The organism is Gemmatimonas sp. (assembly GCF_027531815.1).
Classification (GTDB): domain Bacteria; phylum Gemmatimonadota; class Gemmatimonadetes; order Gemmatimonadales; family Gemmatimonadaceae; genus Gemmatimonas.
Genome location: NZ_JAPZSK010000006.1, coordinates 518384 through 744651, shown reverse-complemented (window position 1 = coordinate 744651; position 226268 = coordinate 518384). Strand labels below are relative to the sequence as shown.

189 protein-coding genes, 1 other RNA gene and 3 pseudogenes (1 of these 193 cut by a window edge) are annotated in these 226268 nt (G+C 68.2%); 107 read left to right on the top strand and 86 right to left on the bottom strand.

Annotated features, from left to right (window positions below; all coding sequences use genetic code 11):
• Positions 1-519 (bottom strand): transposase zinc-binding domain-containing protein (locus O9271_RS10710; protein ID WP_298269291.1); only part of this gene is annotated, 519 nt, incomplete at its 3' end.
• A gap of 230 nt (positions 520-749) precedes the next feature.
• Here O9271_RS10710 and O9271_RS10705 point away from each other — a divergent pair.
• The 3 genes from O9271_RS10705 (at position 750) to O9271_RS10695 (ending at position 3014) form a co-directional block, all read left to right on the top strand.
• Positions 750-1601 carry a DUF3883 domain-containing protein gene (locus tag O9271_RS10705; RefSeq protein ID WP_298269287.1) on the top strand — a complete coding sequence of 284 codons (852 nt, stop codon included), beginning with the start codon at positions 750-752 and terminating at the stop codon, positions 1599-1601.
• Positions 1602-1665: 64 nt separating this feature from the next.
• Complete coding sequence (locus tag O9271_RS10700) at positions 1666-2523, top strand: transporter substrate-binding domain-containing protein (RefSeq protein WP_298269285.1); 858 nt, start codon at positions 1666-1668, stop codon at positions 2521-2523.
• A gap of 89 nt (positions 2524-2612) precedes the next feature.
• On the top strand, positions 2613-3014 hold the full coding sequence (locus O9271_RS10695; RefSeq protein ID WP_298269283.1) for a nuclear transport factor 2 family protein: 402 nt from the start codon (positions 2613-2615) through the stop codon (positions 3012-3014).
• A gap of 88 nt (positions 3015-3102) precedes the next feature.
• Here O9271_RS10695 and O9271_RS10690 read toward each other — a convergent pair whose 3' ends face one another.
• Positions 3103-3336, bottom strand: a complete 234-nt coding sequence (locus tag O9271_RS10690) for an IS3 family transposase (RefSeq protein WP_298269281.1) — start codon at positions 3334-3336, stop codon at positions 3103-3105.
• 846 nt (positions 3337-4182) lie between these two features.
• On the opposite strand from O9271_RS10690, the gene O9271_RS10685 reads away from it, so the two are divergent.
• Together O9271_RS10685 and O9271_RS10680 are read left to right on the top strand one after the other, a co-directional pair.
• On the top strand, positions 4183-4479 hold the full coding sequence (locus O9271_RS10685; RefSeq protein ID WP_298269278.1) for a BrnT family toxin: 297 nt from the start codon (positions 4183-4185) through the stop codon (positions 4477-4479).
• Positions 4476-4706 carry a BrnA antitoxin family protein gene (locus tag O9271_RS10680; RefSeq protein WP_298269275.1) on the top strand — a complete coding sequence of 77 codons (231 nt, stop codon included), beginning with the start codon at positions 4476-4478 and terminating at the stop codon, positions 4704-4706. The genes O9271_RS10685 and O9271_RS10680 overlap by 4 nt, the downstream gene beginning before the upstream one ends.
• 228 nt (positions 4707-4934) lie before the next feature.
• Here O9271_RS10680 and O9271_RS10675 read toward each other — a convergent pair whose 3' ends face one another.
• The gene (locus O9271_RS10675) at positions 4935-5495 is read right to left on the bottom strand and encodes a transposase (protein ID WP_298269273.1); all 561 of its coding nucleotides are present in this window, start codon (positions 5493-5495) and stop codon (positions 4935-4937) included.
• Between the two features lie 14 nt (positions 5496-5509).
• Positions 5510-6187, bottom strand: coding sequence for a transposase (locus tag O9271_RS10670; protein ID WP_298269271.1), 678 nt, complete (start codon positions 6185-6187; stop codon positions 5510-5512).
• Positions 6188-7222: 1035 nt separating this feature from the next.
• Between O9271_RS10670 and O9271_RS10665 the strand changes: the two genes are divergently transcribed.
• Positions 7223-8392 (top strand): site-2 protease family protein, encoded by a 1170-nt coding sequence (locus O9271_RS10665; RefSeq protein ID WP_298269268.1) that lies wholly within the window; start codon positions 7223-7225, stop codon positions 8390-8392.
• Between the two features lie 102 nt (positions 8393-8494).
• On the opposite strand, the gene O9271_RS10660 is transcribed toward O9271_RS10665, so the two are convergent.
• The gene (locus tag O9271_RS10660) at positions 8495-8833 is read right to left on the bottom strand and encodes a hypothetical protein (RefSeq protein WP_298269266.1); all 339 of its coding nucleotides are present in this window, start codon (positions 8831-8833) and stop codon (positions 8495-8497) included.
• A gap of 751 nt (positions 8834-9584) precedes the next feature.
• Here O9271_RS10660 and O9271_RS10655 point away from each other — a divergent pair.
• Both O9271_RS10655 and O9271_RS18460 read left to right on the top strand, forming a co-directional pair.
• A pseudogene (locus tag O9271_RS10655) lies at positions 9585-10721 on the top strand (IS3 family transposase).
• Positions 10722-10982: 261 nt separating this feature from the next.
• Positions 10983-11196 (top strand): annotated as a pseudogene (locus O9271_RS18460) (hypothetical protein).
• Positions 11197-11629: 433 nt separating this feature from the next.
• On the opposite strand, the gene O9271_RS10650 reads toward O9271_RS18460, so the two are convergent.
• The gene (locus tag O9271_RS10650) at positions 11630-13177 is read right to left on the bottom strand and encodes a gamma-glutamyltransferase (protein ID WP_298269264.1); all 1548 of its coding nucleotides are present in this window, start codon (positions 13175-13177) and stop codon (positions 11630-11632) included.
• A 376-nt stretch (positions 13178-13553) separates the two neighbouring features.
• Between O9271_RS10650 and O9271_RS10645 the strand changes: the two genes are divergently transcribed.
• Positions 13554-14264 (top strand): PEP-CTERM sorting domain-containing protein, encoded by a 711-nt coding sequence (locus tag O9271_RS10645; protein WP_298269262.1) that lies wholly within the window; start codon positions 13554-13556, stop codon positions 14262-14264.
• 740 nt (positions 14265-15004) lie between these two features.
• On the opposite strand, the gene O9271_RS10640 is transcribed toward O9271_RS10645, so the two are convergent.
• From O9271_RS10640 to O9271_RS10630, 3 genes are all read right to left on the bottom strand, one after another.
• Positions 15005-16693 carry a gamma-glutamyltransferase gene (locus O9271_RS10640; protein WP_298269260.1) on the bottom strand — a complete coding sequence of 563 codons (1689 nt, stop codon included), beginning with the start codon at positions 16691-16693 and terminating at the stop codon, positions 15005-15007.
• A 147-nt stretch (positions 16694-16840) separates the two neighbouring features.
• Complete coding sequence (locus O9271_RS10635; protein ID WP_298269258.1) at positions 16841-17332, bottom strand: transposase zinc-binding domain-containing protein; 492 nt, start codon at positions 17330-17332, stop codon at positions 16841-16843.
• Between the two features lie 175 nt (positions 17333-17507).
• The gene (locus O9271_RS10630; RefSeq protein ID WP_298269256.1) at positions 17508-17747 is read right to left on the bottom strand and encodes a hypothetical protein; all 240 of its coding nucleotides are present in this window, start codon (positions 17745-17747) and stop codon (positions 17508-17510) included.
• Positions 17748-17919: 172 nt separating this feature from the next.
• On the opposite strand from O9271_RS10630, the gene O9271_RS10625 reads away from it, so the two are divergent.
• Entirely contained in the window at positions 17920-18957 is a 1038-nt protein-coding gene (locus tag O9271_RS10625; RefSeq protein ID WP_298269254.1) for a hypothetical protein, read from the top strand.
• Positions 18958-19073: 116 nt separating this feature from the next.
• Here O9271_RS10625 and O9271_RS10620 read toward each other — a convergent pair whose 3' ends face one another.
• Entirely contained in the window at positions 19074-20003 is a 930-nt protein-coding gene (locus O9271_RS10620; protein ID WP_298269251.1) for an MBL fold metallo-hydrolase, read from the bottom strand.
• 66 nt (positions 20004-20069) lie between these two features.
• Here O9271_RS10620 and O9271_RS10615 point away from each other — a divergent pair, with 66 nt between their 5' ends.
• The 3 genes from O9271_RS10615 to O9271_RS10605 all read left to right on the top strand — a co-directional run bounded on the left by O9271_RS10615 (position 20070) and on the right by O9271_RS10605 (position 22048).
• Positions 20070-20666 carry a TetR/AcrR family transcriptional regulator gene (locus O9271_RS10615; protein ID WP_298269248.1) on the top strand — a complete coding sequence of 199 codons (597 nt, stop codon included), beginning with the start codon at positions 20070-20072 and terminating at the stop codon, positions 20664-20666.
• Positions 20663-20821 (top strand): hypothetical protein, encoded by a 159-nt coding sequence (locus tag O9271_RS10610; protein ID WP_298269246.1) that lies wholly within the window; start codon positions 20663-20665, stop codon positions 20819-20821. The genes O9271_RS10615 and O9271_RS10610 overlap by 4 nt, the downstream gene beginning before the upstream one ends.
• A 138-nt stretch (positions 20822-20959) precedes the next feature.
• Positions 20960-22048 (top strand): serine hydrolase domain-containing protein, encoded by a 1089-nt coding sequence (locus tag O9271_RS10605; protein ID WP_298269245.1) that lies wholly within the window; start codon positions 20960-20962, stop codon positions 22046-22048.
• Here O9271_RS10605 and O9271_RS10600 read toward each other — a convergent pair.
• Positions 22045-22275: a hypothetical protein gene (locus O9271_RS10600; RefSeq protein ID WP_298269243.1), complete on the bottom strand. Its 231-nt coding sequence runs from the start codon at positions 22273-22275 to the stop codon at positions 22045-22047. The genes O9271_RS10605 and O9271_RS10600 overlap by 4 nt on opposite strands.
• A 142-nt stretch (positions 22276-22417) precedes the next feature.
• Positions 22418-22897: a serine hydrolase domain-containing protein gene (locus tag O9271_RS10595; RefSeq protein ID WP_298269242.1), complete on the bottom strand. Its 480-nt coding sequence runs from the start codon at positions 22895-22897 to the stop codon at positions 22418-22420.
• A 57-nt stretch (positions 22898-22954) separates the two neighbouring features.
• Between O9271_RS10595 and O9271_RS10590 the strand changes: the two genes are divergently transcribed.
• Entirely contained in the window at positions 22955-24211 is a 1257-nt protein-coding gene (locus tag O9271_RS10590; protein ID WP_298269239.1) for a hypothetical protein, read from the top strand.
• Positions 24212-24278: 67 nt separating this feature from the next.
• Entirely contained in the window at positions 24279-24722 is a 444-nt protein-coding gene (locus O9271_RS10585; protein WP_298269237.1) for a hypothetical protein, read from the top strand.
• Positions 24723-24993: 271 nt separating this feature from the next.
• Here the strand turns inward: O9271_RS10585 and O9271_RS10580 are convergent, their stop codons facing one another.
• Complete coding sequence (locus O9271_RS10580; RefSeq protein WP_298269235.1) at positions 24994-25653, bottom strand: DUF642 domain-containing protein; 660 nt, start codon at positions 25651-25653, stop codon at positions 24994-24996.
• A 462-nt stretch (positions 25654-26115) separates the two neighbouring features.
• On the opposite strand from O9271_RS10580, the gene O9271_RS10575 reads away from it, so the two are divergent.
• The 3 genes from O9271_RS10575 (at position 26116) to O9271_RS10565 (ending at position 28992) form a co-directional block, all read left to right on the top strand.
• Positions 26116-26427, top strand: coding sequence for a DUF6544 family protein (locus tag O9271_RS10575; protein ID WP_298269233.1), 312 nt, complete (start codon positions 26116-26118; stop codon positions 26425-26427).
• The gene (locus O9271_RS10570; protein WP_298269230.1) at positions 26424-27542 is read left to right on the top strand and encodes a nitroreductase family protein; all 1119 of its coding nucleotides are present in this window, start codon (positions 26424-26426) and stop codon (positions 27540-27542) included. The genes O9271_RS10575 and O9271_RS10570 overlap by 4 nt, the downstream gene beginning before the upstream one ends.
• A gap of 1225 nt (positions 27543-28767) precedes the next feature.
• The gene (locus tag O9271_RS10565; RefSeq protein WP_298269228.1) at positions 28768-28992 is read left to right on the top strand and encodes a HEAT repeat domain-containing protein; all 225 of its coding nucleotides are present in this window, start codon (positions 28768-28770) and stop codon (positions 28990-28992) included.
• Between the two features lie 45 nt (positions 28993-29037).
• Here the strand turns inward: O9271_RS10565 and O9271_RS10560 are convergent, their stop codons facing one another.
• The gene (locus O9271_RS10560) at positions 29038-29772 is read right to left on the bottom strand and encodes a hypothetical protein (RefSeq protein ID WP_298269226.1); all 735 of its coding nucleotides are present in this window, start codon (positions 29770-29772) and stop codon (positions 29038-29040) included.
• A gap of 214 nt (positions 29773-29986) precedes the next feature.
• Here O9271_RS10560 and O9271_RS10555 point away from each other — a divergent pair, with 214 nt between their 5' ends.
• Both O9271_RS10555 and O9271_RS10550 read left to right on the top strand, forming a co-directional pair.
• Positions 29987-30682, top strand: a complete 696-nt coding sequence (locus tag O9271_RS10555; RefSeq protein ID WP_298269223.1) for a phosphoribosyltransferase family protein — start codon at positions 29987-29989, stop codon at positions 30680-30682.
• On the top strand, positions 30682-32046 hold the full coding sequence (locus tag O9271_RS10550; RefSeq protein ID WP_298269221.1) for an erythromycin esterase family protein: 1365 nt from the start codon (positions 30682-30684) through the stop codon (positions 32044-32046). The genes O9271_RS10555 and O9271_RS10550 overlap by 1 nt, the downstream gene beginning before the upstream one ends.
• A gap of 43 nt (positions 32047-32089) precedes the next feature.
• Here O9271_RS10550 and O9271_RS10545 read toward each other — a convergent pair whose 3' ends face one another.
• The gene (locus O9271_RS10545; protein ID WP_298269218.1) at positions 32090-33226 is read right to left on the bottom strand and encodes a hypothetical protein; all 1137 of its coding nucleotides are present in this window, start codon (positions 33224-33226) and stop codon (positions 32090-32092) included.
• A gap of 298 nt (positions 33227-33524) precedes the next feature.
• On the opposite strand from O9271_RS10545, the gene O9271_RS10540 reads away from it, so the two are divergent.
• The 5 genes from O9271_RS10540 to O9271_RS10520 all read left to right on the top strand — a co-directional run bounded on the left by O9271_RS10540 (position 33525) and on the right by O9271_RS10520 (position 37119).
• Positions 33525-34406 carry an efflux RND transporter periplasmic adaptor subunit gene (locus tag O9271_RS10540; RefSeq protein WP_298269320.1) on the top strand — a complete coding sequence of 294 codons (882 nt, stop codon included), beginning with the start codon at positions 33525-33527 and terminating at the stop codon, positions 34404-34406.
• 283 nt (positions 34407-34689) lie between these two features.
• Positions 34690-34908: a hypothetical protein gene (locus tag O9271_RS10535; protein WP_298269216.1), complete on the top strand. Its 219-nt coding sequence runs from the start codon at positions 34690-34692 to the stop codon at positions 34906-34908.
• Positions 34909-35125: 217 nt separating this feature from the next.
• Positions 35126-35833 carry a DUF533 domain-containing protein gene (locus O9271_RS10530; RefSeq protein WP_298269213.1) on the top strand — a complete coding sequence of 236 codons (708 nt, stop codon included), beginning with the start codon at positions 35126-35128 and terminating at the stop codon, positions 35831-35833.
• Between the two features lie 24 nt (positions 35834-35857).
• A complete protein-coding gene (locus O9271_RS10525; RefSeq protein WP_298269209.1) occupies positions 35858-36400 on the top strand; it encodes a GNAT family N-acetyltransferase in 543 nt (180 codons plus the stop codon).
• A complete protein-coding gene (locus tag O9271_RS10520) occupies positions 36397-37119 on the top strand; it encodes an NAD(P)H-binding protein (RefSeq protein WP_298269206.1) in 723 nt (240 codons plus the stop codon). Before O9271_RS10525 ends, O9271_RS10520 begins: the two co-directional genes overlap by 4 nt.
• A gap of 67 nt (positions 37120-37186) precedes the next feature.
• On the opposite strand, the gene O9271_RS10515 is transcribed toward O9271_RS10520, so the two are convergent.
• Positions 37187-37624, bottom strand: coding sequence for a CBS domain-containing protein (locus O9271_RS10515; protein ID WP_298269204.1), 438 nt, complete (start codon positions 37622-37624; stop codon positions 37187-37189).
• Positions 37625-37795: 171 nt separating this feature from the next.
• Positions 37796-38311, bottom strand: coding sequence for an acyl-CoA thioesterase (locus O9271_RS10510; RefSeq protein WP_298269202.1), 516 nt, complete (start codon positions 38309-38311; stop codon positions 37796-37798).
• A gap of 173 nt (positions 38312-38484) precedes the next feature.
• Between O9271_RS10510 and O9271_RS10505 the strand changes: the two genes are divergently transcribed.
• A complete protein-coding gene (locus tag O9271_RS10505; protein WP_298269199.1) occupies positions 38485-39603 on the top strand; it encodes a serine hydrolase in 1119 nt (372 codons plus the stop codon).
• Here O9271_RS10505 and O9271_RS10500 read toward each other — a convergent pair.
• Positions 39600-40751: a BamA/TamA family outer membrane protein gene (locus O9271_RS10500; RefSeq protein ID WP_298269196.1), complete on the bottom strand. Its 1152-nt coding sequence runs from the start codon at positions 40749-40751 to the stop codon at positions 39600-39602. The two genes, O9271_RS10505 and O9271_RS10500, sit on opposite strands and share 4 nt — an antisense overlap.
• 160 nt (positions 40752-40911) lie before the next feature.
• On the opposite strand from O9271_RS10500, the gene O9271_RS10495 reads away from it, so the two are divergent.
• Entirely contained in the window at positions 40912-42522 is a 1611-nt protein-coding gene (locus tag O9271_RS10495) for an ABC-F family ATP-binding cassette domain-containing protein (protein ID WP_298269193.1), read from the top strand.
• A gap of 46 nt (positions 42523-42568) precedes the next feature.
• Here O9271_RS10495 and O9271_RS10490 read toward each other — a convergent pair whose 3' ends face one another.
• Positions 42569-43447: a sulfite exporter TauE/SafE family protein gene (locus tag O9271_RS10490; protein WP_298269192.1), complete on the bottom strand. Its 879-nt coding sequence runs from the start codon at positions 43445-43447 to the stop codon at positions 42569-42571.
• A gap of 1151 nt (positions 43448-44598) precedes the next feature.
• On the opposite strand from O9271_RS10490, the gene O9271_RS10485 reads away from it, so the two are divergent.
• Complete coding sequence (locus O9271_RS10485; RefSeq protein ID WP_298269190.1) at positions 44599-46989, top strand: DUF5916 domain-containing protein; 2391 nt, start codon at positions 44599-44601, stop codon at positions 46987-46989.
• Positions 46990-46997: 8 nt separating this feature from the next.
• On the opposite strand, the gene O9271_RS10480 is transcribed toward O9271_RS10485, so the two are convergent.
• The 22 genes from O9271_RS10480 to gspG all read right to left on the bottom strand — a co-directional run bounded on the left by O9271_RS10480 (position 46998) and on the right by gspG (position 71363).
• Positions 46998-47954, bottom strand: a complete 957-nt coding sequence (locus O9271_RS10480; RefSeq protein WP_298269188.1) for a glycosyltransferase family 2 protein — start codon at positions 47952-47954, stop codon at positions 46998-47000.
• Between the two features lie 122 nt (positions 47955-48076).
• Positions 48077-49684: a glycosyltransferase family 39 protein gene (locus O9271_RS10475; RefSeq protein ID WP_298269185.1), complete on the bottom strand. Its 1608-nt coding sequence runs from the start codon at positions 49682-49684 to the stop codon at positions 48077-48079.
• Positions 49685-49713: 29 nt separating this feature from the next.
• Positions 49714-50457: a glycosyltransferase gene (locus tag O9271_RS10470; RefSeq protein WP_298269182.1), complete on the bottom strand. Its 744-nt coding sequence runs from the start codon at positions 50455-50457 to the stop codon at positions 49714-49716.
• Between the two features lie 67 nt (positions 50458-50524).
• Positions 50525-51889, bottom strand: a complete 1365-nt coding sequence (locus tag O9271_RS10465) for a citrate synthase (protein WP_298269180.1) — start codon at positions 51887-51889, stop codon at positions 50525-50527.
• 338 nt (positions 51890-52227) lie between these two features.
• Positions 52228-53694 (bottom strand): CRTAC1 family protein, encoded by a 1467-nt coding sequence (locus tag O9271_RS10460; RefSeq protein ID WP_298269178.1) that lies wholly within the window; start codon positions 53692-53694, stop codon positions 52228-52230.
• 7 nt (positions 53695-53701) lie between these two features.
• Positions 53702-54301, bottom strand: coding sequence for a hypothetical protein (locus O9271_RS10455; protein WP_298269176.1), 600 nt, complete (start codon positions 54299-54301; stop codon positions 53702-53704).
• 62 nt (positions 54302-54363) lie between these two features.
• Positions 54364-55140 (bottom strand): LytTR family DNA-binding domain-containing protein, encoded by a 777-nt coding sequence (locus tag O9271_RS10450; RefSeq protein ID WP_298269174.1) that lies wholly within the window; start codon positions 55138-55140, stop codon positions 54364-54366.
• 28 nt (positions 55141-55168) lie between these two features.
• A complete protein-coding gene (locus O9271_RS10445) occupies positions 55169-56239 on the bottom strand; it encodes a histidine kinase (protein WP_298269172.1) in 1071 nt (356 codons plus the stop codon).
• A complete protein-coding gene (locus O9271_RS10440) occupies positions 56236-57090 on the bottom strand; it encodes a tetratricopeptide repeat protein (protein ID WP_298269170.1) in 855 nt (284 codons plus the stop codon). Before O9271_RS10440 ends, O9271_RS10445 begins: the two co-directional genes overlap by 4 nt.
• Positions 57062-59218 carry a TonB-dependent receptor gene (locus O9271_RS10435; RefSeq protein WP_298269168.1) on the bottom strand — a complete coding sequence of 719 codons (2157 nt, stop codon included), beginning with the start codon at positions 59216-59218 and terminating at the stop codon, positions 57062-57064. The genes O9271_RS10440 and O9271_RS10435 overlap by 29 nt, the downstream gene beginning before the upstream one ends.
• Before the next feature lie 247 nt (positions 59219-59465).
• Complete coding sequence (locus O9271_RS10430) at positions 59466-60728, bottom strand: hypothetical protein (RefSeq protein WP_298269165.1); 1263 nt, start codon at positions 60726-60728, stop codon at positions 59466-59468.
• A gap of 20 nt (positions 60729-60748) precedes the next feature.
• The gene (locus O9271_RS10425; protein WP_298269163.1) at positions 60749-61231 is read right to left on the bottom strand and encodes a hypothetical protein; all 483 of its coding nucleotides are present in this window, start codon (positions 61229-61231) and stop codon (positions 60749-60751) included.
• Between the two features lie 464 nt (positions 61232-61695).
• A complete protein-coding gene (locus tag O9271_RS10420; RefSeq protein WP_298269161.1) occupies positions 61696-63240 on the bottom strand; it encodes an ATPase, T2SS/T4P/T4SS family in 1545 nt (514 codons plus the stop codon).
• Positions 63237-64925 carry a secretin N-terminal domain-containing protein gene (locus O9271_RS10415; protein ID WP_298269159.1) on the bottom strand — a complete coding sequence of 563 codons (1689 nt, stop codon included), beginning with the start codon at positions 64923-64925 and terminating at the stop codon, positions 63237-63239. Before O9271_RS10415 ends, O9271_RS10420 begins: the two co-directional genes overlap by 4 nt.
• Positions 64922-65926: a type II secretion system protein GspM gene (gene gspM, locus O9271_RS10410; protein WP_298269157.1), complete on the bottom strand. Its 1005-nt coding sequence runs from the start codon at positions 65924-65926 to the stop codon at positions 64922-64924. Before gspM ends, O9271_RS10415 begins: the two co-directional genes overlap by 4 nt.
• Positions 65923-67164 carry a hypothetical protein gene (locus tag O9271_RS10405; protein ID WP_298269155.1) on the bottom strand — a complete coding sequence of 414 codons (1242 nt, stop codon included), beginning with the start codon at positions 67162-67164 and terminating at the stop codon, positions 65923-65925. The genes gspM and O9271_RS10405 overlap by 4 nt, the downstream gene beginning before the upstream one ends.
• The gene (locus O9271_RS10400) at positions 67161-68165 is read right to left on the bottom strand and encodes a type II secretion system protein GspK (RefSeq protein WP_298269153.1); all 1005 of its coding nucleotides are present in this window, start codon (positions 68163-68165) and stop codon (positions 67161-67163) included. The genes O9271_RS10405 and O9271_RS10400 overlap by 4 nt, the downstream gene beginning before the upstream one ends.
• 35 nt (positions 68166-68200) lie before the next feature.
• Positions 68201-68773, bottom strand: a complete 573-nt coding sequence (locus O9271_RS10395; protein ID WP_298269151.1) for a hypothetical protein — start codon at positions 68771-68773, stop codon at positions 68201-68203.
• A complete protein-coding gene (locus O9271_RS10390; protein ID WP_298269148.1) occupies positions 68770-69195 on the bottom strand; it encodes a hypothetical protein in 426 nt (141 codons plus the stop codon). Before O9271_RS10390 ends, O9271_RS10395 begins: the two co-directional genes overlap by 4 nt.
• Positions 69196-69208: 13 nt before the next feature.
• Positions 69209-69688 (bottom strand): type II secretion system protein, encoded by a 480-nt coding sequence (locus O9271_RS10385; RefSeq protein WP_298269146.1) that lies wholly within the window; start codon positions 69686-69688, stop codon positions 69209-69211.
• Positions 69685-70884, bottom strand: a complete 1200-nt coding sequence (locus O9271_RS10380) for a type II secretion system F family protein (RefSeq protein WP_298269144.1) — start codon at positions 70882-70884, stop codon at positions 69685-69687. The genes O9271_RS10385 and O9271_RS10380 overlap by 4 nt, the downstream gene beginning before the upstream one ends.
• A gap of 14 nt (positions 70885-70898) precedes the next feature.
• The gene (gspG, locus tag O9271_RS10375; RefSeq protein WP_298269142.1) at positions 70899-71363 is read right to left on the bottom strand and encodes a type II secretion system major pseudopilin GspG; all 465 of its coding nucleotides are present in this window, start codon (positions 71361-71363) and stop codon (positions 70899-70901) included.
• A 299-nt stretch (positions 71364-71662) separates the two neighbouring features.
• On the opposite strand from gspG, the gene O9271_RS10370 reads away from it, so the two are divergent.
• Both O9271_RS10370 and O9271_RS10365 read left to right on the top strand, forming a co-directional pair.
• A complete protein-coding gene (locus O9271_RS10370) occupies positions 71663-73192 on the top strand; it encodes a DUF1800 domain-containing protein (RefSeq protein WP_298269140.1) in 1530 nt (509 codons plus the stop codon).
• A 16-nt stretch (positions 73193-73208) separates the two neighbouring features.
• On the top strand, positions 73209-74507 hold the full coding sequence (locus O9271_RS10365; RefSeq protein ID WP_298269138.1) for a DUF1501 domain-containing protein: 1299 nt from the start codon (positions 73209-73211) through the stop codon (positions 74505-74507).
• Between the two features lie 9 nt (positions 74508-74516).
• Here the strand turns inward: O9271_RS10365 and O9271_RS10360 are convergent, their stop codons facing one another.
• Positions 74517-74912: a plastocyanin/azurin family copper-binding protein gene (locus tag O9271_RS10360; RefSeq protein WP_298269136.1), complete on the bottom strand. Its 396-nt coding sequence runs from the start codon at positions 74910-74912 to the stop codon at positions 74517-74519.
• Between the two features lie 13 nt (positions 74913-74925).
• On the opposite strand from O9271_RS10360, the gene O9271_RS10355 reads away from it, so the two are divergent.
• The 3 genes and pseudogenes from O9271_RS10355 to O9271_RS10345 all read left to right on the top strand — a co-directional run.
• Entirely contained in the window at positions 74926-75408 is a 483-nt protein-coding gene (locus O9271_RS10355; protein WP_298269133.1) for a hypothetical protein, read from the top strand.
• A 50-nt stretch (positions 75409-75458) separates the two neighbouring features.
• Positions 75459-75998, top strand: a complete 540-nt coding sequence (locus tag O9271_RS10350) for a DUF4256 domain-containing protein (protein WP_298269131.1) — start codon at positions 75459-75461, stop codon at positions 75996-75998.
• A 122-nt stretch (positions 75999-76120) separates the two neighbouring features.
• Positions 76121-76363: pseudogene (locus O9271_RS10345) on the top strand (pyrroline-5-carboxylate reductase dimerization domain-containing protein); the annotation flags it as partial.
• A 40-nt stretch (positions 76364-76403) separates the two neighbouring features.
• Here the strand turns inward: O9271_RS10345 and O9271_RS10340 are convergent.
• Both O9271_RS10340 and O9271_RS10335 read right to left on the bottom strand, forming a co-directional pair.
• Positions 76404-76934, bottom strand: coding sequence for a hypothetical protein (locus O9271_RS10340; protein WP_298269127.1), 531 nt, complete (start codon positions 76932-76934; stop codon positions 76404-76406).
• 44 nt (positions 76935-76978) lie between these two features.
• The gene (locus O9271_RS10335) at positions 76979-77233 is read right to left on the bottom strand and encodes a helix-turn-helix transcriptional regulator (protein ID WP_298269125.1); all 255 of its coding nucleotides are present in this window, start codon (positions 77231-77233) and stop codon (positions 76979-76981) included.
• A 141-nt stretch (positions 77234-77374) separates the two neighbouring features.
• Between O9271_RS10335 and ggt the strand changes: the two genes are divergently transcribed.
• Positions 77375-79039 carry a gamma-glutamyltransferase gene (ggt, locus tag O9271_RS10330; protein ID WP_298269122.1) on the top strand — a complete coding sequence of 555 codons (1665 nt, stop codon included), beginning with the start codon at positions 77375-77377 and terminating at the stop codon, positions 79037-79039.
• Between the two features lie 15 nt (positions 79040-79054).
• Here ggt and O9271_RS10325 read toward each other — a convergent pair whose 3' ends face one another.
• The 4 genes from O9271_RS10325 to O9271_RS10310 form a co-directional block, all read right to left on the bottom strand.
• Positions 79055-79441: a VOC family protein gene (locus O9271_RS10325; protein WP_343213897.1), complete on the bottom strand. Its 387-nt coding sequence runs from the start codon at positions 79439-79441 to the stop codon at positions 79055-79057.
• Between the two features lie 181 nt (positions 79442-79622).
• A complete protein-coding gene (locus tag O9271_RS10320) occupies positions 79623-81896 on the bottom strand; it encodes a TonB-dependent receptor (protein ID WP_298269116.1) in 2274 nt (757 codons plus the stop codon).
• Positions 81897-81989: 93 nt separating this feature from the next.
• Positions 81990-83558, bottom strand: coding sequence for an ATP-dependent DNA helicase RecQ (locus tag O9271_RS10315; RefSeq protein WP_298269113.1), 1569 nt, complete (start codon positions 83556-83558; stop codon positions 81990-81992).
• Between the two features lie 107 nt (positions 83559-83665).
• The gene (locus tag O9271_RS10310; RefSeq protein ID WP_298269110.1) at positions 83666-84955 is read right to left on the bottom strand and encodes an amidohydrolase family protein; all 1290 of its coding nucleotides are present in this window, start codon (positions 84953-84955) and stop codon (positions 83666-83668) included.
• A gap of 115 nt (positions 84956-85070) precedes the next feature.
• On the opposite strand from O9271_RS10310, the gene O9271_RS10305 reads away from it, so the two are divergent.
• Entirely contained in the window at positions 85071-86036 is a 966-nt protein-coding gene (locus O9271_RS10305; protein ID WP_298269108.1) for a hypothetical protein, read from the top strand.
• A 97-nt stretch (positions 86037-86133) separates the two neighbouring features.
• Here O9271_RS10305 and O9271_RS10300 read toward each other — a convergent pair whose 3' ends face one another.
• Both O9271_RS10300 and O9271_RS10295 read right to left on the bottom strand, forming a co-directional pair.
• Entirely contained in the window at positions 86134-87258 is a 1125-nt protein-coding gene (locus O9271_RS10300) for an MBL fold metallo-hydrolase (RefSeq protein ID WP_298269107.1), read from the bottom strand.
• Between the two features lie 125 nt (positions 87259-87383).
• On the bottom strand, positions 87384-88055 hold the full coding sequence (locus O9271_RS10295; RefSeq protein ID WP_298269105.1) for a hypothetical protein: 672 nt from the start codon (positions 88053-88055) through the stop codon (positions 87384-87386).
• 323 nt (positions 88056-88378) lie between these two features.
• Here O9271_RS10295 and O9271_RS10290 point away from each other — a divergent pair, with 323 nt between their 5' ends.
• The 6 genes from O9271_RS10290 to O9271_RS10265 are packed head-to-tail and all read left to right on the top strand — an operon-like array spanning position 88379 to position 94426.
• On the top strand, positions 88379-90361 hold the full coding sequence (locus tag O9271_RS10290; RefSeq protein ID WP_298269103.1) for a hypothetical protein: 1983 nt from the start codon (positions 88379-88381) through the stop codon (positions 90359-90361).
• Between the two features lie 22 nt (positions 90362-90383).
• Positions 90384-91070 (top strand): hypothetical protein, encoded by a 687-nt coding sequence (locus tag O9271_RS10285; protein WP_298269101.1) that lies wholly within the window; start codon positions 90384-90386, stop codon positions 91068-91070.
• Between the two features lie 54 nt (positions 91071-91124).
• The gene (locus O9271_RS10280; protein WP_298269098.1) at positions 91125-92165 is read left to right on the top strand and encodes a proline iminopeptidase-family hydrolase; all 1041 of its coding nucleotides are present in this window, start codon (positions 91125-91127) and stop codon (positions 92163-92165) included.
• Positions 92162-92518 (top strand): hypothetical protein, encoded by a 357-nt coding sequence (locus O9271_RS10275; protein WP_298269096.1) that lies wholly within the window; start codon positions 92162-92164, stop codon positions 92516-92518. The genes O9271_RS10280 and O9271_RS10275 overlap by 4 nt, the downstream gene beginning before the upstream one ends.
• 60 nt (positions 92519-92578) lie before the next feature.
• Positions 92579-93988: an NAD(P)/FAD-dependent oxidoreductase gene (locus O9271_RS10270; protein ID WP_298269093.1), complete on the top strand. Its 1410-nt coding sequence runs from the start codon at positions 92579-92581 to the stop codon at positions 93986-93988.
• Between the two features lie 54 nt (positions 93989-94042).
• On the top strand, positions 94043-94426 hold the full coding sequence (locus tag O9271_RS10265) for a YccF domain-containing protein (RefSeq protein WP_298269090.1): 384 nt from the start codon (positions 94043-94045) through the stop codon (positions 94424-94426).
• Positions 94427-94499: 73 nt separating this feature from the next.
• On the opposite strand, the gene O9271_RS10260 is transcribed toward O9271_RS10265, so the two are convergent.
• Positions 94500-97712: a hypothetical protein gene (locus O9271_RS10260; protein ID WP_298269088.1), complete on the bottom strand. Its 3213-nt coding sequence runs from the start codon at positions 97710-97712 to the stop codon at positions 94500-94502.
• A gap of 53 nt (positions 97713-97765) precedes the next feature.
• Entirely contained in the window at positions 97766-100021 is a 2256-nt protein-coding gene (locus O9271_RS10255) for a DUF5916 domain-containing protein (RefSeq protein WP_298269085.1), read from the bottom strand.
• Between the two features lie 75 nt (positions 100022-100096).
• Here O9271_RS10255 and O9271_RS10250 point away from each other — a divergent pair, with 75 nt between their 5' ends.
• On the top strand, positions 100097-100597 hold the full coding sequence (locus O9271_RS10250) for a paraquat-inducible protein A (RefSeq protein ID WP_298269082.1): 501 nt from the start codon (positions 100097-100099) through the stop codon (positions 100595-100597).
• 39 nt (positions 100598-100636) lie between these two features.
• Here O9271_RS10250 and O9271_RS10245 read toward each other — a convergent pair whose 3' ends face one another.
• Positions 100637-101182, bottom strand: coding sequence for a hypothetical protein (locus tag O9271_RS10245; RefSeq protein ID WP_298269080.1), 546 nt, complete (start codon positions 101180-101182; stop codon positions 100637-100639).
• A 57-nt stretch (positions 101183-101239) separates the two neighbouring features.
• Between O9271_RS10245 and O9271_RS10240 the strand changes: the two genes are divergently transcribed.
• The 6 genes from O9271_RS10240 (at position 101240) to O9271_RS10215 (ending at position 109884) form a co-directional block, all read left to right on the top strand.
• Positions 101240-102370, top strand: coding sequence for a DNA alkylation repair protein (locus O9271_RS10240; RefSeq protein WP_298269078.1), 1131 nt, complete (start codon positions 101240-101242; stop codon positions 102368-102370).
• 92 nt (positions 102371-102462) lie between these two features.
• Positions 102463-102951 (top strand): glutathione peroxidase, encoded by a 489-nt coding sequence (locus O9271_RS10235; protein WP_298269076.1) that lies wholly within the window; start codon positions 102463-102465, stop codon positions 102949-102951.
• Between the two features lie 93 nt (positions 102952-103044).
• On the top strand, positions 103045-103644 hold the full coding sequence (locus O9271_RS10230) for a sigma-70 family RNA polymerase sigma factor (RefSeq protein ID WP_298269074.1): 600 nt from the start codon (positions 103045-103047) through the stop codon (positions 103642-103644).
• Positions 103641-104699, top strand: a complete 1059-nt coding sequence (locus O9271_RS10225; protein WP_298269072.1) for a FecR domain-containing protein — start codon at positions 103641-103643, stop codon at positions 104697-104699. The genes O9271_RS10230 and O9271_RS10225 overlap by 4 nt, the downstream gene beginning before the upstream one ends.
• A gap of 77 nt (positions 104700-104776) precedes the next feature.
• Positions 104777-107491: a carboxypeptidase regulatory-like domain-containing protein gene (locus O9271_RS10220; RefSeq protein WP_298269070.1), complete on the top strand. Its 2715-nt coding sequence runs from the start codon at positions 104777-104779 to the stop codon at positions 107489-107491.
• Between the two features lie 80 nt (positions 107492-107571).
• Entirely contained in the window at positions 107572-109884 is a 2313-nt protein-coding gene (locus tag O9271_RS10215) for a TonB-dependent receptor (protein ID WP_298269068.1), read from the top strand.
• A gap of 71 nt (positions 109885-109955) precedes the next feature.
• Here the strand turns inward: O9271_RS10215 and O9271_RS10210 are convergent, their stop codons facing one another.
• Both O9271_RS10210 and O9271_RS10205 read right to left on the bottom strand, forming a co-directional pair.
• On the bottom strand, positions 109956-111203 hold the full coding sequence (locus tag O9271_RS10210; RefSeq protein WP_298269065.1) for a RagB/SusD family nutrient uptake outer membrane protein: 1248 nt from the start codon (positions 111201-111203) through the stop codon (positions 109956-109958).
• 11 nt (positions 111204-111214) lie between these two features.
• The gene (locus O9271_RS10205) at positions 111215-114079 is read right to left on the bottom strand and encodes a TonB-dependent receptor (RefSeq protein ID WP_298269063.1); all 2865 of its coding nucleotides are present in this window, start codon (positions 114077-114079) and stop codon (positions 111215-111217) included.
• A 327-nt stretch (positions 114080-114406) separates the two neighbouring features.
• On the opposite strand from O9271_RS10205, the gene O9271_RS10200 reads away from it, so the two are divergent.
• From O9271_RS10200 to O9271_RS10190, 3 genes are all read left to right on the top strand, one after another.
• Positions 114407-117808, top strand: coding sequence for an amidohydrolase family protein (locus O9271_RS10200; RefSeq protein ID WP_298269061.1), 3402 nt, complete (start codon positions 114407-114409; stop codon positions 117806-117808).
• A 79-nt stretch (positions 117809-117887) separates the two neighbouring features.
• Positions 117888-120266, top strand: a complete 2379-nt coding sequence (locus O9271_RS10195) for a YfhO family protein (protein ID WP_298269059.1) — start codon at positions 117888-117890, stop codon at positions 120264-120266.
• A gap of 38 nt (positions 120267-120304) precedes the next feature.
• Positions 120305-121606 carry an amino acid permease gene (locus O9271_RS10190; protein ID WP_298269057.1) on the top strand — a complete coding sequence of 434 codons (1302 nt, stop codon included), beginning with the start codon at positions 120305-120307 and terminating at the stop codon, positions 121604-121606.
• A 330-nt stretch (positions 121607-121936) separates the two neighbouring features.
• On the opposite strand, the gene O9271_RS10185 is transcribed toward O9271_RS10190, so the two are convergent.
• Complete coding sequence (locus O9271_RS10185) at positions 121937-123136, bottom strand: amidase (protein WP_298269054.1); 1200 nt, start codon at positions 123134-123136, stop codon at positions 121937-121939.
• Between the two features lie 68 nt (positions 123137-123204).
• Between O9271_RS10185 and O9271_RS10180 the strand changes: the two genes are divergently transcribed.
• Complete coding sequence (locus tag O9271_RS10180) at positions 123205-123645, top strand: hypothetical protein (RefSeq protein ID WP_298269052.1); 441 nt, start codon at positions 123205-123207, stop codon at positions 123643-123645.
• A gap of 204 nt (positions 123646-123849) precedes the next feature.
• Here O9271_RS10180 and O9271_RS10175 read toward each other — a convergent pair whose 3' ends face one another.
• On the bottom strand, positions 123850-125169 hold the full coding sequence (locus tag O9271_RS10175) for an amino acid permease (protein WP_298269050.1): 1320 nt from the start codon (positions 125167-125169) through the stop codon (positions 123850-123852).
• Positions 125170-125173: 4 nt separating this feature from the next.
• Entirely contained in the window at positions 125174-127213 is a 2040-nt protein-coding gene (locus tag O9271_RS10170; protein WP_298269047.1) for a sodium-translocating pyrophosphatase, read from the bottom strand.
• A 252-nt stretch (positions 127214-127465) separates the two neighbouring features.
• Between O9271_RS10170 and O9271_RS10165 the strand changes: the two genes are divergently transcribed.
• The 3 genes from O9271_RS10165 to O9271_RS10155 all read left to right on the top strand — a co-directional run bounded on the left by O9271_RS10165 (position 127466) and on the right by O9271_RS10155 (position 131820).
• On the top strand, positions 127466-129361 hold the full coding sequence (locus tag O9271_RS10165) for a Xaa-Pro dipeptidyl-peptidase (RefSeq protein WP_298269044.1): 1896 nt from the start codon (positions 127466-127468) through the stop codon (positions 129359-129361).
• A gap of 136 nt (positions 129362-129497) precedes the next feature.
• The gene (locus O9271_RS10160; protein WP_298269041.1) at positions 129498-131399 is read left to right on the top strand and encodes a glycoside hydrolase family 3 protein; all 1902 of its coding nucleotides are present in this window, start codon (positions 129498-129500) and stop codon (positions 131397-131399) included.
• 31 nt (positions 131400-131430) lie between these two features.
• Positions 131431-131820: a hypothetical protein gene (locus O9271_RS10155; RefSeq protein ID WP_298269039.1), complete on the top strand. Its 390-nt coding sequence runs from the start codon at positions 131431-131433 to the stop codon at positions 131818-131820.
• Here O9271_RS10155 and O9271_RS10150 read toward each other — a convergent pair.
• Genes O9271_RS10150 through O9271_RS10140 form a run of 3 tightly spaced genes read right to left on the bottom strand, consistent with a single transcriptional unit; the run spans position 131798 to position 134388 of the window.
• On the bottom strand, positions 131798-132865 hold the full coding sequence (locus tag O9271_RS10150) for a zinc ribbon domain-containing protein (protein WP_298269037.1): 1068 nt from the start codon (positions 132863-132865) through the stop codon (positions 131798-131800). The genes O9271_RS10155 and O9271_RS10150 overlap by 23 nt on opposite strands.
• Before the next feature lie 3 nt (positions 132866-132868).
• Positions 132869-133609, bottom strand: a complete 741-nt coding sequence (locus O9271_RS10145) for an alpha/beta hydrolase (protein ID WP_298269035.1) — start codon at positions 133607-133609, stop codon at positions 132869-132871.
• The gene (locus tag O9271_RS10140; RefSeq protein ID WP_298269031.1) at positions 133606-134388 is read right to left on the bottom strand and encodes an enoyl-CoA hydratase/isomerase family protein; all 783 of its coding nucleotides are present in this window, start codon (positions 134386-134388) and stop codon (positions 133606-133608) included. Before O9271_RS10140 ends, O9271_RS10145 begins: the two co-directional genes overlap by 4 nt.
• Before the next feature lie 62 nt (positions 134389-134450).
• On the opposite strand from O9271_RS10140, the gene paaA reads away from it, so the two are divergent.
• The 4 genes from paaA (at position 134451) to paaD (ending at position 137062) form a co-directional block, all read left to right on the top strand.
• A complete protein-coding gene (paaA, locus tag O9271_RS10135; protein WP_298269029.1) occupies positions 134451-135422 on the top strand; it encodes a 1,2-phenylacetyl-CoA epoxidase subunit PaaA in 972 nt (323 codons plus the stop codon).
• A complete protein-coding gene (gene paaB, locus O9271_RS10130) occupies positions 135419-135712 on the top strand; it encodes a 1,2-phenylacetyl-CoA epoxidase subunit PaaB (RefSeq protein ID WP_343213885.1) in 294 nt (97 codons plus the stop codon). The genes paaA and paaB overlap by 4 nt, the downstream gene beginning before the upstream one ends.
• 79 nt (positions 135713-135791) lie before the next feature.
• Positions 135792-136568, top strand: coding sequence for a 1,2-phenylacetyl-CoA epoxidase subunit PaaC (paaC, locus tag O9271_RS10125; protein WP_343213896.1), 777 nt, complete (start codon positions 135792-135794; stop codon positions 136566-136568).
• A 5-nt stretch (positions 136569-136573) separates the two neighbouring features.
• Complete coding sequence (gene paaD, locus O9271_RS10120; protein WP_298269025.1) at positions 136574-137062, top strand: 1,2-phenylacetyl-CoA epoxidase subunit PaaD; 489 nt, start codon at positions 136574-136576, stop codon at positions 137060-137062.
• A 642-nt stretch (positions 137063-137704) separates the two neighbouring features.
• On the opposite strand, the gene O9271_RS10115 is transcribed toward paaD, so the two are convergent.
• The 3 genes from O9271_RS10115 to O9271_RS10105 form a co-directional block, all read right to left on the bottom strand.
• Complete coding sequence (locus O9271_RS10115) at positions 137705-139294, bottom strand: Ig-like domain-containing protein (protein WP_298269023.1); 1590 nt, start codon at positions 139292-139294, stop codon at positions 137705-137707.
• Positions 139295-139500: 206 nt separating this feature from the next.
• Positions 139501-141642 carry a transketolase C-terminal domain-containing protein gene (locus tag O9271_RS10110; RefSeq protein WP_298269020.1) on the bottom strand — a complete coding sequence of 714 codons (2142 nt, stop codon included), beginning with the start codon at positions 141640-141642 and terminating at the stop codon, positions 139501-139503.
• A gap of 39 nt (positions 141643-141681) precedes the next feature.
• The gene (locus tag O9271_RS10105) at positions 141682-141957 is read right to left on the bottom strand and encodes a hypothetical protein (RefSeq protein ID WP_298269017.1); all 276 of its coding nucleotides are present in this window, start codon (positions 141955-141957) and stop codon (positions 141682-141684) included.
• Between the two features lie 111 nt (positions 141958-142068).
• On the opposite strand from O9271_RS10105, the gene paaG reads away from it, so the two are divergent.
• The 6 genes from paaG to O9271_RS10075 all read left to right on the top strand — a co-directional run bounded on the left by paaG (position 142069) and on the right by O9271_RS10075 (position 149502).
• A complete protein-coding gene (gene paaG, locus O9271_RS10100) occupies positions 142069-142866 on the top strand; it encodes a 2-(1,2-epoxy-1,2-dihydrophenyl)acetyl-CoA isomerase PaaG (protein WP_298269014.1) in 798 nt (265 codons plus the stop codon).
• Complete coding sequence (locus tag O9271_RS10095) at positions 142866-144062, top strand: 3-hydroxyacyl-CoA dehydrogenase NAD-binding domain-containing protein (RefSeq protein ID WP_298269011.1); 1197 nt, start codon at positions 142866-142868, stop codon at positions 144060-144062. The genes paaG and O9271_RS10095 overlap by 1 nt, the downstream gene beginning before the upstream one ends.
• Before the next feature lie 64 nt (positions 144063-144126).
• Positions 144127-145356, top strand: coding sequence for a 3-oxoadipyl-CoA thiolase (gene pcaF / locus O9271_RS10090; RefSeq protein ID WP_298269009.1), 1230 nt, complete (start codon positions 144127-144129; stop codon positions 145354-145356).
• A 10-nt stretch (positions 145357-145366) separates the two neighbouring features.
• Positions 145367-146002 carry a transferase hexapeptide repeat family protein gene (locus tag O9271_RS10085; RefSeq protein WP_298269007.1) on the top strand — a complete coding sequence of 212 codons (636 nt, stop codon included), beginning with the start codon at positions 145367-145369 and terminating at the stop codon, positions 146000-146002.
• The gene (paaZ, locus tag O9271_RS10080; protein ID WP_343213895.1) at positions 146002-148074 is read left to right on the top strand and encodes a phenylacetic acid degradation bifunctional protein PaaZ; all 2073 of its coding nucleotides are present in this window, start codon (positions 146002-146004) and stop codon (positions 148072-148074) included. Before O9271_RS10085 ends, paaZ begins: the two co-directional genes overlap by 1 nt.
• A 15-nt stretch (positions 148075-148089) precedes the next feature.
• The gene (locus tag O9271_RS10075; RefSeq protein WP_298269001.1) at positions 148090-149502 is read left to right on the top strand and encodes an MATE family efflux transporter; all 1413 of its coding nucleotides are present in this window, start codon (positions 148090-148092) and stop codon (positions 149500-149502) included.
• Between the two features lie 78 nt (positions 149503-149580).
• On the opposite strand, the gene O9271_RS10070 is transcribed toward O9271_RS10075, so the two are convergent.
• The gene (locus O9271_RS10070) at positions 149581-150444 is read right to left on the bottom strand and encodes a carboxypeptidase-like regulatory domain-containing protein (protein WP_298268998.1); all 864 of its coding nucleotides are present in this window, start codon (positions 150442-150444) and stop codon (positions 149581-149583) included.
• A 186-nt stretch (positions 150445-150630) separates the two neighbouring features.
• Between O9271_RS10070 and O9271_RS10065 the strand changes: the two genes are divergently transcribed.
• From O9271_RS10065 to O9271_RS10050, 4 genes are all read left to right on the top strand, one after another.
• Positions 150631-153711 carry a SusC/RagA family TonB-linked outer membrane protein gene (locus O9271_RS10065; RefSeq protein ID WP_298268996.1) on the top strand — a complete coding sequence of 1027 codons (3081 nt, stop codon included), beginning with the start codon at positions 150631-150633 and terminating at the stop codon, positions 153709-153711.
• Positions 153708-155306 (top strand): hypothetical protein, encoded by a 1599-nt coding sequence (locus tag O9271_RS10060; RefSeq protein WP_298268994.1) that lies wholly within the window; start codon positions 153708-153710, stop codon positions 155304-155306. The genes O9271_RS10065 and O9271_RS10060 overlap by 4 nt, the downstream gene beginning before the upstream one ends.
• 163 nt (positions 155307-155469) lie before the next feature.
• Positions 155470-156447 carry a hypothetical protein gene (locus tag O9271_RS10055; protein ID WP_298268992.1) on the top strand — a complete coding sequence of 326 codons (978 nt, stop codon included), beginning with the start codon at positions 155470-155472 and terminating at the stop codon, positions 156445-156447.
• A gap of 80 nt (positions 156448-156527) precedes the next feature.
• The gene (locus O9271_RS10050) at positions 156528-158807 is read left to right on the top strand and encodes a prolyl oligopeptidase family serine peptidase (protein WP_298268988.1); all 2280 of its coding nucleotides are present in this window, start codon (positions 156528-156530) and stop codon (positions 158805-158807) included.
• Positions 158808-158906: 99 nt separating this feature from the next.
• Here O9271_RS10050 and O9271_RS10045 read toward each other — a convergent pair whose 3' ends face one another.
• The gene (locus tag O9271_RS10045) at positions 158907-161801 is read right to left on the bottom strand and encodes a gamma-glutamyltransferase (protein ID WP_298268985.1); all 2895 of its coding nucleotides are present in this window, start codon (positions 161799-161801) and stop codon (positions 158907-158909) included.
• 26 nt (positions 161802-161827) lie between these two features.
• Positions 161828-163774, bottom strand: a complete 1947-nt coding sequence (locus O9271_RS10040; protein WP_298268982.1) for a peptidylprolyl isomerase — start codon at positions 163772-163774, stop codon at positions 161828-161830.
• A gap of 98 nt (positions 163775-163872) precedes the next feature.
• Here O9271_RS10040 and O9271_RS10035 point away from each other — a divergent pair, with 98 nt between their 5' ends.
• Positions 163873-165681: a M28 family peptidase gene (locus O9271_RS10035; RefSeq protein ID WP_298268979.1), complete on the top strand. Its 1809-nt coding sequence runs from the start codon at positions 163873-163875 to the stop codon at positions 165679-165681.
• A gap of 188 nt (positions 165682-165869) precedes the next feature.
• Here O9271_RS10035 and O9271_RS10030 read toward each other — a convergent pair whose 3' ends face one another.
• A complete protein-coding gene (locus O9271_RS10030) occupies positions 165870-168533 on the bottom strand; it encodes a prolyl oligopeptidase family serine peptidase (protein WP_298268977.1) in 2664 nt (887 codons plus the stop codon).
• Between the two features lie 103 nt (positions 168534-168636).
• Between O9271_RS10030 and O9271_RS10025 the strand changes: the two genes are divergently transcribed.
• The 13 genes from O9271_RS10025 to O9271_RS09965 all read left to right on the top strand — a co-directional run bounded on the left by O9271_RS10025 (position 168637) and on the right by O9271_RS09965 (position 183610).
• A complete protein-coding gene (locus O9271_RS10025) occupies positions 168637-169125 on the top strand; it encodes a hypothetical protein (RefSeq protein WP_298268974.1) in 489 nt (162 codons plus the stop codon).
• Between the two features lie 152 nt (positions 169126-169277).
• Positions 169278-170465, top strand: coding sequence for a S41 family peptidase (locus O9271_RS10020; RefSeq protein WP_298268970.1), 1188 nt, complete (start codon positions 169278-169280; stop codon positions 170463-170465).
• A gap of 25 nt (positions 170466-170490) precedes the next feature.
• The gene (locus tag O9271_RS10015) at positions 170491-171684 is read left to right on the top strand and encodes an FAD-binding oxidoreductase (protein WP_298268967.1); all 1194 of its coding nucleotides are present in this window, start codon (positions 170491-170493) and stop codon (positions 171682-171684) included.
• 163 nt (positions 171685-171847) lie between these two features.
• Complete coding sequence (locus O9271_RS10010; RefSeq protein WP_298268963.1) at positions 171848-172969, top strand: PLP-dependent aminotransferase family protein; 1122 nt, start codon at positions 171848-171850, stop codon at positions 172967-172969.
• A gap of 198 nt (positions 172970-173167) precedes the next feature.
• A complete protein-coding gene (locus O9271_RS10005; protein ID WP_298268959.1) occupies positions 173168-174694 on the top strand; it encodes an HDOD domain-containing protein in 1527 nt (508 codons plus the stop codon).
• A 21-nt stretch (positions 174695-174715) separates the two neighbouring features.
• Positions 174716-175018 (top strand): hypothetical protein, encoded by a 303-nt coding sequence (locus O9271_RS10000; protein ID WP_298268958.1) that lies wholly within the window; start codon positions 174716-174718, stop codon positions 175016-175018.
• Positions 175019-175023: 5 nt separating this feature from the next.
• A complete protein-coding gene (locus O9271_RS09995) occupies positions 175024-176625 on the top strand; it encodes an HDOD domain-containing protein (protein ID WP_298268956.1) in 1602 nt (533 codons plus the stop codon).
• A gap of 142 nt (positions 176626-176767) precedes the next feature.
• Complete coding sequence (locus O9271_RS09990) at positions 176768-177259, top strand: GNAT family N-acetyltransferase (RefSeq protein ID WP_298268954.1); 492 nt, start codon at positions 176768-176770, stop codon at positions 177257-177259.
• A gap of 1 nt (position 177260) precedes the next feature.
• On the top strand, positions 177261-178136 hold the full coding sequence (locus O9271_RS09985) for a sugar phosphate isomerase/epimerase (protein WP_298268951.1): 876 nt from the start codon (positions 177261-177263) through the stop codon (positions 178134-178136).
• 43 nt (positions 178137-178179) lie between these two features.
• Complete coding sequence (locus O9271_RS09980; RefSeq protein ID WP_298268949.1) at positions 178180-179970, top strand: GMC family oxidoreductase; 1791 nt, start codon at positions 178180-178182, stop codon at positions 179968-179970.
• Positions 179970-180656 carry a gluconate 2-dehydrogenase subunit 3 family protein gene (locus O9271_RS09975; protein ID WP_298268947.1) on the top strand — a complete coding sequence of 229 codons (687 nt, stop codon included), beginning with the start codon at positions 179970-179972 and terminating at the stop codon, positions 180654-180656. Before O9271_RS09980 ends, O9271_RS09975 begins: the two co-directional genes overlap by 1 nt.
• A 32-nt stretch (positions 180657-180688) precedes the next feature.
• Positions 180689-182272 carry a 4-coumarate--CoA ligase family protein gene (locus O9271_RS09970; RefSeq protein WP_298268945.1) on the top strand — a complete coding sequence of 528 codons (1584 nt, stop codon included), beginning with the start codon at positions 180689-180691 and terminating at the stop codon, positions 182270-182272.
• Positions 182273-182374: 102 nt separating this feature from the next.
• On the top strand, positions 182375-183610 hold the full coding sequence (locus O9271_RS09965) for a Gfo/Idh/MocA family oxidoreductase (RefSeq protein WP_298268943.1): 1236 nt from the start codon (positions 182375-182377) through the stop codon (positions 183608-183610).
• Between the two features lie 256 nt (positions 183611-183866).
• Here O9271_RS09965 and O9271_RS09960 read toward each other — a convergent pair whose 3' ends face one another.
• Both O9271_RS09960 and O9271_RS09955 read right to left on the bottom strand, forming a co-directional pair.
• A complete protein-coding gene (locus O9271_RS09960) occupies positions 183867-184565 on the bottom strand; it encodes a copper homeostasis protein CutC (protein WP_298268942.1) in 699 nt (232 codons plus the stop codon).
• A 9-nt stretch (positions 184566-184574) separates the two neighbouring features.
• Positions 184575-185777, bottom strand: a complete 1203-nt coding sequence (locus tag O9271_RS09955; protein ID WP_298268940.1) for a nucleoside permease — start codon at positions 185775-185777, stop codon at positions 184575-184577.
• Between O9271_RS09955 and O9271_RS09950 the strand changes: the two genes are divergently transcribed.
• A complete protein-coding gene (locus O9271_RS09950) occupies positions 185776-185898 on the top strand; it encodes a hypothetical protein (RefSeq protein WP_298268937.1) in 123 nt (40 codons plus the stop codon). The genes O9271_RS09955 and O9271_RS09950 overlap by 2 nt on opposite strands.
• Positions 185899-186037: 139 nt before the next feature.
• Entirely contained in the window at positions 186038-186586 is a 549-nt protein-coding gene (locus O9271_RS09945; RefSeq protein ID WP_298268935.1) for a YfiT family bacillithiol transferase, read from the top strand.
• Between the two features lie 6 nt (positions 186587-186592).
• On the opposite strand, the gene O9271_RS09940 is transcribed toward O9271_RS09945, so the two are convergent.
• A complete protein-coding gene (locus tag O9271_RS09940) occupies positions 186593-188602 on the bottom strand; it encodes an Ig-like domain-containing protein (RefSeq protein ID WP_298268933.1) in 2010 nt (669 codons plus the stop codon).
• A gap of 185 nt (positions 188603-188787) precedes the next feature.
• Between O9271_RS09940 and O9271_RS09935 the strand changes: the two genes are divergently transcribed.
• Positions 188788-189705: a hypothetical protein gene (locus tag O9271_RS09935; RefSeq protein ID WP_298268932.1), complete on the top strand. Its 918-nt coding sequence runs from the start codon at positions 188788-188790 to the stop codon at positions 189703-189705.
• A gap of 14 nt (positions 189706-189719) precedes the next feature.
• On the opposite strand, the gene O9271_RS09930 is transcribed toward O9271_RS09935, so the two are convergent.
• From O9271_RS09930 to O9271_RS09920, 3 genes are all read right to left on the bottom strand, one after another.
• A complete protein-coding gene (locus O9271_RS09930; protein WP_298268930.1) occupies positions 189720-190136 on the bottom strand; it encodes a prepilin-type N-terminal cleavage/methylation domain-containing protein in 417 nt (138 codons plus the stop codon).
• Positions 190137-190895: a hypothetical protein gene (locus O9271_RS09925; protein ID WP_298268926.1), complete on the bottom strand. Its 759-nt coding sequence runs from the start codon at positions 190893-190895 to the stop codon at positions 190137-190139.
• A gap of 89 nt (positions 190896-190984) precedes the next feature.
• Positions 190985-192367 (bottom strand): S41 family peptidase, encoded by a 1383-nt coding sequence (locus O9271_RS09920; protein WP_298268922.1) that lies wholly within the window; start codon positions 192365-192367, stop codon positions 190985-190987.
• Between the two features lie 152 nt (positions 192368-192519).
• On the opposite strand from O9271_RS09920, the gene tal reads away from it, so the two are divergent.
• From tal to O9271_RS09845, 15 genes are all read left to right on the top strand, one after another.
• On the top strand, positions 192520-193650 hold the full coding sequence (gene tal, locus O9271_RS09915; RefSeq protein ID WP_298268918.1) for a transaldolase: 1131 nt from the start codon (positions 192520-192522) through the stop codon (positions 193648-193650).
• Positions 193651-193693: 43 nt separating this feature from the next.
• A complete protein-coding gene (gene pyk, locus O9271_RS09910; protein WP_298268915.1) occupies positions 193694-195181 on the top strand; it encodes a pyruvate kinase in 1488 nt (495 codons plus the stop codon).
• 25 nt (positions 195182-195206) lie between these two features.
• A complete protein-coding gene (locus O9271_RS09905; RefSeq protein ID WP_298268913.1) occupies positions 195207-195992 on the top strand; it encodes an MBL fold metallo-hydrolase in 786 nt (261 codons plus the stop codon).
• A gap of 2 nt (positions 195993-195994) precedes the next feature.
• Positions 195995-197383 (top strand): glucose-6-phosphate isomerase, encoded by a 1389-nt coding sequence (locus tag O9271_RS09900; RefSeq protein ID WP_298268910.1) that lies wholly within the window; start codon positions 195995-195997, stop codon positions 197381-197383.
• 196 nt (positions 197384-197579) lie between these two features.
• Positions 197580-199001, top strand: a complete 1422-nt coding sequence (locus O9271_RS09895; RefSeq protein ID WP_298268908.1) for a class II fructose-bisphosphate aldolase — start codon at positions 197580-197582, stop codon at positions 198999-199001.
• A gap of 94 nt (positions 199002-199095) precedes the next feature.
• Complete coding sequence (locus tag O9271_RS09890) at positions 199096-199620, top strand: YtxH domain-containing protein (protein ID WP_298268906.1); 525 nt, start codon at positions 199096-199098, stop codon at positions 199618-199620.
• Positions 199592-200545, top strand: a complete 954-nt coding sequence (locus tag O9271_RS09885) for a YihY/virulence factor BrkB family protein (RefSeq protein ID WP_298268903.1) — start codon at positions 199592-199594, stop codon at positions 200543-200545. Before O9271_RS09890 ends, O9271_RS09885 begins: the two co-directional genes overlap by 29 nt.
• A 26-nt stretch (positions 200546-200571) precedes the next feature.
• Positions 200572-201624, top strand: a complete 1053-nt coding sequence (locus O9271_RS09880; protein ID WP_298268901.1) for a threonine aldolase family protein — start codon at positions 200572-200574, stop codon at positions 201622-201624.
• 37 nt (positions 201625-201661) lie between these two features.
• Positions 201662-201758: signal recognition particle sRNA small type (gene ffs, locus O9271_RS09875), an RNA gene on the top strand.
• Positions 201759-201857: 99 nt separating this feature from the next.
• On the top strand, positions 201858-203642 hold the full coding sequence (gene dnaX / locus O9271_RS09870) for a DNA polymerase III subunit gamma/tau (RefSeq protein WP_298268896.1): 1785 nt from the start codon (positions 201858-201860) through the stop codon (positions 203640-203642).
• Positions 203643-203763: 121 nt separating this feature from the next.
• On the top strand, positions 203764-204072 hold the full coding sequence (locus O9271_RS09865) for a YbaB/EbfC family nucleoid-associated protein (RefSeq protein WP_298268893.1): 309 nt from the start codon (positions 203764-203766) through the stop codon (positions 204070-204072).
• Positions 204073-204082: 10 nt separating this feature from the next.
• Positions 204083-204673: a recombination mediator RecR gene (gene recR / locus O9271_RS09860; RefSeq protein WP_298268890.1), complete on the top strand. Its 591-nt coding sequence runs from the start codon at positions 204083-204085 to the stop codon at positions 204671-204673.
• A 455-nt stretch (positions 204674-205128) separates the two neighbouring features.
• Entirely contained in the window at positions 205129-205617 is a 489-nt protein-coding gene (locus O9271_RS09855; RefSeq protein ID WP_298268887.1) for a roadblock/LC7 domain-containing protein, read from the top strand.
• 12 nt (positions 205618-205629) lie between these two features.
• Positions 205630-206307: an ADP-ribosylation factor-like protein gene (locus O9271_RS09850; RefSeq protein WP_298268884.1), complete on the top strand. Its 678-nt coding sequence runs from the start codon at positions 205630-205632 to the stop codon at positions 206305-206307.
• 66 nt (positions 206308-206373) lie between these two features.
• Positions 206374-207042, top strand: a complete 669-nt coding sequence (locus tag O9271_RS09845; RefSeq protein ID WP_298268881.1) for a CDP-alcohol phosphatidyltransferase family protein — start codon at positions 206374-206376, stop codon at positions 207040-207042.
• A 40-nt stretch (positions 207043-207082) separates the two neighbouring features.
• On the opposite strand, the gene O9271_RS09840 is transcribed toward O9271_RS09845, so the two are convergent.
• On the bottom strand, positions 207083-207478 hold the full coding sequence (locus O9271_RS09840; protein WP_298268878.1) for a GxxExxY protein: 396 nt from the start codon (positions 207476-207478) through the stop codon (positions 207083-207085).
• 94 nt (positions 207479-207572) lie between these two features.
• Here O9271_RS09840 and O9271_RS09835 point away from each other — a divergent pair, with 94 nt between their 5' ends.
• The 5 genes from O9271_RS09835 to O9271_RS09815 all read left to right on the top strand — a co-directional run bounded on the left by O9271_RS09835 (position 207573) and on the right by O9271_RS09815 (position 212586).
• Positions 207573-208853, top strand: a complete 1281-nt coding sequence (locus O9271_RS09835; RefSeq protein ID WP_298268876.1) for a competence/damage-inducible protein A — start codon at positions 207573-207575, stop codon at positions 208851-208853.
• 124 nt (positions 208854-208977) lie between these two features.
• Positions 208978-209517, top strand: coding sequence for a nucleotide exchange factor GrpE (locus O9271_RS09830; protein WP_298268874.1), 540 nt, complete (start codon positions 208978-208980; stop codon positions 209515-209517).
• 64 nt (positions 209518-209581) lie between these two features.
• Positions 209582-210721 (top strand): J domain-containing protein, encoded by a 1140-nt coding sequence (locus tag O9271_RS09825; RefSeq protein ID WP_298268870.1) that lies wholly within the window; start codon positions 209582-209584, stop codon positions 210719-210721.
• On the top strand, positions 210721-211242 hold the full coding sequence (locus O9271_RS09820) for a hypothetical protein (protein ID WP_298268867.1): 522 nt from the start codon (positions 210721-210723) through the stop codon (positions 211240-211242). The genes O9271_RS09825 and O9271_RS09820 overlap by 1 nt, the downstream gene beginning before the upstream one ends.
• A 63-nt stretch (positions 211243-211305) precedes the next feature.
• Positions 211306-212586, top strand: a complete 1281-nt coding sequence (locus tag O9271_RS09815; protein ID WP_298268864.1) for a dicarboxylate/amino acid:cation symporter — start codon at positions 211306-211308, stop codon at positions 212584-212586.
• A 147-nt stretch (positions 212587-212733) separates the two neighbouring features.
• Here the strand turns inward: O9271_RS09815 and mnmA are convergent, their stop codons facing one another.
• Positions 212734-213885 (bottom strand): tRNA 2-thiouridine(34) synthase MnmA, encoded by a 1152-nt coding sequence (mnmA, locus tag O9271_RS09810; RefSeq protein ID WP_298268862.1) that lies wholly within the window; start codon positions 213883-213885, stop codon positions 212734-212736.
• A 124-nt stretch (positions 213886-214009) separates the two neighbouring features.
• A complete protein-coding gene (locus tag O9271_RS09805; protein ID WP_298268859.1) occupies positions 214010-215191 on the bottom strand; it encodes a cysteine desulfurase family protein in 1182 nt (393 codons plus the stop codon).
• A 79-nt stretch (positions 215192-215270) separates the two neighbouring features.
• On the opposite strand from O9271_RS09805, the gene O9271_RS09800 reads away from it, so the two are divergent.
• Positions 215271-216365 carry a hypothetical protein gene (locus tag O9271_RS09800; protein ID WP_298268857.1) on the top strand — a complete coding sequence of 365 codons (1095 nt, stop codon included), beginning with the start codon at positions 215271-215273 and terminating at the stop codon, positions 216363-216365.
• Here O9271_RS09800 and O9271_RS09795 read toward each other — a convergent pair.
• The 9 genes from O9271_RS09795 to chlG all read right to left on the bottom strand — a co-directional run.
• On the bottom strand, positions 216342-216983 hold the full coding sequence (locus O9271_RS09795; RefSeq protein WP_298268855.1) for a cyclase family protein: 642 nt from the start codon (positions 216981-216983) through the stop codon (positions 216342-216344). The genes O9271_RS09800 and O9271_RS09795 overlap by 24 nt on opposite strands.
• A 16-nt stretch (positions 216984-216999) precedes the next feature.
• Positions 217000-217719: a bacillithiol biosynthesis deacetylase BshB1 gene (gene bshB1, locus O9271_RS09790; RefSeq protein WP_298268853.1), complete on the bottom strand. Its 720-nt coding sequence runs from the start codon at positions 217717-217719 to the stop codon at positions 217000-217002.
• A 61-nt stretch (positions 217720-217780) separates the two neighbouring features.
• Positions 217781-219256: a protoporphyrinogen oxidase gene (hemG, locus tag O9271_RS09785; protein ID WP_298268852.1), complete on the bottom strand. Its 1476-nt coding sequence runs from the start codon at positions 219254-219256 to the stop codon at positions 217781-217783.
• A gap of 3 nt (positions 219257-219259) precedes the next feature.
• Positions 219260-220258 carry an oxygen-dependent coproporphyrinogen oxidase gene (hemF, locus tag O9271_RS09780; protein ID WP_298268849.1) on the bottom strand — a complete coding sequence of 333 codons (999 nt, stop codon included), beginning with the start codon at positions 220256-220258 and terminating at the stop codon, positions 219260-219262.
• Entirely contained in the window at positions 220255-221346 is a 1092-nt protein-coding gene (gene hemE, locus O9271_RS09775) for a uroporphyrinogen decarboxylase (protein ID WP_298268846.1), read from the bottom strand. The genes hemF and hemE overlap by 4 nt, the downstream gene beginning before the upstream one ends.
• Before the next feature lie 121 nt (positions 221347-221467).
• Positions 221468-222922, bottom strand: coding sequence for a glutamyl-tRNA reductase (gene hemA / locus O9271_RS09770; protein ID WP_298268844.1), 1455 nt, complete (start codon positions 222920-222922; stop codon positions 221468-221470).
• A gap of 25 nt (positions 222923-222947) precedes the next feature.
• The gene (locus O9271_RS09765) at positions 222948-224204 is read right to left on the bottom strand and encodes a geranylgeranyl diphosphate reductase (RefSeq protein WP_298268842.1); all 1257 of its coding nucleotides are present in this window, start codon (positions 224202-224204) and stop codon (positions 222948-222950) included.
• A gap of 20 nt (positions 224205-224224) precedes the next feature.
• Entirely contained in the window at positions 224225-225592 is a 1368-nt protein-coding gene (locus O9271_RS09760) for a BCD family MFS transporter (RefSeq protein ID WP_298268840.1), read from the bottom strand.
• 11 nt (positions 225593-225603) lie between these two features.
• On the bottom strand, positions 225604-226268 hold the 3' portion of the coding sequence (gene chlG / locus O9271_RS09755) for a chlorophyll synthase ChlG (protein WP_298268838.1). The gene runs 274 nt beyond the window's last position; 665 of the gene's 939 nt are visible here — the last part of the coding sequence; the start codon falls outside the window, past its right edge; its stop codon occupies positions 225604-225606.

The following is a 226268-nucleotide window of genomic DNA, read 5'->3' as shown; positions in this document are numbered from 1 at the left end:
CTGCAAGCAGGCCACGATGCCGACGGCGAGATCGCGCTCGCCGGTCCGCGTCCGAATGGCGACCGTGACGGTGCGGGCGGCGACCCGGGCGATCTCGCCGAGCAGGCGGCGGCGGTAGAGACAGTAGGCGCGCAGCCGCTTGGGGATGGTCAGCACCACCTGCCGGTGCGGCACGGGCGCGAGCAGCGTGCTGTCCAGCCACTGCGTCCAGATCGCCAACCGCTTGGCGTGACAGCTGGGGCAGAAATAGCGGCCCTTGCACGAGAACGCGAGCAGGTACTCGTGCGCACAGTCGTCGCAGCGGATGCGGGCGAAGCCGTGCTCGAGTATCCCACACGCGAGGAACTTGTCCGCGACCTGCGTGACGACGGGCCGCCAGGGGCCGTACTCGCGGGCGAAGCGGTCATCGTAGACCGTCTGCAGGCGGTGCAGATGATCCGCCACCAACCGAAAGAGCGGCGACGCCTGGGGGCGCCGGGGCTTGTAGACGCCACCTGTCGCCGGCGCCGCGTCGGGCATGCGCGCTCCGGGACCGGGGAGCGCCGAGCATACGTCCGACTCGGGTGCGGACCGTCACCGTTCTGTTGCACGGCGGGCTGTTTCGACGCAACGTCTGCGTGGCGCGGGCCTAACGGTGCTTGCTGTTGCCGAGCGGACCGACCATCCGCGCCACGCGACCGATTGCGCGGTCCGCTCGCAACAGACGCCCACGTTAGAGCTCATCACCGCCATCTCAATCATTCACGATCGTGGCTGAAGATTGGTCTCCGGAGGAAGTTGCAGCCACCGTCGCGGACTATTTCGCGATGCTGGACCACGAGCTTCGGGGCGAGCCATACAACAAGAAGGATCACAACCGACGCCTTCAGCAGGTCCTCCGCGGGAGGTCATCGGGCGCGATCGAGTTCAAGCACGCCAACATCAGTGCGGTGCTCATTGAGCTTGGCTTTCCATACATCGACGGGTACAAACCGCGAGGCAACTACCAAGAACTGCTAAAGGACGAGGTGTCTGCTCGGCTGGATGGCGACCTACGCCTGGCCCGCGCAGCAGAGGCAATCGTACAGGCTGCCGCTGGAGTTGCGCCCGCCGTTCAGTCACTAGCGGATACGATCGTACCGGCCCCAATTAGGGAGCGTGATCGAAGCCGAACCTATGAGCGCCTGCGGAAAGATCCACTGCCGCGCCGAGGGATCAACTACCTCGAGCGAGAGGCCAATAATGCTTCCCTTGGCGCCGCCGGTGAGGTGTTCGCGCTCGACGTTGAGCATCGACGCCTGTGGGAGGCTGGGGAGCGTCGTCTGGCCGAACGTATCGAGCATGTGTCCAGGACTCGCGGAGATGGTCTTGGGTACGACATCCACTCCTTCGACCTTGATGGCCGAGACCGACTCATTGAAGTCAAGACCACCAGCTTTGGTGCGATGACTCCGTTTTTCGCGAGCAACCGAGAAGTCGCTGTCTCAGAAGAGCGAGCGGCGAATTTCAAACTTTATCGAGTATTCAAGTTTCGCGAAGCGCCGAAGGTGTTTGTGCTTTCAGGTGCGCTTCGGGAGTCTTGCGTCCTCGACGCGGTTCAGTTCAGGGTATCTCTAGCATGAGCTCCAACAAACGATTGCAGGGGACAGCGCAGCCATTGTCTGCTCGCTTCGCTCGCGCCATTTCATGCCGCTGCAGCTGAACCGTCGCGTCAGGAGAATGAACATGGCGAGACTCATGGCTCCCCGATGGCAGGTCTCGGTCGTCGCACTCGGTCTTCTCGCCGGCTGCGTATCGGTGCAGAGCGTGCCGCCCGCCGCGCGGTCTGATCTGACTGCCACCGGGAAGCTGCGTGTCGGCCTCATCCTCTCCAACCCGGTCTTGGTCACGAAGGACCCTCAGACTGGCGAGCTGCGCGGCGTCACCATAGCCCTCGGCAAGGCCCTCGCGAAGCGCCTTGGGGTTCCCTTTGAGCCCGTGGGATATCCCAATCCGGCCGCCTTGGTACAAAGCGTCGGCCGCAACGAATGGGATATTGCGTTCCTGGCATTCGACCCGGCCCGCGCCAGGGATGTTGAATTCTCGCCGCCGTACATGGTGGTTGATAACACCTATCTTGTGTTGTCGGGCTCGAAGGTGGAAAGCGTCGAAGCCGCCGACCAGCGCGGCGTCAGGATCGCGGTCCCGGAGCGTAGCGCACCAGACCTCTTCTTCTCGCGAAGCCTGAAGGCCGCAGAGATCGTTCGCGTGCCCGGAGGAGCCGACCCGGCCATCGAAGTCCTCCGTTCCGGGCGCGCCGATGCCTACGCGGAGAACGCTCACATGCTCAGCCTGTATTCCGGCAGGCTTCCTGGGTCGCGGGTACTTCCGGGACGGTATACGGTGGTGCAACACGCCGTTGCGACTCCCAAAGGCCGGCCTGCAGCAGCGGAGTTTGTGAAGCAATTCGTCGAACAATCCAAACGCGACGGAACGGTTCGAGATGCTATGGCGAAGGCTGGCCTGCGGCGGACGGATGTGGCACCTTCCGCACTCGTCAAGTGACCTCCTCACTTCAGGGTCGACCCGACGGGCGAAGCGCCCGCAGGTCAGCCTGAGCGTTAGCCAACACACGAACAAGCACCGAGGTCCTCGTGAACACAGCTGAAGACACCGTTCTCGAGTTCTGGCGCCTCATGGCGACCAACGACTTCGCCTCAGTCAAGCAGGTACTCGCCGACGGTTTCGTTGTCGAGTGGCCCCAATCCAACGAACTCATACGCGGTCCCGAGAACTTCGTCCGCATGAACTCGGAGTACCCTGCGCACGGCGAGTGGAGGTTCACCATCAAGCGGTTGGTCGCTTCATCCGCCGATGTCGTCACGCATGTCGTCGTCACAGACGGAACACAAGCCGCAGAAGCGATCTCATTCTTCCAGGTCGCCGGCGGCAGGGTCACCCGGCTTGTCGAGTACTGGCCTGAAAGCTACGCTCCACCGCCCAACCGGGCTCACCTGACCGAACCACTCCACACAGCCGCCGCGAGTGCTGCCTGACCCCTCGCTCAAGCTGACCCACTACGGCAAGCGCTGTAAGCCTGGGTTGAACTTCACCTGCTTCAGGAGAGCCAGTGGGGTGAGGGTTTCAAGCGGCGATGGATTGTACGGCGTGTGACCGCTCGAAGGCGAGCGGGGACTGCTGCCCCAGGGCGGAGTGCCGGCGATGCGGGTTGTACCAGCGTTCGATGTAGCGGAAGACGGTCAGGCGCGCTTCGGTGTGCGTCGCAACGCGGTGTTGTGCGAGGCCCTCGACTTCGAGCGTCGCGAAGCAGCGTTTGGAGAGCGCATGGCTTCCCGACCGGGCAATGCCTGCATCCATCCTGCGGGTCGCCCCATACACACCTCGTGGTTGAAGGTGTTGCGACGACCGATTGAATCGCGCCTTGCGAGCCTTGATCCGAGTGATGGACCACGTCGGTGGCACGGCGCTGCGTCGCGGCCCCGTACGATCCGTTCGAGTGCTCGTGCGCGGCACGAATGGCGATGACCAGCACCACATCGCGCTGCGCCCGCGCCGCCGGCCCACGCTTCCGTCACGCATAGTACCCGCTCTCCGACACCCCGAACACGAGACACATCGTCGCGACTGGAGCGATGGCCTGATTCGCGCTCACGAACACGAAGACTCGGGTGGGATTGTCCCTGACTCCCGCGCGAACCAGGCCGCCCGCTCGTCCGTAGTCAACGCCTCGGGGCGCTCGCCACGATCCGCCCGGTCCGGCAACCCGCAGTTGCGAAGGGTCTGCTCAGACGGCACGAACTCGTTCGCCGGTGCTTACGGACTGCGTCCAGCCCGAACGAGGGCGATGATCTGCTCACCATCAGCCGCCGGACAGGCAGCAGAACGACGAGGCCTCAGGGACTCCTCCTCTCACACAGAGATGGAGGCTCCACCGAAACGGGGCAAGTTCAAGTTCACGGCGCGACTGAACGTTAGACTGCAATATCTGCAGCCCAATTCGGAACACGTCGCGCGCTTCGGGTGCCGGTAACTCCCGAATGGGCGTGTACTTGCGATGCTCGTACGCACTTTGCGCGCGCCGGATTGGACTGCAGAAATGCGCAGTCTAATCCGTGCTCTGCAGTGATCGCCTGCAGTTCAATTCGCGTTATGCCGGCCAGTGCGACGGATTGCAGTGTACATATCTCCTATGTACATTGGCATGTGGATGAGCTACGCTTCGAGTGGAATCCGGCCAAGGCCAGACTGAATCAGCGGAAGCATGGCGTTGCCTTTGAGGAGGCACAGACCGTGTTCGCCGATGAGGATGCCCTCTTGCTGGCGGATCCCGCGCACTCGGCGGTGGAGGACCGGTTCTACTTGCTCGGTCTCAGCGCCAGGTTGCGCGTGCTGGTGGTCATTCACTGCTATCGTTCCGAGGATGGGGTCGTGCGCCTCATTTCGGCCCGCAAAGCCACGCCTTCTGAGCGCGCCCAGTATGACGCGCGGTGGACCCGATGAAGCGTTCGTTGGATTTTTCGAAAGGACAGCGCAACCCGTATGCCGCGCGTCTCAAGCGCCCTGTGACCATTCGTCTCGACGAGTTCACCGTCGACTACTTCAAGGCGATGGCCGCCGAGACGGAGATTCCCTATCAGACGCTGATCAACCTCTACCTGCGCGAGTGTGCGGGCACCGGGCGCCGCCTCGCCATGCAGTGGCGCAATGCGAAGCGGGGCGCGGCATAACGATGCTTGCTGCAGTCGGGCGCGTGTTCGGTAGCGCGCTGCGCGCGCATTTCATGTGAGCGCCCGCTGCAGAAGCCCGCGTTGAAGTTGTAGGAAAAGGCGTTTTCGAACGTTCGAGTGCGTTTCAACGCGAGAGATTAGCAGCGCGGGGCGGTAGGTAGCGGATTTCTTGCCAGATTCGCGTTTCCGGGTCGCCCAGGGCGCAGCAAATCCGTGCGGTGCGCCTCGTCAGGCGGCGTATCCGTTGTTCGCGAGCTTCTCAATGTTGTGCACGAGACAATACAGCTTCCACTGCGTGTCGATCCTCACGCGACCGCGCAGTGTGAAGCGATCAAGGCGCTTGTTCGCGCGCAGATTCGCGAAGACGGGCTCCACTGTGGCAAAGCGCCGCGCGTACTGCGCACGACCTGCCGGTGCATCGATGCGGTCGCGCATGAGCGCGGAGTAGTTCACGTCGCGGCCGACACGATCGCGGAAGAAGGCCACGTTCCGCACGGGCGTGGTGCCCGGCGTGCGCAAGCATTGGGCGCGCAGTGGACACGGACCACAATCCCGCGGCGCCCCTTGAAAGTGCTCTCCGACATGGCCGCTGGTCACGTTTGCCGCGCCTCGGCGATTCAGCGACTTGCCCGCGGGGCAGATACAGGTGCGCGCGACCGGATCGTAGCGGAAGTCCTCGGGGCCAAATACCACCACCGTCCTCTTCATCGGTCGCGACTTGTCGTGCAGCGGATTCGGGAGCGTCGTGTAGCGCTCCTGCGTCGCGAATCGCGTATCGCGCTTTCGCATAGTCCCGTCGGCAATCAGCGCGGGAACCTGTGCGTCCGCGAGCGCGCGCAGATTTGCTCCGCGCCCACCCCATGCGCCTGGGCATCGATAATGATTTGGTGGGCCGCGTCGACGGTCGCCACGCCGGTGTAGCCCTGAATGACGCCCTTGCTGGTCGCCATTTTCGCACTTTCATCATCCGTGCGATTACTCTTGCGGACGGCGCCTCTTGCGCCACGCCGATCGTCGGGATGTCGCGTGAGCCACGTCCGTAGTTCAGCCGCGTCTTGCACGAGTCGCCCGCGACGGGCCGCGTCCTTGGCGACGAGTGTTGGTTCTACCCCCTGCGCATCTTCGGCGCGATGCCGCGCGAGCATTGCCTCGGCCGCGCGCTCCATCTTCGTGGCGTGCCGCTCGAAGTCGGCACGCGTACCACTCCGATGCTTCGACGCATGGCTCGGCAGTTTCACGCCGTCAATGGCGAACATCTCGCGCCCGATCAACCCCTGCCGATCACAGGCCGCGAGCACGGCCGCAGAGATCGGCGCGATCTGGTCCCCGAGCGTGCTGACGAATTGCGCAATGGTGGTGAAGTGTGGGCGCGAGTCGCCGCTCAGGGCAATGAACGTCACCTGCTCCTCGCACGCGCGGGCGATCGCCCGACTGCTGATAATGCCGCGGGAGTAGGCGAACAGCACGACCCGCAACAGCATCGAGGGCGCGTAGGCCGGCGCCCCGTTATGTCGTTTCGATACCGGGCGTCGAACGGCGTCAGATCGATGGCCTGCTCGCGCAAGTGGTGCAGGGCATGCTCGAAGGTGCCCGGGAGCAGCTGGGCGGCGAGGTCGATCGCGACGAACCTGGGTTGCGTGTCGACCGCCTTGTAGCGGGCCATGACAGATCTCGACGAGGGACGAATGAGACCGCAGATTTCTCAAGAGGCCAACGGCTCGGTGCCCGGAGAGTTCCGTTTCCACACTCGGTCGCGCGGGACTTTTCCTGCAGCCTCGTTAGCGCTCATGCGACGCCCTCATCTCCGATTGCGCATCCTTGCCGTGGCTCTGCTGACGGCCACAGTGATGCTGGTGCCGACACGCACACAGGCACAGACGCTCACCGGCATAGTGACTGACTCCGCCGGAAGGCCACTTCGCGAGGCCGAGTTGCTGGTGGGCCAGGGACCTTCCCGCACCCGCGCGGATTCGATGGGGCGGTACTCGCTTCGACTGCCACACGGAGGCCGCGTCCAAGTGATGGTCCGCCTCGTGGGCTATCGGCTGTGTCTCGACACGGTGCGGGTACCAAGCTTCACGGCGGTGCGGCAGGGTGTGGAATGATCGAGCGTCAGACGCGATGTCGCGTGGCACTTGACGAGCCACGGTCGGCTCGGGTATCTGCCGACCGGTTCGCGTCGTCTCCCGCGCCCCGGTCGCCGTCCCGGCCCCAGGTCGACCGCCCCCGATGGAAACTCCGATCCCGCAGCACGGAATGGACGCCGCGCACACGGTGACGTGGGGTTCGCCTGACGGAGAACACACGTGCCGGACGTACGGGAGCCGGGCGTCCGGGACCGTCTGCATCGACCTCGGAAGCCTGCGAACGGGTGCGCCGAGCCGGCACGCGCCGCGCTTACCGTCCACCGATGTTCCCAGCGCCGGATGAACGGCGCGCCTTCTCCCGCGCAGCGAGGCGCGTGAAACACCGCTTCTGGCCCGATCGTAAGTCTCTTCCCCGTCCTGCGAGGCACGATGGTCACGTCTCTCCTCAAGCCAGCGCCCCTGACGCTGGTGCTCTTCCTGTCGCTGGCCGTCCCGGCGGCCCTGCTCGACCAGCCCGGCAACCGGCTGGCCGAGGTGCTCGGGGTCCTCGCCATGTTGCTGCCGGGCGTGCTCGTGGTGCTCGGCGTGCACGAACTCGGCCACGTGGTCGGCGGCCTCCTGAGCGGGCACCGGTTCATCGCGCTCGTGGTCGGTCCGTTCGCGGTGTCGCGCCTGGGGGTGCGGCTCAAGGTGGAGTGGAACCGGGTGTGGTTGTTCTACGGTGGGCTCGCGATGCTGGCGCCGCGTGGCGGGCAGCTCCCGCCCATCCGCGCGTCGGTGGCGGTCTACGCCGGCGGGCCGCTGGCGAGCCTCCTCCTCGGCGGGCTCTTCATGGCGCTCCACGTGGGTTTCGGCCTGGACGACGTGACGCGCCGCACGATCGCGGCGGGGACGCACACGACCGGCGACCTGCTGCTCGGTGCCTTCACCTTTACGATGGGGTGCACCTCACTGCTCATCGCGCTCGTCACGATGATCCCCAACGCCGTCGCCGGCTTCACCAGCGACGGCGCGGCCATCCGCATCCTCCTCAAGGGCGGGCCGGAGGCCGAGCGGCTGCAGGCGATACACGCGGTGATGGGCCAGCTCAGCGAGGGCGCCCGTCCCCGAGACTGGTCGCCCGAGTTCATCCGGCGCGCAGCCGGCGTCCAGGACGGCTCCGCCATGGAGAGCGGGGCGGCGAACTACGGGCTGATGCACGCGCTCGACCGTGGCGATCTCGCCGCCGCCAGGGCGCACCTGCAGCGCCTGCAGGTGGCGAGCGCGAAGGCGCCCGCCGTGGGAAAGGGGGACCTGCGGCTGGCCGAGGCGTGGCTGGCGGTGGCCGACGGGCGCACGTCGGAGGCCCGGACGGCGTTCGCGCAGACGGAGGGGACGCTGGTGGAGGCGTTCAGCCGTCGCCGCGTGCTGGCGGCCATCCTCGTGGCCGAGGGGAAGGCCGACGAGGGGATGGCGGCGGCGCGGGACGGGCTCGCGCTGTTCATGCAGGAGGCGGATCACCCCTTCCCCGGGGCGGCGGCGATGGAACGGGAGTGGCTTTTGGAACTCGCCGAGGGGAAGCTGCCGGTGGTGCTCACCCGGACGGGCGCACCGGAATGACGGGGCACGCGGAGGTGATCAAGTTACCCGGCCGGAACGGAGACGGCCGACCCGCGCGCGCGTCTGGCCCAAGGGCTGGTGAACCCTCCTGACCAGGGCGCGTCACCCCCTTGTAGAAGAACACCCAACTTCTCGCAGGCCTGAACAGGCAACGTCCCGCAGCGGCCATTGACGAAGATAGCGCGTCGCAACCATCTCGAGCCGATCGTCGCCTGAGGCGATCGCCCCCTCGAGCAGCGCACGCACCTCGGCGCTGAACGCCGGATCGCCCCAGCGCAGCCCGGTGGCCTTCTCGGCGTCGTCAATCTCCGAGACGCGCGCCGCTTCCAAGAGCAGCGGCCCGGCGGCCATCCGAAAGCCTGCGTCACCGGCCGGCGGGAGCTCGTAGCGGCCAGTCCGACGCGGCGGCTCGTGATCTTCCTTAACGAAAGCGCGGGACATAGGCGCATGATATCACGGCGGAACACCGGTGTTCCGGAACTGGTTGCGTTGCTGTCCATGCTGCGGCTCCTTCGTTCTCGCCCGCTCGCGCTGGTCGCCGGCCTGTGGTTCCTGGCCGCCGGCGGCGAACCGCCGTTCCCGCATCCGTAAGAGATGGGCGGCATGGGTGCGGTCGCGGCGGCGAGCAGTGCGAGCGCCCCGGCCGACGCGCGCAGCACCGAGGCGTCGCGGCGCCTGCTGCCCTTTGCGAATGGACCGCCCGCACTGAGCTGACCTCAGTGCCCTCTCCCAGAGCAGCGATGTGGCTGGCTGTTCTCTGGAACGCCTATTCAGCAATTGAAGCCTACTGGTACGAGCGGTCCTAGTGTGAGCGGCGCCCACAATCGTGGCAGAACGGGTCGCTGCTGCCGACAGGGCTGATCGAGGAGCGCGGCTGGCTCACTGCGTTCGCCTGCCGTATTGTTGTCAGGTCCCGGGGCAGAGCTTGGCGTTGAAGCTGTAGGATAAGGCAATTCCGACGGTCCGCGCGCGCTTCAACGCGAGCGATCACGTGTGCGTCGCAACGTTGAGCGAATAGATCGTGTTGTTTGCGTACACGGGGCGCTGTGGACGCATCAGCACCGCACAACGCTCCGTTTCAGGCCGCGTAGCCGTTCTTCGCGAGCTTCTCGATGTTGTGCACGAGACGTAGACTCCCCCTCAAGCGGGACAGTTGAAAGTTAGACGTCGGTGGCCCTCAGCGGAGCAGCTGATGCGCAAGTCAAAGTTCACCGAGGCCCAAATTGTCGGGATCCTGCGCGAGGCCGAGGCCGGCGCTGCCGTGGCCGACCTGCTGCGGAAGCACAAGATCAGCCAGCCGACGTTCTACTTGTGGAAGAAGAAGTACGGCGGCGTGGGCGTCGCGGAGCTGCAGCGACTGAAGGAACTCGAGCGGGAGAACGCCCGCTTGAAGCGCATGTACGCGGACCAGGCCTTGGAGCTCACCACCATCAGGGATGTGCTCACCCGAAAACTGTAACGCGGTCTGCGAGGCGAGCCGTTGTGACGATCTTGACGGAGGACCACGGGCTGCCGGTGCAGCGCGCCTGTCCGATCGCCCGATGCTCGCGGACCGCGTTCTATCGTGCCCGGCGAAGCGACGCCGAGGCTTCCCCAGCCGACGCGGACGCACCCGTGATCACGGCCCTGGAGGCGGTGCTGGAGCGGCATGGCCGCTGGGGCTTCTGGAAGTGTTTCGAGCGCCTCCGCGCGTTGGGGTATACGTGGAATCACCAGCGCGTCTACCGCGTCTGTTGTGCGCTGGGCTTGAACCAGGTACGTCGAACGAAGAAGCGCGTGCCGACGCGCGAGGTGGTACCGTTGCACGCGCCGCCGCAGCTCAACAAGACGTGGGCGATGGGACTTCATGGGCGACTCGCTCCACAGCGGGCGATCCTATCGTTTGCGCAATGTGCTCGACGAAGGCAATCGCGAAACACTCGCCAGTGAAGTCGACTTCTCCTTGCCACGCACGCACGTGGTCGCCGTGCTTGATGATCTCCTCGCGCAACATGGGGCGCCGCCACAACGGCGCTGTGACCACGGCCCCGAGTTCATCGCCGACGCCCTGCGTACGTGGTGCGACGCCCTCGGAATTACCCTCGCCTACATCGAACCCGGCAAACCCAATCAGAACGCTTACATCGAGCGCTTCCACCGCAGCTTCCGCGAGGAAGTCCTCGACGCGTGGGTCTTCACCACGCTGGCCGAGGTCCGCGTCGTCAGCGAGGAATGGCGACACGGCTACCACACAGAACGGTCGCACGAGAGCCTCGGGAACGTGCCACCGCTGACCTTTCTCCCGAGACCCACCAACGCCCCCTCGTCTAACTGCAAACTGTGCGCTTGACTGGGAGTCCACGCACTGCCGCTACTCCATAGCAGACTTGACCACACCGTGACGCTTCGACTAGGTCGACGCAGGAGCGGGCCGTCGACCATTCTCGCCCGATGAAGTACATGCAAGAAGCGTTTGATTCGTTCCCTTGGAGGACTCCGTGCTTCTCACCCTCGAAGTCGATCGTGAAACAGATGGCCGATTTTTCGCTGAGGTACCTGATCTGCCAGGCGTTCTCGCCTACGGCGTGACGGAACAAGGAGCGCGCTGCTGATGAGTGAATGGCCGTCGGCGAACGCTCGGCGCGTAATGGCTGCGCTGTTGCGCATCGGTCGGACCGTGAAGCGAACAGCGAGTTCCCACAAGAGTCTTGACCCGGGACGGTTGGCCAGATACGGTGTTTGCCCTTCATGATGGGGACGAAGTGGGCCCACGGATACTCGCCCGCTTGGCGAAGCGAACGGGATTGCGGCCTGACGACCTGTAAAACGGTCGATGTGCCGAGGCATAACGATGCTTGCTGCAGTCGGGCGCCTTGGCGGAAGCGCGCTCCGCGCGCATGTCGTTGAATCGCCCGCTGCAGAAGCCCGCGCTCGGCCCCAGCACGAGCATCTGATCCTTGCGAGCTTGGTCGCTCGCGACAATCGCCCTCGGGATCGCGGTGGGCTGCCGCCGTCCCTCGCGTTCCGGCGACAGGGCGTGGCCTCCGTGATCCCGTGCGGGCGAATCACGGGCCGCGCGCGTGGGGCCTGCGCTGCCGCCTGCGGGACCGGGACGACCTGTGCTGGCGTGGGGCACTCGCGCTGCATCGAGGCCTCCTCCGGCGCTCGCCGGGGCAATGCCCCCACCTACCACCTGACCCCGCCGTCGGGCCGCTGGTCACGTCTCACCCCACTCGGTACCGCGCTGGCATGGCACGTTCACTCGATGGGGGTGGGCTCGTCCTGCTCGTGGCCGATCAGGGGCAACAGTGCGGCATCCACCGATCCATCCTCGCCCACCATCGCGATCGCGCCGCTCCCGGTGTCGATGAAGGGGCTCCCTTGCTCGAACTCCAGACCGCGACGACGAAGCTCGTCCGTGACCTGCTTCGACACCGATGGATCGAGCCACATCCTCCCGCGGCCAGCGCCCAGGTCGTCGTCGGCAAAGGCATAGGTCCCGAAGCGTGGTGCCGACGCCGCGCGCTTCGCGCTGAAGGCAAAGTCGATCGCATTCACCACGAGCTGGAATCCCGCCTCGACCAGCGACGCGTTGAATGTCCCGGAGACGACCCGCACGCGTCCGTTCCGGAACACCAGATGCGACGACATCGGCGAGAGTCGGCGCTCCCCCGGACGCGTCGCATTGCCGGCATGCGACAGCGCCGTCGTCAGCGGAATGCCATCGACGAAGATCCCATCGCCCCACGGCAGCGCATTGATGGTGTTGGTCCCGGTGATCGCGTTGCCGTCCTGATCGACGACCACCACGTGATAGCTGTGGGTGCCTCGGCGCCGGGTCGGCAGGGCGGGTAGCTCCTGTCGCACCCGTTCCCACACCTGCGTGCCGTAGGCGGCGGTCAGGAACCGGGCGACCTTCTCGTCACTGTCGAGGTTCTCCGTCTCAAAGAGCCACGATTCGGCCCAGAGATGCTGCGCGATGCGAACCATGACCTCAAGTCGCTCGGCGGACTCCGAGACGTGGGGGCTGCCGCTCATGTCGAACCGCTCAAGCGTCTTGAGCGCCAGAAGCGACCACGCCCCCCCGTAGGATCGACCCGACGAGCCGTAGACCTCATGATCGCGGTAGGTGATGCGTCGAGGCGCTCGCCACCGCGATCGGTAGTCGCGCAGATCCGCGTCGCGCATCAACCCACCTCGCTGTCGCACGGCTACCACGCAACGCTGCCCCCAGTCCCCACGATACATGGCCGCTGATCCGTCGTCGGCAACCTGCCCGAGGAACTGCGCCAATTCCGGCTGCGTCAGTCGCGCACCCGCTTGGAGGGGGTTTCCTTGCCGAAAGAAGGTCCTCGCGCCATAGGGGGTAGCGCTCAAGACGCCTGCCCGCGCGGCGATCGTCCCGGCATAGCTCTCGTCGATCGGGAAGCCGTGCGCCGCCAGTGCGATCGCGGGCTGCACAAGCTGCGACCACCGAAGGCTTCCGAACCGTTGATGGATCGCCTCCAGGCCATGCAGGGCGCCGGGAACCATGACCCCTTTCCCATCGGGCTCCCCCTCGGCCCACATGCCATCGGGATCAGCCACGTGATCCAGCTCGGCATCAAGAAAGACCCGTTCGCCGCTTCCCCCGTGATGGACGAGCGCAGTCAGCGGGCCAGCCAAGCTGGTCACGCCGGGCGCGACGACGTACTCGACGAACGTTGCAGCCACGAACGCATCGAAGGCATTGCCCCCTGCTGCCAGGACCTGGGCCCCGGCGCTTCGTGCCTCAGCATTGTAGGACGCGACGACTGCTCGGGGCATGTGGTCCAGGGATGATGGCGCGACGGCATGTGCCCATGCGGGCATCGCATTCGCAGTATGCGGTTCGCCCGGGAGGGGAATGTACGGCGACCAGTAGGACCGTTGAGGCCCCCCTGCGTCGCCGGCTCACACGGAGCGTGTGGTATGTATCGATGAGACGACAGGTGTGGCGTTGGGGCACCACCTTGGCAATCCGCGCGCCCCCGGGGTATGCACCGAGAACGGACTGTTGGACGAGTGGCCGGCCCCGAGGGGAGTGGCGGGCTGTCCCCACGGCACAGTTCTTGATGGAAAAATTGGAGGCAATCAATTTCGTCTGCCTCCGGTGCGCCCCGGCGCCGGAGTGCCGCAAGCACACATGTTCTCCGGAGTGCCCATGAAGCGGGTCCTGGCCGTCTTGGCATCCACCCTGCTGCTCGCCGTCACCACGGCACCCACCGCTGGCGCCCAGAGCTGGAACCTGGCGAACGATTTTTCGCTCACCACCAACGGCGGAACCAACCCGTGGACCTACGGGCGTTACACGGTGACCACCGGACTGGATCCGGCGACCTTTTCGGCCTTCACCACGTACGGGCTCCGCGACGGTAGCGTCCTGGCGACCTGGTGGGACAACCCGACGCCCCCCACCGTCGACCCAAACATCCAGAAGAACATCACCGGTACCACCTACAATCAGTCCGGTACCGGGATCGCCTTCGCGCCCGGTGAGGTCACCTTCGGCCCCTTCCTCGGGCCTTCCGTGGCCCGCTGGACTGCGCCGTTCGCCGGCGTCTTCAGCGTGAGTGCGGTGTTCAAGACCGTCCAGAACGGGAACACGAACCCGAACGCCTACGTGTTCCTGGGCACGAACACGTCCCCGCTATACAACCAGACCGTGAACGCTACCGGCGTGAGCTACGCCAGCACCCTCACGTTCACCGCCGGCCAGACCATGGACTTCGTGGTCTGGGGCAACAACCAGAACAACAAGACCACCCAGGTCCAGGCCACGATCACCACCGTGCCCGAGCCGGGCTCGGTCGCGCTCGTCGCCACCGGCCTTCTCGGACTCGGCGTCGCGGCCCGCCGTCGCCGGCGCGCCTGACACCGGGCGCCAGCGGTTGCCCGCGCCCGCGCCCGATGCCATTGTCGCTTCATGCGCGGGCTCTTTTCGTTCCTCGGGTCGGTGATCGTCGGCTACGCCGGCTGAGCCCTCGGTGACCCGTTCGGCCTCTTGACCGCGTTCCTGCTGAGCATGGTGGGCACCGGCGTCGGCATCTACGTGGGGCGCCGCATCGGCACCCACCATGAAGGCGGGTGAGCGATGCACCTCGAGCAGATCCCGTGCACCGTCACCGACAGATCCCGTTCCCCGTCACCGACTGCGGGATAGGCAATTCAATCGCGGCGGGCTGAGGACCATCCCCAGTCCCCTGCCTCACAAGCACCGGTGCGCGGGTGACAGCCCGTCCGTCACGGTGCCGGTGTCCCTCGCGGGCCCTTCGGCCCAGGGTCCGGTCGATGACTCGGGGCTGGCAGGGCGCTCGGTGACGCCGCGGTGGGACGATCGCGCACGCCGAACGCCCCGCGTGATCGCCGGGCTTGAGGGGGGCCGGACTGACGGGGGCATTGGGGAGTCGGCGGGCGCCGCTTGACGTCGCATGCCCCGCGGACGGTTGGCGTACCAGCCGTAGTCCCGTGTCGGGGAGATGGACCAACGCCTGCGCCAGAAACTCCAGCGGGTCGGCGGTCGCCGAACCTGCCGTCGGGCCGTCCGACTTGCTGAAGACCCGACGCTAGAGCTGGACGCGTTGCAAGGGTCGAGGCCCCGGCGCCCGCATCGCTCTACACGGCCTCCGCCATGCCGCACCGCCTCGGGTCCGCGCAGGCGGCGGCCACGCCGGTGGCGGGATCGAGGTGAATCCCCTCGTACGTGCCGTTCATGAAGTGCCACGGCGTGGTCACGTGCCAGCGGGCGCCCAGCCGCTCGGCGGCGGCGCGCACCTTCGCGGGGAGGTCCACCTCGATGAAGTTGGTCCCCGGCCCGGCGGGGTTGGGCCCACCGAAGCGCGGCCGCAGCACGGACTCCTCGATGGGTATCCCGAAGTCGAGGATGTTCACGGTGTTCTGCACGATGTTCTGCAGGAGCCCCACGCTGGGGCTCCCTGCGGCGAGCACCGGCCGGCCGTTGCGCGCGATGATGGTGGGCGCGACGTACAGCGTGGCGCGCCCGCCCGGGCTGGGCATGACGCGGAAGAAGTGCGCCCCCGACGCGGCAATGCTGGCCCCCATGGCGAAGAGGCCGTTGGACCACGGGAGCGACATCACGGAGTGCAGGATGGTGGCCACGTTCCCCCGGCCGTCGACGACGGTGACGTGGTTGGACCCGGGCGGCGGGGCGGGGGCCACCGGCCTGGGTGTCGTCATGCGCATGAGGCGCAGGCGGCCGGCCGCGTACTCCTTGGAGGTGATGTAATCGACGGGGACCTCGTGGGTCGCGGGATCGGTGTGCCGGGCCCCGTCGGTAAACGCCTCGTTCACGATGCGGTTCATCCAGTACAGCGTCTCCCCCGACTCGATGGGCGGGCCCATCCTGGCGAGGTCGAGCAGCTCCAGCATGTTGAGCGACTCGATGATGTGCGTTCCCCCATTGTCCGGCGGGGGCGAGCCGATGACATCGTAGCCGCGATAGGTGCCGCGCGCCGGCTCCATCCAGCGCACCTCGAAGCGCGCGAAGTCCTCCGGGGTCATGACGCCCCCGGCGTCCCGCACCACCTCGCAGTACGCGCGCGCGAACTCCCCCTGGTAGAAGAACGCGCTCCCCTCCTGCTGCAGGCGCTCGAGGGTGTCGGCCAGCTCCCGCTGCCGGAGGATGGCCCCCGGGGGGAGGAGGGCGCCCTGCGGCATATAGATGCGCTGCCCGGCCTCCGTGCGCCCGATGGTGTCGTACTGGGCGAACATCTCGGCGTAGAGGAACGGATAGATCGGGAACCCCTCGCGCGCGTACCGGATCGCCGGGCGCATCAACTCGGCCACCGGCCGCGTCCCGTGCCGCGCGCACGATGCCTCGAACGCGGCCCAGAACGACGGGACACCCACGCCGCGGCCCCCCTGCAGGTCGCTCGGGTTGAAGCCGGGGAGCGGGGCCAGCGGCGCGTTCACCCCGCCGTTGCAGTAGCTGTAGCGCCCGGTGGCCGCGTCGTAGTACAGCATGCTCAGCATGCCGGTGATCGTCGTCATGTGCGGCTCGATCACGCACTGCGTGATGGACGCGCACAGCGCCGCGTCGCAGGCGTTGCCGCCGGCCCGCAGGAGCTCGACGGCGGCGCGCGTGGCGTGCGGACTGGAGGTCACGACCACGCCGTTCCGCCCACGCGCCAGCGGCTTCCGGCCGAAGTACGGGGTCACGATCCCGTCGGAGGCGGCTCCCGCCGGGTCGGGGGGGGCAGCCATCGCGGAGGCGCCACGGGGGACGGTCACGGCGGCGGCTGCCGCGGCCGCCTGCCTGAGGAAGTCGCGACGATCAGGGGCCATGGCCGCTCCGGGTCTTGGGTCGAGGCACGCGCCAGCCACACGCGGGGTCGGCGGGGAATCTATCGGCCGCGCTGGCGGGCGCGAGTCTGCTCGGTGCTCCCCGGTCCCGGAGCGCGCACGCCCCACGCGGCGCCGGCGGTGGGCGCATCAAGTGAGCGTCTCCGCTGCCGCAATGAGCTCCGCTGGCGTCCGTGCCTGATGGAGCCGTGTGATAGCGTCCCCGACGGGCATCTTCAGGAAATCGGTGATGGCGCCATCTCCCTGCAGGATCGAGAGGAGCCTCTCACGCACATCGGCGAGCGACAGGTCGGGGCCCAGCCGTAGCACGAGGCGAACCAGAGTGCGGGCGGCGACGCGGGCGATCTCGCCGAGCAGGCGGCGGCGGTACAGACCGTAAGCGCGGAGCCGCTTGGGGATGGTGAGCACCACCTGGCGGTGCGGCACGGGCGCGAAGAGCGTGGTCTCCAGCCACTGCGTCCAGATCGCCAACCGCTTGGCGTGACAGCTCGGACAGCAGTAGCGGCATCTACACGAGAACGCGAGCAGATACTCGTGCGTGCACGCGTCGCAGCGGATGCGCGCGAACCCGTGCTCGAGCACCCCGCATTCGAGGAACGTGTCCGCGACCTGCGCGACCACGGGCCGCCACGGGCATGCGCGCTCCGGGACCGGGGAGCGCCGAGCATACGTTCGATTGGGGTGCGGACCATCACCGTGGTGTTGCGCGACGGGCCGTTTCGACGCACCATCCGCGTGGCTGAGCAGCCGGGGACATGATTGACACTTTAGTCCGGCAACATCATTTGCACGGGAATCAACTCTGGATGATGTAGTCGCGTTCGTCGAAGGTCGCCAGTAAGACGCGGTGGAAGTGCACAGACCAGCATCCATCATCTGTTTCTTCCAGTCCAATCCGTTGGTTCGTCAACGCGTTCGCGATGTATACGAGGCGCTTGCCGAAAGGAAAGGTGCCGGCGGTCGTGACCGTTTTGACGAGGTAGTGTCCGGGGGCCTCTGGAACCGGCAGGCGCGACGGGTACGGGCGCGGCGACACGGCGTAGTGCGAGCTGGGGGGGCGTCTGCCCCAAGGCTTCATGCGGTCGCTCGTCGTTGTACTCGTGGCGGAAGGCGGCGAAACTTGGGCTCACGATGCCGGTGATGGTTGATGAGATGAGGCGATGAATTCTGAGGTCCTGAGTTTTCCTGCAATGCACGTGAGGGCTCTCATGCGGATCCTGAGCACCGCGTTGCTTTTGTTGCCAAGTGTGGCGGCACTTCCCGCACAAGTGGCGCCCAGACGTCCGGTCGTAGAGCGCGGCCCGCTGGTCATCACCGCGCAGATACACGGGCGACCCGTACCGGCAAATGCCTATCGGGTGTGTGTTGGCACTCCGCGTGACCTGCAAGCCTATGGCATCGCCGCCACTGATCCCTCAGGATCCGCACAGTTTCCCGATGCGCCGGAGCTTGGGGATCTGCTGATCTCCATCGAGGCAGTTTTATCTTCGAATGTCATGTACGGCGCATCGGTCACGCACGCCGCAGTGCCGACGCGACGCCAGATCACGGTCGACCTCGCGCCCAATTGGATGGTCCGTTGCCCAGGAGCCACCCGTCGCACGGTACCCGGGCTCCTCGACTCCTCAGGCATCGATGGGACGCTGCAACACACTGGTACTCCGGTCGCAGTGAGCCGCAATCTCACGTTCTTCACCACCACCACCAGCGGCGTGCGTACGCTCGGTGTTACCGGACTGGCAAGGGAGTTCCGCACCAGACAAGACGATCTCCCATTCGGTGAGTGGCGACGCGCTACGGTCACCCAGGGAAATCAACTTGCTGGTGTTGTGCACCCCATCACCGGGCCAAACGGACGGAAAACCGTTACTCTGCAGCTCCGGAATGGTCGGTTTGGCGTTTCGCCCATGTATACCGTCAATGTTGATTTCGTCGAAATCTACTTCTGTAACGTCCGCTACCAGCGGGCCGATCACGCCCTGGCTCCCTTCGGCGTCCCCGAGGGTTCACTTGGCGCTGAAGATCTGCGCCTGACCCTCGGAGAGAGGAAGACCTTTGACACGGCGTGGCCGTCGCCCAATGAAAAACGTCGTGGGTACGGTATGCATTTGCGGACCGCACTGAACACCGGCGAGCATGCGATTGAACTGACCGTTCGTCGCGTTGGAACTACCGAAGCCGTCACCATTGCGCCGGGCGTGAGACAATCGTTTCAGGCCGATTTGGTGTCGGCACGCTGCCCGTAGACAGGCTGGTAACTCCAGGTCCTTGGATGCCGGTTGCGTCGAAAGGGTTTCTCTCGCGCGCCGTGGGCCAACGCGTCGGACATTGACACACCCCGCACCCGATCGCCTGCTCCGTGCTACGGGTCGTGTCCGAAGACGAGCTTCACGCGCGGATAGGCGCGAGCGAACGCCGCGATCCGCTCGAGTGACGCGCGCGAGGCGGCGGCATCGGTGACCTTGCCCGGCGCGACGCCGTGCTCGAAGCCCCAGCGCGTGTGGCTCGCATCGCCGATGAGCAGTACGGGGCCCGACGTGGCGTTCACGAGGTACGACACGTGGCCGCGCGAATGCCCCGGCGTATGGATGGCCCAGAGCGAGCCGTCGCCCAGGAGATCCACGGCTTTGCCAAGCGGCGCGAGTTCGCGCGCGGCGCTGAAGTCGATCTCCTCGAGCTGCGACACGCCGCGCAGGTGATCGATGTGCGCCATCATGCCGCTCTCGTAGGCGTCGTCGAGCGACCCCCTCCCTGCCACGTACGGCACGTCGTGCGGCAGCCCCGGCACGCCGGCCGTGTGGTCCAGGTGCAGGTGGGTGAAGAAGACGCCGCGCAACACGTCATGCGCGGCACGCAGCCGCGACGCCGGATCGGCGCCGACCTCCTGGCGTGCGATCGTCATGAAGGGGGCCGCCAGCACCGCGAGCCCGCCGATGTTGCCGCGCCCGCGCTGCGCGAAGGTGGAGTCGAGGCCCGTGTCCACGAGGTAGACGCCGCGCGTCGCGTGCACGATGCGGTGGGCCAGCACCGGCACCCAGACCTTGTCGTCGGGGGTCGTCGCGGCGGCGGGCTGCGAGCGGTCGAGGAGCAGGCTGCGGTCGACCTTCACCTCGCCGGTCACCCAGGTGGTGACGGTGATCGGCTGCGGGTGGGCCAGGATCGAGTCCCACGAGTCGGCCGGCACCGAGGCGGGAGCGCGAAACGGCGTGACGGGCGGCCGGTAGGTGGAGCAGGCTGCGAGGGCGGTGGTGGCGAGGAGGAGGCTGCGGATGCGAGGGGTCGGGATGGACATGGGGGGCTCCGTGAGCTATCCTGGTTAGCGCAATAACTAAGACTATTAGTGTTGGAGCACAAGCCCATGGCCCGATCCGGCCTGTCCCCCGCCCGCGTCATCGAGGCGGCGGCCGTCCTCGCCGACCACGATGGCTACGCCACGCTGACCCTCGCCAGCGTGGCCGCCGAGCTCGGGGTGCGGCTGCCGTCGCTCTACAATCACGTCGACGGCCTGGATGCCCTGCGACGCGCGCTCAGCGTGCGCGCCTGCGCGGAGCTGCACGACACGCTGGCCGAGGCCATCGGTGGTCGCTCCGGGGACGACGCCCTACGCGCAGCGGCGCGGGCATACCGCGCGTGGGGCCGCGCCCATCCGGGCCTGTACGCGGCGTCGCAGGTCGCGCCGCGGCCCGACGACGCCGAGCACGTGGCTGCCGCGACCCGCGTCGTGGACACGCTGGTGGCCGCCCTTCGCGAGCATGCCCTGGGACGCGACCGCGCGATCCACGCCATTCGCGTCATCCGCGCCTCGCTGCACGGCTTCGTTCAGCTCGAACTCAGCGGCGGCTTCGGCCTGCCGCTCAAGGTCGACGAGAGCTACGATCACCTCATGGACGTCCTGCTCGCCGGCCTCGCCGCCACCGCCGCGGATCGCGCGCACGCACGATCGCGCAAGGCGTGAGCAAGCTCTTCGGCTTCATCGGCGCCTTCGTCGGCAGCACGATCGGCTGGTATATCGGCGACCAGGTGGGGCTCATGACGGCCGTGATCCTGAGCGGCGTCGGTACCGGCGTGGGCCTCTGGTACGGACGCAAGAAGGCGCGCGACTACGGGTAGTCGCGCGCCGCGTCGAATCACCATGCTCGGGGCGCGCTCCTCGCGCGGCCCATCGTCATTCAGACGCTGGCGCTTCACCGCGTCCACCCACGCCTTTAACGTCGCCCCGGCGGCACCCGTCGTACGGGCATGCATCCCATGTCCCGTCTCCTGCCCCTTGTGGCCCTGCTGGCCGCCTGCGCCGACGGCGCCTCGACCGCACCGCCAGCGACCTCCGCCCCGACGCCACCGCCCCCGACGGCCGACCCGTGGGCTGCCGTACGCGCCCGCGTGAGCAGCGTCCCGGTCGCCAACCTGGTCGTCATCGTCGGCGATCGCAGCGGCCGGCTGCTGACGATCGAGCGCGGCACGCTCTCCACGCAGTCGCCGCTCCGGATCGCCTCGGTCAGCAAGTGGCTGAGTGGATACGGCATCTACGCGTTGACGGAGCAGGGGCGGATGTCGCTGGCGGATCGGCCGCAGCGGTACCTCCCCTTCTGGACGCAGGACGCGAGCGACCTGCGCGCCCGCGTCACGCTCGAGTCGCTGCTCGCCTTCACGTCGGGGTTCAACTACCCGCCAGACGATGCGGGCTGCCTGCAGGACCCGATGACCACCGTCCAGCAGTGCGCACAGTCTTTCTACCAGCGTGGCGCCAGCACCGAGCCGGGCAGCGCCTACTTCTACGGTGATGCCCACCTGCAGATCGCCGGCGCGATGGTCGAGCGGGCGACGGGCCAGGACTGGCGCACCTTCTTCGCCACCGAGGTCGCCCCACGCATCGGGCTGACCACCACACAGTTCTCACTGCCCAGCCAACGGAACCCGCGCGTCGCCGCGGGGGCGGTCTCGACGGTGAACGACATGGAGACCTTCCTGCGGCGCCTGCTGCGCGGCGAACTGGTGCGGGATCTCGAGGCGTATCGTCGGGAGCGCACGGCGGCGGCCACGTTCCTGTCGACCGTCACCCCGCTCCAGGTCCTGCGACTCGACTGGCGGTACGGCCTCGGCTTCTGGCGGGAGTGCGACGACGCCACATGGAGCTCGCGCTGCGCCTCCAGCATGGTGCTGAGTAGCCCGGGCGGCTTCGGCTCCACGCCGTGGATCAGCTTTGACGAAGGGTACTACGCGATGATCGCCATGGACGAGCAGATCGTGGCCGGGGAGCCGGCGTCGGTTGCCAGCGTGCGGCTCGAGCAGGCGCTGCAGCCGCTCATCTCAGCGGCCCTGGCGACGTTGCGGCGCTAGCGGTCGATCAGTCCGGCCCGCATCGCAGCGAGGCGGGTCTCGATGGTCGGTCGGCGGAGCCGCGCATCGGTGATCTCGGCCTCCTCGTGCGCCCGGGGCCCGGCCGCCTCCAGCGTCGAGAGCTCGCCGGCGAGCAGGGCGCGTTCGCGCGACTCGTGCACGCTGATCTCGAGCGTCAGTCGCACATCGCGCGGCAGGAAGCGCAACTCGCCGCTGTCCCCCTGCACCTGGCGCGAGGTAAAGCGGTTGTCGTGAAATGCCCCTGGTCCGGAAGGTGCACGAGCACCCGGGCCAGGAACTCGAGCGGGTCGGCGGTCTCGGTCCCCGCCGTTGGCCCCACCGACGTGTCGGAGCGATACGTCACCGCCTTCACGGTCCGGCCATACGTCTGCTGCTCCAGCGCGACGGGATTCGCCACGTGACCTTCTGCGTGCGCGTGAACTCCGAATCGGGGACATGCCACGACCGGAGCGTGCGGTTGATGTCGTCATCGAGCGCAAGTTCGCCGTCCCGCACCAGTCGCATCACCGCAAGTGCCGTCACCGGCGTGCTGATCGAGGCCGCCTGAAAGCGCGTGCGCGCATCCACTCGGCGGCCCGTGGCGGCATCGGCCACGCCGTGCCCACGGGACCAGTGCGCTGCGAAGTTGTGGATGACCGCCGCGCTGATACCGGGCGTGTTGGCACGCGCGAGCAGATCGTCGAGCGTGAGCCCGGCGGCACCGGGAACGCCAACGATGCGCGGCGATTCGATGCGCGCGCGGAGTGAGTTGGCAGATTGAGCCGATACCAGGGGCGCGCCAGCAACGGCGAGTAGGACGAACAGGAGGGCAAGTGGGCGATTGCGCATGTCCGGAATGTGGGTCCGGATGCACTTGGGTGCCATGGCGCACTGGTCCTCAGGATTGTGACCGCACGCGTTCCCTGTAATGTTTTCAGGCAAGACACGTACGACACAGCGGTAATCAATGAGAGACTTCCGGCGAGAACCACAATGAGCGAATTCAGCGAAAGTCTGCACTTCCGCCGCACTCCATGGCTTCCAGACGACGCGCTCCACGACGCCTTGCGCGCCAGCACGCTCACCGGCGCGTTACTGCCGCTCTCGGACAGCTGGCATGCCTTCGTCCCCTTCGAGACGTACGCGCCGGAGAACAACCCGGATGGCGATATCGGCGCTCGGCTCTCGCTCATGGTGGGCGCGCCGGTGCTGGAGTATCACTTCGCCGAGGATGTGTACTGGGCGGTGCTGATCTGGAGCGAGGGCGAACTGGTCTCGGTGTACACCTGCCGGTTCCTGAGCCGCTCGCTGCGCATTGACGACAGCGAGCACGACCCACAATGGCTCGAAGCGCTCCTGCCGGAAGGCACGTCGGCCGATGCGCTCGCCCCTGCGCTCTATCCGGCCAAGCGGAAGGGGGACGCTGGTCGTGCGGCGGGGAAGCGTTTCGCCGAGGTGATGCAGCTGGGGAATGTTGAGTGGCTTGGACCCACCACGATTGCCGATCGACTGGACGACATGGCGGACAGCACGGGCGTGCTCGTGCTCGGCAGTCCGCCACCAGCGGAGCCGGTGGTGCGCACGCCCAAACCGGTCAGATCACGCGCAACGGTGGAGCTCCCCGGTAAGGCGCTGACCGCCCGGGACGCCTTCGCCGTACTGGAACCGACAGTACGCGCGTGGGCATCAGACGCAAAGATGATCGTCCTCACGGGCGGCGTGCTCGACTTCGCACTCGACGAACGGCCGACGCAAGGGCCATGGATTGGTGCGGACGGGAGAAGCACGCTCAATGGCGGGTGGTGGTTTCTGTTCCGTTCAGCATCGCGTGAGCAACGCCTCGACATTTCACTCCATGTCGAGTCGGCGCAGCTGATTCGCGTTGATGACGCGTACAATTCTCCGAGCGCGGTTGACGCGATTACCGAACACTGGATGGACAGCGACGCCGTGGCTCGCATTACCGAGCCGATGTACGTGGCATGGCGTACGACCGACACGCCGCCGCTGCGGGATTTCGTCATGAAGCTCATCCAGAGGGAGCGGACTCCCCTCTGGCAGGTCAATTACTTGTGCGTCCAACCTTGGATGATGCGGCGGGAACTACAGGTCACCATGCACGCCACCACCGGTGAGGTGATCGGTGTTGTCTCCACTAACTGAGCGCCACCGCACCTCAGCCGATCACGTTCCGAAATCTTTCACGGTCCATCTGATGAATCCAATGCACATGCGCACACCACCAACGATCCGAAGTTATCGTGCGGCACTCGTGGTACTGCTCGCGCTCACCGCAGGGTGCGGTTCGGACGACCTCACCTGTCCCCTGGCAGGCGACCTCACCGGGCTCACCGTCGAACTCTCGGCGGTACCCGTCGGTCCGTTCACGGTTGAGATCGGAGTGCCGGTGTTCTCGCCGTCGCCGCCCGTGTCGTACACCTATCGCGGCGATGGTGGGCCACCGTGCCGTACGAGGACCATACGGTTCCCCGGACTGATCGCCACCAACTTCACCGTTCGTGGCACGACAGAGCGCGGCGAGCGCAACGCGACACCGCCGCAGCTGGTGAAATACATCGACACGTATCCCAACGGCAGGGCATGCGAACCGCGCTCGAAGGCGGCCACGGTGCAAGCGGCAATCGGGATAGGAGATTCTATCGCAGTGGGCTGAGCATCGGCCCCAGCCCCTGCCTCGCCAGCCCGACCGCGCACGCCAACCGTCCCCCGCGTTGGTGGCGGGGCGTCGGGCGGGCCAGACGCACGGGGGCATCGGGGCGTCGGGCTCGGTGCCCGCCGTCGGGCCCTCGGACTAGTCGGACCGGTACGTCACCGCCTTCGCGCTGCGGTCGTACGTCAGCCGTTCCAGCGCGACGGGATTCCGCGCGCAGTACCGGGCGAGCGAAGAGGCGACGCGACGGTCGCCCGACCAATCTCCGACGCGGTCAGCGCGGGCGGCGGCGGCGCGCCACGACGCCGAGGCCCAGCAGGCCGGCGCCGAAGAGGGCGAAGGCGGAGGGCTCGGGGACCACCGACACGCTCACGTTGTCAACGAACGGCCCCCAGTAGCCCGTGCTGTTCGTTGGCGCCCGGAAGGCCAGCGTGGTGCTGGCCGCGGTCGCCGTGAAGTCGTACTGCTTGAACTCCCACTTCACGCCGTTTCTGTCCGAGGCCGGTGTGGAGAAGGGTACCCACAGCCCACCGGTTACATCGACCTCCACCACGCGCGGATCCGGCGTGAAGCCGCCCGGGCCGGCGAGCCAGAAGCCAAGCCGGTACATCTGGCCCGGGGTCGTCGCGAAACTCTGGGAAATGCCCCCGAACGGCCGCGAGTAGCTCACGTTGTTCACGAAGTCGATCATGTACCGGCCGTCCTGGGCGGGATTCACGTTGAACGACTCCGACCGATGCCAGTTGACCGTGCCGAAATCGATCGTCCAGTCGGACAGCTTCGTGTCCCCAGGGTTGAGATCGACAAAGTGATCGGCGATGACGGGACCGAAGGTGCCGAGTTCGAACGACCCGTTCCTGATGAGATTCTGCCCCTGCGCGACCTGGCTTACGAGAAGCAGGGCGGCGCCAACGGCGGCGGCGATACGGTTCATGGTGAACTCCGGAGGAGGGGTGTTCAGTGATCGGCGGCTGGCCTTGCAACCAGCAGCGCACTACGAGCAAGCATCGTGCCTGTCACCGACTGGAAAATCTTGCCGAGTTTTCTGCGCATGGCGGCATACCGCCGGACCCCGCTTCTTCGACAGAACGCCGCTGTCGCCTCGATGAAACACCACCTGCCGCAGCGAGGACACAGGCGGCGGGCCATCCGATGTCGGCAACCGGCGCCGTCAGTCTGCTCGTCGTCGCATGACTCAGGTCGCCCCCGCCTCGCCCTCTCCAGCCGTACGTCGCCCCGCCGAACGGCGCCACCAGAAGCTCGGCGAGGAGGGTGCGGTAGGGGGACCCCCTGTCCTCCTGCCCGGCCCCCCCCGATGCGACGCCCGAAGGCCGGCCTGTAGAATGGCGGGGTGCCGCAGCGCCCCACCCCAATCCGCCGCCCAGGAGCCGTCCTGATGCTCATGCTCGCCATCGGCTGCCCGCCGCTCACCACGCTGTTCTTCGACGCGAGCGACGACCTCGTCGACTTCGCCAACAACGACCGCCATTCGCTGCCGGACGACGGCGAGCGCTGGACCACGCCGCTCTGCGCCCACCGCGACCTGGACGGCCTCCGCCTGCCCGCCGAGGGCGACGCGATCTGGCGCTACGCCGACACGCCGTCGTGGCGCCACGGGCGCTTCGCCATCCTGCGCCTGCAGTACACCGTGCCGCCCGCCGAGCTGCCGCGGGCCGCGGCGATCGGTGCGCTGGAGCCGGCGCAGTGACGGGCGCGATGGACCGTCGCGCCGCGATCGGCCGCTTTGGGGCGCTCGCGCTCGTCACGGGCGCGGCCGCCGCCTGTGGCGGCGTCCGCCGCGACGACCTGCCGGGGCTCCTGGTGGCGACCGCTGGCGAACCGGCTGCGGCCGACGACCCGGTCGTCCGCGTGCTCGGCTACGCCGCCCTCGCGTCGAGCGCACACAACAGCCAGCCGTGGCGCGTGCGGCGCGAGGGCGCCGACCGGCTCGTGCTGCTGGGCGACCCGGCGCGCCGGCTGCCGGCGGTCGATCCCACCGACCGCGAGTTCACGCTGTCGCTCGGGGCGTTCCTCGAGAACCTCGCGCAGGCAGGCGAGGCGCTCGGCTTCGATGCGGCGGTGACACCGATCGCCGCGGGCGACGCGGTGGCCACCGTGCAGTTGACGCCACGTGCGCCGCGCGCGGACGCGCCGGCGGTGCTCGAGGCGATCCATCGCCGTCGCACGGTCCGCTCCGGCCACGCCGAGACGCCGCTCTCCGCGACCGATGCCCGCACCCTGGTGGCGACGGGGGGACGCGCCGAGTGGTTCGGGCGCGGCACCGCGGCCGCCACGCGCCTGCGCGACGGGACAATCGAGGCGAACCGCCTGCAGGCCGCGCGCGACGACGCGCAACGCGAGCTCGCCGAGTGGATCCGCTTCAAGGACGCCGACGCGCGCGCGAAGCGCGACGGCCTGACGCCTGCCAGCATGGAGATCAACGGCGTGGCAGGGTGGTGGGTACGGTCGCGCTACACGGCCGCGACCGTGATGACGCCCGGCTTCCGCCAGCGGGGCGTGGAGATGGCGACCACGCAGGCGGGCGCCGGCGGCGGCTGGCTGGTGCTCACGAGCGCCGACGGCTCGCGCGAGGCGCTGCTCGACGCGGGCCGCCGCTACCAGCGGCTGCTGCTCAGGCTGCGCGCCCTCGGTATCGCCGCGCACCCCATGACGCAGATGCTCGAGGAGCCCGAGACCCGCGCCGGCCTCGAGGGGGTGCTCGGCGTGGACGGCACGCTGCAGTTCCTGCTGCGCGTCGGGTACGTCAACCGCTATCCGGAACCGGTGAGCCTGCGCCGCCCGGTAGAGTGGTTCTTGGCGTGAACCGGGCCGGGGGCGTGTTCGCTCGCTCAGGACCGCTCGAACGCCCGCCGGTCGTCCGCGAACGCCTTGGCGCGGCGCCAGGGTTTCGCACGCCGCCTCGAACTCGCGCCGGCGCAAGTCCAGCAGCAGGTCACGCGAGACCGGACGCTTGATGCCATGCCGGTACACCAGGAGCGCGAGCTTGCGTCGCCGGCGGCGTAACTCGTGAACCTCGGCATTCCAACGCGCGTGCGTGGCGTCACCCTCGGTGGCCGCGTCGGACTCCTGCCCCAGTGGCGTTATCTGCAAACCGCCGAAGACGGTCAGCAAGAGGCCCGGCGCCTGACCGGTCTGTTCGCGCCCTTGGGGGGCGCTCTCCGAGGGTGACCCGCCGTTCATCCTTGAGAGGTGAACGGCGGACGTGGCAATGGGGAGCGGGGGGAGGTGTCCCGCCGGGAGAACTTACCCCCGCCGGGACCGGCGCCGGGCCGCCATCAGCCGACCGCCCAGCTCCGCGGCGAGGAGGGCGAGACTGTCCGGTTCGGGCACCGCGGTGGCCGGCGGATTGGGGTCAGTCGGCGGCGTGCCCGTGTCGCCATCGTCATCGCCGGAGTCGTCGTCCCCGCTGTACGGCGGCAGCGGGTCCCCCAGACTCGCGAAGCGGAGGATGCTGGTGATGTCCTGATCGTTGGCGTCGAACGCCTCAATGCCCCCGCGTCGCTGAATTGCGCCAGCAGCAGATCGCGCGTACCCGGTGCGGCGAGGCTCGTGGCGCCCACGGTCAGCGAGCCCGCACGCGAGCCGGCCACGTAGATGCGACGGCTGCCGTCGACTGCGATCTCCGCGCCCTCGCCGTTCCCGCTGCCGTCCAGCGGACGAACTCAGAGGGGCACCCCCGCTCCGGAGAGCCGCGCGACGAAGAGATCCTGACCGGCGCTCGCGCCTGTGGCCGCAAGCCTACCCCACTCCTGGCCGCCACCAAGCCTCCGGCGCCGCCCGCCGCGGATCAGGGCTCGCAGCGAGCATCGCAAGAGGAAGCACATGCCACATGTGACGGCCGCGTGCGAAGATATCAACACGGGAACGTGGCCGGGCGGGGCGCCTGACGCTGCGAGACATCACGTTGCAGCGGACTCTCCCGACCGCCCGTGTGCGGACGGTTCTTCCGGCTGGTGCTGCTGTCCGAGGAGACGGATGGAATGCGAGCGTCCGCGAGGGCACACGCGCGCTCGCGCGTGCGCTCCTCATGATGACGCCGGCCGACCATGATGCCGCGTTCAAGGGCTCGGCGATCAAGCGCGCGAAGCGGTGGATGCTGCAGCGCAATGCGTGCATGGTGCTGGGCAACATCGGCGCCGAGGACGATGTTGCGGTGCTCGCGGCCATGAGCGAGCGCGCACACGAGGTGGTACGGGAGCATGCGGCGCGGGCACTCGCCCGCCGGCGAACGTCCACGCCGCGGGACCGGTGAGCGACGGGGCCGAACGCCCGGCGCCGCCCCCGCCCCCGCGCGCCGTCAGCGCCGCTTCTCCACCACGTACGGCATGACCGCCTCGCCAAGGACCAGCCCGCCGGTGGCCGCCGTGCCGTCGTGCACCGCCACGATGCTCGCGCGGAAGGACAGGGTCCCCGCGTCCGGGTCCACGGTGCGAAAGTACAGGAACCCCGACACCTGTCCGTCGGGTTCGATGACCCCCTCGGGCAGGGCCAGCGCCAACACCTCGACCGACGGACGCACGGCGCGCGCGAAGTCGGCATACCAGAACGCATAGTAGCCCGGGTCGTACAACACGTAGGAGCGCGTGTACACCGGGACGCCGGGATAGAGGCGCGCGAAGTACGGCGCCACGTAGAAGCGCCGGTAGCTGAAACCCGGCGTGGCAAAGGGTGACAGGCCCATCGAGAGCGTCGGCGACAGCAGCTCGCCCTCCACGCGGAACGGCGGGAGCGCGGGGTACCGTCGGCCCTTGGCGGTGACGAGGGCAAAGTCGCCGTACCGCACTCGCACCGTGGAGCGACTGTGGTTGTCGATGGTGACGCGCATGGGCTGGACCTGCCCGAGCACCGAGCGCGAGCCCTGCCAGGCATCGGCCTGCACCGTCACGCGCACACCGGCGACCTCGTCCACGAGGGTATTCGTGGCGCCGGGGACGGTCCGTGCCGCCGGCGCGGGAAGAAGCGCGGCCGACGCACAGCCGCCCAGCGGAACGACTGTCAGCAAGACCAGACGGCGGAAGATGTTCCTGGGCATGAGCGCCTCCGGAAGGTGGTCATTCACTCCAACAGCGTTCGGGGAGAAGGCGTCCGTTCACGCGATGCCATTCGTGAATGCAGCGGGAACATCGCCCGCACCTTCGCCGCGCAGTATCGGACTTCGCCCGACGCGTTGTCGGGAATTGCCGGGGCGCCCGGTGGACGCGCGATGGGCAGTGTGCAGGAACCAATCGCCCGCACAGGAGTCACCCATGAAATGTCCGGCCTTCCACGACCGCCATGATGCCGGCAGGCAGTTGGCGGTGAAGGTGGCAGCGCTCGCCGATGCGTGGCAGCCACCGCATTCGCTGCTGGTCCTCGGTCTGCCCCGTGGCGGGGTCCCCGTGGCCTACGAGGTGGCCAGGCTACTCGGCGCGCCACTCGATGTGCTCCCGGTGCGCAAGCTGGGGTTGCCCGGCGCCGAGGAGTATGCCGTCGGCGCGATCGCGTCGCTCAATGGCGACGTCGTGCAGGTCCTCGACGAGGCGGCCCTGCGAGGACGTCCCGATGTGTACGGCGTGCTCGACCGCGTCGTGCGCACGCAGCGAGCCGAACTGGTGCGCCGCCGGCAGGTCTATCGCGGCACCCGGCCGCCACTGCAGCTGCACGGACGCGATGTGGTGCTGGTGGACGACGGCCTCGCCACGGGTGCGACCATGCGCGCCGCCGTGGGGGTCGCGCGGCAAGGGCACGCCCGGCGCATTCTCGTGGCGGTACCGGTCGCCGACGCCGACGCCCTGACCAGGCTGTGCATCGAGGCCAATGCGTGCGTCTCCGTGGCGGAGGTGCCGAACCTGCAGGCCGTGGGCATGTGGTACGACGACTTCTCTCCCACATCGGATGCCGAGGTGATCGCCCTGCTGGCGGAGGCCGAGCGGCGTCAGGCGCATCTGCTCGCACCGGGGTGATGGCCATGCATGGCGCGCGTGATCACGATCTCGTGCAGGCGTTGCGACGCACGGTGCACCCGCTGCACGGGGCCGAGGACGACTTCGCCGTGGTACTGGCCCGCGCGCTCCGTGCGGACCTCGTGCTGCTGGGCGAAGCATCGCACGGGACGCACGAGTACTATCGCATTCGGGCCGAGCTCACCAAGCGGCTCATCCGCGAGGGACACGTGACGGCCATTCTCATCGAAGCCGACTGGCCCGACGCGTGGCGGGTGCATCGCTACGTGACCGCACGACCGGATGCCGACGCGCTGGCCACCGATGCGCTGGCCGGCTTCACCCGGTTTCCGCAGTGGATGTGGCGCAACGCCGACATGCTCGACTTCGTGGGGTGGCTGCGCACCCACAACGAGCAACTGCCACCGCCGGAACGCGTGGGCATCTTCGGACTCGACCTGTACAGCCTGCACGCATCGATCGCGGCACTCGTGGACTACCTCGACACCATCGATCCCGATGCCGCCGATCGCGCCAGGGAACGCTATCGGTGTCTCGATGCCGGCGGTGCCGACCCGCAGCGCTATGGCCGGCTGGTCACGCTGGGGCTGAGGGAGGACTGCGAACAGCAGGTCGTCGCGCAACTGGTCGAAATGCAGCGGCACGCGGATGCCTTCCTCCGGCGTGACGGGCTGATCGCCGCCGAGGATCGATTCTTCGCCGAGCAGAACGCCCGCCTCATCCGCAACGCAGAACACTACCATCGCGCGCTGTTCGGTCATCCGGCGCTGTCCTGGAATGTACGGGACCGCCACATGATGGAGACCGTGCAGTCGCTGCGCGCCTTTCTGCAGGCCGAGCAGCGACATGGGGCACTCGTGCTGTGGGCGCACAACTCGCACCTTGGCGATACCCGCGCCACCGAGATGCACGAACTCGGCGAGGTGAACGTCGGGCAACTCGTTCGGCAGGCCTTCGGCCGGGCCGCATGTCTCGTGGGCTTCACCGGCTACGTCGGCTCGGTCACCGCATCCGACACGTGGGGGGGGACGGCACGGTGCATGCGGGTCAGCCCGGCACACCCCGGCAGCTACGAGGCGCTGTTTCACGAGGTCGCGAGCGGTGGCCCTGCCCCCAACTTCACGGTGGACCTCACCCGCAGCGACGCCACCACCGCACTCCTCAACGTGCCGCGCCTGGAACGGGCAATCGGCGTGCTCTACCGACCGGCGACCGAGCGGCAAAGCCATTACTTCCACGCGCGGCTCCCCGAGCAGTTCGACTTCGTCCTGCACTACGACCGGACACGGGCGGTCGAACCGCTCGAGCACGCCGGAACGTGGTCGCCGTCGGCACTCCCCGAGACCTATCCGACGGCGCTGTAAGGCCAACGGCGCGGGGACCGTCGGCCTTCAGCGTGGCTCCCCATCAGCCGTTGGCCTGCACCTCCAACCCTGCGGTGGTGCTCGGCACGAGGACCGGAAAGCGCAGCCGGGCGGCGATACCTCCGCCCACCGAATCGAGACGTTCACCAGCGGCGCCTGTGAGGTAGCGCAGCTGCGCCCTGGTATCGAGCGCGAGTTCCAGCGCCGACTCCACTTCCTTGGGCCAGCGATCCAGGAAGTGCTCCGAGATCAGCAGCCGATCAACGGCCCCGTCCCGCAACGCGGCGAAGACCGGGGTGAGGCCGAAGGCTGCGAGGCCTCCGGGGTACCCTTGTTCCGCGAGCGCGGTCAGGTCGGCGAGGTCGAGCTCCTGCGCCCATTCGCCCACCGCCACCGCCGTGCGCGCCGCCACACCCGCCGCGGAGTCGTTCACATCGAGCCCCGCCAGTACCCGCGCCTGCCCGCGCCGTTCGCTCACCACGTGCGAGACCATCATCTGGGCGACGGTGGGAATCCCACCCACCAGAACGCGACCGTCGGCAGCGGCGAGCGTCATCAGCCGATCGCCCACCGCGTGCACATGCTTCGTGAGTCGCGTGCGCTGCTCCTGCTCGGCGACATCGGCACCACTCGTACCGCGGGTGCCCGTATGAAAGCCGGGGCGCGGCGGGGCCCCCATGTGGTCCATGGAGCCAAGGGTGAGGTCCGTGGTGACCGTCTCCTGCTCGGCGAGCACGCCGTGCTTCCACAGAAAAAGTCGGGCCGACGCGGAATCCATCACGGCCACGGCCGTCGGGCGCGGCAGGCCGAACGCACGCAGATACGGTGCCAGCCGAGGGCCGTTGCTCCACGAAACCCGGGTGGGCATGGCGACCGGGACCATTTCCGCGTACATGACCGCTTCGGCCGTCACGAACGCCACCCATCCGGAGAAGCGGGTGCTGAACGGGATCTCGCCGAGACGCTCCTGCGCGTGGGAAACCGCCTGCTCACACGCCACGCGCTCCGCGTGGGATGCGCCCCGCAGGTCGTCCTGCAGATGATCGAGCAGATGGGCGAGTGTCCGCCGCCCCATGGTGCGGCCAGCCGGGTCCTCGGCGCTCTCGCCGAGAAAGATGCTGAGGGTGCGGGTCGATCCCAGTCGATCCCGTAAATCCCTGAGTGCTGCTGTGGTCAACATGGCAACGCCTCTCCAGAGCGGCAGGTTCGGGTACCAGCGGCTCGATGGCCGGATACTCCGAACATGCCGCCGCCGTTCGCCGCTGTCTGTAGGTGTTGCCCCGGCACGATTGTCTGGGACGCCGTGCTTGCCCTCCTCGGCGCTGGTCGGCATCTCATCATGTCGAGCCGATTTCGCCGTCCAGTTCTGCAGGCGGTTTCCGTCGGTCATCACATGGATGATCGGGCCGGGACGCCCATTCCGCCGTCCAGGGGGACGACCATGAGCACCTTGAGGCGGGTCACGATCGCTTCCCCCGATCTCGTCGCGGCGGCGGGGGCGTGCTGGAGGTGGCTGCGTTGCGGAGCTGCGCGCCGACTTCAACGACCGTGTGAAGCGAGGGCAGCTCATCGCGCGCATCGATCCGATCCTGCAGAGCCAGGCCTTCCAAAACGCCGAGGCCGGGCTGGCCCGCGCCGAGGCGCAGCTGGCGCAAGCCAAGGAGGAGTTCGAGCGCACCTCGTCGCTCCACGACGAGAAGATCGTGACGGAAACGGAGTTCAACAGCGCACGCACCAACCACGCCCTGGCGCGCAGCAACCTCGCGACGGCGCGCATCGCCCTCGAGCGGGCCAAGCAGAACCTTGCCTACACCAGCATCTACGCCCCCATCAATGGCGTGGTGATCGAGCGCCCGTTCGATGTGGGCCAGACGGTCGCGGCCAGCCTCTCGGCGCCGAAGCTGTTCGTGCTTGCGAACGATCTCCGGGTGGTGAGTTGCACGGTGGTTGTCATAGTGGACAACCCCGACGGTAGCCCTGCTGCCGGGGATGACCGCCACGGTGCAGTTCCTCACTGGCGAAGCGACGCACGTACTCACGGTGCCCAACATGGCGCTGCGCTTCCGGCCGCCGTCCGCGGCCGGGGACTCCGCCGCCAGTACGCATGCGCCGAGCGCCATATCGAGCATCGCTTGGGGCGTGGAGTGCGCCGGTACCTCTACGGTGGGGCGGAACTCGATCTCCGTCGCATCATGCCGCTGTGGTGCCCATCGACGGCAGTCGTGATCTCACGGAGCAAGGCCAGCACGGAGGAAGGGGCCTTCCGACAGGACGGCCCGCAAGGATGTCGTCGAGCGAGCCTTCCTTGCGCTTGGTCTCCCCGTCGTAGAGGCCGTGCACTTCGGAGAAGATCACGGTGAGGTCGGCGTCGACCGCATTGACCACCAGCGCGGCAAGCAAGGCGTTGTCACGAAAGCGGATTTCGTTTACCGAGACCGTATCGTGCTTGTTGATGACGGGGAGCGCACCGGCCTCCTGCAGTGCCTGGGGGCGCGTCGCAGGTTGAGATAGCGCCGACGATTCTGGAAGTTGCCGTGCGTGAGCTACACCTGCGCAGCGTGCATTCCATGCGGCTGCAGCAGGTCGATGTGCTGCTGCATGCAGTGACTCTGCACCACCGCGGCCGCGGCCTGGAGCTGCGGGATGGTGGAGGGCGTCGGGATAGCCCAGTCGTGGCCAGCCGATCCCGATGGCGCCGGCGGACACGAGCCGTACCGAGCATCCCGCAGCGCGGGCGCGCAGCAGTGCCTCGACCCGGCGCCCGAGGCGCTCCCGGTCGATTTCAAGGGCGTTGGCGAGCAGCGCGCGGGCGCCCAGCTTGACGAGAATGCGCCCGCTGGTGGCGAGGGCGGCGCGGCCTGACCTATGGTGGCGGTGTGAAGCGGGCAAACGGAAACCGCTGAATTGATGCGCAACGATGGCCGGAAGGACAACGTGTGCCGAGCGTGGAACCCGCCCGCGTGAGCGCCGGTATGCCCTATGGTACTGGCTGGCGCGCCGCGGCCATGCTCAACGTGTACGCCATCGCGCGCACCCTTGACCTCGCCGTCGTTCTCCCCTTTTGCTCCTCACCCTTCCCATGCTCGACGCCAACAAGCTGCTTGCACAATTTCTGGGCACCAACACCTCCGGCTCGCTCCGTCAGGCGGGTGGCGCGGCCAAACAGCAGCTCGACTCCGTGGGGTTGGGCGGGTTTGGCGGCGGGGCCGCCGTGGGAGGGCTGTTGGGCCTCATGCTTGGCGGCAAGAAACTCAAGAAGATGGGCACGGGGGCGTTGGGCTATGGCGGCGCGGCGATTGCCGGCGCGCTGGCCTACAGGGCCTATCAGAGCTGGCAGCAAGGGAAGGCGGCCGCCACGGCGCCGGTCGCCACGGCGGCCGATACGGGGCAGGTGGCGCGGGAGTTCGTGGTGGACGCTTATCCTGCCGCTGACGGGCGGCCGTTTCAGCTGGCGCTCATTCAGGCGATGATCGCGGCCGCCAACGCCGACGGGCATATCGATGCCACCGAACAGCGGGCGCTCTTCGAGCAGGTCGAAAAGCTAGGGCTCGACGCGGAGAGCAAGGCCTTCGTGTTCGACGCTCTGGCGCGTCCGGCCGACCCGGCGGCCATTGCGGCGTCGGCGCGCGGAATCGAACAGGCGAGTGAACTGTATCTGGTATCGCGGCTGGCCATCGATGTGGATCACCCCGCCGAGCGTGCCTATCTGGCGGCACTGAGTCACAAGCTGCAGCTGCCGGCAGAGTTGGTCGCACATCTGGACCGTCAGGCCGAGGGCGAGCCCTGACGGCATCTTGCCACCCGTCGCCCCGTGACGCAGGCTGATGGCATGTTGCCCAATCATGCTTCCGCGTCGTCCGCACAGGCAGTCACATACGCGTTGCGTGATGCGCACCACGATGACCTCGGGTGGATCGTGCGCACGCACGGGAGTCTGTACGCCCGCGAGTACGGTTGGGACGCACGCTTCGAGGCGTTGGTCGCGGCGGTGACCAACGGCTTTGCGGCGCAGCATGATCCGCAGCGCGAACGCTGCTGGATTGCCGAGTTCCAGGGGGCACGCGTGGGGTCGGTGATGATCGTGCAGCACCCGGAGCGGGTCCACGTGGCCAAACTGCGGCTGCTGCTCGTGCTCCCCGAGGCGCGCGGGCTGGGTATCGGGAAGCGGCTGGTGCGACTGTGCACCGACTTCTGCACGCAGGCGGGATACACCACCATTTCACTCTGGACGAACAGCGTGCTGCACACGGCGCGGGCCCTGTACGAGGCCGAGGGATATCGGCTGGTGCACCGTGAACCACACCAGTTGTTCGGCGAGGGGCTGCTGGGGGAGACGTGGGAGCGCGCGCTGTGACGGCGTCACCCCGTAGTGCCATCGTGCTTGGTGCCTCCGGGTCGGTGGGAGGGGTGCTGGTAAGGGCGCTGCTGCGCAGTGGTGCGTTCCGCACGGTGGTCACCGTGGGGCGCACGTCACTCCCTGCACAGCTGGCAGAGGCGAAGAGCGCGCGGGTGCCGCTGCGCGAGGTGCTGGTGCCGGACATGACGCCGGGGCACCTGCAGCAGGCGACCAGCGACGCGGTTGATGCACTCGAGGGCGAGGTGGTGGGGCTGAGTGTGCTGGGCATTGGCGCGGGCACGGCGAAACTCACCATTGCGCAGCATCGCGATGTCGATGTGGCTCTCAACGCCGCCTTTGCGCGCGGATTGGCTGCCACAGGGAAGGTGCGGCACCTCGCGCTCATGTCGGCCGTAGGCGCCAATGCTGCCGCTTCCGCGCATGGGTCGGGTGCGGCGGGGACGTCGCGCTACAATCGCGTGAAGGGAGAAGCCGAAGCGGCGGTGCTGGCGAGCGGCCTTGCCGTGGTGAGCGTGTTTCGCCCGGCCATGATCATCGGGTCACGGCATACGCCACGCTTGTTGGAGACGCTGCTACCGCTGTTCTCCTGGGTGACACCCGTGAAGTACCGCTCCATTCGCGTGGAGCAGATTTCCGCAGCCATGGTGGCGGCCGCACGCCACACGCCACCCACCTCGGCTGTGTACCACCACGGCGAAATGCTGGCGATGGGGTAACGCCGCAAGTGCAATCCGCGCGCGATCAGCCGCGTACGGTCACCCGCGTACGGTCACTTGCATACGGTCACCCGCGCGCGGAGAACATGTACTCGTTCAGGAACCGGATGGTGCTCTCCTGCTCGGCAGTGCGGTGCGCGAGCACATCGCGGATGCTGATGATGCCGTGCAGCCCCTGGCTGTCGGCTACCAGCAGGTGGCGGATTTCCCGCGACGTCATGATGGCGCCGCATTCGTCGAGGGTCGTGGCGGGGAGACACGTCACCACCGCCGCGGTCATGACGGTGGACACCGGGGTCACCGCGGGGTCAACGCCTTGGGCAACGACGCGCCGCATGACATCGCGCTCCGTGAAGATGCCCAGCACGTCCGCGCCGCTCGTCACGAGCACGGCCCCCAGTCCGTTGTCCGCCATGAGCCGTACGGCGTCGAGCACCGACGCTTGCGCGCCAACGGAAACAATCGAGTGTCCCTTGACGTCCAGCAGCGCGGCAACGGTGGTCATGGCGTTCTCCTCGGAGGGCGGGGCGTGGGGCGGCAAGCGGCAGCTGCGGAGTGGCGCCTGCCCGGTCGGTTGATGCTACGCTCCGAGGGGCAATAGTCCAGTCACCGCACTGCCACCTGGCCGCCAGAGGGCTCTTCCTGTCCGCCTTGCCCCCCGCTTAGGCCAGGCGGCTCACCGGGGCGCGAGGCCGTTCCCGTTGGCCTCCAGGAGCTCGCGGTCGCTGGCGAACAGCGCCGTGACCCACGCCGGCGGGGGCATGGGTTCGGTGGCGCCCAACGATTGCAGCAGCTGGGGGAGGGCCGCGGGCACGTCGCGCCTCCAGATGAGCGCGCGCGTGATGCCCAGTGCCCGCAGCTCACCCCCCTGCTCGAAGCGGTGAATGTGGTAAATCCACTTGTCGTCGTGGCCGGCCAGTTCGAGCTCCACATCGAAACGCGTCCACACTTTGAGCGGCTTGCGATAGATGAGCTTCTGTGAGCCCAGGGTGGGCGCGAGTCCGCGACGCAGAATGGCGTCGAAGAGTGCGGAGCGCGCGATCATCTCCCAACGGATGAAGTCCATGTACATGGGGTACTTCGCCGCCGTCATCACCCGAAACCCGTCACAGTCGAAGAGTCGCACGCGAAAGGTGCGCCGAATGGTGGCGTCGAAGCGAACGCGAGGCCGAGTGAAACGCGAGGCGAGCATACGCCCGATGGTGAACCAGTAGTGCAGCACGTGTGTCCCTTGGGTATAGTCGACGGTCTATCGGCGTAAGGTACCGCGCGCGGCGCGTCGGGGAGGATGCGCCACACGCGATCCGCTGCCACCTTTGACGCTGGCAATGGCGCAGCGTCCGTCTCTCACTCATGTTCTCTCTCATGCCCAGTATCCTGCTCGTGACCGCGCTCCTGCAGGCCGTGGTGCCGCAGCCGCCGGTGGCCATCCCGGCGGACAGCATCGCTCCCGCCCTGCAGCGACTCGCCGACAGCATCGTCGCGGCGCGCCCGCGCATGCCTGGCCTCATCATTGCCGTGGAGTCGCGTGCCAACGGTCGGCGTTGGAGCGTAGCCGCCGGGATGTCGGATACGGCGCGTCGTGTGCCACTGCGCCCCGAGCAGCCGGTGCGCATTGCGAGCAACACCAAGACGTATGTGGCGGCGGCGGTGTTGCGACTGGTCGAGCAGGGGAAGCTGTCGCTGGCGGATCCGCTGGCGACTCACCTGCCTCCTGCACTGGACGCGCTGCTGCGAGGCGATGGTTACCGGACCGACGTGATCACGATCGAACAGGTCCTCAGTCATCGCGCGGGATTTCACGAGCATCCGGCGGTGCCGAGCTATGTGGCCAGACTGCGCACGGCCCCGCAGTATCGCTGGACGCGCGAGGAACAGCTGCAGTGGCTCGTGGACAGCCTGGCGCCGGTGGGGGCGCCTGGTGCGCAGTTCCGGTACTCCGATTCGGGGTACACCCTGCTGGGCGCCATCGTGGAGCGGCTCACCGGGATGCCGTTGGGCCCGGCGGTGCGTCGCCTCGTGGGCTTCGAGTCCCTTGGCCTTCGCCACACCTGGTGGGAGACACTCGAACCCGCACCGTCCGGTATCGCCGACCGTGCTCACCAGTATCTTGGCGGGTTCGACGCGTACGACATTGACCCCAGCTTCGATCTGTACGGCGGTGGCGGGATCGCCGCACCCATGAGCGACGTGGCGCACTTTCTCACGGCGTTGCTGGACGGCCGGGTGCTCGCACAGCGACGCACGCTGGACACCATGCTGGCGCCGCGCAGCACGGAGATGGCGGGCTACGGCCTGGGCATCTTTGGCACCGTTGTACGCGGCGTGCGCGGCTACGGACACAGTGGGTTCTGGGGCACCAGCGCCATGGTGTTTCCTGACGCTGGCGTCACGGTGGCCGTCGCCATCACCGATCAGGCGGAATCCCGCCAGATCACGCCTGTCATGAGTGCGGTGTTGCGGCTCTTCGGCGCGGGAAACTAGAACGCTTCGCCGGCCGTGATGTAGATGCCGCGGCTCCCTGTGCCGAAGCCGCGGTCGATGCGCAGATTCAGGCGATCGCCGTTGAGGGCAAAGCGTACCCCCACCCCCCAGGCACTGCGTACGTCGTCGCGCGACAGCGCATTGGGGGTGGGGCCTACGGCACCTGCGCCGGCAAACGCCACCGCACCGAGTCGGCGCCACGTCGGCGTGCGGAGTTCCACCTGTGTGGCGAGCGCCGTGCGGTCGCGAAAGCGCCCGGCGAAGTAGCCGCGCAGGAGGCTCGCCCCGCCCAGTGCGGGCAGGTTGTCCACGGGGACACGTCCCTCGGTGAACACGCCGAATCCCTGCACGGCGAGTACGAGTCCGCGGCCGAGTGGCTGGTAACGTCGCGCGTCGAGGGAGATGCGCGTGAACTGGTGTGTGGCCCCCGGCACGCCCAGCGCTCGGCCGATGTTGAGCCACACCGCGGACCCACGCGTGGGGAAGAAGAACACATCCCGCGTATCCCAGCTGGCAATGAGCGTGGCGCTGGCGGTGCGCCACCGCTCGCCGCCGGCAAAGGCGGGCGTGGTGAGCAGCGTGGCCAGCGTTCCGCCGTCGGCAATGGCGGTGAGGGCGGCGTCTTCGAGCGCCACACGCCCGCCCAGGTACAATCCCGGTCGGGCACGGTGCACATAGCTGCCCACGAGCGACGCGGTACGCGGCGTGTATTGCTCGGCGCTGTCGGCAAGGGCCGCACGCACGCCGTAGAACGAATTGGGGAAGCGGGAGAAGGCCGCATCGAACTCGATTCGCCCCGCATTGTCGGCGCTCCACCGGTCGAGGGAGAACGACGCTTGTACCTGGTGGCGCTGCGAATAGAGCCCGCGCACGGCGTAGGTGTTGGGGCGCTGGCCAGGGGACGCCGCGCTCTTGGTGACCTTGAACCCGCCAATCGCGGCCGCCCACCGTGTTTCGGGGGCGAAGGTGATGCCCGGGAGGATGATCGGCCAGCGGCCGCTACCGGGCGCAGCGCTCGCCTGTGCTGAATCGCGGCGTACCGCGGGTACGCTGTCGCGCCCGACCTCCTGCGCGCTCAGAGTGGCCGAAGCGACACACAGGGCACTGGCGGTCCATGCAATGGCACAGCAACGGCTCAACCGGCACATGGGAGAAGCAGGGAGTCGGGAAACGGGGACCGGGACATGCCCGGTCGGCGTACCTCCGTGCCAACGCGCCGGGATGGGGGGTGGTGCCCATGAGGGGCAACGGACGGAGTGGGTGGGTTAGCTTTCGAGGCTGGTCCCTCACCCGAAGCCTCCTGTCCGCGTGACTCTCCTCTCCTGTTCCAACATCGGCATTTCGTTCGGCGCCACCGAACTGCTCAAGAACGTCACCTTCACCGTGGGGGAAGGGGAGCGTTGGGGCATCATCGGGCGCAACGGCGCCGGCAAGTCGTCGATTTTCAGCGTGGTGACCGGTGACCGGCCGCCCAACGTGGGAGCCGTGGCGCGCAAGCCGGGGATGCGTCACGCGCTGCTCGACCAGCACCGCGCCTTTGAGGGGGCCGCCACCGTGTGGCAGGCCGGCGCCGCGGCGTGGCGTGAGGTCATCGCGCTGGAGCAGAGCATTGCCGATCAGGCCATGCAGTTGGGCGAGCTGGGGGACAAGGTCAGCGACGAGATGCTCGAACGATTCGGGCGCGACCAGGAGCGGTTCGGTGACATGGGCGGGTACGAGTACCACGCCCGCGTCGATGCCGTACTGCAGGGGCTGGGTTTCGACGCCGAGGAATCGAAGACGCGCTTGGTGAGTACACTGTCTGGCGGTGAACGCGGCCGTGTGGGGCTGGCGGCGCAGCTGATTGCGCCCGCCGACCTGCTCATGCTGGACGAACCCACGAACCACCTCGATCTCGACACCATTCACTGGTTGCAGGAGTGGCTCAAGGAGGCGGGCGAAACCGTCCTGGTGGTATCGCACGATCGTGCGTTCCTCGATGCCATCAGCACGCACATCCTGCACATCGAGGCCAAGTCGAGCGAGTGGTACCGTGGCAACTACAGCCAGTTCGTGCCGCAGCGCGCCGAACGGCGATTGACGCGCGAGCGTGAACTGGAGAAGCAGCGCGCGTACGTGAAGAAGGAGGAGGAGTACATCCGCCGGAATATTGCCGGGGTGAACTCCTTCCAGGCCAAGGGCAAGCGCAAGCGACTGGAGCGGTTGCCGCGGCTCGCGCCGCCGCCCGGTGATCCCGCTGCCATGTCGCTCGAATTCAAGGTGGCCGAGCGCGGAGGAGATCAGGTCGTCGACATCAAGGCGCTGCGCGTGGAGGTACCGGGGCGCGTGCTCGTGGAGGACTTCACGGCCGTGTTGCGCCGCAACGATTTCGTGGCGCTGGTGGGGCCGAATGGGGCTGGCAAGTCCTCGTTCATTTCCACCATCATGGGGGATCGTGCTCCGGCCAGCGGGGAGGCCCGCGTTGGCAGCTCTATCACGCCCGCGTACTTCAAGCAGGATCTGGGCGATTTGCCGCTCGACCTGAGCATGTACGACGCCATTCAGGCGCAGCGTCCGCTGTGGAGCCGTGGTGCGGTGCAGAACCATCTGGGCGCATTCGGCTTCACGCAGGAGGAGGTGTTCCGCGAGATCCGTTCACTCAGTGGCGGCGAGCGGGCGCGCATGGCGCTGGCCATTATGACCCTGTCCGGGGCCAACCTGCTCGTGCTGGATGAACCCACCAATCACCTCGACGTGGAGAACATCGAGGTGCTGGAAGATGCGCTGGGCGAGTACGAGGGGACGGTGCTCATTGTCAGCCACGACCGCGCGTTCCTGCGCGAGGTAGCCACGCGCGTGTGGTGGTTCGAGGGCGCCACGCTGCACGACTTCGACGGATCGTTCGTGGAGTGGGAGGAGGATCAGGCGCGTCGGCGCTGAGGCGCCGTTACGGCGCCCGGTTACGGCGCCCCGTTACGGCGCCGCGTTACGGCGCCCGGTCATGGGAGCGCAGCATGGTTGCCGCGGCGTAGATCACCACCGCAATCACCAGCCACCGCAGCAGGTCGAGGGGTAGTGACGTCACCAGCAGCGCCGCCACGAGCACTCCGGGGATTCCCCCCATGGCGAGGCCGATGGCCGGCTGGTTGACCTGGTTGCGCCGCTTCACGAACTCGAGGCAGCCGAGCAGCGCGGCAAAGGCGCCGCTCCCCATCATGATGGGAAATGCGGCGCGCGGGTCCATGCCGAGCGCGCTGAGCAGTACGAAGGTGGGGCCGTAGTTGCCGATGCCCAGCATGATGAGGGCGCCGAGCACGAAATTGATGCCCAGCGCCAGCCAGAGCGACGGCCCGTGCAGAGTGAGGGCCGAACCGCCCACGGGCATGCGGTTGAGCTGTGCGATGGTCATGAACAGCGCCGCGGAGAGCAGCGCCACCCCCATGCCCACTTGAATGGGGCGACGCGGCAGCCGCGACACCACACCGGCTCCCAGCCACCCGCCCACGAGCGCGGTCGCGATCATGAGGAGCAGGAAGGTGGGGTCGATCTCGATCTTCGAGATGAAGATGAGCGCCTGGGTGACCACCGACAGGGTGAGCCCCACGATCATGGTACCGGGCAACCGTTCGTCGGGCACCATGCGCAACGCCTTGAAGGCGGCGGTGGTGGTGGCGAGCGATCCGATGCCGAGGGTGTCGAAGAAGTTCACCACGAACCCGATGCCCAGCTGGATCGGCGTGGGCACGAGGCGCTCGCCGCTGCCACGATCAATGGAGCGCCACCAGCGCCAGATGAAGAGCGCGGCGAGCGCCACGATGGCCGCCAGCAGCAGGGTGCGGATCTCGGATGTGGCGGTGAGCGACATGCCTCCAAGCTAGTGCCGGCGTTTCGACTACGTCGACCGGGAGCGGTCCTGCCGGTCCTGGGGTCCGGGTCCTGGGGTCGGAGCTGGGGTCAGAGCTGGGGAACTGTGCGGGAGCTGGTCGGGGTCAGAGCTGGGGTCAGAGCTGGGGTCGGAGCTGGGGTCGGAGCTGGGGTTGGGACATGTACCGGCGCTTCGCTTTCTTGGTAGAACGCACATAGAAATGATGACGGGGGAAACCGCGCCGACCGATAGTGTTGAACGCCAGTCTTCTGTCTCACGCCCAGCCCATACGCACGTGGCTCGTGTACTACGTAACGTTATCCCCGGCGTTCCAGTGCATCACATCCAGCGCGGCAACAATCGCCAGGCCATCTTCCTAGATGACCTTGACCGGCGAGTCTACCGCGAGCTGCTCGTGGATGGCACGCAGCAATTCGGATGTGCCGTGCACGCGTGGGTGTTCATGACCAACCATGTTCACCTACTCATTACACCGCCTCGGTCTGACAGCCTTGGTCGGCTTACTCAATGGATGGGTGCCAGATACGTCCGGTGGTTCAACCAGCGGCATGGCCGGACGGGAACGCTTTGGGAGGGTCGCTTTCGATCGAGCGTGATCACCTCTCCGCGCTACTTCCTCACCTGTAGCCGCTACATCGATCAGAATCCTGTACGAGCTGGCCTGTGCAGTTCGCCTGGTCAATTCCCCTGGTCGAGCTACGCTTGTCTGGCGCTCGGTCATCCAGACACCCTCGTCACAGAACACGCCGAGTACTGCTCGCTGGGAGCGACCGCGTCATTGCGTCAGGTCGCGTATCGTAGCTTGTGTGAGCCTCAGGTGGACGACGCCACACTCGCTTACGTGCGGCAGGTGTTCCGCCGAGGTGAGCGGCTCTGACCCCAGCTCTGACCCCAGCTCCGACCCCAGCTCCTCCAGCTCCGACACCAGCTCCTCACAGACCAGCCTAACGGAATGAGGTCGAGCCGGCGTGCCACCTGCGCCCGGCGGAGGCTGGCAGATGGGTGCACGCCCGACCCCATGGCCCGAAGCATCCGCACCCGCGCCCCTGCGCGGTCCGCGGCGGCGGTAACGAATCACGCAGCTGCCGCGTATGGGCGGGTATCATCCATTGGCCCCAGCCCACCGCGTCGTGTCCCTGCTGCCCCTGTTGGTTGTGCCCCTGCTGCTGACCTCGGTCGGCACTCCGCCCGCGGCGATTCGGCGCGTGGAGCCGGGCCCGGTCTACGATGGTCGCAGCGGCAAGACGAAGGTGTCCGTGCCACGCGCCGAGCGGGTCCCGGTGATCGATGGCCTTCTCGACGAGCCGGAATGGGGCACTGCCTCCGTCCTCACCGGCTTCTCCCAGTTCTTTCCGAACGACGGGATCGCGGCACAGGACAGCACGGAGGTCCTGGTTTGGTACAGCGGTACAGCGCTGCACGTGGGCGTGCGCGCCCACGCGGCGCCGGGGAGCGTGCGCGCCACGCTCGCCGACCGTGATCGCATCACGCAGGACGACAACATCCAGCTCTTTCTTGGCACGTACAACGACAGCCGGCAGGCGCTGGTGTTTGCCGTCAATCCGTTCGGTATCCAGAGTGACGGCGTGCTTACCGAAACGGGCGCCGCAACCGGGGGGGGCGGCTTCGCGAGCACCACCACGCGGGCTCGGGAGGCCACCGACCTGGCGCCGGACTACGTGTGGCGCTCCAAGGGGCGCGTCACCGATCGCGGCTATGAGGTGGAGATCGCGATTCCCTTCAAGAGCCTCCGCTACCGCAACGTGGACGTGCACACCTGGCAGTTGAATGTCGTGCGCACCGTCCAGTCCACCGGGCATGAACAGACGTGGACCACCACCAAGCGGGCCAGTGCCAGCTTCCTCGCGCAGTCGGGCACGCTCGACGGGTTGCGGGACCTGCAGCGCGGGGTCACGGTGGATCTCATCCCCACGGTGACGTCGAGTGCCTTCGGTGGCCAGGGTGCCACGCCGGGCTCGTGGCGATACGATACGCAGCGCCCCGACATCGGCGGCAGTGCGCGGTGGGGGATCACCAGCAATCTGACGCTCTCGGGAACGGCCAATCCTGACTTCTCGCAGGTGGAAGCTGACGCCACGCAGTTTTCCGCCGATCCGCGCATCGCGGTGTTCTTCGCCGAACGGCGCCCCTTCTTCCTCGAGAGTCAGGAGCAGTTCAGCACACCCAATCGCCTCATCTACACGCGCCGCATTTCGCAGCCGGTCTTTGCCACGAAGCTCACCGGCAAGCAGCGCGGCTTCGACATCGGCGTGCTGTCGGCGGTGGACAGCCGCGAGGCCTCGGCCACGGGGCGCGAGTCTCCCCTATTCAACATCGTGCGCCTGCAGCGGGATCTGGGAAAGCAGAGTCGGCTGGGGTTCGTGTACACCGATCGTACCGAGGGGCGCAACTGGAATCGGGTGGTGGGGGTGGACGGCCGACTCGTGCGCGGCGTCTACAGCGTGCAGGCACAGGCGGTACGCAGCTTCACGCGCGCCGGTGACGTTTCGGGGGCCGCGCCGCTGTGGGATCTCTCCGCCGTGCGCAATGGACGGGCGTTCTACGCCCGCTATGTGCTCAATGGCATCTCGCGCGATTTCGATGCGCAGAGCGGGTTCATTGCGCGTCCCGGGATCGCGAATGTGAGCGCCACGCACCGGCTCAATCTGTTCGGTAAACCCGGTGCCCTGGTGGAGGTGTTCAGCCCCGAGGTGTACCTGCTGGGACGCTACCAGTACGCGGATTTCGTGAACCGACGACCGGCGCAGGATGCGCAGCTGCATCTGCGCACCAACACCCGCCTGCGCGGCGGCTGGCAGGTGGGGGCGCAATGGCTGCGTGAGGAGTTCGGGTACGATCGTGACCTCTACACCAACTACGTGCTGCTGCGCCCTGCGGTGGGCGGACGCGTGGATACCCTTGGCTACACCGGCACCCGGCGACTGCCCAACTTCGATTGGGTCACCTCGGTGAGCACGCCGGAGTTCAAGCGATTCAGTGCCACGACGGTCGCGGTCTGGGGGCAGGATGAGAACTTCCCCGAATGGAGTTCCGCCGACATCCTCATCTTCAATCAGTCGCTCAATCTGCGTCCCACCGAGCAGCTGCGCCTGTCGGCGACGTGGGCGTACGAGACCTTCCGTCGCAAGACGGATGGTTCGCTCGTGCTCTCCCGCAACACCCCTCGCGTACGTGCGGAATATCAGATCACGCGGCAGGTCTTCGTACGGGTCATCGGTGAACACTCGGTGGTGCAGCAGGATTCGCTGCGTGACGACTCGCGCACCGAGCTTCCGGTATACCTGCGCCAGCGTGACGGGACGCTACGGCGCGCGGCCGCCTTCGAGCGGACCCGCGCCCGACTCGACGTGCTCTTCTCGTACCTGCCGTCCCCGGGGACGGTGGTGTACTTCGGCTACGGCGACCAGCTGCGCGCCGACGAGCCCGATGGTTCCCGCACCCTGCGTCGCTCGGCGGATGTGTTCTTCGCCAAGGTGAGCTACCTGTTCCGGATGCAGTAGCGCCGCGCCTACGTGGCGTCGGGGCGGAGCAGCTCGCGCGCGGCCTTGCGGAGTCTGGCAATCGGCCACGCCTCGCGCGTGGCCAGCTGCCGGTCCCAGATGGGACGCAGCTCCGGGGTCCGGGCCGCGAGGCCCTCGAAGTAGTCGCGTGCGGGGCGGTCGATGTCGTACCACACCGCCGTGAGGTCCACGGACAGCGCCTGATCAAGCGCGGCGTGAAACTCCTGGTCGAGGTTGGGGAACCGGTCGCCGAATTGTGCCTTCCACTCCCGACAGGCGCGCAGCCGGTGCTCCCACGCCTTCTCGAACATACTGACCGACGCGCGGCTGGTCTGTCCCGCATGTAGCCGATAGCGGCACGTCACGGCGTCGAGCAGCGCGAAGCTGCCTTGGGTGGCCAGGCGCAGCCAGAGCTGATAGTCCTCGGCGTGTCGCTCCCCGTCCTGGTAGCCCCCCACTCGCTGCAGAGGATCACGGTGCACCACGCAGGTGGTCTGCGCCACCGGATTGGGACCGAGCATGTGTGCCAGCAGGGCGCGTTCGGCGAAATGCTGATGGCCGCGCGTGTCGGCGATGGACGGAAACTCCTCGCCCGTGGTGGTTCGGCTGCTGCACAGGATGGCCCCCGATTCGTCGAGCGCGCGGAGCGACAGCTCGAGATGCATGGGGTGCCACTGGTCGTCGGCATCGAGGAAGGCCACAATGCTCCCGCACGCACGCGCTATCCCGATGTTGCGCGCGCGCGCCGATCCACCATTGGTCGCACTTTCCACCAGCGTTACATCGAGCGTGCGCGCCACCGCCACCGTGTCATCGGGTGAACAGTCATCGACCACGATGACCTCCCCAGGCTGGACCGTTTGCGCGCGAACGGACGCGATGGCGTCGCCAAGGAACGCCGCCGCCCGATACGCTGGAATGACCACGGACACCGAGGAACCATTGGTCCGCATGGAGTTACCCATCACCCGGTCCTAATTGAGAGACATCGAATGTTAATCCCATGGTCGGATGAGGGTATGTCCAATCTGTCCGGATGAACATGCAATGACACCGAATCCGGCCGCGAGTTCCGTGCCATACGACCCTAGGGGCGTGCCGCGCCTCTGTCCGTGAGGCGATAGAGACGCCAGGACGATTCACGCAGCGCGTCGGCGGCGACGGCGGTGCGTACGTAGCGACGGTCGAGGCTCTCTTCCATGTAGTGCCAGGGGTCCTGGAAATCGGCCTCGAACTGCACGAGCCACGCGGCGGGCGCGGCGTGCGCGTCGATCCACGCGTCGGTGCTGTCGCGTGTGACCGGTACGGTCGCCCATCCCTTGAAGGGCTGGCTGGTCCACCACGCATCGACGTTCACGGGGAACCCCTGAACCGCAGCGGTACTGTCCCGGCGCAGATGGTAGCGCAGGGGTACGGCCGCATAGTTCGAGATGATGTGAACGGGGAGGCGGCTCGTATCGGCGCGGATGACCGCCGCGATGCGGGCCAGCGGCTGCGCCTCCGGTGTCATGGTCATGCGCAGGCACCCTGCCAGTGACAGGAGCGCGGCGACCGGTCCGGCGACGGTCAGCGCTGGCCGCAGTCGATGCAGTGCCTCGAGCCCGCGCCAGAGCAGCAGGAAGAGCGCGGGGGCCGCCACGAGCAGGTACCGGCGGGAGATGGGCACGATGAGCGTCCCCGCGGCCGTGACAGCGAAGATGAGGACAAAGGTGAACGCCAGCTCATCGCGCGCCCGCACGGCCAGGAGTACACCCACCGCGAGCACCAGAAAGGGGAGGGCGAGCAGTCCCATCACCAGGACGCCGGTCGCGGGGAACACTCCCATGATGCTGGCCGTGCTCATCGCGAGACTTTTCGCCCACGCGACCATTCCCTGCGGTGCCAAGGCCGTTCCCGCGGGTGCGGCGGCCGTCGTGGCTGCTTGCCTCTGGCCGTCCGTTATGGCCGTGGGGCTCGTCGCTGCCACGGCGGCCACATGCTGGCGGTCGATGGCCAGCTTGCGGGCGCGCTGCTCGAGGAGTGTGGGAAGCCAGAGTCCCGTACCCACGCCAGCGATCACGACAAAGCGCACGAACGGACGCCAGCCGGCGCGGCGCCGAAGGCAGCGCAGCAGCCAGGCCAGCCCGAGTCCGCTCAGGAAGAAGAGACCCGTGTAGTGCGTGTACACCAACAGCGTTGCCGCGACGGCAAGGATGGCTGCGGTGCCCTCGTGCTGGTGGGCGGAGCGGCTCTCGTCGTGCAGACGCACGACGCACGCGAGCACCGCGGTGGCCAGCAGCACCGTGAGCGCATACATGCGCGCCTCGCTGCCGTAGTAGACGAGGGCGGGCGACAGCGCAAACAAGGCGACGGCGGCGCTCCGCACAGTCACGCTGCCACCTGCCGGTCGCAGGGCCGCAGCGAACACGAACACGCTCGCCGCGTACGCGAGGAGGGACGGGAGGCGCAAGGCGAGCGGGCCGTCGCCGGCCAGCCGGTACCAGCCGTTCATGAGGGCGAAATAGAGCGGCGGATGCACATCACCGGTCACGAACGTCCACAGCGATGACAGCGGCATGGTGGCGAGCAGCCACGTGTGATACTCGTCGAGCCACAGTTCGCGCCGCCCGACCAGGATCGCGGCCAGGACGAGGCCCGTGAGCGCCACCGTCACCACGAGCGCGAGGTGTGCCCCGTCCCCCCAGCTCCTGCGCACTCCGGCTCGCCGTGGTTCGCCGGCGTCACTCATCGCACGCTCTGCCGGATGCGCAGCAAGTCGAAAAACGCGCGGAAGAAATCGCGCGGCCGCACCTTGGACCCGTCCACATCCACCCACTGCTGCAGCGGCAGTTCGAAGATGCCGCGACTCGGGTCGGCGGCGCGCACGCGCTCCGGGAGCGCCAGCAGTCGCGCAATCATCTCCACATCGAAGATCCAGCGGGACACGAACGGTCGCTGCAGCACGTCGCGCAGACTCTTCGACACACGGAACATCTTGGCGCCGCACTGCGTGTCATACACGGGCAGGGTCAGGGTCACCGACACCGCCGTGGCGAATACCCGACCGAGGTAATGGCGAATGGCCCGTCGCCGGATGTTGCGGCCCAACAGCTGCACCCGAGCCCCGAAGATCCAGTCGGCGTCGGGATTGCGGCGGAAGGTCCCCAGAAAGTTGGGAATCTCATCGAGTGGCGTGGCGAGATCGGCGTCCCAGAAGCCCACGAACTCCAGCCCCGGGCGATCGAGCAGCGCAAGCAGCCCCTGACGCACCGCCTCCGCCTTGCCGCCGTTGGCGGGGAGGCGGAGCACCTCGGCGCGGCCACTTGCCGTGCCCCGGACCATGTCGCCGAGCACCGCCGCGGTGTCATCGGTGCTGCCGTCATCCACGAAGAGCAGCAGCGGTCCCGACGGATCGGACAGGAACGCCTGAAAGGTGGCCCGGTCGAGTCGCCGGGCCTCGTTGTAACAGGGGACAACGAGACCCAGCACCGACGCCTGCAATGTCGAATCGTTCAATCGTGTCTGGTGCACGCAGTATCGTTCGGGAGCGGCGCGCCTACTTCCGAATGCTGTCCTTGCGCGCCTTGGGGAACTTGTCGGTGAGCAGATCGGCGTACTGCCGCTCGCCTTCGCCGATGTAGATCTGCCGGGGGCGGGCGATCTTCTGCTCCTTGTCGAGGATCATCTCTTCCCACTGCGCCATCCAGCCGGCGACACGGGCCACCGCGAAGAGCACCGTAAAGAAGTCGGTGGGGAAGGCCATGCTGCGATAGATGAGGCCCGTGTAGAAGTCGACGTTGGGATACAGCTTGCGGGCGATGAAGTAGTCATCGCTGAGCGCAATGCGCTCGAGCTCCAGCGCGATTTCGAGGTCCTTGTCCATGCCGACCTGGGCGAACACCTCGTCGGCAAGCTGCTTCACGATGCGCGCGCGCGGGTCGTAGCTCTTGTAGACGCGGTGCCCGAAGCCCATGAGCCGCTGCTCGCCCTTGCCGCTCTTCACGGCCTCGATGAAGGCGGGGATGTTCTTCTTGTCGCCGATCTCGCTGATCATGCGCAGCACCGCTTCGTTCGCGCCACCGTGCAACGGACCGAAAAGCGCGGCGATGCCGCCCGCCACCGCCGAGAAGGGGTCCACCCCCGACGAGCCGATCGCGCGCACCGCGCTCGTGCTGCAGTTCTGCTCGTGATCGGCGTGCAGGATGAAGAGCACCTCGAGCGCCTTCACGAACACCGGGTTCGCTTCGTACTTGGGCTCCGACATGCGCGCCACCATGGAGAGGAAGTTCTCCGTGTAGCTGAGATCGTTGTCGGGGTAGATGAACGGCAGCCCCTTCACGTGGCGATACGCGAATGCCGCGATGGTCGGCAGCTTCGCCATGAGGCGAATCATGCTGATGTAGCGCTGTTGCGGGTCGTGAATGTCCCGCGCCTGCGGATAGAAGCTGGAGAGCGCGGCGGTGGCGCTGCACAGCATGTTCATCGGGTGCGCGTCGTACCGGAACCCTTCGAGGAACTTGCGGATGTTCTCGTGGACATACGTGTGGAACGTGATGTCGTGCACCCATGTGTCGTACTGCTTCTGGTCGGGCAGGTTGCCGTGGCGCAGCAGGTACGCCACTTCGAGGAAGGTGGCGTTCTCCGCCAGCTGCTCGATGGGGTAGCCGCGATAGCGCAGGATGCCCTTGTCGCCGTCGATGAAGGTGATGGCGCTGCGGCAGGAGGCAGTGTTCATGAACGCCGGGTCGTAGCTGAGCGTCCCGAAATCACCAGCTTCCCGCTTCACCTGCTTGAGATCGGCGGCGCGGATGTACGTGTCCCCTTCGGGCCCCTCGGTGCGGATGGGGGCCGTGTAGGTGGATCCGGTGCGGCTGTCGCGGATCTCGAGGGCGTCGGGCGTGGTCGTCGTGGGCTGGCTCATCGCGGTCGTTGTACGGCGGAGGTCACGGGACTGGGGAGCATGGCGGGTAAGCTAATGGCCGTACCGCCACGGGGAGGGGGGCACTCGCTTCCCGGAAGCCCGGGCCCTCGTTGTGCCCAAGACCGGCGGCGGGCCGGTTTCGTCACAGCGACCTGTCACCGGGCCCGGCCCCGCCGCCATGCCCTGGAGCTGACCCGTCGCGCACGGCGTTGGCCATGGTCTCGGCCGGGCAAGCCACCATCTCGTCTCGCGGCGGCACGCGGCACGTCAACCCGACGGTCGACTCACGCGGCTCCAGCCCGGTGCAGCCCGTACCGGGGTGCGACGCTCTTCGTGTCCTACGGCACCCGCACCGTGAGCACCCGGCGCCCGTTCACCGCCACGTTGCGCACGCGAGTGACCCGGCGGGTGCCGTTGGCCGGCCAGGTGACCTCCACGTCCACGCGGCCGCGGCGGGCAAGCCCGATGTGTACCGGCGTGTCGCTCTGGGCATCGTAGCCAGAGCCGGCATCCACGAGCGCGGTGGCCAGCAGCCGCGACCCGCCGGCGGCAAACACCCGCACTTCGGCCCCCGCCCGTGTGGCGCGGCCGCGTCCGTCCACCACCCGCACGCGCAGCGACCGCGAGGCCACGCTGTCGGGGAGCCGATTGGCAAAGACGGCGTGCGGCCCTTGCCCGGTGAGTGCCAGGTCGGCGGTGCCGTCGCCGTCGAGATCCAGCCATTGCACCCCATGGTCGGCAGCCACGGCCGCGACGCCGGCCGGCGTGATGTTGGCAAATCGCCCACCCGCCTGTCGGTACAGATAGTCGGGCCAGTTGCGCCCCTGGGTCACGGTACCGTTCAAATAGAGGTCGAGCGCGCCGTCGTGATCGAGATCGGCCAGGGCGCAGCTGTCGTAGCGGCCATCCACCGCCACTCCCCATTCGGCAGCAACGTTGCGCCACCCGTTGCCGTCGGCGAGAAAGAGACCCGGGGTGCCGTAGTTGGCGGTCACCACATCCAGACGGCCGTCGCCGTTCACATCGGCCACGCAGGGGCGCACCGTGCCGTTGGCCGGATCGCGCGGCGCGCGCCCTCCCCAGGCCAGCCCCCACGCTTCCGCGACATCAGTGAAGCGTCCTTCATCATTGCGAAACACCGCATTCGCGTCACCGTCCATGTTGCCGACGATCACGTCCAGGTCACCGTCGGCATCGAGATCGGCCCACACGGCGCCCACGCTGCGGCGCGTATCGGCCAACCCCACCTCTGCCGCCACGTCGCGCAGGCGTCCGCCGTCATTGCGGAACAGCGCGTTGGCGCGGTCACGAAAGGCGACGAACAGGTCGAGGTCACCGTCGCTGTCCATGTCCACCCACACCGGCTGCCGCACCGCGCCGCTGTCCACCGCCAGGCCGGCCAGGGCGTTGACATCGGTAAAGCGCCAACCGTCGTTTCTATACAGCTGCAGCACCGGTCCGCCCCCCGGCGCGAACCCCACAAGCAGGTCGGCATCGCCATCAGCGTCCCAGTCACCAAAGGCCGCCGCTCGGGTGGGGCGCGCCTGTGCCACACCACTGGTGACGGCCATGTCCACAAACGTGCCCCCGTCGTTCCGATAGAGACGGTTGGGCGCACCGTTGAATCCCACAAACAGCTCCGCGTCGCCGTCACCGTCCACATCGGCCAGCGCGTTCACGAACGAGTTGGGCGCGGCGAATGTCTGGGGCTGGATCGCTTCCAGATGGACCGCCGGTTGACTCGACCCAACCAAGCCGAGCACGACGAGGCTGCCAATGAGCTGGCGAAAGGTGACCACCGGCATGGCGTGTTTATCGGTGAAGACTGACGCGCACCATGGCTCCAGTGCCGCGCCCGAAGCCGGTGCTCACCCTGATGGGCATGGTATCCCAGTGCTCGACACCGATCGCCACGCCGATCACGGAACCCAGGGCGGCCCCGCCGAACGCGGTCAACGCCACCGATTCCGCTACGGAGCCACAGCCCGGCACCGCCGGGTCCAACTCGCATTCGGTTTCGTCGGCGGGGATCAGCCCCAGCAGCGCGCCAACGCCGGCACCCCACAGCGCTCCGCGCAACGCACCGCGTCCGCGACTCTTCCCGCGAAAGATGTCGACCGCGTTCAGCAATGGGATCGCCACCGTCACGGGACTCGCATTCGCCCGAGCCACCGTGAGCGAATCACCGCTGCGGGCAATGATGATGCCGCGCACGGAACCCGCCAGCTGCGGCCCGCGCATGCGAATGGTTGTGCCCGTCTGCAACTCGGGATACTGCGCCTCGGCTCGCGTGCCAGGCGTGGAAAGGGCGAGCAACAGCGAGAGCAGCGGCAAAAGGACCCGACGAGGGGTGAGCATGGCCGTCTCCAGCGAGAGGATGACGCACAGCGTGGCCGCGTGCAGATGACACATCGACCGCGTCTCTCGAAGCTTACGCGCAGCCAATCCAAATGGCGAGTTGCCGCGCCTGGTGATTACCCGGTGAGTTGCCGCAGCAGCTGAGTCCCCGAGCGGCTGGCCACGATCTTGGCCCCGTCACGCAGCTCCACCAGATAGCGTCCGGCATCGTGCGGTCGAATGGCGCTCATGAAGTCGAGATTGACCACGTGCGACCGATGAATACGCACGAACCGCGCGGCATCGAGCCGCGGCAGCAGGGCGCTGAGCGTCATACCAAGGAGATGGCGACGCCCCTCTGCGACGAGCGCCACATAATCGCCATCGGCATCGAGTCGGCTCACCTCGGCGAGGCGAATCGGTACCAGCCGCTGTCCGAGGCGCACGAACACCCGCTCCAGCGGTCGCGCGGTGCCGTCCTGCACCTCACGCAGCCGTTCCAGTGGCTCGATGTCGGCGCGCAGCCCCACCCGCTCCTGCAGGCGAGTGACCGCCGTGTCGAATCGCAGCGCCCCGAAAGGTTTGAGCAGGTAGTCCACTGCTCCCAACTCGAACGCCTGCACCGCATGTGAATCATGCGCCGTGGTGAACACCACATGCGGCCGATGCGTGAGCGCGGCGAGCACCGCGAACCCGTCGTGTCCCGGCATGCGCACATCGAGGAAGAGCACATCGGGGCGCAGCGCCTCCACCAGGGCAACTGCCCCAGTTCCATCAGCCACCTCGCCCACGAGCGCGAGGGCCGGACATCCCTGAATGAGCGTGCGGAGATGATCCCGCGCCAACGGTTCATCTTCGGCGATGACGGTGCGCAACGGAGCACGCGGTGCGGCGCTGGAACTGTCGAGCGTCACCGGGCTCCCCCGCCACATGCGGACCAGGTCATGCGGGCAGTTCCACGGTGACGGTGAAGCCGCGGCCGGGCGCCGTCGTCACCTGCAGGGTGCCGTGAGCCCCATAGCGCGCCGTGAGCCGCTTGCGGAGCGCATCGAGACCAATGCCGGAGCCACGCGTAGGATGCTCATTGCCCTGTGGAGGTGCTCCCGCGCCGTCGTCGGACACGGTCACCACCAGCTGTTCACCGCGCACCGCAGCGCGGAGCTCCACGGTGCCGCCGTGTACCTGCGGGGCAAGGCCGTGGCGAATGGCGTTCTCCACGAGTGGCTGCAGGGAAAGGCTGGGGACATGCACATCGCGGGCGTCGTCGTCGATCTCCATGACGACGCGCAGGCGCTCCCCCAGCCGGGCGTGTTCGATGGCCAGATACAGCTCCACGAATTGCAGTTCCTCGTCGAGCGGCACCGTCTCCCGTGCCCCGCGCGCAGGGTCCAGCACATAGCGCAGCAGCGAAGCCAGCTGTTCCAGTGCCCGTTCCGCCGCCGAAGGGTCCCGGCGCACGAGCGCCGTGGCCGTATGCAGCGCATTGTACAGAAAGTGCGGATCAACCTGTGCGCGCAGCACCGCCAACTCGGCGCGCGCCCGCTCGGCCTCGGCGATGCGGAGCCGCGCCTCGCGCTGCCGCCCGCGCGCGCTCACCATGCGCCCCCAGGTAAGACCGGCAATGACCGCGTACACCACCAGACCGAAGAACAGCTGCCACGCGATCCACGGGCGCACTTGCGTGATGGTGGCGTCCCAGCTGCCCAGCGCCTCACGGATGCCGTACACGATGTACGCACTCCACGCGACGGCGTAGAGCGTGGCCGCGACCGAATGCGCCACGAGTGGCTGCCGCCCGGCGCCCTCAGGGTTGGCGTCGAGCTGCCCTTGGCCGAGTCGGTGTGCCCACCAGAGGGCCGGCACACCGAGCAGCGCGGCCACGCCCACGGCGAAGGCGGCGCTGTGCACCGCATCGCCAATGGACATGTTGTTCGGCCCGCCAATGAGCAGCGCGTACAGCAGTACCAGCGGCGTCCAGCAGGCCGCGTACAGCAGAGCGCCACGCAATGTCATCGGGTGCGCTCCAACTGCGGCTTGAGTACGTATTGCACCCAGGCGAAGGCAGGTGCGAGCGCCAGCGCCTGGTCGTACGCCGCGCGCGCCGCTTCGCGGTTGCCCGCCTTGGCCTCCATCTGACCCAGCCAGGCATAGGCCTCGGCACGCCCCCACGCCGGCAACGGGCGCGCCGGTGCATCGGCGCTGAAGGCTTGCAGGGCCTGCTGCAGCAGGGTGCGCGCCTTCTCCTCGCCCCCACCGAAAGCGGCGGGCTTGTACCAGGCCGAAACGGCCCGCAGCATCAGCACCCGCGGGTTTCGCGGTGCCAACGCTACCGCCTTGTCCTCGGCATCACTGGCCTTCATGCCGAACCGAATGCCGCGCAGCATGCTGTCACCGATCATGGAACCGAAAGCCGAAGCGAGCAGGGCGTGTGTCTCCGGAAGCGGGCGGGTGGCCACCGAGCGCTCGAGCAGCGCCACGGATTCCTCAAAGAGTGGCAGCGCCGTATCGAAGTCGCGCTGCTGCTGCGCCTGACGATAGCGAATGTACCCCCGATAGTGCAGCAGGAGCGGATCGTCGGGGAAGGCGGTAAGGGAGCGTTGGGCGAGCCGGTAGCCCGCCACAAGTAACGTGGTGTCTCCGGAGAGGTAGCCGCGCTCGGCGAGCAGTCGGACGCTGTCCGCCCACCGTGCGGCACCACCGAGCGCCGGTGACGCCGGCGGTGCCGCAGACGGGGCGGCTGTGGCCGGAGGGGTGGCGGCACCACGCGACTGCGCATGGGCCACTGTGGGCTGCGAGAGCAGCGCCACGAGTGCCACTGCACCAACAGTGAGACGATCAGGGAAGCAGCAGGGTCGCGCCGGCATAGATACTCCGATTGAAGGGTGAGCGTACCGGCGTGCGCGCGGTGAAATCGCGGTTCCACGTGTAGCGCATGATGTTGCGCCGGTCGAAAACATTGGAGATGGAGGCCCAGAACACCGCGGTGGGGCCACGCTGGCGCGCATGCAGCCAGCTGATGCTCACATCGCTGCGCAGGTATCCGGGGAGCCGCAGCGCATTGGGCGCACCGAACACCGGCTGCGGCGCATCGACGCTGGGTACGCTGCCGATGATATCGGTGAAGGGGCGCCCGGTGGCGTAGCGGAAGGCGCTGTTGAGCGACAGGCGACCGATCTCACGTTCGGTGAGCCAGACAATGGAGTGCGTCACGCTGGCCGGAGCCGGTGCGAGCTCACCGCTCTGCGGATCCGTGCGGCGGGCATCGAGGACACTCCACACCAGCCGCGTGCGCGACTTCTCGGTCCACTGCCACCGGAATTCGCTGTCCACGCCGAGGGCGTCGCCCACGCCGCCGGTGGCCACACCAAAGTCGGAGGTGAACTGCGAGAGTGCGTTCCAGCGCCGCGCATACGCTTCGATGCGGGCGCGGGCGCCTACCGTGCCGCCGCGTTCCACCGCCAGAGAGGCCTGCGAAACGCGCATGGGGGCCGCGGTCTGCCCGCGCACGAGAATGGGCTCGGGCACCTGGTGGTACACGCCACCGGCGGCGACCAGTCCCCACGCACCGCGCTGCACGGCGAGCGCCACGCGCGGGTCCAGCGTCGTACGTCGCGTGAAGTCGCTGCGATCGGCGCGTGCCCCGACGGTGAGCTGCGCCAGGGGGTGCAGGCGCCACCCGATCTCCGCGTGTGCGCCGGTGCGCACCGTGGGAGCGTTGACCCGAAAGAGCGTGGTCTCGTCGGTCGTGCCCGTATAGCGTGCCGTGAATCGTTCCTGCTCCACGCCGATGTGCACATCGAGGCGCGTGCCCGGCGCGCGCTGCACCGCCATCACGACATGCTCGCTCGTGAGGCGTGTGCCAAGCGCGAAGGCGGTCAGTGACTCATCACGCGTATGGCTGCTGCGTCCCGCGGCGAACGACGGGCGCCACCGGTGCGTGGTGTCGCGCCAGGAGAGCACGGTCAACCCTTCAGTGGTGGCGGCGGCGTACCGCGCCTGGTCCGAGACGTCGGCGGCCCCCACACCGAAGCGCTGCTGCTGCCGCACGGTAAACAGGCGGAGACGGCTGTGGCGCGTTGTGGCGAACTCCACGGTGAGCGCCGCGTCCCCACCGCGCGGCGGCGGGTCGTAGGGCTGCGCTTCCCCGAAGGCGGCCACGAGCGGACCGAGGTTGCTGATGTTGGCCAGGGCGCGCACACCGAAGCGAGGCGTGATGGCCAGCGCGGCATCGGCCGACGCGCCGCCTATGCTCGCGGTGAGGGAGCCGCTATTGCGTGTCGGGCGCCCGGCGGTCTCCATGCGCACCACGCCACTCAACGCGTTGCCGTAGGCGGCACCGAAGGCGCCGGCCGCGAGGGTGGCGTTCGACAGCAGGAACGGGTTCAGCGATGCCCCCACGTGTCCCGTCGGGTTGTTGAACCGTGCCGGCGAGAGCATGACGACATCATCCACGAGGACGCGCGTTTCCGTCACGTCACCCCCCCGTACGAACAGTCCGGTGCCTTCGTCGACCGCATTCACGCCGGGGGCGAGTTGCAGCGCGCGCGACACGTTGGCCGCGGCACCGGCCGTCTGCACCACGTCGAGCGGTGTGAGGGCCTCCTGGCGTGTGGTATTCGTGAGGCGGAATTCCCCCGCCGGCCGCACCGTCATGGCGGTCAATCGCGGGACGCCACGGGGGAGCACGAACACGAACCCGCTGTCCGATGGCAGCTGCACGTCCAGTGACACCGGCGGGTCGCCCAGGGCGCGTACCACCAGCAGGGCGGGGCCGGTCCACGTGGTCCGCAGCACAAACCGCCCGGTGCTGTCGGTGACGGCGCGTTCCTCGGTCTCGAACAGTTCGACGCGCGCGCCCACGACCGGAAGCCCCGAGGGGCGCACCACGGTGCCCCGGACGACCGATCGCGTCTCCGCCGCCTCCTGGGCGCGAACGAACGAGGGCGTGGTTGCTGCCGTGAGCAGCAGAAAGAGGATGGCAGTGTATCGCATGCCGCAGCCTACGCCACAGCGCGCCCCGTGATTCGGTCAAGTCGGTGAATCGACAGCACGGGTCGGTGAATGGCGCCGGCAGCCATTTCCGGGGCCGGCGCTCCGTACGAACAGCACGCCCCCAGCTGCCGGGGCAACTGGGGGGTGGAGCCGGCGACACGCGTTCGGTGGCGCGCGGCGCCAGCAGCCTAGCCTGGGGGGAAGTTCGGATTGCTGCGCGTTTCGGCCACCGGTGCGGCATCTCCGCTCAGTTCGGCGCCCGTGTCCCCGCGCCGCTGTACACCCGGTTCCCACCGATCACCGGCCCGTTCACGCCCACGCCGTAGTTGTTGTCGATCGCGGCGATGAACTGCTTGATGCTGCCGGGAAACGGAGTGGGGCGGCCGTTGCGGCCGAAGGGGTCGGTGTACCACTCCGTGGCCCCGCCGCCGTTGCTGATCACGTTGTCGTTGATGTCCACCTGGCGGCGGGCACCGTTGAACGCCGACCGGCTGTCGTCGAAGTCCACGCTGAGCAGGGTGCCGTTGGCGGTGCTCGTAAGCCCATCGCACTCGCGACTGCGCGCCCGGCGATCGCCCATGACGGTCGCGCATAGGGCGACCGGACGTCCCACCACGGTGGGATTGAGGGGATCGAAGAAACGACTCGGCCGGAACACCTGAAAGTACGGATTGAAGAACGCCAGCCGTTTGCCGTTGGCCGACTTGATCTCGTTGGACGTCTCCCAGCTCTCGTGCAGGCTGCCGAAGTCGGAGCTGCGCGTCGGATCGACGAGGATGCGATTCAGGATGCACGCGGCGTCCGGAATGCGGCGGTGTCCGCCCCCCGCCGGCGCGTTGGCCGGACTGCCGACGCCGGCGGCGATGGTGCCGCCGCAGGTGCTCTGGAACTCCCCGGCGCGCCCGATGGCGCTGAGCATGGTGATGTGCATCTCGGTGCGATCGTTGCACCGGATGTGATAGTTGAGTTCGTGCAGGTTGTTGGTGAACGCGTCACGCGAGTGCGTGCCCTGGTGCAGCTTCGCCATCACGTCACAGGTCACCTCCAGCACGCCGCCGCTGCCGCCGGGGCGGATGCGCAGATCGTTCTCCCATTCGATCTTGTGCCCCACATGATCCTCGTGCCGCTGCATCCCGAGACCGGCGAGGTCGAGCTGCTCGTTGGCATAGCCGAAGGGGAGATCGCCCACCTCCCGATACAGGGCGGAGCCGCGGGGATCTCGGCCGTGCTCATGACCGAAGGAACAACCGGTGACGGGATCCGTTGGTGGATGCCACGTGGGGTACTTCTTGCCGTCGGGTCCCAGCGTCGCGTAGCGATTATGCACGTCGGCGGAACAGGTATCGCCGCGCCCCGGTGTCCAAATGCCGAAGGCCCGGCTCGGGGCAGCCGCGGCAATCGCGTCGGCTGACGGTTGCGTGGGGGCGTCGGCGGCGCCGCTGCACGCCGCCAAGGTGGCCACGATCAGCAGCCCCGCAAGCGCGGGGCGATAAACAAAGGCTGTGCGCATACGATGTTCTCCGGAAGTGATCAGCGAAACCACGATAGCGCGAACCCCGTGCGAATGAGCGCCAGGCGCGCGTTGGGGTCGATGGCATTGTCGGTGCGTGCGCTCTGCAACTCGCCGCCCACCGACACGATCGCGTCGAGATGGGGCGTGACCGTTGCCGAGCCGATGCGCCAATCGTGACCAATGCCAACCGTGAGTGCCGGCGACTGGGTGCGGAACCCCGCGTTGCCGTCGCTCACGCGATAGCGCGCCACGCCGGCGCCGCCCTGGAGAAACGGACGCGTGCGGCCGAACGCATAGCTGCGCAGCAGCACGGTGGTGCTGCGCACGGTGCGATCCGCCTCGCCGAACACGTCGAACCATCCGACGGTTTCGACCCCCAGCAGCAAGGATGGCGCGAGCCGGAGTCCGGCACTTGCGTGCAGCCCCCATCCATACGTGGGATCCTGCGTGCACACGTCGCAAAAGAGGTCGGCGCCACCGCGACTGCCTCCGATCGACATCCACGCTCCGTGCTTGGTGGCGAGGTGCGCGATCGCGCCGCGCACTGTGGGCTCGGTGGGCGCCGATACGGGTGCCGAGGTGGGAGAGGACGGAGCGACCGCTGGCGCTGCGGCAGGTGCTTTCGCAGGAGCGCTCGTCGCAGTGTTCGCGGGGGCCTTCGCAGGAGATGCCGCCGGGACGACTGCAGGGCGGGGCGATGACTGCGACGGAAGCGCAGACGCCGCCACACTGATGAGCAGCAGCCACCGGCTCGTTCGCCACGCAGCGCGCAAGGGTGAGGACATGGGAATTGTGAAGGAAGCAGACACGGGCATACCACTCGCGTCATGCTCACGATTCCGTGCACCGCCCGCAACGTCGCACTGTGCGACAGGTCACACAGCGTGTCGTGCTGCGCCGACGTCGTGACGGTTGGTGCGCGCGGCGTCACGCCAGCGCACGCGCGCAACGTCTCTCCGTTCGCTCAGCCCGACGTGACGCGCAGCACTTCCTCGAGCGAGGTGACGCCGGCACGCACGAGGCGTATGCCATCGTCGCGCAGCGTGTGCATGCCTTCCTGCAGCGCCACCGCGCGCACCTGCTCACCACTCGCAGGCACCTGCGTGAGTTCCCGCAGCGGCTCGCTCATTACCAGCAGCTCGAAGACGCCCTGACGGCCGCGATAGCCGGTATCACGGCACTGGGGGCACCCGACCGCACGCCAGACCCGCGTGAGCGGCAACGCGAGTGGCCCCAGCCGCTGCACCTGGGCCGGCTCGGGGTCGGCCTCGCGACGACAGTGAGGACAGAGTACCCGCACCAATCGCTGTGCGAGCACGGCCTCCACGGTGCTGGCCACCAGATAAGGCGCCACGCCCAGGTCGAGCAGGCGCGTAATGGCACTGGGCGCGTCGTTGGTGTGCAGCGTGCTGAGCACGAGGTGGCCGGTGAGGGCCGCCTGCGTGGCCACCTGCGCCGTCTCCGCGTCCCGGATTTCTCCCACGAGCAAGATGTCCGGATCCTGCCGCAGCAGCGCGCGCAACGTGGACGCAAAGGTCACCCCCACCTTGTCGTTCACCGGCACCTGCGGCACACCGGGCAACTCGTACTCGATGGGATCTTCCACCGTGACGATCTTCTCGCGGCCCGTGCGCAACACATCGATGGCGCCGTACAGCGTCGTGGTCTTGCCCGAGCCGGTGGGGCCGGTGACGAGCACGATGCCGTGGGTGCGCCCAATGATGCTGGAGAAACGGGCCAGCGTGTCACCGCCCATACCCATGTCGGCGAGCGAACGCCGGCCGCGCTCGCGATCGAGCAGGCGCAGCACGACACTCTCCCCGTGCAATGTGGGGGCCGTGGCCACGCGCACATCGACCGTGCGATCCTGCAACCGCAGCCGGATGCGCCCGTCCTGCGGCAGCCGACGCTCGGCGATGTCCAGCTCCGCCATGATCTTGAGACGGCTGATCACGGCGGCTGTGAGCTGGGCCGGCGGCGACGGCGCGGGCTGCAGCACGCCGTCCACGCGATAGCGCACGCGCAGCCCGTCGGCGAACGCCTCCAGGTGCACGTCGGAGGCGCGCGCGTCGAGCGCCTCCAGAATGAGCAGGTTCACCAGGCGCACCACCGGAGCTTCGTTGGCCAGGTGCACGAGATCGTCGAGGGCCAGTTCCGCACCACGGCCGTTGGCCGCCGGACCGCCGAGCCCCGCAATGACCCCCTCCGCGGTGCTCGATTCCTGCGCGTACACCCGGCGGATGGCGCTGCGCAGCGGTGCCTCCTCGTAGCGGAGCAGGGTGATCGACGCACCAAAGCGCAGGCGCAGCTCGTCGAGCACCAGGGGGGCGGGCGTCTCGAGCCACGTCCCCACCTGCAGCGCCTCATCGTCGAGGCGCAGCGGGAGCACGCCGTGCTGCTCCAGCCACTCGGCGGGCAACGGCGCCCCCACGCGACGCACGGCATCGAGTTCCGCTGCCGGCCGCAGCTCGCGTGCGGCCACCACGGGTCCGGCGCCCGGCAACGTCACCGCGGCGACTCCGGCATTCCAGGGGGGCGCACGGCCGAGGAATCGGGACGCGGCTTGAGGCGTCCCTCCACGGGCACATCCTTGAGCAGCGGCGTCCCGTTGCGCACCTGCTCGCGCAACCGGTCCACGTCCTCGTCGCTCGACACGATGTGCGGCGTGAGGAAGAGGAACAGCTCGGTGGTGCGGGTGCTGCGCTTGGTGTTGCCGAAGAGCGACCCCAGGAAGGGGATGCGACTCAGGAACGGAATGCCCGAGCTGGACACGTCCTCCGTATTGTCGGAGAGTCCGCCAATGACGGTCGTCTGACCGCTGCGCACGAACACGGCCGTCTGCGCCTGGCGTTGATTGATGATGGGGGCGTTGAAGAGCAGGTTGCTGGAGACGTCGTCATTGGTCTGCACCACCTCCATGTTCACGTACCCATCGGCGTTGATGGTGGGGGTGATGGTGAGCTGCTTGCCCACCGGCAGGTACTGCACCGTCTGGACGAGTGCGCGCGGATCGAAGCCTCCCTGCTGGGAGACCTGCACGAAGGGCACGCTCGAGCCCACGTTGAGCACCGCCTCGCGATTGTTCTGCGCAATGAGCACCGGCAGCGCGAGCAGGCGGACGTTGCCGCGCGTCTGCAGCGCATTGATCGCGAGATCGAAGTTTACCGTGCCACGCCCACCGGTGATCATCGCCACGAAGTCGCGCGGCGTGCCCGCGAGGGGGAGGCGTCCCAGCGTGTCGCCGGCGGCGCGCCCGCGGGTATTCGAAGCCACACCGGAGACGCCCAGCGACAGGTCACCGCTGCGCTCGACCTGCGCGATGGTGACCTCGATGAGTACCTGCAACGGCCGCAGGTCCAGCGTCTGCACGAGCTGCTGCACCGCCTGGAAATCCTCGGGGGTGGCGCGCACCACCAGCGAGTTGGTGGCATCATCGGCGACAATGCGGATATCGGAGAAGGACGCGCTTCCAGAGCCGACGGCGACCTGCTGACCGAACACCGCCCCGCTGGCATCGCGCAGCGCCACGGGTACGCCCGTGTCGACGCCTCCCGTTCGGCCCATGCTGCCGGTGTTGTCGGCCGGGGCCGCGGGGGGCACGCCGCCGGCGCCACGCTGTACCCCTTGAATGCGCCCGATGGCCGACGAGGCGTTGCGACCGCCCCCGCCGGTGCTGCCGCTGCCGGTCAGCACGTTCATGAGCAGCGGAGCAATGGCGGCCGCCGTGGTGTGGCGCAACCGCAGTGTATACAGGTTGAGGGTGCGCTCGGCAGCGCGTGCACCGGGGATCACCCGCGGCGCCCCAACGAAACGCACGACCGCGCTGCCCTCCTGCATGGTGATGTCGTGGCCGGCCGCCACTGCACGCATGGCGTCGAGGGCGGCTTCGCGCGTGAGCGGTGTCTGCAGGCGGAGGGTGACGCGCTCGTCGGGCATGTTGCTGAGCGTCACGCTCAGCCCGGCCGCTTCGGCAATGGCGCGCAGCACCACCGACACCTCCTGCTCCACGAAGTCGAGCACCACGCCGTCCGGCGCCTTGCGCACGATGGCGGTGTCGCGCCCGCTGCCGCGCTGTGCCTGCCCCACCCCGGGCAGGGCGAGACTCCACGCAACGGCACACGCCGCCACGCCCATGCGCGCACGGGTCGCGGCTCCACGCCGTCGGAGAGGGTGAACGAGTGGCGCAGCAGTCATCGTACGGTTCCCTCAGGGGAGGCTATGGCCTCGATCAAGTGTCGTCGTCCTGACGCATCACGAAACTGCACGCGCGCCCGTTCGATGGAGAGCACCGTGAACGGACCCAGGCTATCACCAGCGCGCAGCACCACGACCGGTCCGTCACCGAGTGCACACATGGCGAACGCCGCGCCACTGGCATCAGCGGCGGTGCCGTGCACCACCGGCATCGTCATCGACACGGGCTCGTCGATCGGCAAGGCGGCGTCGGCGCCCCGCTCGACGTATTCGGCATCGGCGCGTGGGGGCTGATAGCGGACATCCGGGGCGCGGCGTTCGGGGGAGAACGGGTCGCGCGCGAGCACCGCCAGGGCATCCACGACCGGCGTACGGAACGGCGCCGCGGACGTCGCGTCCAGCGAGGTGGCCGATGGTACCGCCGACGTTACCGCGAATGCCGTGAGTGTCGCCGTGAGGAGCAGCGGGGCCGTGCCGTCGTCGTCGGCGCCGCTGCCGGGCGCGAGTTCCAACTGCTCCACGCGCACCAGGCGCGGCCCGTGCTCGAGCGCCTCGAGAAACCCAAGCACGCCGGCCACGTCGCTCTCCGCGCGAATGTCGACTCGCAGCGTGCGCAACTGCGCCTCGGCCGGCGCCGCCGCGCGATTGGAAACGAGTTGCAGCCACACATCGTGCGTGGTGGCCAGCGCCTCCACATGCTCAGCAAAGGCCGCCGACGCGGCAATGTCGTCGCTGCCCACGAAGAGGCGCGACATGGGGTCGTCCGCGGCCGCGGCCGCGGCGCCGCCGACACGCATCGTACCGCTATCGTTAGCTGTTGCCAGGGCGGCCCGTTCACGCGTCAGCAGCGACTGCTCGGCGTCCCTCTGGTCGGCCAGCAGCGCACGCCGCCCGAGCGATGGCCGCACGATGAGTGAGAGGACCACCGCCACAAGCGCCACGGCGCCACCCAGCAGCAGCGCACGCCGATCACGGGGCGCGAGGGCGAGCCACCGGCTCATGGCTTCCCCGCGCCGGAGAGGGTGAAGGCAAAGCGGTCGAGTGGCACCCCATCCACCGCGGTTTCGCGACGCACCGGCGATGTGGCGGTGAGTGTGCCGACGGCTGACGCGCCGGAGAGCGCTGCCCACACGGCACCGGCGCGTACCGCCCGTCCTTCGAGTGTCATGCTGTCGCCGCGCACGCGAACGCGTGTGAGGTACGCGGCATCCGGAAGCGCCGTGCTCACCGCCGCGAGCCGACTGGACACGGTCTGCGACGTGGTGGCATCGACCGCGCGCAGCACGCGTACGCGGTCCCGATGCAGTCGCTGCGGCGCCGTGCGCGCCAACTGCGGCTCCAGTGCCGCACGCTCGGCGCGGAGCTGGTCGAGCGTTCCCCGCGCACGCCACTCGAGGCCGAGTGCGGCCACGGCGGCGAGCGCCGCCATGATGACGACCGGCGCCACCCACCGTGGCGTATCCGGCGTGGCAGCGTTGGCGGCGCGATCCGCCAGGTCGAAGCTCAGGGGCCACGGGCCGCGTGTGGTCGCCGCCGCCATCGCCTTCGCTGCGGTCAACAGCGGATCACTCACCGTTGCCACCGGACCCACGGCGCGCACGGCCTCCGCGCGTGCCGGCTCGTCGCCCGCCTCGCGAAAGCGGCGCAGTGCACATGGCGCACCGGCGTGCACTTCGATGAGTTCCTGCTGTCCGGCGTACGACACCAACAGTCCACGCTGCGTCGGTGACACGCCGCGGCTCCACGCGGTGACGGCGGGCACGACCACCTCGAGCGCGCAGCCGGCGGCAAGTGCGGCCTGTCGTACCCGAGCAAGCACGGGGGTGGCGACGGCGGCGGCCAGTCGATCGACCAGCGTGCCCGGCTGCGCGGCTGCCCCGCCGCTGCGTGCCGGCGCCACGCCAATCACCGGCGCCTCGCGTGCCTCCAGAAAGTGCCTGCCCGCGGCGCGCCCGAGCAATCGCCGCGCGTCCGCTTCATCGAGCGGAGGCAAGGGGACCATGCGCACCTCGGCGAGCGGCGGCAGCAGCGCCACGCGCAGCAGGAGTGACGCGCCGCCGTGACGCGCGCGGAACTGCTGCAGCGCCTCCTGCAGCGCCCCCTGCAGCGCCGGCCAGCGATCGCCCACCGGGGCCTCCAGTGAAGCGCGGAGAACCTCGGTGCCTCGCGCGTCGGCGATCACGATGTCGGTGGCGGACAGCGCCACGCCAAGCGTCGCTTGCGTGCCCGGGCGCATCATCGCCTCCACCGCACGTCGGTCGTGCCGTCATCGAAGCGGCGCAGCACCACCACCATGCCGGGTGTCGGCGGTCCGGGTTCTCCCACGACTGCGAATTCGAGCGCGACCTCGCGGGTGTCGAGCAGCGAGCGCTCGGTGAGATCACGTACCAGTGCCTGATACGCCCCCGCCGCCGCGTCGTTGCCAGGTTGCGGCCCGCGCGTCCCGCCGGCCAGCGCGGGAATGGATTCCACCCGGCGTCCGGCGCTGCGGAGCGCGAGTATGGTGGCGAGGACCGGCGGTGACATACCGGGCAATGTACGCAGGATCGGCTCCGGTGCAGCGTTCAGGTTGACGCGCACGTTGGCCCCGTCCACGGTCAGGAACGGACGGATGGTGGCGAGAATCTCCGGCGTCATGCCAAGGACGTCGCGAAGGTCGTCGAGGGCACGGAACGGACCATTCGTGGGCACGACACTGCGCTGGGCCCGGCGATACTCGGCGGCTTCGGCCCCGTTGGCCCGCGACAGCGTGTCGGCGTCGCGCCAGTCGGCGATGCGTCGGGCGAGACGGTCGGCGAGCAGATCGTCGCGCAGCAGCGTACCGAACAGCACCCCCAGCTCACGCTCGCCGGCGAGATTCACGTTCAGGACAGTTCCCAGATCGGTACTGCGCACGGCCACGAGGACGTCGCCCACGCGTACGCCGTCGCCGAGCTGCGCGTCGAGCGCGCGCCACGGGTCGACGCGTGAGGGGCCGGCGGTGATTCGCCGCCCGGCGCTGCGTCTGCTGGCCGGCCCGGTCGGCGTTCGCAGGGCGCTCTCGAGACGCGCCTGCACGGTGGCCAGCGCGCCCTCCAGCGCGGCCTGATCCCGTCCGCGATCCACCGCCGACAGCGCCAGGTGGCGCCGCTCGCGCGAGATGGCCGCGAACTGCAACCCGGCGGTGGTGATCATGACCACCAGCCAGAGCGCCGCCAGCAGCGCGAGGCCACGCCGCGGGCGACGCGAGTGCCGGCCCATCGGGCCCGCCGGGCGGCACGCGGGTTGGGAGCGGGTCACGACGCCCCCCACGACAGCGGCAGTGAGTCCACCACCAGGGTGAGCGGCAGCTGCCAGAGCGGTGCCTGCGCCTCGTCGCCCGGCACGGTGAGGCGCACGGCCCGCGGCCGGCCGGCGAGCAGCGCCGGTTCGCGCATCCATTGTCCGGTGGCGCGATCGAGATACTCGACCAGCAGCGCGGTGATCGTGCCGTCGAGTTCCTGCGTGATCGGCGAATCGCTCGCGGGCGAGCGGATCGCGGCGCACAGTCCGCGCGCGGGCGTCTCCGGATCCTGGTCGATGTACAGCCGCACCCGCGCGCCGGGGGTACCGGCAGGCGTGCGCGCGTTGGTGACGACGTGCAACTCGCCCGCTGGCGCAAGCAGGGTGTCGAGCGACGCCGTACCGATCCACTCGCGCAACGTGGCCCGAAGAGCCGCCGCGCGCTCTGTGCTGCGCGTGGCCGCCACGACGGTCACTCGGCGATCAACGACCTGTCGAAACGCCGACGCGCCTGCGGCGGCTACGGCGGCGGTGATGACCAGTGCCACCACCAGCTCGAGGACGGTCGTCCCGCGTCGACCGGTCACGATCCTTCCTCCGCCGGAGCTGGAGCCGGCGCACGGCGATACAGCGCACTGGATAGGCGATGGGCGCCGTCGCGCCATTGCACCTCGATGTCCACCGTCATGAGGCCGGCCCATTCCCCGTGCGGACGCACCGTGGCGCGCCACGCATAGTCGGTGAAGGGCGCGGGAAACTGTCCGCCGGCCAGTGAGTCCGGAAGAGCACGCAGTGCCGCGTCGCTGGCGAGCGACAGTCTGGCGTAGACCTCGGTCGCCAGCGCGTCGGCTTCGACGACGTGGCGCGCGCGCGTGGCGGTACGAAGCCCCGCCCCCGTTGCGGCCAGCACCCCAGCACTGGTCGCGCCAACAATGGCCAAGGCGGCCACCGCTTCCAGCAGCGACAGACCGCGCCGCAGGCGGGTCAGCCGGCGTGTCGCAGCTGGCACGGGGCGCTGCTGGTCAGCGCGCACGGCGCGACACGTCGCCGCTGAGGGCATCGAGGTCCACGGCTACCCACCCTTCTCCATGCCGAACGCGCAGCGACGGACCGAACGCCGCGCCGGAGGGATCAAAGGTGACGCTCGTGAGCAGATCCCCCGGTTCGAGCGATTCCCCGGCGGCCAGCGGCAGCGGTACTTCATACCACACGCCACTGCCGGCCGCGCCGCTGGTGTCGGCCCGCATGGTGCGATTGGGCACATCAAGCCGCACCGTCACCACCTGTCGCCAGGCGATGGCGTGCCCGCGCGCGGTCACAAGGGCGCGCGCGAGGAGCGTCCCCGGCGTGTCGTCATCGAGCAGGGCGTCGGCGCCCGCGACATCCACCGCCACGGGACGGTTCCATCGTGGCAGTACGAGGAGGCTACCGATGACCGTGATGGCGAGCACCACGGCCACCTCGAGCAACGTGAACCCGCGGCGGGCGCGCCTCTCCATCATCGCGCAAAGGTCCCGGCGTTGATGCTGTAGATGGCTTGCAGCAGCGAGAAGGCGATCAGCGCCACCAGCCCGCCGAAGAGCACGATCATCGCGGGTTCGATGAGTGCGGCCGTGCGCTGCGCCGCCCGTTCGGCCCGTTCGTCGAGCAGGTCGGCGGCCTTGAGGAGAAACTCCCGCAGGCGGGAGGATTCCTCGCCCACGCCGACGAGTTGCGACAGCACCGGTGGGAAGAGCGGGCTGGCCTCGATGGCCGCGCGCAGCGTGAGCCCTTCGCGGACTCGCGCGCGAATGGCCGTGGCCTCCTCGCGCGCTACGGGATCGTCGAGCGAGTCGATGACGTCGCCCATTGCCGAATAGAGCGGCGCCCCGCCACCAAGCAGGCCACTCAGCAGTCTGGCAAATCGCGCGGCCAGCACCTGACGCCGCAACGTGCCCACGGCGGGAAGGCGCAGCAGCAGTCGGGCCAGCGTGCCCCGCCCCGCCTCGCTGCGCTGCAGCCAGAGCAGCGTCACGATTCCCCCCACGCCGAGTGTCAACAGCACGGGCCAGCCGCGCACGGCCAGCGCCGAAACCGCCACCAGCAGCTGCGTGCTGCGCGGCAGGGCCGCGCCGGCATCGGCCAGCAGCGTGGTGAACTGCGGGAGCACCACCACGAGCAGCACCCCAATCGCGAAGGCGCCCGCCACGGCGAGCAGGGCTGGATAGAGCAGGGCAGACACGAGCCGCCCGCGCAGCTGTTCGCGGCGTTCCAATTGGGCGGCCAGTTGCGCGAACGCCTCGGCCACTTCCCCGCGTCGCTCGCCGGCGCGAACAACGCCGACATAGAGGGGAGAGAAGAGCGACGGAAAGGCGGCGAGCGCCTCGGCGAGTGATTCCCCGCGGATGACGGTGGCGCGACATTCGGACAATGCGCGGCGGGTGTGCCCGCCGGTGAGGTCCGTCGCACTTTCGAGCGCACGCGCCAAAGGCAAGCCGGCCGGCAGGAGCGCGGCCATGGCCCGCGTGAACTCCAGCACGTCGCGTCGTTGCCGCGTGGCGAGCAGTGCGGGGCGCGCGGCGGCGTCCTCGGTGATGTCGAGCAGGTAGAGCCCGCGACCTTCGAGTGCCCGGGCGAGCGCGTCGGCATCGACGGCGCTTTCGGTCCCGCGGGTGCGGGTCCCGCGCGCATCGACCGCTTCGAAGGAGAACTCGGGCATGCGCGGGAGCCCGACTACTGCCAGCCGAGGATGTCGGCGTTCTCACCGTCGCCACCCGGGCGGCGGTCGGCGCCGTACGACTGCAGATCGAAGCCGTCGGGGTTGCTGGTTCCCGGCGCGAGATACACGTACGGCGCGCCCCACGGGTCCACAGGCACGGCGCGGCGCAGATACGGCCCGCGCCACGTTGCCGCCACGTCGCCGGCGGGCGCGGTCACGAGCGCCGCGAGCCCCTGCTCGGTGGACGGGTACCGACCCATGTCGAGGCGATAAGCATCGAGCGCGGTGGCGAGCATCTCGAGTTGTGAACGGGCCGTCGTGGTGCGGGCCGTTCCCACATGCTGGAAGACATTCGGTGCCACCAGCGACGCCAGAATGGCGATCACGGCGATCACGACAAGGATCTCGATGAGCGTGAACGCCGTCCGGCCAGCGGCGCCAGGACGGGGGCGGGGATGGGTCAGGAAAGTCGGCCTCATGCGGAAAGTCTATCTCCCGGGCAAAGCGCCCACTACCAGTGGTCTACAGTTGCGCGCCGTGGGGCGCCGTTGCGCGATCCTGCGGTGACGCGTCCCCTCCGCGCGGGTGGCGGACCCGGCCCTCCGGGCAAAGGACACTCGGCGCGATGTACCATTCCACTTCACGTGACGTGGAAACCAAGGCATATGTAACGGCGCGGTCCGCCGCGGTGATACCAATCACGTGACTCCCGGCTGATCTGGCGTTAACGTTTTGCCAGGAGCGACGTCGACAGCGGGACACGGTTCACGGAGGCGACATGCAGCAAGTCGGACCACAGGAGCTGGCCAAGCCGGAGTCGCGACGCGACTTCCTGCGCATGATGAAGCGTCGTCCGGCTGAGCAGCCACCGGCCGCGCCCGTCTCGTCGTCGGCGTCATCGCCTGCGTCATCGCCATCGTCGTCGGCAAGCGCACATTGGGACCCCGCCATGGCGCGCGTAGCCCCGCCGTCGCCCTGGGCCGACGCGCGTGTGCGGCTCGTGCGGCGTGCCACGTACGGACCGCGCGCCGCAGACATTGCCGATGTGCGCGCCGTGGGCTATCAGCGGTGGCTCAACGACCAGGTCACGATGCGCATCGACGACTCCACCGTCGACGCCGAGGTGGCGGCGCGCTGGCCCAACCTGTCGCGAAACGGCATCGACCTGGTGAACGTGAACGCCGGTACCCTGCGCGCCGAGCTGCAGGCGGCCACGCTGCACCGAGCCACCTTCTCGCGCCGGCAGCTGTACGAGCGCATGGTGGAGTTCTGGACCGACCACTTCAGCATCGATATCGAGAAGGTCGGCTACCTCAAGGTGCTCGATGACCGTGAGGTCATCCGCAAGCACGCGCTTGGCAAGTTCAGCGACCTGCTCAAGGCGAGTGCGAAGAGCCCGGCCATGCTGGCCTACCTCGACCAGAATCTCAGTCGCGCCGGGGCACCCAACCAGAACTACGTGCGTGAGCTCATGGAGCTGCACACACTGGGCGTTGATGGTGGCTATACCCAGCAGGATGTGGACGAGTTGGCACGCGTTTTCACGGGGTGGACCATTGCCGGCGCCGGGGATTTCGCCTTCAACGCTTCACGGCATGATTTTGGCGCGAAGACGGTGCTGGGCACGACCATTCCCGCCACGTCGCCGAGTATCGGCGCGGAGGGCGTGAAGGAGGGCGAGCTGATGCTCGATGTGCTGCTCAAGCACCCCAGCACCGGTCGCTTCCTCGCCACGAAGCTGCTCAAGTGGTTCGTCACGCCGGAGCCGACCACGGAGCAGATCGACGCTGTGGCCGGCGCGTACCGGGCAACCGGCGGCGACATCAAGCGCATGGTGCGCGCGACGCTCAACGAAGGGTGGCTTGCGCAGGCGCCGCTCAAGCTCAAGCGCCCGTTTCACCTGGTCGCGTCGGCGCTGCGTGGCACGTCGGCCGTGGTGGCGAACATTTCGGGATCGGTGAACAGCGTCACGGCACTCGGCCAGCCGCTGTTCCTGTGGGACACGCCCGATGGCTTCCCCGATCTCATGGAATACTGGGTGGGCAACATCACCCCGCGCTGGTCCTACGCCACCTCGCTCGCCAGCAGCAATTCCGCGACGACGGTGCGCGTGAACGTGGCTCCGTATCTCACCGGCACGCCCGACGCGGCACTCGATCGTCTGAACGCCGAGATGTTCGGTGGCGAGATGGCACCGGCCACCCGCGATCAGCTTCGTGCGTACCTCACCGGCGGCACTTTCAACGAGACGCGCATGCGCGAAGCGCTGTCGCTCGCGATGTGCGGTCACGACTTCCAGTGGTTTTGAACCCCGGAGCCTCCCGATGAGCGACCACGATCATTCGCACCACACCGGCTGCTCCGAGTATCGCGACCTCTCGCGCCGCCAGTTCCTCGCCAGTTCCACGGCCCTCTCTGCCGCCGCCGTGGTGTTCCCCGAGTGGCTGCCGCGCGTCACGTTGTCGAATCACTTCTCGTCGACGCGCGACATCATGGTGTCGGTGTTCATGCGCGGGGCGACGGATGGTCTCGCCATGGTGATTCCGCACACCGAGGCGCGGTACTACGCCATTCGCCCCACCATTCGCACGCCAGCGCCCGATTCCATGGCGGCCAACCGCGCCATCGCGCTGGACAACCGCTTCGCCTTCCCGCCGGCCATGCGCGCCATGCTCGCGCCGTACCAGGCGGGCGATCTGCTCATCACGCACGCGACCGGGCACATCAACAACAACAACCGCTCGCACTTCGACGCGCAGCGGTTCATGGAAGTGGGCAAGCCCGTCGACCCCGATCTCACGACCGGGTGGCTGGGACGCCACCTCGCCTCGGTTCCGCCCATGCACCCCTCGCCGGTGCTGCGTGGTATCGGTATTTCATCGGGCTTGGCCAAGTCGCTGGTGGGCGCCCCGCAGACGCTGCCCATTGCCGACCCGGCGAACTACGGCATTGGCGGTTCGGCCACCACGCGCACGGCGCGCATGGCCATGCTGCGTTCGAACTACGAGGGAAGTGCGAATCCCCTGCGCGCCGCGGCGCTCGACGCCGTGGGGACCATCGACCTGCTCTCGCGCCTCAATATCAACGCGTATGCACCGGCCGGTGGCGCCGTATACCCCAACACGTCGTTCGGCCGTGGGTTGCGCTCGGTGGCGGCGCTCATCAAGGCCGACATTGGTATCGAAGCGGCGTCGGTGGACATTGGTGGCTGGGACACACATGCCGCGCAGGATCCCAACGCGGGGCAGATGGCCACGCTCATGACCGGCTTCGCGCAGGCCATGACGGCCTTCTGGACCGACGTCATGAACACCGGGCAGCGGGTCACCCTGGTCGCGGTGTCCGAGTTCGGGCGCAACGCCATTGAGAACGGCAGCCAGGGTACCGACCACGGCCGTGGCACCGTGATGTTCGCCATGGGCAAGGGCATCGCCGGTGGCCGCGTGCTCACCAACGGCTGGCCGGGGCTCGAGGCCGCGCAGCTCGAGGATCGGCGCGACCTCCGGGTGACGCTCGACTACCGCGATGTACTCGCGGAAATCGTGCAGCGTCGGCTCGAGAACAACAACCTCGGCTACATCTTCCCCGGGTGGCGGCCAACGTTCCGCGGCGTCACCCGGTAACTCTCGGGATCAGCGCACGACCACGTCACCATCCATGCCGGGGTGGATGGTGCAGGTGTAGGGGAAGGTCCCGGTGCGCGTGAAGGTGCGCGGAACGACCACGCCCTTCACGATGGGGATATCCGCCGGCTTCCCCGCGGCGTTCCCCGAGAAGATCACGTTGTGCCCGCGGCCATCGGGTGATTCGGAGATGCGCCAGCGGATGGTTCCCCCCACGCGTATCTCTGCACTGGTGGGCGAGAAGATGTTGCCGGGCGTGAACACGTCGAGCGTGTCGGGGCGCGTGGGGGCGGGGTTGGTGACGACGTTGTCCGATGTACCGCTATCGCCGGACGCGCACGCCGCCAACACCAGGACCGGCACTACGGATCGCAGAATCGGATTTGCTGAACGAGGACGCATCATGATCGGATTGGGCGTGGAAGACACTCGTTGGACGCGCGGCACTCGTCAGACGTTACGGCAGGGTGCCACCCGATGGTCGGCGCTGGCGGCCTTGGTGACGCTTGTGGCGTGCGGCGACAGCGCCACCGGTCCCAAGCCGCCCAGCGCCAATGATCCGGCTGCCGGTACATTTGCGCTCACCACGGTGAATGCGCAACCGTTGCCGTTCACCCTCTTCAACGAAGCGGGTTTCCGTCTCGTGTTCGCGGGGAGTACGCTGGCACTGCAGGCCGACGGCCAGTTCGTGCTGGCCGAATCCACCGTGGAAACGGTGGCCGGCTTTGCGTCCACCTACGCCGACACCGTGCGGGGCACGTGGACGCAGAACGTGGGCACCATCGCCATGCGGGCGACCGACGGCGCCACGACCAACGCCACGTGGGATGGTCGGCAGATTGCGCTCGATCTGGTGAGCGAGGGGCAGCAGCTGCGCACCATCTATCGCAAGAACCCCTAACGGCGCCCCACTGGCCCGTACCCTAGCCGAGTCGCTGCCCCGCATTCGTCGTGACTGCCGCCGAACGCCGCGCCCTGCTGCAATTGCTCGAGGCCCGTTTCACCGCCCACGCCGCGCGACATGCCAGTGTGGCGTGGACGGCGGTGGAGGCGCTGCTGATGAAGAAACCGACGCTGCTCGACACGGTGCAGCGCATGGAGGCGTCGGGCGGGGAGCCCGATGTCGTGGTGTTGCCGGACGGTGCGCTCGCGTACTGCGATTGCGCGGCGGAGAGCCCGATCGGGCGCCGCAGTCTCTGTTACGATGGGCCGGCCCGCACGACACGCAAGGAGGCGGCACCCGCTTCGAGCGCGATGGAGATGGCGGCCGACATGGGCGTCGCGCTCATGACGGAAGACGAGTATCGCGCACTGCAGCAGGTCGGGGCCTTCGACCGCAAGACCTCCAGCTGGCTGGCCACGCCCGCCCCCATCCGTGCCTTGGGTGGTGCCCTCTTCGGCGACCGGCGCTACGAACGCGTGTTTATCTATCACAACGGCGCGCAGTCGTACTACGCCGTACGCGGCTTTCGCGGCGTGCTGCGGCTCTGAGGTACGCCATCGCCCAGCAGCGGGGCACACCGTTGTGGCGAACGCGACCACGATTCCTCCGCGCCAACGGTCCTGACTAGCTTGCAGTAGCGGTGGACGGCCACGGCTACCACAGGAGAGTCGGCGTGAAAATCGGTCTGCCGCGGGAAACCGCCACGCTGCTTGCGGCGCAGACGCTCGCCGGCGCCTCGCGCATGGTGCTGGAACGTGGCGTGCACCCCGCCGCGCTCAAGGATGAGGTCACCACCCCAGCGGGATGCACGATCGACGGGCTGATGGCGCTCGAGGACGGCAAGCTGCGCGTGACGCTGATCAAGGGCGTGCTGGCCGCCACCGAGCGCAGCCGGAGCCTGCGGGGCGCGTGAAGTCGCGGCGGGCGTGCTCCCGCCCCTCGTGTGCCCCCGTTCAGCCGTCGACCAGCTCCTCCGGCATCGTCCACGAGAGCGTCCAGAGCGGCATCATTACGGCCGCCACATAGGCGGACAGAAAGATGGTGAGGGACGGCACCACGCCTGGTCGCAGCACCACCACCGCGAGCGTGGCCAGGCTGAGTACTCCCAACATGGGCCAGTAGCAGCGCCGATACGTGTCTGCGTGCAGCAGCCGCTGGCGCTCATCGTGGCCCCCATGCAGCCGTGCCACGTAGGGGTCGGCAGTGCCACGCACGGAGGCGTTGAGGCACCCGATGAGCAAGATCCACCCCAGCAGCAACACGCCCGTGGCAACGAGTGCGGCCAGCGCTGCGCCGCGCCTATTCGCCTGATCCAGCAGGCCGGCTGTGGCGAGCGTACCCACGGTGATCACGCTCAGCATCACACTGCCACTCACCAGCTTCCGGCGGGTGGCGCGGTTGCGGGTCCACTCGAGCTGGGGCGCGTTCATGGCGCCAACAACGGCTGACGGCGTGCTGGCGGATGTGGTGGGCTGCGTGGACACGGGCATCTCCTGCGGTGGAGGGGAAAGGGGCAACCGCCGGCGCGTCAGCGCGCGGCCTCGCCAGCGCGGCGCAGGGCCACGCCGAGCGGCTCGAACGGGGTGAGCGAGAAGACCAGCTCCACCGGCACATCGAAGTAGGCGGCGATGCGCAGCCCCAACTCCAGCGACGGGGCGTAGTCCCCGCGTTCGATGAAGCCGATGGTTTGGGGATTCACCCCAACGAACTCGGCGAGATCACGTCGGCTGGCGCCGCGGGCGGTCCGGAGCAGCGCGACCCGGTTGTGCAGGGTGATGGTCATAAAGTGGTTCGTATATGCACCATAAGGTTATGTATACGCAACAAATGGTTGCTTTCAAGTCCATTATCTCTGAGCTGCCGAACCGCGCGTCCCACCCGCATATTCGTCACCGGTTGGTCTCCCCCTTCTCCGGAGTTGCCGGTGCGCCACCTCGTTGCTTTGGTCGCTGCTGCGTCATGGACCGTCTCCGGCGTTGCCCAGGCGCAGCGCCCCACCACGCTGGCTGGTCGCTCCGCGGTATACGCCCCGCGCGGCATGGTGGCCACCAGTCAGCCGCTCGCGTCGGCGGCCGGCCTCGAGGTGCTGCGCACCGGAGGCAACGCGGTCGATGCCGCGGTGGCTGCGGCGGCCGTGCTAGGGGTCACCGAACCGCACATGACGGGAATCGGCGGCGACATGTTCGCCATCGTGTGGCTGGCGAAGCAGCAGAAGCTGGTTGCCATCAACGCCAGTGGGCGCGCCGGGAGCCGCATGCTGCGCGACACCCTCGCGGCGCGCGGTTTTCGCAGCGGGTCGCAGCAGGGGGCCATGTCGGTCACGGTGCCAGGCGCGCTGGCCGGTTGGGACCTGCTGTTGCGTACGCACGGCCGCCGCACGCTCAAGCAGGTGCTGCAGCCCGCCATCGCGTATGCGCGCAACGGTTTTCCCGTGTCGCCCATCATTGCCGCCCAGTGGGCCAACGAAACCGACTTCCTCACGCGCGACAGTGCGGCCGCGGCCACCTATCTCCCCGGCGGACGCGCGCCGAAGGCGGGCGAGTGGTTCACCAATCGTGACCTCGCGCGCACGATGCAGACCATCGCCGACAGCGGCATCGGGGTGTTCTACGGCGGGTCGCTGGGACGTCGGCTCGTGCAGCATCTGCAGGCGCGCGGTGGTTTCCTGACCCTCGACGATCTGCGGCGCAACGCCCCCACGTGGGTGACGCCCATGTCGGTGCCCTTCCGCGGCTACCGCGTGTGGGAGCTGCCCCCCAGCAACCAGGGCATCGCGGCGCTGGAGATGCTGCGCATTCTCGAGCCCTACGATCTCGCGGCCATGGGGCACAACTCGCCGGCTTACCTGCACCATCTCATCGAAGCGAAGAAGCTGGCGTACGCCGATCTCGATCGCTTCGTCGGTGATGCGGATCATCTCGACATGCCGGCCGAGCAGATGTTGACTGATGAATTCATCACGGCGCGGCGGGCGTTGCTGGATCCGGCGCGTGCGAAGGAGCGGGTGGATCCGGGGCCGCTGCGCACGAAGAGTGAAACGGTGTACCTGTCGGTGGCCGACGCCGACGGCAACTTGGTGAGCTTCATCAACTCGGTGTACGACTACTTCGGCTCGGGGCTGGTGGTGCCGGGCACCGGCTTCGCGCTGCACAATCGCGGCGCCGGCTTCACCCTCACGCCGGGGCGCCCCAACACCGTGGCGCCCGGCAAGCGTCCGTTTCACACGCTCATTCCGGGCTTCGTGACGCGCACGGTGAACGGGCGCGACGAGGCGTACATGAGCTTCGGCCTCATGGGCGGCGGTGTGCAGGCGCAGGGGCACGTGCAGTTCCTGCTCAACCACTTCGTGTTCGGCATGGATCTGCAGGCGGCCATCGATGCGCCGCGTTTCCGCCACTACGACGGGTACCGCGTGGCACTCGAAGCGCCCATCACGGATGGCGTGCGCACGGCGCTGCAGGCCATGGGGCACGTGCTGTTCGAGCAGCCCCCCATCGCGTTCGGCGGCGCGCAGGCGATTGTCCGGCTCCCCAAGGGGTGGGGCGCGGGAAGTGATCCGCGCAAGGACGGGATGGCGGTGGGGTACTGACTGCCCCAGCGGTCCCTACGCCTTCACTTCACACGCCTCCAGCGTGTTGCCGTCGAGATCGGTGAAGCGGAAGAACCACACGCCGGGCGTTTCCACGAGCGCGTCCACCGCCACGCCCTGCGCGGCGAGCGCTGCGTGCGCCGCCTTCGCGTCCGGCGTGGAGAGAATGGGATAGGTGCTCGACGGTGCCCATGCCACGCCGTCGTCGAGCTGCCACAGCGTGAGCGTGCTGCCCGCCATCTCGCCATCGGGACTTCCCCCCACCTCGATCACGGCGAGTCGCTGTTCCTCGTCTTCGTACAGCGCCTCGGCGCCAAGCTGCTGCACATACCACGAGGTCGCCGCGCTGATGTCGCGCACGCGAATGATGACGGTGTCGAGGCCGGAGAAGTGGCGAGGCACAGGCAAGGTCCCGAAAAGGAAGTCACGGGGCCGCGGTGACACGGCCCGGTCATGCACGCGGTTACGGAAGGGAAGGGGAGAGGCAATCAGGAAGCCGGGGCCTTCGTTCTCCCCCCTGCTCGCCTTCCCCTGCTTCCTGCGTGTCAACCTAAGGACGCGCCGCGAGCCGCGCTCGCAGCACTCACAGCCGGTACGCCATCCCCATCTGCACCAGGCGCGGTAATCCGGGAAGCAACCCGCGCGTGCGATCCACCACCACGGTGCGATCGGTGAGGTTCTTCACCGCCACCCACGCCGACAGCGACGTGCCGGGGACCGGGAGGTTGGCGGTGACGTTCCAGAGCACGTTGCCTGCGAGCGGCCCCTGCTGCCCGTCGGCTACCAGCACGCGGGTGTTGGCGGCATCGCCGAACTGCTCGCTGATCGCCACCGCCTCCACCCGCAGCTCACTCCCCGAACGATGGCGCGCGCCAATCGTAGTGGTGAGCGTGTACTCGGGGGCGTAGGGAAGGCGGTTGCCCGTGACCGACACACGTGTGCGCGAGCCGCCGGCGTTCTGTTCCGCATACACCTTGCCCGCCACATCACTGCCGCCCACGCCGATGTAGGCGAAGCGGCTACCTTCGAAACGGGCCACCGGGGTCCACGCCGCGGCCAGTTCCGTGAAGAGCCCCATGCCGGCCACGGTACGTGCCGGCTCGGCGCGCAGCGACAGCTCGGCGCCGCGATGCAGCGTGCGGCCGGCGCTGGTGAGCGTGGCGCCCGTGCCACCGGCCACGCTTGCCGGCACGATCTGGTTACTGAAGTCGAGATTGAACACCGTGGCTTCCACGCGGAGCGGACGTGCCGGCAGCCAGCGCACCCCCACTTCGCTGTTCCAGCTGAGCTCCGCGTCGAGCTCCACCACGCCACCGGTGCTGTTGCTGATGATGTCCTCGGGACGCGGCGGGGCGAAGCCGCGATGAATACCCGCAAAGGCGGTGAGCCCCTCGCGCAACTGCACCGTGGCCCCGGCGCCCGGAATGAGCGTCTGCATGGTGGTCGCGCCCTGCACGCCATTGGGAGTGGCGGCCGTGGGGCGTCGGTTGAGGCGCATCAGGCGCAGCGCTTCGCTGCGCACCCCACCGCTCAGAGTGAAGCGGGCGGTGGCCACACGAGCCTGCACGTAGGAGGCGAAGGCGTCGGTGGTGCGCCGGTTGTCTTCCACGAGACCGGCATTCACGTTGCCGCTGAGTCCCACCGTGCGCCCGCGCGGCGTGGAGGCGTTCACCTGCAGCCGTTCCTGCGACTCATGATGCGCCCGCGCCCCAGCGTCGAGCTCGATGATCGACGCCGATCGCACCCACTGCCAGGTGGCGCGGGGTTCGAGCCCCACCACCACGTACTCGCGCAAACGCCCCTCGTTGCCGCAGGTGGTGGCGAGGTTCATCATGCCGGCGCAAGTGGGATCGTTGCGATCGTTGGGACGCTGCGCGGAGTTGGAGCTCTGCCGCCACCAGTCGCGGTTGATGCGATAGCCATACACTGTCGTGGTGAGGTTGCGCCGCTCCGAGCGCCCCACGCGGTGCGAGATGGCGCCACCCACCCGCGCGATGTCGAACCCGTCGTTCACGAACGGGTTCTGGCGCGCATCCTCGGCGTACTCGGCCTCGGTGAGACCCGAGTAGGTGACCGTCGACTGTTCGCGATAGGCATTGCCGCGCACGGTGAGCTGCTGCGTCGCGCTGAGGGGCACGAGCAGCTTGAACGACGCGTCGTCCACTGCGGACGACGTGTTCTCACGTGCTCCGTCGCCGCTGCGGCGAATGTAGTCGGCAAACACCCCCGTGCCGCCGGCCGCACCGAACGTGCCCCCCGCCTTCGCGTGAACGTTCGTGAAGGCGCGCGAGCCACCGGCAATGGAAAGGCCGGCGCCCGGGGCCCGCGGAATGGCAGGGGTGAGATAGTTGATCACCCCACCCACGGTCTGCGGGCCGTACAGGATCTGCCCCGCTCCCTTCAACACCTCGATCGACTCCATGCGCTCGATCGGCGGGTGGTAGTACGCCGCATTGTCGCCGTAAGGAGCGACCGTGAAGGGAATGCCGTCTTCGAGGAGCAGGACCTTGGTGGAACGGGTGGGGTTGAGGCCGCGCACGCCGATGTTGGGGCGCAGGCCGAACCCCTCCTCGTCGCGCACCACCAGGCCGGCAATCTTGCGCAGCGCCTCGTTGGTGGTGAATACGCGGCTCGCCTTGAGCTGCCGCGCGTCCACCTGGTCTACCGAACCGGGGATGCGGGAGAGGCGGTCGGGCGCACCCACCACCGAGACCCCCGGGAGCTGGACCGTGTCGCGGCCGGTACGGGGCGGGGCGCCTTGCACCTGGGCCTGCGACGCCTGCGGTGGCAGCAGCAGCAAACCGGTCACCGCGATGGCGGTGCCGACACGAAACGTGAAGTGACGAGCGAGGTCCATCTTAAATGAGAATGAGTTTCAACAAGAGTCATTGCAACTAAAACAATCGGGATTGCGGCGTCAAGGCTGGTGCGCCGGGCGCCGCGCGTGCGCCTACGGCTCGTGGCTGACGATCACCTCGAGGAAGTAATCGCCGTAGCGCTCGAGCTTCGCCTGGCCAACCCCGGGGACCTGCAGCAGGGCCGCGTGCGTAAGCGGTCGCCGCGCCACCATCTCCAGCAGCACCCGGTCGCCAAACACGATGTAGGGCGGCACACGCGCCTCCTCGGCCAACTCGCGTCGCAGGGTGCGCAGCGCATCGAAGAGCGCGCGATCGTCGCCATCCAGTTCGTCGGCGCCGAGTGTCGCGCGACGCACGCCGCGCGCGAGCGACGACGGACCGCTGCGCCACCCGGCCCGCGCAACACGCTCCAGCTCGAGCGCCTCGGTCAGGCGTGCTTCGACCGTTTGTCCGGTGCACGCGTCGCAGGACTCGCCGCACGGGTCGATCTGCTCGTCGAAGTGCCGCACGAGCGCCTGATGCCGACAACCGGGCCGCTCGATGAGGTTGAAGAGCGCCTTCGTGGCGGCCCGGGTGCGCTCGCGCAGCTGTTCATCCTCCAGCCGATCGGTGAAGCGCTCATGCGCCATGACATCGGCCCACGAATAGAACATCACGCAGTCACTCGGCAGGCCATCGCGCCCGGCGCGGCCAATCTCCTGGTACCACGACTCGATGTCCTTGGGCATATCGCGATGGATCACGAAGCGCACGTTGGACTTGTCGATCCCCATGCCGAACGCCACGGTCGCCACCATCACATCCACGTCGTCGCGCTGAAAGGCGTCCTGATTGCGCGCGCGCTCGTCGGGGGCGAGTCCCGCGTGATACGGCAGCGCCTTCACGCCCTCGGACACGAGATACTCGCACGTCTGCTCGACGCTCTTGCGGCTCTGGCAATACACAATGCCGCTCTCCCCACGATGCTCGCCAACGAGCGTGAGGATTTCGCGTCGGGTGTTGCCGCCCTGGCCCTTCTTGCGCAGGCCAATCCGCAGATTGGGGCGGAAGAACGACCCCTTGAAGCCGGCGGGCTTCTTCATCCCCAGCTGCCGCAGGATGTCGCGCGCCACGTCGCGGGTGGCGGTGGCCGTGAGCGCCAGCACGGGCACGTCGAGCTGCTGCTTGAGTCCCTGCAGGCGCCGATAGCTGGGACGGAAGTCGTGCCCCCACTGGCTGATGCAATGCGCCTCGTCCACCACGAGCAGCGATACGGGGCACCCCTGCACGAAGTCGCCGAGGTAGCCATCGAGCGCTTCCGGCGCGAGGTACACCAGCTCGTAGCGGCCGGCGCGGAATCCCTCCAGGCGCGCCCGACGCTCGTCGGGGTCGAGCGTGGAGTTGATGGCGGTAACGGCGTAGCCGAGCCCGGCCACGGCGTCCACCTGGTCCTTCATGAGCGAGATGAGCGGCGAGATCACCAATACCGTGCCGCCCAGCAGGCGCGCCGGGATCTGGTACGTGAGCGACTTGCCGGCCCCGGTGGGCATGAGGGCGATGCAGTCGCGCCGCGCGAGCACCGCGTCGATCACTTCCCGCTGGCCCGGCCGGAAATCGGTGTAGCCGAACACCTCGCGGAGGATGTCGTCTGGCGTGCGGGTGGCGGGCGGTATGGCGGTCACTGGCAGAAGGCGAAGCGAAGAGCGGGCCGGGCGTTCTGCAGGTTAAGGGACCGCGGCGACAAAATCACCTGCCGCGGCCCTCGGCCTCGCGCGCCATCAGCGCGCCATCAGCGTGGCGACGTGTTCACCCGCGCGCCGCCAATCCACACCGAATGCTGGCGCCGGATGTTGCGCATATCCTCGAGGGGCGAGGCGTGCAGCACCACGAAGTCGGCCTGCTTGCCCGCCTCGAGGGTGCCCACCTCCTGGTCAATGCGCAGGCAGCGCGCCGCATCGCGTGTGGCGCTCGTCAGCACGGCGGCGGGGGAGAGTCCAGCGTCCACCATCATCTCCATCTCCATCAACTCGAAGTACCCCTGAAAGCGTCCGACCGGCCCCGTGTCGGTGCCCATGGCAATCGGCACACCGGCGGCGGCCAGTGTGGCCAGGTTCTGTATGGCCACCGGCAACTGTGCCTTGTAGCGTTGCGCGCTCGCGCTGCGCCGTGTCGCGGCCATGCGGGCGGGGTCGGTGACGGTCGCCATCCAGGCGCGATCGGCGTGCGCCCGGAACTGCGAGTCGGCGAAGAAGGCCGGTACGGTGTCGTACACGAACGTGGAGACTTCGCGCATGAGCGTGGGGGAGTAGCACACTCCGCTGCGCTTGAGCGCATTCACGAAGCCCGCATCCACGAGGTGATCCCGCACGCTGTGCGCGATGTAGTCGGCACCCGCGGCCAGCAGGGCGCGCGCATCCTCGAGATAGTACACGTGTACCGCCACCCGCTGCCCACGCGCATGCGCTTCCGTGATCACCGCGCGATACACCTCGGGGGTCATCTTCGTCGCGGTGCCCAGATTGTCATCCACGCGAATCTTGATGATGTCCACGCCGCGGGCTACCGCCGCACTCACCTGCGCGCGCGCCTCATCGGGGGTCGCGGGAGCAAGCACCGGGCCCGCCAGATACACCCGGGCGTGCGCCGGAGACGCCCGCCGCTGCGCTTCGCGCGCCGCAAACACCTCGGGGCCTTCGTCGCCCAGGGAGTACACCGTGGTCACCCCGTACGCGGCGTACGTGGCCAGATTCGCCGCCGTGGACGCATGGCCATGAGCGTTGATGAGCCCCGGAATGATGACCTTGCCGTTGAGCGGGACCCGGCTGGCTCCGGCGGGCACGGCGATGCGTTCACCGGCACCGGCGGCCACCACCTTCCCCTCGCGCACGACCAGTGTGGCGTTGCGCACCGGAGCGCGGCCGGTGCCGTCGATGAGCGTGGCGCCGGTGAACGCCGTGACCGTGGCGGCTGGCTGCGCGGACAGCCCACGCGCGAGCGCCACTCCAGCGACGGCGATGCCCCGCACGAGGAGCCGGTGGCCGGAGCGGCGGGGCGCGGATGATCGGAGCAGTCGTGTCATGGGGAGAACATGCCGCGCCGGCGGGACGTGCGATAGCGAGCAGCGCCGCCGCGCGTCAGGGGGCGGGCGGCATGGCCCACTGCCACCATCCGCCCGGTCTCGGCAATATGTAGCCATGCCGCCACTCTCCGTGCTCACCGATCTGACCCTCGTGCTGGGGCCGCCGCTGCACGACGGCACGAGTTTCCTCGATTTTCAGGTGGCCGCGCGGACAGGGAGCGCGGCGTCGGCGCTGGCTGATCACCAATGGGTGCGGCACGAGCACGCCGCCGTGGAAGCGCTCACCGCGCGCGAGGGTCCGCTGACCGCCCGGACACTGCTCGAGACCATGATCGGCGGCGTCCTGCACGTGGACGTGACCATCGCCGATGCCGATCGCTGCTGGGTGCGGCATGCCGATGACCAACTTTATGCCGCCGTGCGGATCAACACCGCCGACGTGCGCCCACGCGCGGCTGCCCTGGCATTGCAACAGGTGGAAGCCGTCGAAGCACTCAATGCCGTCGCCACCTCCCTGGCCACGCTCGATGGACGGCACTGGTTGGCGTGGAGCAGCCACAGCGAAGCCGACGACGGCGGCGACGAGCAGACGCAACGGGTCATGAAAATCGTGGCCGACGTGGCCACGGCCGTGCTGGGAGAGGCGACCTCGCCACCACCGCACCCCGTGCGCGGTGACGAGCCCCCGCTCGACCTGCTCGGTGAACTGTTGCGCGCGATCGGCGCCGGGGCGCAGCACGCACAGCAGCCGCAGCTGCCGCTGTCAGCCGAGCTGCGGGCGCTCCGCCATCGCGATCCGCTCTGTCACGAGTGGCAGCGTGTGGCCATGGACGCCTTCTTCCTCGCAGCGCAGTCCCCCGAGCGGGTACGGGCGCAGGTGGCCGAGGCCGACGCCGCGGCGCTGGCGTACCTCTTCGTGGGCAAGGAGCGCACCGATCGGCTCAAGGCTGATCCGTTCGTGTCACCGCGCTTTCGCCGTGAACTTGCTGCCCGCGCCTTCATGACGGCGTACGCCCTGCAGCGCCTCGCGCCCACGGTGTTCACCGCCCTGCGCACGCACATGATGGCAGTACGCGGTTGACTCGGCGCTGACGTGCCGGCGGTGCGAAGACGAGGCATCGTCGCTCGCGCGGAGCATCGGCACGCTACCAGCGCAATTCCGGCCCACTACCAGCCCACTACCAACGCACACGCGTGACGGTGCCGGCGCGCGCTGCCGACCAGCGGTGGCCAATGAACGGCGTGATGCGCCGCACGAGTGCCTCGGCATTGGTGCCGCGGACCACGCGTTCCGCCTTGTCGGAGGAGCGGAAGAAATCGTCCCAGTGCCCCAGCAAGACGTGCTGTGGCTCGAGGTGCGCCAGCAGCACGTCGGGATAGGCGTTGGCCTGATCGAAATTGGCCGCGGTGATGATCACCACCGTCGCGTGCGCTGCCGGCAAGGTGGCGATCACCTCGGCGGCCCGTCGCTGCACATCGGCATCGGCGGCCGCGTCGTGATAGACCAGACGCACGGCCACGGCCGATGCCGGATCGGGGGTTCGCCGTACGTCCACGACCCACGCATAGGGGGTGCCCATCTGCCACCCGTGCACGGTGCGCGGCAGCGTGCGCCGCGGCGTGCGTTGGTGGCCGGGGGCAATGGTGATTGACCCGATGTTGGGCGCGTGGGCCCACGTAATGGCCCGTAGTGCAAGGAGCGGACTCACGACAATCGACTGCCCGGTGCGTGCCCCGTTCAAGGCAGCCAATGTGTCCACCGCCACACGCATCGAGTCGGCAAGTGTGCCAACGGGTGCCAGCAGGTTCCGCACGGTCTCGCTGCCGTACACGCGCGCCCGCGGCATGCGTGGCACCAGCGGCGGCAGGTCGATCAGATGATCGTAATGCCCATGGCCCACCAGCACGGCCTGCACGCGGCCGAGACGCTCGGCGTTGGCCGCCGGCATGGCGGCGAGGCGCTTCGAGATCTGCGCCGTATCGGGGCGCGTGCCGAACAGCAGGTCACCGAACACGAGCCACGGCACGGTGGGGTTGGTGAACATCGGCGGGGCGAGCACGAGTCGCGTGGTATCCTGCCACGGCACGACCAGAAACCCGGCCACCCCCATGGCCACGATATCGAGCGAATCGGTGCACGCCGGCGCGCAGGCATCCACGTACTGCACCGCGTTGGATGGCGCCGGATGCAGCGGGGTGGGCGAGCCGGTGGCGATCCAGCGGCAGGCGGAGAGCGACAGCAACGCCAGGAGCGCGACCGACGCGCGCGAGGGTCGGATTCGGGTTGCCCACGGTTTCGCCATGGTGCAACGCTGAACCCGACCCTCGTTTCGCACAAGCGGAATCACCGCGCCACCGAGTGTATCGCTCGTGTGTTTCTACGCATGCGGCACGGGGCACCTCTGGGCGGCGCCCCGTGCCGAACGGACTACATCACGATGACCGCCACGTGGTCCCCTTCGCCGAGCTTGAGCGCCTGCGTGCTGCGCTCCGCCGCGCCGGCCGGGCGAGCGAAGATGCGTACGCTGCCGGTGCCGGAGAACATGGCCTTGGGGAGCGTCAGCGTACCCCGCTGGTTGGCCGCCACGTCACCGAGCTTCACGAAGCGCAGCCCCTGTTCGGCGAACACCGTGACCGGTTCGCGACGCGCGTTGTCGATGGTCACGGTCGCCGCGCGTCCGGTACCGGCCGGCAGGCTGATCATGAGGCTGTCACCAGCCGGCAACCCTTCCGCCGGCGGTACCAGCAGCCCCAGCATTTGCCCTGCGATCACCGGGACCTCGTAGCGCGCGATCACCTGCCGGGACGCCTCGCTCATGGCGAGCACAGCAATGGAGCGCTTGCCCTCGATGGCCCAAGTCGGCAACTGCAACTTCTCCGTGCTGTTCGGGCCCACCGAGCCGAGGCTGCGCTCGGAACGCCCCGTTTCCACGACAAACCGCACCACCTCGCGGCGATCGTTCTGGACGGTGACCGCCTTGCCTTCATCGGCGGTGACCTTGGCCGCTGGGAGTCGCGTGGGTGGCTGCGTGGTTTCCTGCGCGCCGGCGACCGTGCCGAAGCCGACCAGCGCCACAACGAACATCGTACTGTATCTCATGGGAATAACCTCTGGATGAGCGATCAGGCAGCAGCGCGAGCATCGTCGCGGCTTGCTGCAGTGTGGGAGCAAACCAAAGCCGCCGCAGTCGGGCAAACCCGGTGAAGGCCTGCACCTTTCCCTGCGTCCCTGTCGGTGCTCCGCCTGTCTATGCCCGCAACGCTCCGGAAAGGTCCCATCCCCGTCCGACCGGCACCCGGCAGGGCCAGCCGGCGCCAGCGAGGGACGGGACCAGGGCGGCGTCTGGCGCGGCGCCATGAAACGCCGAATCGCCCCCCGACGTACGTTGAGTATTCGTGCGCATTCCACCCATTTTGAACGCCATGACCCTCTCCCTGACGCTCCTGTCTCGTGGCCGTGCCGGTATGGCGCTGGCCGCGCTGGCACTCGCCGCCTGCGGCCGTGCCCCCAAGCCCAGTACGGCTCCCTCGCCGGCCACCGATCCGCGCAACACGCTCAAGGCCGGCCTCTTCGACGCCGGTGAACTCGCTTCCAACATGCGTGTGCTTGCCAAGGTCCCGAGCCCCAAGGGATTCCTGGGTGAGACCAATTCGGATCTGGCGTTCACGGGCAACTACGTCATCCAGGGCAATTACAACGGCCCCGTGGTGTGGGACATCAGCAATCCTGCCCAGCCGAAACTCGTCGTGGCCTACGAGTGCCCGGCGTCGCAGAACGACGTCTCGGTGTACAAGAACCTCATGTTCATGTCCGCCGAAGCGATGAACGGCCGCGTGGACTGCAAGCCGGGTGGCGTGCGCGAAGCGGTGAGCAAGGATCGCGTGCGCGGCGTGCGCATCTTCGACATCAGCAACATCCGTGAACCCAAGCTCGTCGCCAACGTGCAGACGTGCCGTGGGTCGCACACCCACACGGTGCTCGAGGACCCGAAGGACAAGGAGAACATCTACATCTACGTGTCGGGCTCCTCGGCGATCCGCCCCAAGGGTGAGCTCGAGGCGTGCAGCAACATCGCGGCCGACAATCCCAACTCCTCGCGCCTGCGCATCGAAATCATCAAGGTGCCGCTGGCCGATCCCGCCAAGGCGGCCGTCGTGAATCGGGCGAACATCTTCTCGGGGCTCACGGCGCCCAAGAACCACGGGCCGTCGGACGCCGATCGTGAGGCCATGGAAGCGGCGAAGCGTCGCGGTGCCTTCGTGGCGTTCATCCCGAGCATCGGTGTGGAGTTCGAACTGCCGCCGCAGATGGTGAAGCCGGTCATCGACAGCGTCATGAAGGCGCGTGGTGCCACGACGGCCTCGGCCGCTGACACGGCCGCTGCCCGTCCGGTGGTGGACGGTATGGTGAAGCGCATGCTCGCGATGCAGGGCATGGGCGAGAACACGACCGGCAAGGTCAGCGAGACGTCGCAGTGTCACGACATCACCGTCTACCCGTCGCTCGGCCTCGCCGGCGGCGCGTGCGAAGGTCATGGCCTGCTGCTCGACATCAGCAACCCGGTGAACCCGGTGCGTCTCGATGCCGTGGCCGACTCGAACTTCGCCTACTGGCACTCGGCCACGTTCAACAACGATGGCACCGCGATGCTCTTCAGCGACGAGTGGGGTGGCGGTGGCGGCCCGAAGTGCCGCCCGGGTGACAAGCCGGAGTGGGGCGCCAACGCGATCTTCGACATCGTCACCGATCCCGCCAGCGGCCGCAAGTCGCTCAAGTTCCGCAGCTACTACAAGATTCCCACGTACCAGACGTCGAACGAAAACTGCGTGGCGCACAATGGGTCGCTCATCCCGGTGCCGGGGCGCGACATCATGGTGCAGAGCTGGTATCAGGGCGGCATCTCGGTGTTCGACTGGAGCGATCCGGCGAAGCCGTTCGAGATTGCCAGCTTCGACCGCGGCCCTGTCGACGGCACGCGCATGGAGATGGGCGGCTCGTGGTCGGTGTACTGGTACAACGGCCACATCGTGAGCTCGGAGATTGCGCGCGGTCTCGATGTTGCCGAGCTGGTGCCCAGCCGGTTCCTCACTCAGAACGAGATCGACGCGGCCAACACGGTGAAGTGGAACGAGCTCAACGCGCAGGGGCAGCCGAAGATTTCGTGGCCGCCCAGCTTCCCGCTTGCCAAGGCGTTCACCGACCAGTTGGAGCGGAAGGGGTGTGCGGCGCCGGCGGTGAGTGCGCTGCGTTCGCAGATCGCGGCGGCCGAGAAGGCGAGCGGGGCGGCGCGCAACAGTGCGCTCGACGCGGCGGTGACGGCGGCCGAAGGGGCGCGTGGTTGCGACGGCAAGAAGACGGACCTGCTCAAGAAGGCGCTGCAGGATCTCCGCTCGCCGGCCATGTGATGTACAGGACGAGGGCGGCCCGATGAATGACATGCCGGACGGGCCGCGCCTCGTCACGCGTCGTACCCAACGTACGGCCCGCTACGCCGTGCTCGGCGTTCCCGTCGAGTCGGCGCAGTGTATCTGGTTCGTGTTGCACGGGTATGGCCAACTGGCCACCCGATTCATCCGCAAGTTCGCCGGGGCTATCCCGGCGAACACGTGCGTGGTGGCGCCCGAGGCACTATCGCGGTTCTACGCCGAAATGCCACGCGTGGACGGGGGGCATCTGCAACGAGTGGGTGCCACCTGGATGACCCGGGAAGCGCGCGAGGACGACATTGCGGACACCCTCTCGTGGCTCGACCTGGTGTACCGCGACGTTACGTCGCAGGCGTCGCCGGCGGTTCGCGTGGGGGTGCTGGGCTTCTCGCAGGGGGTGGCCACCGCGACCCGCTGGATTGCCAGCGGCGCGGTGCGCCCCACGGCCTTCGTGGCGTGGGCCGGCCGCCCGGCGCACGATGTGCCCGATGCGCTTCTCGCGGCGGCGCTGGCGAACGCCGTGGTCACGTTTGCCTGTGGTGACGCCGACGAGTTCCTGAACGCCCAACAGCAACGGGACGTCGTCGACATGCTGCAGCGGGTGCAGCCGCACGCGACGATGGCGTCGTTCTCCGGTGGCCATCAGCTCGATGGCCCGCTGCTGTCGAGCTTGCTGACGCTGCCTTAGCGCGAGGTGCCGGGGGACTCGCCGGAAGGGTAGCCCGCAGGATAGCTTCGCGGCATGTCGCTCTCCACGCTCCCGCCTGCGCGCACCACGTCCGGACGACTGCGCGCCTTGCTGCTCCCTGCCGCAGCCGCTGCCAGTGTCGTCTTCCAGGCCTGTGCCACCGGACGCGAGCAACTCGCCGACAGCACCGCCTCCGCCGCGCTGACAGATACGCTCCCCTGGTCGGAGGGAATGATCGATGTCCCGGGTGGCCGCGTGTGGTACCGGCGCATCGGCAGTGGTCCTGGGACGCCGCTGCTCGCCCTGCATGGGGGGCCAGGTGGGACCTCCTGCCGCTTCGAAACGCTCGCCCCGCTGGCTCGCCAGCGTCCGGTGATCTTCTACGACCAGCTTGGCTCCGGCCGCTCCGATCACCCCAGCGACACCTCCCTCTGGCATATGGCGCGCTTCGTGGCGGAGTTGGACGCCGTGCGGCGGGCGCTGGGTCTCGAGCAGGTGCACCTGTTGGGGCATTCGTGGGGCGGAGCCCTCGCGGCCGAGTACATGGCGGCCGCCAAGCCGACCGGTGTGGTGAGCGTGATCTTCAGCAGTCCGCTCATCGACACGCCGCGGTGGATTGCCGACGCCGATTCCCTGCGGGCCCAGCTGCCGACGGCAATTCGCACCGTACTCGACGAGGAGGAGCGCAAGGGCACGCTCGACTCGCCGGCGTATCGGGCGGCCACCGATTCGTTCTATGCCCGCCATGTGCGTCGCCTGCCGGTGGCAGACGAGCCGCGGTGCGCCGGCGTGGCGAGCAACGACACCATCTATCGTCAGATGTGGGGGCCTACCGAATTCCTGAGCACGGGGAGTCTGCGGCAGTGGAGCCGCGCCGCCGATCTCGCCGACATCACCCAGCCCACGCTGTTCGTGGCGGGAGAATTCGACGAAGCGCGCCCCTCCACGTTGGAGGAGTTCCGACGCACGATGCGTGATGCGCAGCTGGTGGTGATTCCCGGGGCCGCGCACGCGGCCATGCGCGAACGCCCGGCGGAGTATGTGGCGGCGCTCGACGCGTTCCTCGCGCGGGTGGAGCGGCGGCCGGCCCCGTGACGGATACGGTGCCGACGAATCTGACGCGGCTCACCTTGCCCGCCCTGGTGGCGCAGTGGGCGCGCATTGTGGACTATGTGGCGCGCCATGATGTGGCGACGCACGATCTCGCGGCCGACCTGCAGGTGCGACACGAGATCGCGCAGCGGCTGCGGGCGAAGCCCACGACGCTGGAAACGCGCGAGCTGCTGGCCGAGCTGGACGAGCACTTTCGCGCGGCCACGACGGAGTCCGCCGACTGCGTGCTGGGGGCGGACCATGCTGCGGCGTCGGGGTGGAGCGCGGGGCGGGAGTGGTATATGTGGCGGCGTGTGGCGGGGCGGGGGGATCACAAAGCTGCTCTCGGCGGATGACCTTGTGAAACTTTTCACAAATGGCGAGCGTACGGATACCGTACCCATCCCGGAGCCGTCATGCCGCACCGCACCACCAATCGCCCTGCTGATACCATCGCCGTGGACGGCGGAAGCGCGACGCGTGGCATTCACCATTCGCTGACCGCCACCGGTACGCATCGCACCGACCCGCGGCCGCACGTGGTCATCATTGGCGGGGGATTCGCTGGCCTGTCGGCGGCGCGCGCGCTCGCCAATGCACCGGTGCGCATCACGCTGCTCGACCGCACCAACCACCACCTCTTTCAGCCGCTGCTGTACCAGGTGGCCACGGCGGTGCTCAATCCGGCCGACATCAGCGTGCCCATTCGCTGGCTGTTGCGCAACCAGCAGAACGCCACGGTGGTCATGGCGGAGGTCGATCGGATCGATCCGCAGGCCCGGACGGTGTCACTCGACAGCGACACCGTGCGGCTGTCCTTCGACTACCTCGTGGTGGCTGCCGGCGCCCGTCACGCCTACTTCGGGCACCCCGACTGGGAGGCGCATGCGCCGGGGCTCAAGAGCGTCGAGGACGCCCTCGAAATGCGGCGGCGCTTCCTGCTGTCGTTCGAGGCCGCCGAGCGGGCGAGCGCGGCCGGGGAGCGCGACGCGCTGCTTACCTTCGTCATCGTGGGGGGCGGGCCCACCGGCGTGGAGCTGGCCGGGATGATTCCCGAAGTCACGCATCATGCCCTCACCGGCGAATTCCGGCGTATCGACCCGCGGCAGGCACGGGTGCTGCTGCTGGAGGGGGGGCCGCGCATTCTGCCGGCCTTCCCCGAGGAACTCTCCGCGCAGGCGCAGCGTGATCTCGAGTCGCTGGGGGTCGAAGTGCGCACCCGCTGCGTGGTCACGCAGGTGGACAGTGACGGCGTAGTGGCCGGCGGTGAGCGCATCGACGCGCACACGGTGTTCTGGGGAGCCGGAAACCAGGCGTCACCACTGGCGCGTCAGCTGGGCGTGGCGCTCGACCGTGCGGGCCGGGTGGTAGTCAATCCCGACCTCAGCGTGCCGGGACGTCCGGAAATCTTCTGCGTCGGAGACATGGCGGCGACCACCACCGCTGACGGCGCGCCGGTGCCGGCCGTCGCGCCCGCCGCGAATCAGATGGGTGAGCTGGCCGGGCGCAACATTGCGCGTCACGTCGCCGGCAGCGCCACGTCGCCGTTCCGCTACGTCAACAAGGGAGACCTCGCCACCATCGGCCGGCACAAGGCGGTTGCCGTGATCGGAGGTGTCCGCTTGCGCGGGACGTTCGCGTGGCTCACCTGGCTATTCGTGCACGTGTTGTATCTGGTGGGCGTGCGCAACCGCGTCAGCGTGGTCGTGCAGTGGGCGTATCAGTACTTCACGTTCCAGCGCGGCGTGCGCCTCATCACCGGCACCACCGTGCATCGCCTGCTGAAGGCCAGCCGCGCCGCGCACGAGAAACGCCGGGTGGCCTGAGGCATCGCGCCCGCACGGACGAAACTGTCGCGTCTGCGGTCGCGTACGGACAACATGATCTTCCTCGTCAACCTGCTCTGGTTCGTTTGCGGTGGCTTTCTCGCGTGGCTGGGATGGATGCTCGCGGGGGCGGCGCTGGCCATCACGGTGGTCGGGCTGCCGTGGGCGTTCGCGGCGTTCCGCATCGCGCCGTTTGCCGCCTGGCCGTTCGGCCGTACGCTCGTGGATGCCCGCGAGGTGGGCGAGGGGCGCATCGTGGGCACGGGCATCGCCAACGTGCTCTGGATCATCTTCGCCGGCTTCTGGCTCACGCTCGCGCACATCGTGGCCGGCATCTCCCTCTGCCTCACCATCATCGGCATTCCCTTCGGCCTCGCGCACTTCAAGCTTGCCGAGGTGAGTTGGGCGCCGCTGGGCAAGCGCATCGTCGACCGCTGAACCGCGCCGGGGACCGCTCACTGTCGAGCGATCCCCGGCTGCTGGTGACGCGATGCCGCTTACGCGATGCCGCTTACGGGATGATCGTCCGTGCGGGGAGCGCAATGGCGCCCAGCTTCAGCTGACTCGCGGCGGCGTTGAGTGCCGGAATGTCCTTGTTGAGGATCTCGGTCCACTGCGCGCGCAGCACCGCCCAGCGGGCGTTGAGCTCCTGCAGCCGTTCCCCGGCGCCACGTGTGGGCTTCCCGTCCACGCCGCCATTGATGTAGCCGTTGGTGCCGGTGAGGTTGCCGTACAGCTCCGCCCACTGGTTGTCCAGCATGCCGGCAAAGCGAATCGGATCCTGGCCGCTCTTGCTCCGGACCTGCGTGAGCTGCACTTCGAGCTGCGTCAGCTTGCGCGCGAGTGAGTCGGCGAGGGCCGCGAGCGCCGCCTCGCTCCCCGCGCGCGTGGCGGCGGCCATGAGCGCCTCCCGCTGCCGCTGCACGTCGCGCAGGTCGCCAAGCGTGGTGTTGAGCGTGTTCATGGAATCGCGCACCTGGCTGGCGAGCCGATACTGCTCGGCATAGTCGGCCGCCGTGATATGCGGCAGCCGCGGGTCGGGGAGCACCTGAAAGGCCTTGCGCATCGTCACGCCGTTGGCGGTGAGCACGGCCTCGTAGCGTCCCGGTGGCGCCTTGACGCCGCCCAGATACCCCCAGGTGACCACCCCTTCCACGCGCTGCGGGCCGGGGTAGGTGATGTCCCACACCACGCGGTGCAGCCCGCGGCGAACGGGGAGCCGTGCCGTCTGGGCCGCACGGGCGGCCGCCGAATCCGACGAAAAGCGCTGCACGATGCGCTGTGCCGCGTCGACGATGTCGAGCGTGACCGGCGCCGTGGCCTCGCGTCCCAACCAGAGGTGAATGGCGGCCCCGCGATCGGCGGCATCAGGCACCTCCGGCACCGGATCGAAACTGTCGCCACCGCGCTGGGCGCGCACGAAATCGCTGGGCGTGAACAGGTGGGCTGCCGACGCCACGATGGAGGCCGAGAGTTCACGCAGCGGGGCCAGGTCGTCGATGATCCACAGCGCGCGTCCCTGCGTGGAGATCACGAGATCGTCGTGCCGTGCCTCGAGATCGGCGATGGGAGTGATGGGCAAACGCCCCGGCATGGGCTGCCATGCCCCGCCGCCATCGAACGACACGAACAGGCCGTACTCCGTGCCGGCATAGAGCAGCGAGGCCACCTTCGGGTCTTCCGCCACCGAGCGCAGCGGGTAGTCCGCCGGGATGCCGTTCGTACCCGTCGTGAGGCGGGTCCAGCTCTTCCCGTAGTCGTCCGTGCGCCACAGATACGGCCGGAAGTCGTCGAGGCGATAGGCCTGCACGGCCACGTACGCGCGCCCCGGTCGGTGCGCAGACAGGGCGATCTCCTCCACCGTCCCGTACTGCGGCATGCCGGGCGGCGTGATGTCGTTCCACGACGAGCCGCCGTCGCGCGTGATGTGCACGCGGCCGTCGTCGGTACCGGCCCACAGCGTGCGCGCATCTGCCCGGTCCTCGGCCAGCGCAAACACGGTGTTGAAGATCTCCACGCCGGTCACGTCGTTGTTGATCGGCCCGCCGGCGGCCTGCTGATGCTGCGGCGTGTTGGTGGTGAGATCGGGGGAGATCCGGTCCCACGTCAGGCCCGCGTCCCGCGTGCGCAACACGTACTGCGCGCCGTGGTACACCACCTGCGCGTCGTGACGTGACACGAGAATGGGCGCCACCCACTGGAAGCGATACGTGAGATCCTTGGCCGCCTGACCGAGCTGCAGCTGCGGGTACACGATGACGTTGCGGCGCTCGTCGGTGCGCGTGTCCCAGCGGTTGATGGCGCCACCGTAGCAGCCACCCCAGATCACGTCGGGGGCATCGGGGTGCAGCGCCACGGGGCCGGTTTCACATCCGGCGGCGTACCGGTAGTCGGCAAACGGATGCACCGAGTTCGACGACGACCAGCTGGGCACGCTGATCGCATTGTTGTCCTGCTGCGCCGTGTACACCCGATAGGGGAAGCGATTGTCGGTGATGACGTCGTAGAACTCGGCCGTAGGCTGATTCCAGTAACTGCTCCAGGTGCGGCCACGGTTGAGCGAGACCTGCGCGCCGCCGTCGTCGGCGACGATCATGATGCGCTTGTCGCCCGGATTGATCCACAGGTCGTGCACGTCGCCGTGCGGCACATCGATGGGGGTGAAGGTCACGCCGGCATCGATGCTGCGATAGAGTGACGTGTTGAGCGCGTACACGACGTTCTCCTCCATCGGGTCCGCGCGCACGTGCGTGTAGTACCAGGCGCGCTGACGCAGCTTGTTCTCGCTGTTCGTACGCGTCCAGCTGTCGCCGCCGTCATCGCTGCGATACACGCCGCCCTGCGGTTCGGCCTCGATGATGGCCCACAGCCGTTGCGGGTTTGCCGGCGACACCGTGAGACCGATCTTGCCGGTGAGTCCCGTGGGGAGTCCCCCGCTGAGCTTCTTCCAGCTGTCGCCACCATCCGTGGAACGCCAGATCCCTCCCTCGCTCGAGCCGGAAATCATCGTCCACGGCTTGCGCTCGGCGCGCCACATGGCCGCATAGAGAATGCGGGGGTTGCGCGGGTTCATCGCGAGGTCGACGGCCCCGGTGGAGTCGTTGAGGTACAGCACCTTCTCCCACGAGCGGCCGCCATCCTTCGTGCGGAAGATCCCGCGCTCGGCATTGCGACCGAACGGTCGACCGAGGACGGCGGCATACGCCACATCGGCATTCTGCGGGTGCACCTGGAGGCGGCCGATCTGGCCGGCGTTCCGCAGACCGATGGCCTGCCAGCTGCGCCCGCCGTCGGTGGAGCGCCATGCACCGCGGCCCATGGAGGTGTTGCCGCGTACGTCCACCGACCCCTCGCCCACGTACACCACATTCGGATCACCCGGCGCGACCGCCACGCTGCCAATGGCGCCGCCGAAGAATCCGTCGGAGACGTTGCGCCAGGTGGCCCCCGCGTCGTCGGTGTGCCAGAGGCCACCGCCCGTGCTGCCCATGAAGAAGGCATGCGGCTGGCCGGGTACACCCGACACGGCGGTCGAACGGCCACCGCGGAACGGCCCGAGCAAGCGCACCTTGAGCCCCTTGAGGGCGGTGGTGTCGAGGGCGGCGGAGACGGCGGCGGACGCTGTCGTGGCGGGTGTCGTACGCGCAGTGCGCTGCGCGTGTGCGGCGTGCGGCCACGACACCAGCGTGGCGACCAACAGGAAGCGCGACAGGGAGCGGGGCATGAGGGCGAACGGAGACGGGGAAAAGGGAGCGATGGCCAGCGCCACCGCGCAGGTCAGAGCTGTCCCAGCCAGGACAGCTTCACGATGAGGGAGCGCGCCAAGGGGGTATTGCCACCCTGCACGGCCTGCCGGTCGTTGTAGACCACGTACAGGAACGAGAGCGGGAGAAACTCCCAGCTGAAGCGGGCGTTGAGCGACGCGCGTTCGGCCGCCGTGTTGTACTGGTAGAACGCACTCCACTGCACGCGCGGATTGAGGAACACGCGCAGCTCCGGCCCTGCGAGGTGCGTGGTGAACGCGGAGTCGCGGGTGCCCAGGCTGCGCAGCCGGTTCACCTCATAGCTCGCCCGCAGCGAGACGTAGGGATTGGGTGACCAGCGCCCCGCCACCTCGACGCGGTTGAGCGCCCCGTCGAAGAAGGCGCCCGTGGAGGCCGTGAGCGTGGCCGCCAGCGGGGCGCTCTGGTCGCTGCGCGCGCTGAGCCCCGCCCGGACGTAGTCGTACGATCCGGGGGCGATGCGCACGTTGGGGAAGAGCGGCACCGCGACCGTGGGGCGCTGCACGTTGTGCTCGATGGACGGGGTGATCGTGGCGCCGTTGCGAAAGAGCACCTCGCCCGAGTAGGTGAGGTTGGATTCCTGCAGCGCGCCCGACTGCGGGTCGTTGAAGGCGATGCCGTTGGGGCCATGCCGCAGCCACACCACCGCCGGTGGCAGCCACGTCGGCTGCATCGTCCACGTGGCGAAGGGATTGGTCATGAGCACGTCGGGGCGCGAGACGAAGCCCATTTGCGGGTTGTAGTCGCGGGTGACCACGGCACCAAGGATGCCGGCCAGACTGGTATTGGTGTTGCGGGTGATGCCGTACGTGCCCGCAAAGCCAGTGCGCCCGTTTTCGTTCGACGCCGACACCATGCCGGTGAACTGCACGAGCTCCCCGATGCGCGTAAGCGCATCCATGGCCACGACCACGTTGCGTCGCGACACCACGTCGAGATCCGCATCGAGGGCATCACCATCGCGCAGCGCCGCCGTGGCACCGATGCGGGTGGCGCGGCCGAAGAAGCGGCTGCCACGCATCACCCCGAAGGTGGTGGCTCCCTGTGCGCCCAGCGCCGACTGTCGCATGGCCAGGGCGCCCGCGGTGGTCTTGCCGGTGCGATAGGCGTAGCGCACACCGGCATCGATGGGCTGCGGGGTGCCGTCCTCCCCCAGCCCGATGCGTCGCGTGAAGAAGGGTTGCACGAAGTAGCGGCCCGAGACGCCACCGATGCCACCGATGGTGCCGGCGCCCAGGCCACCCGCGTTCAGCAGGTCGGCGTTCTCGAGGAAGAACTGCCGGCGCTCAGGGAGAAAGACGTTGAAACGGGTGAGATTGACCACCTGGCGGTCCACATCGGCCTGCGCGAAATCCGTGTTCACCGTGGCCTCCAGCAGGCTGTTGGCCGTGGGTGCCCAGATGATCTCGCCACCCACATCGCCGGTCTGGCCATTGAAGGCCCGCGCCGTGCGATCGGTCACGCTCGTGCCGAGCACATACGGCCGCACGCGCACGTTGGTGCGCGGCGGCGGAGGCTGAATGGAGTCGAGCGCGCCGCCGTACGTGATGCGCCACGACGACAGTTGCCGCGGGTACGGCATCCAGGCGCTCCACTGCGCCACCCGACGCGTATTGCGTACGAAGTTGATGTCCCAGGTCGTGAGGCCGGGGGCATATCGCAGCGAGCGCCACGGAATGGAGAACTCGGCCACCCACCCGCTGTCGCTGCGTGTGGTGCGCACGCGCCAGAGTGCGTCCCAGTTGAAGTTGAACGCGTCTCCGCCGTCGAAGGCCTGCACATCGGCCTGCGAGCCGAGTGGCGTGGTGGAGAACTGCAGCACGGTGCGGCGATCGCCCAGCGGGCCGATGGTAATGCCGAAGACGTCGTTCTCGGGCGGCTCGAAATCACGACGGAGATCGGGCATGCGCAGTGACGAGAGTCCGGCGCTGTCGCGGTTGAACGCGCCTACGTAGAGGTTCTCGTCGTCGTAGAGCACCCGCACTTCGCTGGGATAGCGCGTGGTGGGGAGGAAGTCCGGGCGGGCCTGCGCGAAGTCGCCCCCCACCGGGGCGCGCCGCCAGTCTGCCTCGTCGAGACGCCCGTCGATGTTGAGCCTCCCCGTGGTGCGCCGCGCCACGAGTCGTTTGCGCGTGGCTTCGGTAGGTTCGGGGACGATGGACGTTTGCGCGCGCGCCGCCTGTGTCAGGGAGAGACTGCTCACGACGACGGCGAACACCAATGACCGGGTAGTGCGGGGGACGCGATGCATCTGCGCAAGCTACGGCCACCGGTGGCATTCGTCACGCGGGTGTTCAAGGTGCGGCCGGTGCGCTAGCCTTGTGCCATGTCCAAAAGGAACCTGCTTGCCGTAGCGCTGTCGCTGCTGTCGCTGGCCCTGCTGTGGCCCGGACTGGTGGAGCCGGTGCTCACGATTCGCGCCACCATCGAGCTGTTTGGCACGGAGCGGGAGCTCACCAACGAAACGCGCAGCGTGCTGGGCGCCATTCGCAGCCTGCACGAGTCGGGCAACGACTTCGTGGCGGGGCTCATTCTGCTCTTCAGTGTGCTCGTCCCGCTCACGAAGGCTGCCCTGCTGGTGCCCATCTTCGTGTGGCGGTCCACCCCGGTGGCGTACCGCCTCGCCCGCGTGGTGCAGGCAATCAGCAAGTGGTCCATGGCCGACGTTTTTGCCGTGGGCATGCTCATCGCCCTGCTGGTCGCCAAGGGGACCGCCAATCTGTCGGCAGTCGCGGGGCCGGGGTTCTACTTCTTCACGGCGTACTGCCTGGTCTCCAACGCGGCCTTTCAGGCGCTCAAGATCGACGAGCCGGTCACCGCGCGTTAGCGAGCGCCCCCGGGGACGGTGGCCTGTGTACCCTGTGGGCTACGGCGTGACGCGCCCCTTGGACTTTCCGGAGGCCGGCGGGGCGACGGCGGGTTTGCCCGGGAGCGCGCCCGGCGCGATGCGGAACTTGGCCACCGGCTGGCCGTCGAGGTTGACGAACCCCTCGATGGCACCGTTGGCGGCAATGGTGCCGCTGTGTTCCAGCAGCTTCCCCTCACCCGCTGTGACGCGGAAGCGCAGCGTGGTACCCTGGCGCACCACGTGGCTGATGGCGCCGGTGCCCTGACCCGGTACCATGGCGGTGCCGGTAATGGCGGGGGCGGTGCCGGTGAACTGGTAGCTCACGGGAACGACGATGGTACTGTCGCCAAGTTGGACCGTGGCCGTCCCCGCATAGCTGCCGGTTATGGCCTCGGCCGGCTCGCTGGCCGAGCCCTTCGAGCCGCCGCTGCCAGTGCCCGTTCGCGCACCGGCAGGTGCCGATGCCCGCGCCCCTTGCGCCTGCAGCTGGACCAGCGTCAGGGGGGTGCCTGGAGCGGTCGCGAGCAGGGCGGCGGCAGCAAGGAGGGGAAGCGTGTGGCGCATGCGCGGGGCGGGTGCGAGGCAACGGCGTTGAGACTGGCGCGATAAACTACACCACTCATGGCTGAACCGTTCAAGACCTTCATTAATGCGGATGTCGTGACCCGTGCCGCCGGTCACCTGGCCCGGCATGACCCCGGCTTCGACAGCCACGCGTTCTGCGCGGCTGTGGTGCCGCAATTGGCGGCGCTCGAACTCAAGGCGCGCGCCATGTGCATCGCGGATGCACTCGAACAGTATCTCGCCGCCGACTTCCATGACGCGGCCGCCCATCTTGAACGGGCGTTGCGGCCGCTCGAGGCGCCTCCCGGGACCGGGGGGCTGGATGGATGGTTCCTGTGGGGCGCCGGTGAGTTCGTGGCCCGGCGGGGCATGGCCCAGCCGGTGCGGGCGCTTTCCTGCCTGCGGGAGATCACCCAACGGTTCACGGCCGAATTCGCCATTCGCCCCCTGATCGCACAGCACCCCGCCCTCGTCTTCGACACCCTGCGACAGTGGGTGCACGACGACAGTGAGCACGTGCGCCGGCTGGTCAGCGAAGGGACGCGCCCGCGGCTGCCGTGGGGGCTGCAACTGCGCGACCTCATCGCCGACCCGTCTCCCTCGTTGCCGCTGCTCGCCGCGCTGCAGGACGATGCCAGCGAGTACGTGCGCCGCAGCATCGCGAATCATCTCAATGACATCGCGAAGGATCATCCGTTGGTGGTGGCCGCCTGGCTCGAACGACATCTGCCCGACGCCACCCCCCACCGGCGAGCCCTGCTGCGCCACGCGAGTCGGACGCTGGTGAAGCAAGGGTATCCGCCGGTTCTCGCCGTGTGGGGGCGAGCCGAACCGTTGCACGGAACCGCCACGCTCGAGCTTGCGCCTGCACACATCACGCTCGGCGACAATGTGGGGCTCACGATCACGCTCCGGTCGCAGGGCGGGGGACCGCAGGCGCTGACCGTGGACTATGTCGTGCACCACGTCAAGGCCAACGGACAGACGTCGGCCAAGGTATTCAAGGGATGGGAGACCCGACTGGAAGCGGGGCAGTTGCTCACCCTGCGCAAGCGCCACGCGGTACGGCCGATCACCACGCGTCGGTACTATGCGGGGGCGCATCGCGTGGTGGTGCAGGTCAATGGCCAGCCCGTTGCCGAGGGGGTGTTTCACCTCGCGATCGGGCCATCCGCCACGCCACAGTGAGCGTCAGGGCAGTGCCGCCACACGGCGGTGGTCGCCAGATTCCCGCTTGTCGCGCGTTCGTTTCCTGATCCGTCTGCCCGTTCCGGTTCGCCATGCCCCAGCTCTCCGATTTCTCGCTCGTGTCGCTCGACGGCGCCCCACTGCCCCTCAGCGCCTACAAGGATCGCGTGGTGCTGATGGTGAACGTGGCCAGCATGTGTGGCTTCACGCCGCAGTACGCGGGACTCGAGCAGCTCTGGCGCAACTACAAGGCGCGCGGCCTCACCGTCATCGGGTGCCCGTGCGACCAGTTCGGGCATCAGGAGCCGGGCAGCGAGGCGGAGATCGGGGCTTTCTGCAGCAGCCGTTACGACGTGACGTTCCCCATGTCGGCCAAGCTCGAGGTGAACGGCGACGGGGCCGACCCCCTCTGGCGCTGGATGCGCGAAGCGGAGCCTGGTGTGCTTGGGACCACCGCGGTGAAGTGGAACTTCACCAAGTTCCTGATCGGTCGCGACGGGCAGGTGATTGCCCGGTATGCGCCTACGGCCACACCGGAGTCGATCGCCAAGGACATCGAGACCGCGCTGGGCAGTCGCTGACGCGGTCGCCGGGTCGTCCGTAGGAAGACCGAAAGGGGGAACCACCCCGGTTGCATGGTCATTCAACCGATGTCGCGGGTTTCCTCTTCGTCCATGTCTTCTTCTCCCTCAGACGTACCGCCCGCTCAGGCCGCCGCCATTCGCGCCGGTGATGAGGACGCGTTCCGCCAGCTCTTCGATGCGCTGCACGGGCCGCTCCTTGGCTTCGCGTCGTCGTTCCTCAAAGATGACGCGGTCGCGCAGGATGTGGTTCAGGAGGCGTTCGTTCGCCTCTGGGATCGCCGGCAGCGTCTCGACGAGGAGATCCCCCTTCGGGCCTGGCTCTTCCGTACCGTGCGAAATCTCGCGCTCAACATTCGCCGCGACGACACCACCCGTGCGCGGTTGCTCGACGACCCCGCAGCGGTTGACAGTGCCGCCGCCCCCCGCGCCGCGGCGCTCCCCGATGTCGCCACCGAGGGAGCGGAGTTGCAGGACCGCGTCGCCGTGCTGGTGACTGAACTCCCCAACCGCCAGCGTGAAGCGCTGCTGCTCTCGCGCGTGGAAGGGCTGTCGCATGCCGAGGTGGCGGCGGCGATGGGGTGTGCCCCGCGCACGGTGAACAACCACCTGGTGGCTGCGCTCTCCACGCTGCGGCGGCGTCTCGCCGAGGTGGGCACGCTGGTGGCCTCGCTCTCGGTGTGGCTGCCATGAACCGGCCCAACGATGCCGACGCGGAAGCGTCCATGAACCCCGAGCTGTCGAGCATGCTGGAGGCGCGGCCCGATGCGCGGGAGTTGCACGCCGTGTACCGTGCCGTGCCTGCCACGCGGGCCCCGCTGTCGGTGGCCCAGCACGAGGCGGCATGGCAGCGCCTGCGGACTCGCCTGCATGACCCGGCACGGGCGCCGTACGTCGACGACGTGCGCGCACCGCTCGAATTGGTGCGCGACGAGGGGTCTGTTGGTCGCGTACCGGAGGCGCAGCGTACGGAGGTCATGCCGGCGGCACCGAGCGGTGTACGCGCACCGGCCTCGTCTCGAGGCCGGTGGGGGCGCTGGGCCGCCGCGGCGGCTTTCGCGGGAATGCTGGTTGGGGGTGGCAGCTGGGCTACCGGCAGCGTGACCCATGTGGTGCCCGCCGGCGGTGCGCCGCGCGCCGTGACGCTGGCGGAGGGGAGTACGGTATGGATGGCCGCGGGGAGTGAACTCTCCGTTCCCCGTCGCCTGGGATGGCCCGCTGCGCTGGCCTCCTCGACGCGTGAGGTGCGGCTGACCGGCGAGGCATTCTTTGTCGTGCAACGTGACGGACGCCCCTTCACCGTGCACACGGCCGACGCGCAGGTGCAGGTGCTGGGGACGCAGTTCGCCGTGCGCCGTGAGGCTGCCGGTGGCGTCACGCGAGTCGATGTGAGCGAGGGGCGGGTGGCGGTTGTCGCTGGCGCACAGCGAGTGGAACTCGGGGCCGGGGACGGCGTCACCGTGGGCGCGCGCACGTGGCTGCGCCGCAGTGTGACCCCCACGCGCGTGGCCACCTGGCGGACCGGCGGGCTGGCCGCGTTCGACGAGCCGCTCGGCGACGTGCTGGTCGAGCTGGGCCGCCGCTATGGCGTGCGCATCGAGCATGACGCCAACGTCGACGTGGCGGCAACGGTCTCGCTGGTGTACGCGAGCGCGCCGTCGGTGGATGTCGTGCTCGGTGACCTGTGCACCGCGGAGGGACTCGTGTTCGAGCGCACGAGTCGCGGGTATCGCATTACGCGCCCGTGAACGGGACGCGGTCGGCGGTGGTGATCACAGGACGTGTGCGGACGCGCCGAGGCGCGTCGGCATGTGCCGTGGCGGCCATGGCCGGTGCCCTTGTGTGGGCCGGGCGAGCGCCGACACTGCACGCACAGGACACGCGCCCCGGCGCCTCCGCCACACGCGCCCCGTCCCGCCTCTCCCTGGCGCTCATCAACGTCCCGCTCGTCGAGGCGCTGGAAACGCTGTCACGCCAGGCGCAGCTCAATCTCGTGTGGCAGGCGGTCACGCTGGGGCCGCGGGCCACCATGCGCATTTCCTGTCGGTTGGAAGACGTGCTCCCCGAAGAGGCCCTTGTCTGCGTGACGAGAGCCGCCGGTCTCGATTTCGTACGGCTGTCGTCGGGCACGTACGTGGTGATCGCCGGCGCCGAGCAACCGGCGGCGTGGGGCGCCTTTGCCGGTCGCGTATTGGATGCCGCGTCGGGTGAACCACTCCCGCAGGCGCGCGTGCAGCTGGCCGAGGTGCCTGCTGCCGTGCTGTCAGCCGACGACGGTGGTTTTGCATTTGCGCGGCTGCGCCCTGGCACGTACGAACTGCAGGTTCGCGCCGTGGGCTATCGCCCGTATCGTGCGACATTCGAGCTGCCGCCCAACGGGTCGCGACTTGTGCGGTTGCCGCTCGTGCGCAGCGAGGCCGTCGCGCGTCCCATCATCGTGAACGGGCTGCGCGCCGGCGCGTTCAGCGCCACGCTTGGATCGACGCTGGTGGCGGACAGTGTAGCGCGGCGGACGCTCATGGGGCCGTCGTTGTTCCTGCCCGGCGCGCCGGTCCCCCTGGGGCTTTCGCGGCGCGATGGAACGGCGGATCTGCACCTGCAGGGGGGGGATATCGGCGAGCATCCATGGCGTCTCGACGGCATCCCGCTCTACGATCTCACGGCGCTCTCGGGGCTGCTTGGTCTCGTTACGCCCGTCGCTATCGACGAACTCGCCGTTCGGCGCAGCGGATATCGCGCCACCGAGGGAAGCTTCGCCACCGGGGTCATCGACCTCAAGCACGCCGTGGGCGGCGAGTCGGCGGGCGGTGCGGAAGTGCACGTGGACCCCATTGCTGCATCGGGTCGCTGGTCGCTGCCGGTGACCGTGGGGCGCGCGCGTGGCACGGTGATGGTGGCGGGGCGCACGGGACTCTGGCAGTGGACCGCTCCCCCGGCCCTGACGCGCGCGCTGCGCCATTGGAGCGTGCCCGATCCCGTGCTGCTTTCGCGCTTCAGCGACTTCGGGGCGCAACCCGGCATGGCGGGGCTCGACGGGGCCGCGTTCAGCAGCAGTGTGGGTGACGAACGCGTCCGGCTGCACGATGTGCACACCGCCGGGCGTCTGCAGTTCGGCGTGGCGCACACGCTCTCGGCCTCGGCCTTCCTCAATGAGCATGGCGTCTCGTATGCAGGAGCGGCCGACGATGGGGCGGGGCGCATGCTGCGCACCGCCGATCGCTACGACAAGCGTACCGTGGGGGGGCAGCTGTCGCATGAGTGGCTGCTCGGTACACGGGTACGGCAGTCGGTGCAGTTGCGGGCGTCGCAGTACGATCTTGGCCACGGTGGCAGCATGGCCATGAATGCCGCACCACTGGCGGGGACCACGGCCTCCGAGAGCAATGCGCTCACCGAACTGGCGGCCTCGGGCGAGTGGCGCGTGCGCGGCGGGGCCCGTACCGACCTCACCTTCGGGGCGGAGGTCGTGCACAATCGCGCGCATCTCGACCTGTCCAATCGCGTGCTGCGGCCGCTCGCGTACAAGACGGTGGTCACTCGTGGCACCCTGGTGGCCGATGTGACTCGTCAGCTCTCCGCCACGCACTTCCTGGACGTGGGGATGCGCGTGACGCAGCTGCAGACGGGGCGGACGTACGCGGAACCGCGACTGGCGGTGCGCGGTGAACAGCGATGGGACGCGCGCACCTTCACCTGGCGCGTTGCGGGCGGCGGCTATCATCAGTTCGTCAATCAGTTCGATGTGGCGAGCACCATGCCGGTGGCCTTCGTGCCGAGTGTGCGCTTCTGGCTGCCCAGCGATGGCAACGCCCCCGTGGCGCAGGCGTGGCATCTGGCCGGCGAAGGCGCCTACGCACCGGCACCTGGCTGGGAGCTGCGCGGGGAACTCTATGCCCGGTGGCATCCCACACTCCCCATGTTCGACTACGGGGTGATGTACGGACCCGGCCTCACGCCCAACGTGCTGACCGACGCCGCGCAGTTCATCCGCCCCATGAGTGGGACGGCGTTCGGCGGCGGGGTGCGTCTGCTGCGTGAGGCCTCATGGCGCGGTAAGGCCATGCGCACCGAACTGGCATACGACGGGGGCTCGAGCGTCAGGCGTTATCCGTCGCGCTTCGACGATCGCCTGCAGCCCACCCCGTGGCTGGAGCCGCACCGTGTGCTGCTGGCCAGTGAAGTGAGCCCCGCGCGCGGGCTCGTCATGGCGGTCCGTACGCGCGGCGTGTGGGGACGGCCATGGGCATTGCGTCAGGTGTACTACGACCTGTTCGGCGCGGCACCCATGACGTCGCAACTGCCCGTGTCCATGCCGGGTGTCATGCGGCGCCCCGCGCTCATCGACGTCGACCTGGGGCTCACCTGGCAGCGCGAGGTGGGCACCACGCGCGTGGAGCTCGGCGCCAGCGTGCTGAACGTGATCGGCCGCAGCAACGTGCTCGACTACGGACTGCGGCGCGGTGCCGACGGCACGTACGCCATGGTGCCCCGCTTCCTCCCCATGCGCCAGCCGGCGCTGACGGTGCGGCTGCTGTATTGACCTGTTGGTGGAAACGATGCCGGGGTGCGGCGGGTTGGTCCGGTGCCGCTGGTCCTGTCTTCGATTCCATCCCGCTCCAAATGAAGCTTGCGTTGCTGCTCTGTCTGCTCCTGAGTCCGGCCCTGCTGTCGGCGCAGGTTGCCCCTACCTCCGCCGGTCCAACCGGCGTCGTCACCGGGCGCATCGTGACCGCCACGACTGAGGCGCCCATCGCCGGGGCCACCATCCGTGTGGTGGGGCAGGAGGCAGGCGCGCAGAGTGAGGCCGATGGACGGTTCACCGTGCGCGGCGTGCGCGTGGGGATCGTCACGCTCGAGGTGCGGCGTCTCGGTTTCGCGCCGGTGCAGCGCGGCGACATCGCGGTCTCTCCCGCCAAGCCGGCCGAGGTGACGATTGCCTTGCGGCCGGTGGACGTCCAGCTCGATGTCGTCACCGTGCGCCCCGAGGCCTTTCCGGCGCGCATGCCCGCAACCACACCGGTCTCCACACAGCGTTATGACGCGGAGGAGGTCCGGCGGCAGCCCGGTGCCCAGGAAGATGTGCTGCGCGCCATTTCCATCGCGCCCGGTGTCGGGGTCACGAGCGCTGCCCGCAACGACATCGTCGTGCGCGGTGGCGCGCCGTTCGAGAACCTGTTCGTGGTGGACAACATCGAAGTGCCCAACATCAATCACTTCGGTTCGCAGGGATCCACCGGCGGTCCCATTTCGCTCATCAACATCCGGTTTGTGGAGAGTGCTTCGCTCTCGGCTGGCGGTTTCGGGGCCCGCCTGGGCGATCGCACGTCGTCGGCAACCACGCTGACGTTACGGGAGGGCAATCGCGAGCGCGTGGCCGGTGAAGTGAACGTGGCGGCCACGCAGGTGGGCGCCGTGCTCGAGGGACCGCTCGGTCGCAACGGGTCGTTCCTGGCCAACGTCCGCCAGAGCTATCTCGACCTGCTCTTCAAGGCGATTGGCCTCAGCTTCATTCCCAGCTACACCGACGCCACCATGAAGGCCACGTGGCGCCCCAATCGACGCGATGCCTTCAGTATCCTGGCCATCGGCGCGCGCGGAACGATTGCTTTCGACAACAGCACCGACTCGGCGCGCGTGAACAACGCGCAGGTGCTCGCGCCCACGCAGGATCAGTATTTCAGCGGCCTCACGTGGAAGCGGTTGCTCGGCCGCGGGGTGGCCACCACGACGCTCGGCCGCACGTGGACGCGCTACGTCACGGCCCAGCGCGACAGTCTGCTCGCGCCCATCTTCGAGAGTCGCTCCACCGAAGGGGAGAATTCGCTGCGCACCGACGTGACGCTGGTGGTCGGGCGCGGCGTGGAGATCGAGACGGGCACGATCTTCAAGTACGCCAGCACCCTGCGCTACGACGCCACGCTCGCCGGGTTCACGCGTCGCGACCAGACAGGGACACCGCAGCCGCTGTCGGTCGACACGTCGTTCACCGCGTGGCGCAACGGGAGCTACCTGCAGGCCACGTGGCAGAGTACACCCACGTTGCGCCTGTCTGGAGGCGTGCGAGGCGACTGGTATGGATTCCTCGACAACGCCGTGCGCCTCGCACCGAGACTGAGCCTCAGCTATCAGGCCAATGCGGTAACCACGCTGTCGCTCTCCGGAGGACGCTACTGGCAGGCGCCCAGCTACATCTGGCTCGTGGGGGATCCCGGGAACGCCTCGCGCCTGCGTCCGTTTCGCGCCGACCAGCTCATTGCGGGCATCACACGACTGGTAGGCAGCGATCTCAAGGTGCAATTCGAGGTATACGGCAAGCGGTACGGCGACTATCCGGTGCGACGATTCCGACCGCAGGCGGTGTTGAGTCCCAGCGGCTTCGACGATGCCACCACGGACATCCCCTTCGGTCTCGAGCCGCTGGCCAGCAGCGGTACCGGTACGGCGTACGGCGCGGAGCTGTTCGTGCAGAAGAAGCTGGGCGCGTCGCCGTTCTACGGGCAGCTGAGTGCGAGCCTCAACCGCACGCGCTTCACCGGCCTCGATGGTACGACCACGCGTGGGGCCTTCGACACGCCGGTGCTTGCCAACGGGGTGCTGGGCTGGCGCCCCAACGCCAAGTGGGAAGTGGCCACGCGTCTGCGTGGGTCGAGCGGGTTGCCGTTCACGCCCTTCGTGGGGCAGGGCAGTCTTGCCGGCACGCTCGATTTCGCACAGTACAACGCGTTGCGTGTCCCCTTCTTCTTTGCCGCCGATCTGCGCGTCGATCGGCGTTTCCTCGTGGGCAACCGTCAATTCATCGCCTTTCTCGACCTGCAGAACGTGACCAATCGGGTCAACACCACGGCCCCGCAGTGGAACCCCCGTCTGCGTCGCGCCGAGCCCAACGAAAGCATCGGGTTGCTCCCATCCATTGGCCTGAACTTCGAGTTCTGAGCGCGCCACGATGCAAGAACGGCCGCCGGCAGGTACGTGCCGGCGGCCGTCTCGTTTCCTGAAGTTCAGGGTTACCGCAGGTTGGGATTGGTCTCGAGTTCGGAGAGCGGGATGGGGAAGCAGAGGTTGCGTCCCGTCATATTCTCCTGGTCGCCCGGCCGGTTGAGTGCCGCCCAGCGCCGGAAGTCGCCAAGGCGACGCCCTTCGAGCCAGAGTTCGATGCCACGCTCGCGCTTGAGCGCCGTCCACGCCTCGGTGGCGTTCGTGGCGGTCCACGGCGCGAGGTTGAGCGCCGTACGACGCAGGTTGAGCCGGGCCATGGCGCCCGGGATGTCGTTGGCCACCAGCAGCGCCTCGGCCTCGATGAGGCGCATTTCCCAGCCGCTCGACAGGTTCATGGGCGAGTCGCGCACCGGGTACTTGGTCTGGAAGAACCAGCGTACCTGTCCGCCCAGGCTGGTGACGGCCGCGTCTCCGAAGCGGATGGTGAGGCTCGAGTCGAAGGGAACGCGCGGGTCCCGCGTGGTGCGACGGTAGTTGTCGTAGAACGTGCCCCACACCGTGTGGGCGCGGTACGGCTGGTTAGCCGATGCCCAGTTGATGCGATTGTACTGGTCCACGGTGTTCACGAAGTACGGCATGCGGTACACGAACGCGTTGTTCGTGATGAGGCCTGCGTCGGCCGAGGCGCCGGTGAGGTTGCCACGTAGCAGGCGCACCGACGCACGACCGGCCGTGGCCACGTCGCGCAGGGTGGCATTATTGGCAGCCGTGGCCACCGCAATCGCCTCGGTGAAGGCGGCTTCGGCGCGCTCGAGATACACCGTGTAGCTCTGGCGTGGCCCACCATCGATGACGCAGTCGCAGAAGTTCTCGCCGAGGTGGCGGTTGGAGTAGCCAGCCCAGATCAGCGCCTGAGCCAACGTGGCATTGTTGTTCGCCGCGGCACCGAGCACCTCCTTGATGCGCCGCACCCCCGACTCTGCCGTCCAGCGGGCGCGCTGTGCCTGATTCCACCAGTCGCCGCCGTCATCCGGCGAGAGTACGCCGAGCTGCTGTCGCACGGTAATGCCGAAGGCGCCGGTGGATCCGGCGGGGAGGACTTCCCGCGTCACGGCGGCCCCCGTGTACGACGTCCAGTTGAGCCCTTCGCCCAGGTCGCGTCCGGCGCCGTTCACGATGGCCGTGAGGGCGGCCGGGTCGTTGAGGAAGGCGGCCTGGACGGGCCCGGGATTGGTGACCTGCAAGTCGCATCCGGCAGCAAGCGCCAGCGCCGCGACGGGAGCCATGCGCACGAAGGCGCGAAGTGTCATCGTCATGGTCAAGGGCCTCAGAACGAGATGCGCAGGGAGGTCAGGAACAGCGCGGGCGCCGGAATGTGCTCGGAGATGTAGCGCACGCCCACGTTGAATCCGTCGTTGCCCGACATTTCGGGGTCGAACAGCGGCATGCCGAAATTGGTGCGGAAGACGTTCTGCGCGGAGAACACGAACGAGCTGCTGGCCGTGTGCGGAATCAGCTTGCCCAGCGGCACCGTGACGGTGATGTCGCGAATCTTGAAGAAGTCCGCGGGAAAGATGAACATGTCCTGGCGCGCATTGCGCGGGATGCACGTGAGCGTCTCGCGCGGCGTGAGCGGCTGACTCGCCGCGATGGCCGCGTAGGCCCGCGTGCACGTCGGCCACAGCACCGACCGCGACAGCGCCTGGAACGACGCATCTTCGTTGATGAAGGCGCCGCCCTGATACTCGCCACGGGTCGAGATGTTGATCCCCTTCCAGGTGGTGATGTTGAGCGACGGTGAGAGAATGAGCGTGGGCTGCGCCGGACCGAAGGTGTGGTTGAACACCGTATCGATGGGGGCGCCGATCACGTCCTCATTCTTGATGAGCCGGCCACGCAGCACCGGCGCCGGCTGTCCTTCAATGACCCACCCGAAGTTGCCCACGCTGAAAGACGGCGCGCCTCCGAGGCTCAGCACCTTGCTCTGATTGGTGCTGACGTTGAGGCCGGCCTTGATGTCGAGGTTGGTCTTCTCGAGAAGCGTGGCGTTGATCGCCGCTTCGATGCCGCTCTTCTCGATCTTGCCGGCGTTGCCGAGCGAACTGGCCAGGAAGCCGTTGGAGGGCACGTTGCGCACGAAGAAGAGCGCATCGTCGGTCACGGCGCGGAACCAGGTGAAGTCCACGCTGAGGCGGCCGCCGAAGATCTGGTTGTCGAACCCGATCTCCGTTTCCGTGGTACGCTCGGGGCCGAGGTTGGGGTCACCAAGGTTGAGCGGCCGCACGGCGGGCGCGGTGCCCCAGCCCACCGGGTTCCACGTTTGCACGGCGGCGAAGGCGGTGGGAGCACGGCCGGCCTGGCCATACGCCGCGCGCAACTTGAGGGTGCCGAACTTGTCCGACCAGAAGCCCTCGTCCGAGACGACCCACGAGGCACTGGCCTTGGGGTACGTCTGGAAGCCGAAGTCTTCACCGAAGGCGCTATTGCCGTCCACGCGCGCGCCCACGGTCACGAAGTACTTGTCCTTGATGCCGAAGAGCGCCTGCGTGAACGCGCCGCCGGTGATGTTCTTGAGGCGATTCTCGTCGGCGTTGCGCAGCGACCCCGAGGCCACCGTGGGGTTGGTGGGAGCCGGGTAGTTCTCCGAATACGCCACCACGTCGCTTACGAGCGAGTTGATGTACTGGGTACCGGCAGAGAACGTGGCCTTCATGCCGTCGCCGAACTGCATCTCGTAGTTGTTGGCCCAGTCGAGGCTGATGATCTTGTTCTGCCACACCTGGTTCTGGATGATGCCGAGCGCCGCGCCGGGGAAGCCGTACGGGCGCACGTTGCGGTTCTCGAGCGCGGAGCGGTCGAAGCCCACCACGAGGCGGCTCGAGAAGCGCTCGATGGGTGTCCAGGTGGCCGTGGTGCCCAACAGCAGGCGATCGATGTTGCTGTTCAGCTGCTGCCCGTACACGAGCTTGATCGTGTCGGGATTGGCGTTGCCGAAGTAGTTGCGCTCCTGCCGGAAGGCATTGAGCGTGATGCCCTGCGCGTTGTTGCCGGCCGGCGTCTGCGTGATGAGCGAGTTGTTGTACGCCGTATTCCAGCTGAACTGCATGTTCTTGAACGGGCTGAAGTCGACGTTGGCGCGCACCTGATACTTGCGCTCGTTGTCGAGCTGCAGCACGCCGTCGCTGTTGTCGGCGCCGAAGGAGAACAGGTACTTCACGTTGTTCTGGGTGCCGCCGGCCACCTGGGCCTGCATCCCCAACCGGCCGCCGTCGCGCACGAAGGCGTCCATGTTGAGCAGCGGCACCGAGTCGGTGCCGAACTGCTGCAGCCGCTGGAAGCCCGAGTTGATCTGGGCATTCCACTTGGGCGCGCCCTGCGAACCGCGCTTGGTGAAGATCTGGATCACGCCGGCCGCGGCGTCAGTGCCGAAGAGCGTCGTGGCTGCCGCCCCCTTCACGACTTCGATGCGCTCGATGTCGTCGGGGTTGATGTCGTTGAGCGGGCTGCCGTAGGCGTTCGCGCCGCGCTGCGTGGCGCCCTGGAAAATGCCGTTGCGCGGATATTCGTCGGAGCGGGTGCGCACGCCGTCCACATAGATGAGCGGCTGGTTGCTGAGCGCCAGCGATGTGGCGCCACGCAGACGGATGGCACTGCCACTGCCCGCGTTGCCCGTGCCGCCGGAGATCTGCACACCGGCCACACGACCGGCGAGCAGGTTGGACACGTTGGTGGGGACTTCGGGGAGATCCTTGGTGGACACCTGGCCAATGGAGTTGCCCACCTCACGCTTGCGTGCCGAGCCGGCGGTGCCGGTCACGACAACCTGATCGAGCGAGACCGGCGACGTTTTGAGCACGAAATCGGCGGTGGCCGTCTGCCCCGCGGCCACGGCAACGGCCTTTTCCGTCGGCTCGTAACCAATCATGCGTACACGCACCGTCACCGTACCTGAGGTGACGCGCGTGATGGTGTAGCCGCCGTCGGCGCCGGTCTGTCCGCCGTTTTGTGTGCCGGCGATGAACACCTGCGCGTTCGGGACCGCGTTGCCCGCGGCGTTGGTGACCCGGCCGCGAACGGTGCCGGTGGCCCCCTGAGCCTCTACGACCGCCCCGGTACCCCAGGGGGTACCGAGCAGGCCGGCAACGACAGCGCATGTCGTCAGGGCCCGACTCCACACACGTGAACAGAGCATCCGCACCTCTCCTGAAGTCTTCGTACTGCTGCACGAACCCGCCCGGACCGGGCGGGGAGGGAACTCGGGGGTGACCGGGTCGCGGCCAACAGGCCGTGGTCGATCGGGGACAGCGTTTCGTCCTTTCGTGAAGGCGCCCACACGCCTGTTGGTGGGACGGGGCGAACAGATGAGGGACGACAATCCCGATAGTGCACCCGAAAGGAGCAAATGGGCAAGCGAATGTACGCCGCGCCGCACCGTGGCTTGCCGCGCCCGGCACCGGGGGACAGAATCTCCGCCAGTCGGCTCACCCCCGACCGACCCTCCTTCGACCCCGGAGTTTTCGTGCGCCTGCGCCCCCTCTCGCTGTGCGTCGCCCTGCTGACGGCGCTGCCCCTTGGCGCCCAGGCGCCCGCTGCCCCGCCTCGTGGCGCCGCGGCCCGTCCCCTGCCGCTGGAGGCCACGCGACGCTTCCCGCTGGATACGCGCGACGGCACCTGGCTGTCGATCGACGTGAGCCCCGACGGGCAATCGCTCGTCTTCGACATGCTGGGCGACCTGTACCTGCTGCCCATGGCCGGTGGCGATGCCGTGCGCCTCACCAGCGGGCTCGCCTTCGACGCGCAGCCGCGGTTCAGCCCCGACGGCAAGACGGTCGTGTTCATCTCCGACCGGCAGGGCGCGGACAACGTGCACACGCTCGACCTGTCCACGCGCGAGGTGAAGGAGGTCACGCGCGGGCGAAGCAATGTGTACCTCTCGCCGGAGTACTCCCCCGACGGCAAGTACATCGTGGCCAGCAAGGGCGGATTCCGAGGCGGCCTCCCCACCCTGTGGATGTACCATGTGCAGGGGGGCAACGGCGTGGCCCTCTACACGCCACCGGCCAATGCGGCGCCCGGCTCGGCGGTGCAGCAGGCAGGGGCGGCCTTCTCCGCCGACGGGCGTTTCGTGTACTACACACAGCGCACCGGCGCGTGGAACTACAACGCGCAGTTCCCGCAGTATCAGGTCTGGTCGTACGACCGTGAAAGCGGCGAGCGCGAGCCGCTGTCGTCGCGCTACGGGTCGGCGGTGCGCCCCACACTGAGCCCCGATGGCAAATGGCTCGTGTACGGCTCGCGCTACGAGAACAAGACCGGGCTGCGCCTCCGCGACCTGGCCACCGGTGATGAACGCTGGCTGGCGTATCCCACGCAGCGCGACGAGATGGAATCACGGGCACCCATGGACGCGCTCCCCGGCATGAGCTTCACGCCGGACTCCAAGGAACTGGTGGCCAGCTACGGCAATCGTCTCTGGCGGGTGGCGGTGGACGGCAGTGGGCAGCGCGAGATTCCCTTCCGCGTACAGGCGCAGGTCGAGGTGGGTCCCGAACTGGCGTTCACGTATCCCATCGCCGACAGTGCCACCTTTACGGCGCGGCAGATTCGCGACGGGGTGCCAAGCCCCGATGGGACGCAGCTCGCCTTCGTGGCAATGGATCGCCTGTACGTCATGGATTGGCCCGCGGGCACGCCACGCCGCGTGAGCACGCTCGACGTGATCGAGGCCGAACCGGCCTGGTCTCCCGATGGGAAGTCGCTGGCCTTCGTGACCTGGACGGAGCAGGGGGGACGTCTCTACAAGGCCACGCTCGCGCCCGGCCGCACCACCCGGCTCGTGCCGTTGAGTGCCGGCCTGGCCACGCTGCGCCAGCCGGTGTTCTCTCCCAGTGGGACGCGCGTCGTGGCACTGCGCACCCCTGCGCAGGGGCGCCGCGACCAGACGGGGGTAACCGGTACCTCGGAGCTCGTATGGTATGCCGCGTCCCCCGCGGCCACCGATGGCGCGCTCGCCACGGTCATCGCCCGCGCCGCCGGTCGCAGCAAGCCGCACTTCACCGCCGACAGCACCCGCATCTATCTCTCATCGAACAACGGCCTGGTGTCGCTCCGCTGGGACGGCACCGACGAGCAGCGCCACCTGCGCGTGGTGGGGGCTGGCGGCGCCGGTGCGGCCGATGACGACCACGGCCACACCGAGCTCACGCTGTCGGAGTTGGAATTGCTGCGCGGCGAGGAGCCGGGGCTGCAGGGGCCGCCGGCGCAGCTCGTGCTTGCGGCGCCATCGGGGGATCTCGCGCTCGCGCAAATCGGTGGTGACTTCTACACGGTGGTCGTACCGCCGCGCGGCACTCAGGCCACGGTGAATGTGGCGGAACCGGCGAGCGCCACCTTCCCGGTACGAAAGCTCACCGACATCGGCGGCCAGTTTCCCGCCTGGTCGGCCGACGGCAAGCGCGTGCACTGGTCCATTGGCAATGCGCACGTGGTGTACGATCTCGACGCGGCCGTGGCGCGCGACGCCGCGATCGCCGCCGCCCGCCGCGACAGCACGATTGCCGAAAGCGCGCGTCCAACGGCCTACACGCCCACGGAAACGCGAGTGCGCGTGGCCGCCACGCGCGACCTGCCGGGGGGCACGGTGGTGCTGCGCAACGCGAAGATCGTCACGATGCGCGGCGACGAGGTGATCGCCCGCGGTGACCTGGTGGTGCGCAACAACCGCATCGCCGCCGTGGGCGCGTCGGGCACCGTCACCGCGCCCGCCGGCGCGACGGAGATGGACCTGGGCGGGGCTACGGTCATCCCGGGCTTCGTGGATACGCACGCGCACCTGCGCGCCGAGCGTGGCACGATTCACGAAACGCAGCCGTGGGCGTACCTCGCCAACCTCGCGTATGGGGTGACCACCACGCGCGACCCGCAGACGGCCACGACCGATGTGCTCACCTATCAGGACATGGTCGACGCCGGCCGCATCATTGGCCCGCGCATCTACAGTACGGGCCCCGGCGTGTTCAGCACGGACAACATCCGTGACCAGGAGCACGCGCGCAGCATGATGAAGCGCTACAGCCAGTATTACGACACGAAGACCATCAAGATGTACGTGGCGGGGGTGCGGCAGGTGCGGCAGTGGATCATCACCGCCGCGCGCGAGCAGCAGCTCATGCCCACGACCGAGGGCTCGCTCGACGTGAAGCTCAACCTCAGCGAAACGCTGGACGGGTATCCGGGTCTCGAGCACTCCATGGGGATCACGCCGTTGGGCGGTGATGTGACGAGCTTCATGGCCTGGGCGAAGCGCGCCTATACCCCCACCCTGCTGGTGAACTACGGCGGGCCGTGGGCGGAGAACTGGTTCTACACCAAGGAGAACCCGTGGGCCGATTCCAAGCTGCAGCGGTTCACCGCCTATGAGGAGCTGGCGCTGAAAACGCGGCGGCGCATGGCGAGCATGCCCAACGGCGGCACCGCGGGCGGCTGGTTTCGCGACGAGGAGTATGTCTTTCCCGAGCTTGCCACCGACGCCACGAAGATTCTGCGCGCCGGCGGACGTCTGGGCATTGGCAGTCATGGCCAGCTGCAGGGCCTCGGCTACCATTGGGAGCTGTGGGCCATGGCCAGCGGTGGCATGACCAATCTCGAGGCGCTGCGTGTGGCCACCATCGTGGGCGCCACCGCGATCGGCCTGCAGAACGACCTCGGCTCCATCGAAACGGGGAAGCTTGCCGACCTGATCGTGCTCGACCGCGACCCGCTCGCCGACCTGCGCAATACCAACAGCATCCGCTACGTGGTGAAGAACGGCCGGGTCTACGACGGCAATACCCTCGCCGAGCTGCACCCGACCAAGCGCAACGGGCCGGAGGTGCCGAACCGGCCGATCGCGCCGAGCACCAAGGCCGGTACGGGCAAGTAACCGCGGGGAGCGGTGGGGGCGGGGGGAAGGGGCTCGGTGCCCCATCCCCGCCTCCCCGCCAGCCCGGTAGATTGCCCGCATGCCTGTCCCCCCCACGCCCGATTCTTCCGCGAGCCACGCCACCAGCGCCCCGGCGACCACCACGTCGCATCTGGGTGCCCTGGCCGTGTGCCTTGCCGCCGCGCTGCTGCTGCTGTGGCCCTTGCTGACCGGCCAGATCATGTTCGGCGGCGGCCGCTCCGACATGTTCATCGCCGGCTACTCGTTCCGCCTCTTTGGCGCCGAGTGGTTCAAGGAGACGGGCAGCATTCCCCAGTGGAATCCGTACCTGTTCGGCGGCCTGCCGTACATCGGCGCCATGCACGGCGACATCTTCTATCCGTCGGCGTGGCTGCGCTGGATCATGCCGGTGGATCTGGCGATCACCTACGCCATGGCACTGCACTTCGTGCTGGCGGGGTGGTTCATGTATCGGCTGGGGCGCTCGCTCGGCCTTGGCTGGGGCGCCGCCGTCGTCGCCGGTGTGGCGTACGAACTGACGGGCATCGTGGCGTCGCAGATGAGCCCCGGACACGACGGCAAGCTGTTCGTGTCGGCGCTCACGCCACTCAGCTTCTGGGTGCTGCTGGCGGCCATTCGCCACCAGAAGCGCTGGGCATTCGGTGTCTTCGCGATCACCGTCGCGCTCATCATTCTCGGCCATTATCACATGGCCTATTTCCTGTTGCTCGCGCTGGGATTGTGGGCACTGTATCTGGTCTTCTGGGATCCGCAGCGACCCACCGATGTGAAGCCGGTGCCCACGCTCGCGCTGGCTGCCGGTGCCGTCGCCATTGGGCTCGGCATCACCGCGCTGCAAGTCATGCCCTTCTTTGCCTACATCCCCTTCTCGCCGCGTGCCGATGGCGCGAGCGACATGGGCTGGGAGTTCGCCACCAGCTACGCACTGCCGCCCAGCGAAGTTTTCACGCTGCTGCTGCCGCAGTTCAACGGCGTGCTCGATCACTACTGGGGCACCAATCCGATCAAGTTCCACACCGAGTACATGGGCGCGCTGCCGCTGGTGCTGGCGGCCTTCGCCTTTGGCGACAAGCAGCGCCGCGTGATGGCGTTCACGCTCGCCGGCTTTGCGCTCTTCTTCCTGCTGCTGTCGTTCGCCGGGCACACGCCGTTCTATCGCCCGTTCTACGAGTTCATGCCGCTGCTCAAGAAGATTCGCGCCATGGGCATGGTGTTCTACCTGCCCGCGTTCTTCCTCTGTGTGCTGGCGGGCATCGGGGCCGAGCGCGTGTTTGCGCGCGCGGTACCCATGAAGACGGTACTGGCGGTGGGGGGCGCGGTCGTGCTCTTCGCGCTGCTGGGCGCGGTGGGGGCGCTGCAGGGGCTCGCCGAGTCCATGGCCATCAACGAGCGCTATGAGGCGGTCGTGGGCAATGCGCCGTATCTGCAGAGCGGTGCCGTGCGGCTGCTGCTCTTTGCCGCGGCCGGCCTTGCGGTGCTGGTGCTGACGGTCAGCGGCAAGCTGGCGCGCCCCGTGGCTACCGGGCTGCTGGCGGCCGTCGTGGCCTTCGACTTGTGGAGCGTGAACCGCGAGTTTTACACCTTCTCGCCGCGCGCCACCGAGCTGTTTGCCGATGACGCCATCACGACGCGGTTGAAGGAGGTCAAGCCGCCGTACCGCGTGCTCGACGCGGCGAATGCCTACGGATGGTCGTTGCTCATGGCGTACAAGGTGCCCACGGCGCTCGGCTATCACGGCTTCGAGCTTCAGCGCTATCGCGAGCTCGGTGGCAAGGACAGCGGGTGGCAGAATCTCTTCTCGCCCAACCTGCTCGACCTGCTGGCCATTCGCTATCTCATTCTGCCCGACAGCCAGCCCGTGCCCGGCTTCCGGCAGGTCGTGCCGAAAATGACCACGACCTTTGGCACGCCGGCCGTGCTGTACGAGCGCGAGACGCTGCCGACATACGCGCGCGTCATCCCCGCATCGGCCAAGCTCGCGAAGGATCAGGCCGCGGCCACGATCGTGGATGAGCGGTTCCCGGTGAACCGCGTGGCCATCTTCGACGACAGCGCCACCGTGCTGTCGCCGGCGGCGGCGCAGCCGTTTGCTGAACCCACGGCGACGGCCACCGTGACGAGCTGGCAGCCTGGTGCCATGGAGATCCAGGTGACTGGCGCGGAAGCCGCACCATCGCATCTCGTGGTGAGCGAGAACTGGTACAAGGACTGGACGGCGGAGGTGGATGGCAAGCCAGGTGTGGTACGTCGTGCCGACCTGTCGTTGCTGTCGGTTGATCTGCCCCCCGGTGCGAAGTCGGTTCGTCTCACCTTTGCCTCGCCGGAGTATGCCACCGGCAAGCTGGTGAGCCTGGTGTCGCTAGCGCTCGCGTTGGCGTTGTCGCTGGTCCCGATGGCGATAGGGCGCCGTCGTGCGGTTTCCGGTGGCGCCGCGTAATGCGTTTCGCGTGACCACGTGCGCGTGAGTGGCGTTGCGTGAGTAGCTCACACCCGCGCCACTTCGGCTTCGCCGGTGCCACCTCGGTGCTGGTGGCGAACATGGTCGGCACCGGCGTCTTCACCTCGCTCGGATTTCAGGCGCTCGACCTGCATACCGGCGGGGCGCTGCTCAGTCTGTGGATCGTGGGCGGCGTGGTGGCGCTGTGCGGCGCCATCGCCTACGCGGAGCTGGGGGCGCTGCTTCCCCGCTCGGGGGGCGAGTACGTGTATCTCGGCCAGGCGTGGCATCCGCTGGCGGGATTCCTGGGCGGCTGGGTCAGCATGACCGTGGGGTTTGCCGCGCCCATCGCGCTCTCGAGCATGGCTTTTGGTCGTTATCTGTCGGCCATCGTGCCGGTCGACCCGCGCCTGGCGTCGCTGGGGATGCTGGCGTTCGTGGTGGCGGTGCATCTGGCAGGGCTGCACGCGGCCAAGCGCTTTCAGATCGCCATTACCGCCACGCAGCTGTGCCTGGTGGCGGCGTTCGTGGTGGCAGGGCTCACCTTCGCCCGTCCGGTGCCGCTCGACATGGGGCTGACGGGGGGCGTCGCCCTGCGTGAGGTGCTCTCGGCACCGTATGCGGTGAGCCTCGTGTACGTGTCGTTTGCCTTCACCGGCTGGAACGCGGCCGGGTACATTGCCGGCGAAATCGTGGACCCGGAGCGCACGATCCCGCGCGCGGTGGTGGCGAGCACGCTGCTGGTCACGGTGCTGTACCTGCTGCTCAACTTCGCTTTTCTGCGCACGGTGCCGCTGGCGGAGGTGGCAGGCAAGGTGGAAGTGGGGGCGCTGTCGGCGCGGGCCATGTTCGGCGCACGGGGCGGTCAGGCGATGAGCGGGATCATTGCGGCGGTGCTGCTGGCATCGATCAGCTCGATGGTCATTGGCAGTTCGCGCGTCACGCAGGCGGTGGCGGAATCACTGCCGCAGTGGCGGGTGCTGGGGGCGCGCGGTGCCGACGGTGTGCCGCGCAACGCGATTCTGGCGCAGGGAGGGCTCATTCTCGTGCTGCTGCTGACCAACTCGTTCGAGGCGGTCATGCTGTACGCCGGCTTCACCCTCAACCTCATGTCGCTGCTCACCGTGCTGGGGATGATGCGGCTGCGGCGCACGGCGGCGCACCAGGTGCGCCCCTATCACGCCTGGGGGTACCCGCTCACACCGTTGGTGTACGTGGCGCTGAGCCTGTGGACCTTGGGCACGCTGCTCGTGCAGCGACCGGGGGCGTCGCTGGCCGGGCTGGGGACGGTCGTGGTCGGGGTGGGGATATGGATGGCGGGGAGCCGACGGACGGGATGAGGGACGGCGTCATGGGAGACGGCGTCATGGGAGACGGCGTCATGGGAGACGGCGTCATGGGAGACGGCGTCATGGGGAAAAGCGCTATGCTTGAACGGGTTATGGGGTAGAGCGTGGTGGGGGGCGTCGTGGTTAGGCAACATCACGGTTACGAGGCTGCAACGTGGGCGTAGTGTGCAAACGCGCGGCATTGCCTATTTTGCAGATACGTACCGGCGACCACCGTCAGCGCGGCTATGAAGCCCCTGGCGGCGGGACGCGAACCGGGCCTGTCACCGGTCCGATTGTTGGGATTGAATGTGTGCGTTCGTATTGCGTGGTCGCGAGAGGCTACGGCAGGTCGTGCGCGCCGTGGAGCAGGCGCGCGCACATGAGTAACGCCTCGTCCTTCCCGGGCGCCGCCAACAGCGACAACCCCACCGGCAATCCGTCTACCGACGCGAGGGGAAGCGAGAGCTGCGGCAGCCCACCGAGCCCAGCCGGGCAGAGCAGGGCCAGCATGCGTTCGCGCACCGCCACCGTTTCCTTGGGGGGCAGTCCACGCATGGGCGCGACGTCGGGTGCGGTGGGCATGAGGAGCACGGTGTCGCCGGCGAGCAGCGATGCGAGATGCTCGCGAATGACGAGGCGCTTCGCCGTCATCGCCGCTACTTCGCGCATGTCGACGTGCGATACCGCCTCGAAGCGCGCGGCGACCTGCGCGCCGAAGGCCGGGCGTGTCGCCTGCACCCAGGCGGCATGCGTCTGCCAGATGTCGGCGTACTGCAGCACGCGAAACACCTCGAACCATGCCGCCAACCCTTCCGGTGCCAGCACCACCGGCTCGGCGGTGCCAAACAGCGCTTCTGCCGCCGCCACGGCGGGCGCCAGCGCCGCGGCAGCCGCGGGGGTGGCCTGCGCAAAGGCGTCGGTGGCCACAAGCAAACGGACACGAGGGAACGGCGCGGGGATCGATGTGCCCAGCAGGACATGCCCCACGCGCGCCAGCACCTCGGTATCGCGCGCAAACCAACCGCACGTGTCGAAGATGGGGGCCAGTGGACAGGCGCCCTGCAACGAGATGCGGCCATGTGTTGGCCGTATGCCGTAAATGCCGCAGAAGCTCGCCGGCGCGCGCACCGACCCGCCGGTATCACTGCCAATGGCGAAGTCCACCAGGCCGCCCGCCACGGCCGACGCGGAGCCGCTCGACGATCCCCCCGGTACCCGATCGGGGGCTGCGGGATTGACCGGCGTACCGTAGTGGGCATTCTCACCCGTGAGGCTGAAGGCCATCTCCTCGGTGTGTGTCTTGCCAACCAGGCGCGCGCCGGCGGCAAGCAGCGCCGACAGCACCGGCGCATGCGCGTCAGCCGCCGGGTGCGTGCGCAGCCAGTCCGGGCTGCCGAAGCCAGTGCGATGACCGGCAACGTCGAAGAGGTCCTTCAGGCCGAAGGTGAGCCCGTCGAGCGGACCTGACGCCGTGGGAGGCAGTTCGACGTGCGTGTGACGACAGAAGGCGTTGTGCGAGTCGCGGTCGAGGATGGACATGGCGCAAGTATGCGCCGCGGTACTGTTGCCCGGCCAGTCCGTCGCGGTCTCGTGACTATCTTTACTGCATGTCCGAGCACGCCCGCACGCGCACCACCCCCGAGTCGCATCTCATCGAGCGGCAACGTGCCACCGCGCACGCGCGCGCCTGGGCGGGGCAGGTGCGCATTACCAGCGACCACGGTACGGTCACGGTGCCCGGCGTCTGGCATCTCGAACTGCCGCATGAGGTAAGGCCGCTGTGCTACTCACGAAGCGGCGCGCTGACGTTGCCGCCAGCGGCGGATATGCCGGCGTGGCGTGAGCATCTCCTGCAGCTGGTCACGCTCGGTGTCCCCGGCATGCAGTTGCGTGTGCACGCTGGATCCGCAGCCGGGTGGCACTCCCTCGAGCTCGCCGCGCCAACCGCGCCACTCTCGGTCGTGCATATCGACCGCGACGGACTCCGCTCGCTGCTTGGGCCCATGGCGCAACTCGAGATGTCCGTCAGCCTCACCTCCGCGGACTGAAGCGGTCGGGGTCGATGTCGGAGTCGGGGTCGGCAACGCGCCCGCTCCGAGCGCACCGAGGCGGTCGAGGGCACAGAGGTCTGCCGCGCACCGGACACGCAAAGCATGTGCTGTTCTCCGTGCCCTCACTCCCCTCCGTGAGCTCGGTGTGCACGCTGTTCGCGACCCGAACCTCGACCGCGCCCAAGACCCCGACGCAGACCCCTACGCCACCCCCACCCGCTTCCCCGCCCGCGCCGCCACCAGGTAGAACAGCGATGCGGCACCGATGGTCAGCAGCAGCACGGTCCACTCGGCCTGCGTAATGCTCGTGAGCAACCAGGCAATGAGCGCGATCGTGATGAAGGGCACCAGCGGCCCGCCCGGTACCGAGAAGGGGACAGCGCCCTCCTGCCGGATGCCACGCTTGCGCAGCATGAACGTGGCCGCGGCACACCCGGCATACAGCAGCAGCGCGGCGAGATTGGAGATCACCGCCAGCTGTTCGAACGAGTTGAACACGGCGAGGGCGCCCACCAGCGTGGTCTGGATGACAATGGCCACGTGCGGGGTGCGGTAGCTCGGATGCACGGCGCCCACCACCTTGGGCAGCAGGCCATCCTCGGCGAAACGGAAGAGGGCCCGCGGCACGGCGAGCGTCATGCCGCTCACGTAGCCGAACATCGAAATGGAGGCACCTACGAGCAGCAGCAGGCGCCCCGGGGTGCCGAGGAAGCTCTCTGCCGCAAAGGCCAGCGGCGCCGCCGTGCTCGTGGCGAGCGCGTTACCGAGCAGCCCCGCCGCCACCAGATGCACCGCCAGGTAGAGCAGCGTCACACCAATCATGGCAATGGCGAGTGCGCGCGGCACCGTACGTGCGGGATCGCGAATCTCGCCGCTTGGTACCAGCGCCGTCTCCACACCACTGAACGCGAACACCAGCACGATGGCCGCGCGGGCCAGACTCGACGGCCCGGGCATGTCGCGAATGGCGAGGTTGTCCGGCTGAATGAAGAACACGCCGATGGCGACGAACGCGATGAGCGGCAGCAGCTTGGCCACACTGGCCACGACAATGAGCTTCGTGCCCTGCTCCACGCCGCGGATGTTCACCCACGCAAGCAGCAGGAACATGGCCACGATGACCGGCACACGGATGGACGGCAGGCCGAAGAGCGCCCCCAGCCCCTCGGCAAAGGCCGAGGCCACCCCGGCCACGGCGGTAGTCCCCAGCATCCACAACAGCACGCCGGCGAGAAAGCCCACATAGCGGCCAAAGACCGCTTCCACGTACGCATACGGACCGCCGGTCAGCGTGATGCGGCTGCCCGCTTCCGCGAAGCAGAGCACCACGAAGCCCATCACCGCCGCGCAGATGAGGTACACGAACGGCGCCGCGGCACCAGCCGCCGCGGCGGCACCGGCGGGGAGACGGAAGATGCCGCCACCCACGGTGACGTTGAAGATGCTGGCCGCCAGGGCCCAAACGCCAACCGCGCGGACCAGTTCCGGTCCGCGCGGCGACGCTGCTGAAGATGCTGTCACTAGATCAAGCCTTGGAGAGCAGCGGAATGAGCAGGAGGGCCACGATGTTGATGATCTTGATGAGCGGGTTGATCGCGGGGCCGGCCGTATCCTTGTACGGATCACCCACCGTATCACCCGTGACCGCGGCCTTGTGGGCATCGCTGCCCTTGCCGCCATGATGTCCTTCTTCGATGTACTTCTTCGCGTTGTCCCAGGCACCACCACCGGTGCACATCGAGATGGCCACGAACAGACCGGTCACGATGGTTCCCATGAGCAGGCCGCCGAGCGCGGCGCCGCCAAGCACGAGACCCACGATGGCCGGAATCACGAGTGGCAGCAGCGAGGGAAGAATCATCTCGCGGATGGCCGCCTTGGTGAGCAGGTCCACCGCGCGATCGTACTGCGGCTTCTGCGTGCCCTTCATGATGCCGGGCAGTTCCTTGAACTGACGACGCACTTCCTGTACGACGGCACCCGCCGCACGACCAACAGCGGTCATGGCCGACGCGCCGAACAGGTACGGAATCATGCCGCCGATAAGCAGACCAATGACGACCTTCGGGTCGTCGATGGAGAAGTTCACCGGCGCGCCGAGGTGCTCACCGAGCTTGCTGCTGTAGTCGGCGAAGAGCACCAGCGCCGCGAGACCGGCCGAGCCGATCGCGTAGCCCTTGGTCACGGCCTTCGTCGTGTTGCCCACGGCGTCGAGCGCGTCGGTGGTCTTGCGGATCTCGGGGCCGAGATGGCTCATCTCGGCGATACCACCGGCGTTGTCCGTGATGGGGCCGTACGCGTCGAGCGCCACGATCATACCGGCCATCGAGAGCATTGAGGTGGCGGCGATGGCCACACCGTAGAGGCCCGCGAACTGGTAGCAGGCGTAGATGGCGCCGGCCACCACCAGCACCGGTGCCGCCGTCGAACGCATGGACACCGCGAGACCGGCGATCACGTTGGTGCCGTGCCCCGTTTCCGACGCCTTCGCAATTTCCCGCACCGGCCCGTACTCCGTGGCCGTGTAGTACTCGGTGATCACCACGAGTGCCGCGGTAAGCACGAGACCGACCATCGCACAGAGGAACAGGTTCGTGCCCTGCTCGCCGGGGAACATGCTCTGCGTCACGAAGAAGAACGCAATCGCCGCCAGCACCCCCGACACGATGAGGCCGCGGTACAGCGCGTTCATGATCTTGCCGCCCGGCTTCACGCTCACGAAGAACGTGCCGATGATCGACGCGGGGATGGACACCGCGCCAAGCACGAGCGGATACAGCACACCCGTGTTGCCGTACGTGGAGTAGCCGAGCCCCGCCACGAGCATCGCGGCGATCACGGTGACCGCATACGTCTCGAACAGGTCGGCCGCCATACCGGCGCAGTCACCGACGTTGTCGCCCACGTTGTCCGCGATTACCGCGGGGTTGCGCGGATCGTCTTCCGGGATCCCCGCTTCGACCTTGCCCACTAGGTCGGCGCCCACGTCGGCGCCCTTCGTGAAGATGCCGCCGCCGAGGCGGGCGAAGATGGAGATGAGCGACGAGCCGAAGGCCAGGCCGACCATGGGCTCCAGCGCGTGCTTCACCGCCTCCTCGCCCGTGGCATCGCCGATGGCCACCATGTAGAAGCCGGCCACGCCCAGCAGACCAAGTCCCACCACCAGCATGCCGGTGATCGCACCGCCCTTGAAGCTGATGTTCAGCGCCGCATTGAGGCCCTTCGTCGCCGCCTGCGCGGTACGCGAATTGGCGCGTACCGACACGAACATGCCGATGAACCCGGCCACGCCCGACAGAATCGCCCCGATGGCGAAGCCGATGGCGGTGAGCCAGCTGCCGAGGCCGAGGCCGACGGCAAGGAAGAGGACCACGCCGACCATGGCGATGGTGGTGTACTGACGCTTCAGGTAGGCATCGGCGCCTTCCCGAATCGCGCCGGCGATCTCTTGCATGCGTTCGTTGCCGGCAGGCTGGGCAACGATCCAGCGCGCCGACACGATGCCGTAAACGATGGCGATGGCCGCGCAGCCGAGCGCGAGGAAAATGGCGTACTGCTCGAGCACGTGTGGGTGGGTGGGAGGAATGGCAGACCGGCCGGAGGGCGGCCGGTTCGGGGGTATCCCGCGGAAAATCACTGGCGGAGCGGGATGTCGCCAGTAGCGGTCCCTTTGGCCCCCCGGCCACCCCGGCCACCCCGGCGACTGCGCCGCGGCGGGCTCGACGGTGGCACCGCCGGGCGTCAGGATGGGCGGATGATAGATTCCGCCACCAGCGCCCGCTGTGCTCGCCGCACTCCTCCCTCCGCACCCTGCCACATGCCTGCCGCGCGTTCCACGTTGCGAGTTCGTCTGGTTGCCCCCCTGCTGCTGGCGGGGATCGTGAGTGCCTGTCGTTCCAGCGGCGGGCCGGCGGGCAGTCTGCCGGCCGGCAGTACGCCGGCCTCCGGCGGGACCGTACCCGCCCCCTACGTCATTACCGACGGGCAGTCCCAGGTGACCCCCGCCTTTGCCGATTCCTCGCAGTGGGTGCGGGAGCGCCTGTGGGTGGAAACGGAGTTCGACTCCGACTATGACGGCCAGAAGGACCGGGTACACGTGGACGTGACCCGGCCGGGCCCTACGGCGAGCGGCCTCAAGGTGCCGGTGGTGTACGAAACCAGCCCCTACTTTGCGGGGACGGACCCCAACGAGGACATCTTCTGGCCCGTGAAGCAGGAGCTGGGGGCGCCGCCGCCGTCGCGGACGCTGGGCAAGGGGGCGCCGTACCGTGGGGATCGCGCCCGCATCTCAAACTCGCAGGTGCGCATCTGGGTGCCGCGCGGCTTCGCGGTGGTGCACTCTGAGTCGCCGGGCACGGGGCTCAGCCAGGGGTGCGTCACCATTGGCGGGATGAATGAATCGCTCGCCCCGAAGGCCGTCATCGACTGGCTCAACGGGCGCGCCAAGGGATACACGACCGCCACCGGCGGTACGGAAGTGACGGCGACCTGGGCGACGGGCAAGGTGGGGATGACCGGCACGTCGTTCAATGGCACGCTGCCGGTGGCGGTGGCCACGACGGGCGTGAAGGGGCTCGAGGCCATCATTCCCGTGTCACCGAACAATTCCTACTACCGCTACTACCGGTCGAACGGGTTGGTGCGCAGCCCCGGCGGCTATCTCGGTGAAGACGTGGACGTGCTGTACGACTTCGTGCAAAGTGGCGACACGGCCCGGCGGGCGCTCTGCCACGCGCGCGTGCGCGACGACATCATGCGCAGCATCGATCGTCGCAGTGGTGACCTGAGCGACTGGTGGGTGAAGCGCGACTACATCGCGCAGGCGAAGGGGATCCGCGCCGCCATGCTCACGGCGCACGGCTTCAACGACTGGAACGTGATGCCGTCGCACACCACGATCATGGCGGAGGCGGTGCGGGCCAACGGCGTGCCGGTGCAGATGTATTTCCATCAGGGTGGACATGGTGGCGAGCCGCCGCTGGCCATGATGAACCGGTGGTTCACGCGCTACCTGCTGGGGGTACAGAACGGGGTGGAGCAGGACCCCCGGTCCTTCGTGGTGCGCGAAGGCGCGTCCCGTCAGAGCCCCACGCCCTATGCGGCGTATCCGCACCCCGAGAGCGCGCCGGTGGAGCTGTACCCCCTGAAGGGCGGCGCCCAGATTGGCGGGCTCGGCTTCGCGCGGCCGGCCGGGCAGGGGAGCGAAACGCTCACCGACGATGTGTCCCAGAGTGGCGCGCAACTCGCCATGGCCGCGTCGTCGCCCCATCGCCTGCTCTACGCATTGCCCACGTTCGCGCAGCCGGTGCACATCAGCGGCACCGCGCGCGTGACGATCCGCGTGTCCTCCACGAAGGCGGCGGCCAACCTGTCGGTGTGGCTCGTGGAACTGCCGTATCCCGCCGGCACCAACGGGGCGATGGATCCGCGCGGTATCGTGACCCGCGGCTGGGCCGATCCGCAAAACACCAAGTCGCTGCGCAGCAGCGCCCCGCTGCGCGCCGACGAGCCGGTGTCGCTCACCTTCGACCTCGAGCCCGACGACCAGATCATTCCCGCGGGCAAGCGCCTGGGCTTCATGATCTTCTCGAGCGACAAGGAGTTCACGCTCTGGCCCAGCGCTGGCACGCAGCTGCGTGTGGATCTCGATGCCACGGCCCTGGTGCTTCCGGTGGTTGGCGGCAAGGCGGCGCTCTCGCGCGCGGTGCCGTAAGACGTGAGTGCTCTCGCTGTGAGCGTTGGCGTTTCCGGGGACCCGGCGTCCGGGGTAGTGTAGATTGTCAACGCACGCCGGAGTCCCTGGGCGCAGCCCCCGACTGCGGCACACATTTCCCTCCGTTTTGTTCACCATGGCGCGTGCCTGGTTTCTGCCCCTGAGCACCGTGCTGGCGGTCGGTTGTGCCGCCGCCGGCTCGCGTAGCTCCACCGTTCCTGCCGCACCGGCCGCCGCTCCCGCGGCCGGGGCGATGGCTGCCGCGCCGGCTGCCGCCGCTCGCGCCACCACGACACGCGCCGAGTGGGTCGATTCGGTGCTCGCCACGCTGAGCGTGCGCCAGAAGGCGGCCCAGATGGTGTGGGTGTGGACGCTGGGCGACTACACGGCGGCCGATGCGCCCGCGTTCGCCGCCATTGCCCGCCAGATCACCGATCTCGAACTCGGCGGCGTCATCGTGTCGGTGGGCGGTCCCATGGACATCGCCACCAAGCTCAACGCGCTCCAGCGCGCTGCCAGGCTGCCGCTGCTCGTGGGCGCCGATCTCGAGACGGGCGCGGCGTTCCGTGCGCGCGGAGGCTGGTTCCTTCCCAACGCCATCGAGCTGGGCGGGGCCACGTCGTTCCCCTATCAAATGGGTATCGGTGCCACGCGTGACCCGAAGCTTGCCTACGAAATGGGACGGGTCACGGCGGTGGAGGGGCGGGCCATGGGCATTCACATGGCGTTCGCCCCCGTGCTCGACGTGAACAACAACCCCAAGAACCCGGTCATCAGCGCCCGCTCGTTTGGTGAGGATCCGGGACTCGTGTCGGAGATGGGCGTGGCCCTGATGCGTGGCATCCAGGAGCACGGCATGCTCGCCACGGGTAAGCACTTTCCGGGGCACGGCGACACGGAGCAGAACTCGCACCTCGAACTGTCACGCGTGAACGTGTCACGCGCGCGCCTCGACAGCGTGGAGCTGCGCCCGTTCCAGGCGGCCATCGACGCCGGGCTGCGCGGCATGATGACCTTTCATGGCGATCTGCCCGCTCTCGACACCACGAAGACGGCCGCCACGCTCAGCCGCCGGGTCATGACCGACCTGCTGAAGAACGAGATGAAGTTCAGCGGATTGCTGGTCACCGATGCGCTGGACATGAACGGCGTGCTGGGCAACATGACCATGGGCGAGGCCACGCTGCGCGCGGTCGAGGCGGGGAACGATGTCCTGCTCATGCCCACCGATGCCAAGGTGAGCATCGACGCCGTGGTCGAGGCGGTGGCCACGGGACGCATCACTGAAGCGCGTCTCGACGAGTCCGTGCGCAAGTTGCTCGCGGCCAAGCACGAGTTCGGCTTGCACCGCAGTCGTCTGGTCGATGTCGAGGCGGTGCGCACGACGGTCGGGTCCACCGCCAACCAGACACCGGCGCGTGACGCCGCCGCCAAGGCCATCACGCTCGTGCGCGATTCGCTCTCGCTGGTGCCGTTCACGCTGGCTCGTACGGCGCGTGTGGTGAGCATCACGGTGTCGTCGCGCGTGGACTTGAGCGCCGGCCGCAGCTTCGACGCGGAGCTGCGCAGTGCGTACCCCAACCTGCTCTCGCTCACGCTCACCCCCGAGGTGGTGGCCGAAGCCACCGCCGGTGCCGCCGCCGGCAATACGGGGGGGTATCGCATTACCCCTGATCCCACCATCCTCCCCGCCTCGGTGGAGAACGCGCTGGCCATTGCGCGAGGGGCCGACCTCGTGCTGGTGTCCAGTTACATCGGTGCGGCGACGAACACGGCGAGCATGGTGCCAACCAAGGGATTGCCGGAGCTGCTGAACGGGCTGCGCGCCGCCAGCACCAAGGTGGTGCTGGTGAGCTTCAACAACCCGTACCTGCAGCTTGGGCTGCCGCTCACCGAGGCGCATCTGCTGGCCTGGAGCCCGTGGACCGCGTCACAACGCGCCGCGGCGCGGGCGCTGCTGGGGCGCGCGCCGATCACCGGCAAGCTGCCCATCACCCTTCCCGGTGTCGCCGCATACGGCGCCGGACTGACCCGCTGACTCTCACGGTCGCCTCACCGGGCGCATTCGCATGATCACCACACATCGTCGTACCCTGGCCGCCCTGGCCCTGTCCGCTGCCTCGTTCGTTGCCGTCGGCACCGCCATGGCGCAGCGTGTCGCCACCGATCTCTCGGGCATCTGGAACTTCAAGGTCGTCACGGAAAACGGGACGGGCACGCCCACCGTCACCATCAAGCAGCAGGGTGATTCTCTCACCGGCACCTACGAGTCGGGGCGCATGGGCACCCTCCCCTTCAAGGGCACCACCAAGGGGAACAGCTTCAGTTTCGCGGTGAGCACCAGCGGCGGCGCCACGCTCACCTTTGCCGGCACTATCGTGGACAACGATACGGTGAAGGGCGATGTGGACTTCGGAGGTCAGGGGGGCGCGACCTTCACGGGCGAACGCCGGAAGTAACGGTACTCTGCGCCGCCGGCACGCCGCAGTCGGGACAGTACGGGAAGAACGCATTCTTGCGTACGCCGCAGGCTCCGCAGCTGTCGAAGAGGCGCAGGCCGCAGTGCACGCAGAAGTTCACGAACCCCTGCGGCCCCTTGTTCACGGCGCGTTCACATCCCGGGCACACGCCGCCATTGATGCGCTTGATGGCGGCTTCGTACGGCATGGCCCGCCGGCGTTCGGCATCGCTCTGCTGCTCCACCTGCTGCCGCCGCGCCACGTAGAGACGCATGGCGCGAATGATCCACACGCCGCAAACGCCCGACGCCACGATCCCCACGCCATAGCGTACGTAGCCGCCATAGCTCGGCAGATACGGCACCAGCTCCACGAAGAAGGCGAACACCGCGAAGAGCACGAAGCCACGCAGCAGCGGCCAGTATTCACTCTGCCGCTTGCGCGCCACGAGCCACCCGGCCACGAGCAGCAGCGGCAGCGTCAGCGCCAGGCGGATGGCGAAGGTGGCCAACTCCTGCCGGAAACGCGCCCGCTCGTAGGGCCCGGTGGCGGCGCGCTCGAGGTCGCCCTCCGCCGTGCGCGTGTTCTCCTGCGCCTGCGCCACCGCCAGCAGCGTCGCATCGTACCCTTCGACACGGCGCTCCGCCTCGCGCTCGATGGTCTTGAGCGAGTCCAGCGTTCGCGTGCGCTGCAGCACCTCCGGATCCTGCTGCGGATCGGTCGTCGCCGTGCGCGTGATGATCCAGGCGTCGAACTGCGCACGCGCCGCGGCGTAACCGTTGCGCGCGACGGCCAGTTCCTGCGTGGCCCGGTCGCGCGCCTCCTGGGTGCGCCGGTTCTCCTCCAGCAACGAGTCACGCCGCGCGCGCAGTGGCGCGAGCTTGCTGGGCTCGATGAAGTCCGTGAGCGACACCGCGCGATCGACACCTGGCAGCTCGCTCACGATCTTGCCGCCCAGGCCGATCAGGAACGAGGCGAACACCAGTGAGACGGCCCACATGGCCATCGCGAACAACCGCTCGGGGACGCGCAGGGCACGGAACATCTCTCAGCCTCCGGTGGACAGTCGCTGTGCGAGGTCACGCACCTCGCGGGCAATGAGCCCCACATCCACCTTCTCGATGGGATGCGGCGTATCGGCGAGCAACGACGCTCTGGCATGCGGCAGTCGCGAGGCGGCATGCGCGGTTTCCTCGAGCGACACGGAGTCGTCGCGGTCACCCACGAGCAGGTGCACCGGGCAGTGGATCAAGGCGAGCGTCTCGTCGGTGAGCACCGGGGCATCCCCCAGTTGGCGCAACAGCCGTGCCGTGTGGGCGAGGACCGTGTCCCAGCCGCCCGCGCCCTGGTGCCGCTCCGCAAGGGTGGCGGCAAAGGCCGGCACTTTCTCGCGAATCAGGTTGGCATCGAGCCGGGCGGCCGCTCGCGCGGCGATGGCCGGCGTCCAGTGCAGCATGGTGCCCAGTGTCACCACGCCGCCAATCGTCCCCGGCGCGCGCAGTTCACGCACCAGCGCGACGTAGCCACCCATGGAATAGCCGAACACCAGCGGACGCGTGATGCCGGCACGCGCGATGGCCTCGCCAAGGGCGTCGGCCAGCACGATCATGTCGAAGGGCTGCCCCGTCGCCAGCGCCGTCTCGCCGTGTCCCGGCAATTCCATGGGCACCACGTCGGCAAACTGGCGAAGCGCGCGCAACGCCTCCACCACCGGCGCCATCTGACGGGCACTGCCCAGCGCGCCGTGGACCACCACCACCGCCGGCACCAGCGGGGTGGCGGCGGTCATTTGCCCTTGAAGCTGCTGATGGCCCGACGGGTGAACTCCGACAGGACGAGGGTGCCGCTCATGCCGGCCCGTTCGGCGAGCAGCGCATCCCAGGATTCGGTGCCCGCCCAGAACACCTGCTTCATCATGGCCATGGCGTCCGGATTCGCGGCCGCCAGCGTGGCAGCCTGGGCGTCCACCGCGCTGTCGAGCGCGGCCACATCGGACACCACCTTGGCGTACAGCCCGCGGCGTTCGCACCACGCGGCGTCGCGCCAATCGGCATCCACCGCCATCTGGCTGAAGCTGGCGAGGCCGATCTTCTTTTCAATGACCGGGCCGACCACGAAGGGGCCGATTCCCACGGCCAGTTCACTGAGCTTGGCCGAGGCCTTCTCCACGGCCACGGCGAAGTCGGAGGCGGCGATGAGCCCCACCGCCCCGCCGGCGGCCTTGCCGTGCACGCGCGCCACGACGAACTGCGGGGCGCGGATCATGGCCAGAATCACCCCTGCGAAGCCGCTGAAGAAGCGCTGCCCCTGCTCGCGGTCTTCGATGGCGGCCAGTTCGTCGAAGGACGCGCCGGCACAGAAGGGGCCGCTGCCGGCGCTCTGCAGGACGATCACCCGCACGTCGGGGGTGCGGCTCACCGCGGTCACCGTGGCCGCCAGTTCCTGTAACACGGCGCTCGGGAGCGAATTGCTCTTCGGGTGGTGGAATTCGATGCGGCCGACGCCAGCACTGACGTGGGTCCGGACGTAGCCATCCGGACCGGATTCGATGGGGGAAAAGGGCGACATGCGGGGAAGATAGCGCCCGGTTCCAATTGTCGAAGCCGGTCGCGCCTTGGTACCTTTCCTCCATGGACCAGACCATGCCCGTCCCCACCGAGGATTCGGCCCTCCTGGCCGCCTTCGAAGCCCGCATCGCCGCTGGCGAGAGTATCGAGCCGAAGGACTGGATGCCGGATCGTTATCGCAAGCAGCTCACCCGGATGATGTCGCAGCATGCGCACTCCGAAGTGGTGGGCATGCTCCCCGAAGGCAACTGGATCACGCGCGCGCCCAGCCTGCGTCGCAAGTTGTCGCTCATCGCCAAGGTGCAGGATGAAGCGGGCCACGGCCTGTACATCTACTGCGGCACCGAGACGCTGGGCGTCGATCGTCACGAACTCGTCGAGCAGCTGCTCGACGGACGGGCGAAGTACTCGAGCATCTTCAACTATCCCACGCTCTCGTGGGCCGACATGGGCGTGATTGGCTGGTTGGTGGATGGCGCGGCGATCGTGAACCAGACGGTGCTCGCCAAGGCCAGCTACGGCCCGTATGCGCGCGCCATGGTGCGCATCTGCAAGGAAGAGAACTTCCACAAGCGCCAGGGCTACGAGATCTGCACGGTGCTCGCCAACGGCACGCCGGCACAGAAGGCGATGCTGCAGGAATCGGTGAACCGCTTCTGGTGGCCGGCGCTCATGATGTTCGGCCCCAGCGACACGAACTCGCCCAACAGCGCCGAGCTGCTCAAGTGGCGCGTGAAGCGCAAGACGAACGACGAGCTGCGTACGCGCTTCGTGAATCTCACGGTCCCGCAGGCCATTGCCCTCGGCATCACGCTCCCCGATCCGGATCTGCGCTTCGACGAGGCGACCGGCAACTGGGCGATCGGCGAGATCGACTGGAGCGAGTTCCACGAGGTGCTCAAGGGCAACGGCCCCTGCAATCACGAGCGCATGGCGGCGCGTCGGAAGGCGCACGACGACGGCGCGTGGGTGCGGGCCGCGGCCACGGCGCACGCGGACAAGCAGCGCGCCCGCAAGGACACGGCGGCGGCATGAGCCTGCCAGACGGTCAGTGGCCACTGTGGGAAGTCTTCACGCAGGGCGCGCGCGGCGAACCGTTCGAACACGCCGGGAGCGTGCATGCGGCCGACGCGGAGCACGCCATGCAGAACGCGCGTGACGTGTATACGCGTCGCGGCGAGGCGGTGAACCTCTGGGTGGTGCCGAGCAACGCGATCGTCGCGTCCGCGCCGAGCGACGCTGGCCCGTTCTTCGATCCGGGCAACGACAAGCCGTACCGTCATCCGCAGTTCTATGTCGCGCCGCGCGGCGTGCGCATTTTCTGAGGCGGGCGTGGCTCACGACGACACCGAATCCACCGGCCCGACACGCGCCGGCGTGATCAACAAGGCGCCCGATTACCCCATCGCGGCGCCGCGGCAATACCCCATCGCCAATCCGCTGGCGGAGTACCTGCTGCGCCTCGGCGACGACCGCCTGGTGCTGGGGCATCGCGTGAGCGAATGGTGCGGACACGGCCCCATCCTCGAAGAGGATATTGCACTCTCCAACATCGCCCTCGACCTCATCGGTCACGCACAGAGCATTCTCGCGCTCGCCGGCGCGGTGGAGGGGCAGGGGCGCGATGAGGATGCGCTGGCGTACTTCCGCGACGGCACGGCGTTTCGCAACGCGCTGCTGGTGGAACAGCCCAACGGGGACTTTGCGGTCACCATGGTGCGTCAGTTCCTGTTCGACGCGTACAGTGTGCTGCTCTGGGATCAGCTGTCGCGGTGCGCGCACGCGCCGCTCGCGGCCATCGCCGCGAAGTCGCTCAAGGAGGATCGCTACCACCTGCGTCACAGCAGCGAATGGGTGGTGCGCCTGGGTGACGGCACCGACGAGAGCCACGCGCGGACGCAGGCGGCGCTCGATGCGCTGTGGCGTTTCACCGGCGAGCTGTTCGATCGCGATGCGGTGGACGACGCCGTGGCGCAGCAGGGCATCGCCGTGGACCATGCGGCCATCCGGGCGCTGTGGGACACGCTGGTGAACGACGTGCTGCAGCGCGCCACGCTCACGCGCCCCGCCGACGGCGGGATGCGCCGCGGCGGTCGTCAGGGGCGCCACGGCGAAGCGCTGGGGCACATGCTCGCCACCATGCAGAGCGTCGCCCGCGCGCATCCCGGCGCCACGTGGTGAGTGTGATGCTCACGCGGGACGAGGTCTTCGCGGTGCTGCAGACGGTGCCGGACCCGGAAGTGCCGGTGATCAGTGTGGTGGAGTTGGGGGTGGTGCGCGACGTCGACATCACTCCCGATGGGGTGACGGTGACGATGACGCCCACGTACTCGGGGTGTCCGGCGATGCGCGAGATGGAAGCCGATGTGAAGGCGGCGCTGCTGGCGCGCGGGGTGCCGAACGTGACGGTGCACATGACGCTGTCGCCGGCATGGACGACGGACTGGATCGGTGAGGAGGCGCGCGAGAAGCTGCGCCGCTACGGCATTGCGCCGCCGGGGCGCGCCGATCAGGGCGGCTTCGTCACGCTCACACGCGCGCGGCCCGCGGTGGCGTGTCCGTTCTGCGGTTCCACCGACACGGTGCTGCAGTCGGAGTTCGGGTCGACGGCGTGCAAGGCCATCCACACATGCCGTTCGTGCGGCTCGCCCTTCGACGAGTTCAAGGCGCTCTAACGGCGCGGGTCGTGGCGCGGGTCGTGGGTGGGTCGGGGTACTGCCACCACGGTCTGGGTACTGCCACCGCGGTCTGGGCACTGCCACCACAGTCGGGGTCTTCCTCCAGTCAGGGTCTGTGTCGGGTCGGGGTCTCCACTGCAGTCGGGGTTGGGGCTCCGGTCGGGCCTTCGCTGCGCTGGGCGTCTGGGGGCGGCAGTCGGGGCCCGGACGGCGAATGTTGTACTCCGCGCTGACGGCAGGACGAGTGTCCGGGTCGCGGTCGGGGGGCGCAACGCTGCGCTGGCGCGTCGGGGTCGAGGGCGGGGCCCAAGCGCCGAGCGCAGCGAAGGCCCGACCGGAGCCCACGCCCCCGACTGCCACCCCCAGACGCCCAGCGCAGCGTCGGCAAGACCGGAGCCCACCCCCCGACTGCCACCCCCAGACGCCCAGCGCAGCGTCGGCAAGACCGGAGCCCACCCCCCGACTGCGGTAAAGACCCCGACCCGACGGAGACCCCGACTGGAGGAAGACCCCGACTGTGGTGGCGGTACCCCGACCGCGGTGGCGGTACCCAGACTGCAGTGGCGGTACCCCGACCCCGACCCAAACAAAAGGCCCCGCGAGACGAACTCGCGGGGCCTTTTGCGCGCGGTAAAGCGATTACTTGAGGTCCTTGAAGCCGAGTCGGCCGTTGCGCTCGTCTGCCGAACGGCAGCCCGTCGGCGCGTTCTTGCCGTCCAGCAGCTGCCAGATCTCGACGCGGCGGTTGTCCGCCTGCGCCGCCCGGTCGCCGCGGGCAATGCGACCCCGGTTCGCCGGCGGCGGCTCGCTCTCGTCGGCTCCCGCCGTCGTCACGAGGCACTGCTCACCGAAGCTCGACCACACGATGCGGTCCTTCAGCATCGCCGCATCCTTGCCGGCGAGACGCAGCAGCTGCTTCATCACCGCCTCGGCGCGCTTCTTCGCCAGCGCACTGTTGTACGCCTCCGAGCCGTAGCGGTCCGTGTGCCCCTCGATCGAGATGCGCAACGACGGCAGGCGCTTCATGGCCTCGATCACGACCCTGAGCGTGTCGTTGCCCGCCTTCAGCACCGTCGCCCGGTCGAAGTCGAACAGCGCCCGGTCGAGCGCCACGCTCACCGCCTTCGGCGCCACGCACTCCACCGACGCCGTCTCGCTCTTCGAACTGCCGTACGCCGACTTCGACGCCGTGATCGTGGTGCTGCCACCGGCGTTGCACGTCACCGTGCCGTTGTTCACCGAGGCGATCGACGCGTTGGCCGAGCTCCAGGTGACCGCGCCGAGGTCCACGTTGTCGGCGTCGACAGCCTTGGCCGTGAAGCCGAGCGTCTTGCTGACATCGGTCGAGCCGCTCTTCGGCGTCAGCGTAAGCGTCCACGCCGGCGGCGGCACCGTGACGGTGGCCGACGCCGTGCGCTGCAGCTTCTTCTGCGTGCCCGTGCAGGTGATGGTGGCCGTGCCGTACTTGACCGCCGTCACCTTGCCCGTGTTGTCCACCGTGGCCACCGAGGCGTCGCTCGACGCGCACGCCAGATCCTTCACGTTGCGCAGCTGAATCATCTTCCCCTTCGCATCCGCCGCGCTCAGCGCGAACTGACGGTCGGCGCCGCGGTTCACCGTGGCGCTGGCCGGGTCGATCTTGAGCGCCCAGTCGAACTTCTCGACGGTCGCGCACCCACCGCGCAGGGCGTAGGTCACGCCGGCGCGGATGCCGAGATTGCGCGACGTCCCCGAAAGATCCTGCTCGTTCGGCGACGGGTTGCGGTCCATGAGACCGTCGATGCGCGCGCCCCACTTGCCGCTCGAGCACAGCTTGAGGCCGGCGAGCGCCGAGAAGCCGTCCTCGAACTCGTTGGCCGTGGAACGGCCGTCGTAGATCGAGTTGACGTAGCCGGCGCCAAGCACCAGCGCCGCCTTCTTGGACGACGTGAGGGGCAGCGTGAACGTGCCGAGAATACGGGCCGGACGATAGGTGATGTCCTCGAACGGCGCGCGCGTGGCCTTGGTGGGCCCCAACTGCACGTCGCCCTGCACACCGAACCACTTGTATACCGACGCGCTGAACATGCCGCCAACGGCCGCGACATTGTCCATCTTGATCTTCTCGTCAAGCCTCGTGAACTGACCGAAGGCACCGATCTCGATCCGCTCACCAAGGCCCTGAGCGTGGGCCGTCGGCACCGCCGCGACCGCCGCGAGCAGCGAAAATCCGACCAGCTTGTTCTTCATGGCGTCCTCTGGGTTAAGCCTGAGTAGCGGGCCGTCGTGGCCCACGCTCGCCCGATGGCCCTTCGCCGTGGGGGGAGCACTGCAATAGTAAGTGATGTCGCACACATGCGATACGTCACGACAGCTTGACGGTCGGACTTATTGACCGTCACAGATCAGCTCGTTTCCGTATTTCGGAAAGGTCCGCGGCGATGACCGCCGGTGCCTCAGATCGCGAGCAGCGCCTCCAGGCGCTCACGAATCCGTGCCGCCGTGGGCACCACCGCGTCGAGCAGGTCGGGATGGTACGGCACGGGAATGTCGCGCGGAGCGAGCCGCTCCACCGGCGCGTCCAGATACCAGAAGGCCTCCTGCGCCAGCGTCCCCGCAATCTCCGCCCCGAACCCGGCCGTGAGGCTGTCCTCGTGCACGATCAGGCAGCGCCCGGTCTTCCGGACGCTCGCCAGCACCGCCTCGCGATCCCAGGGCGAGATGGTGCGCAGATCGAGCAGCTCCACCGCCTCCGCCTGCGCCAGCTGCCCCACGGCGTCCACGCACCGGTGCACCATCGCGCCCCACGTCACCAGCGTGATCCGGTCTCCCGCCTGCACCACACGCGCTCGGCCCAGCGGCAGCACATAGTCGTCACCGGGATACCGCGCGCTGCCGTCGCCCGTCATGAGCAACGATCGGTGCTCGAAGAAGATGCTGGGGTTGGGGCTGCGCATCGCCGCGCGCAGCAGCCCCACGGCGTCGGCCGCGTTGGAGGGCATGATCACCTGCCACCCGTACGCGTGCGCAAAGCGCACTTCGTCGCTCAGCGAATGCCACGGGTCGCCCACGTCCTTGCCGAAGCCACCAGGCATGCGCACCACGATCGGGGCGGCAAATCGATTGGCCGTGCGCCAGCGCATCGTGCCGCAGTTGTTCAGCTGCTCCGCTGCCGGATCGGCGTACTTGCGGAACTGGATCTCCGCGACCGGCACCAGCCCGCCAATGGCCATGGCCACCGCGCGCCCGATGATCCCCTCTTCGCTCAAGCTCGTATCGAAAACGCGGGCTGCGCCGAACTGCTTCTGCAGTCCCTCGGTCACGAGGTGCACGCCACCCTTGCGCCCCACATCCTCGCCGAACACCACCACCTTGGGGTTGGTGGCGAGCTCGTGTCGCAGCGTACGGCGGATGGCTTCCGCGAAACGCAGCAGCTCGCCCCCCTCCTGTGGCACATCCGTGCCGCCCAGCGCGGCACGTTCGGCGCGCGACAGCCCACCCATCGCCTCGTGCGGAGCGTGCTCGTCGGCAAAGACATGCTGCGCCACCGTGCGGGGATCCGGGTTCCCTCGGGCACGTGCCGCCTCAAGCGCCACCTGCACATCACGCGCGACTTCTCCCTCCAGCGCGGCCCACTCACCGGCGCTCATGAATGCCGGCACCAGGTACTCGCGCAGCTTGGGGAGCGGATCGCGCGCCAGATCGGCCGCGATCTCCTCGTCCGTGCGATACCCCTTCTGGTTGTCTGGCCCAGAATGACTCGACAGCCGCGGCACCGTCAGGCGCACCAGCGCGGGGCCACCGCCGCCGCGCACATGGGCCACCGCTTCGGCCAGCTTCGCTGACGCATCGTGCGGGTCGCAGCCATCGCCGTTCAGCACGTACAGGTTGCTGAACGACGCGAGATTGCGCGCAATGTCGCCTCCCGGGGTCTGCATGTCACCGCGCACGCTGATGCCGAGGTCGTTGTCCTCGATGTAGAAGAGCATGGGCAACGACAGCGTCGTGGCCATGGTGAGCGCGGCCCAGAAGCCGTTGGTGGCCACCGATCCGTCGCCGCCCAGCGCCACGCTCAGGCAGTTTGCGTAGCTCGCGTCAGCCAGCGTATCGCGATGGTACACGATGTTCTGCGCCCACCCGGCCGCCGGCGTGTATTGCGACCCCACATCGCCGGCCATGGGAAGGACCGTGCACCCCGTAGGATTGGGCAGGTTGCACACCACGCCAATGTCGCGCCCGTCGCTGAAGCCCCCCGCGCGTCCGAGCGGACTCCCCAGCGCATCCTCGATGCTCAGCCCCAGCGAGAGGAGCAATGGGCGCGACCGGTAGTAGGCGCCCGCGCCATCGTGCGTGCCGGTGAGCAGCGACCCCAGAATGCTCTGCGCCATGTCGTGACCGCGCGCCGAGAACTGATAGAGCACCAGATGCTCGCGCGGGACGGTCGCACGCTGCTTGTTGGTCTGCTCTTCGACATCGTCGAGGGCGCGCGACACCAGCGTGTGGTAGGCAATGCGGCGCCAGTCGAACCCGGCGCGAGGAGTTACGACAGGCGGAGCGCTCACACGGGGCGCCGCTCGCACGGCAGTCTTGGCAGGCATAGACCAGTAATCTGCCAGTGCGCGCCCCCGGATGGGAGTTTACCCGGCGATCGACCCCACATCGGGGACCACCGCGCCGATGCCCATGAGCGTCAGACGGGCCACGGCGGTGATCGCCGGAATCCCCACGCCGATGGCCACAAGCAGCAGGTTGGCGGCCAGCCAGAGCGCCGTGTAGCGCTGCACCAGCTCCCGGTCCCGTCGCGTGAGCAGGACCGTGATCGACGCCACGTTGAGCACCAGCAGGGCGCCCAGCGCCCCGGCGAATGCGGTCCAACCCAGACTGCCCAACCAGTGCGTCAGCGACGTGAGCATGCGCGGTTCTCCAGTGGAGGTGGGACCACCGGCCGATTGTACGGTGTGAACCGCGATTGCGCGAGAGGGGCACCATCGGCGCTACCCGGACCCCCATGCTACTTTTGACACATGACCTCCCCCGCTCCCACGCTCCTCGTTGCCCGGGCGAACGGCGTCCTCACGCTCACGCTCAACCGCCCCGACGTTCTCAACAGCTTCACCCGCACCATGGCGGCTGCCCTGCAGGCGGCGCTCGCCGAGGCCGCCGCCGATGACACGGTACGGGCGGTGGTCATTACCGGTGCGGGGCGCGGCTTCTGTGCCGGCCAGGACCTCGCCGAGGCGCTGCCGCGCGATGGTGGGCCGATCCCGGACATCGGGGAGATCGTCGCGGAGTGTTACAACCCCATCATCCGCGCCATTCGCACGCTGGAGAAGCCGGTGCTGTGCGCGGTCAACGGCATTGCCGCGGGTGCCGGCGCCAACCTCGCCTTCGCCTGCGATCTCACGATTGCCGCCGACAGCGCAAGCTTTGTGGAGAGCTTCGCCAAGCTGGGGCTCATTCCCGACACGAGCGGCACCTTCTTCGTGCCGCGCCTGGTGGGGATGCAGCGCGCCACGGGCATGTTCTTCCTCGCCGAAAAGATGCCGGCGGCGAAGGCGAAGGATTGGGGGCTCATCTGGGATGTGGTCCCGGCGGCCGAGCTCATGGCAACCGTAACGACGCTCGCCGAGCAACTCGCCTCCCAGGCCACGCGCGGCTTCGGTCTGACCAAGCGTGCGCTCAATGCGAGCTTCGCGAATGGTCTGGACGCCCAGCTCGACGTGGAAGCGCAGGCGATGCACGAGGCCGGACGTACCGCCGATTACGCCGAAGGGGTGCGCGCGTTTCTCGAGAAGCGGGCCCCCGTGTATCAGGGGAAGTGATGGCGGCGGCATCGATTGGGGTGGTCGGCGCCGGCGCCATGGGGGCCGGCATCGCACAGGTGGCCGCCGTACACGGGCACCCGGTGCTGCTCGCCGATGCCATGCCGGCGGCAGTTGCCCGCGCCCGCACGGGGCACGACAAGGCCATGGCCCGCGAAGTGGAGAAGGGGCGACTCTCGCGCGAGGCTGCCGACGCTGTTCTTGCGCGCATCACGTACGTGGAGGGCGTCAGCGCCGAGTTGCTGGCCGCGCTCGCGCCGTGCGACCTGGTGATCGAAGCCATCGTCGAGAAGCTGGACGCGAAGCAGGCGCTGCTGCGCACGCTCGAGGGCATCGTGACCCCGTCCGCCATTCTGGCCTCCAACACGTCATCGCTCTCGATCGCCGCGCTCGCCGGCGCGTGTGCGCACAAGACCCGCGTGGTCGGCGTGCACTTTTTCAACCCGGCGCCGGTGATGCCGCTGGTGGAGATCATCCCCGCCATCACCACATCGCCCGACGTGACGGCGCGCGCCACGGCGCACGCCGCCAGCTGGAAGAAGGTCACGGTGCGTGCGTCGGATACGCCGGGCTTCATCGTGAATCGCGTGGCGCGCCCGTTCTACGGCGAATCGCTGCGCCTGCTCGAGGAAGGGGTGGCCGATTGCGCCACCATCGACTGGGCACTGCGCACGGTGGGCGGCTTTCGCATGGGCCCGTTCGAGCTCATGGACTTCATCGGGCACGACGTCAACTTCGCGGTCACGCGCTCGGTGTTCGATGGCATGTTCCACGACCCGCGCTATCGCCCGAGCCTGCGCCAGCAGCGGCTGCTCGAAGCGGGATGGCTGGGGCGCAAGTCGGGGCGCGGCTTCTACGACTATGCCGAAGGCGCCCAAACGCCAGCGCCCGTGGAAGACCCCGTGCTGGCGCAGGGAATCGCCGATCGGGTGCTCGCCATGCTCGTCAACGAAGCCGTGGAGGCGGTGCACCTCGGCATCTGCACGGTGGCCGACGTGGAACTCGCCATGACCACGGGCGTGAACTACCCGCGCGGCCTGCTGGCCTGGGGCGACGAGATCGGGGGCGCCACGGTGCTGGCCCGGTTGCAGGCGCTGCAGTACGAAACGGGTGACGATCGCTATCGCCCCAGCGTACGGCTGCGGCGCGCCGTCCAGGCCGGGGCCTCGCTGCTCGACCCGCGGCGGTACCCGTGACACCGCGTTCGGTTCAACACGCCGCCCGGCCACACGTGCCGGGTGCCCATTTCGGATGATCCCCATGAGCAGTCAGCAGGCCTATCTCATCGACGGCGTGCGCACGCCCATTGGCAACCTCGGCGGCGCCCTGGCCCCGGTGCGCGCCGATGACCTGGCGGCCCACGCCATTGTGGCGCTCATGGCGCGGATCACGGCGCAGAGCCCGTCGTTCGATGCGGCCGCCATCGCCGACGTCATCCTCGGCTGCGCCAATCAGGCGGGCGAGGATAACCGCAACGTGGCACGCATGGCGGCGCTGCTCGCCGGCTTGCCGGTCACGGTGCCCGGCGAGACGGTCAATCGACTCTGCGCCTCTGGGCTGTCGGCGGTGGCGGGCGCGGCGCGCGCCATTCGCGCCGGCGAGGGCGATGTGTACATCGCCGGCGGCGTGGAGAGCATGACCCGCGCGCCGTACGTGATGAGCAAGGGCGCCACGCCGTTCGCGCGCGATGTCCAGCTCTTCGACACCAGCCTCGGATGGCGCTTCGTGAACGCGCGCATGAAGAGCCTGCACGGCACCGACAGCATGGGCGAGACCGCGGAGAACGTGGCCGCCCAGTATGGGGTGAGCCGCGCCGACCAGGATGCATTTGCCGTCCGGTCGCAGCAGAAGGCTGCCGCGGCGCGCACCGCGGGCCGCCTGGCCCTCGAGATTGCGCCGGTGAGCATTCCGCAGAAGAAGGGCGAGGCGCTGCTGGTGGCGCACGACGAGTTCCTGCGCCCCGACACCTCGCTCGAAACGCTCGGCAAGCTCAAGCCGGCGTTCCGGCACGACGGGCAGGGGAGCGTGACCGCCGGCAATGCCAGTGGGCTCAACGACGGAGCGGCGGCGCTGCTGCTGGCCGGCGAGGCTGCACTGTCGCGATTCGGCCTCGTACCCCTCGCGCGCGTAGTGGCGAGCGCCGCGGCCGGCGTGGAGCCGCGCATCATGGGCATGGGGCCCGTACCCGCCACACGCCTCGTGCTCGAGCGCGCCGGGCTCACCCTCGACCAGATGGACGTCATCGAACTCAACGAGGCGTTCGCCGCACAGGGGCTCGCCTGTCTGCGCGAACTTGGTGTCGCCGATGACGATCCCCGCGTGAATCCCAACGGCGGGGCCATTGCGCTCGGGCATCCGCTGGGGATGAGCGGCGCGCGTCTCGCGCTCACGGCGGCGTACCAGTTGCGTGCAACCGGTGGCCGCTATGCCTTGTGCACCATGTGCATCGGGGTGGGGCAGGGGTTCGCCGTCGTGCTCGAGCGCGTTTGAGTCGCCCGGCATGATCTACGCGTTCGAGGACTTCATCCCCGTGGTGCACGAGAGCGCGTTCGTGCACCCGCAGGCCGCCGTCACCGGCAACGTCATCATCGGCCGCAACGTGTACGTGGGCCCCGGGGCCGCCATTCGGGGCGACTGGGGCGGCATCGTCATCGAAGACGGCTGCAACGTCCAGGAGAACTGCACCATTCACATGTTCCCGGGCGTCGTCGTGACGCTCGAAGCCGGTGCGCATATCGGGCACGGCGCCATCGTGCACGGCGCCCGCATCGGGGCGAACAGCCTCATTGGCATGAACGCGGTGATCATGGACAACGCCGTGGTGGGGCAGGGGTGCATCGTGGGCGCCCTCTGCTTCGTGCCCACCGACATGGTGATCCCCGACCGCAAGGTCGCGGTGGGGAACCCGGCGAAGATCGTGAAGGACGTGAGCGACGAGATGCTCGCGTGGAAGAGTGACGGCACCGCGCTGTACCAGCAGTTGCCGAGTGCCATGCGCGCCAGCTGGCGCGCCGTGGATCCGCTGCGCGAGGTACCGGCCGACCGACCGGTGCAATCCGCGATGCTCAGGAACTGGAAGGACACGCAGCGTCAGGCGCCGGCGATGTCCGAGACCACCCGTACGGAGACTCGATGATGTTCATCCTGCAGAACTTTGCGCTCGGCGAGTGGGTGGAGGGTGCCGGCCCCAAGACCGATCTCATGCACGCCGTGACCGGCGAGAAGATCGGTGAGGCGTCGAGCCATGGTCTCGACTTCAAGGCCATGCTGCAGTACGCACGCCGGGTCGGCGGGCCGGCGCTGCGCGCCTACACCTTCCATCAGCGGGCGATGATGCTCAAGCGCATCGCCATTGCGCTCATGGAGCGCAAGGAAGAGTTCTACCCGCTCTCCTCCATGACGGGCGCCACGCGCGCCGATTCGTGGGTGGACATCGAGGGCGGGATCGGCACCTTCTTCGCCTACGCCAGTCGCGGTCGTCGGGAGTTCACCAACGAGCGCTTCCATGTGGAAGGGCCCACGGAACCGCTGTCCAAGCACGGCACGTTCGTGGGGCGCCACATCCTGGTGCCCATGGAAGGGGCGGCGGTACACATCAACGCCTTCAACTTCCCCGTTTGGGGCATGCTGGAGAAGCTGGCCCCGGCGCTGCTGGCCGGGGTGCCCTGTATCGTCAAGCCCAGCACCACCGGCAGTCATCTCACGCACGCGGTGTTCAAGGCCATCCTCGACACCGGCGAGTTGCCCACAGGTGCGCTGCAGCTCATTTGCGGCGAGGCGCGTACGCTGCTCGAGCACGTGGAAGAGCAGGACATCGTGGCCTTCACCGGCTCGGCGGCCACCGGACAGAAGCTCAAGAGCGCGCCCAGCATCCTGCAGCACTCGGTGCGCTTCAACATGGAAGCCGATTCGCTCAACTGCTCCATTCTCGGCCCCGACGCCGTCCCCGGCACCGAGGAGTTCGACCTCTTCATCAAGGAGGTCACGCGCGAGATGACGTCGAAGGCCGGGCAGAAGTGCACCGCCATTCGTCGCACGATCGTACCCGCGGGACTCGAGGACGCGGTCATCGCGGCCCTCGCGAAGCGCCTTGGCAGCACCACCATTGGTGACCCCACGGCGGAGGGCGTTCGCATGGGACCGCTCGCATCCCGAGGGCAGATGAAGAGCGTGGCCTCGAGCGCGGAGGCCATCCGCGCGGCGGCCGAGCGCGTGTATGGCGGCGGCGACTTCGCGGTGGTGGGTGCCGATCGCGACAAGGGCGCGTTCTTCGCGCCGGAGCTGCTCTACTGTGCGGATCCGCTTCATCGTCTCGAGCCGCACGACATCGAAGCCTTCGGCCCTGTGAATACGGTCATGCCGTACCGCGATCTCGGCGAAGCCGTGCAGCTGGCGCGCATGGGACGCGGCTCGCTGGTGGGTTCGCTCATTACGCACGACCCGAAGGTGGCCCAGGAGGTGATCCTCGGTGCTGCCTGCTTCCATGGGCGCATGCTGGTGCTCGATCGCACCAGTGCCAAGGAAAGCACGGGTCACGGGTCGCCACTGCCCAATCTGGTGCATGGTGGTCCTGGCCGTGCCGGTGGTGGCGAGGAGATGGGAGGCGCGCGCGGTGTGACGCACTATCTGCAGCGCGTGGCGCTGCAGGGGAGCCCCAGCATGCTCACCGCCATCACCCGTGAGTGGACCAAGGGCGCCGAAGAGAAGCAGGATGTGGTGCATCCGTTCCGGAAGACGTTCGATCAGCTGGCGGTGGGCGACACCCTCATCACGAAATCGCGCACGATCACGCTCGACGACGTGGAAGCGTTCGCGAAGCTGAGTGGGGATACGTTCTACGCGCACATGAACGACGAGGACGCGCGCAGCAACGGCGTCTTCGAGGGGCGCGTGGCGCACGGGTACTTCGTGGTGTCGGCCGCGGCCGGCCTGTTCGTCGACCCCGATCTGGGCCCCGTGCTCGCCAACTACGGCCTCGAGAAGCTGCGCTTCACCAAGCCCGTGTACCCCGGCGACACCATCCATGTGCGGCTCACGGTGAAGCAGAAGACCGCCAAGGACACGCCGGAGGGCACCATTCCGCAGGGGGTGGTCGAGTGGGACGTGGAGGTCATCAACCAGCACGGCGAGCCGGTGGCGGTCTACTCCATCCTCACGCTGGTGCGGCGCGGGGACGTCGCTCCCGTCGCGACGACACACGCGGCCTGACGGCCCTCCACCCCGGTGACCACGTCGTCTTCGAGTTCCTCCCCGCGCAAGCTCGATCGGTCCATCGTCGAGGGGCCCATTGGTCCGGCGGTGTGGAAGGTGGCGTGGCCCACGGTGCTGCAGAACGTCATCAGTGGCGTGCAGGGGATGATCGACCACGCGCTGGTGGGGCACTTCGTCGGCTTTGCCGGCAACGCCGCCATTGGGGTGGGTTTCCAGATCTTTCTGGTGGTCATGGTGTTCGTGTCGTCGCTGTTCAGCGGCATGGGCGTGCTGGTCGCCCGCTTTGCCGGGGCCGGTGACGAGGCCGGCGTGAACCGGGCAGCGTCGCAGGCGTTTCTGCTGGCGCTCATGCTGTCGCTGGGCGTGCTCGCCCCGCTGGGGTATGTGCTGGCGCCCACGCTGCTCGGACTCGTGAAGGCGACGCCCGATGTGCAGCGCGAAGCGCTGCCGTATCTGCGCATCATGTTCGTGTTCGGCTTCGGCATGATGATGTTCTTCATGCTGGGCGGTGCGCTGCGCAGTGCGGGTGACGCCAAGACGCCACTGCGTCTCGGCGTGGCGCTCACGGTGGGCAACATCGTCTTCAACGTGCTGCTCATTCGCGGCTACGGACCCTTCCCGGAGATGGGCACGGCCGGCGCCGCTGCGGGCATCATGATCTCGAGTGCCCTCGTGGCCGTGTATGCCGTGGTGAAGCTCTTCAGCGGATCGTGGGTGATCGACTTCCGCGGCATGTCGTGGAAACCCGACTGGGAGATCATTCGCGCGCTGTTCCGGTTCGGCCTCCCCACGGGGGTGCAGGGGATCGCCATGAACATCGCCGGGGTCTTGTTGCTGCGCTTCATCGGCAGCACGGCGCAGAGCGCCGAGGCGCAGGCCGCGTACGCGGTGGGGTATACGGAGCTTTTCTCACTGGTCACCTGGACGTCGGTGGGGCTCATGGGCGCGGCCGCCACCGTTGCCGGACAGAACCTTGGCGCCGGGCACCCCGACCGGAGTCGCGCCGCCGTGCGCGTGGCAGCACGCTTCGGCCTGGCGATCGCCATCTTCGTGGGGCTGCTCTTCGTCACCATCCCCGACGCGCTGCTGGGGCTCTTCGGCATGCGGGAGCCCGAGGTGCTGCGCATTGGCCGTGAGCTGCTGCGCTTCCTGAGCATCTCCGGCCTGTTCATCACGGTGGCGCTCACTTTCACGGGCGGGCTGCAGGGCACCGGTGATACGCGCAGCCCGCTGTACATCACGCTCGTCTCGCAGTTCGCGCTGCCCATTGGCATGCTCACCGCGCTCGAGGCCACGCGAACGCTGGAAACCTGGCACATCTGGCTCGCCATCGTGATTGGGCACGCCACCCGATGCCTGCTCAGCGTGTGGCGCTTCGAGCAGGGGAAGTGGCGCGGGATCACGCTTGGCGTGGGTGCCCGCTGACGGCAGTTCCGGCCGGGTTCGTCGCGACGGAGGGGGCGGGGCGCCGGCGGCAGGCCAGCGGTTCTGCAGCGCGCGTTCCTATTTCCGCCGCGGCTCGCGTCCCGCCGTAGTCCAGATCACGATGACGCCGCACCCGGAATTGCGCCCGGCGAATTCCCCCGGCACATCGGCGGCGCCGGTGTAGACCTCGAGGCCCATGATGTCGCGAATCGGGATCACCGGCCCGAACGCATTATCCACGCGCTCGTCCACGATGTATTCCGGCGCGCAGCCCAGGGGCGCGCGCACCATCTGCGCCCGGCACGTCCCGCCGGCGCAGTTGAAGCGGATGCCCCGCATGCTGCGCATGGCGTCCTGCAGCGTGTAGACGTGGGCGGCCTCCAGCTCCTCGCGGGTCCGATACTGCCCTCGGCCCATGACCCGGCGGCGCTCGAAATCGACGAATCGCCGTCCCATTGGTGCCGCGGCCGTCACGCCCACTTCCGGCAGTGTCTGCGCCGAATCGCGACCGCCGCCGGCCAGGGCGCCAGTCACCGCGGGCGTGCCAGCGGATCCGGCGGCCCGTGCGGCGGCGGCCACGGAGTCGGCGAGCGCGCGCGGTTCGAGTTCGAGGTCTCGCTCCATGCGCTCATTGGCCGCGAAGGCCAGGCTCACCGCGCCGCGGGCAAATCCGGGCGCGGATACCAGAAACCGGTGAATGCCCACCGGCAGGCCCGCCACGCGGTACGCGCCGGCTGAATCCGTGCGCACCCCGGTGCCCGTGGTGGTCACGGTGATCGTGGCGCCGGCAATGCCGCGCCCTGTCACGGCGTCGAGCACGCGGCCGCGCAACTCGGCGGTCTGCGCGCCGGCGGGCACCGCCACGCCTAGCGTCAAGACCACGGCCGCCAGCGAGGCCACCCGTGCGTGCCCTGTGCCATGGAAGATTCGACCCCGCAGCATCTCAGATAGCGGAAAAGGAAATGGACAAGGGGACTGGGACCAATGGGCCGTCCCGCAGACGCGACGAGGTGTGAACGTGTTGCAATTTGAAACGACGCGCAGCAGAATGGGACACGTCGACTGGGCGGGTCGTCCAGTGGCAACAGACCGGGACGAACTGTTTGTCCCAAAGCCTCAGGAGCGCGAATGCTTCACCACCTGCGTCGGTTGATCGCCGCCGCTGTTCTCGCCGCCTTACCCGGGTTCGGACTAGCCGCCCAACAGAGTACCACCGTGACCGGCCGGGTCACCTCGGCCGGCGCTCCGCTCGGCGGCGCCCAGGTCGGGATCGTCGAACTGGGCGTCGGCAGTGTGACGGACGCCCAAGGGCGCTTCACCTTCACGGTGGATCCCGCCCGCGCTGGCGGCAAGCAAGTGACCGTCCTCGCGCGCACCATCGGCTACCGGCCGGTGAAGCATCTCGTCACGCTCACGGCGGGACGGCTCGAGCAGAACTTCGACCTCGAAAAAGATGTCCTCAACCTCGAGGCCATCGTTACCACCGGGGTGTCTGACGCCACGTCCCAGAAGAAGACCACCTTTGCGGTGGCCGCGGTGAACAACGCCCAGATCAAGGAAGCGCCGGCATCGTCCCCGCTTGGCGCGCTCAGCGGCCGCGTCGCCGGTGCCAGCGTCACCGCCGTGAACGGTGAGCCGGGGTCGGCGCCGCGTATCCGCCTGCGTGGCCCCACGTCCCTCACCGGCTCGCAGGATCCCCTCATCATTGTCGACGGCACGATTAGCCGCCTCTCCCTCGCCGACATCAACGCGCAGGACATCGAGCGCATCGAGGTCATCAAGGGCGCCGCCGCCAGCTCGCTCTACGGTTCCGATGCCGCCAACGGCGTGGTCCAGATTTTCACCAAGCGCGGGGCCTCGCTGGCCACTGGCCAGACGCAGATCATCGTGCGCAACGAATTCGGCTCGAACGATCTCCGCAAGACGATCCCCAACAACTTCTCGCACCCCTACAAGCTGGACGCGAGCGGCAAGTTCCTGCGCGATGCCAATGGCAACCGCATCCAGGAAGACGACCGCATTTCGGACAACTCGTACCCGGTCGTGTACGACCAGCTCGGAGACGTCTTCCGCTCCGGACAGTTCATGACCAACTACATCTCCATCGGGCAGCGCAACGCCAACTCGAACTTCAACGCCTCGTTCGAGAACGCGAAGGATCAGGGCATCGCGAACCTGCTGAGCGGCTACTCCCGCCAGAACTTCCGCCTCAACCTCGACATGGAGTTGCACCCCAAGCTGGACTTCCAGACGGGCGCGTTCTACGGCCAGTCGCGCGCCGATCAGGCCGATGACAGTTCCGGTGATGCCTTCTTCGGCCTTCGCTTCCTCGAGCCGAACATCAACCTGAACGACAAGAACCCCAACGGGACGCCGTATCTGGCGGCGATCCGGCAATCGCCGGCGTCGGGCAACGTGAGCAACCCGCTCTACAACTGGTCGAACATCCAGAACAGCAACGACCGGGCCCGCTTCACGGGGCTCCTCAAGGTGCGCTATCGCCCCGCGACGTGGCTCACGGCCGAGGCCAACACCAACTTCGACCGCGGCTCGGGCACGTTCCGGTCCCTCGTCCCGCTCGGTTACATCGGCTCCACGGGCACCGTGAGCAAGGGTTCCCTGTCGAACCGGGAGAATGTCACCCGCGCCTACAACCTCGGCACGACCCTGACTGCCGTGAAGAGCACCTCGTGGTTCACCAACACCACCAGGCTGGCGTGGGTGTACGAGGATCAGGAGAACCAGCAGACGACGGTGCGCGCCACGGCGCTCACCGTGCCGCGGGTGACCGAGTTCTCGGCGGCGTCGCGGGATCCCGAGAATCCGGTCATCCCCGGGTCGTTCTCACAGCCCATCCGCAACCAGAACTTCTTCGCCATCACTACCTTCGACATCAAGGACAAGTACATCATCGACGGCCTGATCCGGCAGGACCAGTCGTCGCTGTTCGGTGAGGATCAGCGCTCCAGGCTGTTCAAGCGCCTGTCGGGCGCGTGGCGCGTGTCGGAGGACCTCTCGCTCCCCGGCGTGAACGAGTTCAAGCTGCGCGCGTCCTACGGGGAGGCCGGCCTGCGCCCCGTGTTCGATGCGCAGTACGAGCAGTTCGCGATCGAGGGCGGCAGCCCGGTGAAGATCACGCTTGGCAATCCCAACCTGCGCCCAGCGTTCTCGCGCGAAATCGAAGGCGGCTTCGATCTCACCTTCGCCAAGAACTTTCAGCTCCAGTACAGCTACTCCAGCAAGATCACCGACGACCAGATCCTCAATGTGCCGGTCTCGTCGGCCACTGGCTTCCGCAACCAGTGGCTCAATGCCGGGTCGCTGGAGGGCAAGACCCACGAGGTGCTGCTGAGCGCCGTTATCGCGTCCCGGAAGGACTTCGTCTGGACGGTGAACGTCGCCGGCGACCGCACCCGTCAGACGGTGCGCAGCCTCGCGGTCCCGCCGTTCCTCGTGGGCCCGGTCGCCAACACGACCATCTTCCGGCTGGCCCCGGGGCAGCCGTTCGGCATCGTCTACGGCAGCTCGTGGGTGCAGAGCCAAACCCAGCTCGACGCCATGATTGCGTCGAAGCGGCTCACAGGCACCGCCGCCGACTATGTGCTGAACGAGGAAGGCTACTACGTGGCCAAGAACGCGTGGCGCACCCTCAACGAGCGTCCCATCAAGTTCCTCGACGCTGACGGCAACGCGCTCCGCCAGATCGCCGACGTGAACCCCGACTTCAACCTCAACTTCAACACCCAGCTCAACTGGAAGCAGTTCTCCGTGACGGCGGTGGTGAATTGGGTGCAGGGCGGGCAGATCTACAACTACACCCGTCAGTGGCCATTCTTCGACCAGCGTGATCCGGCGTTCGACCAGCGCGACAAGCCCGAGGCGGAGAAGAAGCCCACCACCTACTATGCCACCTTCTACAACAACTTCGACGCCAATACCTACTTCGTCGAGGATGGCAGCTACGTGCGCCTGCGGGAGCTGGCCGTCAACTACCAGGTGCCCAAGGCCATCACTCGGCGCTTCGGCATGAGCGCCGATCGCTCGGCCCGCTTCGGCATCGTGGGCCGCAACCTGTTCACCAGCACCAAGTACAGCGGGTACGATCCCGACGTGTCGGGTGGCGGAGCGAATCCCTTCGCCTACCGCGTGGACTACTTCACGTACCCCATCTTCAAGACGTTCACGTTCATGCTGGAGCTCGGACTGTGAGCCCCCTCGATCCGAAGTTTGCCTGCTCGATCCGCCACGCCGTTGGCGTGGCGATGGGCGCCGTGCTGCTCACCGCGTGCAATTCTCTCGACGTGGAGAACCCGAACGCCGCCGACGCCAGCCGTGCCCTCAGCGATCCCGCCGCCGTCGAGGCGGTGGCCGGCGGCACGTTGCGTTCCTGGTTCAACACCTGGGACGGTATGGAGGGCGGCGGCCCGCTGGTCACCATGGCGCAGACCTACAGCGCGTCGTGGAACAACTTCAACATGAACTTCTACAGTTCGATCGACGGCGACGGCACTCGCAACTCCCGCGCCTACCAAAACGATCTGGCGTCGGCGGGTCGCACTACCATGATCGGGTACTGGGAGGGCTTCTATTCCACGCTCTCCTCGGCGGTCGATGTGCTCACCGCCGTCCGCAAGAACAACCTCGTCATCAGCAACGCCGCCAACACCAAGCGCGCCGAGACCGTGGCGCAGTTCATGCACGGGGCCGCCCTCATGGGTATCGCGCTCAACTACGACAAGGGCTACGTGATCGACGAAACCACCGATCTCGCCACCCTCGCGTACAAGACGCGCAAGGAGGTGCGTGACGCCGCGGTCGCCTCGCTCGAACGGGCCGCCACCCTCGCGGCGGCCAACACCTTCACCACGCCGTCCGGCTGGACCAACGGCACGTCATACACCAACACGCAGATCGCCCAGATCGCACGGACGATGGCGGCGATGACGCTGGCGTATTACCCGCGGTCCGCGGCCGAGAACGACCAGGTGGACTGGAACAAGGTGCAGCAGCTCGCCTCGCAAGGCATCTCGTCCGGCACGGCCTTCGACTTCAACTTCACCGGCGACGGCTGCAACTCGTGGTGCCACGAGATCCTCTACTGGTTCAATGCGTTCGATGGCGGCCGTGTGAGCACGCGCGTGGGGGCGCTGCTCGATCCGGTGACACAGCGTCATCCGTATCCGAGTGGCGGCAACAGCCAGCCGAACTCGCCGGACCGGCGTCTCGGTGATGGCTCCTTCGGTCCCGACGACGAGGACTTCGCCGGCTACTTCGGCACCAATCCCAAGACCAGCAGGGCCGGGACCGACTTCGTGTATTCGCGCGAGGAGATCTTCCGCCCCGATCGTGGCATGTACCACCAGTCGAACATCGGCCACATTCGCTACGACCGGTCGGGTGAGCAGTCGCCCAATGGGATCTACGGGGGCTTCGGCGTGGCGCCAGTGATGTCGCGGCATCAGAACGATCTGCTGTGGGCGGAGGCCGAGCTCCGCCGGTCGGGCGGCAACCTCGCCAACGCCGCGGCCCTCATCAACAAGACGCGCGTTGATCGTGGTGGCCTCTCCGCCGCGACGGCCGGAGAAGGCGTGGCCTCGCTCGTGGCGAAGCTCGTCTACGAGCAGGAGGTCGAGCTCCTCGGCCTGGGTCCGGTCTCGTACTATCAGCGCCGCCGGGTCCCGAACGGCCTGCTCGCCGGGACGCCGCGCGAGATGCCGGTGCCAGCCAAGGAGCTGGGTGTGAAGGGCGACCCCTTCTACACCTTCGGCGGCACGGGGGCGGCCAACAGCCCCACCCCCCCGTGATCGGGCGCCTCAGGCATTAAGCTCTAGGGCATACCCCGGAGAGGCCTGGCAGCAATGCCGGGCCTCTCTGCCGTTCCCCCCGTTCCATGGTCCGCCATTTATCCGGTCGGTCCAACACCGCCAGGTCCGCCCCGTGCTCCGCTTCCGGCTCCGTCTCAGGATCATGTTCCCTCGGCTGATCGAGCTCCTCGTGGTGCCGTTGCTCGCGTTCGTGGCGGCGTGCGCCGATTCCGACACTCCGACGGCCCGCCCAACATCCGTTACTCGTTTGCACCTGCCGCCCGCGGACTCGCCGTCGCTCACGCTGCGCCACGATGGCGCGGCGCAGGTCGGGGTGACCGTCGACGGCAACCAGGTCCGTCTGCGCACAGCCCTCCGTACCGACGACGAGGCGGAGGCCCGGCTCTGTAGTGTCATCATCGCGCGGAGTCGATCCGTGGAGTCGCTGCCCTTTGCGTGGCCCGTGGATTCCACGGTCCCGCTGCTGGTGCCGCAGCTGGTCCATGGCCCCGACGTGAGTGGGTACCGGGTGGTCGTTCCCGGCGTGAACTCGGAGTACCGCTTCGAGGGATTCACGATCGACGGGTCGACTCGGGTGAGCTTCCGGTGGCCGGTGCGCTCCGGGCGCAGTGTCCCCGGCGATGCCACCGACAGCGAGATCGAGGCCGCGCTCACACCTTCTCCCAAGGCACTCGACACGCTCGTGATGCGGCTGCGCCGCAGCGATACCGCGAGCCGCACCGGGTGGCGCGGCCTTCGCCTGCCGGTGGAGTCGGTCGTGGTCGCGCGCGCCGTGAGACTCGCGCCGCTGGTGCCCCTCTTTCCGGTGGGCTTCACACCGGCGTGCGGCGATGCAACGTTCGCGGTGTCGCTGGCGTCCGCCGTGGACAAGCCAGTTCGCATCCTCGCCGCGAACGGCGAAGAAATCACCGTGCACGTGGTGACCCCCACCGGCGAGGTCAGCATGTACTTTGATGAGCAGGGGCCGGGGCAGGCCGTCGCCGGCAAGGCGGTCACCACGACGGTGGTCGCGCAGCGGACGGGGCACGTGACGCTGCGTCTGCGCTATCGGGCGGCCGTGCGCGTCGAACCAGCACGCCAGAAGGTGATGCTGCGCCTCGTCTCCACGGCGCCGCGCTGACGCGGCGCCGTGATCCCGAATGCGGCGTGGCTTCACTCCCAGCTTCACTCCCAGCTTCACCCTCAGTTTCGAGGTGGTGCGTGATTCAGACAGGGCGGCGTCTTGCGGCCGGTCTTCTCGGGCTCGCCTTCACCAGTGCGGCAGCGACCGCGCAGGTCACCGCGCAGGTCACGGCATCGCCGAGCATCGCGCCGTGGATGTCGCCACCCTCGCCGCTCACTCTCGTGTCGGCGAAGAAGGCCGATCGCCTCGCGTTCATGGTGTACGAGAAGGGGCAGCGCAACGTGTACACGGCGGCGGCCCCTGATTACGCGCCACGGCCGCTCACCCGGTTCCTCGATGATGATGGCATCGATCTCACCGATGTGAAGATCTCCGACGACGGGCGCGTGGTGGTGTTCGTGCGCGGCTCGGCGCCGAATCGCTGGGGGTGGGTGGCGAATCCCAACCACGACCCGGCCGGTGGTGATCGGGCCATCTGGGCCGTGCTGACGGCCGGTGGCCCGGCATGGCGGGTGGCCACGGGCGCGTCGCCCGAGCTGTCACCGGACGGACGTTGGGTGCTGTTCACGCGCGACGGGCAGATCCACCGCGCGCGCGTGTCGCGGGCGCGCCCGCTCGCCGTCTCCGACACCGGCGGCATGCCCCTCATTCGCCTGTGGGGGCGCAATGGTGCGCCGCGCTGGTCGCCCGACGGCAAGCGCATCGCCTTCGTGAGCGAGCGTGAGCACCACAGCTTCGTGACGGTGTACGATGTCGCCTCGCGCACCGTGCAGTATGTGGCCCCCGGCGTCGATTGCGACGGCGCGCCCACCTGGTCACCCGACGGGCGTTACCTCGCCTTTGCCCGCACGCCGGGCACCCCGTTCGGCCTGCAGCGTCGCACCCCACCGGGCAACGCCAATCCCGCCGTGGGATGTGGCACCGGCTTCGGTGCGCCGGCGTCCGTTGCCGTGACCGAGGGGCAGAGCAACCTCGTGCGCGCGCCCGGGTTCTTCACCTCGATGCTGCCGGGCGGCTACCGCCTTGCGCTCATGGTCGCCGACGTGGGCGGGGCGAAAAACATCACGTCGCCGCTCGTAATGGCGCAGATCCCCGCGCGCGAAGTCTGGCACAATGCCGTGGGGGATTCGGTGTTCACGTCGCTGGCCAACATGACCTGGGCGGGCAACTCCATTGCCTTTCCGGTGAACGTGCCGAAAGACGAGTGGGAGCGTTGGTACGCGGTACCCGCCACGGGTGGATCGCCCGTGCGCCTCACCACCACCGATGGGTTGATCGAAGATGCCACCAGCGTGGCGTGGTCGCGCGACGGCGGGCGCACCATGTACTACACCACCAACGCCGGCGACATCGAGCGCCGCCACATCTGGGCCGTTCCCAGCGATGGCGGTTCGCCCCCGGTGCGCATCAGCACCGGCGACGGTGTGGAAACGCACCCGCAGCCGCTCGCGAGCGGCAAGCAGGTGGCGGTGCTGTACTTCGGTGCCCGTACTCCGGCGTCGGTGGCGTTGGTGCCGGCGGGCGGTGGCGCTCCGCGCATCATCTATCCCACGCTGCCGCGCGACTTCCCCACCAGCGCCCACGTAACGCCGGAGATCGTGAAGACGCGCGCCGAGGACGGCCTCGAGATCAGCAACCAGCTGTTCCTGCCGCGCGACCTCAAGCCCGGCGAAAAGCGGCCGGCCATCGTGTTCGTGCACGGCGGTCCGCGCCGGCAGATGCTGCCGGCGTACCACTACATGCAGTTCTATCACTGGTCGTACGCCGCCAACCAGTGGCTCGCCGATCAGGGGTACGTGGTGCTCTCCGTCAACTATCGGCGTGGCGTTGGCTACGGCAAGAGCTTCCGCGATGCGCCCAACGCGCGCGACCGCGGCAACAGCGAGTACCTCGACGTGGTAGCCGGTGCGAAGTACCTCCAGCAGCGCTCCGACGTGGACGCCGCGCGCGTGGGCATCTGGGGGCTGTCGTATGGCGGCCTGCTGGCGGCGCAGGCGCTGGCGCGCAACAGCGACATTTTCGTGGCCGGCGTGGACATGGCGGGTGTGCACCACTACGACTACTCGCTCGACAGCACCAGCTCCGCGTTCCGCTCGGCGGCCATCGGCGCCATCGACCAGTGGAAGAGCCCCGTGCTGCTCGTGCACGGCGATGACGACCGCAACGTGGACTTCGCGCAGACGGTAGGGCTGGTGCAGCTGCTGCGCGCACGCAACGTGTACCACGAGCTCATGGTGGTGCCCGACGACCTGCACGAGAGCATGCTGCACGCCAACTGGATCGACACCTTCGACCGCATGGGCGTGTTCCTCAAGCGATTCGTGTGGAACCGCGAGACGCCGCCGGCGCCGCGTTGAATAGCGCAACCCATTACTCACAACTCGGACTCACGACTCAGAACTGACCAGTGACGGGTCGTGAGTTCGAGTCGTGAGTTGTGAGTCGTGATTCGCGGGCTACTTGACCGCCCCCGCCGCGCCCGCCCGTCGCGGGTCGGCGCCGGCGGTCACGGTGCCGCGCCCCAGGCGAATGGCGGCGCCGTAGCCCTCGCGCAGTTCGCCGCGCGCCGACACGAAGCTGAGATCGTATCCCAGCGCGCGCAGGCGGCTCACGACGTGCGGGGCGAAGCCGTCTTCCAGCTGCAGCGTGAAGGGCGGCGACACGGCCCCCGCCGCGCCGGGGGGCGCAAAGCCGCCGCCGCCGGGCAGAAAGCGCGGCAACTCGAGCGCCGCCTGCGCGCCCAGCCCGAAGTCGAGCGCGCCAATGAGCGACTGGTACACGGCGCTGGTGATCCACGCGTTGCCGGCCGCGCCCACAGCGAACACCGGACGTGACCCCTCGAACGCAATGGTGGGGGCCAGTGTGCTGCCGTGCCGCGCAAAGGGCAGCCGCGACCCGTATTGCGTGGGGTCGGTGCCATAGCTCGTGAGCTTGTCGTTGCTCAGGAAACCGAGCCCCGGCGTCACGTAGAAGTTGCCACCCCAGGTCCCCAGCGTTTGCGTCACCGCCACGGCATTGCCGTCGGCGTCGGCCACCGTGTAGGCGGTGGTGCCCGCGGCATGGCACACCGTCATCTCGTGTGCGTGATCGTCGCCGCACGGGCTGGCGTCACCCACGGCGGCGGTATCGCTGCGCGCCGGCACGGCAGCCGGCGCCGGAGCGGCCGCGCGCTGCTTGAGACACTCCAAGGTGTCGCCACGCACCAGACGCGGCGTGAGCGCCCGTTCGGCGTCGTGGCATTGCCAGCGCACGCGGGCCGTGTCCTTGTCCACGATGCTGGCCACGTCCACCGGCCACATGGCCGGATCGGCAATGCGGGTGCGCGATGAAGGCGTGAGGAACCAGGCGGAGAGCATCGCGTGCAGTGTGGCGGCATTGCTCACGTAGCTGCGCGGCGCGGCGAACTGTTCGAGCAGGTTGAGTCGCGCCACGAGGTCGGCGCCCCCGCTCACCGGCGGCGCCCCCGAGCACAACCGAAAGCGGCGGTAGGTACCGCACACCGGTTCGCGCTCATTGGCGAAGTAGCGCGCGAGGTCGCTCACCTTCATGGCGTTCCCCTTGGCCCGCAGGTCGCCCGCATACTTGCTGGCCACCTCGCCCTTGTAGAAGCCGTCGGCGCCCTTCGCCGCGATCTGCTCGAGCACCCACGCCAGGTCGGGGTTCCGAATGGTGTCGCCGCGCTGCAGCGGCTCTCCATTGCGGAAGAAGAGTGCGCGGCTGCCGTCGTACTTGGCAAAGTGCTCACGCTCCGTGGCCAGCGTGGTGGCCAGTCCATCGCTCACGGCATATCCGTTGCGCGCCGCGCGAATGGCCGGCTCGAGCAGGGCGGCCCACGGGAGCGTGCGGCTGCCGTACCGCTGCCAGGCGAGATGCATCCCCGCCACGGTGCCCGGCACATTCACGAGCACTGGCCCGTCGCTGGGATACCGCCCGTTCACCAGCAACGACGTGTTCGAGAGCCCCCCCTCTTCGGGCACCCGACTCATGAACTCGATGAGCGTGGGCTGCTTGCCCTTGAGCGCAATCACCATCTCGCCGTAGCCGCCAATACCGCTCGCATCGGGCTCCACCACGCCCAGCGCAAAGCTCACGGCCACCGCCGCGTCGATCACGTTGCCGCCGCGCCGGAACATCTCGAGCCCCGCCTCGGTGGCCACCGGGTGCGCACTCGACACCGCGGCCCGGCCGGTGGCATCGGCTCGCAGCGGCGGTCTCGCGGTAAGCAGCGCGTGAATCACGGCGTCGCGCGCACTGTCGGTGGGTGCGGCAATGGCCTGTGCACGGAAACGGCTCCGCGCCTCTTGCCACGCTGCCCGTGACGACGCAGGCGCGTCGTCGCCGAAGTAGAGACGCGCACTGCGCTCCCATACCCGATCGAACGCTGCCGCGTTGGCCGCTGCTCGGTCGGTGGCCACCGGCCCCGCTACGGCAATCTGTCCGACATCCGGCGCCAGCGGCGCCGGCAGGCGGATCATGCGCGCCGGGCCGAGCCCCTGCTGCAGCACGGCGCGCTCGTGCGCGGTACGATCCACGCCGCGGTCGGGGTCGCCATTGTAGCTCACCGCCACGTCGCGGATTTCCGCGATCGTCACCAGCGCGCCATCGGGCGACCAATCGAGCTCCCCGTGACGACGCGACAACAGGTTGGTATAGCTGGTCCCGGTGGCCGGCACGATCACCACGCCCGTGCGCATCGAGACGGCCACACGCGTGCCATCGGGCGAGAGGGCGATGTCCTCGATGCTGGCGTCGCTGTATACCACACGATCGTTCACGACCACGCTGCGGGTGCTCTCGGTGTGAACGATGTACGCCGTGACCGACCCGTCGGCACTGAGACGCGGGCGCTTCTCCGTCTGCTCCCGCTTGCTCAGCCGACGCTCGGTACCGCTACCGGCCTCGATCGTCCAGATGCGCGACTCGTTGCCGAGGCCGCGCTGGAAGAGCATGCGTCCACCAGCCGCAACGGGAAACACGTCGTGCGCCGTGCTGGTGGTGATGCGTCGTGTGGCACCAAGTAACTGCCGCCCATCGGGGCTCACCACGCTGGTCAGGATGTCGTACTGCCCAAGCGAATCGCTGGCCCAGTAGAGGGTGTCGTACTGCCACGACGGGTCCCGATGAAAAGCACTGCCACCGGTGAGGCGCGTGGCCGGCTCGCCCGCGCGCTGCGCGAAAAGGTGCCCTTCCCGCTGAAAGACCAGCACCCCGAGACGAGATGCGGCCGGACGACGCCCCCCCACCAGCAGCGAGTCAGCGGTCGGCGGCTGCTCACGGGGGGTGGGTGCCACCTGAGCGGGGATCGTCTGGGGGCGCACCCCCAACGACAGCCCGAGCAGCGTCGCCGCCATATGTGCCCCGCGCCTGAAACGCACCATCAGCGAACGCCCCCCGTGCTGCGGCGCGCCGCCGACGCTGTGCGCACGACGCGCACCGACTCGATCACGTCGCCTTCCTGGATGCGGTCCATCACCTCGAGTCCCTCAACCACGGACGCGAATACCGTGTAATCGAAATCGAGACGCACGTTGTCGATGAGGTTGAAGTAGATCTGGCCGTCGCCGGTGTCTCGCCCACGCGTGGAGATGCCGAGGGTCCCTCGCCGATTGCTGGCGCCCACCTCGTCGCGCATGAAGTACGACGTGGCCGGATCGTATTCGTCGGCCCCCGGACTGCCGCCCTGCACCACGAAGTTGGGCACGACCCGGTGCAGCGTGCGCGTCGCGAAGTCGCCCCGCTCAGCCAGCCGCACGAACGACACCACCGCCATGGGGGCACTGTCGGGTTGCAGCGCCATCAGCATGCGTCCCTTGCCCCGAATGCGCATCTCCACCGTGGCGCCACGCAGCGCCCGCAGCTCCGCCTCGCCCGCAAACGGCGGCGGCACGTACGGGTTGGCCGTGGTGGTCCATCCAGGCAGTGCCTCCCCGGCAATCCGCTGCATCTCCGGATCGGCGTCGCGCAGCCACTGGCCCAGCCACAGTCCACTCACCGGCGGGTGCACATCGCGGAAACGCACGACGTAGCGCAGCAGCGCGACCCGCGGGTCGCGCCAGGTCACGGGGTGCGTACGGCTGATGCGTTCGAGTGCGCGCGCGGCCGCATCGGCGTGGCGCGCATCCATGGCGCCGCCGTCGGCCGCCTTGGCAAGGAAGGTGGCACCGGCGAGCACGAGGCCGGCATGGTCGCGCCCCAGCGCACGCACCGCGTCCTCTGCGGTCACGATGGCCTCGAGCTGCACGTTCGGGTTGGGGTCGCGGGCGAGCAGGCGCAGCGTGACACTGTCACGCGCCACCATCGCCGCCCGCGCTGCCCACGCGCGCGCCTGCCATACCGGGTCGCGCGCCAGCCGGACAATGTGCGGACGGGCACTGTCGGCGTGTACGCGCACCAGCGCGGCCACCGCATGCGCGCGGGTTCGCCAGTCGCGCTGCGGCTGCAGCAGCGGGCGCAGCAGGGCGGCCGCGCCCTCGGCGCGCGGGAGACGGTCGATCGCCATCAGCCGCACATGATCGTCCGTATCGCTCAGGGCGGTGGTCAGTTGCGCTGTGGTGAGCGGCACCGTGGGGCGCAGCATCTCCATGCGCACGAGCGGCGACGGATCGCGCAGGGCGTCGGCAGTCGGTTGGACGAGCACGGCGACGCGGCGCACCTGCGGGTCCGGGTGGGCGCGCAGCGCCGCCAGCCATGACGCCGACGGGACGCTGCCGGCGGGGCTGGCCAACAGCGCTGCGTGGCGGGCCAGCGCCACGAGCAAGGGCAGCGCACTGTCTGCCTCGCCGCGTGGCTCCTGCAGTCGCTCCAGCGCGCGCGTCACCGAGTCAGCGGGCACCAGGGCGCGACGATGCCGGCGATAGAACACCTCGAGGCCACGGGCGGCGCCAAGCCTCGCTGCCGACGCCTCGTCGCGCAGGCCGGCGGCAATACGGGCCTCCCATTCGGCCGTCGGCGGTGCCGACCGCCCCATCGTGGCGTACGCGGCAGCGCGTACGCTGGCATCAGGTTCCGGCCGTGGGGCCGACAGCACGGTCCAACCGATTCCCGCAACCCGCATCTGCGCGCTCGCCAGCAGCACCTCGCGGCGTACCGACGCGGCCGGTGACTGCAGCAGCGGCATGAGCTCCCCCATCAGCGCCTCGCGCTCCATGCGCCCCACGGCGCGCACCGCCAACCGCTGGACGAGGGTATCTCCCCGCTGGAGTGCGGCACGCAACGTGTGCATGTCGGCCCCGCGCGCATGTTCGGCGCGCAGTACCTCGTACGCGGTGGGGGAAGGCGGGGCCGGCGTGGCACCCTGGAGCAGCAGGAAGGCAAATGACCACATGGGAATATCCGGGAAGGAAGAAAGGCCTGCGCCAATATGCCCGGCGCGCCGACCGCGCGTAACTTTCCCGGACTGCCCTGACCCCTCCGGAGACTCCCATGTCATTCCCCCGACTTTCACGCATTGCGCTCGGTGCGTGCCTGCTCCCCGCATTCGCCGCGACCGCCTCGTCGCAGGGCGCGTCGCGGGTCAATCGCTTCGGCAATCCCGAGAAGCTCAAGCCCGCGCCCACCACGGCGCAGATCACACCGCGCGACCTGCAGATTCGCCTCTACCAGTTTGCGGACGACTCCATGCAGGGGCGCCAGGTGGGGCGGGTGGGCAATCGCAAGGGCACCGACTTCATCGCTGCTGAACTCAAGCGACTTGGTCTCGTGCCGGGCGGCGTGAACGGCACGTACTTCCAGAATCTGCCGTTCCACCTGCGCAAGTTCACGGAACATTCACGCGTGACGGTCGACGGCAATCCGATGGCGTGGAACACCCATGTGGTGGCGGTGCCGGGACTGCGGGCACCGCGGCCGGTGACCGATGCCGAGGTGGTGTTCGGTGGCACCCAGGGCGATACCACCCTGCAGATCCCTGCAAGCGCGGCGGTGGGCAAGTTCGTCGTGCTGCTGCCGCAACCGGGCGGGCGCGGAGGGCAGGGGCAAGGGTTCGCGGTGCGTCCGGGGTTCACGCCGCCTCCCTCCCGCTTCGCCGACGCGGCGGCGGTCGCGATTGTCGATCTCGACAACCTCTCCCCCGCGCAGCGCGTAGCCATCAACGAGCCCACCGTGGCGCAGCAGGTGGCTCCGCCGCGTGGAGCGGCGCCCACCGGCGCGGGCGCCGTCTCACCGGCGGATTCCATCGGGCTGCTCCGACGCGAGCTCGCGGCGGCGCAACCACAAGGCGCGTTCCGGCTCACCCGTGAGGGCGCCGCGCAGCTCTTCAAGGGGCAGCCTGTCGAGGCGCTTGCCCCCGGTGCGCGCGGCGGCGTGGTCACCGCCTCACTCGAATTCGTGGAACTCCCCACCGACTGGGCGCGCAATGTCATCGGGATCATTCCCGGTAGCGATCCCATCCTCAAGGCGCAGTATGTCGCCATTGGTGCCCACAACGATCACGTGGGCTTCACGACACCGGTCGACAAGGACTCCCTCAAGGCGTTCAACGATGCGCGCAATCGCCTGCTGCTCGCCAACGACATGAAGCCGCTGGGCCCCGAGCAGATGGCGCAGATCCGCGTGAACATGGACAGCATCCGCCGTGTCCACCCCACCCCGCGTCTCGACTCCATCAACAACGGGGCCGACGACGACGGGTCGGGCTCCATGGGCGTGCTCGAGATTGCCGAAGCGGTCATGGCCATGGCCGTGAAGCCCAAGCGCTCCCTGATCTTCGTGTGGCACACCGGTGAGGAAGCCGGGCTGCTCGGCGCGGCGCACTTCACGCGCCACCCCACGGTGCCCATCGACTCCATCGTCGCCCAGCTCAACATCGACATGATCGGTCGCGGACGTGGCGAGGACCTGCCTGGAGGGAGCGACGACTACGTGGCCGTCATCGGCTCCATGTTCGATTCGAAGGATCTCGGCGAGACCGTCGCGCGCGTGAACACGAAGCAGCCCCGGCCGCTCGCCCTCGACTACAAGATGGACGAACCCATCGCCTGGGCCGGCTACAACAACATCTACGGGCGCAGCGATCACTTCCGCTACGCGCAGCAGGGTGTCCCCATCGCCTTCTTCTTCACGGGGCTGCATGGTGACTACCACCAGCGCACCGACGAGCCGGAGTGGATCGACTACCCGCACTACGCGCGCATCACGAACTACATTCGCGACATCGCCGTGGACGTGGCCAACGGCCCGCGCCCGCGGCTGAATGGCACCAAGCCGGCAAAGCCGAAGGTCATCGTGCCGTAACAGCAGGCACATCAAGGAAGCGGGAAGCAGGAAGCAGGAAGCAGGAAGCAGGAAGCAGGAAGCAGGAAGCAGGAAGCAGGAAGCAGGAAGCAGGAAGCAGAAAGCAGGGGGCCGGAAGCAGAATCGTCTGCTCCCTGCCCCCTGCCCCCTGCTACCTGCTGCCTGCCCCCTGCCCCCCCTCCCGCCCCTTACATCGCCTTCGGCGCCTTCTGCTGGTTGGCGTTCTTCACGTACTTGTCCAGCCACGCGACCCAGCGGGCCCACTGGTCGAGCACCGTCTCGCGCGCGATCGGGCCGTGGTCCTCGTACGGGTACATGTACAGCGATGTCGTCTTGCCGAGGCCCATCAGGGCGTGGTACAGGCGCTCCGAATTGATCGGGGCGGTGCCCACGTTCTGGTCTTCGGTGCTGTGGTACATGAGTAGCGCGCCGTTCAGCTGGTCGGCATAGAGGAACGGCGACATCTCCAGATACGTCTGTCGCCCCTGCCACAGGTCGCGGCGCTCACTCTGGAAGCCGTTCGGGGTGAGCGTGCGGTTGTAGGCGCCGTCGCCGGCAATACCGGCCTTGAAGAACGGCGTGTGCACCATGGCGTTCACCGTGCTGAATGCACCGTAGCTGTGTCCGCCCAGACCGAGGCGATGGCGGTCGATGATGGCGAGGGTGTCAAGCGCGTCGATGATGGCCGACAGATTGTTGCGCAGGTCCACCACGTAGTTGTCGTTCGGCAGCTGCCCTTCGCTGGCGAAGATGGGCGCGTCGGGCTCCACGACGGCGTAGCCCTGGGTGACCAGGAACGCGAGCGAGCGCGGCCCGTACGTGGGGAAGCGGCGCTCGCGGGCGGCGTTCTGCGCGGCGGCGCGATCGTAGCCGGCCTGGTTCTCGTACTCGTACGGATAGAACCAGAACATCGCCGGCAGGCGCGTGCCCTCCTTGTAGCCGGCCGGCAGCGTCACCCTCACGTTGAACTGGAATCCATCGGCGCGGCGGGCAATCACCGTCTTCTTCACCGCCGCCGACAGCTCCGGCATGAGGTCCACGTTGCTCGTGAGCTGCTTTGCGTCCTTGCCGGTCAGCGTCAGCACGTACGACTGCGGCACCATGCTCGCGCTTTCGCGCTGAATCACGGCCTTGGAGAAATCGTCATCGAGCGGCGCCGAGATGGACTCCACCACGCTGCCGTCGCTCTCGTACAGGCGGGCAATACTCCCCGTCTTGATTTCGATCTTCTCCACCCAGGTATTCTGCACCTTGGCGGTGTCGGCGGCCGTGCCGATGCGGAAGACGAACTTGCCATCGGTGGACACCACCACCACCGGTGCCCCCTTCTTGCCGGGGCGGGTAACGAGCCCGTCGGCGTTGCGACCGCCGAAGCCGCCACGCACCTGTGTGGTATCGGCGCCGCGCCGCGGCGTGACCACGGTGTACTTGGCGTTGTTCTCGGTGAGGAAGACCGCCTGCTCGAACGTGCCGCCCGTGCCCTGTTCGGTCACGAAGAGGATGGTGCCGGCATCGTTGAAGCGCGTGGTCGTGATGCGATTGGCGGTTTCGTAGAGCACCGCGGCGCTCGTCGAGTCGAACGGAGCCTTCCAGTGCATCACGCGGTCATTGCGGCGCCCGGCCGCCGCGCTGTCGCCGCGGGCGGCCGGCGTAGCGCCCGCGGGGGCGTTACCGGTCGCGCCATTGCGACGTGCCTGGGCCGGCGCGATCTGCAGGTACAGCAGCCCCGGAGCGTTGGGGTGCCACTTGAGGTCGCGCTTGCTGGTGTCCACCGCCGGGCGGCCACGGCCTGCAGCATCACTCGGCTCCTCGCCGGTGCGCATGGCGCGCTTCGCCACCTCGCGCACCACGGTGCCGGCGGCATCGAGCACTACGTCGCGCGTACCGAACTCGTTCACCTGCAGCACGTACGAGAAAGGCTTCTCCACATACGTGACCTTGAAGTACTGGCCATCGGGCGATGCGTCGATCCCGCGAATGAATCCGGGGGCGCCGATCTTCTTCACCGCGCGCGTCTTCGTGTTCACGACGGCCAGCTGGCCGTTCATGTGATAGGCGAGCAGTTCCTTCTCGTACGGCGTCATGACGAGGTCGGCGTACGTGCGTGTCTTGAGCTTGGCACCCTCGTTCACGCGCACCATGGGCCCGCTCGCGAGGACCGGTTCCTTCGGTTCGGGGCCGCGGCCATCGGGCACGAGCACCGTGATCAGCGACTGGCCGTCGGCCGTCCACTCGGGCGCCGTCACCGCCGTCGCGAGCACCGTGCGCGGCGAGACGGCGCGCGCCTTGCCGGTGGCGGCATCAGCCACCCACAGCTGCGTCGCATCATCGTACAAGGCGAAGAAGGCGATCTCCTTGCCCTCCGGCGACCAGGTGGGGGCCGCCACGCGCGCGCCCGCGGGGGCGTTCACCGAGACCTTGCGGCCTGTGCTCCACTCGGTGACCTCGAAGCCCACACTGCTGCGCATGGTGAGCGCCCGCTCGCGGTTGCCGAGGTGATCCACCTGGAAGCCGCCCAGATTGTGGTGTGCCTTCCCCACATACCTGAGCTGTGGCAGCCCGTCACTGAGCGGCCGCATGAAGTACTGCCGGGCACCGGGGCTCGGGTTCGTGAAGCTCACGTTCCGGTCGCGAGGCGTCGTGACGAGCTTCGTGATGGCCTCGGGGGGCGTCACGTAGCCTTCGTCGGCGATCAGCTCACCCTTGGCACTCGTGGCGCTCGCGCCGGGGCCGGCCGTATTGGTCGCGGCACCGGTGTTCTGCGCCGCCAGCGGCCGGGTGGCCGTAAACGGGAGCGCCAGCAACCCCGAGAGGGCGAGCAGGCGCAGGGACTCAATGGAGGGCTTCGGCACGGAGGACGGCCTCGAAACGGAGGGGGGGACGGGGTCGGGGTACCCACATAGCTTACAGCACGATCCCGCGCTTGTCGCCCAATTCCCTGCAGGAGCATGTCGCATGACCGAACCGGCCGGCACCCCGGACCCCGGCACCTCCCCCACGATCGACACCAGCACCGTGGGTGACGGCGCGCTGCCAGTGGAAACGCCGTCCGCTTCCCCGGCGCTCCGGGAGCGATTGGAGGTGGCGCGCACCCTGCTGCTCAAGGTGCACCGCGCCCTGCTTGAAGCCGAACGCGTACGCTACGAGAAAGCGCGGGGACGCATCGCCAACAACAGCGCCTTCCTGCAGTTGGTCATCAACGATCCGTGGTTCGATTGGCTGCGCCCCATGGCGCAGATGGTCCTGCTCATCGATGAGCGTGCCTCCGACCGGAAATCGCCGCTGGGCGAAGAGGAAGGGCGCGCGCTGCTCGACCGTGCCCGCGACCTGTTGCGGGCCGATCCGGAGGGGGACTCTTTTCAGCGGCTGTACGCCGACGCCCTGCAGCATTCCCCCGGTCTGGCGGTGCTGGCGAGGCAGGTTGCCGCGGTGGTGGCGGGGTAGGCCGAACCACTCAACTGCCCTCAAGACCCGAACCCGGAACCCGAAACTCATCTGGTATGGGCATCGGGTTTCGGGCAGCGAGACGCCGGTTTTTCGGGACGGGACGGACCGTTGGTCTGGACCTTCGCCGGTCCGTGCGCCATGCTAATGGTATGCACCGCGCAGGGCACTCCCTGGCTGCGACCGTGATCGCGCTGCTGGCGACCACGACCGTAGCAACCTCCTGCGTGCGCCCGTCGGCACCGCCCCTGCCTGGTCCGGCCTCGCACGTCGCGCCGCACGGCGCCCCGTACGTTGCGCAGTTCGATTCGCTCTGGTCGCGCTTCGAGACCGTGTACCCCTCGTTCGCGTACAAGCAGATCGACTGGCGCGCGCAGCGGGCGCGTTTTCGGCCGCGTGCTGAACGCGCGCGCTCGCAGGATGAACTGGTCGCGGTGCTGCTGGCCATGCTCGCGCCGCTGCGCGACCTGCACATCTGGCTCGTCGATCCGCGCGGGCAGGTGGTGCCCTCCTACAAGCCGTCACGCGTGGTGAACTTCGATCAGCGCCGCTGGACGCAGGCGCTGCGCGACGCCAACTACCTCGTGCGCGCCCCGGCGGTGGGGGATGGCATGGTGGGAGGCTACGCGTACTTCCACATCGGCACCTGGAAGGCGCCTCTCGACGATGACCTGCTCGAAAGCATGCTGCAGCGCGCGCGTGACGCCCAGGGACTCATCATCGACGTACGCACGAACGCGGGCGGCAGTGACGCGCTGGCGCTCGCCTTTGCCGGCCGCTTCACGCGCAAGGCGTTCGCCGCGTCGTACGTGCGCATCAACACCGACCCCCGCGTCACGGGCGTGGAGATGCCGCTCGCGCGCACCATCGCGCCCAAGGGCGTATGGCAATTCACGCGGCCGGTCGTGGTGATCAGTGGCCGCGGCGGATTCAGCGCCACCGAAAGTTTCGTGGCCGCCATGCGCACGCTGCCGCAGGTCACGGTCATCGGCGACACCACCGGCGGTGCCTCGGGGAACCCGGCCACCTACTCGTTGGGGAACGGCTGGCAGCATACCGTGCCGCGGTGGCTCGAGTACGGCCCCGACCGGCAGCCCATCGAGTGGCGCGGTGTGGCACCGCACCTCGCGATCGCGTGGAATCCCTCGCACTACGACAGCGCGCGCGACCCGCTCATTGACGCGGCCGTGGGACTCCTCGGCGAGCGCACGGGCGTCTACCGCATTGCCCCGGCGCTCAGCGAACCGGCGACATTGCGGCAGCTGGAGGGGATCACCGACCGGCCAGCGGACGCGCGCGATCGCATCCCGCCGCGCGACGTGTTCGCGCCGCCACGGTGATCCGCGCAGAATTGCGCTGTCGCCCATGATTCACGAGGCGCGTCCGGAAGCGGCGATGGCCAACGTGCCCGTGTGGGATGACGGCGCGTGGGCGCCGTTGCCATCCCTGCAGGGCCATGTGAGCGCCGACGCCTGTGTCATCGGCCTGGGCGGTTCGGGGCTGACGCTCATCAGTGAACTGCTGCGCCGCGACGAGCGAGTCATTGGCCTCGACGCCACCGACGTGGGGGGGGGCGCCGCCGGCCGCAATGGCGGATTTCTGCTGGCGGGCACATACGACTTCTACCACGACGCCATCACTCGGCACGGCCACGACCGCGCACGCGCCATTTACGGCGCTACGCTCGCCGAGATGGCACGTCTGGCCGAAGAGGCGCCAGGCACGGTGCGCTTCGTCGGGTCCAAGCGCATCGCCGCCACGGCGGCGGAGGTTGAAGACTGCCGCGTGCAGTTCGACGCGCTGCGTGCCGATGGCTGGCCCTGCGAATGGTACGAGGGTGCGGATGGGACGGGGCTCCTGCTTCCCACCGATGGGGCGTTCGATCCGCTGACCCGCTGTCGGTTGCTGGCGCGAGCGGCCCGTGACGAGGGCGCCACCCTGTTCGCGCGCACGCCGGTGACCGGCATTCACGGCACGGCGGTGATCACGCCGCACGGTACCGTGCATGCGGGGCGGGTGTTCGTGGCGGTGGACGGGCGCCTCGAGCAGCTATTGCCGGAACTGGGGGACCGCGTGCGGACGGCGCGGCTGCAGATGCTGGCCACGGCCCCCACCGCCGAGATCACGGTACCGTGCCCCATGTACTACCGTGACGGGTTCGAGTACTGGCAGCAGCTGCCCGATGGGCGCATTGCGATCGGCGGCTTTCGCGACAAGGGCGGCGACGGCGAGTGGACGCACGACTGGGCCCCGTCGGCGATCGTGCAGCAGCACCTCGAGCGCTTTCTGCGCGAGACGCTCAAGGTGCAGGCCCCCATCACCCATCGGTGGGCGGCCAGCGCGGGCTACACCACGACCGGGCTGCCGGTCATCGCGCAGGTCCGCGACCACGTGTGGGCGCTGGGCGGCTACTCGGGCACTGGCAACGTGATCGGTGCGCTGGCGGCACGCGCCGCGGCGGCGGCGGCGATCGATGGAGACCATCGCCCCGCGCAGCTGTTGCGTGGCGACGCATGGAGTCCCGATATGCCGCTTCGCCCCTCGCCATCGACAGCGTAGATTGCCCGCGAGGCGGCAGTGGCGGGAATCCGCCGCGTGGCGGAGCATCCGCCGTCGCAGTTCGGCACGCCCGGCGCGAGGGCCGACGTAGCCCATTGACACGACCCCGGCGGAACACGAAGCTCGTGTGCTCAGGAACGCCACGATCCCCCTCGCGAGACGCGTGATTCCCACCACCATCGACCTCGGCAAGGGGCAACCGTCGCTGGGGTTGCTGCCCACAGCGGCGCTGCGAACGGCGGGCGAGCGGTTTCTGGCGCAGCACCCGGCCAGCTGGTTGCAGTACGGCGACGATCGGGGAGAGGCGCCCTTTCTGGACGCGCTGGCGGGCTTCCTCACGCGCCGCTACGCCGTGCCGGTCCACGCCTCCCAGCTCATGACGACCGCCGGCAACTCGCAGGCGCTCGATCTCTGCTGCGCCCTGTTCACCAGACCGGGGGACACGATTCTCGTGGAGGAGCCAACCTACTTTCTCGCGCTCGACATCTTCCGGGATCACGGGCTGCGTGTCGTGGGCGTCCCCATCGACGATGACGGGATGCAGACCGACGCGCTACACGAGGCCGTCGCGCGGTATCGGCCGGCCCTCCTCTACACGATCCCGTCGTTTCAAAATCCGACCGGGGTCACCCTGTCGGCAGCGCGACGGGAACAGCTGCTGGCTATCTGTGCCGCCCACGATGTCCTCGTCATTGCCGACGAGGTGTATCAACTCCTCGACTTCGGCGCGCCTCCGCCGCCGTCGCTGGCCACCTATGCAAGCGGTGCCCGGGTGCTCTCGCTTGGCTCTTTCTCCAAGATCTGCGCGCCCGGACTGCGGTTGGGGTGGGTACACGGGGCGCCGGAGCTGCTCGAGCGCATCATGCGGTCGGGGCTGGTCCAGAGCGGCGGGGGGCTCAATCCCTTCACGTCGGGGGTGATGCACACCCTCATCACCCTCGGCCTCGCCGACGGCGTGCTGGACGAGCTGAAAACGGTATTTGCCGAGCGTAGTCGCGCGCTTTGTGGGGCGCTGCGTGAGCAGTTGCCATTCGCGCGATTCGTGGCGCCACGCGGCGGCTACTTCGTCTGGGTGACGCAGCCGGGGATATCGGCGAATGTGCTGCTGCCGTTCGCGCGTGAAGCAGGGGTCGCGTTCCATGCGGGTCCGCGCTTCGTGCATGGTGACCGGTTCGATGACGCGCTGCGACTCAGCTTCGCGCACTACGACAGCGAACAGCTGCGCGAAGGCGTGCAGCGACTGGCGCGCGCCACCCTTCACTACCCGGACAATCCGCGTGCCTGATTTGGCCGGAGGAACAAAGAGCCGCTCGTCTTCGGGGTCGTGGAGGTACAACCTCGGGGACTGCCGGCCACCGTCACGTTAGGTCTCACGTACCAGCGCCGGCGCCGCGTGTGTGGCATGCAGTGGGGGACCCGATTGGCGCGGGCTCCCTGTACGCGCGTTCAACTCCCCACCCCCACCCGCCGATACTCCTCCTGTATGTCTTCTCTCGCCAGCGCCGCTCCCCTCGCCCCCGGAACCTTTCCGGATGCCTCGAGCGACCTCGCCGTTCGTACGCGTCTGGCGCGCATCATGGCCGGGGGGGACTTCCCCTTGTTGTCCCGGAAGGTGGCCGAGGTATTGGGGACGGTCGACCACGCCGAATGGTCGCTCCAGCAGCTGACGGAGGTTGTGCTGCGGGAGTACGGCCTGGCGATGAATGTCCTGCGGGCGGCCAACACCGCCCAGCACCGACGGGGCGGAATTCCTACGGAGAGCGCCACCCAGGCCATCATGATCCTGGGGGTTCAGGCCGTCCGTCAGATGGCCGGCAGCATGGTGCTGTTCGCGCATTTCCGCCGTCGCTCCCCTGAGCTACGCCGGCTCATGGAAGACTCCTTGCTGAGCGCGCATCATGCGCGTGCCATCGCGAGGCAGCTCGGCTTTGAGGATCCCGAACTGGCCCAGTTGTGCGGCATGTTCCGGAATCTTGGTGAGGTACTCGCCGCCTGCTACTTCCTCGACGAGTACCAACGTATCCTGGCGCTTGTGCGCGATGACGGCCGCAGTGAAGCCGAGGCCCTGCGGATGGTGCTTGGGTGCAGCTACGCCCATCTCGGGAGCGCCGTGGCCGTGGAATGGGCCCTGCCCGCCGTGATTGGCCAGTCGATGCGCGTGATCACCGGGGAGGTGCGGTCGCGTCCCGCGATCATTGCCGACTTCAGCGGCGCCCTCACGCAACTGCTGTATCGCCCCGCCGAGGGGGTCAGTGCCGGCGCCGGGCTCGACGCCTTGCTGGAACAGCACCGGCCCACGCTGGGCATCACGCGCCCGCAAGTGGCCAGGGTCGTGGCGGAGGCTTTGACCGAAACGCACGCCGTCTTCCATGACGACGTGACCCTGGGCGACACGGAGCGCGCAGGATATCTGCGTGCGCTCCGGGAGGTCGCGCAGGGTGTGTTCGGCAGCGCGGTGATGCTACCGGAGGCCGACGGGCCGCTCCGCCTCCTGCCCCCCGATCTCTCGTCACGTAATCGGCTCCTGCGTGACTTGCAGCAATCGGTTGCCGCCCAGTCGGGGGCGACCATTGGTACCGTCGTCGTGCAGGCGCTTGAAATCCTTGTTCGCAGCGGCCCCTTCGACTGGGGTGTGGTGAGCTTCTTCTCGTCCGACTTCTCGCGCCTTGAGGCGCGCTCCGGCCTGGGACCAGGCGTCGAGGCGCTGCTGCCGCGCCTTGTCTACCCCGCCGGCGCGCGCCACGAGCCGCTGGTGGCCCTCACCCACCATCGGCAGCCCCTCTACCTGCCCGCCGACCGGGCCCTGACTCCGATGGAACGACGGTGGGCGCAGGACCTCGGCGTTTCGCAGTTCGGTGTCTTTCCCCTGGTGGTGTTCGGCAAGGTGATTGGCAGTATATTGCTTGCGCGCGTCCAATCAGACTCCGTACCCGACCGCGCAACCATTCGGTTCGCGCAGGCAGTGGTGGACCTCGTGGTGGAGGCCATTTCCCGCCGTCGACTTCCGTAAACCCAGGGCGAGTAACGCGGTATGAGTGAATCCGTCAATGTGCCGGTGCCGCCGCCAACGGCTACCCTCGAGGAGCGTGGCGCCGTCCTGCGGGTGACCAGCCCGCAGGACGGGGCGCTGGAGTTGCGCGTCGACGACGGGTTCGTGTTTGCGCGCTACCTGAGCCGTGAGCCGCAGCGTTGGACCAGCGTGAGTCCCGCATCGATCAGCGCGTTCTTCGCGCAGAACTCGCCGGTGGGAACGTTCCTGCGCCAACAGGGGGTCTCACTGCTGCAGCAGCTCCTCGTCGATTGTTCATCGGCACCCGGCGACACCACGGTATAACAGGAATGACCGGGTCAGACGGCGACACGATGCCGCACGACAGCCTCTCGCCCGAGGCTGAGGCATTCGTGCGCGCCGTTGGCGCTGCCTCGAACCTGCCCATGTTCGTGCAGAATGTGCGCGCCATTGGCCAGATGGCCAGCAACCTCGACGCGCGGGTGGCCCTGCTCGAGAAAGCCATCGTGCAGGATGTGACACTCACCGCCAAGGTTCTCAAGATCGCCAATGCGCTGACCGGTAGCCCGGGGGGCGATCCCTCCAGCCGGCAGCAGATCACCTCCGTGAAACAGGCGATCATGCTGCTCGGGTACGATCGGGTCCACTATCTGTCATCAGCGTCGAGCGTCTTCCGACAGATCGAACAGGATTCGCCCGCGGTCAACGATCTGCTGGTGGAGTCTTTGCTCACCGCCAACCATGGACTGCAACTCTCACTTGCTGCGGGCTGGGCCAAACCTGAGTTGGCCTACCTCTGCGGCTTGTTCCGGCGCTTGGGAGAGGTGCTCGTGGCCTGCTACCGGCCCCAGCAGTACCTCGTGTGGCTTGAACGCTCGCGGTCGGAGCAGACGCCCCGTGAGGGGGATGAGGCGGCCGTGTTCGCCTTCACCTTCGAGGAGGTGGGGGTGGCGCTGGCGCGGCGTTGGGGTATGCCCCCTGATGTCGCGCGTACCATGCGCCCCTACCGCGGCGTCGCGGACGGCGACCCCACGCTGCACATGATCACGCAATGCAGTGCCGAGGTGACGCGGGCGCAGTTCGGCGCGGTATCATCCGGCAGTGATGAGGCTCTGGCCGCCTTGCGTGCCGACTGGGCGCATCGGCTTTCGTTGTCCGTTCAGGAGATTGCCGACCTGCAGGAGGCGGTGATGCAGGAGGCAGGACCCACGCTGCGCGCCATGCGCGTGGACGTGGACACCTGGGTTCGCGGGCGACGCGATCTGCAGGATGTGGCGAGGGTTCGGCGCGAGCAGCACACTACGGGCGCCGGCGACTCCGACCTAGAGGCAGAAGGCCTCGCGCGACTGGGCGAAGAACTGATGTCCAGAGAAGACGACACCGTGACCGAGGCCAGGTTGCGTGCGGCGGTCCTTGCTCTCGTGGAGCGCCGGCAGGATACCGCGGCGCCCAACGACGTGGGGCTTGTGACGCAGGCCACCCTGCGGGCCGCGCATGAGGCCGGGTTCGAGCGCGGCGTGCTGGCGATCAGCTCCGAGGACTTCAAGTTCGTGCGGGGGCGTGTCGGCTTCGGGCAAGGCAGTACGGAACTCGTGCGCAGCTTTGTGGCGCGGCCCTCCGCCACCTTCGGTCCTGTCGGCGCGGCCCTGCAGTCGCGTACCGACCTGTTCGTGCAGCTCACGGGGGCGGACGGCAAGCTCTATGGCCGCGATCGGCTGGTACGCGAGTTCAATCCCAGTCAGTTCGTCCTGCTGCCGCTTGTACTCGAGGACCGGCTCCTTGGCTGCCTGTACTTCGATAGCATCCACGAGTCGATTGAGGCCACTGACACGTCTCGGCGGCTCATGCAACACCTGCGGGATCAGTTGGTTGCGGCGTTTGCGCGGCACCGCGCCTCGACCGGCGGGCCAACGGCGGCGAACGGGGCCTGAGTCGCAGTGCGCGTCGGCCGCCAACTCGTGCGCCGAGTGCGGCTCCGGGCGCGGGGAAGTCGGCAGACGTCGCCACCCGTGGCGGCGGACGCGCAGTACATTGTCGGAGTTGCCTCTCCGGTCACTCCCCCTCTCCCGCCCCGTGCCGTCGTCCCCCCTCCTGCGCCCGGCCACGCCGGCCGATGTCCCCGTCATCCGTGAGCTGATCGAGGGGCTCGCCGAGTATGAGCAGCTGCGGCATGCGTGCCAGGCGACCGACGCCCTGCTGCAGGCATCGCTGTTCGGCGAGCGACCGTACGCCGAGGTGGTGCTGGCGGAGTGGGAAGGGCAGGTGGCCGGGTTCGCGCTGTTCTTCCACAACTTCTCCACGTTTCTGGCGAAGCCGGGGATCTATCTGGAAGATCTTTTCGTGCGTCCCGCGCTCCGGGGGCACGGCATTGGCACGGCGCTGCTCGTTCATCTGGCGCACGTGGCCGTGCAGCGCGGTTGCGGACGACTCGAGTGGTCGGTGCTGGACTGGAACGTGGATGCCATTCGGTTTTACGAGAAGCTGGGCGCACGCGCCCAGGATGCATGGACCGTTTACCGTGTCACGGGCGAGGCCCTGACGCATCTTGCCTCTGGAGAGAGCTGACATGACGCACCCTGCTCCGCTGTCGCGCCGCGAAGTCCTGCGGCTTCTCACGGCTGGTGTCGCCGGCAGCACGCTGCTGCCGCATCTCGCGCAGGCCGCGTCCGCGGCGGCGACCGATGCCACCGTACTGCCCCGTATCGAGCGGATGGGGCTGCAGCTGTACACCGTGCGGGCAGCGCTGGCCAAAGACATCGAAGGCACGATTGCCGCCATTGCAAAGGCCGGCATTACGGAGCTCGAGTTCTTCAATCCGTTCGGCAAGGATGTGGTGTGGTGGAACGCGCTGCTCAAGAAGCACAACCTCACTGCGCCTTCCAGCCACGAAGCGCTCCCCAAGACCGACAACGACTGGGGCCCCATCTTCGAGCGCGCCCACGGCATGGGGCACAAGCTGGTGGTGGTACCGTACGTGGGGGACGAGTACCGCGGCAACAAGGCCAACTGGCAGCGGCTCGCCGAGCGACTCAATACCGGCGCCCAGAAGGCCAAGGCGGCGGGGCTGCAGTTCGCGTATCACAACCACGACTTCGAGTTTGCGCCGGTCGACGGCACGACCGGCTACGAGATCATCACCACCCAAACCGATGCCAACGCGGTGAAGCTCGAGCTCGATCTGTACTGGACCGTGAAGGCGGCGCAGGACCCGCTGGCCCTCGTGAAGCGCTGGCCCAATCGTATCGTGGCCGTGCACGTGAAGGACGCGGGTCCCGCCCCCGAGCGCACGATGACGGAAGTGGGCGCGGGCACCATCGACTTCAAGACCATCCTCGCCACGGGGCGCAAGCAGGGACTGCAGCACTGGTTCATCGAGCACGACAACCCGGCCGATCCCATTGCGTCCATCACCGCCAGCGCTGCGGCGCTGAAGAAGCTCTGATTCGCCAAGAGTTCGCTCTGACCCCCTCCATGGAGTGATCCGCGTGTCCGCTCGCAGTTCGAAGGTGGCTCCGCAGTACGATGTAATCGTGGTGGGCTCGGGTGCCGGTGGCGGCATGGCCGCCTACCAGCTGTCGGTGCAAGGACTCAAGGTGCTGTTGCTCGAGGCCGGTCGTGACTACGACCCGGTGACCGAGACGCCCATGTTCCAGACGCCCAAGGATGCGCCGCTGCGTGGTGCGGGTGGCGCCGACAAGCCGTTCGGCTTCTACGATGCCACGGTGGACGGCGGCTGGCGGGTGCCGGGAGAGCCCTTCACGACGGCCCCCGGCTCGCAGTTCCAGTGGTGGCGGGCGCGCATGCTGGGCGGCCGCACCAACCACTGGGGGCGCATTTCGCTCCGCATGGGCCCCTACGACTTCAAGCCCAAGTCGCGCGACGGCCTGGGAGAAGACTGGCCCATGACGTACGAGACGATGGCGCCGTACTACGACAAGACGGAGCTGCTGATCGGCGTGTACGGCGGCGACGAGGATCTCGAGAACACGCCGCGGTCATCGCCCGGCGTGCTGCAGCCGCCGCCGGCGGCGCGCACCTACGAGCTGCTCACCAAGCAGGCCTGCGATCATCTCAAGATTCCGGTCATTCCTGCGCACCGGGCGGTGCTCACCAGGCGACAGGACTCCGCGCGCCTGCCGCAGCGGCTGCACCCGGGCAACCGGCTGGCGCAGCGCGTGCTCAAGCAAAGCATGGACCAGCGCATGGCGTGCTTCTACGCTACCGACTGCGGGCGCGGCTGCTCCATCAAGGCCAACTTCCAGAGCACCACGGTGCTCATCCCGCCGGCCATGGCCACCGGGAACGTCACGCTCATTACCGATGCGATGGTGCGCGAGGTGACGGTCGACACGCAGGGGCGGGCGAGTGGGGTGCACTTCATCGATAAGCTCACGCGCGTCGATCATCACGTGACGGCCAAGGTGGTGGTGCTGGCGGCCAGCGCGTGCGAGACATCGCGCATCATGCTCAACAGCAAGAGCGCGCTCTTTCCCAATGGCATCGCCAACGGCAGCGGCGTGGTGGGCAAGTACCTCATGGATACGGTCGGTGCCGGCCTGTCGGCGCAGATCCCGCGGCTCGAGGGGCTGCCGCCCATCAACGAAGACGGCACGGCCGGCATCCACATGTACATGCCGTGGTGGCTGTACGGCGATCAGGCGTCGGGCAAGATGAGCTTCGCGCGCGGCTATCACATCGAGTTCGGCGGCGGACGCAGCATGCCCGGACCCGGCATCTTCGGCGGCCTCGAGTCGGTCACCGGCGGCGCCTACGGCAAGAAGTTCAAGGAAGAGGCGCGCCGGTACTACGGCTCGTTCATGTGGTTCGATGGGCGCGGCGAGATGATCCCCAATGAAGACTCCTACTGCGAGATCGATCCGGTCGCGGTGGACCAGTGGGGCATCCCGGTGCTGCGCTTCCACTGGAAGTGGTCGCAGCACGAGATCGATCAGGCCGCGCACATGCACAAGACCTTCGCCGAGATCGTCGCACAGATGGGCGGCAAGGTACAGGGCACGGTGCAGACCGACGGCAACAAGGCCATTGCCGCCGGTGGGTCGATCATCCACGAAGTGGGGACCGTGCGCATGGGGACCGACCCGAAGAAGTCGGTGCTCAACGAGTTCGGTCAGGCGTGGGAAGTGAAGAACCTGTTCGTCACCGATGGTGCCACGTTCGTATCGAACGCCGACAAGAACCCCACGCTCTCCATCCTCGCGCTGGCGTGGCGCAGCTGCGACTATCTGGTGGATGAACTGAAGAAGGGGAACATCTGATGAGCGACGACAGCACGAACCTCGCAAGCGGCGTGGGGCGCCGCGATGCGCTCAAAGTCATGGCGGCAGCCGCCGTGGTGCCCATGCTCCCCGACACGGTCGAGGCGGCGCCCGCGCCGGTCTCACGCGAGCCGTTGCCGTTGCTCGACGAGCAGCAGCGCCCGGTAAAGCGCATAGGCCCGCGCGGCACGCCCAGTGACCCCGTCCTGCAGGTGGCCAGGGCCGACTGGCCCATGAAGCTCTCACTGCGTGAGCTCACCACTCTCGGCGCGCTGTGCGACATGATCATCCCGGCCGACGCCAAGAGTCCATCGGCATCGGCGGTAGGCGCACCGGGCTACATCAACGAATGGGCGAGTCGCCCCGGTGGTGAGGCCTCGCTGGTCCGTGTGCGGGGGGGGCTGGCCTGGCTCGACCGCGAAGCCCAAGCGCGGTTCGGCACGCGGTTCCATTTGGCGACCCACGCGCAGCGCACGCAGATCTGTGACGAGATCTGCTACCTGCCCAAGGCCAAGCCGGAGCACCAGTTCGCCGCGCAGTTTTTCGATACCATTCGCGACCAGACGGCCACGGCGTTCTACACTACCCCGGCCGGCTGGAAGGATCTCGGGTATATCGGCAACGTGGCGCTCCCCACCTTCGAGGGGCCCAACGCGGCAGTCCGCAAGCAGATCGGTCTCGAGTAGATCCCGTTGTCCCCTCCCGCCGGAGCTTCCGCATGAATGACGCGCGTGTAGTGCGCAGCCCGTATCCCGACATCGAGATTCCCGACCTACCGCTCGTCCCGTTCGTCATGCACCGCGCGGCAGTGCATCCGGACAAGCCGGCCATCATTTGTGCTGCCACCGGGCGGCAGCTCACCTACAGCGAGCTGGATCGCGCCATCCGTCAGGTGGCGGCCGGTCTGCATGCCAAGGGCATTCGCAAGGGCGACGTGGTGGGGCTGGTGAGCCCCAATCTCCCGGACTTTGCGGTGGTCTTCTATGCCGTGACCACTCTCGGCGCGATCTGCTCTACGGTAAACCCCATTGCCACCGCCGAGGAGATCGGCGCGCAGTTCGCCGACAGCGAAGCGGTGATGCTGGTGACGATTGCCGACCTGTACGAGAAGTGCACAACAGCGGCACGACTCGCCAGCACCGTGCGCGAGATCGTCGTGCTTGGCACCACCCCGCCCGGCGCCACGCCGTACGCCGCGCTGTTCGCGCACGGCGATGCGGCACCGACCGTGTCCATCGACCCGGCCACGGACGTGTGCGCCCTGCCGTATTCGAGTGGGACCTCGGGTGTGCCCAAGGGCGTCATGCTCACGCACCGCAACCTCGTGGCCAACCTCCTGCAGTGCGAAGCGGCCGGCGTGGGAATCCTCTCCACGGACACAGTCATTGGTGTGCTGCCGTTCTTTCACATCTACGGCATGGTGGTGGTACTGGGTGGCACGTTGCGGCAGGGGGCGACCATCGTGAGCCTCCCGCGCTTCGATCTCGAGCAGTTCCTCGGCACCATCCAGCAGTTCCGCGTGAGCTACATGAACCTGGTGCCGCCGATCATCCTCGCGCTGGCCAAGCATCCGCTGGTGGCGTCGTACGATCTGCGCAGTGTCCGCACCATCATGAGCGGTGCCGCTCCGCTCGGGGCCGATCTTGCGGACAGTTGTGCCGCACGCCTCGGGTGCCTCGTGCGTCAGGGCTATGGCCTCACCGAAACGAGCCCGGTGACGCACTTTCATCCCTTCACGGGTGAGCGCGTGGACGGCGGCTCGGTGGGGCCCGCGGTTCCAAACACAGAATGCCGTCTCGTGGACAGCGACACCGCGATCGATGTGCCGGCCGGTGAGCGCGGCGAGCTCTGGATTCGCGGCCCGCAGGTCATGAAGGGGTACTTCAACAAGCCCGAGGCCACGGCGGCGTGCCTCACCGCCGATGAATGGTTCAAGACCGGCGATGTGGCGGTGGAAGAGGCCGGGTGGTTCCGCATCGTCGATCGCGTGAAGGAGCTGATCAAGTACAAGGGGCTGCAAGTGGCGCCGGCGGAGCTGGAGGCCCTGCTGCTGTCCAACCCGCAGGTGGCCGACGCGGCGGTGATTCCGGTGCCGGATGAAGACGCCGGTGAGATCCCCAAGGCCTTCGTGGTGAAGCGGGGAGAGACAGACGCCGACCAGATCATGGCTTGGGTGGCCGAGCGTGTGTCGCCCTACAAGAAAGTGCGTCAGGTGGAGTTCGTGGAGGCGATTCCCAAGTCACCCTCCGGCAAGATCCTGCGCCGCCTGCTCGTGGAGCGGGAGCGGGCGCGGGCGGGGTGAAGCCAGGTCGCGGGGGGGGGCGTACACCCTGGCGCGCCCGGTGGTAGCTTCGACGTTCCACGCGTGCCCTCCCCCTCGACTTCCCCTGAACACCTCACCGCAATGCCAGGAAATCGTCTCGGTATCGGCTTCATCGGCTCCGGCTTCAACGCGCGTTTCCACATGCAGGCCTTTCGCCATGTGCGCGACGCCGATGTGCTCGGTGTGTGGAGTCCCAATGCCAAGAATGCGGCGTCGGCCGCGCAGTATGCGCGTGAGCTGGATGTCGGCGAAGCCAAGGCGTACAAGACCATCGCCGACATGGTCGCCGATCCACACATTGACGCGATCTGGTTGAACGGCCCCAATCACGCGCGCATCGAGAACGTCGAGGAGATCGTCCATGCGGTTACCAGTGGCAAGGGGATGCTCAAGGGCATCGCCTGCGAGAAACCGCTGGGGCGCACGGTGGCCGAGGCCAAGCACATCCTCAAGCTGGTCGAGAAGGCCGGCATTATGCACGGCTACCTCGAGAACCAGTTCTTTTCGCCGCAGGTGAGCGCCGGCCACGATATTCTGTGGAAGCGGGGCGCGTTTTCCACCGGGCGCCCTTATCTGGCGCGCGCAGCCGAAGAGCACAGCGGTCCGCATGGCCCGTGGTTCTGGAATGGCATTCAGCAGGGTGGCGGCGTGCTCAACGACATGATGTGCCACTCGGCGCTCGTCGTGCGCCAGCTGCTGTCCGAGCCCGGCAAGCCGCTCGGCGATCTCAAGGTCAAGCGCATCACCGGCCACATCGCCTCGCTCAAGTGGACGCGCAAGGAGTATGCGGCGCAGCTCAAGCGCGACATGAAGGTCGACTATCTCAAGTCGCCATCGGAGGATTTCGCGAGCGTCCACATCGAGTTCGAGACGCCGGAAGGCCGTATCGCCATTGGCGAGGCTACCACCTCGTGGAGTTTCGTGGGCCCGGGCCTGCGTCTCAGTGCCGAATTGCTCGGCCCCGAGTACTCGATGAAGTGGAACAGTCTCGACAGCGGGCTCAATCTCTTCTTCTCACGCGCCGTGAAGGGAAAGACGGGCGAAGACATCGTGGAGAAGCAGATGGCCGAGCAGGGGCAGATGCCCGTGGTGGTGAACGAAGCGATTGCCTACGGCTACGAAGCCGAGAACAAGCACTTCGTACGTGCGTTCCTCGGCAAGGAGAAGCCGCTGCTCACCTGGCACGATGGGCTCGACGTGGTGCGCATTCTCATGCACGCGTACAAGAGCGCGGAGTCGGGCAAGACGCTGGAGTACAAGGAGCACGGCGTGGACAAGTTCGTGCCGCAGGTGGGGCAGGGGACGTGGAAGCCGTAGCAGGCTTTGGCGCGGTCTGACGACGGTTCAACCGCAGTTGGCAGACGGCAGGAACCACAGAACGCAGACCGCAGGGATGCGGGAGAACGATACGGGCGCGCCCGCACCTTCCACTTCCCTGCCAACTGCCCACGGTCGTTCCTGCCGTCTGCCGTCTGCTGTTTTGGAGCGCAGGGGGCAGGGGGAAGGGGGCAGGCAGCAGGGAGCAGGTGGCAGGGGGTAGGCAGCAGGCAGCAGGTCGCAGGCAGAACGCCCGCTATCCCTCTCGCAGCGACCGCACCACGTCCCGAATGATCCCCGGGTCCGTCCCGCGCGCGTGCACCTGGCGCACCGACGAACGCTGCACCAACTCCCGCACGTGCGGGCCGCGGATACCTCCACCGGCGAGGATCGTGAGCCGGTCGCCGGCGCGTTGCCGGAGCGCCGACAGGGTGGCGGCGCCATCGAGGGCGGTGGTGGCCTGGCCGCTGGTCAGCACGTGCGTCACGCCGGCGTGGATGAGCGTATGGAGTGCCGCGAACGGATCGGGAGTGCGGTCGAAGGCGCGATGAAACGCCACGGCCATGGGACGCGCCAGTTGCGTGAGTTCCATCAGATGCCGCGTGTCCACGGCGTCGTCGCGCTGCAGCGGTCCGAAGACCACACCGTCCATGCCGAGCGTGCGCGCGGTGACGATGTCGTTTGCCATCACGTCGAGCTCGTCGTCGTGATACACGAAATCGCGCGTATGCGGCCGGATCATGACATGCAGCGGCACGGTGATGACGTCACGGCAGCGGGCCATGAGGCCCAGCGACGGTGTCGTGCCGCCGTCGCCGGGGCCGCACAGCTCGATACGGCCGGCTCCCGCCTCCTGCGCGGCCACGGCCGTGTAGACGGAGTCGCAGCATGCTTCCACCAGCACGGCGCCGAAGTGCGGTGCCGGCGGCGGGGCGTCAGCGGACGTGGCGGACATGGGAACCACTCAGAGCGCCGAGGTGGGGGCGGCGTTGGCCGATGCCGACGGGCGGAACAGGAAGAGGAAGACGGCAAAGACGACCAGTGCACCGATCGCCGCGGTCTGCCAGATCTGTAGCCAGTCGTGCGACGGCGCGCCCGCGGCGGTCGTCGTGGCGTAGCGGTTCACCACGCTCCCTGACACCGACGCCCCCACGAAGTAGCCCACGCCGTTGGTGACGAGGTTGAGGAACCCCTGCGCCGCCGCGCGAATCGTGGGGCCGGCGCGCTCATCGGTGTAGATCTGTCCCGCCACAAAGAAGAAGTCGTAGCAGATGCCGTGCAGCAGGATGCCGAGGTACACGAGGGGCATCACCGGCGTGCCGCTACCGGTGCCGTAGCCGAAAGCGAAGTAGCGCAGCCCCCACGCCAGCATCCCCACGAGCATGATCCACTTGATGCCGAGCTTCCGCAGCGCCAGCGGGAGGAGCAGCATGAACCCGATCTCGCTCATCTGCCCGAACGTCTGAATGAAGGCGGGCTCTGGCGCGCCGATCTCGTTCAGGTAGGGGTTGGCGAAGGCGTAGTAGAACTGCAACGGAATACAGAGGAAGAACGAGCCCAGCGTGAAGATCAGGAAGTCGCGGTGCCGCAGCAGTTGCAGCGCGTCGAGCCCGAGAGCGTCACGCACGCTGAAGGGGGCGCCCGCCGCCCGCGGCGGCGTGGGGGGAAGCAGGAAGGAGAAGAGCCCGAGCGCCATCGAACCGCCCGCCGCCAACAGCATGGGCAGGTTGGACTTGTCCGCCTGCAGCACCTTGCCCACCATGATGCCCGCCGCAATCCAGCCGATCGTGCCCAGCACCCGGATGAGTGGGAAATCGCGCGCCGAGTCGGTGATGTGGTGGAACGAGATGGAGTTGGTCAGCGACAGCGTGGGCATGTAGCAGAACGCGTAGGCGAGCAGGAACAGGTAGAAGCCGCTCCATTCGGTCTGCTGCGCCATGAGGTACATCAGGCCGCCGCCCACGAGGTGCAGGATGGCGAGCAGCTTTTCCGAAGAGAAGAACCGATCGGCCACGATGCCCATGAAGAACGGCGAGACCACCGCGGCGATGGCCGTCGCGCCGTACGCGGCGCCGATATTGGTATCGGAGAACCCTCGGGTCTGTCCGAGGTACGTGCCCATGGTGACGAACCAGGAGCCCCAGACGAAGTACTGGAGGAACATCATGACCGACAACCGTGCCTTCGTGCTCATCTGCAACAGCTCCCGGATACGAACGTGGCGGATCGGTGCCTGGGAATCGTGCGCCGCGGTGGTGGGCGCGCCGTGGTCGCTCACGGTGGCGTGAGCGGGGTGGGCTGCCGGCAATGCTATGTCCCGTACCGGGAAGGCGGAAGGCGTCACGCGTCCGACACGCTGGCGTTGGGCCGGCACCCGTGGGCCGGATGCCTGTTTCGTGTCCGGTGCCGGACCCGTAGCTTGGGGTCATGAACCCGTCCCCGGCTTCCGACCCCAGGTACCCGATCGGCCGCTTTGTGCGGCAGGACGTGTACTCTCACGCGGAGCGATCCGCGCATGTGGCACGCCTCGCCGCGCAGCCGGGCACGCTGGCCGCCGTCCTCGACGGGCTGGACGAGCACGATTTCGCCGCACCGTACCGCCCTGGCGGTTGGACCGTGGGGCAGCTGGTGCATCACCTGGCCGACAGCCACGCCAATGCCTTCATCCGGGTGAAGCTGGGCCTCACCGAAGACGAGCCGACGATCAAGCCGTACGACCAGGACGCGTGGGTGCAGCTCGCCGACGCCACCACGCTGCCGCCCCATGTTTCGGTCGCGCTCTTTGCGGCCACCCACATTCGTCTGCATGCGGTGCTGGAGTCCATGCAGGGCGAGCAGTTCGCGCGCCGCCTCATGCATCCGGAAAATGGCGTCATGACGCTCGATCAGGTGGCGGCCATGTACGCGTGGCACGGGGATCACCATCTGGCGCACCTCGCGCAGTACCGCGCGCACTATCGCCCGCCGCGCGGGTAAGCGCCGTCAGTTCTGCGCTTCGAAGATGCGCCCCGCGTCGCCTACGGCGGCTACGCCGCGGGTGCCCGGCAGGCCGAACAACGCATAGATGATGCTGCGCCACGGTGCAGCGAGTGGGCGCCACTGGACGCCGTTGTAGCGCAGCACGGTACCGCTGTCGCCTACCGCATACACGTCGGTGGGCCCACGCCCCCAGAGCGCCCGCAGGTCACGGGCCGTGGGCTTGGGAAAGGCGCGCCACGTCGCGCCGTCAAAGCGCAGCGCCACCCCCGAGTCGCCCACCGCAAACACGTCGTTGGCGGCCGTCCCCCACACGGCGCGCAGGCGGCTTTGCGTAGGTACGGCCACAAGCTGCCAGCGCCCGCCATCGAAGCGCAGCATGGTACCGGAATCTCCCACCACCCACACATTGGCCGGGTCGGTGCCCCACGCCGCACGCAGGAAGCGCTGCGTGCCACTCTGCTGCGGCGTCCACCCGCTGCCGTTCGAGCGGAGAATGGTGCCGCGCTCACCCACGATCACATGCTGCCCGCCTCCGCTCCACACATTGCGGAGCACGCCGCGTGTGGGGGATTCGTCCACGCGCCAGGCCGAGCCGTTGTAGCGCAGAATCGTCCCGGTGTCTCCCACCGCCACGATGTCGGATGCGCCATTGCCGCTGATCCCGTACACGTCGAATGCGGAGGGAACGCGCTCAGGCGTCCACGTTGTGCCTTGTCGCCGCAGCACCGTCCCCCCGAACCCCACCGCGAACATCGTCTCGCCGGCACCATACACGCCGAGGAGGGGCGGGTCATTGTTGTCGACCGTGGCCGTGGCGCTGGCTCCCACGCCGCGCAACGTGATGATCGCGCCGTACCAGCCGGCCAGTCGCAGCGACCCATCGCCCCGCCGGGTGATGGCGCGCCAGTTGGCTCCAAGCCCCACCGAGAGGGCGCGCCAGGTGGTGCCGTCGAAGTGCCAGGTGGTGCCGTTGTTCCCCACCGCATACACATCGTTGAACGCGCGACCCCGCAGGGCGAACAGGTTGGCGGTGCTGGGGGTGGGCATACGCTGCCACTGCACACCGTCGAAGCGCACCACGGTGCCCTGCGTGCCCACGGCAAGCACGTTACCCGCACTCGTGCCCCACACATCGAAGAACGGCACCGACTCCGGCACCGCCTGTCGTACCCAGCTCGTGCCATTCCAGCGCAGGAGGGTGCCGTTGTTGCCGGCAACGAACACGGTGGTGCTGTTGGCGCCCCAGATCCCCCACAGCTCGTCGGTGACGCCGCTGGCCATGGCATCGAGGCGCGTCCCGTTCCAGCGCAGGATGGTACCGCGGTCGCCGGTAATGAAGATCTCGTTCTCGCCGAGCCCCCACACTTCGAGCAACGTCGAGGTGATCCCTGTGTCGAGCCGCCGGAACGTCGTCCCGTCGCTGCGCAGCACGACGCCATTGCTCCCCACGAACCAGAGATCGGTGGGGGAGCTCCCCCACACCCCCACCAGCGTCTCCGTGATCCCGGCGTCCACCTTTTCCCACGGGCCGTCGCGACGGGAGCGCAGGATGCCGCCATTCTGCCCCACGGCCCACGTGGTGCCTGCCCCGTCGTCCCACACCCCCAGGAAGGTCACATCCGACACACCGGCACGCGCTGCGCGCCACGTGGTGAGGTCGGGCTGCTCGCTGGTCACCGAGACCGACACCAAAGCCGACAGCGGGCCGTTGACCCCTCGCACGTTGGCGGTGATGCGCGCACTGCCCGGCGCCACGGCGCGCACCACGCCGGTGGCGTCGACCGAGGCCACCGCCGGGGCATCGCTTCGCCATTCCACGGCCGGCGCATTCACCAGCACGCCGGCCGCGTCGCGCGCCTCCACCTGCAACGCCTGCGTCACCCCGGCGGGCAGGTTGAGCGATGCCGGAGCCACGAGCAGCGAGGCCACCCGCGCATCACGCGGCGCCGTTTCGGTGGGGGCATCCCGACACGCGCTCAGGGTCGTCAGCAGGCACAGCAGGGAGAGCCACACGCCACCCGACCAGTGTGCGACCGAGACGCGGCGGCGCCGCCACCATGAATGAGGCAGGCGCAGCGAAGACAAATCGACGGGCATGTCGGGAGCCTAGTCGCAGCGCCCCAGCGGGCGCAACGCCCAACGGGTATGCTTCCACACGGTTCCGTCGTGTGTCCACCCACCACTCGCCCTGCGCCCCCATGACCCGCTCCATCGTCCACGCCTGTTGCGGTGCCGTCCTGCTGGCGGGTGCGGCGGGCCTGGTCGCCGCGCAGCCCGGCGTGCCACGCACCTCACCGCCGGCGCCCTCGTCGGAGATCTTCTTGGTGCCGCTGACGGGGAAGGGGGCCGCGCTGGCCGCCGGCGCGCCGCGCAACATCACCAACCGCGACGGCTACGACAATCAGCCGGCCTTCTCGCACGACGGGCGCGCCCTCTTCTACACGTCGACCCGCGACGATGCGCAGGCCGATATCTATCGGTTCGATGTGGCCGGCAGCCGCAGCGTCCGCGTGACGCGCACCGCGCCGGAGAGCGAGTACTCCGCCTTCCCCACCCCCGATGGCCACGCCCTCACCGTCATTCGGGTGGAGCGCGACTCGACGCAACGGCTGTGGCGGGTGCCCCTCGATGGCAGCACGGAACAGCTGCTCTTCCCGGAAACCAAACCGGTGGGGTACTTCGCGCAACCGACCGACTCCACCTGGGTGCTGTTCGTGCTCGGCACGCCGATCACGCTGCACTATGGCGCGAAGGGCACCGGTCCAACCGAGGTGGTGGCGCGCAACATCGGTCGTTCGCTGCATCGCATCCCCGGCACGTCGCTGGTCAGCGTGGTGCAGAAGGGTACGCCGCCGTGGCAGCTCATGGCGTTCAATCCGGTGGCGCGCACCTTCACCGCACTCGTGCCCCTCCCACCGGGCAGTGAAGATGTGGCCTGGACCGACGGCCGCACCGTGCTGGTCGGCAGCGGCAGCAAACTGTTGCGCTGGACGCGCGGTGATCGCGGGTGGACCGAGTTGGCGGACTACACCGGGTCGGGCCTTCGCAACATCACGCGCCTGGCTGTGAGTCCCGACGGATCCCTGCTGGCGATCGTTGCCGATCCGGCGACGTAGTCGCCGCGTGGGCCTCAGCGCGCGCGCGGTGGTGCCTGCCAGCGGCAATCGCCGGCGTCAAAGGCGGCCCGCAGCTCCTCACGTGGCACCCAGCCCGGCGACGGCGCGCACCGGCCACGCGGATCGATGGCGAGGTCAAGTGGCGAGGGGGGGGCCGTCATCGTGCCCGCGGCAATGGGGTCGCGGGCGCCGGTGGCTTCCACGCTCCACAAACCGTCATTGTACACCCGCAGCCGCAGCGTCTCGCGCCGCTGCATCGCCAGCGTCCGCGCACTGTCCACGACAGCGGTCATGTCATGCGCGCTGGCCGCGCGTTGGGTACCGCGACGTGTGACCTGACGCGAGAGGAGCAGGGCCCCGGCAATCGCTACGATTGCCACGGCCACCAGCACCTCGGTCAGCGTCAGGCCAGCACGCCGGGGCCTGGGCACTTACTTCTTGATCAGCGGCTGCACAGCCGCCGGCACCGCCACGGCATCGTTCGTCACCGTGTTGAACTCGGCACTCTTCACCGTGAGGATCATCTTCTGCGGGCCGGTCGTCATTTCGGTGCGCGTCGCGATCTTGATCGGACCGAACGTCTTGTAGTCGGCAATTACCGAGCTCGTGGACATCTTGCCCATTTCCGAGTCGAGCGTGGCTTCGGCGCCGATCTGCAGCCCGCTGGCCAGCGAGAAGTAGTTCCACGACTCGTTGCCGGTGTCCTTGCGTACCATCTTGATCTTGTACGCCTTCTCGCCGGCGAAGTCCACCACGCCTTCATTGGTCATCGAGCTGAACCGATCGGGCGCGTACAGCATGCTCGCCACGAAGTCGGCCTGCTCCTTGGCCTGCGCGAGTTCCTTGCCTTCCAGCAGGCGCGCGCCCTGCATGGGGTTCACCGACCACGCCACCGTGCCGTCGGTCCCCGACAGGATTTCCCCGAGGCCGGCGAGGCTCATCTTCATCGACTGCTTGTTGGGCGCCATCACGTACATCTCGAGGTCGGCCGTCATGCCCGCCGCCGTGATCTCCATGGCGCCCACCTGCTTCATGGACGTGATCTGCATGATGGCGTCGCGACCACCGATCGCGGCCACGTGCTTGGCAATGACATCGGCCGCGGACGGGAGCGGCTGTGCCTGAATGGCGGGCGCTGCGAAGAACAACGCGGCGGTGGTGATGGTGCGAACCGCTGACTGAAGGAACATTCGGGAATTCTCCGAGGTGAGCGCCTGCTGGCGACAAAGAGGGATGGCGGAGTGCGGCGATCATGCGTGCGTCGAACGCATGAACTATATCAGGGCACCACCCGCCGCGGTGCCTGACGTGTAACCCACGCAATGGCGGCATCGAGCGCCGGGTCTCGGCCGTCGAGCAGGGCCCGCCGATCGAGGGGGACGAGCTGATTCGGTGTCACCCCGTCTCCCTCCACCGGTTTCCCGTTGGCGCCAATGAAGTTGGCGATGGCGTGATACAGGATGTCTCCATTGGGTAGCCGTTCCGGAACGGAGGGGAGTGCCTGGCCGGCCGACTGCGTGCCGAAGACGGTGGCCCGCCCGAGCCCCTGCAGTCCGCCGGCGAAGATCTCGGTGGTGCTGCCCGACAGCGGGTCCACTACGAGGGCCAGCGGACCACGGAAGGGGGTTACGGGGCGCAGCCGGGTGTCCACTCGGCGGGGATTGGCCATGAAGCGCATGGTGCCTCCCCGCTGCACCATCTCGCCAATGGCTACCGCACTGTCCAGGAAGTGCCCGGCGAACCCCATGGACATGCCGCCCACGCCGCCGGGGTTGCCACGTACATCCAACACGATCGCGTCCGCGCCCCGCAGCGAGTCCACCGCCGCGTCGAACTGCGCTGCCAGCACGGGCATCCAGATGTTGAAGCGGATGACGCCGATCATACGGCCGTCGCGCTGCACCCGGTGCCAGTCGAGCGCCGCCGCCACCGGTGGCAGGTTGCCGAACTTGGTGATCGTGCCGCGCTCCTCACCATAGGTCAGCGTGAGCGGGTGCAATGTGGAGCGCCCGTCGCGAAACGTGACGGTGATGGTGTCGCCCGCCTGACCGCCGAGCGCCATGGCGGTGCCTTGCCACGCGAACAGCGCGCGTCGCCGGGGCTCGAGGCTTTCCGGCAGCAGCGCCAACCGCGCCGCCGAGGGGCATCCGCGAATTGCCTCGACCTCCCAGCCGGTGCGCACCCCCGCCTGCCAGGCCGGCCCGCCGGTGTCGATTGACGCCACCACCATGGCCGCGCCCACGAGACGCGTTTCGAAGCCCAGGGTCCCACTGGATCCGCGCCGCGCGGCGCCGTCACCCCCGCCCAACGTCGCATCCGACACTTCCTGCGGGATGATGGAGAAGTGCGACTGCCGGAGACGCGAGACCATGTCCGACAGCACGAGCCGCAGCTCGCCGCGTGTGCGCGCCGCCGCGGCCTTCGGGCGCAACTCGTCCCGCACGGCCTGCCAATTCACCCCGTTGTAGGTCGTATCCCAGTGGGTGCGCCGGATGATGGTCCAGGCGCTGTCGAAGGTGACCAGCGGATCCGTGGCCGCGGCCGAGGCGAGCGAGACCCCGGCCGAGGCTGCCCCGCCCCCGCACGAGGCGGGCACGGCGGCGGGGCTCGAGGCCGCCCGCCCGCCGCCAAGGCACCCGGTGCCAAGTACGAGGACCAGCAAGCAGAGGGAAGATGTTTTCACGAAAGTGGCAAATGGGTGTGGGTGCGACCGTCTATTTTCAGAAACAAGCAGCCACTGCTCTCGCCGCAGCCATGTGCAGCACATTACCATGCAGTGCTGCTCCTCCTCCTCACGCGACTTCTCCGGTTCCCATGTCCGCTCGCCTGCACGCGCTGCACGCCGCTGGTCAGTCCCTGTGGCTCGACTATATCGACCGCACCATGCTCTCCAATGGGGACCTGGCCCGGCGGATTGCCGAGGATGCCCTCACTGGAATGACCTCGAATCCCACCATTTTCGAGAAGGCGCTGGCCGAGGGCGCCGCGTACGACGCCCAGCTGGCCACCGTGCCGTCCTCGTTCTCCGACCGCGACGCCTTCTTTGACGTGGCGGCCACCGATGTGCGTCAAGCCTGCGATGCCTTCCGCTCGATCTACGACCACACACACGGAGTAGACGGATTCGTTTCCCTGGAGGTTTCACCCGATCTGGCGCGTGATGCGGCCGCCACGGTCGCCGAGGCGCACCGGCTGTGGGCGATCGTCGACCGCCCCAACCTCATGATCAAGGTGCCGGGAACGCCGGAAGGCGCCGAGGCCATTCGGCAGCTCATTGCCGACGGCATCAACGTGAATGTCACGTTGCTCTTTTCGGTCGATGCGCATGCGCGCGTCATCGAAGCCTACCTGGCCGGACTGGAAGCCCGCGCCGCCGCCGGCCTGCCCATCGACCGCATTGGCTCCGTGGCCAGCTTCTTCGTGAGCCGCGTCGACTCGGCCATCGACAAGCAGCTGGGCACCATGGCGGCCGCAACGCCCGAGCGCGCCGAGGCGCTGCTCGCGCTGCAGGGCAAGGCCGCCATTGCCAACGCCAAGCTCGCGTATCGCCTGTTTCAGGCGTCGTTCTCGGGCGCGCGGTGGGCCGCGCTGAGCAGCCGCGGCGCGCGCGTGCAGCGTCCGCTGTGGGCCTCTACCAGCACCAAGAACCCGGCGTATCGCGACGTGATCTACGTGGAGGAGCTCATCGGTCCCGACACGGTCAACACGCTCCCCCCCGCCACACTTGAGGCGTTCCGCGATCACGGCGAAGTGCGCCCCTCGGTGACGGAATCGGTGGCCGAAGCGGAGCGGTCGCTGGCGGCGCTCGAGGCGCACGGCGTATCGCTCGAAGCCGTGACCGATACGCTGCTCGCCGAGGGGCTCGCCTCTTTCGAGCAGTCGTTCGTGACGCTGCTGGCCGGGCTGGCACGCAAGCGTGCGGCGCTTGCACCGACCGCCTCCTGATTTTCCCACTCCCCCGGTTCCCTTGGCCACCACCACGCACGACATGTCCATCTCCCGCACCGGCCCCGAACGTGCCGCCTCGCCTGCGGATGACCACGAGTCGATGACCAGCACCTTTCAGCGTGCGCACGTGCCGCGCACCAAGATCGTTGGCACACTCGGTCCGGCCAGCAACACGGCCGAGGCCATCCGGACGCTGGTCGACGCCGGCCTCGATGTGGCCCGCATCAACTTCTCGCACGGTACGCACGAGCAGCACGCCCGCACGATTGCCATCGTGCGAGCGGTCTCGGAGGCGGCCGGCCGCCCGGTGGCTATCCTGGGCGATCTGCAGGGGCCGCGTATCCGCATCGGTGCGCTGCCCGCTCCAAGGGAGCTGGAAGTGGGGGGCACCGTCGTGCTCGTGCCCGAAGAGATGGCTGCGGGAGATGAAATTCCCATCACCTACGCCGATCTGTGCCATGACGTGAACACCGGCAACCGCGTGCTCATCAACGATGGGCTCTTCGAGCTCGTCGTTACACGCGTCGAGGCGCCGCGCGTGTGGTGCACCGTGGTGCACGGGGGCACCCTGACGAGCAACAAGGGCATGAACTTGCCCGGCATCGCCGTGTCCGCGCCGTCGCTCACCGACAAGGATCGCGCCGATCTGGCCTTCGCCGTGGCCAATGACCTCGACATGGTGGCGCTCAGCTTCGTGCGGCGCGCGCAGGACATCGATGAGCTACGCGCGCTCATTCCCAGGACGATGCTGGTGGTGGCGAAGATCGAGAAGGATGTGGCGCTCGAGAACATCGAGGAGATCATGACGGCCACCGACGCCGTCATGGTGGCCCGTGGTGATCTGGGGGTAGAACTCCCGTTCGAGGAAGTGCCCATTGCCCAGAAGCACATCATCGCGACGGCCAACCGCATGGGGCGTCCGGTGATCACCGCCACGCAGATGCTCGAGTCGATGATCGAGAATCCGCGCCCCACGCGCGCCGAAGCCAGCGACGTGGCCAACGCCATCCTCGATGGTACGGACGCCGTGATGCTGTCGGCGGAAACGGCGGCGGGTCATTACCCGCGCCTCGCCGTGGAAGCGATGCGTCGTATCATTCGGGAAATCGAGACCCGGCCGCGCCCCGGCGCCGGCGCGCGGCTCGAGCGGCGCGTCGTCAGCGGGGTCAACATCGAGGAAGCGATTGCCGCGGCCACCGTGGCGGCCGTACGCATGCTCGACGCCCCGCTGGTGGTGGTGTTCACGAAGAGTGGCTTCACTGCCCGCATCGTGTCCTCGCACCGACCCAGTGTGCCCATCCTGGCGCTCACCGACGAACCACGCGTGTGTCGCCAGCTGGCGCTCGTGTGGGGCGTGGTGCCGCGGCTCGTGCCCACGGCACGCGGGTACGATCACATGGTGGCCATGGCCCTGCGTGAGGCGCTCGACCTCAATCTGGTGACCAAGGGCGACCGCGTGCTCGTGACTGCGGGCGTGCCGTTCGACGTGCCCGGCACGACCAACCTGCTGAAGGTCGAAACGGTCTGACCTGACGTCCCGACCGGCCACTGGCGTGCGCCTCACGTTCCTCGGGACGGGCACGAGCTTCGGCGTGCCGCAGGTGGGCTGCGCGTGTGCCGTGTGCACCTCCACCGACCCGCGCGACCGGCGGACGCGCTGCGGGGTGGTCATCGAGGCGGCCAACGGTACGCGCCTGCTGGTGGACACGCCGCCTGAGCTGCGGTTGCAACTCGTGGCGGTCGGCATCGCGACCGTCGATGCCGTGCTCTTCACGCACGAGCACGCCGATCACATCCACGGCATCGACGATCTCCGCGCCATCACCATCCGGCGCGGAGCTCCGCTGCCCTTTTACGCGGAGCCCCCCACGTTCGCCACGCTGCAGGCACGCTTCCCGTACATCTTCGACGCGGCCTTTCGTCCGCTCCCCGGCACGACGCGTCCGGAGGGCGTGCTCCACCCCATCACCCCCGGTATGGCCTTTCAGGTAAATGGCACGTCGGTACTGCCCATTGCCGTGCCGCACGGACGTGCCTCGGTGGTGGGATTCCGCGTGGGCAACCTGGCGTACATCACCGACGCCAAGACGCTCCCCGAGGAGGCGCTGGCCAGTCTGGTCGGGGTACAGGTGCTTGTGCTCAACGCCCTGCTGCGCACGCCGCATCCCACGCACCTCTCGATCGCCGAAGCGGTGGACATGGCGCAGCGGGTCGGCGCCGCCCGCACGTACTTCACGCATCTCACACACGACAACTTCCACGCGCAGCTTGCCGCCGAACTGCCTGCCGGAATCGCTCCGGCGCACGATGGGTTGGTGGTGGACCTGCCGGAGCCTTGATCATGGCGCTCTCCTTCGATTTCACGAACATGATGGCCGGGGTGCTGCCGCACGGTGCCGGCATTACCGAACGCGAGTGGCACGACGCCGCGGCCACCTTTGCGCGCGCGCACGCCGCCGTGCATGCGCGTACCGCGGAGCTCGGCTTTCTCACGCTCGCCACCAACGAGGCCCTGCTGGCGTCGTCGCTCGCGGTTGCCGAGCGGGTGGACGGCAGGTTCGACGATGTCCTCCTGCTGGGTATTGGTGGGTCGGCGCTGGGCCCCATCGCGCTGCGTACCGCGCTCTGCCCACCCCGCTGGAACGAACTCACCGCGGCGCAGCGCGGGGGGCGACCGCGTCTGCATGTGCTCGACAACGTCGACCCGGCCACCATCGGCAGCACGCTCGATCGGCTCGATCTCACGCGGACGCTGGTGCTCGTGGTCTCCAAGTCGGGCGGGACGGTGGAGACGATGGCGCAGTATCTCATCGTGCGCGACGCCCTGGCGCAGGCCGTGGGCGAGGAAGCGGCGCGCGAACATCTGGTGCTGGTGACCGATCCGCAGGTGGGCGCGTTGCGACGCATCGCCCGTGACGAGGGCATCGCGGCGGTGGAGATCCCGGCCAACGTGGGCGGCCGTTTCTCGGTGCTCTCGCCCGTGGGCATTCTGCCGGCGGCGCTCATTGGCGTCGACGTGCGGGCGCTGCTGGGCGGCGCGGCGCACATCACGGCCCAGGCGCAGGGCGCCGAGCTCGCGGGCAACTTGCCCGGCGCCTTTGCCGTGCTGCAGTGGCTGGCCGACACGCGGCACGGACGATCGGTGCAGGTGCTCATGCCCTACGCAGATCCGCTGCGCGATCTCGCGCTCTGGTTCGTACAGCTCTGGGCCGAATCGCTGGGGAAGATCCGCCCCGATGGCACCTCGGTGGGCCCGACGCCGCTGCCGGCACTCGGGGCCACCGACCAGCACTCACAGGTGCAGCTGTTCATGGAGGGGCCGCCGGACAAGACGGTCACCTTCGTCGCGGTGAAGGGCCGGACCGACGACGGGCGCATTCCGGCCCGCCACGCCGATATCCCCGAGCTCGGCTATCTGGGCGGGCACACGCTGGGCGAACTCATCGACATCGAGCAGCGGGCCACGGCCGGGGCGCTCGCGGCGCGTGGCCGCTTCAACGCCACTATCCACGTCGACCGCATCGACGCCTGGCACCTTGGCGCGCTCATGCAGCTCTTTGCCCTGGCGACGGCATATGCGGGGGAGCTGTACGGGGTCAATGCCTTCGACCAGCCGGGAGTGGAGTTGGGCAAGCAGTTCGCCTATGCCATGCTGGGGCGGGCGGGCAGTGAGGCGTCTCGATCGGAGTGGGACGCGCTCCCCAAGCCCGACCCCCGGTGGAGCATCTAGCGGCGCGTGGAATTCTGGCGACTGGTTGCCCGGGGGGCCGTCGAGTGGGAACTTTGATGTGGAGCCACCTGCCGCCAGTACAAGCCCCTCGACAACCGACAGCAGACGTTCGACCCTCGCCTCCACCCGCTCGGCGGCTACGGAGACAGGCAGCAGGCAGCAGGTGGTTTCCGCAGTCCAACCTCAACGACTCCCCATGTCCGACTCCACGCACACCCAGGCGACGTTTGTCGACGGCGCCGTGACGATTTCCCACGGCGCTGTGCACGTGCACGATGTTGCCGCCCTCGCCACGCCGAAACTCGATGCGCTCGTTCATCAGGCCGTCTTCGGCTCGACCGAGGCCGAGCGCGATTTCGCCCGGTGGGTGATCTGGGAGATCGGCCAGCAGGTGGGCGTGCGGCCGGCATCCATCCACGAGCTGTACGTGGCGCGCGGGGCGGGCAAGTGTGGCGGCTTCACGGTGCCGGCCATGAACATCCGCGCCATGTCGTACGATACGGCGCGCGCCGTCTTCCGCACGGCCATCACGCTCGAGGCGGGGGCCTTCATCCTCGAGATCGCCCGTTCGGAAATTGCCTACACCGAACAGCGTCCGGCCGAGTACGTCACGGTCATGCTCGCCGCGGCGCTGCGGGAAGGGTTCCGCGGGCCGGTGTTCATCCAGGGCGATCACTTCCAGGTGAACCACAAGAAGTACGCCGTTGATCCGGTCACCGAAGTGAACGCCGTGAAGGCGCTCGTCACGGAGGCCGTCGCCGCGGGCTTTTACAACATCGACGTGGATACGTCCACGCTCGTCGACCTGAGCAAGCCCACGCTCACCGAACAGCAGCGCCTCAATTACGAAGTGTGCGTGGACATCACGCGCTTCGTGCGCGCGGCGGAGCCGGCTGGCGTGACCATCTCCATTGGTGGCGAGATCGGTGAAGTCGGGACCGAGAACAGCACGCCCGAAGAGCTCGAGGCCTTCATGGAAGGGTTCAACGCCACGCTCGCGGCGCAGGCGCCCGGCATGGCCGGGTTGAGCAAGATCTCCGTGCAGTCGGGTACGTCGCACGGGGGGGTCGTGCTCGCCGACGGCAGCATCGCCGATGTGGCGCTCGATCTCGACACGCTCGAAGTGCTGTCGAAGCTGGGACGTGACAAGTACGGCATGGCCGGCGCCGTGCAGCATGGGGCGTCGACGCTCCCCGATGCGGCGTTCAGCAACTTCCCCAAGCGCGAAACGGCGGAGATCCACCTCGCGACGAACTTCCAGACCATGATGTTCGATCACCTGCCGCCGGAGTTGCTGCAGGAGATCTATGCCTGGCTCGACGTGCACGCGAAGGACGAGCGCAAGGCCACCGACAGCGACGCGCAGTTCTACTACAAGACGCGCAAGAAGGCGATCGGCCCGTTCAAGAAGACGTTGTGGGCGCTGCCGACCAACCTGCGCGAGACGCTCGGCGCCGCCTACGACGCCAAGTTCACGTTCCTCTTCACCCAGCTGGGCATTGCCGGGACGAAGCAGTACGTGGAGCAGTTCGTCACCATGCCGGAGCAGCACCGTCCTCTCCCCACAGGAGCGTCCACGATCATCGCGGCACCGGACGACGCGGATCTTTCCGACTGAGTGACCTGTACTGACTGGTGGGCCGCGGGCCGCACGGGCTGCCCGCGGACAGCCTACGGAGCCCGGGTCGGGCTCCTCACTCGCAGGAGGTCATATGGCTCGTGATTACGATGACGACCGCGTGGTCGTGATTGAAAAGGACAGCAGCAACGGCGTTGGACTCCTGTTGCTGGGGCTCGCCCTGGGCGCCGGGGCCGCGTTGCTCTTTGCTCCGGCCAGCGGCCGCGAGACCCGCGAGCGCATTTCGCGGGAAGCGCGCCGCGCCGCGCGTCGTGCCAAGGATGTGACCGACGAGTTCGGCGACAAGCTGGCCGGGCAGGTGGAGCGTGCCCGTTCAGGGGTGGACGAGCGCCTGGGGCGCGCCCGTCACGCGGTGAACAGCCGGGTCGATGCCGTGAACGACGCGGTGTCGGCGAGCCGCGATGCGGCGCGCGAGGCGCGGGCCGACATCGAGCGGGCCGTGGCCAACAGCAAGCGTGCCTACGCCGACGGTCGCCGCGCGTACTCGGAACGGGCCTCGCGCTCCGGCATGTCAGGGGAACCCGGCGCCATGGCCGACGATCGCGCGCCGCGCGACGGCGCGGAGGGCCATGCAGACGAGTCTGCCCACGACGCTTGAGTCGTGGTGGGACATCCTCCGCCGCGTCTGGAATCAGGCGGCGGAGGACAACGTCCCTTTTCTCGCGGGCGGGCTGGCATTCAATATCCTGCTCGCCCTCGTGCCGTTCGTGCTGCTGCTCATTGCGGGACTCTCCTTCCTGCTTGGCAGCGAGCCGGCAGAGGCCGCCGTTACCGTGACGCGGCTCTTGGAACAGTGGCTCCCCAATGAAGCGCCCAGTGCCGGCGAGCTGCTGCGCGGCGTCGTGACGGAGGTCCTGAGCACCCGCGGCGCCGTCACCATCTACTCGGCCATCACCTTCGCCTGGTTCTCCACGCGCCTCTTCGGTTCGTTGCGCAGCGTGCTCGCCCTCATCTTCGATGGCGCCGACCGCAGCATCGTGGCGGGCAAGCTGTTCGACTTCCTCGCCACCATCGTGGCCACGGTGGCCGTCGTCGTCTATGTGGTGTTCTCGGCCTATCTCGATCTGGCCGCCACGCGAGGCTTCGCGCTGTTGCGCACCGTGGGGCTGCAGCCGAACGCCATGTCGGGACTCGAGTACGCGGTGGGGCGCCTGCTGGCGGTGTCGCTCGTGTTCGCGCTCTTCTACGCGCTCTATCGCGGGTTGCCGCGCCGACGCCCCAGCGTGCAGGTGGCAGCCGTGGCGGCGCTGACGGCGTCCATTCTCTTCGAGATCGCGCGAAATGTCTTCGCCCTGGCGGTGGGTGCCGCGAATCCCGCCTCGCTGTACACCGGGACCATTGCGGCCATCGTGGCCGTCGTCTTCTGGACCTACTACTGCGCGTTCCTCTTCCTCCTTGGCGGCGAAGTGGCGCAGGCGTACGCGCTGCGCCGCGCCGAGCTGGCGGCGCTGCGCGACAGCGAAACACGCGACAGCGAAGCACGCGACAGCGAAGCACGCGACACGCGCGTTCGCCCACGGTAAGCGTACCGTTCCCTCTTTCCATGCCGATGTCCGTCCTCGTATCGCCCACCACACCGCTTGACCTGCGCAGCGACACCGTCACGCGTCCCAGCACGGCCATGCGGCAGGTCATGGCCCTCGCCGAGGTGGGGGACGATGTGCTCGACGGTGATCCCACCACGGTGGCGCTCGAAGCGTGGACGGCGGCCGCGCTGGGCAAGGAGTGCGCACTCTTCTTTCCCAGCGGCAGCATGGCCAATCAGGCGGCCCTGTGGGTACACACCACCCCGGGGACCGAAGTGCTGTGCGACGCCGAAGCGCACGTGTACCACTGGGAGATCGCCGGCGCGGCGGCGCTGTGCGGCGTGCAATGCCGACCGGTGCGCAGCGAGGCTGGGGTGTTTCACGCCGCCGACCTGCGCGCACACATCCGTACTCCCAGCAAGCACGCGCCGGAACCGTCGCTGGTCTGCCTCGAGAATACGCACAACGGGGCGGGGGGTGTCGTGACGTCCGTCGAGGACATGCAGGAGATCCAGGCGGTCGCCCGGGAGCACGCGTTGCCGGTCCATCTCGATGGGGCGCGCCTGTGGAACGCGGCCACCGCGCTGCAGCGCCCGCTCGCGCAGCTGGCGGCCGGCGCCGATTCGGTCATGGTGAGCTTCTCGAAAGGGCTCGGCGCCCCCGTGGGGGCGTGCCTCGCCGGCACGGAGCGGTTCATTCACCAGGCCCATCGCGCGCGCAAGCGATTCGGGGGGGGCATGCGGCAGAGCGGCATCCTCGCGGCGGCCGCGCTGTACGCCGCGCAGCACCACTACGACCGCCTGGCCGAAGATCATGCCAGTGCCCGCTATCTGGCGCAGGTGGTCAACGGGGTGGGGGGCGTGCGGGTGGTGGCGCCGGATACGAACATCGTGATGATCGACCTGCCCCTGCCTCGGGCTGCCGCCGTGGTGGCCCGCGCACACGAGCTCGGGGTTCGCGTCACTGAGTGGCACCCGGCGCGCATCAGGGCGGTCACGCATCTGGACGCACCGGCGGGCGCGGTGGCCGAAGCGGCGGCGCTGCTGCGGCAGACCTTCGAAGAGGTGCTGGCCTAGTACCACTTGGCGTGCGTTTCGGCTATCTTCTACGGGCTCCGGGTCCCGGAGGGCGCCAGGCCGCCAAATCGGTCAGGACCCCGAAGGTAGCAGCCGCACGTGGATTCTGACGTCGCTTCGTCAGGCCCGGAGCACTGCGCGCAGGAGGATTCGCTGGATACCAGCGGACCTCCTGCGCGTTTGCGTTGGGGGGCGTGCAGTCGCGCCGCGCCTGTACCGCTTAGATTGCGGACATGTCCCTCGCTCTCGCCCGCAAGTACCGACCGCGGAACTTCGCGACCGTGGCGGTGCAGTCGCACGTCGCCAACACCCTCAAGGGGGCCATTGCGCGCGGGCGCGTTGCGCATGGGTACCTGTTGTGCGGGCCGCGCGGGACCGGCAAGACCACGCTGGCGCGTGTCCTGGCCATGGCGCTCAACTGTGAGCGGCGCGGGGAGCCCGCACTGCAGGGCGAGCCCTGTGGCCAGTGCGCCAGCTGTCAGCGCATCTGGAGCGGTGCGGCCTCCCTCGATGTGGTCGAAATCGACGCCGCCTCGAACGGCGGGGTGGCCGATGCCCGCGACCTGCGCGAGCGCGCCATGTATGCACCATCGGGCGACGATCGGTACAAGGTCTATATCGTCGACGAAGCGCACATGCTGTCGCGCGATGCCTGGAACGCCCTGCTCAAGGTGCTCGAGGAACCGCCGCCACGGGTGGTGTTCGTCTTTGCCACGACCGAGTCGCAGAAGGTACTCGGTACCGTCGTGTCGCGCCTGCAGCGGTTCGACCTCAAGCGCATCGGGGCCACCGAGATCCGTGAGCGTCTGGCGGCCGTGCTGACGGAAGAAGGCGTGCGCTTCGAGGACGAAGCGCTCGGCATGATTGCGCGCGCCGCCGACGGCGGTTTGCGCGATGCGCTGTCGCTCACCGATCAGGTCCTGTCGCTCGGCGAGACCGCCGAGGTCACGGCCGATCGCGTGACGGTGGCACTGGGGCTCGTACCCGACGACGAGTATGTGGCCCTGCTTGACCTCATCCTTGAGCGGCGTGCCGGCGACATCTTTGCGGCCGTGCAGCGCCAGGCCGACGCTGGTGTGGACTTCGTGCTGCTGCTGGCCGGATTGGGGCGCACCCTGCGCGCGCTGCTCGCGATGAGCATGGGGGGGGCACTCCCTGATATGTCGGAGCGGCTGCGGGCGGCGCTGCAGGCTCGCACGGGGCGCGTCTCGGCGGGCGATCTCGTGCGCATGTTGCACGCCCTGCTCGAAATCGAACCCATGTATCGCAAGAGCGGCCAACCACAGCTGCTGCTCGAAACGCTGCTGGTGCGCTTCGCCCTGCTCGATCGCACGGTCGAGCTGGAGGAAGTGCTGAAGGGGTTCGGCGCAGGCGGCGGTGACGATCCGCCGCCGCGGCGCGTGGCGCATGACGCCCGGGTCGCGTCGGCGTATGCCATGCCCCCGTCGCCGCCCCCGGTGGTCGCGCCGGCGCTGGCGCCCGCCCCCGCGTTCGTTCCCCCGGCTCCGTCGCCAACGGCCACGCAGCATGCGGCCGCCGCCGCGGCCGCCCAGCAGGAGGCGGCGCAGCGCGCCCCCGCTACGGCGGCGCGGCGAGGGCAGGGCGGCGCGCCCACGGTGGAGCAAGTGAAAGCCGCCTGGCCGCAGGTGACCGCCGCGGTGCGCAGCAGCGGGCGCGGCATGGTGGCCGAAGCCCTGCAGCGCCTCGTACCCGTCGCCGTGTCTGCCGATGGCATGGTCACGCTGTCCCATGCGGCGGGCGATGATACCTTCGCGATGCCGGTGGAGCGCGCGCGCGCCGATGTGCTGGCCGCGCTGCAAGCGAATCTGCCGGGGGTGCACGGCTTCACGTTGCAACCGACAGCGCCCGTTGCGCCGGCCGGTGCACCGGCGACACGCGCCACGTCGAAGCGCCTCACCGCGCACGACGTGCAGCAGCAGCGCACGGAACAGATCGCCGCCAAGGATCCCTTGCTCGAGGCGGCGGTGAAGGCCCTGGACCTCGAGCTGTTGGACTGATTTCAAGGCAGGGAGCAGGGAGAAGGGTGTCAGGATGAAGGGAGCAGGAGCCTTTATCCTTCCCCCTGAGACCCTTCCCCCTGCTCCCTCCCGTGTCATAGAAACCTCTCCGAGTACCCCGATGGATATCTTCAAGATGCTGGGCCAGTTCAAGGACATGCAGGCCCGCATGCAGACGATGCAGGAAGAGATGGCGCAGCGCACATTCAGTGCACTCGCCGGCGGCGGCATGGTGACCGCCGATGTCGACGGCAAGATGCAGCTCAAGCGCATCCAGATCGATCCGTCGATCATGGGCGACAAGGATATGGTCGAGGATCTCATCGTCGTGGCCGTGGCCGAGGCGCAGAAGAAGGCCGCCGACGCGATGCAAATGGAGCTGCAGAAGGTGACGGGCGGCATCGACCTGCCGTTCAAGCTGCCGTTCTGATTCGCCTCACGTGTCCGTCATCGACGAGCTGACCAGCGAATTGGCGCGGTTGCCCGGCATTGGACGCAAGACGGCCTTGCGTCTCACGTACCACCTGCTGAGGCAGCCGGCCGCACAGAGCCGGCGTCTGGCCGAGACGCTCGTTGCGCTGACGGAACGGGTGCGCCCCTGTGCACGGTGCTTCAACCTCACGGAGCAGCCGGTGTGCCCGCTCTGCGCCGATCCCCGCCGCGACGCAACGGTCCTCTGCGTGGTCGAGGAGGCCAGCGACATTGCCTCCATCGAACGGGCCGGGGAATTCCGTGGCCTCTATCACGTGCTGGGGGGACGGCTGTCGCCACTCGATGGCGTGGGGCCGGACGATCTGTCCATTGGGGCGCTGCTGACACGCCTCGACCCGGAAGGGGTACAGGAGGTCATCCTGGCCACCAACCCGTCCCTGGAAGGGGAGGCCACCGCCCTCTACGTGCAGCGCCAGCTGGCGGGGGGGGCGGTCCGGGTCACCCGCATCGCCAGGGGGCTCCCGGTGGGTGGCGATCTGGAATACGCCGACGGGGTGACCATCGCGCAGGCGCTCGCCGCGCGGCGGGAGATGCTCTAGAACCGGGCAGGCACCGCCCACCACTACGCCAACCCCCCGGGCCACCCGGGGGCACAGGGGAAGAGCCGATCGTGCGTTCGCAGCAAGAAAGAGGCTGGCAGGCCGCCAGCATGGTGGGGATCGGGCTGGTCGTGGGGGCCGCCGTAGGGCTGGTGGGGTGGAGTCTGGCGCAGCGCCGTCACCGCCGCAGCCTCTTCCATCCCGACAAGCTGAAACGGCTCGCCGCCCTCGGTTACCTGAGGGCCCATCCGAGCGTTGATAGTGCGCGGCTCCTCCGCGATTACCTCCAGTGGGAGCCCCACCCGTTGCTGCGGCGTCGCGCCCGTGGGGTTCTGCGCCGGACGGAGCAGGCGTTACGTTCCTAGAACCGCAGTCTGGGGTTCTCGGTCGGGCATGCCATATTCATGTCACGCACCCAGCAACTCGTCTCCTGGTCACCGGCAACTCACGCATTCATGCCCATTGGCGCCGCCACCTGGTCGTTCACTGAGGACGACTTCGGGGCCATCACGATCACCCTGCAGCGTTTCCTGTACGACGCCAAAGCGCGCTGCGCGCTGCTCGTCGACCGCAGCGGGCAACTCGTCGCCACCGTTGGCGAACCCCCCAACTTCGATGCGACGGCCTTCGCCACGCTGACCGCCGCCGACTTCAGCGCCAACGACCAGCTCGCGCGTCTGATCGGCGAAAGCGATTTCAATGTGCTCTTCCATCAGGGCGAGCGCGAATCGATGTATCTCGCCGACATCGCGCGCCGCGTCATCCTGGTGGTGCTCTTCGACAACCGTACCACCCTGGGACTGGTGCGGTTGCGCATGAAGGCCGCAGTGGACGAACTCACGCGCATATTCGAGGGGGTCTTCGCGCGCGGTAATGTGCGCGATGCGGCGCCCCCCGGCTTTCTCGCCGGTGCCGAAGACGAGATCGACCGCTTGTTTCAGTAAAGGGGCAAGCTCATGTCGATGATCAACTATGCGTCCCGCGAGATCAACTGCAAGATCGTGTTCTACGGTCCCGGTCTCGGCGGCAAGACGACCAATCTCGAGTACGTCTACGGCAAGGTGTCGCCGAGCACGCGCGGCAAGCTCATCTCGCTGGCCACGGAAACCGAGCGGACGCTGTTTTTCGATTTCCTGCCGGTCGACCTGGGAACGATCCGGGGCTTCAAGACCCGCTTTCACCTCTATACCGTGCCGGGGCAGGTCTACTACAATGCGTCACGCAAGCTCATCTTGAAGGGCGTGGACGGGGTGGTGTTCGTCGCCGACTCACAGACCGAGCGCGCCGAAGCCAATCTTGAGTCCATGCAGAACCTGTATGACAACATGGCGGCGTACGGGTACGACCTCACCCGCATGCCGTTCGTCATCCAGTACAACAAGCGCGATCTTCCCAACGCGGCGTCGGTGGCCGATCTGCAGGCCATGCTGAATCCCGGCTGGGAGGTTACGGATCCGTCGCGGATGCGTCCGCTGGCGGATCCGTTCCGCCCGGGTGAGTATCTGGTGGGCCAGTTGCCCACCGGGGAATGGGTGGAGCGTGTACCGTACTTCGAAGCGGTCGCCGTTACCGGCGATGGCGTCTTCGATACTCTCAAAGCCGTTTCCAAGCTGGTGCTGAAGACGCTCGCCTGATGACGCACGGCGAGCGCTGCGTGCCCCGGCGTCCCGGTGACGGATTCCCGCCAACCCGACTATCGCGTGAACCTTCCCAACGCAATCACCGTGGGCCGCATCGCCCTGACGCCGCTGATTGCGTGGTTGCCGTTCACCACCTCGTGGTCCGCCCGGCTGTTTGCGTTCGTGCTGTTCCTCATTGCCGCCGTGACCGACTACTGGGACGGCCATCTGGCGCGTTCGCGCAACCTCGTCACCGACCTCGGCCGCCTGCTGGATCCGCTCGCCGACAAGCTGCTGCTGTTGGCGACGCTCATTCCCATGTACCTGCTGCAGCGCCACCACGCCTTCGTGGAGGCCGGTGATGGGGTGTCGAGTCCGTTTCTCTTCGAACTGCCCTTCGGCAAGGTGTCATTGCCGCTGTGGATCGTGCTCGTGGTGCTGGGGCGCGAAGCGTTCATGACGGTGTTTCGGCAGATCGCGGCGCGCCGCGGGCTGGTCATTGCCGCCATCGGCCCGGCCAAGTGGAAGACCACCTTCCAGAGCATCTGGATGGGCGCGGCGTACTTCTGGTTCTTTGCCATCACGCTGGCCGAGCATCGCGGATGGCTCGCCGACGGCGCCTGGCGCGCCTTCGCCCTGTTCAATGGCTTCGTGGGGGTGCTCAGCATGGTCGGCGCCGTGGCGCTGACGCTCTACTCCCTGTGGCTGTACATGCGCCGCTACGGCGGGCAGGTGCTGCGCGCGGCCTAGGGCCGCGGGAGGCGCGGAGCAGGGGAGGCGCGGGGAGAGTCTACCTTGCCTGCGTGTTGATCACGCGTGCAATGCCCGCCTTCATGGTGGGCAGGCCGAAGTTGAGCATCAGTCCGACCTCCAGCTTCATCAGTCGCAGGTAGGTGAGCAGCTGGCGTCTGTAGACCGGTGAGTGTCGTTCGCTGCACTTCACCTCTACCACCACGAGACGGTCAACGAGCAGGTCAATTCGGAACGCTCTGTCGACAGTTCGACCACGGTGAACGATGCGCACCGTTCGCTGGCGTTCGACCTCGTGGCCCCGTCGCGACAGCTCGTCCGCCAGAAGCAACTCGTACGCCGATTCCAGCATTCCTGGCCCAAGCTCCTGATGCAGGCGTACGGCCGCATCGATGACCGAAGCCGTGATCTCGGCGTGTGTGAAGTCCGCTGCCATGCCAGCAGACGCTATACGCGTCCGTCAGTGGACCGTCACCTTGGACTCCCCGCGCCTCCCCTTCTCCGCGCCTCGGCCCCCTAGATTAGGGGGCATGAACCTGGAGATCGTCACTATCGGCGACGAGCTGCTGCTCGGCTTCACCATCGATACCAACGCCGCGCATCTGGCCCGTGAGCTGGCGGCGCTCGGTGTACGCATCGTGCGGCGCACGACCTGCGGCGACGATGCGGAGAGCATCCGCCAGGCGGTCAGCGAGGCCCTTGGGCGCACCGGGGCGGTCATGACGACCGGCGGCCTCGGGCCCACGGCCGACGACATGACCAAGCCGGCCATTGCCTCAATCTTCGGCAAGGGCATGCTCATGGACCACGGCATTCTCACCGCGCTGCGCGAACGCTGGCAGCGGCGATTCGGCCATGACCTGCCGGTGAGCAACGAGCAGCAGGCCATGGTGCCGGAAGGATGCACCATTCTCCCCAATCGGCATGGCAGCGCCCCCGGGATCTGGCTCGAGGATGCAGAGGGCCGGTGGGTGATCATGCTGCCTGGCGTTCCGCGGGAGATGCGCGGGATGCTGGCCGACACCGTCGTGCCCACACTCCGCGATCGGCTCCCGGTGGGCGGCCCGGTCATTCGCAGTCGAACGTTGCGCACCGCCAACATCGCCGAGTCGGCGCTGGCCGACCGGCTGGGCGAGCTGGCGCGCGGCGTCAACGGCCTGTCGCTTGCCTATCTGCCAGGGGCGGACGGCGTTGATCTCCGCCTCACGAGCTGGGACCGCGACGCGCGGGCCACCACGGTGGCGCTCGATGAGGCCGCCGCCCTCGTGCGGGCCAAGGTATCACGCTACGTGTACGGCGAGAACGACGACGATCTGGCGGCCATCATGCTGGCCGAGTGTGCCGCGCGGAACGCCACCCTGGCCGTGGCGGAGAGCTGTACGGGGGGGATGCTCGGCATGCGACTCACGGCGATACCCGGATCCAGCCGTACGGTGCTGGGGGGAACCATTGCCTATGCCAACGGGGTAAAGACTCGTGAGCTCGGGGTGCCGGCGGCACTCATCGACGAGCAGGGCGCCGTGAGTGAAGCGGTGGCGCGGGCCATGGCCACGGGGGTGCGGCTGCGCTTCGGGAGTACCATCGGCGTGGGCATCACCGGCATCGCGGGGCCGGACGGCGGCACGCCGGACAAACCGGTCGGGACCGTGTGGGTCGCCGTCGACGTGGATGGTGACGTCCACGCGGTGCGCGCGGTGCTGCCGGGGGACCGGCACGAAATCCGCTGGAGAGCGGCACAGCTGGCGCTGGACCGGCTTCGCAAGGCCTTCCTGCGGGAGCAGCAGTCCGAAGGCTGGACCGCCCGCGGGTGAGTTCCACACATTCCATCATCACCGGATCACCGGTTTCCGCAACTTCGGGCAGGCCCATGCGTAGAGCCTGCACCGCCGCGCCGGCCACCCCCGTCGCGGAGTACCCTCGCTGCATCTTCCGACCATGACCGATCCCATGTCGACCGCTGACGAGAATCTGGATGCCACGCTCGATCCCCATGCGCCCGCTGCGGCGTCGGCCGAGCCCATGGACGACCGGCAGCGCGAGATCGAAGAGCTGAAGGACAAGCATCTGCGGCTGGCCGCCGAGTACGACAACTTCCGTCGCCGTGCCGTGAAGGAGCGGCAGGAAGCCGGCTGGCGCGCGCAGGGGGAGGTGGTGCGTGGGCTCATCGACGCGCTCGACGACCTGACCCGCTTTGCCAACGTCGATCCGGCCACCGTTGATTCCACCACGGTGGTGAATGGCGTCATCCTCGTCGAAAAGAAGATCTTCAAGTCGCTCGCTGGCCACGGATTCGAGGTGCTCGATCCCACGGGGCATGCGTTCGATCCGGCGCTGCACGAAGCGGTGAGCACGGCCCCCGCCGCGCGAGCCGAGGAGGACGGGCAGGTGGCCGTATGCTTCCAGTCCGGCTACGTGATCAACGGTCACGTGCTGCGCCCCGCGCGCGTCGTCGTGAAGCAGTGGACCGGCGCGTAAGCTGATCGCGTGCGCTGATCGCGTCCGCGATCGCGCGCGCTCTTCTCAGGCCTCAACGCACAGCATGGCCAACGGCACCGATTTCTACGCAGTCCTCGGGGTCTCGTCTTCCGCCACGGCAGACGAGATCAAGAAGCAGTACCGGCGACTCGCGAAGCAGTATCATCCCGACACCAACCAGAACGATCCCAAGGCCGCCGATCGCTTCAAGGAGATCTCCGAGGCGTACAACGTGCTTGGCGACGCCGAGAAGCGGAAAGAGTACGACGACATGCGTCGGCTGGGTGCCTTCGGCGGCGTGGGGTTCGGGGGCGCGCGCGCGTCACGACCGGGCGCCGGCGGGGCCTCGCGCGGTCCGGGTCAGGCGGGTGCCGGCACCTTCACCGATTTCGATGTGGGGGGCATTGGCGGCCTCGGCGATCTCTTCTCGTCGATGTTCGGCGGCGCGGCTGGCGCCCGCAACACCCGCTCTCGCAGCAGCGAAAAGGGGCAGACCATCGAGCAGACGGTCGAGGTCCCCTTTCGTATCGCCGCGGCCGGCGGCAAGGTGCCTGTTGAACTCGAGGTGAACGAAGAGTGCGCCATCTGCCGCGGCAGCGGTGCGGCCCCCGGCGCCCAGATCAAGCCGTGCGGTGAGTGCAGCGGACGCGGGGTCATTTCCTTCGGACAGGGGAGCTTTGCCGTGAATCGCCCCTGTCCGGTGTGCATGGGGCGCGGCAGCGTGCCCACGGAACGCTGCGGCACCTGCCGTGGTACTGGAGAGGCACGGGCGCGTCGCACGGTCAACATTACCGTGCCGGCGGGAGCGGAAACCGGCAGCAAGGTGCGCTTGCGCGGGCAGGGGGGCAAAGGCGCGGCTGGCGGGCAGGCCGGTGATCTGGTGATCACCTTCTCGGTGCTCCCCGATCGCTTCTACAAGCGCGACGGGCTCGATCTCATCGCGACCGTGCCCATCAACATCGCGCAGGCGACGCTGGGCTCACGCGTGAGCGTGAAGACCCTCGACGGGAAGAAGGTGGCCATCCGCATTCCCGCCGGCACATCGGCGGGGCGCCGCTTCAAGATCGGCGGTCAGGGGATCGAGAAGGAGGGGAGGAAAGGCGACCTGCTGGTGGAAGTGACCATCACCGTACCGGAGAGCCTCACGGAGGCCCAGGAGAAGGCGATGCGCGATTTCGCGGAAGCGAGCGGGATGAAGTACTGATGCGGGCATCGTGCGCCGTTGCCCTGGTGGTGCTGTGTGCCGCTGCGGCGCCGGTCGTTCACGCGCAGGAGGTGCCCGTAGGTACCGCCCCGCCGCGAGCGACGACGAGCGATGCCGCACGCTGGCAGTTCGATCAGTGCATGGGCGGCGTCACCTACGGCGCGCCACTCAAGTGGGCGTTGAGCTACGGCATGGGGTGGGTGCGCGAAAGCGAACAGCGCACCTGGTGCTTCCTGGGCGCCGGGAAGGTGGGGTTTGGCGGGGCCAGCTTCAACGTGGGGCTGGCCAACTCCATGGGCAGTTTCGGTAGCGGCCTGGCCATCACCGGCGGGGTCCTCCGCACCTTCAACGATCCCATGGGGGCGCTCGCCGGGCGCACGTATGTTGGCGGGAGCGTGCATCTGTGGCCGCTGCTCGCGCTGGGAGGGGAAGTGGGCTACTACACCCGCATCGGTACTGACCCGGCCGGCACCACCCACAGGCGCGGCCTCCTGACCTGGTCCACCGGCTTCGGGTTCTAGGACCGCGGTACGGGGAGGCGCCGGGCGTGGCGCCCGTGCGCGCGGCGGCGTAGGTTCGCGCGCATGCCCGACGTCGCCCCCAAACGCTCACCGCTGCGCTCTACCGGCGTGCAGGTCACCCTCGGGCTCGTCGCCGGCCTCGCGCTGGGCATGCTGCTCTCGCGTGAGACATCGCCGTCGGCGTTCACGACGTCGCTCATGCCGGTGCTCGACGTTGTCGGCACGGCGTGGATCAATGCGGTGCGCATGACGGTCATTCCGCTCGTGGTCCCCCTGCTCATCGTGGGGGTGGCGGGCGGCGAGGACCTGCGTGCAACGGGCACGGTGGGCGCCCAGGCGTTCGGCTGGATGCTCCTGCTGCTCGTCGCCTGCGCGGCGCTCTCCACGCTGGTATCGCCGGTGTGGTTCGAGACGCTCACGCTCGATGCCGACGCCACCGCACGGTTGCGCGCGACGGCCAAGATCGATGTGCCCAGCGCCGACGCGCTGTCGGTCCGCACGTTCATCCTGTCGCTCATTCCGCTCAACCCCATCAAGGCCGCCGCCGACGGCACACTCCTGCCGGTGGTGCTCTTCACGCTGCTGTACGCGTTCGCGCTGGGGCAGGTGAGCGACGGCCCACGCCTCGCCCAGCTGTCGTTCTGGCGCGGCATGGCCGATACGATGCTCGTGGTGGTGCGCTGGATGCTCGCGCTCGGTGGCATCGGCATCTTCGCGCTGGCTGCCGTGCTGGGACAGAAGCTCGGCACCAATGTGCTCGGTGCGATCGGCTTCTACTTCATGGTCAACATCGTGTTGCACCTGATTGCCGTGGCCGGCATCTACGTGGTCATCGCGGTCACGGGGCGGGTGCCGGTGCGGCAATTCGCGCGCGCCCTCGTACCGGCGAGCGTGGTGGGCATGGGGACGCGCAGTTCGCTCGCGAGCCTCCCGGCCATGGTGAAGGGCGCCACCGATGTCCTGCAGCTGCCACCCACGGCCACCGGGTTCGTGCTGCCGCTGTGCGCAAGCGTCTTCAAGCTCACGAGTGCGATCTACTGGCCCGTGGGGGCGCTGTTCATTGCGAAGCTCTACGGCATCGATCTGTCCACCGCCAACCTGCTGCTGGTGGCGGCGTCAAGCATCGTGCTCAACTTCAGCACGCCTGGTATCCCGAGCGGCGGCATGCTGTTGCAGGTGCCGCTCTACGCGAGCATAGGGTTGCCGGTAGAGGGCATCGGCATTCTCATTGCGCTTGATACGCTGCCGGACATGTTCAAGACGCTGCTCAACGTGACGAGCGACATGATGGTGGCGGTCATGACGACGGCGGATGGGCGCGCCGGTGGCGCGCCTGTTGGTTGACAGGACAGGACGCAGGGAGCGGGTGGCAGGGTGCAGGGCGCAGGGGGGACCCACGCGTTGGCACCGCCTGCCCCCCGCTTCTTGCTTCCCGCTTCCTGCTCCCTCCCTTGTCAACAAAACGGCGCGCCACTCGGCGCGCCGTACTCCTTACCCCGCCAGCAGCGGCAACCGCCTCGACGGTGCCGCCTTCATCCCCCGCTCGATCACACCGCCGCCCAGCACCAGGTCGCCGTCGTAGATCACGAGTGACTGCCCGGGGCTGATCGCCTGAATCGGTTCGTCGAGCGCCAATTCCACACCGCCGCGGTCGAGTCGCACGATGGTGGCTGGCGACGGCGCCGCCCGGTTGCGTACCTGCACCTGCACCGTGCTCCCTTCTGCCGGTGCGTCGTACAGCCAGTTGAGTTCGCGCGCCTCGAGACCGCGGCCCAGCAGCGATTCGCGCGGGCCAATCACCACGGCACGCTCCGCGGGGACGATCTCCACCACGAACATGGGCGCGCCAAACCCGCCCGGCAGGCCTTTGCGCTGCCCGATCGTGAACCGCGCAAACCCGTCGTGTTCACCCACCACGGCGCCGTTGGACAACCGGATCGGCCCGCGCTGCAGCGCCGGCGCATCGGCCCCGAGCTGCTCCCGAATCACCCGCACATGATCGCCGTCTGGTACGAAGCAGATGTCCTGACTCTCGATCTTTTCAGCGGTGCGCAACCCGAAGCGGCGTGCGATCTCGCGCGTCTCGGCCTTGGTCTGCGTACCGATGGGCAGCACGAGTCGATCGAGCACGGGGCGGTCGATGCCCCACAGGAAGTAGCTCTGATCTTTCGAGGGGTCCATGCCACGCAACATGACCGCCTCGTCGCCTATGCGTCCCATGCGCGCGTAGTGTCCGGTGGCCAGCCAGCGCGCGTCAATGGCGTCGGCCTTGTCCAGCAGGTCGCGGAACTTCGTGAACGTGTTGCAGCGCACGCACGGAATGGGTGTGCGTCCGCGCGCGTACTCCTGCACGAAGTCGTCGAGCACATCGTGCCCGAAGTGATCCACCAGGTTGGTCACGTAGTGCGGAATGCCCAGCGTCTCGCACACGCGCCGCGCGTCGCTCGTGGCATCCAGCGAGCAGCAAGGCCGGTCGGGGACGTCGGCCCCGTCGCCGTGCAGCTTCATCGTCACGCCCACCACGTCGCACCCGGCTTCCACGAGCAACGCGGCGGCCACGCTCGAGTCCACGCCGCCGCTCATGGCAACGAGGACGCGATCGCCCTTCTGGGGAATGCGCGGGGGGGGCAGCGGGGTATTCATTGGCGGTGGTGGGACGCGTGATCACGGAGCTCGCCGAGGATGGTGAGGGCACAGAGCACCACACTGCTTGATCCTGAACTCCGTGTCCTCACCATACTCCGTGATCTCTGTGCGTACGCGTTTCTCAGAACTCCACCGTCTCGAACACCGGCGCATTCTTCACGGCGCGTGCCTTGTCGGCGAGCGTCGCCAGGACATCCACCGTACGCGTGACGCATTCCGGCGTGCTGAGACAGCCGAGTGACAACCGCAGCGCCGCGTTCGCGAGCTCGGGCGCAACACCCATGGCGCTCAGCACGTGGCTCGCCGACACGCTCCCGCTCTGACAGGCGCTGCCCGCGCTGCAGGCAATGCCACGCAGGTCGAGCGCCATGAGCATCGACTCACTGTTGGTGCCGGGAACGGACACATTCACGACATGCGCCGCGCGCGGGGCATCGAAGCCGTGAATCACCACGTCGGGAATCCGCTCGCGCAACCCGGCTTCCAGCGCCGCGCGCAACGCCAGCAATCGCGTCTGCTCGGCGTCATGTTCCGCCAGCACCAGCTCGGCCGCCGTGGCGAGGCCAATGGCGAAGGCCACGTTCTCCGTGCCCGGGCGACGCCCGCGGTCCTGCGACCCGCCATGGAACATGGGTTCCAGGGGAGTGTCACGCCGAATGAAGAGCGCCCCGATTCCCTTGGGCGCCCCGATCTTGTGCCCCGAGATCGTGAGCAGATCGAACGGTTGCGTGCGCGCATCGACCGTCACCTTGCCGAACGCCTGTACCCCGTCCGTGTGGAACACGGCGCCAACCGCCTTGGCCTGCGCCGCCAGGGCGGGAATGTCCTGAATGACTCCCACCTCGTTGTTGACCCACATCACGCTCGCTACCGCGACCCGCTCGTCCAGTAGCGTCGCGAAGTGATCCGCGTCCACCAGCCCACTGCCGTGTACCCGCACGAGGCGCTCCTCGCCCCCTTCATGCACCACCTGATGTACCGCGGCGAGTACGGCCTTGTGCTCGATGGGCGTGGACACGGCCGCCGTACGCCCCTGCGCCTTGAGGGTGCGATACACCCCAAGCACCGCGAAGTTGTCGCCCTCGGTACCGCCCGAGGTGAAGCAGACCTCGTCGGGATGTGCGCCAAGGCAGGCCGCCAGGCGCTCACGCGCGTCATCGAGGGCGACCCGCGCCTCACGCCCCCACCGGTGCACACTGCTGGGGTTCCCGAAACGGGGGCCGAAGAACGGCACCATGGCGGCCATGACCTCGTCGCGCACGGGGGTCGTGGCAGCGTGATCGAGATAGACGGGGGCGGACATCCACAAAAACTAAACAAGGGGCCCCGGTGGAACCACGGATGGCGTGGGCCCGTAGGACACCGTACCTCAACCCCCCTCTGTGTTTTCGACCTGCTATCACTGCACCGGCAATCTCGGGCGCAACGAGGCCTTCGAACGCTTCCCGGTGGGCTCCCGGCTGGCGTACGACGCTCGGCAGGGGCGCCTGTGGGTGGTGTGCCGGGGGTGCGGCCGCTGGAACCTCTCCCCCCTGGAGGAGCGCTGGGAGGCCATCGAGGTCATGGAAGCGCGCTTCCGCGACACCCGGCTGCGCGTCAGCACCGACCAGGTGGGGCTCGCGCGGCTCCGCGAAGGGGTGGACCTCATTCGCATTGGGGAGCCGCAGCGGCCGGAGATGGCCGCGTGGCGCTATGGCGACCAGTTCGGGAAGCGGCGCCAGCGCCAGTTGCTCGTCACGGGGGCGGTGGTGGGGAGTGCCACCGCCATCATCGGCGGCGTCATCGCCCTGGGCGCCAGCGTGGGCAGCTTTGCCGGGATCTATGCCAATGGCCAGATCTGGGACAGCCTCATTCATGGCCGGCAGAGCAAGTCCATAGGCCACGTAGCCCTGCCGGACGGTCGTTTGGTGGAGTTGCAGCGTCGGCACGCCCGCATGAGCGCCTTCGTGCGCGACAGCAGCCACGCGCCGCTCCAGTTGCGCGTCGAGCATGCTGCGGGCTCGAGCATTGTCACGGGTGACGACGCCATGCGCATTGCCGCCCGCCTCATGCCCACGGTCAACCGCTTCGGCGGCTCGGCCAAACAGGTACAGGAGGCCGTGGGACTGCTCGACGAAGCGGGCGATCCCTACTCGGTGCTGCTGCAGGTACAGCGGCGCAGCGGCTGGGTGCCCGGCCACGATGAGTGGGGCAAGGGCAGTTTCTGGGAAGGAAAGAACAACCGGAAGATGGTGCACAAGATCCCGGGGGCCCTGCACACGCTCGCGCCGCGCGACCGCCTCGCCATTGAAATGGCGTTGCACGAAGAGCAGGAGCGCCGTGCCATGGAGGGGGAACTGCAGCTGCTCGAGCAGGCATGGCGCGAAGCGGAGGAGATCGCAAGAATCGCCGACAACATGTTCACGCCGGTGCAGATCGAATCACGGCTCGACGTACTGCGGGGAAACAGCTCGTCAGCCCCGCACCATACTCCGTAGCAGGGCCCGCACCGGCGCCGCATCGGCACCGTGCACCGCGAGCGGCGGTGCCAGCAGCTCGTAGGCGCCCGGCGGCACGTCGCGCAGGTCGAGGTTCTCCAGCACGAAGGCGTTGCGCCCCAGCAGCGCGTGGTGCACATCGAGCGTCTTGCTCTCCCGCCGGTCCACGCTCGGCGCGTCCACGCCCCACAGTCGCAGCCCCTGATGGGCCAACCACTCGGCGGCATCGGGGGTCAGGCACGGCCAGTCGGCGGGAAACGCGCCGCTTGCCACCGTGCAGCCCGTGCGAAGCAGCACACGCAGCGGCACGATGCCGCCCAGCAGATCGATCACGTGCATGACGTCGAGATCCTGCGTGACAGGCCAGTCGGCCGGCAGCGTCACCACGCGCGCCGGTCCCACGAACGCATCCAGTTCGAGGGCCTCCGACGCCGGCCAGGCCGAGTGCACATGCAACGGGGCATCCGCGTGCGTGCCCACGTGAAAGCTCGTGGTAATGGCCGCGAGGTTCACGCTCTCGCCGGTCTCCCGCCGGCAGGTCCAGCCGCAGTGAAAGGGCTGGTCACCCGGCCACTCGGGGGTGGCCTGGCTCAGGGGAATGGAGATGTCGTGCAGCATGGGCTGCCGGGTCCGGTCAGAAGGTGGAGACGCCTAGCGACGTGACGTCGGACACGGCCATCGTTTCATCCGTGAAGAACGGCTCGCCGTACCGGGTGCGGATGAGTGAGCCGTAGTGGGCAGCGTGATGGCGCACGATGTCGTACAACGGCTCGCCATTCGGGTACACTTCACCGGCCTGCGTCAGCCCGTCGAATTGCGAGCCATACACCTTGATGGCCTCCAGCTTGCGCTCGAACTGCGCGCTGATGTCCACCACGAAGGTGGGCTTGGTGTAATCCTCGCGGTACGTGATCACGTGCAGCAGCTTGAACGGACGGAAAGCGTCGTGATCACCGGGGGCATACTTGCGCAGCCCCGCCAGGAAGCAGGCGTCGCGTACCAGTTCGGTGGTCCGACGATGATCCGGATGCCGTCCGCGTGGCGCGGGGGCAATCACCACCCGCGGCCGCAGCCGCCGAATGACCTGAACCAGCGCGGCCCGCGTCTGCTCGTCGTTGGTGATGCCGGCGTCGGGAAGTCCCAGATTCTCGCGCACATGCACGCCCATGAGCGCCCGTGCGGTCTCCGCCTCCTGCGCCCGCAGCTCCGCCGAGCCGCGGGTGCCCATTTCTCCCTGCGTGAGGTCGACAATGCCCACACGCTTGCCGTCATCGACGGCCTTGATGAGGGTGCCGCCGCAGGTGAGCTCCACGTCGTCGCGATGCGGTCCGATTGCCAGCAGGTCGAGTGTCATGCCGAAGCATGCGTGACGCGCTCCGCACACGCCAGCATCACGCCGTGCCTCACGCCGCGCGTCACCCCGCGTGCGCCAGATACGCCGCCACGCGCTCGGCGACCTGCTGTCCGCTGGCGACGCAATCGCCCACCGACACGCCGTTGCGGTAGTTCCCCGACAGGTACAGCCCCGGATTCTGCGCCTCCGTGGCGTCGGCCGCATCCTTCACGGCCTGATACCCCACCGTGTACTGCGGAATGGCGCGCGACCAGTAGACGTGCTTGGCGAACACCGGTTCGCCCCGCACACCAAGCAGCTGCCGCAGATCGAGCAGGACGCGCTCCACGAGCAGGTCCGTGTCTTCGCGCGCGCGCTCCGCCTGACGCGCGCCGCCCACGAAGCAGGTGATCGTGACGCAATCGTCCGGAGCGCGCCCTGGGAACAGCGAGGAACTGAACAGCGCCCCCAGCAGCGTGCGCCGTTCGGTCGCCGGAATGAGCACGCCGAACCCGTCCAGCGGGTGCTGCACATCAGCCCGGTGAAATCCCAGCGTGAGTGTGCTCACGGGCGGGTATTCCACGCGCTCGATCGGCGCGGAGAATCGGCGCATGGCGGCCGGCAGCTCCATGGCTGCCAGCACATGCGCGGGGGTCGCCATGACGACGGCGTCCACCAGCCGCGAGCGCGAGGCGCCGTCCTGGCCGGCATCCACCACCCAACGCGCATCCTGCCGATGGACCAGCCGCACCGGGCATCCGAGGCGCAAGGTGCCCGCGAGCGAGGCTTCGAGTGTGTCGGTGAGCGTCTGCATCCCGTCGACGAAGCTGATGAGCCGTGCGCGGGCCGGTGGCGAGGACATCAGATGCCCCGTGTTGCCGTCGGTGGCGCGCGTGTCGACGCCGGGCTGCCGCCGGCGCTGCGCCATGAGCCCCTTGGAAAGCGAGCCGTACTGGCGTTCGAGCTCGGCCACACGCGGGAAGGCGTGGGCCATGCTCAGCGTTTCCGGATCACCCGCGAAGATCCCCGAAATGAAGGGGTCCACGGCGTAGTCGAGCACCTCGCGACCGAGGCGGCGCCCGACGAAGCTCGCGATCGACTCGTCGCTGTCCTGCCTGCGGGTCCGCACGAGAGGCTCGAGCAGCACCCGCAGCTTCGCCTTGAGCGAGAGCAGGGGAGTGCCCAGCATGGCGCCGGGCGTGAGCGGAAACGGCAGCAGCCGTCCGTCGCGCACCACGTAGCGGCGATTGGCACCGGGATTGGCTTCCACCACGTCGTCCTTGAGGTCGAGCTGCTCGATGAGCGCCTCGACCGGACCGGAGGTCACGAACGAGTTGGGGCCATGCTCGGCCAGAAACCCATCCGCATGGGTCGTGCGAATGGCGCCACCGGCATGTCCGCTCGCTTCGTAGAGCGTGACATTCACCCCGCGCCGGCGCAGGGCGTACGCTGCCACCAATCCGGTGATGCCCGCGCCGACGACGGCAACGGAGCGGCTCTCGCCCCCCTCGCCCTCAATCGGCGGCACGTAGCCGACCTGATCTGCGAGCACCCGCATGGTTCACGCTCCAGCGACGTCCGTAACCCAGTCGCGTGGCTCGAGCATCGTGAGAAGCCGAGCTTCGAAGGAATCGGGGGAATACCGGGGGGCGTACTGCCACATCGCCAACGGCGGAAGGCTCATGAGCACGCTCTCGACGCGCGCATTCGTCTGCAGGCCGAAGGTCGTGCCACGATCATGCACGAGGTTGAACTCCACGTAGCGGCCGCGCCGCACGAGCTGAAACTCCCGCTCCGCCTCGCTGAACGGTTCATTCCGGCGCCGATCGACGATGGGCTCGTACGCCTGCCGAAGAACCCGGGCCACATCGGTCACGAACGCCTGCGTCGCGTCATGGTCGAGGCCATAGGCCTCGGTGTGGGCGCGCAGATGGTCGAAAAAGATGCCGCCCACGCCACGTGCCTCGTTGTCGCGGTGCGTGTTCACGAAGTACTCGTCGCACCACGTCTTGAAAGCCGGATAGAGTGCGGCATGGTGACGGGCGCACATGTCGCGCAATGCCACGTGGAAGGTGCGGGCGTCACTCGTGTGCGGATAGAACGGCGTGAGATCGGTGCCCCCGCCGAACCAGCAGTCCGTGATCTGGCCGGCCTCGTCGGTGAGCTCGAAGTACCGCACGTTGAGGTGCACGGTGGGCACCTTCGGGTTGCGCGGGTGCACCACGAGGCTCACGCCCGTCGCAAAGAAGTGCGTGCTTCCGGTTGCGGCGCCGCGGCCGCCCAGTCGGATCGCCGCCGCCGGCGGCAGCACACCCATGACCGCCGAACGATTGATACCGGCCTTCTCGAACGTCACGCCGTCAGTCATGACGCGCGCCACCCCGCCACCGCCGCCGGGACGTTCCCAACGATCCTCGGTGAAGGTCCCGCCCCGATCGAGCCGTCCGAAGAACGACGTGAGCTCGTCGTGGAGCCCGGCGATCCAGCGGGTGATGTCGCTGCGCCGATTGCCGCTGGTGGGCACGGCTGGCGCATCCTCGAGCGGAGTCGCCACGGTCACGGGACCTCCGCGAGTTGACGGAACGGCGCGCTCGCCTGATGCGCCGCCACCCGTTCTTCGGTCCACTCCCATTCCTTCACGGCATCGATGAACGCCCGTGCATGGTCGGGCTTCATGTCGGGAAGGATGCCATGGCCGAGGTTGGCCACATGCCCCACGGGCCCGAAGCTGGCGATCATCTCGTGCGTGCGACGGCGAATGTCGGCGGGTGGGGCATACAGCGCGCACGGATCGAGATTCCCCTGCAGCGCCACGTTGAACGGATCGGTCTGCCGGCGCGCGTCGTGCGGCGCGGTGTGCCAGTCGACCCCAATGGCATCCGCCTGCGTCGCGGCGGCGATTTCGCCCAGCGCCCATCCGCCACCGGGGGCAAAGACGATGACGGGCACGCCCGCTTCGCGGGCCCGCAGCGCCGCCTTGGCCAGGTAGGGGAGGGAGAAGGTGCGGAACTCGTCAGGAGCCAGCGCGCCGGTCCACGAGTCGAACAGCTGCACCACCTGTGCCCCCGCGGCCACCTGCGCCACGAGAAAATCGCCCACTGCGGTGGCGAGGCGATCGAGCAGCGCATGTGCGAGGGCCGGCTGTTCGAAGAGCATCTTCTTGGCCACCGCGAACTGCTTGGTGCCCTTGCCCTCCACCATGTACGCCGCCAGCGTCCACGGCGCCCCGGCAAAGCCAATCAATGGCACGCGCCCGTTGAGCGCGCGACGGGTCATGCGCAGCGCCTCGAGCATGTAGCCGAGCTGATCTTCCGGATCGACGGCACGCAGGCGCTCCAGATCCTGCGGCGAACGAATCGGCGACGGGAACTGCGGTCCGACCCCTTCGTCGAGCGTGAGGTGCATCCCCATGGCCTCGGGGATCACCAGGATGTCACTGAAGATGATCGCCGCGTCCACCCCCACGAGATCGATCGGCTGCAGCGTGACCTCCGTGGCCAGCTCGGGCGTGCGGCACATCGTGAGGAAGTCGCTTTTCGCGCGCACGGCACGGTACTCGGCGAGATACCGTCCGGCCTGGCGCATCATCCACACTGGGGGGCGCTCGACGGATTCGCGGCGCAGCGCGCGCAACAACAGGTCGTTCATACAGAGGGGAGTAGCGGGCTCGGAAAAGCCCGGGTGAACTCGGGCTGCCGGGAGCCGGGCAACTCGAATGTCAAAGGTACTTGGCGGCGCACGACCCTGCGGCCGGGCGCCGCCCGCAGGGTCAGTTGAAGTGGCGAGACGCGACCAGCGGTGCCGCCTCGTGGGCGGCCGCGACCGGCGACGGCACCGTGGCCGAGGAAGCGGCCGGGGCCACGCGCGGCCTCAGGCGGGGCGCCGGAGCGGCGGGGGCGGCCGGCGTCGGGGCGGGAGCGGCCACGGCCCGGTGCGTGCCACTGCGGCGCGTGTCCGTGGCGCCAGCGCCGCCGCCTGGCGCAAACATCTCGAGCAGCATCATCGCGTGCTGATCGAGCGGCTCCCCGCGCTGCACGGCACGCCGAAGCGCCGCCATGGGGCCGGCGAGCAGCTTGGCCACGATGCGCGAGGCCGCCTTTTCGGCGACGCTGTCGTCCTTCGAGTGAAACGCCACTTCCCGGCGGGCCACGTCTTCGAGTGCTGCCCGCAGCGGCTGGATGGCATCACGCGCGGGCATCGTGGCCAGCCACTCCATGAACGCGTCGGTCTCACCGGCGCAGATCGTTTGCGCGTGCGGCACGGCATCCCGGCGCATCGTTTCGGCCGACAGCAGCGGCTGGTGCAGCGTATCGAGATCGATAAGCGTGATGCCGCTCTCCGTCGTCACCGCCGGGTCGATGTTGCGGGGCACGCTGAGGTCCATCATGAGCAGGGCGTAGCCGGTCGCGGCACACGCCTCACGGGCGCGCTGAAGGGCCGCCGCCTCGACCACCGGCACTTCGCTGCCGGTCGCGACGATCACCACGTCGGCCATCGCCGCTTCCACATGCAGCGCGTCCCAGGTGGAAGCGCGGCCGCCCACCATGCCGGCCAGGCTCGCGGCGTTTTCGAAGGTGCGATTCACCACCACGATGTCGCGGGCGCCCAGCTTGTGCAGCTGCTTGGCGGCGCGCGCGCCGGTCTTGCCGGCGCCGATCACCACACAGCGTGCGTTCTCGAGATTGCCGAAGCGCTGCGAGGCGGTAATGGCCGCTTCGGCACCCACGGAATTGCGCCCCGCCGTGAGCGACGTTTCCGTTTGTACCCGCTTGCCGGCGCGAAGCGCCGTTTCGAACAGGCGATGCAGCACCGGCCCCGCCGCCTGGCCACGCGAGGCACGCTTGTAGGCCGCCTTGAGCTGGCCCAGGATCTGCCCGTCACCGAGGACCTGCGACTCGAGGCCGGAGGCGATGCGAATGACATGCTCGGCGGCGTCACGCCCCTCGCGGCGCGTGGCCGTGGTGAGCAGCTGGTCGCCCTCGGTGCGCGTGCGCATCCAGCGCCGCGCCAGCACCTGCACGGAGCGCTCGATCACCTGCGGATCGTCGCTGTCGACCCACGCGTACAGCTCGGTGCGATTGCACGTGGAGATGAGCGCGGACTCGGTGATCACTTCGGTGCGCGCCGTGCGGTACAACTGCGTGAGGCGCTCCTCGGAGAGATGGAAGCGCTCACGCGTTGCCACATCGGCGTGGCGGAAGTCGATGGCGATCGAGATCAGCATCGGGGAGTGGATGCGGAGACGGTGATCAGGCGGGCGCGAGCCCGGCCAAATGCGCCAGGTTCTTGAAGAAGATCCGCACGTGCGACATGGGTTTCGCCCGCACGAGCTGTTTACGCATGTAGCCGTCGAACGTCAGCTGCTGCACATCCCGATCCCGGCAGATCGCCACGAAGCGCTCACGCCGGTTGTCGGTGGTGTACCAGAAACTCTGCATCACATCGAGCACGAAGAACACCGGGCCATGCAAGCGCATGAAGCGGCGGCGCGCCTGCTTCAGCGCCGACGCCTTGCCGGTCTGCAACGCCTCTTCCACCGCGTCGGCGGCAAATCGGCCGCCGGTCATGGCGTAGAAGATGCCTTCTCCGCTGGCGGGCGCCACTACCCCGGCGGCATCGCCGGCCACTACGACGTCCCGCCCGTTGTCCCAGCGGGGGAGCGGCTTGATGGGAATGGGGGCGCCTTCCCGGCGGATCGTCTCCAGCCGGTCCATGCCCGTGTCCGCCCGCAGACGCGCCACCGCCTCCTTGAGACCGAAGCCTTTCTGGAAGGTCCCGGTGCCAATGGAGGTCGTGGGGCCGTGGGGGAACACCCAGGCGTAGAAGTCGGGAGAGAGGGGGGCGTTGTAGTACACGTCCACACGGTCGTGGCCGAACACTTCGCTGTCGGCCGTGGGCGACTTCACGATTTCGTGGTACGCGAACACATGCTTGGCCTTGTGCGACCCCGGGATGCACTGCCGGGCGATCGGCGAAAGCGCCCCGTCGGCGCCGATCACGTAGCGTGCGCGCACGGTGCGCACGGCCCCGTGCCGCGACCGCCCCTCGGTGTACGTGAGCGTCGCCATGCCATCGGCATCGCGCGAGAATTGCGTGAACGCGCCGGTACGCCGCACCGCGCCCGCAATGGCCGCTCGCTGGCGCAGCCACTCGTCGAACACGTCGCGGTCGACCATGCCCACGAAGCCCTCACCAACCGGGATGTCCACCTTCTTGGCTGTCGGCGAGATGACCCGTGCCGTATTCACCCGCGCCACCAGCAGCGACTGGGGGATGGCGAAATCACGGAGCAGTTGGGGCGGTACGGCCCCGCCGCACGGTTTGGTGCGCCAGGCACGATCGAGCAGCAGCACCTTGCGCCCGGCGCAGGCGAGTTCGTGCGCGGCCGTGGCACCGGCCGGGCCGCCGCCCACCACGACCACATCGAACAGTTCCCCATCCTCGTACGGGACTCCCCGCTCGAGCTGGGTCAGGTCTTCCTGCTGGTCGCCGCGCTGTGCACTCATGAGACTGGCCTCCGTGTGGCTCATTGGATAACTGCCGACAGCATTTCACCGCGCTGCTGGAACACCGCGTTGGCGCGCTCGCTCGACGCGCTCCGCAGCGCCAGCCACGCCGACGCGGCAAAAAGGAACGCCTGCACACCGAATACCGCCAGATACCCACGCACCGGGGAGTCGAAGACGGCACGCGCCAGATCGACGCCGGCCGCGCCGGACATGGTGCCCACCGCGTAGGCAAGCGCCTGCGCCGCGCCAAACACGCCGAGGCGCAACCCTGCGCGACCGTCGGATTTGTCGCCCGTGAGCGCCATCATGGAGCCGATCGCGCCAATCGCGAACACGCCATTGGCGATACCGAGCAATACCACGACCAGCGTGAACACCGAAACGCTGAACAGGCCGGGCGAGGCCACCAGCGCCAGATACGTGACCGCCGATGCCGCACAGCCGGCCGCGGCCCAGTGCCGCAACTGCCCGGTCCGCGTTGCGAGGAGCGCCGCGACAATCATTCCCGCCAGCACCCCGCCGTGGTGGGCTCCCGACAGCTTCGTGCTCTCCCCCGGCGTCATGCCGAACGCAATGCCGGCAAAGGGCTCGAGGATGAGATCCTGCGCGCTGTAGGCGAACATGGCCAGGAAGATGAAGCCCGAAAAGAGTCGGGCCGCCGGCTCCTGCCACACCGTGCGCACGGTGTCGCGGAACGACGCGTGTCCGTGCGTCGCTGCCCCGGCAGGCATGACGGGGCGCGGCCCCTGTTCCACGCCCCGTGTGGCCAGCCACGACACCAGCAGCCCCACCCCGCCAATGCCACCGGCAATGGCAATGAGGCGCGTGAACGAGAAGGGATCGAGCAGCGAGCCCGAGGTGGCCGCCGTGATGATGATGCCGACGATCATCAGGATCCACGTGATGGCCGCGGCGCCGGCGCGCTGCGAGGGGCTGGCCCGTTCGCTCATGAGTGCCAGCAGCGGGGTGCCCGACGCACTCACCCCCGCACCCAGCAGCATGCTGGCGAGCGAGGCCAGCACCACCCCCAGCACCGCATGCTCGGCCATGACCGGCACGCTGGCGGCCACACCAACACCACCGAGGGCACACACCACCATGCCACCCAGAATCCACGGCGTCCGACGCCCGTGCCCGTCGCTGTCATGACCGAGGCGGGGACGCAGGTACAGCTGGACCGCGAAGTGCAACGCCACCAGCAGCCCGGGAATGAGTGCCGGCAACCCGAGTTCCACGACGATGACACGGTTGATGGTGGTGGTGAGCAGCACCACTACCGCACCGATCGCCGCCTGCACGAAACCGAGGCGCGTCAGGTTCCACCAGCTCATGCCCGACTCGGCCGCCAGCGTGGCGACCGGCATGGCGGCGGATGACGGCGCCACGGCGCTGCCCATCAGCGAAGCCCCTCACCGAACGTGGTGACGATGGGGAGCGTGCGCACGGCGAACGCCGACACCATCATGCCGCTCACGTAGAACGGTACGCCGAAGGCGCTGAGGTAGAGCGCCCGCTCCACCGGCTTCTGCACGAACCACCCCATGAGCCCCGCCTGAACGACGGTCAGTACACCGATGGCGATGGCGAACCCGGGGCGCCCCCACGTGACCAGCAGCCCGATCACGACGCATTGCGCCAGCAGCATGACAAGCGAAGCCACCCACCCCGCCCCCGTGGGGCCAAGCAGGACGGGAAGCGAGTTCACCCCCATCTGCCGGTCGCCTTCGATGGCCTTGAAATCATTGAGCGTCATGATGCCGTGCGCCCCGATGCTGTACAGCACGGCCAGCAGGAGCAGCGGCGTGGGCGGCAGCACATTGCCCAGCATGATGCCCGCGCCGGTGATCCACGCGAGTCCTTCGTAGGTGAAGCCAACGGCGGTGTTGCCGAGCCAGCCGTTGCGCTTGAAGCGGAAGGGCGGGGCGCTGTAGGCCCACGAAAAGGCCAGCGCCACGGCCACGGCGCCCAGCCCGAACCGACCCAGGGGGAGTGCCCATACGATACAGAGGGCGCTCCAGAAGATGGCAATGGCCAGCCCCCACTGCCCCGGGATGCGCCCCG

Bases quoted from the DNA above. Each gene is read 5' to 3' on its own strand.
- O9271_RS09960 (WP_298268942.1), bottom strand. From the start codon at position 184,565: ATGTCCGCCACGTCCGCTGACGCCCCGCCGCCGGCACCGCACTTCGGC.
- O9271_RS10055 (WP_298268992.1), top strand. From the start codon at position 155,470: ATGTTCCCTCGGCTGATCGAGCTCCTCGTGGTGCCGTTGCTCGCGTTC.
- O9271_RS10400 (WP_298269153.1), bottom strand. From the start codon at position 68,165: ATGGGCCGGCACTCGCGTCGCCCGCGGCGTGGCCTCGCGCTGCTGGCG.
- O9271_RS10500 (WP_298269196.1), bottom strand. From the start codon at position 40,751: ATGTGCCGGTTGAGCCGTTGCTGTGCCATTGCATGGACCGCCAGTGCC.
- hemG (WP_298268852.1), bottom strand. From the start codon at position 219,256: ATGCGGGTGCTCGCAGATCAGGTCGGCTACGTGCCGCCGATTGAGGGC.
- O9271_RS10140 (WP_298269031.1), bottom strand. From the start codon at position 134,388: ATGTCGCCCTTTTCCCCCATCGAATCCGGTCCGGATGGCTACGTCCGG.
- O9271_RS10195 (WP_298269059.1), top strand. From the start codon at position 117,888: ATGCCTGTCCCCCCCACGCCCGATTCTTCCGCGAGCCACGCCACCAGC.
- O9271_RS10605 (WP_298269245.1), top strand. From the start codon at position 20,960: ATGTCCCGTCTCCTGCCCCTTGTGGCCCTGCTGGCCGCCTGCGCCGAC.
- O9271_RS10465 (WP_298269180.1), bottom strand. From the start codon at position 51,889: ATGAGCCAGCCCACGACGACCACGCCCGACGCCCTCGAGATCCGCGAC.
- O9271_RS10675 (WP_298269273.1), bottom strand. From the start codon at position 5,495: ATGCGAAAGCGCGATACGCGATTCGCGACGCAGGAGCGCTACACGACG.
- gspG (WP_298269142.1), bottom strand. From the start codon at position 71,363: ATGAGGCCGACTTTCCTGACCCATCCCCGCCCCCGTCCTGGCGCCGCT.
- O9271_RS10040 (WP_298268982.1), bottom strand. From the start codon at position 163,774: ATGTGGTCATTTGCCTTCCTGCTGCTCCAGGGTGCCACGCCGGCCCCG.
- O9271_RS09825 (WP_298268870.1), top strand. From the start codon at position 209,582: ATGGCCAACGGCACCGATTTCTACGCAGTCCTCGGGGTCTCGTCTTCC.
- O9271_RS10575 (WP_298269233.1), top strand. From the start codon at position 26,116: ATGCTCATGCTCGCCATCGGCTGCCCGCCGCTCACCACGCTGTTCTTC.
- O9271_RS10285 (WP_298269101.1), top strand. From the start codon at position 90,384: ATGAATGACATGCCGGACGGGCCGCGCCTCGTCACGCGTCGTACCCAA.
- O9271_RS10220 (WP_298269070.1), top strand. From the start codon at position 104,777: ATGGCCGGTGCCCTTGTGTGGGCCGGGCGAGCGCCGACACTGCACGCA.
- O9271_RS10440 (WP_298269170.1), bottom strand. From the start codon at position 57,090: ATGCCGGCGCGACCCTGCTGCTTCCCTGATCGTCTCACTGTTGGTGCA.
- O9271_RS10615 (WP_298269248.1), top strand. From the start codon at position 20,070: ATGGCCCGATCCGGCCTGTCCCCCGCCCGCGTCATCGAGGCGGCGGCC.
- O9271_RS10650 (WP_298269264.1), bottom strand. From the start codon at position 13,177: ATGCCCCGAGCAGTCGTCGCGTCCTACAATGCTGAGGCACGAAGCGCC.
- O9271_RS10585 (WP_298269237.1), top strand. From the start codon at position 24,279: ATGCGCACACCACCAACGATCCGAAGTTATCGTGCGGCACTCGTGGTA.
- O9271_RS10295 (WP_298269105.1), bottom strand. From the start codon at position 88,055: ATGAGATACAGTACGATGTTCGTTGTGGCGCTGGTCGGCTTCGGCACG.
- O9271_RS10155 (WP_298269039.1), top strand. From the start codon at position 131,431: ATGATCACCACACATCGTCGTACCCTGGCCGCCCTGGCCCTGTCCGCT.
- O9271_RS09925 (WP_298268926.1), bottom strand. From the start codon at position 190,895: ATGTTCCTTCAGTCAGCGGTTCGCACCATCACCACCGCCGCGTTGTTC.
- O9271_RS10545 (WP_298269218.1), bottom strand. From the start codon at position 33,226: ATGTTGACCACAGCAGCACTCAGGGATTTACGGGATCGACTGGGATCG.
- O9271_RS10015 (WP_298268967.1), top strand. From the start codon at position 170,491: ATGATTCACGAGGCGCGTCCGGAAGCGGCGATGGCCAACGTGCCCGTG.
- O9271_RS10490 (WP_298269192.1), bottom strand. From the start codon at position 43,447: ATGTCGCTCACCGCCACATCCGAGATCCGCACCCTGCTGCTGGCGGCC.
- O9271_RS09935 (WP_298268932.1), top strand. From the start codon at position 188,788: ATGACCCGCTCCATCGTCCACGCCTGTTGCGGTGCCGTCCTGCTGGCG.
- O9271_RS10235 (WP_298269076.1), top strand. From the start codon at position 102,463: ATGCCCCAGCTCTCCGATTTCTCGCTCGTGTCGCTCGACGGCGCCCCA.
- O9271_RS10020 (WP_298268970.1), top strand. From the start codon at position 169,278: ATGCACCGCGCAGGGCACTCCCTGGCTGCGACCGTGATCGCGCTGCTG.
- O9271_RS10640 (WP_298269260.1), bottom strand. From the start codon at position 16,693: ATGGCCCCTGATCGTCGCGACTTCCTCAGGCAGGCGGCCGCGGCAGCC.
- O9271_RS10595 (WP_298269242.1), bottom strand. From the start codon at position 22,897: ATGCGCAATCGCCCACTTGCCCTCCTGTTCGTCCTACTCGCCGTTGCT.
- O9271_RS10255 (WP_298269085.1), bottom strand. From the start codon at position 100,021: ATGCATCGCGTCCCCCGCACTACCCGGTCATTGGTGTTCGCCGTCGTC.
- O9271_RS10385 (WP_298269146.1), bottom strand. From the start codon at position 69,688: ATGATGGAGAGGCGCGCCCGCCGCGGGTTCACGTTGCTCGAGGTGGCC.
- O9271_RS10070 (WP_298268998.1), bottom strand. From the start codon at position 150,444: ATGCTGCGGGGTCGAATCTTCCATGGCACAGGGCACGCACGGGTGGCC.
- O9271_RS09945 (WP_298268935.1), top strand. From the start codon at position 186,038: ATGAACCCGTCCCCGGCTTCCGACCCCAGGTACCCGATCGGCCGCTTT.
- gspM (WP_298269157.1), bottom strand. From the start codon at position 65,926: ATGAGCCGGTGGCTCGCCCTCGCGCCCCGTGATCGGCGTGCGCTGCTG.
- O9271_RS10565 (WP_298269228.1), top strand. From the start codon at position 28,768: ATGATGACGCCGGCCGACCATGATGCCGCGTTCAAGGGCTCGGCGATC.
- O9271_RS09795 (WP_298268855.1), bottom strand. From the start codon at position 216,983: ATGCTGCACGACATCTCCATTCCCCTGAGCCAGGCCACCCCCGAGTGG.
- O9271_RS10670 (WP_298269271.1), bottom strand. From the start codon at position 6,187: ATGCTGTTGCGGGTCGTGCTGTTCGCCTACTCCCGCGGCATTATCAGC.
- O9271_RS10460 (WP_298269178.1), bottom strand. From the start codon at position 53,694: ATGCCGGTGGTCACCTTTCGCCAGCTCATTGGCAGCCTCGTCGTGCTC.
- O9271_RS10515 (WP_298269204.1), bottom strand. From the start codon at position 37,624: ATGACCACCGTTGCCGCGCTGCTGGACGTCAAGGGACACTCGATTGTT.
- O9271_RS09880 (WP_298268901.1), top strand. From the start codon at position 200,572: ATGTCCGTCCTCGTATCGCCCACCACACCGCTTGACCTGCGCAGCGAC.
- O9271_RS10165 (WP_298269044.1), top strand. From the start codon at position 127,466: ATGCCTGCCGCGCGTTCCACGTTGCGAGTTCGTCTGGTTGCCCCCCTG.
- O9271_RS10370 (WP_298269140.1), top strand. From the start codon at position 71,663: ATGCAGCAAGTCGGACCACAGGAGCTGGCCAAGCCGGAGTCGCGACGC.
- O9271_RS10095 (WP_298269011.1), top strand. From the start codon at position 142,866: ATGGCGGCGGCATCGATTGGGGTGGTCGGCGCCGGCGCCATGGGGGCC.
- O9271_RS10180 (WP_298269052.1), top strand. From the start codon at position 123,205: ATGTCCGAGCACGCCCGCACGCGCACCACCCCCGAGTCGCATCTCATC.
- O9271_RS09765 (WP_298268842.1), bottom strand. From the start codon at position 224,204: ATGAGTGCACAGCGCGGCGACCAGCAGGAAGACCTGACCCAGCTCGAG.
- O9271_RS10625 (WP_298269254.1), top strand. From the start codon at position 17,920: ATGCGGATCCTGAGCACCGCGTTGCTTTTGTTGCCAAGTGTGGCGGCA.
- O9271_RS10435 (WP_298269168.1), bottom strand. From the start codon at position 59,218: ATGCGATACACTGCCATCCTCTTTCTGCTGCTCACGGCAGCAACCACG.
- O9271_RS10505 (WP_298269199.1), top strand. From the start codon at position 38,485: ATGCCCAGTATCCTGCTCGTGACCGCGCTCCTGCAGGCCGTGGTGCCG.
- O9271_RS10245 (WP_298269080.1), bottom strand. From the start codon at position 101,182: ATGCGCCACACGCTTCCCCTCCTTGCTGCCGCCGCCCTGCTCGCGACC.
- paaZ (WP_343213895.1), top strand. From the start codon at position 146,002: ATGTTCATCCTGCAGAACTTTGCGCTCGGCGAGTGGGTGGAGGGTGCC.
- O9271_RS09830 (WP_298268874.1), top strand. From the start codon at position 208,978: ATGACCGATCCCATGTCGACCGCTGACGAGAATCTGGATGCCACGCTC.
- O9271_RS10480 (WP_298269188.1), bottom strand. From the start codon at position 47,954: ATGGGTAACTCCATGCGGACCAATGGTTCCTCGGTGTCCGTGGTCATT.
- O9271_RS09805 (WP_298268859.1), bottom strand. From the start codon at position 215,191: ATGTCCGCCCCCGTCTATCTCGATCACGCTGCCACGACCCCCGTGCGC.
- O9271_RS09985 (WP_298268951.1), top strand. From the start codon at position 177,261: ATGACGCACCCTGCTCCGCTGTCGCGCCGCGAAGTCCTGCGGCTTCTC.
- O9271_RS10065 (WP_298268996.1), top strand. From the start codon at position 150,631: ATGCTTCACCACCTGCGTCGGTTGATCGCCGCCGCTGTTCTCGCCGCC.
- O9271_RS10530 (WP_298269213.1), top strand. From the start codon at position 35,126: ATGCTCGACGCCAACAAGCTGCTTGCACAATTTCTGGGCACCAACACC.
- O9271_RS10310 (WP_298269110.1), bottom strand. From the start codon at position 84,955: ATGACACGACTGCTCCGATCATCCGCGCCCCGCCGCTCCGGCCACCGG.
- O9271_RS09975 (WP_298268947.1), top strand. From the start codon at position 179,970: ATGAGCGACGACAGCACGAACCTCGCAAGCGGCGTGGGGCGCCGCGAT.
- O9271_RS10205 (WP_298269063.1), bottom strand. From the start codon at position 114,079: ATGCTCTGTTCACGTGTGTGGAGTCGGGCCCTGACGACATGCGCTGTC.
- O9271_RS10445 (WP_298269172.1), bottom strand. From the start codon at position 56,239: ATGACATTGCGTGGCGCTCTGCTGTACGCGGCCTGCTGGACGCCGCTG.
- O9271_RS10380 (WP_298269144.1), bottom strand. From the start codon at position 70,884: ATGCCCGAGTTCTCCTTCGAAGCGGTCGATGCGCGCGGGACCCGCACC.
- O9271_RS10415 (WP_298269159.1), bottom strand. From the start codon at position 64,925: ATGACTGCTGCGCCACTCGTTCACCCTCTCCGACGGCGTGGAGCCGCG.
- O9271_RS10620 (WP_298269251.1), bottom strand. From the start codon at position 20,003: ATGTCCATCCCGACCCCTCGCATCCGCAGCCTCCTCCTCGCCACCACC.
- O9271_RS10045 (WP_298268985.1), bottom strand. From the start codon at position 161,801: ATGGCGGCGACGCTGCTCGGGCTGTCGTTGGGGGTGCGCCCCCAGACG.
- O9271_RS09950 (WP_298268937.1), top strand. From the start codon at position 185,776: ATGACCGACAACCGTGCCTTCGTGCTCATCTGCAACAGCTCCCGGATA.
- O9271_RS09835 (WP_298268876.1), top strand. From the start codon at position 207,573: ATGAACCTGGAGATCGTCACTATCGGCGACGAGCTGCTGCTCGGCTTC.
- O9271_RS10210 (WP_298269065.1), bottom strand. From the start codon at position 111,203: ATGACGATGACACTTCGCGCCTTCGTGCGCATGGCTCCCGTCGCGGCG.
- O9271_RS09890 (WP_298268906.1), top strand. From the start codon at position 199,096: ATGGCTCGTGATTACGATGACGACCGCGTGGTCGTGATTGAAAAGGAC.
- O9271_RS10550 (WP_298269221.1), top strand. From the start codon at position 30,682: ATGGCCATGCATGGCGCGCGTGATCACGATCTCGTGCAGGCGTTGCGA.
- dnaX (WP_298268896.1), top strand. From the start codon at position 201,858: ATGTCCCTCGCTCTCGCCCGCAAGTACCGACCGCGGAACTTCGCGACC.
- O9271_RS10535 (WP_298269216.1), top strand. From the start codon at position 34,690: ATGGTGGAGGGCGTCGGGATAGCCCAGTCGTGGCCAGCCGATCCCGAT.
- O9271_RS10360 (WP_298269136.1), bottom strand. From the start codon at position 74,912: ATGATGCGTCCTCGTTCAGCAAATCCGATTCTGCGATCCGTAGTGCCG.
- O9271_RS10270 (WP_298269093.1), top strand. From the start codon at position 92,579: ATGCCGCACCGCACCACCAATCGCCCTGCTGATACCATCGCCGTGGAC.
- paaG (WP_298269014.1), top strand. From the start codon at position 142,069: ATGACCTCCCCCGCTCCCACGCTCCTCGTTGCCCGGGCGAACGGCGTC.
- O9271_RS09865 (WP_298268893.1), top strand. From the start codon at position 203,764: ATGGATATCTTCAAGATGCTGGGCCAGTTCAAGGACATGCAGGCCCGC.
- O9271_RS10690 (WP_298269281.1), bottom strand. From the start codon at position 3,336: ATGGATGCAGGCATTGCCCGGTCGGGAAGCCATGCGCTCTCCAAACGC.
- O9271_RS10320 (WP_298269116.1), bottom strand. From the start codon at position 81,896: ATGGACCTCGCTCGTCACTTCACGTTTCGTGTCGGCACCGCCATCGCG.
- O9271_RS09885 (WP_298268903.1), top strand. From the start codon at position 199,592: ATGCAGACGAGTCTGCCCACGACGCTTGAGTCGTGGTGGGACATCCTC.
- O9271_RS10665 (WP_298269268.1), top strand. From the start codon at position 7,223: ATGGTCACGTCTCTCCTCAAGCCAGCGCCCCTGACGCTGGTGCTCTTC.
- O9271_RS10035 (WP_298268979.1), top strand. From the start codon at position 163,873: ATGTCATTCCCCCGACTTTCACGCATTGCGCTCGGTGCGTGCCTGCTC.
- O9271_RS10265 (WP_298269090.1), top strand. From the start codon at position 94,043: ATGATCTTCCTCGTCAACCTGCTCTGGTTCGTTTGCGGTGGCTTTCTC.
- O9271_RS09820 (WP_298268867.1), top strand. From the start codon at position 210,721: ATGCGGGCATCGTGCGCCGTTGCCCTGGTGGTGCTGTGTGCCGCTGCG.
- O9271_RS10365 (WP_298269138.1), top strand. From the start codon at position 73,209: ATGAGCGACCACGATCATTCGCACCACACCGGCTGCTCCGAGTATCGC.
- O9271_RS10300 (WP_298269107.1), bottom strand. From the start codon at position 87,258: ATGGCGAAACCGTGGGCAACCCGAATCCGACCCTCGCGCGCGTCGGTC.
- O9271_RS09815 (WP_298268864.1), top strand. From the start codon at position 211,306: ATGCCCGACGTCGCCCCCAAACGCTCACCGCTGCGCTCTACCGGCGTG.
- O9271_RS10555 (WP_298269223.1), top strand. From the start codon at position 29,987: ATGAAATGTCCGGCCTTCCACGACCGCCATGATGCCGGCAGGCAGTTG.
- O9271_RS10110 (WP_298269020.1), bottom strand. From the start codon at position 141,642: ATGCCTGCCAAGACTGCCGTGCGAGCGGCGCCCCGTGTGAGCGCTCCG.
- O9271_RS09970 (WP_298268945.1), top strand. From the start codon at position 180,689: ATGAATGACGCGCGTGTAGTGCGCAGCCCGTATCCCGACATCGAGATT.
- O9271_RS10560 (WP_298269226.1), bottom strand. From the start codon at position 29,772: ATGCCCAGGAACATCTTCCGCCGTCTGGTCTTGCTGACAGTCGTTCCG.
- O9271_RS10430 (WP_298269165.1), bottom strand. From the start codon at position 60,728: ATGCGCACAGCCTTTGTTTATCGCCCCGCGCTTGCGGGGCTGCTGATC.
- O9271_RS09955 (WP_298268940.1), bottom strand. From the start codon at position 185,777: ATGATGTTCCTCCAGTACTTCGTCTGGGGCTCCTGGTTCGTCACCATG.
- O9271_RS09995 (WP_298268956.1), top strand. From the start codon at position 175,024: ATGACCGGGTCAGACGGCGACACGATGCCGCACGACAGCCTCTCGCCC.
- O9271_RS10105 (WP_298269017.1), bottom strand. From the start codon at position 141,957: ATGCTCACGTCGCTGACGCACTGGTTGGGCAGTCTGGGTTGGACCGCA.
- O9271_RS10580 (WP_298269235.1), bottom strand. From the start codon at position 25,653: ATGAACCGTATCGCCGCCGCCGTTGGCGCCGCCCTGCTTCTCGTAAGC.
- O9271_RS10230 (WP_298269074.1), top strand. From the start codon at position 103,045: ATGTCTTCTTCTCCCTCAGACGTACCGCCCGCTCAGGCCGCCGCCATT.
- O9271_RS10240 (WP_298269078.1), top strand. From the start codon at position 101,240: ATGGCTGAACCGTTCAAGACCTTCATTAATGCGGATGTCGTGACCCGT.
- O9271_RS10280 (WP_298269098.1), top strand. From the start codon at position 91,125: ATGTCGCTCTCCACGCTCCCGCCTGCGCGCACCACGTCCGGACGACTG.
- O9271_RS10000 (WP_298268958.1), top strand. From the start codon at position 174,716: ATGAGTGAATCCGTCAATGTGCCGGTGCCGCCGCCAACGGCTACCCTC.
- O9271_RS10185 (WP_298269054.1), bottom strand. From the start codon at position 123,136: ATGTCCATCCTCGACCGCGACTCGCACAACGCCTTCTGTCGTCACACG.
- O9271_RS09840 (WP_298268878.1), bottom strand. From the start codon at position 207,478: ATGGCAGCGGACTTCACACACGCCGAGATCACGGCTTCGGTCATCGAT.
- tal (WP_298268918.1), top strand. From the start codon at position 192,520: ATGTCCGCTCGCCTGCACGCGCTGCACGCCGCTGGTCAGTCCCTGTGG.
- O9271_RS10225 (WP_298269072.1), top strand. From the start codon at position 103,641: ATGAACCGGCCCAACGATGCCGACGCGGAAGCGTCCATGAACCCCGAG.
- O9271_RS10510 (WP_298269202.1), bottom strand. From the start codon at position 38,311: ATGCTCGCCTCGCGTTTCACTCGGCCTCGCGTTCGCTTCGACGCCACC.
- O9271_RS09895 (WP_298268908.1), top strand. From the start codon at position 197,580: ATGTCCGACTCCACGCACACCCAGGCGACGTTTGTCGACGGCGCCGTG.
- O9271_RS10085 (WP_298269007.1), top strand. From the start codon at position 145,367: ATGATCTACGCGTTCGAGGACTTCATCCCCGTGGTGCACGAGAGCGCG.
- O9271_RS10680 (WP_298269275.1), top strand. From the start codon at position 4,476: ATGAAGCGTTCGTTGGATTTTTCGAAAGGACAGCGCAACCCGTATGCC.
- O9271_RS10700 (WP_298269285.1), top strand. From the start codon at position 1,666: ATGCCGCTGCAGCTGAACCGTCGCGTCAGGAGAATGAACATGGCGAGA.
- O9271_RS10645 (WP_298269262.1), top strand. From the start codon at position 13,554: ATGAAGCGGGTCCTGGCCGTCTTGGCATCCACCCTGCTGCTCGCCGTC.
- O9271_RS09900 (WP_298268910.1), top strand. From the start codon at position 195,995: ATGGCGCTCTCCTTCGATTTCACGAACATGATGGCCGGGGTGCTGCCG.
- O9271_RS10405 (WP_298269155.1), bottom strand. From the start codon at position 67,164: ATGATGCGCCCGGGCACGCAAGCGACGCTTGGCGTGGCGCTGTCCGCC.
- hemA (WP_298268844.1), bottom strand. From the start codon at position 222,922: ATGCTGATCTCGATCGCCATCGACTTCCGCCACGCCGATGTGGCAACG.
- paaB (WP_343213885.1), top strand. From the start codon at position 135,419: ATGAGCCTGCCAGACGGTCAGTGGCCACTGTGGGAAGTCTTCACGCAG.
- O9271_RS09965 (WP_298268943.1), top strand. From the start codon at position 182,375: ATGCCAGGAAATCGTCTCGGTATCGGCTTCATCGGCTCCGGCTTCAAC.
- O9271_RS10025 (WP_298268974.1), top strand. From the start codon at position 168,637: ATGACCGAACCGGCCGGCACCCCGGACCCCGGCACCTCCCCCACGATC.
- O9271_RS10425 (WP_298269163.1), bottom strand. From the start codon at position 61,231: ATGTCGATCGGAGGCAGTCGCGGTGGCGCCGACCTCTTTTGCGACGTG.
- O9271_RS09855 (WP_298268887.1), top strand. From the start codon at position 205,129: ATGCCCATTGGCGCCGCCACCTGGTCGTTCACTGAGGACGACTTCGGG.
- hemE (WP_298268846.1), bottom strand. From the start codon at position 221,346: ATGAACGACCTGTTGTTGCGCGCGCTGCGCCGCGAATCCGTCGAGCGC.
- O9271_RS10260 (WP_298269088.1), bottom strand. From the start codon at position 97,712: ATGCCCCGCTCCCTGTCGCGCTTCCTGTTGGTCGCCACGCTGGTGTCG.
- O9271_RS10660 (WP_298269266.1), bottom strand. From the start codon at position 8,833: ATGTCCCGCGCTTTCGTTAAGGAAGATCACGAGCCGCCGCGTCGGACT.
- O9271_RS10305 (WP_298269108.1), top strand. From the start codon at position 85,071: ATGCCGCCACTCTCCGTGCTCACCGATCTGACCCTCGTGCTGGGGCCG.
- pcaF (WP_298269009.1), top strand. From the start codon at position 144,127: ATGAGCAGTCAGCAGGCCTATCTCATCGACGGCGTGCGCACGCCCATT.
- O9271_RS10290 (WP_298269103.1), top strand. From the start codon at position 88,379: ATGACCCTCTCCCTGACGCTCCTGTCTCGTGGCCGTGCCGGTATGGCG.
- O9271_RS10005 (WP_298268959.1), top strand. From the start codon at position 173,168: ATGTCTTCTCTCGCCAGCGCCGCTCCCCTCGCCCCCGGAACCTTTCCG.
- O9271_RS10250 (WP_298269082.1), top strand. From the start codon at position 100,097: ATGTCCAAAAGGAACCTGCTTGCCGTAGCGCTGTCGCTGCTGTCGCTG.
- O9271_RS10215 (WP_298269068.1), top strand. From the start codon at position 107,572: ATGAAGCTTGCGTTGCTGCTCTGTCTGCTCCTGAGTCCGGCCCTGCTG.
- O9271_RS10145 (WP_298269035.1), bottom strand. From the start codon at position 133,609: ATGACCGCCGCCACCCCGCTGGTGCCGGCGGTGGTGGTGGTCCACGGC.
- O9271_RS10335 (WP_298269125.1), bottom strand. From the start codon at position 77,233: ATGACCATCACCCTGCACAACCGGGTCGCGCTGCTCCGGACCGCCCGC.
- O9271_RS10150 (WP_298269037.1), bottom strand. From the start codon at position 132,865: ATGTTCCGTGCCCTGCGCGTCCCCGAGCGGTTGTTCGCGATGGCCATG.
- O9271_RS10115 (WP_298269023.1), bottom strand. From the start codon at position 139,294: ATGAAGAACAAGCTGGTCGGATTTTCGCTGCTCGCGGCGGTCGCGGCG.
- O9271_RS10160 (WP_298269041.1), top strand. From the start codon at position 129,498: ATGGCGCGTGCCTGGTTTCTGCCCCTGAGCACCGTGCTGGCGGTCGGT.
- paaA (WP_298269029.1), top strand. From the start codon at position 134,451: ATGGACCAGACCATGCCCGTCCCCACCGAGGATTCGGCCCTCCTGGCC.
- pyk (WP_298268915.1), top strand. From the start codon at position 193,694: ATGTCCATCTCCCGCACCGGCCCCGAACGTGCCGCCTCGCCTGCGGAT.
- mnmA (WP_298268862.1), bottom strand. From the start codon at position 213,885: ATGAATACCCCGCTGCCCCCCCCGCGCATTCCCCAGAAGGGCGATCGC.
- O9271_RS09850 (WP_298268884.1), top strand. From the start codon at position 205,630: ATGTCGATGATCAACTATGCGTCCCGCGAGATCAACTGCAAGATCGTG.
- O9271_RS10455 (WP_298269176.1), bottom strand. From the start codon at position 54,301: ATGTGTCATCTGCACGCGGCCACGCTGTGCGTCATCCTCTCGCTGGAG.
- bshB1 (WP_298268853.1), bottom strand. From the start codon at position 217,719: ATGACACTCGACCTGCTGGCAATCGGACCGCATCGCGACGACGTGGAG.
- paaD (WP_298269025.1), top strand. From the start codon at position 136,574: ATGCTCACGCGGGACGAGGTCTTCGCGGTGCTGCAGACGGTGCCGGAC.